210 protein-coding genes, 1 tRNA gene and 3 pseudogenes are annotated in these 222,183 nt (G+C 63.7%); 114 read left to right on the forward strand and 100 right to left on the reverse strand.

Annotation, left to right across the window (positions count from 1 at the left end):
- Positions 1-231, forward strand: a 231-nt coding sequence (locus KM135_RS11115; protein ID WP_221714094.1) for a hypothetical protein, incomplete at its 5' end; no start/stop codon positions are given.
- A gap of 830 nt (positions 232-1,061) precedes the next feature.
- Here the strand turns inward: KM135_RS11115 and KM135_RS11120 are convergent.
- From KM135_RS11120 to KM135_RS11135, 4 genes are read right to left on the reverse strand one after another with little or no spacing between them, the layout of a single operon-like run.
- Complete coding sequence (locus KM135_RS11120; protein ID WP_221714095.1) at positions 1,062-1,385, reverse strand: ArsR/SmtB family transcription factor; 324 nt, start codon at positions 1,383-1,385, stop codon at positions 1,062-1,064.
- Complete coding sequence (locus KM135_RS11125) at positions 1,382-4,585, reverse strand: efflux RND transporter permease subunit (RefSeq protein WP_221714096.1); 3,204 nt, start codon at positions 4,583-4,585, stop codon at positions 1,382-1,384. The genes KM135_RS11120 and KM135_RS11125 overlap by 4 nt, the downstream gene beginning before the upstream one ends.
- Entirely contained in the window at positions 4,582-5,625 is a 1,044-nt protein-coding gene (locus tag KM135_RS11130; protein WP_221714097.1) for an efflux RND transporter periplasmic adaptor subunit, read from the reverse strand. The genes KM135_RS11125 and KM135_RS11130 overlap by 4 nt, the downstream gene beginning before the upstream one ends.
- 24 nt (positions 5,626-5,649) lie before the next feature.
- On the reverse strand, positions 5,650-5,988 hold the full coding sequence (locus KM135_RS11135; protein ID WP_221714098.1) for a rhodanese-like domain-containing protein: 339 nt from the start codon (positions 5,986-5,988) through the stop codon (positions 5,650-5,652).
- A gap of 83 nt (positions 5,989-6,071) precedes the next feature.
- Here KM135_RS11135 and KM135_RS11140 point away from each other — a divergent pair, with 83 nt between their 5' ends.
- The 10 genes from KM135_RS11140 (at position 6,072) to KM135_RS11185 (ending at position 17,218) form a co-directional block, all read left to right on the forward strand.
- A complete protein-coding gene (locus KM135_RS11140) occupies positions 6,072-7,352 on the forward strand; it encodes an NAD(P)/FAD-dependent oxidoreductase (protein ID WP_221714099.1) in 1,281 nt (426 codons plus the stop codon).
- Between the two features lie 24 nt (positions 7,353-7,376).
- Complete coding sequence (locus tag KM135_RS11145) at positions 7,377-7,580, forward strand: YgaP family membrane protein (RefSeq protein WP_221714100.1); 204 nt, start codon at positions 7,377-7,379, stop codon at positions 7,578-7,580.
- Complete coding sequence (locus KM135_RS11150; RefSeq protein WP_221714101.1) at positions 7,577-8,827, forward strand: TolC family protein; 1,251 nt, start codon at positions 7,577-7,579, stop codon at positions 8,825-8,827. The genes KM135_RS11145 and KM135_RS11150 overlap by 4 nt, the downstream gene beginning before the upstream one ends.
- A 24-nt stretch (positions 8,828-8,851) precedes the next feature.
- Entirely contained in the window at positions 8,852-8,983 is a 132-nt protein-coding gene (locus KM135_RS20005) for a hypothetical protein (protein ID WP_281422163.1), read from the forward strand.
- A 12-nt stretch (positions 8,984-8,995) separates the two neighbouring features.
- A complete protein-coding gene (locus KM135_RS11160; RefSeq protein WP_221714102.1) occupies positions 8,996-9,415 on the forward strand; it encodes a hypothetical protein in 420 nt (139 codons plus the stop codon).
- 78 nt (positions 9,416-9,493) lie between these two features.
- Positions 9,494-9,847 carry a hypothetical protein gene (locus KM135_RS11165; RefSeq protein WP_221714103.1) on the forward strand — a complete coding sequence of 118 codons (354 nt, stop codon included), beginning with the start codon at positions 9,494-9,496 and terminating at the stop codon, positions 9,845-9,847.
- Positions 9,848-9,978: 131 nt separating this feature from the next.
- A complete protein-coding gene (locus tag KM135_RS11170; protein WP_246605976.1) occupies positions 9,979-11,457 on the forward strand; it encodes an ATP-binding protein in 1,479 nt (492 codons plus the stop codon).
- Complete coding sequence (locus KM135_RS11175; RefSeq protein ID WP_221714105.1) at positions 11,450-14,203, forward strand: Z1 domain-containing protein; 2,754 nt, start codon at positions 11,450-11,452, stop codon at positions 14,201-14,203. Before KM135_RS11170 ends, KM135_RS11175 begins: the two co-directional genes overlap by 8 nt.
- Positions 14,190-15,155, forward strand: coding sequence for a PD-(D/E)XK motif protein (locus KM135_RS11180; protein WP_221714106.1), 966 nt, complete (start codon positions 14,190-14,192; stop codon positions 15,153-15,155). Before KM135_RS11175 ends, KM135_RS11180 begins: the two co-directional genes overlap by 14 nt.
- 5 nt (positions 15,156-15,160) lie before the next feature.
- Positions 15,161-17,218, forward strand: a complete 2,058-nt coding sequence (locus tag KM135_RS11185) for an AIPR family protein (protein ID WP_221714107.1) — start codon at positions 15,161-15,163, stop codon at positions 17,216-17,218.
- 44 nt (positions 17,219-17,262) lie between these two features.
- On the opposite strand, the gene KM135_RS11190 is transcribed toward KM135_RS11185, so the two are convergent.
- A complete protein-coding gene (locus KM135_RS11190) occupies positions 17,263-18,777 on the reverse strand; it encodes a DNA cytosine methyltransferase (protein ID WP_221714108.1) in 1,515 nt (504 codons plus the stop codon).
- A 65-nt stretch (positions 18,778-18,842) separates the two neighbouring features.
- On the opposite strand from KM135_RS11190, the gene KM135_RS11195 reads away from it, so the two are divergent.
- Both KM135_RS11195 and KM135_RS11200 read left to right on the forward strand, forming a co-directional pair.
- On the forward strand, positions 18,843-19,280 hold the full coding sequence (locus KM135_RS11195; RefSeq protein ID WP_221714109.1) for a very short patch repair endonuclease: 438 nt from the start codon (positions 18,843-18,845) through the stop codon (positions 19,278-19,280).
- Between the two features lie 174 nt (positions 19,281-19,454).
- Positions 19,455-20,399 (forward strand): hypothetical protein, encoded by a 945-nt coding sequence (locus KM135_RS11200; RefSeq protein WP_221714110.1) that lies wholly within the window; start codon positions 19,455-19,457, stop codon positions 20,397-20,399.
- Between the two features lie 67 nt (positions 20,400-20,466).
- Here the strand turns inward: KM135_RS11200 and KM135_RS11205 are convergent, their stop codons facing one another.
- Positions 20,467-21,768 (reverse strand): DUF5623 domain-containing protein, encoded by a 1,302-nt coding sequence (locus tag KM135_RS11205; protein ID WP_221714111.1) that lies wholly within the window; start codon positions 21,766-21,768, stop codon positions 20,467-20,469.
- A gap of 377 nt (positions 21,769-22,145) precedes the next feature.
- On the opposite strand from KM135_RS11205, the gene KM135_RS11210 reads away from it, so the two are divergent.
- From KM135_RS11210 to KM135_RS11235, 7 genes are all read left to right on the forward strand, one after another.
- A complete protein-coding gene (locus tag KM135_RS11210; RefSeq protein ID WP_221714112.1) occupies positions 22,146-23,075 on the forward strand; it encodes a nucleotidyltransferase and HEPN domain-containing protein in 930 nt (309 codons plus the stop codon).
- Positions 23,076-23,529: 454 nt separating this feature from the next.
- Positions 23,530-23,796, forward strand: a complete 267-nt coding sequence (locus tag KM135_RS11215) for a hypothetical protein (protein WP_221714113.1) — start codon at positions 23,530-23,532, stop codon at positions 23,794-23,796.
- Positions 23,796-24,086 (forward strand): helix-turn-helix domain-containing protein, encoded by a 291-nt coding sequence (locus KM135_RS11220; RefSeq protein ID WP_343228180.1) that lies wholly within the window; start codon positions 23,796-23,798, stop codon positions 24,084-24,086. Before KM135_RS11215 ends, KM135_RS11220 begins: the two co-directional genes overlap by 1 nt.
- 272 nt (positions 24,087-24,358) lie before the next feature.
- Positions 24,359-24,985: a GntR family transcriptional regulator gene (locus KM135_RS11225; protein ID WP_221714114.1), complete on the forward strand. Its 627-nt coding sequence runs from the start codon at positions 24,359-24,361 to the stop codon at positions 24,983-24,985.
- A 190-nt stretch (positions 24,986-25,175) separates the two neighbouring features.
- Entirely contained in the window at positions 25,176-25,310 is a 135-nt protein-coding gene (locus KM135_RS20010) for a hypothetical protein (RefSeq protein ID WP_281422165.1), read from the forward strand.
- A gap of 57 nt (positions 25,311-25,367) precedes the next feature.
- The gene (locus tag KM135_RS11230; RefSeq protein WP_221714115.1) at positions 25,368-26,027 is read left to right on the forward strand and encodes a lasso peptide biosynthesis B2 protein; all 660 of its coding nucleotides are present in this window, start codon (positions 25,368-25,370) and stop codon (positions 26,025-26,027) included.
- The gene (locus tag KM135_RS11235) at positions 26,027-27,832 is read left to right on the forward strand and encodes an asparagine synthase-related protein (RefSeq protein WP_221714116.1); all 1,806 of its coding nucleotides are present in this window, start codon (positions 26,027-26,029) and stop codon (positions 27,830-27,832) included. Before KM135_RS11230 ends, KM135_RS11235 begins: the two co-directional genes overlap by 1 nt.
- On the opposite strand, the gene KM135_RS11240 is transcribed toward KM135_RS11235, so the two are convergent.
- The 9 genes from KM135_RS11240 to KM135_RS11280 all read right to left on the reverse strand — a co-directional run bounded on the left by KM135_RS11240 (position 27,814) and on the right by KM135_RS11280 (position 49,018).
- Positions 27,814-29,940 (reverse strand): Atxe2 family lasso peptide isopeptidase, encoded by a 2,127-nt coding sequence (locus KM135_RS11240; RefSeq protein WP_221714117.1) that lies wholly within the window; start codon positions 29,938-29,940, stop codon positions 27,814-27,816. The two genes, KM135_RS11235 and KM135_RS11240, sit on opposite strands and share 19 nt — an antisense overlap.
- 53 nt (positions 29,941-29,993) lie before the next feature.
- Positions 29,994-32,588 (reverse strand): TonB-dependent receptor, encoded by a 2,595-nt coding sequence (locus KM135_RS11245; protein ID WP_221714118.1) that lies wholly within the window; start codon positions 32,586-32,588, stop codon positions 29,994-29,996.
- A gap of 111 nt (positions 32,589-32,699) precedes the next feature.
- Positions 32,700-33,704, reverse strand: a complete 1,005-nt coding sequence (locus tag KM135_RS11250; RefSeq protein ID WP_221714119.1) for a FecR family protein — start codon at positions 33,702-33,704, stop codon at positions 32,700-32,702.
- The gene (locus KM135_RS11255) at positions 33,701-34,258 is read right to left on the reverse strand and encodes an RNA polymerase sigma factor (protein WP_221714120.1); all 558 of its coding nucleotides are present in this window, start codon (positions 34,256-34,258) and stop codon (positions 33,701-33,703) included. The genes KM135_RS11250 and KM135_RS11255 overlap by 4 nt, the downstream gene beginning before the upstream one ends.
- Before the next feature lie 497 nt (positions 34,259-34,755).
- Complete coding sequence (locus tag KM135_RS11260) at positions 34,756-35,925, reverse strand: restriction endonuclease (RefSeq protein ID WP_221714121.1); 1,170 nt, start codon at positions 35,923-35,925, stop codon at positions 34,756-34,758.
- A 25-nt stretch (positions 35,926-35,950) separates the two neighbouring features.
- Positions 35,951-42,367, reverse strand: a complete 6,417-nt coding sequence (locus tag KM135_RS11265; RefSeq protein ID WP_221714122.1) for a hypothetical protein — start codon at positions 42,365-42,367, stop codon at positions 35,951-35,953.
- Positions 42,368-42,996: 629 nt separating this feature from the next.
- Positions 42,997-44,586 carry a DUF6119 family protein gene (locus KM135_RS11270; RefSeq protein WP_221714123.1) on the reverse strand — a complete coding sequence of 530 codons (1,590 nt, stop codon included), beginning with the start codon at positions 44,584-44,586 and terminating at the stop codon, positions 42,997-42,999.
- A gap of 411 nt (positions 44,587-44,997) precedes the next feature.
- The gene (locus tag KM135_RS11275; RefSeq protein ID WP_221714124.1) at positions 44,998-48,735 is read right to left on the reverse strand and encodes a hypothetical protein; all 3,738 of its coding nucleotides are present in this window, start codon (positions 48,733-48,735) and stop codon (positions 44,998-45,000) included.
- 94 nt (positions 48,736-48,829) lie between these two features.
- Positions 48,830-49,018, reverse strand: coding sequence for a hypothetical protein (locus KM135_RS11280; RefSeq protein ID WP_221714125.1), 189 nt, complete (start codon positions 49,016-49,018; stop codon positions 48,830-48,832).
- A 120-nt stretch (positions 49,019-49,138) separates the two neighbouring features.
- On the opposite strand from KM135_RS11280, the gene KM135_RS11285 reads away from it, so the two are divergent.
- Both KM135_RS11285 and KM135_RS11290 read left to right on the forward strand, forming a co-directional pair.
- Entirely contained in the window at positions 49,139-50,728 is a 1,590-nt protein-coding gene (locus tag KM135_RS11285) for a DUF2130 domain-containing protein (protein ID WP_221714126.1), read from the forward strand.
- The gene (locus KM135_RS11290) at positions 50,725-51,672 is read left to right on the forward strand and encodes a ParB/RepB/Spo0J family partition protein (protein WP_221714127.1); all 948 of its coding nucleotides are present in this window, start codon (positions 50,725-50,727) and stop codon (positions 51,670-51,672) included. The genes KM135_RS11285 and KM135_RS11290 overlap by 4 nt, the downstream gene beginning before the upstream one ends.
- A 160-nt stretch (positions 51,673-51,832) precedes the next feature.
- Here the strand turns inward: KM135_RS11290 and KM135_RS11295 are convergent, their stop codons facing one another.
- The 11 genes from KM135_RS11295 to KM135_RS11345 all read right to left on the reverse strand — a co-directional run bounded on the left by KM135_RS11295 (position 51,833) and on the right by KM135_RS11345 (position 59,996).
- Entirely contained in the window at positions 51,833-52,486 is a 654-nt protein-coding gene (locus tag KM135_RS11295; RefSeq protein WP_221714128.1) for a hypothetical protein, read from the reverse strand.
- The gene (locus KM135_RS11300; RefSeq protein ID WP_221714129.1) at positions 52,483-52,959 is read right to left on the reverse strand and encodes a RusA family crossover junction endodeoxyribonuclease; all 477 of its coding nucleotides are present in this window, start codon (positions 52,957-52,959) and stop codon (positions 52,483-52,485) included. Before KM135_RS11300 ends, KM135_RS11295 begins: the two co-directional genes overlap by 4 nt.
- Before the next feature lie 479 nt (positions 52,960-53,438).
- Positions 53,439-54,653, reverse strand: a complete 1,215-nt coding sequence (locus KM135_RS11305) for a tyrosine-type recombinase/integrase (RefSeq protein WP_221714130.1) — start codon at positions 54,651-54,653, stop codon at positions 53,439-53,441.
- Positions 54,654-54,796: 143 nt separating this feature from the next.
- Positions 54,797-54,883: transfer RNA gene (locus KM135_RS11310), tRNA-Leu, on the reverse strand.
- An 84-nt stretch (positions 54,884-54,967) separates the two neighbouring features.
- Positions 54,968-56,173: a molybdopterin molybdotransferase MoeA gene (locus KM135_RS11315; protein WP_221714131.1), complete on the reverse strand. Its 1,206-nt coding sequence runs from the start codon at positions 56,171-56,173 to the stop codon at positions 54,968-54,970.
- Entirely contained in the window at positions 56,170-56,634 is a 465-nt protein-coding gene (aac(6'), locus tag KM135_RS11320; protein WP_246605979.1) for an aminoglycoside 6'-N-acetyltransferase, read from the reverse strand. Before aac(6') ends, KM135_RS11315 begins: the two co-directional genes overlap by 4 nt.
- 1 nt (position 56,635) lies before the next feature.
- Positions 56,636-57,103 (reverse strand): cyclic pyranopterin monophosphate synthase MoaC, encoded by a 468-nt coding sequence (gene moaC / locus KM135_RS11325; protein ID WP_221714132.1) that lies wholly within the window; start codon positions 57,101-57,103, stop codon positions 56,636-56,638.
- A complete protein-coding gene (trpC, locus tag KM135_RS11330) occupies positions 57,100-57,888 on the reverse strand; it encodes an indole-3-glycerol phosphate synthase TrpC (RefSeq protein WP_221714133.1) in 789 nt (262 codons plus the stop codon). The genes moaC and trpC overlap by 4 nt, the downstream gene beginning before the upstream one ends.
- Positions 57,885-58,877: an anthranilate phosphoribosyltransferase gene (gene trpD / locus KM135_RS11335; protein WP_221714134.1), complete on the reverse strand. Its 993-nt coding sequence runs from the start codon at positions 58,875-58,877 to the stop codon at positions 57,885-57,887. Before trpD ends, trpC begins: the two co-directional genes overlap by 4 nt.
- 70 nt (positions 58,878-58,947) lie before the next feature.
- Entirely contained in the window at positions 58,948-59,412 is a 465-nt protein-coding gene (locus KM135_RS11340; protein WP_221714135.1) for a DUF5990 family protein, read from the reverse strand.
- Positions 59,412-59,996 carry an anthranilate synthase component II gene (locus KM135_RS11345; protein WP_221714136.1) on the reverse strand — a complete coding sequence of 195 codons (585 nt, stop codon included), beginning with the start codon at positions 59,994-59,996 and terminating at the stop codon, positions 59,412-59,414. Before KM135_RS11345 ends, KM135_RS11340 begins: the two co-directional genes overlap by 1 nt.
- A gap of 57 nt (positions 59,997-60,053) precedes the next feature.
- Here KM135_RS11345 and KM135_RS11350 point away from each other — a divergent pair, with 57 nt between their 5' ends.
- The gene (locus KM135_RS11350) at positions 60,054-60,632 is read left to right on the forward strand and encodes a chloramphenicol phosphotransferase CPT family protein (protein ID WP_221714137.1); all 579 of its coding nucleotides are present in this window, start codon (positions 60,054-60,056) and stop codon (positions 60,630-60,632) included.
- On the forward strand, positions 60,629-61,129 hold the full coding sequence (locus KM135_RS11355) for an asparaginase domain-containing protein (RefSeq protein WP_221714138.1): 501 nt from the start codon (positions 60,629-60,631) through the stop codon (positions 61,127-61,129). Before KM135_RS11350 ends, KM135_RS11355 begins: the two co-directional genes overlap by 4 nt.
- A gap of 115 nt (positions 61,130-61,244) precedes the next feature.
- On the opposite strand, the gene KM135_RS11360 is transcribed toward KM135_RS11355, so the two are convergent.
- From KM135_RS11360 to KM135_RS11380, 5 genes are all read right to left on the reverse strand, one after another.
- Positions 61,245-62,255, reverse strand: a complete 1,011-nt coding sequence (locus KM135_RS11360) for an alpha/beta fold hydrolase (RefSeq protein WP_221714139.1) — start codon at positions 62,253-62,255, stop codon at positions 61,245-61,247.
- 27 nt (positions 62,256-62,282) lie between these two features.
- Entirely contained in the window at positions 62,283-63,266 is a 984-nt protein-coding gene (locus KM135_RS11365; RefSeq protein ID WP_221714140.1) for a cation diffusion facilitator family transporter, read from the reverse strand.
- Positions 63,267-63,340: 74 nt separating this feature from the next.
- Positions 63,341-64,111, reverse strand: coding sequence for a bestrophin-like domain (locus tag KM135_RS11370; RefSeq protein ID WP_221714141.1), 771 nt, complete (start codon positions 64,109-64,111; stop codon positions 63,341-63,343).
- A 410-nt stretch (positions 64,112-64,521) separates the two neighbouring features.
- Complete coding sequence (gene trpE, locus KM135_RS11375) at positions 64,522-66,039, reverse strand: anthranilate synthase component I (protein ID WP_221714142.1); 1,518 nt, start codon at positions 66,037-66,039, stop codon at positions 64,522-64,524.
- Positions 66,040-66,048: 9 nt separating this feature from the next.
- A complete protein-coding gene (locus KM135_RS11380) occupies positions 66,049-68,007 on the reverse strand; it encodes a peptidylprolyl isomerase (RefSeq protein ID WP_221714143.1) in 1,959 nt (652 codons plus the stop codon).
- A 188-nt stretch (positions 68,008-68,195) separates the two neighbouring features.
- Between KM135_RS11380 and tpiA the strand changes: the two genes are divergently transcribed.
- From tpiA to KM135_RS11405, 5 genes are all read left to right on the forward strand, one after another.
- Complete coding sequence (gene tpiA, locus KM135_RS11385) at positions 68,196-68,945, forward strand: triose-phosphate isomerase (RefSeq protein ID WP_221714144.1); 750 nt, start codon at positions 68,196-68,198, stop codon at positions 68,943-68,945.
- 257 nt (positions 68,946-69,202) lie between these two features.
- A complete protein-coding gene (locus KM135_RS11390; RefSeq protein WP_221714145.1) occupies positions 69,203-69,979 on the forward strand; it encodes a DUF8021 domain-containing protein in 777 nt (258 codons plus the stop codon).
- Positions 69,980-70,032: 53 nt separating this feature from the next.
- Positions 70,033-70,767: a DNA repair protein RecO gene (recO, locus tag KM135_RS11395; protein WP_221714146.1), complete on the forward strand. Its 735-nt coding sequence runs from the start codon at positions 70,033-70,035 to the stop codon at positions 70,765-70,767.
- Between the two features lie 55 nt (positions 70,768-70,822).
- The gene (gene leuB, locus KM135_RS11400) at positions 70,823-71,872 is read left to right on the forward strand and encodes a 3-isopropylmalate dehydrogenase (protein ID WP_221714147.1); all 1,050 of its coding nucleotides are present in this window, start codon (positions 70,823-70,825) and stop codon (positions 71,870-71,872) included.
- Positions 71,869-72,846, forward strand: a complete 978-nt coding sequence (locus tag KM135_RS11405; RefSeq protein WP_221714290.1) for a threonine dehydratase — start codon at positions 71,869-71,871, stop codon at positions 72,844-72,846. The genes leuB and KM135_RS11405 overlap by 4 nt, the downstream gene beginning before the upstream one ends.
- Positions 72,847-73,229: 383 nt before the next feature.
- On the opposite strand, the gene KM135_RS11410 is transcribed toward KM135_RS11405, so the two are convergent.
- Positions 73,230-73,706, reverse strand: a complete 477-nt coding sequence (locus KM135_RS11410) for a hypothetical protein (RefSeq protein ID WP_221714148.1) — start codon at positions 73,704-73,706, stop codon at positions 73,230-73,232.
- The gene (locus KM135_RS11415) at positions 73,685-74,983 is read right to left on the reverse strand and encodes a glycosyltransferase family 39 protein (protein WP_221714149.1); all 1,299 of its coding nucleotides are present in this window, start codon (positions 74,981-74,983) and stop codon (positions 73,685-73,687) included. Before KM135_RS11415 ends, KM135_RS11410 begins: the two co-directional genes overlap by 22 nt.
- Before the next feature lie 59 nt (positions 74,984-75,042).
- On the opposite strand from KM135_RS11415, the gene KM135_RS11420 reads away from it, so the two are divergent.
- The 5 genes from KM135_RS11420 to KM135_RS11440 all read left to right on the forward strand — a co-directional run bounded on the left by KM135_RS11420 (position 75,043) and on the right by KM135_RS11440 (position 79,253).
- Entirely contained in the window at positions 75,043-76,248 is a 1,206-nt protein-coding gene (locus tag KM135_RS11420; protein WP_221714150.1) for a trans-sulfuration enzyme family protein, read from the forward strand.
- Between the two features lie 52 nt (positions 76,249-76,300).
- Complete coding sequence (apaG, locus tag KM135_RS11425) at positions 76,301-76,699, forward strand: Co2+/Mg2+ efflux protein ApaG (protein ID WP_221714291.1); 399 nt, start codon at positions 76,301-76,303, stop codon at positions 76,697-76,699.
- Positions 76,696-77,487: a LysR family transcriptional regulator gene (locus KM135_RS11430; RefSeq protein ID WP_221714151.1), complete on the forward strand. Its 792-nt coding sequence runs from the start codon at positions 76,696-76,698 to the stop codon at positions 77,485-77,487. Before apaG ends, KM135_RS11430 begins: the two co-directional genes overlap by 4 nt.
- Positions 77,488-77,649: 162 nt before the next feature.
- The gene (locus KM135_RS11435; protein ID WP_221714152.1) at positions 77,650-78,669 is read left to right on the forward strand and encodes a hypothetical protein; all 1,020 of its coding nucleotides are present in this window, start codon (positions 77,650-77,652) and stop codon (positions 78,667-78,669) included.
- Between the two features lie 29 nt (positions 78,670-78,698).
- A complete protein-coding gene (locus tag KM135_RS11440) occupies positions 78,699-79,253 on the forward strand; it encodes a hypothetical protein (protein WP_221714153.1) in 555 nt (184 codons plus the stop codon).
- 6 nt (positions 79,254-79,259) lie between these two features.
- Here the strand turns inward: KM135_RS11440 and KM135_RS11445 are convergent, their stop codons facing one another.
- The 4 genes from KM135_RS11445 to lepB form a co-directional block, all read right to left on the reverse strand.
- Positions 79,260-80,144, reverse strand: a complete 885-nt coding sequence (locus KM135_RS11445; protein ID WP_221714154.1) for a beta-keto acid cleavage family enzyme — start codon at positions 80,142-80,144, stop codon at positions 79,260-79,262.
- A gap of 148 nt (positions 80,145-80,292) precedes the next feature.
- The gene (era, locus tag KM135_RS11450) at positions 80,293-81,195 is read right to left on the reverse strand and encodes a GTPase Era (RefSeq protein WP_221714155.1); all 903 of its coding nucleotides are present in this window, start codon (positions 81,193-81,195) and stop codon (positions 80,293-80,295) included.
- Between the two features lie 131 nt (positions 81,196-81,326).
- The gene (rnc, locus tag KM135_RS11455) at positions 81,327-81,998 is read right to left on the reverse strand and encodes a ribonuclease III (RefSeq protein ID WP_221714156.1); all 672 of its coding nucleotides are present in this window, start codon (positions 81,996-81,998) and stop codon (positions 81,327-81,329) included.
- A complete protein-coding gene (gene lepB, locus KM135_RS11460; protein ID WP_221714157.1) occupies positions 81,995-82,813 on the reverse strand; it encodes a signal peptidase I in 819 nt (272 codons plus the stop codon). The genes rnc and lepB overlap by 4 nt, the downstream gene beginning before the upstream one ends.
- A gap of 178 nt (positions 82,814-82,991) precedes the next feature.
- Between lepB and pgi the strand changes: the two genes are divergently transcribed.
- On the forward strand, positions 82,992-84,506 hold the full coding sequence (gene pgi, locus KM135_RS11465; protein ID WP_221714158.1) for a glucose-6-phosphate isomerase: 1,515 nt from the start codon (positions 82,992-82,994) through the stop codon (positions 84,504-84,506).
- A gap of 117 nt (positions 84,507-84,623) precedes the next feature.
- Here pgi and KM135_RS11470 read toward each other — a convergent pair whose 3' ends face one another.
- The gene (locus KM135_RS11470) at positions 84,624-85,337 is read right to left on the reverse strand and encodes a hypothetical protein (RefSeq protein ID WP_221714159.1); all 714 of its coding nucleotides are present in this window, start codon (positions 85,335-85,337) and stop codon (positions 84,624-84,626) included.
- Positions 85,338-85,503: 166 nt separating this feature from the next.
- Here KM135_RS11470 and KM135_RS11475 point away from each other — a divergent pair, with 166 nt between their 5' ends.
- The 3 genes from KM135_RS11475 (at position 85,504) to gor (ending at position 87,840) form a co-directional block, all read left to right on the forward strand.
- A complete protein-coding gene (locus KM135_RS11475) occupies positions 85,504-85,749 on the forward strand; it encodes a type II toxin-antitoxin system VapB family antitoxin (protein ID WP_221714160.1) in 246 nt (81 codons plus the stop codon).
- The gene (locus KM135_RS11480) at positions 85,749-86,144 is read left to right on the forward strand and encodes a type II toxin-antitoxin system VapC family toxin (RefSeq protein WP_221714161.1); all 396 of its coding nucleotides are present in this window, start codon (positions 85,749-85,751) and stop codon (positions 86,142-86,144) included. The genes KM135_RS11475 and KM135_RS11480 overlap by 1 nt, the downstream gene beginning before the upstream one ends.
- A gap of 349 nt (positions 86,145-86,493) precedes the next feature.
- Complete coding sequence (gor, locus tag KM135_RS11485; protein WP_221714162.1) at positions 86,494-87,840, forward strand: glutathione-disulfide reductase; 1,347 nt, start codon at positions 86,494-86,496, stop codon at positions 87,838-87,840.
- A 10-nt stretch (positions 87,841-87,850) separates the two neighbouring features.
- Here gor and KM135_RS11490 read toward each other — a convergent pair whose 3' ends face one another.
- Together KM135_RS11490 and KM135_RS11495 are read right to left on the reverse strand one after the other, a co-directional pair.
- Positions 87,851-88,633 carry a response regulator gene (locus tag KM135_RS11490; RefSeq protein ID WP_221714163.1) on the reverse strand — a complete coding sequence of 261 codons (783 nt, stop codon included), beginning with the start codon at positions 88,631-88,633 and terminating at the stop codon, positions 87,851-87,853.
- Between the two features lie 6 nt (positions 88,634-88,639).
- Positions 88,640-90,055: a helix-turn-helix domain-containing protein gene (locus tag KM135_RS11495; protein ID WP_221714164.1), complete on the reverse strand. Its 1,416-nt coding sequence runs from the start codon at positions 90,053-90,055 to the stop codon at positions 88,640-88,642.
- A 160-nt stretch (positions 90,056-90,215) separates the two neighbouring features.
- Here KM135_RS11495 and KM135_RS11500 point away from each other — a divergent pair, with 160 nt between their 5' ends.
- The 13 genes from KM135_RS11500 (at position 90,216) to alr (ending at position 105,210) form a co-directional block, all read left to right on the forward strand.
- The gene (locus KM135_RS11500; RefSeq protein ID WP_221714165.1) at positions 90,216-91,754 is read left to right on the forward strand and encodes an acyl-CoA carboxylase subunit beta; all 1,539 of its coding nucleotides are present in this window, start codon (positions 90,216-90,218) and stop codon (positions 91,752-91,754) included.
- 103 nt (positions 91,755-91,857) lie between these two features.
- Positions 91,858-92,019 carry a hypothetical protein gene (locus KM135_RS11505; protein ID WP_221714166.1) on the forward strand — a complete coding sequence of 54 codons (162 nt, stop codon included), beginning with the start codon at positions 91,858-91,860 and terminating at the stop codon, positions 92,017-92,019.
- 67 nt (positions 92,020-92,086) lie between these two features.
- Positions 92,087-93,259, forward strand: a complete 1,173-nt coding sequence (locus tag KM135_RS11510) for an acetyl-CoA C-acyltransferase (RefSeq protein ID WP_221714167.1) — start codon at positions 92,087-92,089, stop codon at positions 93,257-93,259.
- Positions 93,259-93,699, forward strand: a complete 441-nt coding sequence (mce, locus tag KM135_RS11515) for a methylmalonyl-CoA epimerase (RefSeq protein ID WP_221714168.1) — start codon at positions 93,259-93,261, stop codon at positions 93,697-93,699. The genes KM135_RS11510 and mce overlap by 1 nt, the downstream gene beginning before the upstream one ends.
- Complete coding sequence (locus KM135_RS11520) at positions 93,696-94,469, forward strand: enoyl-CoA hydratase-related protein (RefSeq protein ID WP_246605983.1); 774 nt, start codon at positions 93,696-93,698, stop codon at positions 94,467-94,469. Before mce ends, KM135_RS11520 begins: the two co-directional genes overlap by 4 nt.
- On the forward strand, positions 94,469-96,598 hold the full coding sequence (scpA, locus tag KM135_RS11525) for a methylmalonyl-CoA mutase (protein ID WP_221714169.1): 2,130 nt from the start codon (positions 94,469-94,471) through the stop codon (positions 96,596-96,598). The genes KM135_RS11520 and scpA overlap by 1 nt, the downstream gene beginning before the upstream one ends.
- Before the next feature lie 42 nt (positions 96,599-96,640).
- Positions 96,641-97,924, forward strand: coding sequence for an O-acetylhomoserine aminocarboxypropyltransferase (locus tag KM135_RS11530; protein ID WP_221714170.1), 1,284 nt, complete (start codon positions 96,641-96,643; stop codon positions 97,922-97,924).
- Between the two features lie 120 nt (positions 97,925-98,044).
- Positions 98,045-99,043 (forward strand): biotin synthase BioB, encoded by a 999-nt coding sequence (gene bioB, locus KM135_RS11535; RefSeq protein ID WP_221714171.1) that lies wholly within the window; start codon positions 98,045-98,047, stop codon positions 99,041-99,043.
- A gap of 124 nt (positions 99,044-99,167) precedes the next feature.
- Entirely contained in the window at positions 99,168-99,563 is a 396-nt protein-coding gene (locus KM135_RS11540) for a lysozyme inhibitor LprI family protein (protein WP_221714172.1), read from the forward strand.
- The gene (locus KM135_RS11545) at positions 99,560-100,390 is read left to right on the forward strand and encodes an alpha/beta hydrolase (protein WP_221714173.1); all 831 of its coding nucleotides are present in this window, start codon (positions 99,560-99,562) and stop codon (positions 100,388-100,390) included. Before KM135_RS11540 ends, KM135_RS11545 begins: the two co-directional genes overlap by 4 nt.
- Positions 100,387-102,447: an acetyl-CoA carboxylase biotin carboxylase subunit gene (locus KM135_RS11550; RefSeq protein ID WP_221714174.1), complete on the forward strand. Its 2,061-nt coding sequence runs from the start codon at positions 100,387-100,389 to the stop codon at positions 102,445-102,447. Before KM135_RS11545 ends, KM135_RS11550 begins: the two co-directional genes overlap by 4 nt.
- Positions 102,448-102,540: 93 nt before the next feature.
- On the forward strand, positions 102,541-104,154 hold the full coding sequence (locus KM135_RS11555; RefSeq protein WP_221714175.1) for an MFS transporter: 1,614 nt from the start codon (positions 102,541-102,543) through the stop codon (positions 104,152-104,154).
- Positions 104,155-104,163: 9 nt separating this feature from the next.
- Positions 104,164-105,210, forward strand: a complete 1,047-nt coding sequence (gene alr, locus KM135_RS11560) for an alanine racemase (RefSeq protein ID WP_221714176.1) — start codon at positions 104,164-104,166, stop codon at positions 105,208-105,210.
- On the opposite strand, the gene KM135_RS11565 is transcribed toward alr, so the two are convergent.
- The 3 genes from KM135_RS11565 to KM135_RS11575 all read right to left on the reverse strand — a co-directional run bounded on the left by KM135_RS11565 (position 105,211) and on the right by KM135_RS11575 (position 108,928).
- Positions 105,211-106,668: a PAS domain S-box protein gene (locus tag KM135_RS11565; protein WP_221714177.1), complete on the reverse strand. Its 1,458-nt coding sequence runs from the start codon at positions 106,666-106,668 to the stop codon at positions 105,211-105,213.
- 178 nt (positions 106,669-106,846) lie between these two features.
- Complete coding sequence (locus KM135_RS11570; RefSeq protein ID WP_221714178.1) at positions 106,847-108,019, reverse strand: acetyl-CoA C-acetyltransferase; 1,173 nt, start codon at positions 108,017-108,019, stop codon at positions 106,847-106,849.
- 66 nt (positions 108,020-108,085) lie between these two features.
- Positions 108,086-108,928, reverse strand: a complete 843-nt coding sequence (locus KM135_RS11575; protein WP_343228181.1) for an alpha/beta hydrolase — start codon at positions 108,926-108,928, stop codon at positions 108,086-108,088.
- Positions 108,929-109,211: 283 nt separating this feature from the next.
- On the opposite strand from KM135_RS11575, the gene phaR reads away from it, so the two are divergent.
- Complete coding sequence (phaR, locus tag KM135_RS11580) at positions 109,212-109,766, forward strand: polyhydroxyalkanoate synthesis repressor PhaR (protein ID WP_221714180.1); 555 nt, start codon at positions 109,212-109,214, stop codon at positions 109,764-109,766.
- 82 nt (positions 109,767-109,848) lie between these two features.
- On the opposite strand, the gene KM135_RS11585 is transcribed toward phaR, so the two are convergent.
- Positions 109,849-110,484: a DUF4328 domain-containing protein gene (locus KM135_RS11585; RefSeq protein WP_221714181.1), complete on the reverse strand. Its 636-nt coding sequence runs from the start codon at positions 110,482-110,484 to the stop codon at positions 109,849-109,851.
- Positions 110,484-110,975, reverse strand: coding sequence for a hypothetical protein (locus KM135_RS11590; protein ID WP_221714182.1), 492 nt, complete (start codon positions 110,973-110,975; stop codon positions 110,484-110,486). The genes KM135_RS11585 and KM135_RS11590 overlap by 1 nt, the downstream gene beginning before the upstream one ends.
- A 175-nt stretch (positions 110,976-111,150) precedes the next feature.
- Here KM135_RS11590 and KM135_RS11595 point away from each other — a divergent pair, with 175 nt between their 5' ends.
- The gene (locus KM135_RS11595) at positions 111,151-112,689 is read left to right on the forward strand and encodes an aminoacyl--tRNA ligase-related protein (RefSeq protein WP_221714183.1); all 1,539 of its coding nucleotides are present in this window, start codon (positions 111,151-111,153) and stop codon (positions 112,687-112,689) included.
- A gap of 75 nt (positions 112,690-112,764) precedes the next feature.
- Complete coding sequence (locus tag KM135_RS11600; RefSeq protein ID WP_221714184.1) at positions 112,765-113,313, forward strand: P-loop nucleotide/nucleoside kinase family protein; 549 nt, start codon at positions 112,765-112,767, stop codon at positions 113,311-113,313.
- On the opposite strand, the gene KM135_RS11605 is transcribed toward KM135_RS11600, so the two are convergent.
- The 5 genes from KM135_RS11605 to KM135_RS11625 all read right to left on the reverse strand — a co-directional run bounded on the left by KM135_RS11605 (position 113,303) and on the right by KM135_RS11625 (position 118,185).
- The gene (locus tag KM135_RS11605) at positions 113,303-113,683 is read right to left on the reverse strand and encodes a VOC family protein (protein ID WP_221714185.1); all 381 of its coding nucleotides are present in this window, start codon (positions 113,681-113,683) and stop codon (positions 113,303-113,305) included. The two genes, KM135_RS11600 and KM135_RS11605, sit on opposite strands and share 11 nt — an antisense overlap.
- 20 nt (positions 113,684-113,703) lie before the next feature.
- A complete protein-coding gene (locus tag KM135_RS11610; RefSeq protein WP_221714186.1) occupies positions 113,704-115,038 on the reverse strand; it encodes a DUF418 domain-containing protein in 1,335 nt (444 codons plus the stop codon).
- Between the two features lie 78 nt (positions 115,039-115,116).
- Complete coding sequence (gene moaB / locus KM135_RS11615) at positions 115,117-115,644, reverse strand: molybdenum cofactor biosynthesis protein B (protein ID WP_221714187.1); 528 nt, start codon at positions 115,642-115,644, stop codon at positions 115,117-115,119.
- On the reverse strand, positions 115,634-117,391 hold the full coding sequence (locus tag KM135_RS11620) for a lytic transglycosylase domain-containing protein (RefSeq protein ID WP_221714188.1): 1,758 nt from the start codon (positions 117,389-117,391) through the stop codon (positions 115,634-115,636). Before KM135_RS11620 ends, moaB begins: the two co-directional genes overlap by 11 nt.
- A complete protein-coding gene (locus tag KM135_RS11625; protein WP_221714189.1) occupies positions 117,388-118,185 on the reverse strand; it encodes a hypothetical protein in 798 nt (265 codons plus the stop codon). Before KM135_RS11625 ends, KM135_RS11620 begins: the two co-directional genes overlap by 4 nt.
- Positions 118,186-118,299: 114 nt before the next feature.
- Here KM135_RS11625 and KM135_RS11630 point away from each other — a divergent pair, with 114 nt between their 5' ends.
- Both KM135_RS11630 and KM135_RS11635 read left to right on the forward strand, forming a co-directional pair.
- The gene (locus KM135_RS11630) at positions 118,300-119,952 is read left to right on the forward strand and encodes an electron transfer flavoprotein-ubiquinone oxidoreductase (RefSeq protein WP_221714190.1); all 1,653 of its coding nucleotides are present in this window, start codon (positions 118,300-118,302) and stop codon (positions 119,950-119,952) included.
- Between the two features lie 121 nt (positions 119,953-120,073).
- A complete protein-coding gene (locus KM135_RS11635) occupies positions 120,074-120,697 on the forward strand; it encodes an antibiotic biosynthesis monooxygenase (protein ID WP_221714191.1) in 624 nt (207 codons plus the stop codon).
- A 23-nt stretch (positions 120,698-120,720) separates the two neighbouring features.
- Here the strand turns inward: KM135_RS11635 and KM135_RS11640 are convergent, their stop codons facing one another.
- A complete protein-coding gene (locus KM135_RS11640; RefSeq protein WP_221714192.1) occupies positions 120,721-122,526 on the reverse strand; it encodes a methyl-accepting chemotaxis protein in 1,806 nt (601 codons plus the stop codon).
- Positions 122,527-122,700: 174 nt separating this feature from the next.
- Here KM135_RS11640 and KM135_RS11645 point away from each other — a divergent pair, with 174 nt between their 5' ends.
- From KM135_RS11645 to KM135_RS11675, 7 genes are all read left to right on the forward strand, one after another.
- Positions 122,701-123,525, forward strand: coding sequence for a 4-(cytidine 5'-diphospho)-2-C-methyl-D-erythritol kinase (locus KM135_RS11645; RefSeq protein ID WP_221714193.1), 825 nt, complete (start codon positions 122,701-122,703; stop codon positions 123,523-123,525).
- Between the two features lie 352 nt (positions 123,526-123,877).
- Positions 123,878-124,108 carry a hypothetical protein gene (locus KM135_RS11650; RefSeq protein WP_221714194.1) on the forward strand — a complete coding sequence of 77 codons (231 nt, stop codon included), beginning with the start codon at positions 123,878-123,880 and terminating at the stop codon, positions 124,106-124,108.
- 289 nt (positions 124,109-124,397) lie between these two features.
- Positions 124,398-125,114 (forward strand): N-formylglutamate amidohydrolase, encoded by a 717-nt coding sequence (locus KM135_RS11655; protein ID WP_221714195.1) that lies wholly within the window; start codon positions 124,398-124,400, stop codon positions 125,112-125,114.
- A gap of 71 nt (positions 125,115-125,185) precedes the next feature.
- Positions 125,186-126,910 (forward strand): dihydroxy-acid dehydratase, encoded by a 1,725-nt coding sequence (ilvD, locus tag KM135_RS11660; RefSeq protein WP_221714196.1) that lies wholly within the window; start codon positions 125,186-125,188, stop codon positions 126,908-126,910.
- Positions 126,891-127,325: a hypothetical protein gene (locus KM135_RS11665; RefSeq protein ID WP_221714197.1), complete on the forward strand. Its 435-nt coding sequence runs from the start codon at positions 126,891-126,893 to the stop codon at positions 127,323-127,325. The genes ilvD and KM135_RS11665 overlap by 20 nt, the downstream gene beginning before the upstream one ends.
- On the forward strand, positions 127,322-128,689 hold the full coding sequence (locus tag KM135_RS11670; protein WP_221714198.1) for an NAD(P)H-hydrate dehydratase: 1,368 nt from the start codon (positions 127,322-127,324) through the stop codon (positions 128,687-128,689). Before KM135_RS11665 ends, KM135_RS11670 begins: the two co-directional genes overlap by 4 nt.
- A complete protein-coding gene (locus KM135_RS11675) occupies positions 128,686-129,906 on the forward strand; it encodes a class I SAM-dependent RNA methyltransferase (protein ID WP_221714199.1) in 1,221 nt (406 codons plus the stop codon). Before KM135_RS11670 ends, KM135_RS11675 begins: the two co-directional genes overlap by 4 nt.
- Here KM135_RS11675 and KM135_RS11680 read toward each other — a convergent pair.
- The 3 genes from KM135_RS11680 to KM135_RS11690 all read right to left on the reverse strand — a co-directional run bounded on the left by KM135_RS11680 (position 129,884) and on the right by KM135_RS11690 (position 131,987).
- Entirely contained in the window at positions 129,884-130,315 is a 432-nt protein-coding gene (locus tag KM135_RS11680) for an MAPEG family protein (RefSeq protein ID WP_221714200.1), read from the reverse strand. The genes KM135_RS11675 and KM135_RS11680 overlap by 23 nt on opposite strands.
- An 83-nt stretch (positions 130,316-130,398) precedes the next feature.
- Positions 130,399-131,592, reverse strand: coding sequence for a type III PLP-dependent enzyme (locus KM135_RS11685; protein ID WP_221714201.1), 1,194 nt, complete (start codon positions 131,590-131,592; stop codon positions 130,399-130,401).
- A 218-nt stretch (positions 131,593-131,810) separates the two neighbouring features.
- Positions 131,811-131,987, reverse strand: a complete 177-nt coding sequence (locus tag KM135_RS11690) for a hypothetical protein (protein ID WP_221714202.1) — start codon at positions 131,985-131,987, stop codon at positions 131,811-131,813.
- 22 nt (positions 131,988-132,009) lie between these two features.
- Between KM135_RS11690 and KM135_RS11695 the strand changes: the two genes are divergently transcribed.
- On the forward strand, positions 132,010-132,480 hold the full coding sequence (locus KM135_RS11695) for a hypothetical protein (RefSeq protein WP_221714203.1): 471 nt from the start codon (positions 132,010-132,012) through the stop codon (positions 132,478-132,480).
- Between the two features lie 473 nt (positions 132,481-132,953).
- On the opposite strand, the gene KM135_RS11700 is transcribed toward KM135_RS11695, so the two are convergent.
- From KM135_RS11700 to KM135_RS11710, 3 genes are all read right to left on the reverse strand, one after another.
- Positions 132,954-134,141 carry a carboxynorspermidine decarboxylase gene (locus tag KM135_RS11700; protein ID WP_221714204.1) on the reverse strand — a complete coding sequence of 396 codons (1,188 nt, stop codon included), beginning with the start codon at positions 134,139-134,141 and terminating at the stop codon, positions 132,954-132,956.
- Positions 134,142-134,153: 12 nt separating this feature from the next.
- Positions 134,154-134,519, reverse strand: coding sequence for a hypothetical protein (locus KM135_RS11705; protein WP_221714205.1), 366 nt, complete (start codon positions 134,517-134,519; stop codon positions 134,154-134,156).
- Between the two features lie 163 nt (positions 134,520-134,682).
- Positions 134,683-135,891 carry a saccharopine dehydrogenase family protein gene (locus tag KM135_RS11710; RefSeq protein WP_221714206.1) on the reverse strand — a complete coding sequence of 403 codons (1,209 nt, stop codon included), beginning with the start codon at positions 135,889-135,891 and terminating at the stop codon, positions 134,683-134,685.
- A gap of 106 nt (positions 135,892-135,997) precedes the next feature.
- On the opposite strand from KM135_RS11710, the gene KM135_RS11715 reads away from it, so the two are divergent.
- The 6 genes from KM135_RS11715 (at position 135,998) to KM135_RS11735 (ending at position 139,735) form a co-directional block, all read left to right on the forward strand.
- Positions 135,998-136,930, forward strand: a complete 933-nt coding sequence (locus KM135_RS11715) for a threonine ammonia-lyase (RefSeq protein WP_343228182.1) — start codon at positions 135,998-136,000, stop codon at positions 136,928-136,930.
- Between the two features lie 136 nt (positions 136,931-137,066).
- A complete protein-coding gene (locus tag KM135_RS20015) occupies positions 137,067-137,201 on the forward strand; it encodes a hypothetical protein (RefSeq protein WP_281422166.1) in 135 nt (44 codons plus the stop codon).
- Positions 137,198-137,398, forward strand: a complete 201-nt coding sequence (locus tag KM135_RS11720; RefSeq protein ID WP_221714208.1) for a hypothetical protein — start codon at positions 137,198-137,200, stop codon at positions 137,396-137,398. The genes KM135_RS20015 and KM135_RS11720 overlap by 4 nt, the downstream gene beginning before the upstream one ends.
- Before the next feature lie 145 nt (positions 137,399-137,543).
- Positions 137,544-138,749, forward strand: a complete 1,206-nt coding sequence (locus KM135_RS11725; RefSeq protein WP_221714209.1) for a BtaA family protein — start codon at positions 137,544-137,546, stop codon at positions 138,747-138,749.
- 4 nt (positions 138,750-138,753) lie between these two features.
- Positions 138,754-139,425, forward strand: coding sequence for a class I SAM-dependent methyltransferase (locus tag KM135_RS11730; protein ID WP_246605984.1), 672 nt, complete (start codon positions 138,754-138,756; stop codon positions 139,423-139,425).
- 49 nt (positions 139,426-139,474) lie between these two features.
- Positions 139,475-139,735 carry a hypothetical protein gene (locus KM135_RS11735; protein ID WP_221714210.1) on the forward strand — a complete coding sequence of 87 codons (261 nt, stop codon included), beginning with the start codon at positions 139,475-139,477 and terminating at the stop codon, positions 139,733-139,735.
- 19 nt (positions 139,736-139,754) lie between these two features.
- Here KM135_RS11735 and KM135_RS11740 read toward each other — a convergent pair whose 3' ends face one another.
- The gene (locus tag KM135_RS11740; protein ID WP_246605986.1) at positions 139,755-140,012 is read right to left on the reverse strand and encodes a hypothetical protein; all 258 of its coding nucleotides are present in this window, start codon (positions 140,010-140,012) and stop codon (positions 139,755-139,757) included.
- 34 nt (positions 140,013-140,046) lie between these two features.
- Positions 140,047-141,807 carry a DNA helicase RecQ gene (gene recQ, locus KM135_RS11745; protein ID WP_221714212.1) on the reverse strand — a complete coding sequence of 587 codons (1,761 nt, stop codon included), beginning with the start codon at positions 141,805-141,807 and terminating at the stop codon, positions 140,047-140,049.
- Between the two features lie 186 nt (positions 141,808-141,993).
- On the opposite strand from recQ, the gene KM135_RS11750 reads away from it, so the two are divergent.
- The 3 genes from KM135_RS11750 to KM135_RS11760 are packed head-to-tail and all read left to right on the forward strand — an operon-like array spanning position 141,994 to position 144,208.
- Complete coding sequence (locus KM135_RS11750; RefSeq protein WP_221714213.1) at positions 141,994-142,368, forward strand: DUF6152 family protein; 375 nt, start codon at positions 141,994-141,996, stop codon at positions 142,366-142,368.
- Positions 142,365-143,174, forward strand: coding sequence for a hypothetical protein (locus KM135_RS11755; protein ID WP_221714214.1), 810 nt, complete (start codon positions 142,365-142,367; stop codon positions 143,172-143,174). The genes KM135_RS11750 and KM135_RS11755 overlap by 4 nt, the downstream gene beginning before the upstream one ends.
- A 23-nt stretch (positions 143,175-143,197) precedes the next feature.
- Positions 143,198-144,208, forward strand: coding sequence for an SMP-30/gluconolactonase/LRE family protein (locus KM135_RS11760; protein WP_221714215.1), 1,011 nt, complete (start codon positions 143,198-143,200; stop codon positions 144,206-144,208).
- Here the strand turns inward: KM135_RS11760 and KM135_RS11765 are convergent.
- The gene (locus KM135_RS11765; RefSeq protein WP_246605988.1) at positions 144,201-145,757 is read right to left on the reverse strand and encodes a phospholipase D-like domain-containing protein; all 1,557 of its coding nucleotides are present in this window, start codon (positions 145,755-145,757) and stop codon (positions 144,201-144,203) included. The two genes, KM135_RS11760 and KM135_RS11765, sit on opposite strands and share 8 nt — an antisense overlap.
- Before the next feature lie 143 nt (positions 145,758-145,900).
- On the opposite strand from KM135_RS11765, the gene KM135_RS11770 reads away from it, so the two are divergent.
- Positions 145,901-146,290: a cation:dicarboxylate symporter family transporter gene (locus tag KM135_RS11770; protein ID WP_221714216.1), complete on the forward strand. Its 390-nt coding sequence runs from the start codon at positions 145,901-145,903 to the stop codon at positions 146,288-146,290.
- Here KM135_RS11770 and KM135_RS11775 read toward each other — a convergent pair.
- Positions 146,287-148,092 carry a methyl-accepting chemotaxis protein gene (locus KM135_RS11775; protein WP_221714217.1) on the reverse strand — a complete coding sequence of 602 codons (1,806 nt, stop codon included), beginning with the start codon at positions 148,090-148,092 and terminating at the stop codon, positions 146,287-146,289. The two genes, KM135_RS11770 and KM135_RS11775, sit on opposite strands and share 4 nt — an antisense overlap.
- Before the next feature lie 214 nt (positions 148,093-148,306).
- Positions 148,307-149,776: a helicase HerA domain-containing protein gene (locus KM135_RS11780; protein WP_221714218.1), complete on the reverse strand. Its 1,470-nt coding sequence runs from the start codon at positions 149,774-149,776 to the stop codon at positions 148,307-148,309.
- 116 nt (positions 149,777-149,892) lie between these two features.
- On the opposite strand from KM135_RS11780, the gene KM135_RS11785 reads away from it, so the two are divergent.
- Complete coding sequence (locus KM135_RS11785) at positions 149,893-150,354, forward strand: Rrf2 family transcriptional regulator (RefSeq protein ID WP_221714219.1); 462 nt, start codon at positions 149,893-149,895, stop codon at positions 150,352-150,354.
- Positions 150,344-151,051, forward strand: coding sequence for a class I SAM-dependent methyltransferase (locus KM135_RS11790; protein WP_246605991.1), 708 nt, complete (start codon positions 150,344-150,346; stop codon positions 151,049-151,051). The genes KM135_RS11785 and KM135_RS11790 overlap by 11 nt, the downstream gene beginning before the upstream one ends.
- A gap of 50 nt (positions 151,052-151,101) precedes the next feature.
- Here KM135_RS11790 and KM135_RS20210 read toward each other — a convergent pair.
- From KM135_RS20210 to KM135_RS11805, 4 genes and pseudogenes are all read right to left on the reverse strand, one after another.
- Positions 151,102-151,203, reverse strand: a pseudogene (locus KM135_RS20210) (PEPxxWA-CTERM sorting domain-containing protein); the annotation flags it as partial.
- Between the two features lie 63 nt (positions 151,204-151,266).
- A pseudogene (locus tag KM135_RS19770) lies at positions 151,267-152,106 on the reverse strand (SdiA-regulated domain-containing protein); the annotation flags it as partial.
- Between the two features lie 145 nt (positions 152,107-152,251).
- Positions 152,252-155,716 carry a transcription-repair coupling factor gene (gene mfd / locus KM135_RS11800; RefSeq protein WP_221714220.1) on the reverse strand — a complete coding sequence of 1,155 codons (3,465 nt, stop codon included), beginning with the start codon at positions 155,714-155,716 and terminating at the stop codon, positions 152,252-152,254.
- Between the two features lie 16 nt (positions 155,717-155,732).
- Entirely contained in the window at positions 155,733-155,999 is a 267-nt protein-coding gene (locus tag KM135_RS11805) for an FAD assembly factor SdhE (protein ID WP_221714296.1), read from the reverse strand.
- Between the two features lie 93 nt (positions 156,000-156,092).
- Here KM135_RS11805 and recG point away from each other — a divergent pair, with 93 nt between their 5' ends.
- Complete coding sequence (gene recG, locus KM135_RS11810) at positions 156,093-158,159, forward strand: ATP-dependent DNA helicase RecG (protein ID WP_221714221.1); 2,067 nt, start codon at positions 156,093-156,095, stop codon at positions 158,157-158,159.
- A gap of 10 nt (positions 158,160-158,169) precedes the next feature.
- On the opposite strand, the gene KM135_RS11815 is transcribed toward recG, so the two are convergent.
- The 3 genes from KM135_RS11815 to tyrS all read right to left on the reverse strand — a co-directional run bounded on the left by KM135_RS11815 (position 158,170) and on the right by tyrS (position 160,247).
- On the reverse strand, positions 158,170-158,508 hold the full coding sequence (locus tag KM135_RS11815) for a PilZ domain-containing protein (RefSeq protein ID WP_221714222.1): 339 nt from the start codon (positions 158,506-158,508) through the stop codon (positions 158,170-158,172).
- A gap of 79 nt (positions 158,509-158,587) precedes the next feature.
- Complete coding sequence (locus KM135_RS11820; RefSeq protein WP_221714223.1) at positions 158,588-158,920, reverse strand: PilZ domain-containing protein; 333 nt, start codon at positions 158,918-158,920, stop codon at positions 158,588-158,590.
- A gap of 97 nt (positions 158,921-159,017) precedes the next feature.
- Positions 159,018-160,247 carry a tyrosine--tRNA ligase gene (gene tyrS / locus KM135_RS11825; protein WP_221714224.1) on the reverse strand — a complete coding sequence of 410 codons (1,230 nt, stop codon included), beginning with the start codon at positions 160,245-160,247 and terminating at the stop codon, positions 159,018-159,020.
- A 47-nt stretch (positions 160,248-160,294) separates the two neighbouring features.
- Here tyrS and KM135_RS11830 point away from each other — a divergent pair, with 47 nt between their 5' ends.
- The 4 genes from KM135_RS11830 to KM135_RS19775 all read left to right on the forward strand — a co-directional run bounded on the left by KM135_RS11830 (position 160,295) and on the right by KM135_RS19775 (position 163,736).
- Positions 160,295-160,849: a DOMON-like domain-containing protein gene (locus KM135_RS11830; RefSeq protein WP_221714225.1), complete on the forward strand. Its 555-nt coding sequence runs from the start codon at positions 160,295-160,297 to the stop codon at positions 160,847-160,849.
- Entirely contained in the window at positions 160,846-162,057 is a 1,212-nt protein-coding gene (locus KM135_RS11835) for an exo-beta-N-acetylmuramidase NamZ family protein (RefSeq protein WP_221714226.1), read from the forward strand. Before KM135_RS11830 ends, KM135_RS11835 begins: the two co-directional genes overlap by 4 nt.
- The gene (locus tag KM135_RS11840) at positions 162,054-162,905 is read left to right on the forward strand and encodes an EamA family transporter (protein WP_221714227.1); all 852 of its coding nucleotides are present in this window, start codon (positions 162,054-162,056) and stop codon (positions 162,903-162,905) included. Before KM135_RS11835 ends, KM135_RS11840 begins: the two co-directional genes overlap by 4 nt.
- Before the next feature lie 135 nt (positions 162,906-163,040).
- Entirely contained in the window at positions 163,041-163,736 is a 696-nt protein-coding gene (locus tag KM135_RS19775) for a PEPxxWA-CTERM sorting domain-containing protein (protein ID WP_246605997.1), read from the forward strand.
- Positions 163,737-163,793: 57 nt separating this feature from the next.
- Here the strand turns inward: KM135_RS19775 and KM135_RS11850 are convergent, their stop codons facing one another.
- The gene (locus KM135_RS11850) at positions 163,794-164,672 is read right to left on the reverse strand and encodes a DUF817 domain-containing protein (protein WP_221714228.1); all 879 of its coding nucleotides are present in this window, start codon (positions 164,670-164,672) and stop codon (positions 163,794-163,796) included.
- A gap of 69 nt (positions 164,673-164,741) precedes the next feature.
- Positions 164,742-165,422 (reverse strand): DUF6975 family protein, encoded by a 681-nt coding sequence (locus tag KM135_RS11855; RefSeq protein WP_246605999.1) that lies wholly within the window; start codon positions 165,420-165,422, stop codon positions 164,742-164,744.
- 103 nt (positions 165,423-165,525) lie between these two features.
- Between KM135_RS11855 and KM135_RS11860 the strand changes: the two genes are divergently transcribed.
- Positions 165,526-165,747, forward strand: coding sequence for a hypothetical protein (locus tag KM135_RS11860; protein WP_221714230.1), 222 nt, complete (start codon positions 165,526-165,528; stop codon positions 165,745-165,747).
- Here KM135_RS11860 and KM135_RS11865 read toward each other — a convergent pair.
- The 4 genes from KM135_RS11865 to KM135_RS11880 all read right to left on the reverse strand — a co-directional run bounded on the left by KM135_RS11865 (position 165,734) and on the right by KM135_RS11880 (position 171,041).
- Positions 165,734-166,288: a PEPxxWA-CTERM sorting domain-containing protein gene (locus KM135_RS11865; protein WP_221714231.1), complete on the reverse strand. Its 555-nt coding sequence runs from the start codon at positions 166,286-166,288 to the stop codon at positions 165,734-165,736. The genes KM135_RS11860 and KM135_RS11865 overlap by 14 nt on opposite strands.
- A 279-nt stretch (positions 166,289-166,567) precedes the next feature.
- Complete coding sequence (gene rpoD, locus KM135_RS11870) at positions 166,568-168,604, reverse strand: RNA polymerase sigma factor RpoD (protein ID WP_221714232.1); 2,037 nt, start codon at positions 168,602-168,604, stop codon at positions 166,568-166,570.
- 48 nt (positions 168,605-168,652) lie between these two features.
- Positions 168,653-170,527 carry a DNA primase gene (gene dnaG / locus KM135_RS11875; protein WP_221714233.1) on the reverse strand — a complete coding sequence of 625 codons (1,875 nt, stop codon included), beginning with the start codon at positions 170,525-170,527 and terminating at the stop codon, positions 168,653-168,655.
- Positions 170,528-170,588: 61 nt separating this feature from the next.
- A complete protein-coding gene (locus KM135_RS11880) occupies positions 170,589-171,041 on the reverse strand; it encodes a GatB/YqeY domain-containing protein (RefSeq protein WP_221714298.1) in 453 nt (150 codons plus the stop codon).
- A gap of 159 nt (positions 171,042-171,200) precedes the next feature.
- Between KM135_RS11880 and carA the strand changes: the two genes are divergently transcribed.
- The 7 genes from carA to KM135_RS11915 all read left to right on the forward strand — a co-directional run bounded on the left by carA (position 171,201) and on the right by KM135_RS11915 (position 177,947).
- A complete protein-coding gene (carA, locus tag KM135_RS11885) occupies positions 171,201-172,358 on the forward strand; it encodes a glutamine-hydrolyzing carbamoyl-phosphate synthase small subunit (RefSeq protein WP_221714234.1) in 1,158 nt (385 codons plus the stop codon).
- Positions 172,355-172,606 carry a hypothetical protein gene (locus KM135_RS11890; protein WP_221714235.1) on the forward strand — a complete coding sequence of 84 codons (252 nt, stop codon included), beginning with the start codon at positions 172,355-172,357 and terminating at the stop codon, positions 172,604-172,606. The genes carA and KM135_RS11890 overlap by 4 nt, the downstream gene beginning before the upstream one ends.
- Positions 172,603-172,971 (forward strand): ribonuclease E inhibitor RraB, encoded by a 369-nt coding sequence (locus KM135_RS11895; RefSeq protein WP_221714236.1) that lies wholly within the window; start codon positions 172,603-172,605, stop codon positions 172,969-172,971. Before KM135_RS11890 ends, KM135_RS11895 begins: the two co-directional genes overlap by 4 nt.
- Complete coding sequence (locus tag KM135_RS11900; protein WP_221714237.1) at positions 172,968-173,327, forward strand: ribonuclease E inhibitor RraB; 360 nt, start codon at positions 172,968-172,970, stop codon at positions 173,325-173,327. Before KM135_RS11895 ends, KM135_RS11900 begins: the two co-directional genes overlap by 4 nt.
- Positions 173,327-176,665: a carbamoyl-phosphate synthase large subunit gene (carB, locus tag KM135_RS11905; RefSeq protein WP_221714238.1), complete on the forward strand. Its 3,339-nt coding sequence runs from the start codon at positions 173,327-173,329 to the stop codon at positions 176,663-176,665. Before KM135_RS11900 ends, carB begins: the two co-directional genes overlap by 1 nt.
- A 102-nt stretch (positions 176,666-176,767) precedes the next feature.
- Complete coding sequence (gene greA / locus KM135_RS11910) at positions 176,768-177,244, forward strand: transcription elongation factor GreA (RefSeq protein ID WP_221714239.1); 477 nt, start codon at positions 176,768-176,770, stop codon at positions 177,242-177,244.
- A gap of 28 nt (positions 177,245-177,272) precedes the next feature.
- Positions 177,273-177,947 carry a rhomboid family intramembrane serine protease gene (locus KM135_RS11915; protein ID WP_221714240.1) on the forward strand — a complete coding sequence of 225 codons (675 nt, stop codon included), beginning with the start codon at positions 177,273-177,275 and terminating at the stop codon, positions 177,945-177,947.
- A 4-nt stretch (positions 177,948-177,951) separates the two neighbouring features.
- On the opposite strand, the gene KM135_RS11920 is transcribed toward KM135_RS11915, so the two are convergent.
- From KM135_RS11920 to KM135_RS11940, 5 genes are all read right to left on the reverse strand, one after another.
- Positions 177,952-178,188 (reverse strand): DUF4170 domain-containing protein, encoded by a 237-nt coding sequence (locus tag KM135_RS11920; protein WP_221714241.1) that lies wholly within the window; start codon positions 178,186-178,188, stop codon positions 177,952-177,954.
- 93 nt (positions 178,189-178,281) lie between these two features.
- Positions 178,282-178,752: a hypothetical protein gene (locus tag KM135_RS11925; protein ID WP_221714242.1), complete on the reverse strand. Its 471-nt coding sequence runs from the start codon at positions 178,750-178,752 to the stop codon at positions 178,282-178,284.
- Entirely contained in the window at positions 178,742-179,083 is a 342-nt protein-coding gene (locus KM135_RS11930) for a hypothetical protein (protein ID WP_221714243.1), read from the reverse strand. Before KM135_RS11930 ends, KM135_RS11925 begins: the two co-directional genes overlap by 11 nt.
- Positions 179,080-179,454: a phage holin family protein gene (locus tag KM135_RS11935; protein WP_221714244.1), complete on the reverse strand. Its 375-nt coding sequence runs from the start codon at positions 179,452-179,454 to the stop codon at positions 179,080-179,082. Before KM135_RS11935 ends, KM135_RS11930 begins: the two co-directional genes overlap by 4 nt.
- Before the next feature lie 32 nt (positions 179,455-179,486).
- Positions 179,487-179,996: a hypothetical protein gene (locus KM135_RS11940; protein WP_221714245.1), complete on the reverse strand. Its 510-nt coding sequence runs from the start codon at positions 179,994-179,996 to the stop codon at positions 179,487-179,489.
- Between the two features lie 190 nt (positions 179,997-180,186).
- On the opposite strand from KM135_RS11940, the gene eno reads away from it, so the two are divergent.
- The 4 genes from eno (at position 180,187) to KM135_RS11960 (ending at position 184,475) form a co-directional block, all read left to right on the forward strand.
- Positions 180,187-181,461, forward strand: a complete 1,275-nt coding sequence (gene eno, locus KM135_RS11945) for a phosphopyruvate hydratase (protein WP_221714246.1) — start codon at positions 180,187-180,189, stop codon at positions 181,459-181,461.
- 122 nt (positions 181,462-181,583) lie between these two features.
- On the forward strand, positions 181,584-181,895 hold the full coding sequence (locus KM135_RS11950; protein WP_221714247.1) for an FtsB family cell division protein: 312 nt from the start codon (positions 181,584-181,586) through the stop codon (positions 181,893-181,895).
- Positions 181,896-182,016: 121 nt separating this feature from the next.
- Positions 182,017-183,090: a pyruvate dehydrogenase (acetyl-transferring) E1 component subunit alpha gene (gene pdhA / locus KM135_RS11955; RefSeq protein WP_221714248.1), complete on the forward strand. Its 1,074-nt coding sequence runs from the start codon at positions 182,017-182,019 to the stop codon at positions 183,088-183,090.
- Positions 183,090-184,475 (forward strand): pyruvate dehydrogenase complex E1 component subunit beta, encoded by a 1,386-nt coding sequence (locus KM135_RS11960; protein WP_221714249.1) that lies wholly within the window; start codon positions 183,090-183,092, stop codon positions 184,473-184,475. The genes pdhA and KM135_RS11960 overlap by 1 nt, the downstream gene beginning before the upstream one ends.
- A 21-nt stretch (positions 184,476-184,496) precedes the next feature.
- On the opposite strand, the gene KM135_RS11965 is transcribed toward KM135_RS11960, so the two are convergent.
- Genes KM135_RS11965 through KM135_RS11975 form a run of 3 tightly spaced genes read right to left on the reverse strand, consistent with a single transcriptional unit; the run spans position 184,497 to position 187,924 of the window.
- Positions 184,497-185,153, reverse strand: coding sequence for a TadE/TadG family type IV pilus assembly protein (locus tag KM135_RS11965; protein WP_221714250.1), 657 nt, complete (start codon positions 185,151-185,153; stop codon positions 184,497-184,499).
- Positions 185,150-185,842: a TadE/TadG family type IV pilus assembly protein gene (locus KM135_RS11970; protein WP_221714251.1), complete on the reverse strand. Its 693-nt coding sequence runs from the start codon at positions 185,840-185,842 to the stop codon at positions 185,150-185,152. The genes KM135_RS11965 and KM135_RS11970 overlap by 4 nt, the downstream gene beginning before the upstream one ends.
- 3 nt (positions 185,843-185,845) lie before the next feature.
- Positions 185,846-187,924: a TadE/TadG family type IV pilus assembly protein gene (locus KM135_RS11975; protein ID WP_221714252.1), complete on the reverse strand. Its 2,079-nt coding sequence runs from the start codon at positions 187,922-187,924 to the stop codon at positions 185,846-185,848.
- Between the two features lie 106 nt (positions 187,925-188,030).
- On the opposite strand from KM135_RS11975, the gene KM135_RS11980 reads away from it, so the two are divergent.
- Both KM135_RS11980 and KM135_RS11985 read left to right on the forward strand, forming a co-directional pair.
- Positions 188,031-188,705: a hypothetical protein gene (locus KM135_RS11980; RefSeq protein ID WP_221714253.1), complete on the forward strand. Its 675-nt coding sequence runs from the start codon at positions 188,031-188,033 to the stop codon at positions 188,703-188,705.
- Positions 188,706-188,737: 32 nt separating this feature from the next.
- Positions 188,738-189,214 carry an EF-hand domain-containing protein gene (locus tag KM135_RS11985; protein ID WP_221714254.1) on the forward strand — a complete coding sequence of 159 codons (477 nt, stop codon included), beginning with the start codon at positions 188,738-188,740 and terminating at the stop codon, positions 189,212-189,214.
- A 433-nt stretch (positions 189,215-189,647) separates the two neighbouring features.
- Here KM135_RS11985 and trmFO read toward each other — a convergent pair whose 3' ends face one another.
- Both trmFO and KM135_RS11995 read right to left on the reverse strand, forming a co-directional pair.
- Entirely contained in the window at positions 189,648-190,997 is a 1,350-nt protein-coding gene (trmFO, locus tag KM135_RS11990) for a methylenetetrahydrofolate--tRNA-(uracil(54)-C(5))-methyltransferase (FADH(2)-oxidizing) TrmFO (RefSeq protein WP_221714255.1), read from the reverse strand.
- A 173-nt stretch (positions 190,998-191,170) separates the two neighbouring features.
- Positions 191,171-191,521, reverse strand: coding sequence for a DUF952 domain-containing protein (locus tag KM135_RS11995; RefSeq protein WP_221714256.1), 351 nt, complete (start codon positions 191,519-191,521; stop codon positions 191,171-191,173).
- Between the two features lie 122 nt (positions 191,522-191,643).
- Between KM135_RS11995 and KM135_RS12000 the strand changes: the two genes are divergently transcribed.
- On the forward strand, positions 191,644-192,537 hold the full coding sequence (locus KM135_RS12000) for an acyl-CoA thioesterase (protein ID WP_221714257.1): 894 nt from the start codon (positions 191,644-191,646) through the stop codon (positions 192,535-192,537).
- 38 nt (positions 192,538-192,575) lie between these two features.
- Here KM135_RS12000 and KM135_RS12005 read toward each other — a convergent pair whose 3' ends face one another.
- Positions 192,576-193,862: an MFS transporter gene (locus KM135_RS12005; RefSeq protein ID WP_221714258.1), complete on the reverse strand. Its 1,287-nt coding sequence runs from the start codon at positions 193,860-193,862 to the stop codon at positions 192,576-192,578.
- Positions 193,863-193,990: 128 nt separating this feature from the next.
- Between KM135_RS12005 and KM135_RS12010 the strand changes: the two genes are divergently transcribed.
- Entirely contained in the window at positions 193,991-194,800 is an 810-nt protein-coding gene (locus KM135_RS12010) for a CmcJ/NvfI family oxidoreductase (RefSeq protein ID WP_221714259.1), read from the forward strand.
- Positions 194,801-194,920: 120 nt separating this feature from the next.
- Positions 194,921-195,835 carry an exosortase V gene (gene xrtV / locus KM135_RS12015; RefSeq protein ID WP_221714260.1) on the forward strand — a complete coding sequence of 305 codons (915 nt, stop codon included), beginning with the start codon at positions 194,921-194,923 and terminating at the stop codon, positions 195,833-195,835.
- Positions 195,836-195,896: 61 nt separating this feature from the next.
- Here xrtV and epsI read toward each other — a convergent pair whose 3' ends face one another.
- The 7 genes from epsI to KM135_RS12050 form a co-directional block, all read right to left on the reverse strand.
- On the reverse strand, positions 195,897-196,634 hold the full coding sequence (gene epsI, locus KM135_RS12020) for an exosortase-associated protein EpsI, V-type (protein WP_221714261.1): 738 nt from the start codon (positions 196,632-196,634) through the stop codon (positions 195,897-195,899).
- A gap of 134 nt (positions 196,635-196,768) precedes the next feature.
- On the reverse strand, positions 196,769-198,073 hold the full coding sequence (locus KM135_RS12025; protein ID WP_221714262.1) for a serine hydrolase domain-containing protein: 1,305 nt from the start codon (positions 198,071-198,073) through the stop codon (positions 196,769-196,771).
- Between the two features lie 99 nt (positions 198,074-198,172).
- Positions 198,173-198,760, reverse strand: coding sequence for a hypothetical protein (locus tag KM135_RS12030; RefSeq protein WP_246606000.1), 588 nt, complete (start codon positions 198,758-198,760; stop codon positions 198,173-198,175).
- Between the two features lie 5 nt (positions 198,761-198,765).
- The gene (locus KM135_RS12035) at positions 198,766-199,455 is read right to left on the reverse strand and encodes a HupE/UreJ family protein (protein WP_246606001.1); all 690 of its coding nucleotides are present in this window, start codon (positions 199,453-199,455) and stop codon (positions 198,766-198,768) included.
- Between the two features lie 53 nt (positions 199,456-199,508).
- On the reverse strand, positions 199,509-199,688 hold the full coding sequence (locus tag KM135_RS12040; protein WP_221714265.1) for a hypothetical protein: 180 nt from the start codon (positions 199,686-199,688) through the stop codon (positions 199,509-199,511).
- Between the two features lie 150 nt (positions 199,689-199,838).
- Positions 199,839-200,288 carry a YaiI/YqxD family protein gene (locus KM135_RS12045; RefSeq protein WP_221714299.1) on the reverse strand — a complete coding sequence of 150 codons (450 nt, stop codon included), beginning with the start codon at positions 200,286-200,288 and terminating at the stop codon, positions 199,839-199,841.
- Positions 200,288-202,057 carry a DEAD/DEAH box helicase gene (locus KM135_RS12050; protein WP_221714266.1) on the reverse strand — a complete coding sequence of 590 codons (1,770 nt, stop codon included), beginning with the start codon at positions 202,055-202,057 and terminating at the stop codon, positions 200,288-200,290. The genes KM135_RS12045 and KM135_RS12050 overlap by 1 nt, the downstream gene beginning before the upstream one ends.
- A 542-nt stretch (positions 202,058-202,599) precedes the next feature.
- Here KM135_RS12050 and ffh point away from each other — a divergent pair.
- The 8 genes from ffh to KM135_RS12090 all read left to right on the forward strand — a co-directional run bounded on the left by ffh (position 202,600) and on the right by KM135_RS12090 (position 207,676).
- Positions 202,600-204,081, forward strand: a complete 1,482-nt coding sequence (ffh, locus tag KM135_RS12055) for a signal recognition particle protein (RefSeq protein WP_221714267.1) — start codon at positions 202,600-202,602, stop codon at positions 204,079-204,081.
- 56 nt (positions 204,082-204,137) lie between these two features.
- A complete protein-coding gene (rpsP, locus tag KM135_RS12060) occupies positions 204,138-204,662 on the forward strand; it encodes a 30S ribosomal protein S16 (protein WP_221714268.1) in 525 nt (174 codons plus the stop codon).
- Between the two features lie 2 nt (positions 204,663-204,664).
- Positions 204,665-205,147: a ribosome maturation factor RimM gene (gene rimM / locus KM135_RS12065; RefSeq protein ID WP_221714269.1), complete on the forward strand. Its 483-nt coding sequence runs from the start codon at positions 204,665-204,667 to the stop codon at positions 205,145-205,147.
- A gap of 30 nt (positions 205,148-205,177) precedes the next feature.
- Complete coding sequence (locus KM135_RS12070) at positions 205,178-205,456, forward strand: AbrB/MazE/SpoVT family DNA-binding domain-containing protein (protein WP_221714270.1); 279 nt, start codon at positions 205,178-205,180, stop codon at positions 205,454-205,456.
- Positions 205,453-205,839: a type II toxin-antitoxin system VapC family toxin gene (locus tag KM135_RS12075; RefSeq protein ID WP_221714271.1), complete on the forward strand. Its 387-nt coding sequence runs from the start codon at positions 205,453-205,455 to the stop codon at positions 205,837-205,839. The genes KM135_RS12070 and KM135_RS12075 overlap by 4 nt, the downstream gene beginning before the upstream one ends.
- Positions 205,836-206,537, forward strand: coding sequence for a tRNA (guanosine(37)-N1)-methyltransferase TrmD (gene trmD / locus KM135_RS12080; protein ID WP_221714272.1), 702 nt, complete (start codon positions 205,836-205,838; stop codon positions 206,535-206,537). Before KM135_RS12075 ends, trmD begins: the two co-directional genes overlap by 4 nt.
- 43 nt (positions 206,538-206,580) lie before the next feature.
- Positions 206,581-206,949 carry a 50S ribosomal protein L19 gene (gene rplS / locus KM135_RS12085; protein WP_221714273.1) on the forward strand — a complete coding sequence of 123 codons (369 nt, stop codon included), beginning with the start codon at positions 206,581-206,583 and terminating at the stop codon, positions 206,947-206,949.
- Positions 206,950-207,082: 133 nt separating this feature from the next.
- Positions 207,083-207,676, forward strand: a complete 594-nt coding sequence (locus KM135_RS12090; protein ID WP_221714274.1) for a hypothetical protein — start codon at positions 207,083-207,085, stop codon at positions 207,674-207,676.
- Here KM135_RS12090 and KM135_RS12095 read toward each other — a convergent pair whose 3' ends face one another.
- Positions 207,677-208,996 carry a patatin-like phospholipase family protein gene (locus tag KM135_RS12095; protein WP_221714275.1) on the reverse strand — a complete coding sequence of 440 codons (1,320 nt, stop codon included), beginning with the start codon at positions 208,994-208,996 and terminating at the stop codon, positions 207,677-207,679.
- A 291-nt stretch (positions 208,997-209,287) separates the two neighbouring features.
- On the opposite strand from KM135_RS12095, the gene KM135_RS12100 reads away from it, so the two are divergent.
- Together KM135_RS12100 and KM135_RS12105 are read left to right on the forward strand one after the other, a co-directional pair.
- Positions 209,288-210,313, forward strand: coding sequence for an aspartate-semialdehyde dehydrogenase (locus KM135_RS12100; protein ID WP_221714276.1), 1,026 nt, complete (start codon positions 209,288-209,290; stop codon positions 210,311-210,313).
- 1 nt (position 210,314) lies between these two features.
- Positions 210,315-210,946: pseudogene (locus KM135_RS12105) on the forward strand (DUF2238 domain-containing protein).
- A gap of 9 nt (positions 210,947-210,955) precedes the next feature.
- On the opposite strand, the gene KM135_RS12110 reads toward KM135_RS12105, so the two are convergent.
- From KM135_RS12110 to KM135_RS12120, 3 genes are read right to left on the reverse strand one after another with little or no spacing between them, the layout of a single operon-like run.
- A complete protein-coding gene (locus KM135_RS12110) occupies positions 210,956-212,506 on the reverse strand; it encodes a DHA2 family efflux MFS transporter permease subunit (protein WP_221714277.1) in 1,551 nt (516 codons plus the stop codon).
- Between the two features lie 3 nt (positions 212,507-212,509).
- Positions 212,510-213,598 (reverse strand): HlyD family secretion protein, encoded by a 1,089-nt coding sequence (locus tag KM135_RS12115; RefSeq protein ID WP_221714278.1) that lies wholly within the window; start codon positions 213,596-213,598, stop codon positions 212,510-212,512.
- Positions 213,591-214,052, reverse strand: coding sequence for a MarR family winged helix-turn-helix transcriptional regulator (locus KM135_RS12120; RefSeq protein WP_221714279.1), 462 nt, complete (start codon positions 214,050-214,052; stop codon positions 213,591-213,593). The genes KM135_RS12115 and KM135_RS12120 overlap by 8 nt, the downstream gene beginning before the upstream one ends.
- A 140-nt stretch (positions 214,053-214,192) precedes the next feature.
- Here KM135_RS12120 and KM135_RS12125 point away from each other — a divergent pair, with 140 nt between their 5' ends.
- On the forward strand, positions 214,193-214,951 hold the full coding sequence (locus KM135_RS12125; RefSeq protein WP_221714280.1) for an alpha/beta fold hydrolase: 759 nt from the start codon (positions 214,193-214,195) through the stop codon (positions 214,949-214,951).
- Positions 214,952-215,009: 58 nt separating this feature from the next.
- Positions 215,010-216,875 (forward strand): M2 family metallopeptidase, encoded by a 1,866-nt coding sequence (locus tag KM135_RS12130; protein WP_221714281.1) that lies wholly within the window; start codon positions 215,010-215,012, stop codon positions 216,873-216,875.
- An 85-nt stretch (positions 216,876-216,960) separates the two neighbouring features.
- On the opposite strand, the gene KM135_RS20020 is transcribed toward KM135_RS12130, so the two are convergent.
- Positions 216,961-217,113 (reverse strand): PEPxxWA-CTERM sorting domain-containing protein, encoded by a 153-nt coding sequence (locus tag KM135_RS20020; protein ID WP_221714282.1) that lies wholly within the window; start codon positions 217,111-217,113, stop codon positions 216,961-216,963.
- A 48-nt stretch (positions 217,114-217,161) separates the two neighbouring features.
- Positions 217,162-218,610 (reverse strand): AMP nucleosidase, encoded by a 1,449-nt coding sequence (locus tag KM135_RS12140; protein WP_221714283.1) that lies wholly within the window; start codon positions 218,608-218,610, stop codon positions 217,162-217,164.
- Positions 218,611-218,689: 79 nt separating this feature from the next.
- On the opposite strand from KM135_RS12140, the gene KM135_RS12145 reads away from it, so the two are divergent.
- Positions 218,690-219,796 (forward strand): polysaccharide deacetylase family protein, encoded by a 1,107-nt coding sequence (locus KM135_RS12145; RefSeq protein ID WP_221714284.1) that lies wholly within the window; start codon positions 218,690-218,692, stop codon positions 219,794-219,796.
- Between the two features lie 30 nt (positions 219,797-219,826).
- On the opposite strand, the gene KM135_RS12150 is transcribed toward KM135_RS12145, so the two are convergent.
- On the reverse strand, positions 219,827-220,309 hold the full coding sequence (locus KM135_RS12150; RefSeq protein ID WP_221714285.1) for a peroxiredoxin: 483 nt from the start codon (positions 220,307-220,309) through the stop codon (positions 219,827-219,829).
- Positions 220,310-220,471: 162 nt separating this feature from the next.
- On the opposite strand from KM135_RS12150, the gene KM135_RS12155 reads away from it, so the two are divergent.
- The 3 genes from KM135_RS12155 to KM135_RS12165 form a co-directional block, all read left to right on the forward strand.
- Positions 220,472-221,044, forward strand: coding sequence for a YqgE/AlgH family protein (locus tag KM135_RS12155; protein ID WP_425517034.1), 573 nt, complete (start codon positions 220,472-220,474; stop codon positions 221,042-221,044).
- 105 nt (positions 221,045-221,149) lie between these two features.
- On the forward strand, positions 221,150-221,653 hold the full coding sequence (locus KM135_RS12160) for a hypothetical protein (RefSeq protein WP_221714286.1): 504 nt from the start codon (positions 221,150-221,152) through the stop codon (positions 221,651-221,653).
- Between the two features lie 202 nt (positions 221,654-221,855).
- Positions 221,856-222,183: adenosylhomocysteinase (locus KM135_RS12165; RefSeq protein WP_221714287.1), on the forward strand; the 328-nt coding region annotated here is incomplete at its 3' end.

Below are 222,183 nucleotides of genomic sequence, written 5' to 3' on the forward strand. Positions count from 1 at the left end.
GCACGCCCCTTCGTGCTAGCATCGTCACATGGCATCGTCATAGCATCAGCCGCCCCGGTCCGGATCAGAGGGCGGAAACTCGACGCTGATCAGCGGCCGCGCAAGGTGCCAGCAGGACACCGCTTACATAATCGCCGTGCCATCGCGCGAGCGCTCTGCCAGATTCTGCTGCACGAACGTTCGATCAGCGTCAGCGAGATCGATTTTGCGGACTCCAACATCGCCTGGTGACAAGGCGCCGGACCGCGGCGACGCACCGACTGCATCGTCATCTATGATTGCGTCTATGGGGGACTTCGGCTCACAGAAAGCCTGTTCGCCCAATTCCCCTATTATCTCGAGCGGCTCGCCCGGGCCGGTGCTCTGATCGGCAGCGAGGCCATGTTGTCCGGCGCGATGGTGGATCGTCTCGCAGCCTGGTTCCGCTATCTCTCTCTCTCTCTCTCTCTCTCCGAAGGCCTTCGCCGGTCCATTTGTCGGTGAGCACGTGCTGGTTGAAGCAAGGTTCGAACGGCCGGCACGATTTGAGATTTGTTGGATCTTCCCGATCGTGCAACGGAGCGCCCCGATCGCCCGCAACGCCGCTGGGTCACATTTTCGCGGCGCTCAGCGACGCCGTGAGTGCCTCGAACGCGGCAGGCGTTGGTCCGCGCTCGAACAGGTCTTGGGCCTCACTTCGAGGGCGCGGAAGCGGTTCGCTAGTCGATCTGCCGACCGCGATGGACACGCGAAGCAAATCTTGCGCGAGCCCAGTCGTGCGTTCGGCGACCTTTTGACAGCTTGGGGCAGGCAGGCGCGACCACCCTGATGGCTCCCTGATCAATCTTTTGAAACACTTATATCAAGACTAACCGATGAATTACGCTCATCAGAATTGCACTGCACGTGTGCGACAAGCTTTGCGGGAGGTGATCCGCGCTGTCAGAACGCTCCGACCGCCTGTCGGACGCAGCCTCGCAACCAGATGCGCTGGATCCGCGTCCATCCGTGGATGCCAGAGCAGCATCAGGCCGTGGAGGCCTGCCTCGAGCAATAAGGCCGTTAGCACTTCATAGGCCGGACTAACGTTTCGCTGTCATTTCGTTGAAGCGGTCGCACATGAACTCCATCAGTGCTTCCACATGGGAATTGGTGAGGCGATAAAAAATCGTCTGGGCCTCACGGCGCGTCTGCAAGACGCCGCCTTCACGCATCTTCGCTAGATGTTGGGAAACGCTCGATTGCGACAGTCCGCACAGATCAACGAGTTCCCCGACCGACGCCTCGCCCTCGCGCAGGCGGCAGAGCAGAAGCAGGCGCTGCTCATTGGCGACCAGCTTGAGCAGACCCGCGACTTCAGTCGCGCGCTCGCACAGGAGGCTGAATTTCATGTCCGCCATCTTCATTGTGTCACAGGCCTCCTGTCGTCCTTCAACACGACATAAATTGCCGGAATAACCAGAACGGTCAGCAGCGTCGAGGACGCAAGCCCGAAGAGCAGCGAAATCGCCAGCCCCTGAAAGATCGGATCGGTCAGGATGACGGCCGCGCCGATCATGGCCGCCGCGGCGGTCAGGGCGATCGGCTTGACGCGGATCGTGCCCGCCTCGATCAGCACATCGCGCAGCGGCTTGCCCGGTTCCGCGCTGTGGCGGATGAAATCGACCAGCAGGATCGAGTTGCGCACGATGATCCCGGCCAACGCGATGAAGCCGATCATCGAGGTCGCGGTGAACGGCGCGCGGAACAGCATATGGCCAATGACGATGCCGACCAGCGTGAGCGGCACCGGCGTCAGGATGACCAGCGGAAGCTTGAAGCTGCGGAACTGGGCGACCACCAGAATGTAGATGCCGAGCAGCGCGACCATGAAGGCGCCGCCCATGTCGCGGAATGTCACCCAGGTAATTTCCCATTCGCCGTCCCACAGCATGCTCGGCGTCGCTTCATCTTCCGGCTGGCCGTTGAGGCGGATCTGCGGCTTCACGAGACCTTTGGCGGCCCAGTCATGATCGTCGACCGCCCGGTCGACCGCGAGCATGCCGTAGATCGGCGCCTCATAAGCGCCGGCAAGCTCGGCCGTAACCATGTCGGCAGAACGGCCGTCGCGGCGGAAGATGGCGCGGCTGCCGGCCTCGGTGCGCGCATCGACCACGGTGCCGAGATCGATGAGTTGGCCGGTCGGCGTCTGCGCGACGGGCGTCGCGGAGAGCGCCTGCGTCCAGCTACGATCCTTCTGCGCGAGCGCGACGGTGATCGGCAGGGGCGTGCGCCCGTCGCCGCGCGGCGCATAGCCGACCGTCTGGTTGCCCATCAGCATGCCAATACTGTCCGAAAGCTGGCGCTCGGAAAGGCCGTAATAATCGACGCGGTCACGCAATGGCACGAGGCGCAGGCGAGGGCGCGCCTCGCCGAAGCTGTTGTCTACATCCACGATGAACGGTACCGACCTGAAGATTTTTTCCAGCTCGGCGGCCGTCTTCTGGCGCGTCGCGGCATCGGGGCCATAGACCTCGGCGAGCAAGGTGGCGAGGACGGGCGGGCCGGGCGGCGTCTCGACCACCTTGACCGAGGCGGTCGCGGGGAGCCCGAGCGCCTTGAGGCGCTCGCGCAGATCGAGCGCGATCTGATGGCTGGAGCGGCTGCGCTCGCCCTTGGGCAGCAGCGTCACCATGACGTCGCCCTGCTCGGGTTGCGACCGCAGGAAATAGTGGCGGACAAGACCGTTGAAGTTGAATGGCGCCGAGGTGCCGACATAGACTTCCATGGCGGTCGCCTCGGGCAACTGGCGGGCAATGGCGGCGACGCCTTCCAGCACGCGGCTGGTATTTTCGAGCGAGGTGCCTTCCGGCATGTCGACGACAACCTGCACTTCCGACTTGTTGTCGAAAGGCAGCAGCTTCACCGTCACCGCCTTGAAGTAGAACATCGAGCAGGCGACCAGCGTCGCGATGCCGACGCCGATCAGGAAGCGCCAGGCGGACTTGCGGGTGTCGATCACGCGATGCGCGACCCTGGCATAGAGCCGGCCGAGCTTGCCGCCGCTCTCGTCATGACCATGGCCATGCGGGAGCGTCTGCCGCGCGAAGCGGATCATCAGCCAGGGCGCGAGCACGACGGCGACGAAGAAGGAGAAGATCATTGCCGCCGAGGCGTTGACCGGGATCGGCGCCATATATGGACCCATCAGCCCCGAGACGAACAACATGGGCAGCAGGGCTGCGACCACGGTCAGCGTCGCGACGACCGTGGGGTTGCCGACCTCCGTGACGGCCTCGATCGCGGCCTGCGTCCGCGTCCGCCCGTCGCTCATCGCCCAGTGGCGGGCGATATTCTCGATCATGACGATGGCGTCGTCGACGAGGATGCCGATCGAGAAAATGAGCGCGAACAGGCTGACGCGGTTGATGGTGTAGCCCATCAGGTTCGAGGCGAACATAGTGAGCAGGATTGTCGTCGGGATGACCACGGCGGTCACGCCCGCCTCACGCCAGCCGATGGCGAAGCCGATCAGTACGACGATGGAGACAGTCGCGAGGCCGAGATGGAAGAGCAGCTCATTGGCTTTCTCGTTCGCGGTCTCGCCATAATTGCGGGTGACGGCGACGGTCACGCCGGCCGGGATCAGCTTGCCCTTGAGGCTTTCGACCCGCTCGAGGATCGCGTCCGAGACGACGACGGCATTGGCGCCCGCGCGCTTGGCGATGGCAATGCTGACGGCCGGCGCGCTGCTCCAGCGCTCGCCGGTCTTCGCCCAGCGCCAGGCACGCGCCTGATCCTCGCGCGGTCCCTGCGTGACGGTGGCGACATCGCGGAGATAGACGGGCGCGCCGCTCGCCGAGCGCACCGTCAGCAGGCCCACTTCCTGAGCGGAGGAGAGTGTACGGCCGGCCGTGACGGCGACCGCCTTGCCATCCTTGCGGATATTGCCGAGAGGAAAGCTGCGATTGGCCTGGCTCGCCGCGTCGATCACGCTGCTGAGCGGGACGCCATATTGGCGCAGCTTCGCGGGATCGGGCGCGATGCGGATCTCCTCGGGGCGGCCACCCACGAGGAAGGTCAGGCCGACATTGTCGACCTTAGCGATCTCGGTGCGCAGCCGGGCGGCCAACGCATAGAGGCTGGCATCGTTCCACTGGCCGGCCGAACCCGGCTTCGGCGTCAGCGTCAGGACGACCGCCGGCACGTCGTTGATGCCGCGCACCGTGATCTTAGGGTCGGGAATGCCGACCGGCTTCCTGTCCCAGTTGGCGCGCAGCTTCTCCTCGACCCGGATGGCGGCCTCTTCCGGATTCGATCCGATCAGGAAGCGCGCCGTGACCATCACGCCGTCATCCTGTGCCTGGGTATAGACATGCTCCACGCCGTCGATGCTCTTGACGATCGTCTCGAGCGGGATGCCGACCAGTTCGGTCGCGTCCGCCGCGTTCATCCCCGGCGCCATCACCTGGATGTCGACCATCGGCACGCTGATCTGCGGCTCCTCCTCACGGGGGATGGAGAAGAGAGCCAGTAGACCAACGGCCAACGCCGCCAACAGAAAGAGCGGCGTCAGGGGGGAAGCGATGGTGGCGCGGGTCAGCCGCCCGGAAATGCCGAGATTCATTTCGCGGACGCCCTGGCGACGGCAGACGGGGCGAACAGCGTGTCGCCCGCCGCGACGCCGCTCAATATCTCGACCCTGGCCGGATCATCCGCCGGCGCGATCTGCACCGGCACCGTGCTGAGCGTCTTGTCGTTCCCGACGACCTGCACCTGATCGATACCATAATGCGTCGTGACGAAACGGCGCGGCACCACCAGCGCCTTGCGTGTGCCGACGGAAACCGCAGCGCCGACCCGCCGGCCCACGAAATCGGTGGTGAGGCCCGGAAGCGTGGCGTCGACACGGATCTGTCCGCCGCTGATGTCGGGATAGACCTGCACGACGCTGCCCACACGCGCGCCGGAATAGGCCGCGTCGATCACCAGCACGCGCGAGCCGACATGGACCGCGCCGGCCGCGGATTCAGGCAGCATGAGGCGCAGAACCGGCGGCCCGGCGGTTACAGTCGCGATCGACATGCCGGGCGCCACCACCGAGCCAGACGGAATGTCGGCCCGCAACACCCGGCCGTTTGCCGGGGCCAGCACGGCGCCTTGCCCGGCCACGCTGGCGCTTGCACTCCGCTGGGCCTGGGCAGCGGCGACCTGCGCATTGGCCGCCCTCGTAGCGGCGACCGCCTGATCCAGGCGCGCCCTGGCATAGACGCCATGATTGTAGAGGTCCCGAATGCGGGTGAGATCGCCGTTGGCGCGGGCAGCTTCGGCCTGCGCCGCTGCAACCTGCGAGCCATAGGCATTGATCTCATAGCCGAGCCGCGCATCGACGATCATGCCGATGCGCTGGCCTTTGACAACAATGTCCCCCGCGCGGACGGAGAGGTTAGTGAGCGTACCGGGGATGCGCGCGAGCGCCTCCGCCTGGTCGCGGGTCGCGATCTCGGCGCCTACCGCCTTCATATCGGCAATGTCGCTCTGGGCGAGGCGCAGCGTCTCGCCCGCCGGCAGGCCGGCCACCCGCTGCTCGTGAGCCGGCTCGCTGCTGCATGCCGACAGCGCCAGCAACGCGCCACAAAGCCAGTAAGCTTTCGGTCCCTTCGCCATCACCCGTTCCCCCATTTGGCCGCTTCAGCCAGTCACCACAGGCAGGCCGGCGGCTTTCCACGCCCCGATGCCGCCGGCGAGATGCGTGTCGATGGCCGATTGTGCCTCACCGCATTTCTCGAGCGCGATCCCCGATCGCTTGCCGCCCGCGCATTGCAGCACGACTGTCCGACCCTGTGCATCCGGAACATTACGAGGTGAAAAGCCCGACAGAGGGAGGTTTATAGCCCCGACGATGTGTCCCGCTGCGAACTCTTCGGGTTCGCGCACATCGACGAGGAGCACCGAGCCCTGCTGCAGCATGACGTTGAGTTCCGCCGGGTCGATCTCACGATGGGTTCTGGCTTTTCCGAATCCGAACATGACTGCCTCCTGCAAATTGCAGTTGCATATATCGTTGATCACTTATATTAGTCAATGACGATTAAAGAGATGGAGCTGGGGCGATGGGTAAGCCGAAAATCATAGTTCTGGGCGCGGGGCTGGGCGGAACAATCGCCGCCTACGAAATCAAGGCTGCGGTCAAGGACAAGGCCGAGGTCATGACGGTGTCCGACTCAGAGACGTATAGTTTTGTTCCTTCCAATCCCTGGGTCGCCGTGCGCTGGCGCGAGCCAGAGGCGATCCAGGTCCATCTGCCGCCCGTCTTTGCCAAGAAGAAGATCGGTTTCACCGCTGTCGGCGCCAAGCGCGTCCATCCAGTCGAGAAACGCATCGAACTGAACGATGGCACGTTCATCGATTATGACTATCTGGTGATCGCCACCGGCCCTGATCTCGCTTTCGACGAGATCGACGGCCTCGGCCCCCATGGCGGCCACACTGTTTCCGTCTGCCAGACGGCGCACGCCGTAGCGGCTGCCGACCAGTTCGACGCCTTCTGTGGCAATCCCGGACCCATCGTCGTCGGCGCGGTGCAGGCCGCATCCTGCTTCGGTCCCGCCTATGAGTTCGCGCTGATCCTCGACACCGAACTGCGCAAGCGCAAGATCCGCGACAAGGTGCCGATGACCTTCGTTACCTCCGAGCCCTATATCGGCCATCTCGGCCTCGACGGCGTCGGCGATACTAAAGGTCTGCTCGAGAGCGAGATGCGCAACCGCCACATCAAGTGGATCACCAATGCCAAGGTTGCGAAGGTCGATCCCGGCGTCATGCATGTCGAGGAAGTGGGCGAGGATGGCGCGGTCAAGAGAACGCACGACCTCCCGTTCGGCTTCTCGATGATGCTGCCGGCCTTTCGCGGCGTGCCTGCCGTGCGCGGCATCGAGGGGCTCACCAATCCGCGCGGCTTCATCATCGTCGACAAGCATCAGCGCAATCCCGCTTTCCCGGACATTTTCGCGCTGGGCGTCTGTGTCGCCATCCCGCCGACCGGCCCGACGCCGGTGCCGGTCGGCGTGCCCAAGACCGGCTTCATGATCGAATCCATGGTCACCGCGATCGCCGCCAATCTCGGCGCCATCGTCGAGGGCCGGGACGCGAACGCCGAGGCGACCTGGAACGCGGTCTGCCTCGCCGACTTCGGCGACGGCGGCGTCGCCTTCGTCGCCCAGCCGCAGATTCCGCCGCGCAACGTCAACTGGTCGGCCAGCGGCAAATGGGTCCATCTGGCCAAGATCGGCTTCGAGAAATATTTCCTGCGCAAAGTCCGCAAGGGCGAGAGCGAGCCCTTCTACGAGAAGCTGGCCCTGCATGTGATGGGCATCCGCAAGCTGCGTCTTTGACCGGCAAACCCAGGAGAAACTGCCATGAATATCGATCGTGCCGTCCTCATGTTCGCCGGGTTCGTCGTGCTGCTCGGCATCACGCTGTCGTTCACCGTCCATCCCTGGTGGATCGCGCTGTCGGCCTTTGCCGGGCTCAACATGATCCAGGCAGGCATCACCGGCTTCTGTCCGGCGGCGATGATCTTCAGAGCGCTGGGCGTGCGCCCCGGAAACGCCTTCAAATGACGCCTCGCCGGCTGCTTGCGATTGGTCTGCTCGCCAGCGTCGCCCTGCCCACACAGGCGACGACGCTCGACGAGGCGATTGCCGCGGCGATGACGCATGCGCCCGAGATCGCGGTGGCCCGCGCGGACAGCGACACGGCCGCGGCGCGCGTGCGCGAAGCGAAGGCCGGCGGACTGCCGACCGCTACCCTGACGGGGACGGTCGGCATCGGCCGTCTAGATCCGCAGAATTTCTTCGGCCTCGGCGCGGCCAATGTGACGCCCCGCGCGGCGCAGGTGACGATCGAGCAGCCCCTCTATGCCGGCGGGCGCGTCAGCGCCGGCATCGCTCAAGCGAACGCCGGCAGGGATGCCGCCCGTGCCGGTGAAAGCGCGACGCGAAGCCAGATGGTTGCCACCGTAGCGCAGGCCTTTGGCGATGTGCTGACCAGCCGTCGCCTCGTCGCGCTCGACAAGGAACTGCTCGCCCAGGTGCAGGAGATCGAGCGACAGGCCCGGCTGCGCTACAAGGCCGGCGAGAGTCCCAGCACCGATGTCGCGCAGGCATCCGCACGGCTTGCGGAAGCCGAGGCGAGCCTCGCCCAGGCACAGGGATTTGCGGTCGCGGCCGATGCCCGCTTCTCGAATCTGACCGGCCTTGCGCCGGACGATCTCGAACCGCTCCCCGCCAATCCCGAAGTTCCCGCGACGCTGGACGAGGCAAGGGATGCCGCCCTCCGGCACAATCCCTGGCTGGCGGAAGCGGATGCCGGTCTGCGGGCGGCGCGAGCCGCGGCGCGCGGCGCGCGGGCGGAGCGGTTGCCGACGGTCGGCGCGTTCGCCGAAGGGGCAATGGTCAGGGACCAATTCTTCCCGGACTATCGGGCGGACAGCGCGACTGTCGGCGTCCGCGCGCGCTGGCAACTCTTCAATGCCGGCGCGTCGGCCAGGGTGGCCGGGAGCGACAGCGCCGTCCACGCCGCCGAGGCGCGGTTCGAGGCCATGCGGAGCCAGGTGGAGGAACAGGTCATCGGGGCGTTCCAGGCCGTTCAGACCGCTTTGCTGGTCGAGACGGCATCGATCCGGCAGGCCGAAGCCGCGGGACAGGCGCGGGACAGTGTCGCGCATGAAGTGCGTGTCGGCCTGAAGCCCCAACTCGATCTCCTGAACGCAGAGCGCGAAGCGACCGGCGCCTCCGCCGCGCTCGCCAAGGCCCAGGTCGACAGGATCGTCGCGGCCTACCGGCTGCTGAGCCTCATCGGCCGATAGACAAGCAAGGGAAAGAAGGACGCCATGCACGAGGATTGGCCGGAAATGGCCCGCGAGCTCAGTACTGCGATCACGGAGGTGCGGCTCGGCGCGCCGGAGGCGATGAAATCCTTCGTTCGCGGCGAACATGTCGGGACGCGCCCCGAACCCGGCTAGCGTCACGTTCACATGGTCGGGCGTGCGCCCGAGCATGCCGCAGGAATAGCGGGAAAAGCGGGAAAAGCGCTCGAACCCTTCTGCCGGGCATCGAGGTCTTGGCTGTTTCTGGGCACGATCAACCTGGCGTTCATCGGCTCGCCCGAGACCGGATCGGCGACCAGGCATTCGTCTGGATGTAGGTCAGCATGGTCGTTTTCCCAGCAAGGCCGGGTCGATCCGAGGGCAACAAAAAGGGCAGCATTTGTGGTCGCTGCACATGCCCTTAGCCGGATTTCGCCGGACGGTGTCTGGCGATTATCGGTCGAAAAATACTGTGAAACCAGCCGCTTACTGGACGCTGTTGAACGCATCCAGAGCCAGTATTGGTGCCAGAAGAGGAGGAATATTTATATTTTTATCTATTTGAAATATAAAGATAAAAATCGATAATTCGACTGAAAAGATCCCCCTGGTTCTACCCGCCGATGACTTCAGTTAGTGATTTGAGTCCCAATCCGCAGATTATTGATGATCTTTTTCGATCAAGCAATCTTCTCAACGATCAGGGTGAAATGCACTGCAAGAGGCATTCATGAACGGCATCTTGAGCTTGGCATCCACACGGATGATTCTCCACTCAGATGGTTCGCTTCCGAATGCTGCAGATCCTCCATCGATCATATCGACGCCCTATACGATGTTCTCATCGACACGAAGTGTGAGCACATGCGGCGATCATCGCGTTTGGATCTGGTGAGGGAGACCGGCTGGGCAGTCCTCGTGCTGCTGATATCAAACAATACGTCTTCGCTGGAGGAAATCGCATCCTCGACCGATGACCCGATCGACTTCGTCAACGCACTTTCTGAAGCGCTTGATTGACTTGCATGTCCTCTCGTTGTCACCTGTACGAATTGGCGCAATATTAATCCGCTTCTGTTTTCTTGCGGGCAGCGACACGGGAGGGATCGTTGAATTCGCCGCATGTTTCTGAAGGATCTGGCATGCCTGCCATGAGGAAGGCCGACGCCACCCCCCACGCCGCGGCATTGATCGAGAGCATGCGCGATATCGGCTACTCGCTGGAGACCGCGCTGGCCGACATAATCGACAATTCCATCACGGCCCGCGCGACGCATATCGAAATCCTGTCTGATACCGCGTCGGAGAGCCCGGCGATCGGCATTGTCGACAACGGCTGCGGCATGACGGAAGCGCAACTCGTCGAAGCCATGCGACCGGGCAGCCGGAATCCGCTTGATGACCGTGACGAGCATGATCTCGGGCGTTTCGGATTAGGTCTCAAGAGCGCTAGTTTCTCGCAATGTCGCCGGCTGACCGTCGTTACTCGCCGCCAAGGTCAGACGTCATGTGCGATCTGGGATCTGGATGAGGTTGCTCGGACGAACGAATGGGCAATCAGCCTCCATTCGGATCCAGCGTCCGTACCATGGTCGGATCGGCTTGGCGAAACCGGCACGCTGGTTGTCTGGGAAGAACTCGATCGCCTTTCTAGCGGTATCAAGCATGATCTAGCCCGCGGTGCCGACCACATGAACCGGGCGATCGCGATGGCCGAGCGACATCTCCGCCTGGTCTTCCACCGCTTCATGGAGGATGGGCGGCAAGCTGTCTCGATCTGGCTGAATGGCCGGAAGCTCCAGCCGACTGATCCTTTTGCAAGGCAGCATCCGGGACATCAGGAAGATCCCGAGGACCGGCTGCAGCTCGTTGGCGGTGTCGTCACTTTCCAGTGCTTCACCCTGCCGCATCATAAATCGATGTCGAAGGAGGAGTGGGAAGAGCTTGGCGGCCCGGAAGGCCATCTGCGGTCACAGGGCTTCTATATCTACCGAGGACGCAGGCTGATCATCACCGGGAGTTGGCTCGGGCTTGCGAGGCAGACCGAACTCACGAAGCTCTGCCGGATACGAGTGGATATCCCGAACACGATGGACGCCTCTTGGAAGATCGATGTGAAGAAGGCATCGGCCCAACTTCCGCCAGCCGTTCGTGATCGGATGCGCCACATCGTCGAACGCTTCGCTCAGACATCAAAACGGACCTATCAGCGCAGAGGGCAGCGGCTGGTGGACGAGCATCGCATGCCTGTGTGGCAGCGCGTGCAGAAGGATGGGATCATCATCTATCGACCGGATCCGGAACACCCCGCGCTGGCAAACTTCTCCGAAGCTCTTCCCGCAGAGCTGCGCCAGGCTTTCGCCAGCTGTATTTCATTGATCGGGGGCTCGTTGCCCGTCGACGCACTTCACGCCGACTTTGCCGGAACCGCGGAAGAAATCCGGGCAGACGAGGTGGACGAAGAAACAATCCGTCAGACGCTGGAGGCCATGGTTCCAAGACTGCTGGCCCAAGGCTGCGACGCGGATCAGGTAGCGCTCGTGCTTCGACAACTCGAACCATTCAAGACCGCCTGGGCCGTCACGGAAGCGATGCTCAAGGAATTCACGAAGGACGCCGACGATGAGTGAAAACCTCGCGCTTCTGGACACGATGGTCTCGCAACTGATCGCCAAGCAGAGCCCCCCGACTCCTTCGAGCATTCGTGAAGCTGTTGCGACATTGCGCGTCCTCCCGACCTTCCTCGACGTGTCGGACGACGATGCCGAAATGCTGGCGCGCGAACTCGAGGAGCGCGTGGGGATCAGCATGGGTCTTGGCGCAGTCGTCGAGGATCATGACTTCAAGCCGTGGCTCCGAGATGCGAGGGCGAAGGGCCAGATCGAATCCTACTACTGGAAGCGCTACGAGCAGCTGCTCAGATCCCGACGGCTTCCGAGGGACGTCATCATCGCGATGGACGAGGTGACTGATCGCGTTCTCGATCGGATGGGCAATCCGGGCGACAACAATGCATGGGCCCGGAAAGGCATGGTGGTCGGCCATGTTCAGAGCGGCAAGACTGCCAACTACACCGGCCTGATCGGCAAGGCTGCTGACGCGGGTTACCGACTTATCGTCGTGATCGCCGGGATCCACAACAATCTCCGCAACCAGACACAGGCAAGGATCGACGAGGGCTTTGTAGGCCGGGATACCGGTCGTCTCGAACAGCGCAAGACGAAGGCCAGACCGCGAACGATCGGTGTCGGCAACTTCGACGACCGCAAGGTGCCAGTCAGTCTGACCAACACGATCAAGGATTTCAACAAGGCAACTGCGACGACCAACACCAGCCAGATATCGTCCTATGCCGTCCCTGTGGTGCTCGTGATCAAGAAGAACTCGCGTACGCTCGGAAATCTCGTGGACTGGCTCAAGGAGCACAGCGTCAACCGAGGGTCCACCATGGTCGATCAGCCCATGCTGCTGATCGACGATGAAGCTGACAACGCTTCGATCAACATCAAATATGGCAAGGACGAGGTGTCCAGGATCAATGGGCAGATCCGAGAACTGCTCGGCCTTTTCAATCGCAGCTGCTACGTCGGCTACACCGCTACACCGTTCGCAAATATCTTCATCGACCCGGATTCAGAAAGTGAAGTGGCGAAGCAGGACCTCTTTCCGAGGCACTTCATCATCGGTCTCGACGCGCCAACAAACTATTTTGGCCCGCGGAAGGTCTTTCTCGATGGCGTCCCGGAAGACGGGCAGCCAGATCACCTGCGTTACATCGCCGACAACGAGGATCTGCTGCCGCTCAAGCACAAGATAGACCAGGCGGTCGATGAACTCCCGGACAGCCTTCTTGACGCATTGCGAACCTTCATCGTTGCTCGGACAATCCGGAACCTCCGCGGCCAGTCCACTCAGCACGCCTCAATGCTGGTCAATGCCTCCCGCTTCACCGGTGTGCAGAATCTCCTGCGCAACCGGTTGCACGAAATTGTCGAGCGCATCGAAAATGCTGTCCGCGTAGATGCTGCCAAGGGCGTCGCAGCACTTTCAAATCCGGAGATAGCGGCGCTCAAGGGCTGCTGGCAGGATGAGTATTCGGCGGACTTCCCTGACTGGGACAGCATCCAGGCGAACCTGCTTCCAGTGCTTGCGTCGGCATCGGTCGTCGCGGTCAACAGTGCCTCGCCTGGCAGTCTCGACTATGACAATGCTGGCGAAACCGGCTTGACCGTTATAGCTGTTGGCGGCTTTTCGCTGTCTCGAGGCCTGACCCTCGAGGGACTTACCGTCTCATACTTCCTGCGCAATTCCATGATGTACGATACCCTGATGCAGATGGGTCGATGGTTCGGCTATCGAGCGAACTACGAAGATCTCTGCCGCGTCTGGATGCCTAGGGACGCTGCCGGCTGGTACGCCCATATTGCCGAGGCCACCGAGGAGCTGCAGGCAGAACTCAAGCGTATGGAACAGGCGCGCGCGACGCCGGAGATGTTCGGTCTCGCGGTGCGCAGTCACCCAAGCTCACTCCTTGTGACAGCCCGCAACAAGATGGGGTCGGGCGAGAAGCATGTGATGATCGGTCTGTCGAACAATTTCGTCGAGACGACGAAGCTATCGGCCGACGATGCGTCGATCAGGCGCAACCGGCAGGCCGCCGCCAGATTCATGGAGGCAGTTAAGGTCGAAGGCCATCATCCCGCATCGAAGAAGGTTGTACCGGGAGGGCTTCTGCTCGAAGGGGTGTCTTTTCGCCTTGTCGACGATTTCCTGCGCGAGTTCGACAACTGTCGTGATTCCGTCCTTACCGACACAGGCCCAATCAGGAAGTACATGTCGACCCGCGCCGAGGATGAGCTCGGCGAGTGGGACGTGCTTCTGGCGAGCCGCATCGCGACCGAGACGCGGCCGCCACAGAATGTCGCCGGCTGGGAAATCGTGCCTACCGAACGGTCGATCGGCTTGGATGATCTCAAGCGCGACGTCCTCGCCATCAGCGGCAAGCGTTCGCGTGTGGCCTCACGTGGTGTCGAGAAGATCGGCGTTTCTCCGGAGCTCGCCGAGGAGGCGGAACGTCAGTATCGCGTCGGGGCGAAGGTTTCGGACGGTGCGGATGTGAACTATCCCGACTGGATATATCGGTCGGTTCGCAAGCGGCCCTTGCTGGTCATCTTTCATATCAGCATCAAGCGCGATGACGTCGCACCGGAGGATATCACCTCCTTTCCAGATCAGCTCGTAGTGGCGTGGAGCATCAGTTTTCCAAAGTCAGCTCGCCCGGACGAAAAGGTCGAATACATCCTGAATACCACCAAGATGCGCGAGCTCTTCGGGGAGGATGATAGCGACGAGGATGATCGCGATGACGATCAGTAACAGTCCGTGGGACGATCTTGTGCCCGGCGTTATAGATGCCCGTCGTGTCGATTCTGCTGGGAAGTGGGATTTCTTCTGGTGGATTTCGGACCGGGCGGAACCCGCCCTGATCCTTCGGCTTTCAGCGGGATCGACCGAAATTGCGCCGTTGCCCAAAATGCGGAGCCTCGACATCAGATACCGGGATGTGCCCGGCGGACGCGCGCTGGTTATCCTCCTGCGCGAGCCCGAGCAGCAGGAGCTTTTCGAGACCCTTTGCAAGGATGTCGTGAAGGCCGGCGAAGCGGCCTCGTCGGCTGACGATGCCCATGCCCGCTCGACCCGACGCACGTTGCGCTGGCATCATCTGCTGCGCGGTGGACGGTTCGACCTCCTTTCCATCGAGGAACAGCGAGGCCTTGTTGGCGAGCTCCATTTCCTCTCGCATTTGTGTGACCTCATCGGTCCTCGCGCTGCCATCGAGGCGTGGAAGGGACCCGAGGGCTCCGCGAAGGATTTCGAGATTGATCGTTGCCTCGTGGAGATAAAGGCAAGACGGGGCGCTGCACGTCCTCACGTCCAGATTTCATCGGAGGATCAGCTGGCCGATGTCGTCGGCACCCGCCTGTTCCTCAACGTTTACGACGTCGACGCCGCGATCAAACCCGCCGGGATGACGCTGACCGATCATGTCCGGGCAGCCGAGGCAAGGTTCAGCGATGCGGACATGACCGCGTTTGGCATGTGGGAAGCAGCCATTGAGGCAGCCGGGTTCGATTTCGAGGACGACTATTCCGAACGTCGCTGGACCATTGGCAGGATCCAGCAATTCGAAGTGGTGGATGCGTTCCCGAGGGTCGCTGTGCCGCTGCCGAGTGGTGTAGGATCTGTCCGTTACAGTATCGCGCTCGATGCATGCCAGCCGTTCCGTGTCGAAGCCGCCGTACTGGATACCGTCATTAGGGGAGACTGACGGAAATGGACGAACTCGCAGAATATCATCGCGAACTCATTGCCGATGTTCAGGGTGATGCGGATGTCATGGGCCTCATCACCGCTGAGGCGTTTCTGGAAAAGGTTGGAGAGATTCTCGACGAGGCCGGTGAGATCTCGTCCTTCGATCTTTGCTATTTCGATGGCCGACACGGCGGCAAGCCTCTGCATGTCGATGCCTTCGCCTGGGATCCGGACGACGAGGAAGGAGTGCTCAGTCTTGTCGTCTGCGACTTCGTCATCTCGGAAGAGCCTCAGGCGATCGTCGGCAAGGACATCAGGGACCATCTCACTCGGCTGGTGAATTTCACCGTCGCGGCCAAGATCCGCGATTTCCGCGAAAGTCTCGAGGAAACCAGCAGGGGCTTTGTGCTCGCGGACCTCGTCGCAACGATCTGGAAAAAGATCAGCAAGATCAAGCTGATCCTCGTGACAAACCGGGTCAACAAGGCGAAGACGGACGCTCAGCCCGTGGGTGAGATCGGTGGTATTCCGGTCACGTCCAACGTCTGGGACCTTTCTCGGCTGCATCGGTTCGTCTCGTCCGGCCAGACGCGCGAAGATCTCGTCATCGATTTTGCGGCAGATTATGACGGCGCTGTGCCGGTACTGAAGGCATCCGGTGATGGAGCTCCGTTCGAAAGCTATATCGCTGTCATTCCCGGCATCCAGCTAGCTGCAATATACGACAAGTGGGGCGCACGTTTGCTGGAGGCGAATGTCCGCAGCTTCCTCCAGGCCAGGAACAAGGTGAACCGGGGAATTCGCGATACCATTCGCAATCAGCCGGAAATGTTCTTTTCCTACAACAACGGCCTGACTGCGACCGCCAACAGCGTGGAAATTGCGGAAATGGGGGAAGGCTTCTTCCTTATGTCCGCCGACAACCTGCAGATCGTGAACGGTGGCCAGACGACCGCATCGATCCATGCTGCAAGGAAACTTGCGCCCGAACAGCTTGCGGACGTCTTCGTCCAGATGAAGCTGACTATCGTTCCGTCAGAGCGGACCGACGAGATTGTGCCGCGCATTTCCGAGTTCGCCAACAGTCAGAACAAGGTGAATGCAGCGGACTTCTTCGCCAATCACCCCTTCCACGTTCGCATGGAAGAGTTTTCCCGCCGCATTCTCGCCCCTTCCGGGGATGCGCATTATCTCGAGACGAAGTGGTTCTACGAGCGTGCTCGTGGCCAGTTCGCGGACGAACGCGTTCGTCGCTCGGTTGCCGAGCGAAAGCGATTCGATGTCGAGTTTCCCAAGGCACAGTTCTTCACCAAGACGGACCTTGCCAAGTTCGAGAATTCGTATCGAGGTAAGCCGCACATCGTCAGTTACGGTGCTCAGAAGAATTTCGGAGAACTCGCCAAGACGATTGGCGAGGAGTGGAGCCGAAGCGATACAGGCTTTGACGAGACCTGGTACAAGCGACTTGTCGCGAAGGCGATCATATTCCGCAATATCGAGCGCCTCGTGCAGCATCAGCCTTGGTACTCAGGCGGTTACCGGGCCAACATCGTCACCTATGCCTTTGCTAAGGTCGCGCATGATGCTGATCTGAGAAAGCGGGTCATCGATCTGGATCAGGTGTGGCGATTGCAGCGAGTGCCCGTGGCGCTGGAACGTGCCTGTATGGTCGCCGCCGAAGCCGCAAATGATGTCATCACCAATCCCCCCGCCGGAATTCGTAACATGGGCGAATGGGCAAAGAAGCAGGCGTGCTGGAGTCAGCTCGCTGGGCGTCTCTTGCCATACGAGCGGGAGTTCCACGACAGTCTGGTCGAGATCCAGGAAGCTCAGGCATTCAAGCGGGATGAGCGCCGCGAAAGGGCGGCGAAAAATGGTGTGGATGCTCAACGGGAAGTGGTCATCCAGGGAGGCGAGTATTGGGCCCATGTTCTGGCATTTGGAAAATCGATCGGAAAATTGAACCCGAAGGAACAGGGAATACTGAGCGCCTGCGCCCAGCTTCCGGCCAAGGTTCCCTCGGAGAAGCAATGCCACGCCGCCTTGGAGATCGTGAACCGCCTGGAGGCATTTTACTGAGTAATGCCACACGCAGGCTTCCATCCCGGAGCCATGTCGGGATTTCAGTGCGTCAGGATGTTGGCCAGCACTTCCGCGATTTGACGCGCCAGCAATGGAGGCACGGCGTTGCCCACCTGAACATATTGCTGCGTCCGATTGCCCTCGAAAAAGTAATTGTCGGGAAAAGTCTGAAGCCTTGCGGCTTCACGGACCGTCAGGCTGCGACACTGCAGCGGGTCGGGATGAATAAAATAATGCCCATCCTTCGAAATATGGCTCGTGACCGTGCTTGAAGGCGCATCCCAGTGTTGGACACGGAACCTGTCGGCAAACTTGCCGCTGTCCCAGTTGTGATGTTCAGGTGCCAAGGCCCGTGGAAACTCGGCGGCCTTGGGCGAACGTCCGAATATTTCCGCGAATGTGGTCGCGAACGCATATCGAGCAAGATCGCTCTCCATGTGTCCTCGGCTTTCGTGGTTGGGAAGCATCGTCAGACGCCCATCAGAAAGCCACGCCCCAAGCCGGTTGTCCCTCACTGGCGCCAGCCGTCTGCTCGACCTCGGGGGCAAGTCGTCGCCCAACTCCAACTTGCTTGCATGCTCAAGCAGCGCCTTCGCGACGCCGTTGAGCCAAGTGCCATCGGTGCGGCATGATGAGGCGGCCGTTCGGAAGGCAGAGACAACAGCATTACGCCAATTGTCCGAAGTGTCCTGCATTTTGCTGAGGCCACTGCGCAGGGCCGGCATGCCTTTCAGGACGCTGGCGACCGTAGCTCTGGAAGCAGGTTCGAGCGTCTGCCCAAATACCACGAGCGACTTTTTCGCAAGGAAGTCGCTGCGGATGCCCAGCAGGATCACGCGATGTCTGCATTGGGGAATGCCGAACTCCTCACTGCGGATCACATTTCCTGCGTGTTTTCCGCGAGCGCCAGCAACCAGGGGGAGTAGAGTGTAACTGTCCGGCGATCCGCCGGCCGCCCGCAGATCCTCCAGCACCTGATCGAATATGCTCTCGCCCGCGACCTTCGATGACAGAATGCCCTTCACGTTTTCCATGACGAAGGCAATCGGCTCGAGAAAGCGGAGAATGCGGATATATTCGCGGTAGAGGAAGTGACGATGATCTTCAGCAGCGTTGTAGTCCTTGATCCCGCGGTTGCGCGCTCGGCCCACCAGTGAATAAGCTTGGCAGGGCGGTCCGCCAATGACGATCACTTGGTCGTGCGCACCCTCCTTGATCCGATGAAGGCGAGGATCCAGTTCGGCTCGTGTCAATTCCTGCCCGAGAGTCAGCATCGCAGTCTCTTCGACTGCTACGCGCCATTCCGCTGGATGATTTCGGATCAGCATAGGGAGGTCGATCTCGCCAGCAATGTACTTGTAATAGCATTCCGGAAGTTCGCTGAACTGTCGCGTGAAGGCGCGAAGTCTGAGCGTGGCGAAGGCCGACGGCTCCATCTCCACGGAAAGGGCTACGTCGAACACCCTCGTGCCGTCGGAATTGCGCAATGAAGAAAATCCTTCGGCCAGCCCTCCAGGTCCGGCAAAAAGGTCGACAGTCTTGAAGCCGTGGCCCATCAATCCGAGATTCTCCGTTGCGCGCCCTCTTACCAGGGCGCACCGAACTAGCCAGGAGAAAAGACGTGGTCGATGTCGTCGACGCGGCGACGCGTTCCCGCATGATGTCAGGTATTCGGGGAAAGAACACCAAGCCGGAGATACTCCTCCGCCGAGTGATGCATGCCCGCGGTTTCAGATACCGGCTTCATGACCGCAAGCTGCCCGGGCATCCGGATCTGGTCTTCCCTCGCTATCACGCGGTCGTGTTTGTCCATGGATGTTTCTGGCATCGACATGAAGAATGTCGCTTTGCGACGATCCCCGCGACTAGGCCCGAGTTCTGGACTGAAAAATTTCAAGCGAACGTAGCTCGCGACAGTAAAAATGAGGTGATGTTGAACGAAGCCGGATGGCGGATCGCCGTCGTTTGGGAGTGCTCGCTCAAACGATCTGCCGGGAATGTGGGAGAACAACTGTCAGCTTGGCTGGAAAGTGCCACAGATGACAGGTTGGAGCTCTAGCGATGGGAGGGGCCGCCTTTCGGTCTTATGATCGATGATCTGCATTCCCGATCGACTTCGCCGATCTGGATCATGCGAGCCTGAAGTCCTGCTCACCAAGGCGGCCCTCACGACAGGAACGACTGTGAAGGAGGGTGGACGCCACGCTGTGGTGTTGAAAGGTTAGAAGCATCGATGACTCGTTTGGTTTTTCTCGATCAAAATGCGTGGATCGTGCTCGCGCAGGGCGCATGGGACAAAAGCAGATATCCGCGAGAACATGCTGCGTTGACGATGATCGTTGAGGGCGTGAAGTCGGGCCTTATTACGGTGCCCTTGACGTTCTCCAACATCTACGAGACGTCCAAAATCAATGTTCCGGATCGGCGCGCGAATTTGGCAATGACGCAATCGCTCATCAGCGGTGGGCGGATTTTCCGGAGCCGCCGCGCGATACTTGCGGAGACGCTCTTGGCGTACATTGCGGAAAAGAGCTCGATCGCTCGCGCGCTACCGGAGGAAGGCTGGTTTTTGTCCGACCTCTGGTTTGAGTCTGCGGCGGATTACTCGCCGGACGTTTATAGCGTCGAACTGTCGCCGGCTGTGCTGAATTTCATCCGCAATGATCCCGCGCGCGCGCTCTTTGACTACCTGCTCTTTCCCGACGAATCCGTTCGGGTAGAAGCCGTACGGCGATATAGTGTTGGTTCGGCGGAGCTGATTACACGTCTCGAAAATCGGCGCGCGATTGCGGTCGGCGAGACATTGGCGATGCGGAAACGCATTTACGGTGCGCGCCTGACTCTTGATGAGCTCGACTTCATATTGGCCGCCGGTCGTCGGCTCGGCCTCGATTGGAAAACTGTCAACGATATCGGCTCGTCACTCATGCGCGGTATCGTAGCCGATGTTCCGGTGCTGCATGTTGAGCGGGAGTTGGTCGTCCGGCTCGAAGACCAGTCCCGTGGCATCAGTGAGAATGATTTACGGGATATGCTGTCCTTCACCACGGTATTGCCATTTGCCGATGTAATGGTAGCCGAGAAACAGTTTGTGAATCTCGCACGCCAAGCCCGTTTGGGCGAAACCTTCAAGACCAAGCTGATTACATCGATATTCGAATTCGACCCTTCAGCTTAAATCTCTACGTTACAAGACCACCGCGGAGCCGACGCCGTCGAATGCGCCGGCTCCGCGTGCCGCGTGGCTAGTTTGCCGCCTTTGCCAAGGTTATCTTGGATGCTCGCGTGATGCGGGCAATCTGCCTGCGAAGCGGAGCGCTTTCGGGATAGGCCTTCGCTAGTAGAGTCTTGAGATCCGAGAGAATGTCGACAACACCGACCGCTGAATCAGCCCGTACGATCAGCGCTTCGTCGGGTGCCGCACTGTAATAGATGTCGACTGGATCGTGCAGTCGGTCGAGGACAGAGTGGGGAACATCCGCATAAAGCCAGTCTACGAGGATGCTGCAAAGTTTGTCCATTTGCTCGTTGACCGCCCATGGCTTGTGCCGCGACTGCAGGACTGCCGCGATCATACGGCCAGCCGCTTCATGTCCGGCGAGCGATAACTTTCCGTTCGGTTTGCGCGCGGCGCCGATAAAGGAGCGATGGAAGGGAACGGTCTTGCTCGACGAGCGCGGATTGATCGTGCCCTTAGCCTTCGCGCGCCGCCTGTCTTGGGAAGAGAGCGTCAGAGGCGTACAGAAAAGTCGATGATCGGCGACCGAGACTCCCGACCAGTCAACGGTGGTAACGGGATCGGGAAGTGCATTAATCCGCTGCATGAGGGCTTCGAAATCGAGCCCTCTGGCTGTGTCGACAGCGACGAACAGTGCGCAGCGGTAAGGAAAGTACATACCTGGCCAAACCGCTGCGCGGATTTGCCAGCCGTTGCGCCTAGCCCAATCAGCCCGTTCATCGCTGACCTTTGCGTCGGAATAAGGCTCATCGACCAAGACGAAACTGTCGGTCGCCGGATCTAGCCATCCCGAACCATGATCTTTGCGGGGAAGGTCGGTGTCGAGCCTCGCAGCGCTCTCGCGTTGGCGGCGATCGTCGCAAGGGCGAAGTCCCGTCGCTTCCATGAAGCGGAGCGCCCTTGCTGCTTGGCACAGCTGATCGCGTGCGAAGTCCTGCGACTGGCACATCATGTCCTCGAGCAGATGGTCCGGAGCGGCGAGCCGTAGGCCGGAAAGCCCGCGAACGATCCGCATCTCGCTTTTCGTGCAAAGATCGAGCAGCGGCTTCGAAAGCCAAATCTCCAGAGTTTCGCGGCCGATCGCATAGGTCTCGCGATCGGTCCAATAGGCGGTCAGGAAGAGTTGATGGGCCGGCGGGCGCGAGGCTGCGGCCAGAACTGCTTTTGCATGCTTGAGGTTTTCGAAGGATGCAGCTCGTGCTGCGCGTTCGAGCGCTTCCTTGTGCGGTACGCCCTCAGCCTTGCTGATGCGGCGGGCCAAGCGCTTTATACCGGCAATAGTCGATGGCCGAATGTCTTCAATCAACATGATTGTTCTCCCGGCTTGGTTTGTAGCGTCACCCGTCAACCACTACCCAAGCTCGAACAACATGATGAACGAGATCAGGTCTGAGATGGCAGCGCTGGACGACAGCTTGGGTTAGACGGGTGCCTAGCTCCTGCCGGGAGCATGCATCCGAAATACCGTGGCCGAGATCGGATTGCAAGTCATGGGGTAAACGCCGCGCTGTTCAGCAAACTCAACCATATGGATACGTGAGCGGATAGTCCGCTAGAAGCTAATGTTTCGCGCCAGCCAAGCCCGGTCGACCGATAGGTACTTAATATTGCAACCCGACAATGAGGAGCGTCTTGCCCTCCAAAACGCTAGTGCATCGCGCACATACCCTAGTTAGGATGTTCTTGATGCGTACCGATCTCGACCACCTTCCCTCAGCAAAGCAGCGTGAGCTCGAGCGGGTTCTGCAGATCCTGTTCGAAGAGTTTGACGACGCAACCCGGGCGGTGACAGGAGAGAAGCAGAAGCAGGGGCGGATCCAGAAGGTCATCCTGTACGGAAGCTACGCCCGAGGCGGTTGGGTTGATGAGCCGCACACCGCCAAGGGATATCAGTCAGATTTCGACCTGCTGATCATCGTCAACATGAAGGGACTGACAGATCGCGTGGCCTATTGGGCCAAGGCTGACGAGCGACTTAACCGTGAGCTCGGGATCACCAAGACAATCCGGACGCCGGTCAACTTCATCGTTCACACGCTGCAGGAGGTGAACGACGGCTTAGCCCATGGCCGCTACTTCTTCATGGACATCGCGAAGGACGGTATCGCTCTTTATCAGTCTGATGAAACGCTGCTCCATCAGCCTAAGCCGAAATCGCCGCAACAGGCGCTAACGATGGCGAGGGAATACTTTGACGAGGGTTTTCCGTCTTCAATGCGTCGCTTCAAACTGGCTCAAGACGGCATCAGCCAAGGCTTCCTAAAGGAAGCAGCGTTCGATTTGCATCAAACGACTGAGTTTCTTTATCACTGTGTCCTGCTGGTATGCACCTTCTACACCCCACACGTTCACAATCTCGGCTTTCTGCGCACCCAGGCTGAGCGGATCGATCGTCGCCTCGTTCATGTATGGCCGCGCGAGACGCGCAAGGAGCGCTCGATCTTCGAGAAGCTCAAGGAAGCCTACGTGAAGGCTCGCTATTCGAAGCACTATCGGATCAGCATTGATGAGCTGAACTGGCTTGGCGAGCAGGTCGAGGAGCTCGGCCGTGTGGTTCATGCGGTCTGCTTGGAGAAGCTCGCCGAGCTTGAGCAGGCGGCAAAAGCCGTCAACTGATTCGCCCCCTAAGCAGCGATTTCAATCCTCGAAGGAGAGCCTCCTTTTCAGTTTTGGATCACGCAGCGGGCAAGCGCGCTGCGAAAGAAGTGACGCACGGCCGAGGCCGTTTTGTAATGCACCGTACGCACGGGTGCTGCGATGCCATTTTCGTTAGATTTCTGCGGGTTTCCGGGTGTCACAAACTGTCACCGATTTTGTCACATCTTGTCGGACGTGTCTGCCAAGCGATTCGACAACAGCGGCCAAGTATTTGATTTAGTTTGTCACCTTTTGTCTGCCAGCGGCAGACAAATACAAAATCCTTTGCTTAGCCGGGAGATTTCCAGCTCCGAATACGCCTGTTCTTTCAGAGGAAAATTCGGGGCGCGTTCGTCGATCTACTGGACAGCCAGCGTGGCTTGGATCACATTATCCCTCGATCGGCTTGGCGGGCGATCGCGAGGAACTGCCGATGTCACTTCTGCCCGCCGCGCCAGACAATGGTTTCTACGACCGCCTTCTCGATGACGCTTTCAGCAAGCTGCCCAATTCGGCGGCGCGTCTGAGCGCACTCATAGGGAGCGACACAAACATTTCGCCCGAGGCTCTTCGTCTACAACTTGCCGAGCACTTGACCGCGCAGTTAAAGCTCTACTCCGTCCTGATGGCCTGGCCCCGCAGGAAGACCGTTGGGGATATCGGTGCGCTGCCCGCGTCTCTGTCAGAGGAAGTCTTCTGATGGCGAAGAAAGATCTCTCTGAACCTGTGCCTGTCCGCCGAAAGCGTGGCCGACCAAGGCGTCAGATCATGCTGAACGAGGCGATCCTTCCCAACCCGGCGCCCAGACCTTTTGAGCCTCTCACGGTCAGAATCCCATTGGCGATGCAGTTAACAGGATTGGGTCGATCCAAACTCTACGAACTCATCAAGGCGGGCGAAATCAAAGCGGTAAAGGTGGGCGCATCGACGCTCATCACGCTCGCCAGTCTACGTGAGCTTGTGGAAAGAAGCGGTGTTCAAGGGAAGTAGCGATCCCGCAATTGCCCTAAATCTGAGTGCGAAATCAAGATAAGCCTATGAGATCTCGCCAATTTGGCCAGATATATCATGTTGATCCGGTCTATCATTTGTGATTAGCTTTGACCTTCAGGCGCGCGAAATTTCTCTCGACAGGGATATTCAACGATGTCGCAGTTCCATGCGATCTCGGCGCCCTTCGCTGTTCAGCCGATCCGACCGAACGTCGTCGCAAATGGCAAGCAAGACAGCATCGACGCCGAAGCACCAGCAAAGGCGGGGCTATGCTAGCCGCCGAGCGTATCTACGGGGATCTGAAGAAGGCCATTCTGCGCGGAGAGTTTCTCCATGTGGACTATATCAGCCCGCGGGATCTGAACGAGCGTTTCGGCTGGAGTTTGACGCCATTGCGGGAGGCCACGAGACGCCTCGCGGGAGAAGGATTGCTCTTCATCCGGCCGCGAGAAGGGTACCGCACATTCTCCCAGAACGAATTCGATCTTCATGCGCGATATGCGATGAACCTCGAGGTTCTCAAACTGGCACTGAAGCGGGCACGCAGTCCCACACTGCTGCGCGGCATCAGAGACGCGGCCAATCAAGCTCTCTCGGAAGAGCCTGACGCACTTATCGCCGTCGTCGAACAACTGTTCCTGGCTATCGGTGGAGCGGTCCTCAGCTACGAATATTGGAGCACCATTACCGGACTGAACAACCGGCTCTACACGGCGAGACTCGCCGAGGCATATGTGCGTGAGGATCTCGCCGCTGAGGTCCATGCTCTGCTGGAATCCGCTCAGAGCGGTGTTCATCTGAACCTGAAGAAGAACATAATCGCCTATCATCGATCTCGAATGAAGCAGGTCAGAATCTTGGCGGACACGATCGAGAAATGGGCTCCATTCAAATAGCTCAATGAAAAATAGACGATAATTTTTCTAAGGAAATTTCAAGTCTTGGCTCTCAACATATGAAGATGGCGATAAGCAGAGGTGGAGATTTATAAGTCACGTATATTTTGATTATAAACTTAAGCTCTTTCGAAACGGCACTTAAAATCACTCCTGCCGCGCTGACGCGGCGAAACATGAGGAGTGTGTCATGCAACATTCGATCGAAGATCGCGACGACCAGCTGATCGAGCTGGGCGTCGCCAGTGCCGAGACCAACGGCCCGCCCAATGGTTCGGTCGATGGCGAAGGTGAGCTGATTTCCTTCGGCATCTCGAACGATTGACCTTCTCGCCGGCGTGCGGGCGCCTCGCACGCCGGCTCCAAGCTGGGGCTTCCGATCATGGGCTATGCACTGCGGCCTGGTATTTCCTTCTGTGTTGTTGATGGGCGAACGATCTTCCTCGATCTGAAGGCCGATCGCTATTCCGGCCTTCCGCCGACCATGGAAGAAGCTTTCGCAAAGCTTGTCGGCGGTGAAAGCCTGACCGGCGCAGACCGGAACGCGCTCGATCGGCTAGTGGCCAGCCGACTTTTGTCTGATGGCGACGCTGACCACCGGTTCCAGCTCAGGCTCCCAGGACTGCAGGCCGTCTCGGATATCGAACTCTTGGAGGCGCCGAGCTCCTGTTTTCGACATGTACCAGCCGCTCTCGCTCACCTGATAGCCAGTGCCTTACGCCTGAAAAGAGGTTCGCTGTGGAAGCTCGTTCGACAGCTTGAGCTGCAAAAGGCGAAGGAAGCGACGCGGGCTCGCGGCTCCATTTCTGAGGTCTTGGCCGCCTTTCGCTGGGCCGGATTGATCATGACTTCACATGATCAGTGCCTTCGTCGATCAATCGCGTTGATGCGCCACCTGCTGTGCCTCGGACATCGCCCCGAGATGGTCATCGGAGTGGCCGTCAGGCCCTTCCGCGCTCATTGCTGGGTGCAGCATCAAGGCGCAGTGCTCAACGACCGGCTGGAGAATATTCGGCCATTCACCCCCATTCTGGTGATCTGATGTCGTCCGACTATCTCGCCATCATCGGTTCTGCGAGTCCGGCCATGATGGCACGAGCTCGTGCCGTTGCAGCGCAAGTTTCCAAACAGACCGATCTCTCGATGCTCATCGACGCCGACGGGATGGTAGTCCTCGCGAACCCGGGACTACCAGCGTGCGTGTTGGGAGGCGACAAGGGCGTTGTGCTTGGAACTCTGTTTGCCGGCACAGATGGGGGGAAAAGGCTCGGTTCCTTTGACAGCATATGCGAGCAGGCAATTCTGGCGAGCGACGGCGCCTCTTTGGTCGATGATTTCTGGGGGCGTTATGTCGCGTTTCTGCCCGATGAGCATGGAGATGCCGTACATGTCGCCCGCGATCCGTCAGGCATGCTGCCCTGTTACTATTGCCGCGTTGAAGAGCTGACGCTGGTCACGTCGAACGCGGAACTTCTGGTCGAGACCGGCTTGCTCAAGCCCGTCATCGATTGGGAATATGTCACCCGTCATCTCCTCATCCCGGTGTTGCGGCCAGCGGGAACATGTCTTGCCGGCTTGACCGAGCTGATACGTGGGTTCCGGCTGACCATTGTCGGCCGAAACTGGTCACTGGAACAGCTTTGGTCTCCCTGGAAATTCGCGGATCCCTCGAAGCAGATCGATGATGAAATGGAGGCCATCAACCGGCTTCGCGAGGTGGCGCTCGGCTGCATCGCGAGTTGGGCATCGGGCTACGAGCATGTCCTCCTCGGCCTTTCAGGTGGCCTCGACTCCTCCATCGTTGCCGCCGCACTGGCACAATCAGACGTTCCCTTTTCCTGCCTCACTCTCTTCACAAAACATCCAGCCGGCGACGAACGGGAATTTGCACGTGCGACTGCGCAAGCCGTGGACGCGCCGCTATTCGAAGTGTTCGAGGATCCGGCACAGATCGATGTTGAGAGATGCGATGGGGCTCATCTTCCGCGGCCAATCGCACGATCGTTCGCGCAGTCCGGGGATCGCGAATATCTCCATGTCGCAAAGCAGATTGGTGCGGATGCCTTCTTCGGAGGCGGAGGAGGCGACAATATCTTCTGCTACTCCCATTCGGCTTCCCCCATTGCCGACCGCCTCCTGACAGGGGGCGTTTTGGCGGCCGCCCGGACTGCCAGGGATGTCAGTCTTCTTACCCAGTCGAGCTTCTGGACCGCAGCCCGGATGGGACTGCTACGAGCGTTGTCTCGACAGCGAGGCTATCGCTGGCCGATCAATCAGACGTTTCTGACTCCATTTGAGTTGGATGAACTTCCCGGCCTTGGGGCGCATCCTTGGCTAGATGCGCCGGCGGAAGCTCTGCCTGGCAAGGCACTTCATATTGCCTGGATCCTGGGTTTTCAGAACCATCTCGAAGGCTTCAATCGGGAGCGGATATTGCCGAAATTGTCGCCGCTCATGTCCCAGCCATTGATTGAGCTGTGCTTGCGTATTCCAAGCTGGATGTGGTGTGCGGGCGGCCGCAACAGGGCAATTGCGCGAACGGCTTTTGCACAGGACCTGCCATCCATCATCATCAATCGCCAGTCGAAGGGAACGCCCGATGGTTTCGTGGTCGAGATCATGGATGCGAACCGATCTAAGATCCGCGACATGCTCTGTGGCGGTCTTCTGGCAGAGCAAGGACTGCTCGATACCAAGGCGCTGGAGCAGTCGCTCGCCATGGATCACTGGGCACGCGACATCGCTTCATTCCGTATCATGACGCTTGTCGACGTAGAGGCTTGGGCACGAACTTGGTCCGGTCGCACGATGAAAGCGGAGCGGACCGATCAAGCGCCGGCCCTCTGAGGCTGGCCGTCCACGCGGAGCTGCTGCCAGCGACGATATTGCTCGGCCTTGGCTGGATCTGGATCCTCCCGACCCAGCAGCCAGAAGTCGAACCAGTCGAGATTGCGATCGTAGATCGCCTGCCGATGCGCTGGCTGCCATTTGAGGTGATACTCGTCGGGAAAGACGAACATCTCGACGGGCTTCTTCTCCTCGCGCAGCGCCATGAAGATATCGACGCCCAACAGATAGCCATGATCAGGCAGTTGCATGAGCAGGGGCGCCTTGATGCGCGAAGCATTCAAGGCGACCGACAAGGGCTTCCAATCTTCCAGCCTTGTACCCCTGGCCGGTGGAAAGCTCATGCGCCTTCTATCCTCGGCAAGAGCAATGCCGCCATAGATCATCATCCCCGTCGGCTCCACGCAGCAGGCTGAGACCGACGCGGCGGCAAAGCGGTCCGGCGCATTGATGAGGGCATATTGGACCGTCGTGGACCCATCGCTGAGGCCAGTGATCCCGATCTTCGTCGGATCGACCAGGCCGCGCGCGATCACCAGATCAATGCCCGTCATCAGGGACGAATGAACATTCCGCCGTTCGGCCCAATCCCGACTGTTGAGAGCAGTCGCATCTCGCATGGATTGCAGATTGCTTCCCTGTCCGGTCGTAAAGAAGGGCGGCGGGTTGTTGACGCTCAAAACAGCATAGCCGCGATCCGCAAAAGCGAAGATCGGAACCTCGTCGCCTGTTCCGCCGCGGAGGAAGCCGCGGGTGAGATACTGGACGACGATCAAGGGCAACTTCTGACCCGATTGATAGTCGGGAGGCAGGACCAGATCGCCATAACATTCCAGACCGAGTTCATTGCGCCAATGCAGGCGTTCGATCTTGCCGAGCCCCTTGCTCGCGAATTCCGGGTTCGGATCGAATATCGGTGTTGACCGGCCGGTGCCGGAGTCGATCAGGATGAGCCGGCGTGGCTGGGTTGAACTCTCGCGGGCGCAAACCAATTGGGCGCCGGCCAATTGGCAGCCGATCAGAATATCCGTCGTCGACAGAAGCAGTCTTGGCTTGTGCCCAAGCTTCCATCGATAGAGCGTGGTCTCACTATGACCCCAGCCGCCACGTCGAAGGAACAACAAGTCGTGGCCGTCGGGCATCCACCACATGGCAAGGACGCCGTGATCGATGCCGTTCCCCGTGCATGCCGGGTCTGAGCATCTGAATTCCTTGCCTTCGTCGTTCGTGACCCAGAGATCGACCGGGCTCAGCAGCCGATCGTTTTCTCGCCGTTTCGTCCATGCCTCCTTGCCATTGCCAGTTTGGGCGAGAAGCAGTGCTGCCTGCTTCGAACCCACCGGTTGTCCGGGCGCCAGAAGCCCGCGCTCGGCCGCCGTCGCTTGCCGAAGATCACCGCTTCGAAGATCCACCGCATGATAATCGAAGGGTACGGGCAAGCGTATCTGGGGTCGGCTGCTTGCATAGGGCACGATCCGATCGTCGAAGAGGAAGCCGTTGCGGCCTTCCTGTTCAATCGCGGCCTCTGCCATCCTCAATGCCGTACGCGTGGCAAAGACGATCGTGCTTCCGTCCCGCGACCAAGCAAACACGTCCACATCGAAATCGGAATGCGTCACGGGCCGCGAGGAACGGGCTGCCACGTCGGCACGCCAGACCTGTATTCTCCCATTCTCGCGCTTGAGATAGGCAAGCCATTGACCGTCGGGGGACCACAGCGGTCTGATGGTTGCCGGCAGGCCGTAGTCCGTTCTCAAGCCGCGAAGTGCGATCGGCTCAAGGATCAGATCACCACCGACGTCGAGTATCGTTGGTTTGGCATGAGATCGAACCTCCATGACGACCAGAGCCTGGCAATAGCTGTTGGAACGCGCATCGCCCTGCGTGACGATGAAGGCCAGCTTGCCGCCATCCGGCGAGATTCCCAGTGAACTGTCCTGCGGCTGTTGCTGACTGAACCCGACGTCGCGCAGTTTGACCAAATCGCTGGTCGTCACGTGTCTGGATGTGGTTGCAGGCTCCCGTTCGACGAGAATATCCTGACATGAGGCAGCCGCCCGCACGGGGCTCGGGCAGAGCGACATCACGCCGGCCACGAAGAACGGCATGACAATCCAGGAGTGCAAGTCCGATCGATTTCGGACTGACGGGGTTATTGGGCTCACCATTGTTTGGTGATCCCAAAGCTGACGAAGCGCCCGATGGGGGAATAATTGGTGGAATCGTAGGGTGGGTCGTAAAACTGGGTGACGCGCAGATAGCTTGGCTTGTCGTTGAAGAGATTCTGAGCCGACAGGATGATATCTGTGTTGCGGAATATGGCAGGCCCCTGGCTGATCCTCACACGTGCCGTGAGATCCACCGTTGTCATCGAGCCGAGCTTGATGCCGGATCCGGTCCGCAAATCGCTGACACTGCCGATGTGGTTCACAAACGAGGTGACTGTCAGTCGCTCCTGATCCCAGCTGAGGCCCGCGCGGGCGCGAAACTTGGGCGGATTGAACAATGTGCCTGTTCGTTCGGTGACGGGTTGGAGGTTGCTGAGTTGCTGCGAGCTCTTGAGATAGCTGCCATTCCCCGTAGCAGTGAGCGAGCCATAGCTGCCCAGCGAGTGCTCATATTCGAAGGTAACGTCGACGCCGCTGACTGTCTGGCGCGCCGCGTTGAGATTGATGCGATTGAAGATCGCAACAACGTCTGCAGGATTATAGGCTCTGCTGGTCGCGTTGAAGAAGGTGTCCGCTTCTGCGATCAGGGACGCCTTTTCTGCCTCGCTCGGAGCAAGTTTGACGAGGTCGCGATTGATCGGATCGGAGAGCGCCTGAGCGAGGAAGGTGATCGGCGTGACAACACGATCTCGATACTCGATGTTGAAATAGCTGATCTCCAACCGCGCGTGACCAAGGATTCTGGGACGTACGACGAGCGTTGCCGCCCAGGTTGTTGCCCGCTCCGGCTTCAAAGCCGGATTTCCGCCGAAAAGCCCGAGAGCCGTGGCTGTCGTCGGGTAACCTGTCCCTCCGACGCTGGCCACGGTCTGCAGTTGCGCTGTCTGGACATTGTAGAGCTGGTAGAGCGTAGGCGCCTTGAACGACTTCCCCCATGAGCCCTTCACGTCGACATCCGCAGAGGGCGAATAGATGAGGCCGATTTTCGGCGTCGCTACCCTGTCTATTTGAGCATAATCCTCGTAGCGGAGAGCTGCGCTCAAGCTGAGGCGATGGATCAGCGGCGTCGCCTGACCGGGTGAGACAAATGGCAGGTTCAGTTCGCCATAGGCATAGTAGGTGTCCTGCGACACCTTGATGTTCTGGGCCGATCCGCGCGTTCGATAGCCGTGGAAATCGTTGGACCGGAAGCCGCCGCCGAAGGCTATCTTGGCGTCGCCTCCCGTCAGATGAAATAATGGACCATCGAACCCGAGCTCGACCGATTGGGCCTTGTTGCAGTAGCAGCCCTCAGACGCGATCGTCTCGACGCCGGCCGTCGAGCGATGTGTCGCGTAGTTCGATTTATCCTCGCCATACATGGACGAGAGCTCTGCAGTCCAAGACCCCGGCAAGGTCAAAGTGAGCGATGGCGCGACTGCCAAGGATTCACTGCTGTAACGGGATCCACCGCCGCTTGCCCAATAGTCGCCAGCCGCATTGAGCGCGTAAAAGCGGGAGCTCCATCGCTTGTTGTAGAGTCCGTCGATCGCGAAGGTCAGATTGGTGGTGATCTCCTGATGTCCGCTCAGCAGCACATTGTGGCGCTTGAGCGCGGGAAAAAGAGTCAGCCCACGCGAGACTTCAGCGGCATAGGAACGCTGGCGCGCGAGGATGGGAGTGTCGCGTTCGAAATCATAGGCGAGCAGAAAGCCGCCCTTGGTCCATGTCTTGCCACCCACGACGCTATATTGTTGCTGCTGGTTGCCGCCGTCCGTGGAAGCGCCAAAACGCGCGCCGGTGCTCAAGCCCTCAAAGTCCCGCTTGAGGATGACGTTGGCCACACCGGCAATTGCATCGGACCCGTAAAGAGCCGATGCGCCGTCGGCGACGATCTCGACGCGCTCCACGGCGGACAATGGGACTGCGGATATGTCGATGGCCTGACCGTAGACATTGTAAGGCAGACGATGGCCGTTGAGCAGTGTCAGCGTGGCGTCAGACCCCAGACCGCGAAGGTTCAGGCCGGCACCCGACCCCGTATACACGCCATTGCTTTCGGGCACATTCAGGCCGACCCCCGGGTTCTGTCCGCCGTTGAAGTTCTGCGGGATTGCTCGAATGGCGTCAGCAAGACTGTTCTGGCCGGCGTCGCGCATCTGCTGCTGCGTCTGGACGATCACCGGGGAGGCGACAGGAGCGCCGCGGATGCGCGAACCGGTGATGAGAATTGCATCGGCATCTTCAGGCTGCCCATCTACCGAGGCCGAAGCCGGCGGCCCCGGTTTCGACGATCGCCCCCGGATGATGACTGCATCAGGAGAGAAGGAAGCGGTCAAACCGCTTTCGCCCAGGATCCTTCCGATGGCCTCGTCAGCGGTGTAAATGCCCTTAAGTCGGGGAGCGGTTGCGCCAGTCAATTCATCGGTCTGAAAAATGATCTGGCGCCCGGACACGCGCCCAACGGCTCGCAATGCCGAGCCAAGATCCTGGGCTTCAAGATCGTAGGTCTGTTTTGCGGAGACCTGTGCCGTGCCCGGAGCTGCCGCCATAAATTCGATCGCTGCTACGCCCAGAAGCAGCGCGCCAAAACGTTTGCGGATTGCCATTGTCTCTGTTCCCCCGATCGCGCCGGGAAGAATTTCCGGTCGCGTTCAAGGTGCATCGACAACTGAACAGGTGCCGACCTTAGGGGGCGAGCAGAATTTTTTTGCTTTCTCCTACCGATCCCTCAGGACGATCTCCGATGGGTTGCTGCGATCAACGGTCAGATCGAACGTTGCCCCCAGCCTTTCCGCGAGTTTCTCAGTATTATCGACGCGAAAAATGCCTGATACGCGCAGATCATTGAGACCGGCGTCGCCAAGCCTGATTTGAATTGAAGAGTTGCGGTTCGCGTCAATGATGACCTTCGAGAGGGGCGCTCCGTCATAGTCCATAAGATGATTGGGCCAATTCAGATCATATTCCGGGACGACGGTTGCTGGCGATGTCAGAACGCTGCCCTTGAACGATAGCCCTTGGCCAGGTTCCAACCGTGTCACCCGCATGGCGGCAATCACAGGCCGAGCTTCACCTGCGATCTCGACATCGACAATGCCGTCGATCAATCTGACCTCTACTGCTCGATCGCGCAAAATTCGGACATCAAACAATGTTCCGTGAGCCGTCACTCTCCCATCGCCCGCCGCCACCACGAAGGAACGGGGTTCATGGGCGACATCGAAGCGCGCACGACCACGCAACAGCCTGAGCCTCCGACCTGACGCGTCATAAGCGAGGGTAAGCAGGCTATCGGTGTCCAGGGTGACTGACGAGCCGTCAGGAAGGCGAACTGTCCGGACTTCGCCTCGGCCTGTGACGAACCGGAGTGGGCTCGCAACGTTGTTTTCGGCAAGCTGCTCGCGATGTAGAGCCACGAAAAACGAAGCTCCAATCCCAGTCGCCAGGATGACGGCAACGAAAGCGGTAAAAACAGCAACTCGAGCTCGTGGCTTTCCTTCTGGCAGGAGTTCTTGGCCGCGCAGCGTCTTGCCGGCGCTGAAGATCTCCGCGACGCGATTATAGGCTCTATGATGCCGATTATCGCGTGCGAGCCAAGCTTCGAACTCGGACCTGCATGAATCGGCATCTGGACCACGCATGCGTGAGAACCAGAGGGCGGCTTGTTCGCGCAGCAATTCGTCGGCTGACTCTAGGCCGTGGATTGGCGGGATGTCGGTCATTCGTCGTCCAATGCTCGGCCGATATACACGAGCGCGCGCGCGATGTGATATTCGACCGTGCTGACGCTGATTTCCAAGCGTTCGGAGATTGCCTTATAGCTGAGCTCCTGGACGCGATGCAGTAAGAACACCTCCCGCGTCCTTGGGCTTAAGGCATCGACGGCTTGCCGATATTTCCTGCGTACATCCTCCACTTCAATTTCATAAGATTGATCTGGTGGAACAGAAAGCTCGCCAACAGGCTCCGATGGCAGCTGCGCACCAAAATATTTAGTCTCGGCCTTCTTCGAGCGATTGAAAAGCAGGTTACGGGCAATTCGCTGAAGGTAGCCTCGCGGATTTTTGAGCTGTCCGCATGGGTGGGCGCTCAGCAACCGCGTGAATGTCTCTTGGATGAGATCCAGCACATCCTCCCGGTTGCCGACATGGCGTCGAAAATAATGAGTGAGGCGTCGTGACTCTGTCAGATACAGCTGTTCGACTGTTGGTCCAGATATCGGATTGTCGACTAGCTTAAGTGCATCATCATCGTCGCCTTCCGGCCACCTGCTCATCGAGCAGCGGCGGTCTCGGTCTGCGGATGCCGGTCAATGGGCGAGCCAACTGTTTTGAAAACGAACATGGCGGTGCGGTCCACGCGCACTGGCGACAGCAGCAGTTTCAGTCTTTCCCAACTCTGCTACTTTAGGGATGCCATCGTTCGAGCGTCGCCGATCGGCGACGCTATTTTGATCCGGAATGGCCACCCGGCCGACGGACGGGCGTGCATGATGCCTGGCAGATATTGCTCACAGGCGGTGCCAGTGATCTCCGGCCTGCTCAACATTAATGGCAGTGTCGGCATGAAGATTCAACAGAGTAGATTTTAGCCAGTCGGCTAAACAGGTAGTTAGCTTCGAATCCCCAGAAGTTCTGGGCCATCAGGCTTTACATTCGGCTGCTCGCGGGCTGCGGCATGGCAGAAGAGGTCGGACGATCTAAACGGACAGCCCTTGGCTAGTGGAGCGGTTAAGCGCCGCCCATCAAACCGGAATTCTGTTTATTCGATGTCCTACCGTCCGCGCAGGGCTTTAGGGCGACGTGCCTTTTTACGCAGTGGAGTCACTCGCCGCTTCATCGATGCATGTGGGGAGGCAGCCGATAGCTCACGATAATCCGCGAGGCGTGATCGTAAACGCCCAATGATAGTCCTGTCGCTAACCGGAATGTAGAAAACGCCATACTTTTTTTCTTGAGTGTAAGTGCTGCGGATGAGCTGATTTGATTGGAAACTCTCGATCAAGCTCCACGTCACCAACTTTTCCGCTACAGCATCGCAATGATAAAATCTCACTGGATGCATCTGAAGATAGAAGCCGCCCACTGCCAGGGGCTCGGTGTTCAAGGGCAAATCCCCCCTCGAGTACGTCGTCTCCTCTCCAGTCAGAACATTGCGATACTTTACGGGGCTGGCGAACGTCGAGGGCTCGATCAGAATGTTTCCGGTCAAAGCCCGGCGCTCCTCGGCGAAGAAGGTAAGGTCGACCTTTTCAAGGACGCCTGACGGAAAAAAATACTCGTCTGGCGGGCTGATATTCGATGGCGGGTCTAAGGTGATCGAAGTCTTTCTGCTCATGCCCTCCGCAAGCGGCTCAAACGGAGCGCTCTGGATGAGATCTCCCAAACTTGTTCCATCCTCGAATGTCGACTTCGCGGTGTAGTAGTTCATCTGGGACGCTTCGTCCGGGACATCGAAGGATTGGCCGTCCGAATAGTGAAGGCGTGCGTGTTCCACGACCTGCATCAGCACCGGCTCGCTTAAGGATAGGCGAGGCACGCGGTCGCCAACATAATGGGGATTATGCATCGCAACGAACGACATCGTCGGAGACAGCTCCGCGACCTCTTGATCGAACTCTATTGTGAAGAGGTCCACGCCGTGTTTTTTGGCGACGGTCAGCGCGCCTTCTTGAAATCCAGCAACGGTTACGAAGACCGCCTTGTTCGCTTGCTGATCCCGTGCCTTCGTCACGAATGCTTCCAGATCGGAGGCGCTTGCCCGGCGAGATCGGTTCTTCACCTCGACGACCACGAGGTAAGATAACGTCCCCAGCCGAAAACGGACGACAACGTCGAACTGGCGGCCGTTTATCTTTTCATTCCACCTGACATCCGCGTCATTGCTACTGACCGCATGAATGCCGGCAACGATGCGCTCAAGATACTCGTCGTCACTGATCATCCTACAACCTTAGCGTCCTGCGCAATCACGATAAAATATGGAATTGCCGGCATATGTCTTTGGCACTTGCGAGCCGCGACATCCGGTTCGGCTCGTCTAGGTCATCAGGGCAATTTGCGAGCTCCGCAGCGTGGTGCAAGCGCCATCTCGCAAAGTAATCAACGCTATGGGTGAGGCCAGCTTTCCTCACCAGTACTGGACCGAGACCCCGACGTATTCTCCGGATGCGCCTCAACCCGGTTCCAGCTTCATAGAGCCACAAAGCCCATCGAGTGCCCCGCTCTCCGCGCGAGCCATGATGCTGCCGACGCGCTATTTCGGCGCAGATGAGCAGGGTCATCCCTGTGTTGGCGACCAGGCGATCAAGGAAATCCGTCGTAGCACTTGCTCGCCAACCAACACCATTCCTGGCGCCCTCCGCCCCCCACATGTGGAGGTTAATTGCCGCCACATCGTTTGGGAGGACGAAGGCGGATATGTCATGATCGAACCGAAGGCCCGGTCGACCGCACCTCGCCTCCACGGGTCTTGTGGCGAGATCGGACACATTGCCGCTCGCAAGGTTGCCTCGCTCAGCTTCATTCTCGTCTCGGCCGCGACGGAGCCAGCCAATGAACTGATATCCAGGTTCATCGATCTCCGAATGCTCTCGCACCGCCGGCACAAGAAAGTCCATGCGATTATAAGTTGTCAGGAGGGCCTGTGCCAGGGCTGAGGCCGTAGCCGGGGTGACGAGAGCCGAACTGATATCGACATCTTGAGCACGATCATCCCAGCGCAACGTATAATCACCTGCGATTGGGATTGATGCCGGATTGCTTGAAATCTCTTGTTCAAAGACGGCATAGGACACCGACCGAGGCCAGGGATCGGTACCATCTGTTTCGTCGTGCTCGTCCTCCTCGTCCCGCCCCGCTTCTGCGACGTCGTCCACCGGCGGATAGCCCCAGAAACGTTTCTCCAACGGCGCACTTGTGCGGAAATCATTGAGCCAGAAGGGACTGTGCGACGGTAGGAGCCCGGAAAGCCATTCTTCGAAACTGTTGCCGTAGCGGTCCGGCGCCAGTTCATTCGTTTCGGCCAACTCGCCAACAGCGCACATCATCCCGTGCCACTCGAGATAGCGAGACAGGCGATCAGCGAGGGGACGGGTGCCATGGCGGTGCGAGAAATGCCCGTCTTCAACCATTGCCAACCGGTCAACGCGCGGATCTTGCAACCACCAGGCTGCCTTTTCGCCATAGCCCCAACGACCATGGATCCAACCCTCCACATGATCGAGGAAATCCGGCATCGGCAATCCAAACAAAGCCGCGGGTTTTGCGTACCAGTAGGGTATCGTATCGGTATCGTCGAAGCTGAATTTACGGTCGGTTCGCCGATCGCGCCGATTGTCCAAACCCTCGGGCAGTTCCTTTTGCTTTGCTCCCGAGCCAGGCCGATTTAGTCGTTCGAGCCATTGCCGATCATCGGGAAGTAGGGTGACTGCGCCCCCATCAGCGAGGCGCAGCAGAAGACGACGCCCAACTTCGCGAATGACAAGGTGCGGTGTGGCCCGAATGGACTCCAGGATTTTCGAGGCGTAACGCGCCACTACTAAGGGGACGTCGACACTCGCCCGCCACAAGGCGAGCATAAGCTGCTCCCGTGCGGCAAAAGTGTAAAAGTCAGAGCCAGCGAAAACACCGTCGGGGTCAGCGTCGAGCTGCTCTATAAGCGGTTCTACCGCGGCGTCATCTTGCTTCAGAAGGAAGTAAGCCGCCTGCGTGGCTCGCCAGCGAACGTCCCGCTCCACGTCGCCCATGACGGAAAAAAGAAGTTGCGCGACACAAGTGGCGCTGCTCTCGGGCACCGGGTCATTGGCCACTTCAACCTTTGCGGGGTGCTTCGACCTTTCATTTAGCCTGCCCAGCAGGTGAGATAGCAAGGCGTTGCGAGTAGGCGGTGGCACGCGCGCTGCGATTACCCCGACGAGCGAAAACAAATGATCCGCATGAAGGTGCTCCGCATTCTGCGCGATGGCCTCGAGCAGCAATTCAGCCTGTCCATCCTGGTCGATCCGGCTCGCGACTAACAGCGCCTCGATGGCTTCGATGTCGCGATAATTCCACGCGAAAAGATTGGGGAGAGACCTCGCCAAATAGGCCCCCATTTCCGTGCGAGCCCATTGCTCGACTGGCGGATAGTCAATCCATCTGTCGAGTATCTCCGGAAGGACATATCCCAAACTGCCATCGGACCCCGAGATATCGATCGCTACGTTCAGAAAGGGCACACGCAGCTGTCGTTTCCCGATGCGTTTCGCTATCTCAAGAAGGGCAGGTCCATGCTTTGCTTCGCTTTCCGAAATGGCAAGCTTAATGGCCTCGATATCATTGAGAGGCGGATCAGTGGGGACGATGTCGTCGATAGCGCCGTCAGAGAACCCTGACGAAGAACTCTGCCAGGATAGAAACAGATCCCGAAGCACGCGCGCCTCATCGAGATGTGCGCGGTCGTTTCCGGTAGCCGCCTGAAGATCGTTGAGCGCGTCAACAAACGGAACAATCTCTCCTTCCAGCTTGCGAATGTGCAAGTGATGTTCCGCGACGGCCTTTGGCCATGGTGTGCTTTCCGGAGCCTTAGGAAGGGACTCTTCGCCGACCAAAAGGTGAAGCGCGTAACGCTGTTCAGGAGTTAAGCCCTGTCCAGCGGAGCAATCGAGAAGCGACGGCAGGGACCAGGACAATTGAACGACGCCTCGATCGTTCCATCGAGCGGCGCATGCAAGCCCCGCACCCAGGTCGGCCTGCGTGATAGCTGCGGTTATGTCGGACCAATCGAAATCACCACCCACATCGAGGGTGGCTGACACGGCACCCGCCGTGTCAGCCAAATGCTGAGCGAGGGCGAGCCGCTCCGCGCGAGACCCACCAAGGCCTGCTGCAGATATGAGTCCAGCGGTGTGCAGCTCGGTCAGCGCTCCGACATCGATTTTCTCAGTGCTTCGAAGAGCGTCGTCAAAAAGCTGTTTCGAGAGGGACGCATCGAGAGGCAAAGCGATGCGAGAGCAAGCGATCTGCTGCTTTGCCTTCTCGCTGGCTACACCGGGATCGGCAATTATTCTTGCATTTGTCCAGACCAGCAGATCGAGCGCGGCGTCGTGCCCGGCCGGTATCAGACCCAAGGTGCGCGCAATCTCCAGGAAGTTCTCGGTCGATGCCACCCGCCATCCGCGCAAGAGCCGATCCACAGCGGGCATCCAATCGGGGATGGTGATTTCAGACAGCGATGCATGCGCCAGATGCGCTCTGATCATCCGAAAGGCGGAGTTCCCCTCCCGCCCATCCAACTGCAGCCCGTAACGTCGATCGGCGTCTAGCGCTGCGGCGAATGTCTTCCAGGCCTCGGGACCTTGGGCTCCTCCAATCAGCAGGGCGATCGTCGCTCGCGCAGAGCGCAATGCAAGTTCGAGCAGATCTTTCGTCCGGTCTCTGGTCCGGTTCCAATTCTCTGCTTCTGACTTTCTTCCAGATGTCGAGAGTTCCGATTTTGTTTCCTCACCGCTGAGTTTGCGTGCGGGTGGAAGCCATTGATCGAGTGAGATCGGCATTCCCTTCAGGACCTCTGCCAAAGCCATGCGGCGTCCATGCCATGACGCAGCGGATCCAATGCGGCTGAGTTCGAAACCTTCTTGAGGGTCGGGCTTTGGGAAGGCGTTCTCCATCACCCGTTCAATGAATGGATGCAGGTCTCGAGATGGAAGAGCGCGCTCGCACAGAAACAGCGTGGCTTCATGCCAAGCAAGGATCGATGCCGGCTGTGCGAAATTGTCAATCGTGCGAGGCCACCGTGTCCGCTTGACAGTCGAAAGCCGTATCAGCGCGTGTTTCAAGATCGGTTCGTCATAGGTCACGCCGGCCAAGAGTGCCGCAGCCATGATTGGTGCAAGCATCTCAGGTGGCCACGAACGCTGTTCAATGGCTGAGAGAAGGGATGCTGGCCGGCTTCCCGCATAATCCGAGGTCAGTTTTCTAAAGACGTCCCCGACGAGACGAACTGGCCTCCACGCCAGGAGCCTTTCTCGAGCGACATCCTCTCCATAGGCCTCGGTGGTGAAGCGATACTCGGCCGCGACATCATGTGCGAAAAGTTCGATCTCTTTGGGTTCGACAGACAAGGATGAGAGATACTGGTTCCACCAGTGAAAATGTTTCCTCGCTACGGCGGGCTTTTCGCGAGCCATGAGGGCTGCGGTTTCGATCCGAAGAGCGGCCTGACGCTTTCGAAATCGCTGTCTCGTCAACAGCAGCCGCAGCGCAGTTTCAGGTTCATGCTGAGCGGAGAGGTCGAGATTGTCGCCGATGACATTTTCGAGGCGTGAGCGGCGGGCAATCGCTTCGGCCGAGGCGAGCAAGAGCTTGGTCGCAGCCCCGATGTCATTGCCGGCTCTACATGCTCTCAGCCCGAGTGTGAGCCGCTGAGATTGGATAAACTCCGCCTCAATCTCGGTTAGGCCCGCTGGAAACTGACCTGGGTTTAGAACGAGATCGAACAGGCTTTCGAGATCGTTCGTGCTCACAAGCAGCTCGGCAAGCGCTCTGCAGGCATAAAGATGTGTCGGTGCAAGGTGAGCTAGCAATTGGGCAGCGCCTTGAAGCAGCTGCACGGAACCATCAGCCGTTTTCTGATCAACAAATGCTTCAAAGTCTTCGTCGTGAAAAGCCCAGCCTTCGGGATGACGCGTGAGCCCGCCAACATCGTTCGCGACGTCGACAATCTCGCCTGGCTTGAGCTTCCCCAGCCTTTCAAGAATGTCATCGGGAACAGGACGCGGAAGTCGAGCCAAGGCACTGAGCATCGGCCAAAGCCTTTCTGAGCCTCCAATTCTGACACCCGCTTCCTTAACGCGTGTCTCAAATAGCGGATCAATGCCAATGGCCTGCGGCAACAGACGCTGAACAGTGACTTGCTCATCGCCCGATCCAAGGCCTTCTAACGCATAGGTCAACCGCCGAGGATTGCCGCCTGTCAGATCGTGCAGCGCCTCTTTAGTCTCTAAAGACCACCCATGCGCACGCAGATCGACTAGCGCTTCCGTTTCGCGGCCGGTGAAGGCACTGACTGGGAAGTCGTCGTACAGATGCGGCTCACCGACATGCGTCAGCCGGGAAGTGCGGCAAGTGACGATGATCCGTACATTCTCCGGCCAATTCGATGCGGCGACGATTTGATCTAGGAAACAACGATCCTGCCAATGTTCGGCGCCAGTTCTGGCATTGTCGACCGCATCGAAGGCAAGGACTAGAAGGGCAGAACTGCTACGTTCAGCTAGGACTTTGGCAGCGGCGATGACGCGCCTGTGAAAGGCGCTGAACGCATCGACGCTCTCGTTCCTTCGAATTACGAACGGCGTCCGCAGGCGGCCAGCCATCTCGTTCCCTATTTGCGTGAAGGCGCGGCCCGGGAGATGTCTTTGTTCATTGGTGGTGAGGAACAGACCGCCACCATAGCAGTCGTAGAGAAACAGCTCGGAGCCTTCGGGCAGTTTTCGGTCGAGGGTGGCGACTAGGCTCGTTTTCCCGCATCCGCCTTCAGCGTGCAATCGCAGCGGGCGCTTCATCGGTTCCGCCAGGTATGTTGCGAGGCTCGAAACAATGTCGCGTTCGACAAGTGCATCCGGTACAGCGATACGTGAAGGCGCCGGAAAGAAGATTTCTGTGGCTCCTGCGCCGAGCCAGACAAGGAGAGCTTCACGGGTCAGCTCGGAGGCGCCCGCGCCCTCCGGCAGCATCAGTTGAAAGACGTAACGGTGCAGCCGGGCTGCATCCGATTGCGCGTCAGCGTCCGTCATGTCGGCAAGACGCCTGACAACCTCCATCTCGAGAGATAGTCTTGGTACGGAATTGAAAGCGTCGAGATCCCACAAGGTTAGGAACTGAAGCAGCTCGTTGCCAACCAGACTTAACTTCGTCTGAAGTTCGGCAGCGCGCGCTTCTAGGGGAACCTCTTTGGCCGAAACCTTGTCACGCAATGCCTTCACATCGCGCAGCACCTCCTCGGCAAGAGGCTGATTTGTAATGATGGAGAAGGTGGCGGTGAATGAGCTAGCCTTGATCAATCCGGCAAGCTTTCCCAGCACGCTGGTCTGGTTCTTGCCCTTCACTTTCGGTTGGAGAAGGCGCGCCCAAGTCCAAGAGGTCTTTGGATGGGACGGAGAATATTTCAGTTGGAGATACTGAAAGCGTCGTTGTCCGTCCTCGTCCAGTGTCAGCGCCACATCGACGGCCTGACCATGCTCTCCAAGATCGCCTTGGACTTGGTCGATTGGGAGGCCCTCAACTTTGATCGAAACGACCGAGTTTCCAGGATCAAGCAGACGAAGAATTTCACGCGCCACCCAGCGATAGTGAAAGTCGTCCCCTGCCCCTGAAGCGATCGCACCTAGAAAGCTCGTCGCCACCTTACCCTCGAACTCATATTCTGATTCAGATCGTATCCTTGAAGAACATCTTGGCTAGCCACAAAGCGCCGTCAACGGCCAACTGGTCCAGCTCCCCATTTGAACTGGACAATCGTGAATATGCCAATATGGGCCAAGGCGGCATAGATGAATGAACGTCCGTTTTCGGGCATTGTTTTCCAGCGATCGAATGACCGCGATCAAGGCGGCAGCTGCCGGCCAGCTCACGCCGTTCAGAGGTGGGTACTCACATGTCCGCTGAGGAGAACACCTGTCGTTCGCATGTGCCAGCACGACCGGGCCGCAGCCGCCCTGAACCCGGACATTCGACAGCGAAATTACGCTGCCCGGTAGCTGCCGTTCGTTCAGCTAGCTGCTCGCCTGGCGAGCTGAGACAATTCTGCCCTCCCAAGCTCCATGCCGAACAGCAACTCTCAGCAGGAGCTGATTTCCAGTGTTTGCCCGACCGGCGTCACAGAAGAGAGAAATGGCCCAGTGGCCATGTGTCTTCGTTCAGGCAGTGGTTCTGGAAAGCGGTTAATCGTCCGACGGGTTCTTCGTATCCGCACGAGTGCCGCGCCAAGCTATGCCGGCTGTGGTGGCTAGTTTAGCTAACTCTGTCGGCTACCCTAAGTCTTGGCTATCAAGTGGAGTTCGACTTTAAAGCCCATCATGTCGAGCCGCTCGGCCACCGCTCGCAGCGCGATCTTACTGAAGAACGGAAGACTCAAGGACCCCGTCCGGGCATTGGGATGGCGCATCACGCCATAGACGACGGTGAAATCAGACGGCAGGGGCTTGGTGCGCCCGTCGGGAATCAACGCCAAAAATCCGGACCTTCTGTATTGTTTTTCGCGGACGGTTACGGCTTTGCGAAACGCAGTACGAAAGGCTGAATCGCGGACGAAGCTCTCGGTTGATACAAGACCTTGATTCCACAGATGGCTCAGCGGTGAAGAGCTATGACCGTCCTTCAGGTGGATTAGCTGGCGGCCCGCCGACAGGAAGTCACAAGGTTCGAAATTAGCGCCCGTTGCACCCGCCGGACTAGCCCGTGCCTGATCCAAGCAAAGCAGCTGGGAGTTTGCCAGCAGTTCGGCAATGAATGCGCGCTCATTCTTGGCCGTGGTCGAGGGTGCAAAGGCAGGCGTTACAAGGCCTAGATAAGCCTTCTCCACCTCCGCATAGAATGCGCGGTCAACAAGGTACCATTGCCCATCGAAGAGGACATAGGTCAGTTTCTTGTGCTGCGCTTCGAACACGAAGCACGAATATAGCTTTCGACGATGCTCGCGGTCGGCTTGGCCGTTCTTGATCACACAAACCTGATGCGATGCCCGGAGCTCGGCCATGCTGGCGATGGACGAAAAGTCGCCCTTTTGGAGCTCGGCAACATAATCCTCGATGGCGAGCTCGGTAAAAGCCGACTTTCGACCTGATGACAGCCCCAAGCCAAAATAGCCAATCTCCAAGTCTTCCTCTGGCGCGAGGATATCCGGGATAGCGAGGTGCAGGTCCGATGCCTTGCCGGCGACAAGCGCGGAAAGCTCTGCGAAAGCAAGCGCGTCGAGCGTGTCGCGAAGCTTGCGGTCGCCGACCGGTTGGACATGGTCGACGAACTTGAAGTCCCGCTGATAAGTCTTCTCGTGATATATTTCGAGCGCGCGTTCACAATAAGGAATGATAGCGCGGGGTGCGACAGGCGCGCGAACTGACAAAGCATCCCGCCCTGCCAGCGCCTTAGCGAAGGTGCTGGAAGCTGGGTTGCCCGCAGCCAACCTGATCAAGTCGCGATCAGTGTTGATCTCGAACGCTCCAAGGTCCGCATTGCGGCTCGACTGGGTACGCTTTTGCATCACGGTCGAATCTAGCGTGGCGCTGTCGATCGTGCGAAGCCGGTCACGCGAAACCTGGTTGAGCGTCACCTTAAGCCCAAAGCCCTGCTCAATAGAACTCTCGTCGAGCGCGTGATGGCCTTGACCAAAGCATATCGCAAAGAGCCGCTTCACCGGCGTCGCCGTCTCCACGAACAAGATCGCGGCGCAACTTTGCGTTTGCAGTTCGGTACGGACAGCAGGAGCGAGCTGTCCTAGAAAATCGACCCATCCGGGCGGGTTGGCATCCGATTGGCCGACCCAGAGCTCTCCAACCTCGCTTGCCATCCGGCGGAGTTCGTGATCGGCCTTGAGCGCTTCTGTTACGGTCGCAACCTTCAGCAAGCGTAGCGACAAGGCGACGCTGTTAACTGTCGGTGCCGCGGTTGGATTACTTGCCAATGTTTCCTACCCTCCCGACGAACATATAGCCGCTTCGGGGCAGCTACGGAAAGAACTTGCACCAAATTCATCCGATCCGGAGTGTCTAGTTGCCGATCGTTCCGAATCCGCTGAACAAAAGACGGCTTTCGGGATCGTCTGCCGATCACCTGAAGCACGGAACTCAGGGTGCGTTGCTGCCTGGCAGCTATAAGAGTTGCGAATGGCTAGCTTCGGCGTGAGCGGACATGCCCGCCAACTCATCGGAAAGGTATGTGGTGATCGGCTGCCGCCCTGAAAGCCGTCATTCGCTGCGTCGGAATAGGTCGTCGAAAGCCGCCCTACGTTCGGCCGCTCGCTCGGGTCACCGCAAGCTTACGCTAATCCTACGAGTTGATCTTTGAGCCCATCGAGATCGGAAACCATGTCGAAGTAGGTCGCCGCCTCCCTCTGGAACTGCATTGGCACCAGCGCCGACGTCACCAAGCACGACCGAATCCTGATCGCCCCTTCGGCGATTCCCGTCGCGGTCGCCAGCTGCGGCAAGCGATTGCGCAGGATCGCTACGCGGTCGAGATGCCGCCGCGTCGGCCCGCGCCGGCCGTTTCGTTCAACATGGTTGGGGCCAAACTCGACGAGACGCTCTGCAATCTCACCCACCGTCTTGTCGGCGAGCAGACGCTTGCATTCGATTACGAAGACATCGCCAGTCGCCGGATTCCAGGCGAGGGTGTCGACGTCGCCGTCCGCTGCAGATCCGCCGAGCCTGGTCATCAGAAACTCCGCCTCGGCCTCCAGCCCGAGATCGCGAAGACGCTCGGCAACTGTGTGGTTGAAGCGATGTCCGAGCCGGTCGATCGCACCGCCGATCCACGACCGCATCTCCTCAGATCGGAAGTAGGAGTCTGGCAGACGGGCATTGTAGGCGCGCAAAGCATAGTCGAGACCGTGTTCGGCGATGACGGGCGACACCACACATATAGGGTCGTCCTCGACAGTAAGCTGCACAATCGGCTTGGAAAGGAGGCTGAGTCGGCGGGCGAAGCGCCAAGGATACCAGTCTTTTGCGCTGGCGTTCGCGGGTTTCTTTTCGTCCCATTGGTCGCGCGGCACCAGACACCAGGCGTCCAGAAGAGCGTCCGCCGCATCGGCATCAACATCGTCCATCGCGACAAGATCCGCCTTCAGTTCGGAGCGGCGGATCGTGATCCTGCCGTTGCCGCTGTCCACCGCGCGCTCGCTCAACCGGGAGACAAAGTCGACCATCCGAATCGGCGTTACACCATATTCCGCGACGAAGGCGGCATCGAATTCGGGATTTCGCTGGCGCTCATATTCGGCGTCATCAATCTGCTCGGGGACTTCGTAGAAGGTGTCGTACCCTTCGGCGGCAGCATCGAACTGGTCGCGTGAAAGTGCGACCATGAACGGACCGTGGATCCGATTGGCGAACTCGTCCTCGAAGCGCAGCACTCCGCTTGGCTTGATCTCGACCTTCTCGGCAAACCCGTGATGGATTTCGTCACTGCGGGATGCGATGCCGCACAGCAGAGCCACACGCGCCACGAGAAAATCGAAATCATCGAGTGAGCAAGTTCGTCCACCCGTCTCCGGTGAGGTGCAGACCGCCATCTCGACGACCACTCGGCAACACAGACCGACTTCGGACCGCTCGCTTTCACGCTCGACTGCGGCCCGCATTACATCCTCGCGCGGATGCAGGTGAAGGACTGCCGCTGCGGTATGCCGCCAAGTTCCGCGGTCGCGGTCGACGGCGTTGTGATTGTCGATGCACATCTCGATCACGGAGGTACGGTCGATCAGCTGCAGGCGTTCGCGAATTTCCGCCCAGATGACCTCGACCGCCGTGCTGAGAAGGCTGCTTGCTTCTTTCTTGTTCTCGATCAGCAGAGCCATTCCCGGAGCGATTCCGCTGCGCTGCGCCAGCCCGATGTCGGCCCACGCCCTGACCTCCGCCTGCAGCAGGCGAGGCCGTGGAAGCTCCGCGGTCGCCAGGATATAGTCGGCCGCGGTCTTGGGCGTCAGGACGTGAAGGTGCCTTGAGGCGGTATCGGTAACGATCATAGTAGAGATGCGCTCGGCCAATGTCGCGTCCGCAGAACCTGCCAAGACACGTGCGCCTTCGATGATCGTTTCGACCATCCAGCGGTCGCCGATATTGTCGGCACGGCCGAACGCGCGAAGATAGTCGATGGGACATTCGATGTGGATGACCCCATTCGTCACGCTCAGCACCGGCCGGATCAGCTCAGCTCTTTCGGCGACAGTTTCGGCGCTGAGATCGGCCCCTTCCGGGAATGCTATCTCGATGGCGATGAAATCTGGGAGCGTGGCCACGACAGCAGCGATGCGCGGCGCAATCATCACAGTCCAATTCCTGGCCATGTCCCAGACGCGGTACGGCAGCGAGCCGGACGGCACTGGGTCCTCCTGCTCGATCTCGATCCACCAAGTCCGGCAATCGGCCTCGATCGCAGCCACGGGACGCCCGATCATCGCGTCGGCGATACTCACATAGGATGGCTCCTCGGCTAGATCGGTGAAGTACATCTCGGTCGACGGCCTGCGGACCTCGGCATAACTGCTGCGCGGCACGACCCGCACGCCGTGATGATCGAGCGCGCGCCGTATTCCGGTCCGGATCGACGTCAGATAGTCGGTGCCAAGCTGGACCATTGAGGTACTGCGCGAGACGAAGTCTGGAATCAGTTCGAAGTCGTTGCTCTTGGCGAAGCCGTAGAGATTGAGGAAGCCGTTTGGGTTTACGAGCTGGGTCCGCATGACGAGCAGCTCCCGCTCTTGGTCGAGCAGGCGGTACATTTGCAGCGCGGTGCTGTTCGAATCGTCAGCGTACAACTCGAAATCCTCATTGCCGAGCCCTACGAACCGCCAATGCGGCGGAAGCCGCCCCGGATCAGCCTGAAAGCCGCGCCCCAATCCGCCGAACACGATGATGGTCATGCCGATACGAAAGTCCGGCAGCGCTTCAATGGCGGAGACGCCGGCGGCGGCGAGGCGGCGCACATCCGTCGACACATTTCGGATCGAGCGGAACCCCTCCGTGGCTACCTCGTCGATCCGATCTTGGACGAAAAGAATATGGGCATAAGCGCCGACGTCGAAGCGGCAGATCATTCCGATGAAGCCCGACGCGTCGTCGGCGACGGGTCCAGTCACGCGCTCGAGTCCTAGGCCGAGCCGCGCATTGGTGATGCTGTGGCCGAATTGATGGTCTGTCAGATGGGTTTGGATAAGTTCACCAGCATCGTTGCCAAGCGCCATCTCGATCGCACGCCGGCGGATCGCCGCACCGATCGCGGTGGGCAGCGCGACGACGAAATCCTCCCCGTCCATGACGATCGGCCGGGCTTCAAGAGAGGTCCAGCTGATCGTCTCATGGCGAAGCTTCGGGCTCTGCCGCGGATCGAAGATGAATGGCCGCAGGTCGAACGGATGGATGCCGGCCCGCTCAAGGTCCTCCGGGCTGAAGCGAACGCGTCCAGCGAGCTCCTGAATGCGGGCGGTCGAAAATTGTACCCTGCCCAGTCGGCGACCACCGCCAAGCGCATTTCGGGACAGGCCGCTTCGCTCGGCGATCGCAGTGCTCAGTCGCAGCAGCGCACTCAATTGCCGGAGACAATGGTCCGACCATTCCTGCCCGTGCCTGAGGCACGCCGTAACGGCGTATAGCACCGACTGAACATACCCGGCGTTCGCCTCCCAGATCCCTTCGAACAGCAGCGAATTACCGGCCCCGGATATGACATTGGCGATGAAGACATCCTCAGGCGGGTCTTCCTGGTGGCCGACATGATCCGCGCCGAGGATTTCGTTCAGCCATTCGCGCAGCTGCGCGGCCGTCGGCTTGACCGATCTGTTCGAGCGCAGCGCGACGAGATGGATCAAAACTTCGACCCTGACGGTATTCGCATGAAGTTCGGGGTCGGTGAGAAGCCCACCCAACATCGCGAGTGTCGCCGCCTTGTCGAATTTCTCGAGCCGCGACGCTAGTTTAGCCAGCCGTGCTTCGATGTGCCCTATCGCCATAGCATTGTTCGCCGCCATCATTGCATCGAGCATCATCATCGTCATTACCTGCTGTCCAATCCGCCTCGACCGAGAGTTTCGGTGTCCGTCGCGGCTGTGCTGGATCGAAGGAGGGGTGGCGCGCTTCACCCCTTCCCAATCAGCCGCGGCCGCTGCCGTTCTTCGTCGGATCGGCGAGACGGAACGACTGGCCGGGCCGCTCGGTAGGCGGCAGGGGCTCACCGCGAACCACGGTGCGTTCCCGGCCAGTCCCACCGCCACGCGGTCCAACGATTTCATACTGGCCAGAGCGTGGGGCGGTCTGCCCCGGCTTGTAGGTCTTGCTCATTTCTCAGGTCTCCAAGTCAGCCTGCACCATGCCGTGCTGACGCCCTCATCATATGGGCACTTGACTTTGGGATCAAGTAGGAGAAAATAGGTCCTAGAAATTTTGATCAGGGAGATCATTATGGCCAGTGCCAATCCGTCGCCGATGTCGGGGCAAATGCGCCCGACGATCGTGCCGCATACGCATCCGTTGGATGACGACCTCTGCCCAACTTGCGAGCAGCCCCTGCCGCATGACCGCGCCATCGAAATTCGCGAGCGTCTCGCATCGCGTGAGCGGGAACGAGCGGCCGAAATCTCCGCGAAGCTGGAAGCGCGGTTCAGCGCCGAAAAGGCAGAAGCCCTCCAGCAGGCCGCGCGCGACGCTGAACTAAAAGTTGCATCGGCGCGGGATGAAGCGCGCAGCGCGGCCGAGGCCGCCGCGCGGGAAAAGATCGATGCGGCGGAACGCGCCAAGGCTGACGCGGCGACCGCGCAGGAGAAGGCTCAGACCGAGTTGGCGGACCTCAAAGCCAACGCGGTCGCTAGGGAAGCGGAGATCCGCGCAGAAGCCGAACGCACGGCCAACACTGCGGCCGAGGCCAAGGTGGCGGAAGCCGATGCCAAGCGCGTCGCGTCGGAAACCCAGCTTAAGGGACAGCTGGCACAGGTCGAGGCCGACAAGATCGCGGCGCAGGATGCCCGTACTGCCCTTGAGGCGCAGCATGCCCAGGCGGTCCAGAAGCATGCCGACACGATCGAGCAGATGCAGCAGGATGCCGTGTTCCGGGAGGCTGAAATCCGCCGCGAAACGACCGAAGCCGCCGAAGCAGCAGCGCAGGAAAAGGTGAGCATCGCCGATGCCGCCCGCTCCACAGCGGAAGAAACGGCACGCACCGCCCTCGCCGAGGTCCAGAGCCTAAAGGACAGTCAGGAATCGACCCTGCAAGAACGCTTGTCGGAAATGCGCGAGGCGATGGAATCGGACAAGACCGAAGCGGTCAACGCGGAGAAGGCGGCCGCCTACGAAGCCACTCTAAAGCTCTCCGCGAAGGTCACCGAGCTGCAGCGCGCGCTGGAGAAGAAGACCGCCGACGAGCTCGGTGAAGGCGCCGAGATCATCCTTCACGAGGCGCTGAAAGCCGAGTTCGACGGCGATCGGATCGAACGGGTGAAGCATGGCCTACCGGGCGCCGACATCATCCACACCGTGATCCACAACGGCAAGGAATGCGGCAAGATCATCTACGACTCTAAGAATCACGGCGCCTGGCGCAACGAGTTCGTGTCCAAGCTCAAGGTGGACCAGATGGCGGCCAAGGCTGAGCACGCCATCCTCACGACCAGCAAGTTCCCAGCGGGCGGCCGTCAATTGCAGATAGTGGACGGCGTCATCGTCGCCAATCCGGCGCGCATCGTCGCCATCGTACAGATGGTGCGGCAGCATCTGATCCAGACCCACACGCTGCGTCTCAGTGGCGAGCATCGCACACACAAGACCCAGGAGCTTTACGATTTCATCACGTCGGAGCGCTGCGGCAACCTGCTCGGTCGGTTCGACGCCCATGCCACCTCGCTGCTCGAGCTTCAGGACAGGGAGCGCAGGGCGCACGAGACGCACTGGAAACAGCAGGGGATATTGATCGGTTCTGTGCAGAAGGTAAGCGCCGAACTCATCCGTGAGATCGACGAGATCATCGCGGGCGGCGAGACACCGGAGGCAACGACGTGAACAAGGCAGCGATCGCACGGGGTGGCAACAATGTGGTCAATCTGCAGGAGCGTCGCCTCGATCGCACCGTACTGCGAACCTATCGCACAAGGGCCGACATCGACGAGATTGTGCCGAACGACAAGCAGCCGCGGCGCGGACCGAAGGAAGATGAGGAGCTGCAGCGGCAGATCGAAGCCAATGGCGGACTGTTCGAACCGTTGTTGGTCGAGCCCCATCCTGACCTTCCGGGCAAGTACCGGATCATCGACGGCGACCGCCGCTGGACCAACTCGCGAGTGCTCGTCGAGCAGGGCAAGGAAGACTATCGGGAAGTCCCGATCGAGGTCACCGACCGCACGCTGAGCGAGGAGGACCGGCTCCGGGTGTGGATCTACATCCACCGCCAGCGCAAAGAGTGGGATGCGCGCGAAAAGGAAATGGTCGCCTATCAGCTCGTACAGCTGATGGGACGCACCAGTGCCGCAAACATTCTGGGCATCACCGTCCGCGAACTCGACAAGCTGGTGGAGATCTTCGAGGTGTCGGAGAAGTTCAAGGAGCTGCGCGACCCGAGCGCCGGCATCACCTGGGCGCGGGAACTGATGGGCGTCAGCAAGAAACTGCTGACACCGACCGTCATCGAGGCCGTGGTCAAGAAGGTCAATGACAAGCGGATCACGAACTCGAAGGATCTGCGCAAGCTGCGCTCCATTCTTCCCGATCCGGTCGCCAAGGCGCAATTTCTGAGTGACGCGGGAGATCTCGACACCGCATTGCTCCGCCTAGGTCCGACCGAGAGAAAGTCGAAAGGCGGTTTGGCCGAAGATCTGGAAGCGATGGTCGAGGCCATGAAGAAGGTGCCTTGGACTACGCTTCAGGAGTTGCGCGGTAATAGCGAACTCTTGGGTAGGATCGATGATGCCGAAGCACTGCTTCGGTCGTTGCGCACTGCGCTGTCTTGATCGGCAATATATGGCTGACGGGGAGCGTGGAAATCCGGTGTGGACTTATGCGGGCTCACGTTTGCGCTGGAACGCAAAATTTCGACATAGGAAAGCCCAATGTCAGCCCGCTTAGGTCATCCATTCTTCCTGATCAAATTCGAGAAGGACGAGCTGTTGTTCAATCGTCCGAAAGCGCCTCCTCGATGACGGTCGCAACGAGCGCCACGTCCTCTGCCGTTGGCTCAACCGCCAGATCGCCATGTACAACCGAGTTGCGCAGCAAGATCAGGGGGCGAAGCCGCCTCTCCGTTTCCGGATCGATACGGCCGAGCATCGCCAGTGCCTGGAGGACGCTGCCTGGCGTCCGGGGGCGCGCCTCCTGTTCGGCTTCCGCGTTGAGGAGCGTGGCCTCGAGCAGGGACCACCCGAGTATAAACGCGGCTCTGGAGTACCCCTTTTCGGCCAGGGCGCGGATGTCGTCGAGCTGGCGGCGTATCGCCGGCAATGCCGATGCCTTGATCGTTAGGGTCTTCAGCGGATCCTCGGCGACGTATGCAACGACGAACTTCCAGTTCGGGTGCCCCTCGAACAGCGCCCTGATGCGCCGGAGGGTGTGATCTGATGCTCGGCTCCGGCTCTTCTTGACCTCGATCGCGACATATTCGTCACCTCTACGCGCGACCGCGTCGGGCACGTATGACCCAAGGAAATCCGGCATCTCCTTCGGGTCAGGTGCGATCTCAAGCGAGAAGCCCTTTGCTTCATACTGTCGGCGCAGCGAGGCGAGCAGATCGCGCTCTGCCTGGCTTTCTTCGTATCGAGCCGCGCTCATGGATGAGTCCTCCAGGTCAAATCGTCATCGATCCGGATATACACGACCGGCTGTCGCTCGTCGGCAGCCGTGATGGTGTCTAGTGCCGCCGCCAGCTGATCAGTTGGGGTGGCGAAGGACCAGCCGGTCTCTGGCTCGAACTTCTGCGAGACGACCCTCTCCACCACTTCGTCATCAAGGTAGGCTTGGCCCTCCAGCGCATCGAGGATCGGCTTCACGATGTTGTCGATGTCGCCGGGCATCGGTGCGGTCGGAAAGTAAAAGATGGTGACGGCCATCGGCGTGTCTTCTTCCAGCCAGACGAACTCGGCCGTCTCCTCTGCCCGCTTACGCGCCGCCTCGGCGACGGTGCTTTTCCACCTCTCCTTCGACGACGGCTTCGCCTGAAGCGAGAGCGGGATAGCTGCCAAATGGAACTCCAGAGGGAACAGCGAAGCGTACTTCGTTTCGGCGGTGGGTTCGACCTCGTCCATGACCGAAACTTTGGAGCAGGCGCCTTATACATGCAACGTTGGATAAGCTGCCCTATCCGCAATCGGCCAACTGCGATCGCCCCGTAGCGAAAAGCTGTCGGTCCGCATCTAGGGAGCGAAAATCGGCAGCTGAGTGACCGAGAAGGGTCCGACCAGGAAAACGGCACCGACGCATTCGAATGTCCGCTATCCCGTTTTCGCGGCGGTGAAGCTGCCTGTCAGGAGCGTCCGACCAGCCCGGACCTAGGTAAACGGGCTTAGGCTGATCCACGAATGGCCGCTGTCGGCATAAACGGACGTTTCCAGTCGCGTCGCCGAAGGGCAGGAATGTTCCAGTTCGCGTCACTAAAACGGAGATGAACGAATGGCCGCTTTCGGGGTGCTCATTCGTTGGCCTGAATGTCTGACTTCGGGGCGGAAAGAGCCATTGCGCTGGCGGGCTGGGCGTTCAGCGGGGCTGCACATATATTATCAGCTAGTCAACGGTTGGCGCCGCGCCCACTTCCATTTACTTCATCGCGCAGCTCATCGAGATAGTCCGACCAACACTGCATCATCCGCACCCGTTCATCCCAAAATTCACCGCGCGCATAAGCGCGACGCACGCCGTTCAATTCAATATGAGCGAGTTGACGTTCGATTGCGTCGGGATGCCACTTGCCCATCTCGTTGAGCAGCGTACTGGCCATGGCGCGGAAGCCGTGGCTGGTCATTTGCGCGCCGGAATATCCCAGTTTGCGGAGCGCTAGGTTCAGCGTGTTTTCCGACATCGGCCGCGTACCCAAATGAACGCCCGGGAATACATAGCGCCCGTAGCCCGAGAACTCCCGGGCTTCCTCGAAGAGGGCGAGCGCCTGGCGCGAGAGAGGGACGCGATGCGGACGGCGCATCTTCATCTTGTCCGCCGAGATCGACCATATGGCCCGGTCGAAATCGATCTCTTGCCATTCGGCATGGCGCAGCTCACCCGGCCGCACGAATACATGCGGGGCGATCCGAAGCGCGAGGCGTGTCACCTGATGGCCACTGAAGTCATCAATGGCCTGCAGGAGAGGGCCGACCTCATGCTCGTCGGTGATAGCCGCGCGATGTTTGACCTTCGGCGTCGTCAGCGCATCCTTAAGGCCTTGTGCCGGATCGATCTGCGCCCGCCCCGTCGCCACGGCGTAGCGGAACACCCGTCCGAACACACTGCGCAGGCGACGGGCCGATTCATATCGGCCTCCGGCCTCCACACGGCGCAGTACAAGGAGGAGCTCGGTCGCCTCGATGCTCCCGATCCTCCGTTTACCTAGGGTTGGATAAGCGAAGCTCAGCAGCCACTTGATCTTGTCCAGCGTGACATCGGACAAGCCTTCACGTTCCCGCTTGGCGAGCCACTCCTGAGCCACTGCTTCGAACGTCGACATGTTCCCGAGTTGCGCGCGCAGTTTGTATTTTCGTTCGAAAAGCGGATCGAGCCCGATCGTCAGGGCGCTGCGCGCATCCCTGTGCCGCTCGCGCGCCTCGCTCAAACCCACCTCCGGAAAAACGCCAAGAGCGAGGGTCTTGTGCTTGCCATCGAAACGATAATTGTATCGCCAGTATTTGCCACCATCGGGCGTCACGAGGAGGTACAGGCCATGGCTGTCCGAGAGCTTGTATTGCTTCTCGCGAGGCTTGGCTTTGCTGGCGGCTAGAGCTGAAAGAGCCATGCGGGTATCCCGAGCAGATTTGATACCCGCAACTGTATCAAACCATTTTCGGATTCCAAGATGCGCACCCGGACGGGGGTGGACTAACCCTTGGTTTTACAAGCCCTTTTCCGGACGTCTGCGGACGGCCCCGGGAGAACAAATGGTGCCCAGAAGAGGACTCGAACCTCCACGACCTTGCGATCGCCAGCACCTGAAGCTGGTGCGTCTACCAATTCCGCCATCTGGGCACGGGGTAGGCTGGCGCGGGTAGCTGTCGCGGGGCGGCTTGTCAACGCGCGGTTGGAGAGTTTTTGCGTCGGTCCGGGATCGGCTCAGCCGACAAGGCCGAGGGACGGCCAGTCCAGCACCTGCGTTTCCTCGCCCGCCTGAGCGGCCGGGGCGCCGATCGGGCGGATGATGAGGGCATTGGCCTGCGCGGCGGCGCGCATGGCGGCGCTGTCCTGAAAGCCGATCGGCGTGGCGATGCCGTCCTTGAGCGTGGCCCGGACGAAATCCGTCCGATTGCCGACGGCCGGCATCGCGGCGCCCAGTCGGCCGGTGCGCGGCCGGGGCAGGGGGGCTGCCGCGCCCGCGAAATGACGGATGAGCGGCAGCAGGAACAGCGCGCCGGTGACCAGCGCAGAGACGGGATTGCCGGGCAGACCGAGCACAATGGCCTGATCCAGCCGCCCGACGATGAGCGGCTTGCCCGGCCGCATCGCGATCCGCCAGAAATCGATGGTGCCGCCAGCGCCCTCGAGCGCAGGGCGGATGAGATCGTGATCGCCAACCGATGCGCCGCCCGAGGTGACGATGATGTCCGCCCGCGCCGCTTCGCGCATCGCTGCGGTGACGGCGGGCAGATCGTCAGGGATCAGGCGCTTGTCGATGACCGCGCCGCCCACGCCCTCGATCATCGCGCGGAGCATCGCGCCGTTGGAAGCGGGGAGCTTGCCGGGCGGGCAGGGCGCGCCGGGCGGCACCAGCTCGTCTCCGGTGGAAAGGATCGCGACCCTTGGCCCCGGGCGAACCGGCAGCATCGCGTGGCCCGCGAGCGCGGCCAGCGCGATCTGCGCCGGCCCCAGCCGCATGCCTGCCGAAAGCAGCGTATCGCTTGCGCCAAAGTCGCTGGCGCGCGGGCGGACGTGGCGGCCTGGCGCACCGGGACCCTCGCCGGTCAGCCGGATCGTGGCGCCGTCCGCCGTCACGTCCTCCTGCAGGATGACGGTGTCGGCCCCCACGGGCATGGGCGCGCCGGTGAAGATCCGCATCGCCGTCCCCGCGGCGAGCGCATCGCCGGAGGGCACCGCGCCGGCGGCCATTTCGCCCACCAGCCGCCAGGGGCCGGGCATGTCAGCCCAGCGCACAGCATAGCCGTCCATGGCCGAGAGGTCGGTCCAGGGCTGGTCGCGGCGGGCCGCCAGCGGTGCGGCGAGATAGCCGCCAACAGCTTGCGCGAGGGAGAGGGCCGTGGGGGGCAGGGGTGTCGCCAGCGCCAGCAACCGCGCCTGCGCTTCCTCGACCGGCAGCAGGCTCATGCCGTCGCCTCGTCGGCCATGCGGAAATAGACGACGCGCTCGGTTTCCTCGAAGCCTACCGCCTTGTGGAAGACATGGCCGGGATCATTGTCGAGCAGCGCATCGGAAGCCGATTCGGCGCAGCCTTGCGAGAGGCCCCAGTCGCGCGTCGCGGCGACCAGCGCGCGGGCGACGCCCCGGCGGCGATGGCCGGGTGAGACATAAATGCCTTCGAGGAATGCGACCGGCGAGCCGTCGCAGCCGTTCACATGGTCGGTCCGGCGCGTGGCTTCCGCGAAGGCGATGACGGCCTCCACCGCATCGAGCGCAACGAATAGCGCATAGTCCGCCGTGTCCCGCTCCAACAGTTGGTCGCGCTGCTCGGCCTGATGCTCTGCGAGGCTGCCCTCTTCGGGCCAGAGCGCGTGGCGCAACGCCGCGACCTCCGCGACATGGCGCATCTCGCCGCGCACGATCTGCATCTCAGGCCGTCCAGTCGCCGGACTTGCCGCCGGCCTTGGCGGTGACATGAATATCACGGACCATCATATGCTTGTCGACCGCCTTGAGCATGTCGTACAAGGTCAACAGCGCGATGGAAACGGCGGTCAGCGCCTCCATCTCCACGCCGGTCTTGCCGCTCGTCTTCACCGTTGCGCTCGCCGTCGCGCCGGTCGCATCGAGCGCGAGGTCGAGCGTGATGCCAGTGATCGGCAGCGGGTGGCAGAGCGGAATGAGCTCGCTGGTTTTCTTGGCGGCCATGATCCCGGCAATGCGGGCGGCTGCGAACACGTCGCCCTTGGCGGCACTGCCATCGGCGATCGCGTCCCGCGCCGCCGCGTTCATGTCGATCCGGCCGGTCGCGGTGGCGATGCGGGCCGTGTCCGCCTTCGCCGAGACATCGACCATGCGTGCCGCGCCGGCCTCGTCGGTATGACTGAGCCCGCTCATGCGCCGATCAGCGCCCGCGTCGCCGCCTCGACGTCGGCCTGACGCATCAGCGATTCCCCGACCAGGAAGCAGCGCACGCCATGGTCCGCCATGGCATCGAGATCGGCCTTGGAGCCAAGGCCGCTTTCCGCAACGAAGGTGCAGCCCTCCGGCGCCCGGCCGACCAACTCGTAGGTCCGGGCGAAGTCGACGGTGAAATCCTTGAGATTGCGGTTGTTGACGCCGATCAGGCGGGACTTGAGCATAAGCGCACGCTCCAGCTCTTCCTCATCGTGGACCTCGACCAGCGCATCCATGCCGAGACCGAGCGCGACCTCCTCTATCTCCTGCATCTGCGTGTCGGAGAGGGCCGCCACGATGATGAGGATCGCGTCCGCCCCGATCGCCCGGCTTTCCAGCACCTGCCAGGGGTCGACCATGAAGTCCTTGCGGATGACCGGCAGCGAGACAGCGGCGCGTGCGGCGATCAGATACTCCTCATGCCCCTGAAAATAGGGCGCGTCGGTCAACACCGAGAGACAGGCGGCGCCCCCCGCCTCATAGGCACGGGCATGGGCCGGGGGATCGAAATCGGCCCGAATGAGTCCCTTGGACGGGCTGGCTTTCTTCACTTCGGCGATCAGGCCGTATCCGCCCGCGCTCACCTTGGCATCGAGCGCCCGGCGGAAGCCGCGCGGCGGCGTCTGCGCGGCGGCGCTGGCTTGCAGATCGGCCAGGCTGGTCGCGGCCTTGCGCGCCGCCACTTCCTCGCGCTTGGTGGCGCAGATTTCGTCGAGCTTGTTCATTCGTAAGCGATCCAGCAGTCGAGCAGCGTCTTGGCAAGCCCCTTGTCGATCGCCTCGGCCGCTTCCTCCGCGCCTTCGGCAAGGCTGGAGACTTCCCCGGCGACCATCAGCGCGGCGGCGGCGTTGAGCAGGACGGCGTCGCGATAGGCGCCCGTCTCGCCCATCAACAGCGCGCGCAGGGCGGCGGCATTATGCGCCGGGTCGCCGCCGCGAATGGCGTCGATGGGATGGCTGGGCAGGCCGGCATCCGCCGCGCTCACCCGCCGCATCGCGACGATGCCGTCCGCGCTCACATCGGCCACGTCGTTGCCGCCCGCGAGGCTGAGCTCGTCGAGGCCCTCGTCGCCCGAGACGACCATCGCCCGCTCGATCCCGAGCGAGGCCAGGGCTTCCGCGTAAATCGGCACATAGGCTGGCCGCGCGATGCCGATGAGCTGGCGCCTCACCCCAGCGGGATTGGCGAGCGGCCCCATCAGGTTGAAGATCGTGCGCCGCCCGATCGCCCGGCGAATCGGCCCGAGCCGGCCAAGCGCGGGATGATGCTTCTGCGCGAAGAGGAAGCAGATGCCGATCTCGGCGAGGCTCCGCTCCGCATTCTCGGCCGCGCGATCAAGATCGAGGCCCAGTGCTTCGAGCGTATCGGCCGCGCCAGCCTTGGATGAGGCCGCGCGATTGCCATGCTTGGCGACCGGCACATCGCACGCCGCGACGACGAGGCTGACGGCGGTCGATACATTGAGCGTATGATGCCCGTCGCCGCCCGTGCCGCAAACGTCGATGGCATTGTCCGGCGCCTGCACCGGGATCAGCCGCTGCCGCATCTCGCGGGCGGCCGCCGCGATCTCGATCGCGGTCTCCCCCCGGTCGGAAAGCGCGACAAGGAACGCGGCAATGTCCGCATCGCTCACCGTCCCGTCGAGGATCGCGGCGAACGCTGCGGCCGCCTCGCTTTGCGAGAGCGGCGCGGAAGGATCGGGCAGGACAGTCATGGATTTGCCTTTGCGGCAGGATGCGGCTGCTGTCGAGTGACTCCGCTGATGACGCGCCCTCTACGAACTCTTACTCTTCGGCGTCTTCTTCCGGCTCCGCTATGTCCACCAGCGTCCACACGACCGGGATCTTGCCGCCACCGGCCTTGCGCCCGCTCATGTCCGCCTCGAGCCGCCCGCCGCTCTCCTGCGCCGCATGGACCATATCCCAGTCGATGTCGGCAAGGCGCGCCTTCACGCGATTGACGTAACCGGGCAGCTGCGTGCGCTGCCAGGAGAGATAGACGAAGCGGTCCTGCGGCGTTCCGAAGGCGAACGGCCCGGTGAAGACCGGCGGCTTGGCTTCGTCCACCGCCGGCGCCACGCGCAGATCGAAATCGAACGCGAACGTCCCGTCCTCGCGCTGCACGCCGGGGTGGATCGCTTCCTTGTTGTCCTGCAGGCCGAACATAGTCGGGCTCGGATCGGCGTCCGCGCTTGGCGCGATCGGATCGTCCCGCAGCAGACGCAATCTCAGTATGCCCTTGTCCGCCATCAGACGCGCTCGGCGACCTTCATCCCGGCCGCGCGCATGAAGTTCGCCAGCATGGCATGACCATGCTCGGTCGCGATGCTCTCGGGATGGAACTGGACGCTGTGGATCGGCAGGCTCTCGTGGCGGAAGGCCATGACCGATCCGTCCTCGCTCGTCGCGTTGACGATCAGGCTCGCCGGAATATTCTCGACGATCAGCGAGTGATAGCGCGTCGCCGTGAAGGGCGAGGGCAGGCCCTCGAACAGCCCGGTGCCGTCATGGCTGACCGGCGACGTCTTGCCGTGCATCAGCCCACCGCGCACCACCTTGCCGCCGAAATGCTGGCCGATCGTCTGATGGCCGAGGCACACGCCGAGCAGCGGCTTGCCGGCCTCCGCGCAGGCGGCCACGAGATCGAGGCTGATGCCCGCCTCATTGGGCGTGCAAGGGCCGGGCGAAAGCAGGAACGCCTGCGCGCCGGTCGAGAGCGCCTGTCCCGCCGACATGGCGTCGTTGCGCACGACCTCCACCTGCGCGCCCAGCTCCATCAGATAATGGACCAGGTTCCAGGTGAAGCTGTCATAATTGTCGATGACGAGGATCATGGCGATGATCTAGAGGCGTGCTTCAGGCGGCGCAACGCGAATATGGGGTCGGTGGAGATGACGGCAACCGGCAGGATCATCCTCCTCAACGGCGCATCGAGCAGCGGCAAATCCTCGATCAGCCGGGCGCTGCAAGATCGGCTGGACGCGCCCTTCTGGCATATCTCGATCGATCATCTGCGTGATGCCGGCGTGCTGCCGCTGGCGCGCATCCGCAGCGGTGAGTTCGTCTGGGCAGACATGCGCGAGGCCTTCTTCGACGGCTTCGAACGCTCGCTGCTCGGCTACACGTCGACGGGCAACGACCTGATCGTCGAATATATCGTGGAGACGCGAGCCGGGATGAACCGGCTGGTCGGTCTGATGGCCGGGCAGGATATCTTCTTCGTCGGTGTGCATTGCCCGCTGGACGAGCTGGAGCGGCGCGAGAAGTCGCGCGGCGACCGGCCGATCGGCGATGCGGCGAGGGATTTTCATACGATCCACGTCCATTGCGACTATGATCTGGAGGTCCAGTCGCTGGCGCCGCCCGGGGACAATGCGGACCGGATCATCGCTGCCTGGCGTGCGCGCTCCGAAGACCGCGCCTTCTCGCGGATGGCGAAGACCGGCCAAAGCGCTATAGATAGCGCATGACGACGCCAAACGACCCCATTCTCGTGCTCACCACCGGCGGCACGATCGACAAGCTCTATTTCGATGCGCTCAGCGAATACAAGATCGGCGAATCGATCATCGCGCGCGTTCTGGATACGGCGCGCGTGACGCAGCCGGTCGAGATCGGCGAGGTTCTGCGCAAGGACAGTCTGGAGCTGACCGATGCCGACCGCGCCCTGATCCGCGAGCGCGTCATCGCCGCCGAGGCGCGGCGCATCGTCATCACCCATGGCACGGACACGATGACCGTGACGGCGCAGGCGCTCGGCACGGTGCCCGGCAAGACCATCGTCCTCGTCGGCGCGCTGGCCCCCGCGCGCTTCTCCGAGACGGACGCGACCTTCAATCTCGGCATGGCCTTCGCGACGGCGCAGGTCGCGCCGGGAGGGGTCTACATCACCATGAACGGCACCGTCTTCCGCGCGGACGAGGTGGTGAAGGATCGCGAGCGCGGGGCGTTCGTGGCGAAGACGTAACCGGCAACACCCTATCTATAAGTGCTCCTGCGAAGGCGGGAGCCCAGGGCGGCTGAGAACAGGTCTTTCGGCCGGGCCCTGGGCTCCTGCCTCCGCAGGAGCACAAGCGTAAACTCTACTTACGAAGAAACGCCGCAACCTCGTCACCCCAGAACTCCGGCTGATTGAGCGTCCCATGTCCGCGCGTCTTCTCCGTGCCCGGCACCAGCACGAAGCGCGCGTCCGGCATCCGCGCCACCGCCTTCTCCGCCACGCCGAGCGCGGGCGGATTGAGCAGGTCGTCGGCGAAGTTGATCCAAAGCAGCGGGGCAGTCACGCGGTCCAGCCGGTCCCAGGGATTATAGTTTCGCGAGGCATCGGTCTGGTAGATCGCGTCATTGGCATCTCGACCGCTCGAGAGGCTGAGCGCCATAGCTTCCTCGGCGAATTTATCCGCCGCCTCGCGCGTCGGATAGCTGGTCTGGAGATAGAGCGCGCCCGATGCCATCAGCATCGCGATGCTGGTCGCGCCGCGCATACCGGCCACCGGCTGGCTCGTGTAATTGCCCTCGTTCCAGGCCGGGTCCAGCTTGATCGCGTCGATGATGAGCTTGCGCTGCAACCGGTTCTGCCCGGCAATCTCGATCGGATAGCAGCCCATCGGCAAGAATTTTTGCGCGGATTCGGGATAGGTCGTCGCCCATTGAAACGTGACCATGCCCCCCATGGAAATGCCCATGACGGCCTTGAGCTTGGCGATGCCGAGCGTGTCCCGCACCAGCGTCATTTCCGCCTCGACCATGTCGGCATAGTCATAGGCCGGGAAGGCCATGCGAAGGCCGTCGCTCGGCTTGGACGAGCCGCCATGGCCGATCGCATCGGGCAGGATCACATAATGAATGCTCGCGTCGAGCGGCGCGCCCGGGCCGAAGAAAGCGTCGATCAGCGCCGGCGCGAGGAAATTCCCGCCGCTGCCTCCGGTGCCATGATGCAGCAGGATCGCATTCTCGATCGCGCCCGAACCGTCGCGGCGCGGCGTCCCCAGCGTGCGATAATTGATCCTCAGCTCCGGCAAGCGCGACCCGTCGTGAAAGACGAAATCCCGCAGCGTCACTGCACCGCTTTGCAGATTGAACTCGCGCGTCATGGATACCGTCCTCGCCGGTAGATCAGGTCAACACGTCTGCCCGCAGTCATCCTCCTGGTCCACCTCGATCTGGATGGTGACGTGATCGATGCGGAAGGTTTCTTCCAGGTCCCGCGTCAGCCCCGCGAGGAAGGCATTGCCCGGATGGCCCCCGGGCATGAACAGATGCGCCGTCAGCGCGGTCTCGGTCGTGCTGATCGACCAGATGTGGAGATCATGGACCTCCGCAACGCCGGGCTGGCCGCGCAGATAGACCGCAACCTGGCCATGATCGATATTGGCCGGCACGGCGAGCAGGCTCATCTTCACCGAATCGCGCAACAGCCCCCAGCTGCCGACGCCGATGACGAGGATGATGATGAGGCTGGTCAGCGGATCGATCCATGAAAGCCCGCTCAGCATGATGGCGATACCGGCAACGACCACACCCACCGAGACCAGTGCATCAGCTGCCATGTGCAGATAGGCGCCCCGAATGTTGAGGTCGTCATGGCGCCCGCGCATGAAGAGCAGCGCCGTGCCGGTGTTGATGACGATGCCGATCGCCGCGACGGCGATCATCGTGCCACTGTTGACCGGTTGCGGATCGAGGAACCGCTGCACCGTCTCCAGCGCGATCGCGCCCACCGCGACGAGCAGCAGCGCCGCATTGATCAGCGCAGCGAGGATGGACGAGCTTTTGAGGCCGTAGGTGAAGCGCGTGTTCGGACTGCGCTTGGAGAGGATCGTCGCGCCCCAGGCGATGAGCAGGCCCAGTACGTCCGAGAGATTGTGCCCCGCGTCCGCGACCAGCGCCATCGATCCTGAGATCAGGCCATAAGCCGCCTCGATGACCACGAAGGCGGAGTTGAGCACGATGCCGATCGCAAAGGCGCGGCCGAAATCAGCCGGCGCGTGGACGTGCCCCGCGCCATGATGGTGGCCATGGTCGTGCCCATGCGAGTGGCCGTGCGAATGATCATGCGCATGGCCGTGGCCGTGGTCATGGCCGTGATGCAAGTGTCCATCCATGCGTCGGCGCGAAAATCCCTGCGGTCGATGCTGCCTGCCTATCAGAGCCAATCGCGCGCTCCAAGCCGCCGCGCTCAGTCCATCGCGGCGCGCGCGTCGATCACCGGTTGCGGCGAGAGCGTGATGCCGCCCGACCATGGCCGGTCGAGATCGAGGATCAGTGCCAGCGCCAGCGTCAGCAGCAGGAAGAGGATCGCGGTCATGGCGAGATGGCGCTTGTCCTCCTTGCGACCGAGCACATAGCCGACAATCCCTGCCGAAAGCAGCGCGAACAGACTCACCATGTCGAGCACGCGGGCGGGAATGCGGGATTCCCGCTCGGCCTTGCGGCGCGCGGCGGCATCGAACATCTCGGTCGTCGCCGTGACGAGTGTCGGCGCGAGCGTCGGCGGGGTGGCCGGCAGGGCAGTGCGCAGACGCCGCCACACTTCCGCCTGCGCCTTGCCGGTTTCCGCCTCGATGACATGACGGTCCTTCGCGTCCGGCAGGCGCAGGCGCACATCGGCATAGTGTTTAAGCGAGGTCCGCAGTGCTTCGCCTTCCGCGCCGGGCGCCAGGATCGCGCGCAACCAGGCGGTGCTGATCGCATTGCCTTCTTCGACGATCATCGTGCGCCGACTGTCATAGCGGCTGAGCGCCAGCGAGAAGGTGAAGGCGATCATCAGCCCGAGCAGTGCGAGCGACGCAGCGAGCAGATGCCCGTCTGAATCGGTATCCGTCGCGTTCCTGTCGAAACGCAGCCGTGCCCGGCGTCCAAGCTGCGCGAACAGGAGCAGGGCGAGGAAGAAGGGCAGGGCAATCGCCCAGAGCGGCGCGGACGCCATGGCTTGTTCGAGCGTTGCCAATGTCCGGCCCTCCCACGGATGATCGGCGCAATCTGTCGCATCTCGCCCGGGGAGGGAAGCGCGATGTCTGTCCTACAGCCGCCATTCCATGTCATGACAACTGCACGAGCCGAAAACGGCCTCGTCGCTCTTTGATTTCGTAAATGCACGATAAATCAGTGACTTGCCGTCAGGTCGCGATGCACTGCCGCGTTTCACCATGCGCGATATGAGGGAAGTTAGAGAAAATAGCGCACAAGACCGACAGAAATCCGCCATTTCTTCAATGATCGTCCAGTCAGGAGACGGTAGAATGCGGTGCAGTTTGCCATCCTCGCCGTGACAGCAGCCTCAGACAGTCGGCCTCCCTGTCAGAATGCCGTCGCGCAGGTGCGCTTGCCGAGCTCAAGTGATTCGGGCGAGCGCGCGCTTTACTGCCCGAACCGCCCCTCGCGCGCGACTTTCACCGCTTCGGTCGCCGCGGCAATCAGCGCGCCGGACTTCGCCTCGCACTCGCGCTGCTCATAGGCCGGCTCGCTGTCCGCCACGATGCCGGCACCGGCCTGTACATGCATAAGGCCATCCTTCACCAGCGCGGTGCGGAGCACGATGCAGCTGTCCATGTTGCCGTCGGGCGAGAAATAACCGACGCCGCCCGCATAAGGCCCGCGCGTCTCGGGCTCCAGCTCGGCGATGATCTCGCAGGCGCGGACCTTGGGCGCGCCCGAGACGGTGCCTGCGGGGAAGCCCGCGAACAGCGCGTCCAGCGCATCCTTCTTCGGATCGATCCGGCCGACCACGTTCGAGACGATGTGCATCACATGGCTGTAGAGCTCGACCATGTAGCTGTCCGTCACCTTGACGGTGCCTGCGCTCGCGACCCGGCCGACATCGTTGCGGCCGAGATCGAGCAGCATCAGATGCTCGGCACGCTCCTTGGGGTCGGCGAGCAGGGAGTCGCGGTTCTCCGCATCCTCGATCGCGGTCTTGCCGCGCGGGCGGGTGCCCGCGATCGGGCGGATCGTCACTTCCCCGTCGCGCACGCGCACGAGGATTTCCGGGCTGGAACCGGTGAGCGCAAAGCCGGGCAGATCGAGATGATAGAGGAAAGGCGAGGGATTGATCCGCCGCAGGGCGCGATAGAGATCGATCGGCGGCAAGGTGAAGGGCGTGGTGAAGCGTTGCGCCAGCACGACCTGAAAGATATCGCCCGCGACGATATAATCCTTCGCCTTCAGCACCATCTCGGCATAGCGGCCGGGCGCCAGATTGGGCGTGACGGCGATGTCCGCGGGATCGAAGTCCGGCGCCTTGGAAGGCGGCAGCGGACGCGCGAGCAGGGCGGCCGTGTCTTCGATCCGGTCGGTCGCGGCGGTGAGAGCCTTGTCGATCTCGCCGACATCGTCGGCCCAGACCGGCGCGACGACATAGAGTACGTCGGCCAGCCGATCGAACACCAGCACGACCGTCGGCCTCACGAACAGCATGTCCGGCGTGCCAAGGCCATTGTCGGCCGGGCGCGGCAGCTTCTCGACCAGCCCGATCGTCTCATAGGCGAAATAGCCGACCAGGCAGGCGAGCGCCGGTGGGAGGGCGGGATCGACCTCGGCCCGGCACTCGGCAACGAGCGAGCGCAGGCCGGTCAGCGGATCGGCGGTGAGCGGCTCGAAGGCGTTGCGGTCGGTCCGCCAGTGGCGGTTGATCTCGCAGCTCCGGCCGGTCGCGCGGAACACCAGATCGGGCGCGAGGCCGATCAGGCTGTAGCGGCCGCGCACCGATCCGCCCTCGACGGATTCGAGGATGAAGTCACCCCGCTCGGGCTCGATCAGCTTCATCGCGGCCGAGACCGGTGTCTCGGTGTCAGCGATGAACCGCTGCCAGACGAGCGCCGATCGCCCGGCCGAGAGGGCTGTGCGCGCGGCGGCGATGCTGTCGTTGGCGAGGGTCAAGCGTCCGGCCTATTCCGCGGCGCTGCCATTGGCCTGGCGCAGCGCGGACTCGACCGATGCCATCGCCGCCATGTTGCGCTCGACGCCAAGCTCCTGCTGGATGGCGACGAGGAACTGGCGGCCATATTCGGAGCCCAGAACATTGCTGAGGCCGGCGCGGGTCGAGGCAAGAAGCTCCGGCACCGTGGTCGGGTCCTTGGGTGTGATCTGGCCGAGGCGCACGACCATATAGCCCTGGTCGTTCTCCATCTGGATCAGCTTGGTCGCGCCGACCTTGATCGTGAACAAGGCTTCGAGCGGCGGCGGGATGCGGCCCCCCTGCGCCTGCTGATTGATGTCCGCGCGACGGGCGCTGAGCGGCTGGCGCGGCGCGCTGGGAACGCCGAGCTTGGCCAGCACCGCTGCCGGATCGGCGCCCTTGCCGACTTCGGCCGCGAGTTGCGTCGCGACGCGCTGTGCCTGTCCGGCGCCCTTGGAGAGCGTCCAGGCCGTCAGCACGGCCGGGCGCACTTCGGCGAACGGCGGGGGACCGGCGGGCACCACGTCGCCCACCTGCAGGATCGCAGCCTGCTCGTCGGGCTTGATCGGAACGACCTGCGGATCGTCGTCCTGCGTCATGCCGAAGCCCTGCGTGAGCAGCGCCGTCAGCGCTTCGTCGGCCTTGAAGTTCGGATCCTTGAGCGCCTTGCCGTCCTTCACGATGAACGGCGTCTCGACGATCGTCAGACCATTGGCCTTGGCGACCTCCGCAAAGGTCGCGCCTTCGCCGATCTTGCCGTCGATATTGTTCAGGAACTCGCTGAAGAGCTGCTTTTCCTTGGCGATGCGGATGTCCGGACTGAGTTCGGCGCGGGCCTGCTCCAGCGTCTTGCCGGGGATCTCCCGGATTTCCTCGACCCGCAACACGGCCCAGCCGAGCGGCGCGCGCATCGGGCCGACGACGCCGCCCTTGGCCGTCGCGAAGGCGGCCTTGGCGATGTCGGCATTGGTCTGCGTCGCAAGCTGTGCCTGATCCGCGCCATCGATGCGGGTGGCGGAGAGGCCGAGGCCGGCGGCGATCTGGGTCAGCGTCTGCCCGGCCTTCGCCTTGGCGGCGGCGTCACGCGCGGCGCTTTCGGTGGTGAGGATGAGCTGGCTCATGTCGCGCGACTGGCGCGAGCGATAATTGGCCTCGCGCTTCTTGTACTCGGCAGCGATCTCCGCGTCGGTCGGCGCGGCCTGCGCCTCGAAGCGCGCCATATCGACGAGCGCGTAGCGCAGGCGGCGCTGCTCGGGGACGGTGAACTTGGCCGGGAACTGACGATAATAAGCCTGCAGTTCCGCGTCGGTCGGCGGTGTCTTGGGTGCAAAGGCCGCCGAGGGAATCGCGATCATCTCGCCGCTGCGCTCCTCGATCAGCATGGCGGCATAAGGCGGCACCATGGAGTCGGGCGTGCGCGCGCCGGCGGCGATCGGCGCGATCATCTGCTGCTGCAGGAGCTGCGCGAGGATGTCGTCCCGGAATTCCTTCTCGTTGATCCGGCGCTGCGCGAGAAGCTGGCGATAGACCGTCTCGCTGAAATTGCCGGTCGCATCGACGAAGGCCGGGTTGCTGGCGATCTGCGCATCGACAAGTGCCTTGCTGATCTGCATGCCGTGCTTCTCGCCATAAGCGATGAGCGCCTTGCTCGCGATCAGCTCGTCGGCGACACGGCGCAGGCCGCCCTCGCGCAGGAACTGATCCATGGTCAGTTCGGGCCGCTGCTCGCGCAGCCGCTCGAACACAAGCTGCGTGCGCGACTGGAGTTCGTTGACGGTCACCGTCTGCTTGCCGACACGCGCCACTTCGCCCGTCGAGGGGCCGAGTACGTTGATGCCGCCCGATCCGCTCAGGTCGCCAATGACGAAGGCGAAGGCGATCACGCCCAGAAAGGCAGCGGCAATCCAGCCGCCAAACTTGGATCCGAGAATACGCCGGAAGAAATTCATGTCGTTGCGTCCAGAAACTGTCGGGGCGAGATGCTTGGCGGACGCTTTAGGGCGGGGGAGGGGCGGCATCAAGCAGGCTTTGCGGCGTGCCTGTTTCCCATGGCGCGAAGCACTGGACAAATCCGGCGCGCCCGTTCATCCCGCAGCCTTCATTAGCAGGTATCTGGTGACGAAGGAGATTTGGGGGGATGACCGGTCGGCGCAAGCTCATCGCAGGCAACTGGAAGATGAACGGCCTCAAGGCGCAGCTGGGCGAAGTCTCGGCCATCGCCGCGCTCGCCAGCGAGCGGACGGACATCGATGTCGGCCTGTTTCTCCCGGCCACGCTCATCGCCGCCGCCGCGCCGCTGGCTGGCACGATGCTGATCGGCGGACAGGATTGCCACGCGCAGGACAGCGGCGCCTTCACCGGCAATGTCTCGGCGGCGATGCTGACCGAAGCAGGCGCGGGCGGCACATTGGTCGGCCATAGCGAGCGGCGGCAATATCAGCATGAGAGCAGTGCTGACGTGGCGGCGAAGGCGGCCAAGGCGCATGAGCATGGCCTCTCCGTCGTGCTCTGCATCGGCGAGACGCTGGAGACGCGCGAGCAGGGCGATGACATCGCGCATGGCTTCGTCGCGGATCAGCTGATCGCGTCGCTCCCGGAAGGCGCGGACCCGTCGTGGCTCACAATCGCCTATGAGCCGGTCTGGGCGATCGGCACCGGCAAGGTCGCGACCCCATCGCAGATCGCCGCCATGCACGCCGCGCTGCGCGTCGCCTTGGTCAAGGCGCTTGGCGACGGCCCGGGCAATGCGATGCGCATCCTCTACGGCGGCTCGGTCTCTGGCGACAATGCGGCCGACATCCTGCACACCGACAATGTCGATGGTGCGCTGGTCGGCGGCGCGAGCCTCAGCGCCGCCAAGTTCGGGCCGATCATTGCCGCTGCCTGACGCAGCGAACGATGTGAGTGATGGGCATGCGAAGCCACCGATCAAGCTTCCCTGCCGTCCACATCATTGACGGTACGGCATAGTCTCCATCACAGTCCTACTACGCCGCAGCTAGACGGCGTGTGACAGCGACGGAGGGATATGTGGTTCAGCGGCATCATCGACCGATGGCGAGGATGTTGTCGATCCTCGGCTTGCTCATACTTTCAGCGGCCCCTGCATCCGCGCAAAGTTGCGACCGGACGTGTCTTTCCGGCATGATCACCCAATATGTCGATGCGCTCGTCGCGCGCGATCCCTCGAAGCTGCCGGTCGCGACCAACGTTCGCTACACGCAGGATTCGCAGGATCTGGAGCTCGGCGAGGGCATCTGGAAGTCCGTGACAGCCAAGACCAGCTTTCGTCACGACTATCTCGACACCGCCAAACAGGTCGCGGCGTCGCATCTCCTCCTGATGGAGGGCACGAACCACATCATGTATTCGGTGCTGCTCTATGTGAAGGATCGCAGGATCACCGGCATCGAGACGCTGGTCCAGCGCGTCACGCCGGAAGGGCGCTGGCAGCCGACCGAGCTTGGCGGGCCGATCCGGGGCATGAACGACGCCGTCCCGGCGGGGAAGAAGATGTCTCGCGCGGAGATGATCAAGGTGGCGCTCACCTATCCCGAGGGCCTGCGGATCGGCAGCTTCACGGACGGCAAGACGCCGTTCGCGCCCGGCATCTACCGCGTCGAGAACGGCGTGATCACCGCAGGCCCGGGCTGCGGTCGCGCCGATTGCGACATGTATGCGCAGCGGATCATGCTGCACCCCGGCATCGTCGGCAATGTTGCGGCGGTCGATGAGGACGCCGGCATCGTCCTGCTCTGGATGAACTTCGGCTTCACCGATTCCTATGGGCCGGGCAATGCGCTCGTCACCTTCGAGGCGTTCAAGGTCTGGGGCGGCCAGATCCATTCCGTCCTCGCCTTCTTCCGCACGATGCCGCTCGCGACGCCGCGCTACTGGCCCTCGTCCGATCCGTTGCCGTGAGGCGCTGATCCAAGGGCATCGCCAAGCGCGAGAGGCCGGTCTAAGCCTGCGCCATGACCAGCCTCACCGCCACCGCGATCGTCTGTTCGGTGCGCCCGCATGGCGAGCATGGCGCGATCGTGCGCATGCTCACGGCGGAGGCGGGGCTGCTGCCGGGCTATGTGCAGGGCGGTCGCTCGACCCGCATGCGGCCGGTGCTCATTCCGGGGAACATCGTCCGCGGCGCCTTTCGCGCCCGTACGGCCGATCAGCTAGCCAGCCTCTCGGTCGAGCTGGAGCATAGCCGCGGGCCATTGCTGAGCGAGCCGCTGCCAGCAGCCGCGATCGACTGGACCTGCGCCTTCACCGCGGCGTCCCTGCCGGAAGGGCATCCCTATCCGGCGCTCTACAGCGCGATGTCGGCCGTGCTGGACGCAGTCGAGGCTGCCCCGGCGGCGCGCGGCTGGGCAGTGGCGCTGGTGCGCTACGAGTTGCTGGTGCTGGCGGAACTCGGTTTCGGCCTCGACCTCTCGGAATGCGCGGTCACCGGGGCGCGCGCCGAGCTTGTTTATGTGAGCCCGCGCAGCGGCCGTGCGGTGAGCGAGGCGGGCGCGGGGCTGCACAAGGCCCGGCTGCTCCGCTTGCCGCCTTTCCTGACCGAAGGCGGTGAAGCGGCCTGGGATGACATCCTGCTCGGCTTTGCGCTCACCGGTCACTTCATCGAGCGCGATCTGGTCGATCCGCGTCGCGCCGAGATGCTGGCCGCGCGGGAGCGGCTGATCGAGCGGCTCAAAAGAGCGGTTGCGTGACCGGGGGCCGGGCCATATGCGTCCGCGCCAATCGGAAACAATGATGGATAGAGCGATGCTTGTTGCAGTGCTGCCCGGCGATGGAATTGGCCCCGAAGTGACGGCGCAGGCGCTGCGCGTGCTCGATGCGCTGGCACTTCCGGACCTCACCTTCGAGGAAGGGTTGGTCGGTGGCGCAGCCTATCATGCCAAGGGCCACCCGCTGCCGCCCGAGACGCTGGACCTTGCGCGCCGTGCCGATGCGATCCTGTTCGGCGCGGTGGGCGATCCGACCTGCGACAATCTCGAGCGCGCGCTGCGGCCGGAGCAGGCGATCCTGGGTCTGCGCAAGGAACTGACGCTGTTCTCGAACCTGCGCCCGGCCAAGATGTTCCCCGAGCTGGCCGAGGACTCGACGCTGCGACGCGAGATCGCAGAGCAGATCGACCTGCTCATCGTGCGCGAGCTCAACGGCGACGTCTATTTCGGCGAGAAGGGCATGCGCCAGACCGCCGATGGACTGCGCGAAGGCTATGACATCATGTCCTACAACGAGGCCGAAGTGCGCCGCATCGCGCACAGCGCCTTCAAGGCAGCGCAAGCGCGGCGTGGCCTGCTCTGCTCGGTGGACAAGGCGAACGTCCTGGAGACGAGCCAGCTCTGGCGCGACGTCGTGACCGAAGTCTCGAAGGAGTATCCGGGCATCACGCTCAGCCACATGTATGTCGACAATGCCGCGATGCAGCTGGTGCGCAATCCCGGTCAGTTCGACGTCATCGTGACCGGCAATCTGTTCGGCGACATCCTCTCCGATCAGGCAAGCATGTGCGTCGGGTCGATCGGCATGCTCGCTTCCGCTTCGCTCGATGTGAACGGCAAGGGGCTCTATGAGCCGATCCACGGCAGCGCGCCGGACATTGCCGGGCAGGGCAAGGCAAATCCGCTGGCGACGATCCTCTCGGCGGCGATGATGTTGCGCTTCTCGCTCGGTCAGGCCGAGGCAGCGGACCGGATCGAGGCAGCGGTGGCGAAGGCGCTCGCGGGCGGTGCGCGCACGGCCGATCTTGGCGGCGTGATGAGCACGAGCGCTATGGGCGACGCCGTTCTGGCAGCGCTCGCCGCCTGATGGACGTCTCGCTCGCTTCGCTGAGGGCCGCTGCGGCTTTGGTCTATGAGCAGATGACGCCGACGCCCCAGTTCGCTTGGCCCTTGCTGGCCGAGCGGCTGGGCTGCGACGTCTGGGTGAAGCATGAGAACCACACGCCGACGGGCGCGTTCAAGGCGCGCGGGGCGGTCAGTTTCATCGACTGGCTGCGGCGCACGCAGCCGGACGTCACCGGCATCATCACCGCGACGCGCGGCAATCACGGGCAGGCACAGGTGCGCGCAGCCCGCGCCGCCGGTCTCACCGCGACCATCATCGTCCCGCGCGGCAATGCGCTGGAGAAGAATGCGGCGATGCGCGCCTTCGGGGCCGAGGTCATCGAGCATGACGGCGATTTCGACGGGGCCAAGGCGGAAGCGTCCGCGCGCGCGGCGCAATATGGGCTCTACATGGTCCCGGCCTATCATGAGCAACTCGTGCGCGGCGTCGCGAGCTATGGGCTGGAACTGCTGGAGGCCGTGCCCGACCTCGACACGATCTATGTGCCGGTTGGCTGTGGATCGGGCCTGTGCGGCACGATCGCGGCAAAAGAAGCGCTGGGCCTTTCGACCAACATCGTCGGCGTCGTGTCCTCGGCGGTCGATGGCGCCAAGCAGAGCTTTGAGCAAGGGCGTCTGATCGCCACCGAGACGGCGCACACCTTCGCGGACGGCATCGCCGTCTGCACGCCGGTGCAGTCGGCGCTCGACTATCTGACGCCGCGCGCCGCGCGCTTCGTTGCGGTCGCCGATGACGAGATTGCCGCGGCGATCCGCGCGCTCTGGCAGGATACGCACAACGTCGCCGAGGGTGCCGGCGCCGCCGCGCTCGCCGCGCTGATGCAGGAGCGCGAGGCGATGCGGGGCAAGAAGGTCGCGGTCATCCTCTCGGGCGGCAATCTCGACATGAGCCAGGCCGCGACGGTGTTGGCCGGAGGCACGCCCGCTCCGATGTGAGTTGGCACGTAGAGGGCGCGACTCAGGGGCGATCGACGATCATGTCCCGCGTCCGACGCCTATCTGGCGGTGAGTGCGGCTATCCGATCCGGTTTAAGCCCCGAATTGCACGCTCTTGCGCAAGACCGATAGTGTCACGATCGAAAAAAAAACCACGCATTTCTGCGGGTTTGAGCAGCTAAATTCGCAAATTTCCCTCATATCGCGCATGGTGAGACGCGAGCGTTCTGCTGCGAGATGGCGGCAAGTCTCTGTTTTAGAATGATTTTACGAAGTCAAAGAGCGGCGGCGCCATTTCGGGCCGTGCAGTTGTCTTAGCATTGCCTGTGGTGTGTAGGACATAGGCTGGGCGTCGTGCCGCTCCTGCTCCGTTCGCCCTGAGCTCATCGCAGGGATCGGCGACCCGACGCCAAATCAGCTGGGTTGGCCAAGCTGTTTTCGAGCTCGCCCGGCGTGTATCGATCGATCCCGACCAGCGTCAGTACCTCGTCGACCCAATGTCGTCTGTAAACCCTAGGCATGAACTCGATCGTTTTGTTGCGCCTGCGAAGGAATTGACCAACGGCGTAGGCTGTCTTTTGCCTGGAGCCAAGAACAGTGCAGGATGAATGAGACCACAGGCTCAGGCGAACGACCGTGCCAGCCGCCACTGTCCTTGTCCCGCCGAGGATGCGCACATGTTCCGGTTCGACGAACTGGAGATGCAAAAGCACATGACCCGCCGGCACTTCGCTCGGCTTGCTGTCGAACAGAATTGCTTCCGGCATAAATGTTGCCAGGCACGCTTCAGCGGGGGACGCGGCTAAAAGCAGACAAGTCAAGGCGACCGGAGCGATTTTCACCGCCAGCTGTCCAGCCACATCCAGCGATTGAAATCCTGCGGGTCGCCGAGGGCGGCGGCGGAGATGATCGGGTAGAATTCCAGGAACAGCAGCGCGGTGAAGCCGATGAACAGCGCCGGGATGACGCGGTTGCCGGCGCGCCAGAACCAGCGGTCCAGCACGGCGGCGATCGCGAAGCAGAGCAGCAGCGAGGCCGGGAAATAGTGATAGTAGAACATCACCGGCTTGGGGATGACGATGAAGAAGGCGACCGACGCCGTCCAGAGCAGCACGATCGCCAGCATGGCACGCTGCCCGCGCGAGATGCCCGCATAAAGGCAGAGCGCGAGCGCCAGCAGGCCGCCCCAGCTGATCGCCGGATTGCCGATGAACAGCACGCCGCGCTGGATGCCCTCGACCGGCTCGTAGAAATACCAGATCGGCCGGATGCTCAGCACCCATTGCCACCAGACGCTCTGATAGCTGTGCGAGGCCATGGGCGAGCTTTGCAGGGTCAGCATTTCGAACTGGCGCGGGATGATCTGGCCCAGCGGCACGGCGCCATGTTGCAGGAACATGAGCGGCAAGAAGGTCGCCAGATAGGCCAGCACCGAGCCGAGCGCGAGCCAGCCGAAGCCTTCGAGCAGGGTGATGCCGGGATCGCTGCTGTTCCGGTTCTTCCAGTCGCCCCGGCGCGCGACGAGATAGAAGAGGATCGCCATCGCGATGAGTGGGAAGGCGGTCCATTTGCAGGCCATGGCACAGCCGAGGAAGACGCCGCCGAGCGCGACATGCCTGCGGCTGCGATAGCCGCCCGCGGAGGCCGCCGCGAGCATCCAGAAGGCGAGCATCAGGAAGCTCGCCATGAAGATGTCGAGCATGGCGATGCGCGACTGGACGAACAGCATGGGGCTCAGCAGCAGCAGCGCTCCGGTCATGACGGCGGCCGTGCGCGTCGCGAGCAGCCAGCGCGCCGCCATCACGCCCGCGAAGACCAGAGTGGCGCCGAACAGCGCGCTCATGATCCGCCAGCCGAACGGATTGTCGCCGAACATCGCCATGCCCAGGCCGATCAGCCATTTGGCGAGCGGCGGATGCTCGGCATTGGCCAGGTCGGTGAGCCCCATCAGCAGGCGCGTCGCCGTCACATAATGGGTCTCGTCGAAGTTGAGCTTCGCCGGATCGGTGATGCGGAACAGGAAGAGCGCGAGCGCTGCCAGCGCGAACAGGGCGGCGATACCAAGATCGCGCAGATCGGGCGCGGAGAAGGGCCTGGCGGGCTTTGCTCGGTCGGGCACTTTGTCGGGGCTCGTCATTGCGTCCTGCATGTCCGCCGTGGATTGACCCCGCAAGGGGAGCGGCTAGAAGCGGCCGCATGAAGAAGCATAGTGGACAAGACCGATCCCTCACAAGCCGCTGGCGTCCCGCGACGCAGGCGGTGCGCGGGGGCACGTGGCGCTCCGAGCATGGCGAGACCAGCGAGGCGCTGTATCTGACCTCGGGCTATACCTATGACACGGCCGAGGATGTCGCCGCGCGCTTTGCCGGCGAGCAGGCCGGCATGCAGTATAGCCGCTTCCAGAATCCCACGGTGCAGATGCTCGAGGAGCGCATCGCGCTGATGGAAGGCGCCGAGGCGTGCAAGGCGCAGGCGACCGGCATGGCCGCGATGACCAGCGCGCTGCTCTGCATGCTCAGCAGCGGCGATCATGTCGTCGCCGGCCGCGCGGCCTTCGGCTCGTGCCGCTGGATCCTCGACAATGTGCTCAATCGCTTCGGCATCACGCACAGCATCGTCGATGCGCGCGAGAACGAGCAGTGGAGGGACGCGATCCAGCCGAACACCAAGGTCTTCTTCTTCGAGACGCCGGCCAATCCGACGCTCGACATCGTCGATCTCGAATATGTCTGCGGCCTTGCGCGCGAGAACGGCATCACGACCATCGTCGACAATGCCTTCGCGACGCCGATCCTGCAGCGCCCGCTCGATTTCGGCGCCGATGTCGTCGCCTATAGCGCGACCAAGCTCATGGATGGGCAGGGCCGCGTGCTCGCCGGCGCCGTTTGCGGCACGGACGAGTGGATCAACGGCAAGCTCTCGCCGTTCCAGCGCAACACCGGTCCGATCATCTCGCCGTTCAATGCCTGGGTGGTGCTGAAGGGGCTGGAGACGCTGGAGCTGCGCGCCATGCGCCAGTCCGAGAATGCGCTCAAGGTCGGCAAGTTCATGGCGACGCGGGTGGAGCGCATGCTGCACCCCGGCCTGCCGAGCCATCCGCAGCATAATCTGGTGCGCAAGCAGATGACGGCCGCCGGGCCGATCTTCTCCTTCATCCTGGAGGACCGGGCGCAGGCCATGGCGATGCTCAATGCGATGCAATTGTGCGACATCTCCAACAATATTGGAGACTCGCGCACGTTGCTCTGCCATCCGGCGTCGACCACCCACAATAATATGGGGCCGCAGAAGCGCGCGGAAGCGGGCGTCGAGGAAGGCATGATCCGCATCAATGTGGGACTGGAAGACCCCGACGACATCATCGAGGATCTGGATCAGGCATTGACCGCCGTCGGGCTTTGACTAGGGTCCGGCGGGTCACAGGACGAACCGCATGACGAACACCCATCACCTGATGAGCGCGCTCTTTCCCTATGCCGAGACGACGCAGGACGTCACGGTGCGGGTTGCCGTCACCTTCCGGCCCGAAGAGTCCGATCCCGATCTCGGCAAATGGTTCTGGGTCTACAACATTCGCATCGAGAATGACCGGGACGAGCCGGTGCAATTGCTCATGCGCCGCTGGACCATCGCGGACGGGCGCGGCGCGCTGTTCAAGCGGGAAGGGCGCGGCGTCGTCGGCGAGGAGCCGGTGATCCAGCCCGGCGGCGTCTACGACTATGTCTCGGGCTGCCCGCTCAGCACGCCGACCGGCTGGATGGAAGGCGTCTATTCGATGCTGCAGGCCGGCGGTGACATCTTCGAGGCGCGCATTCCGCGCTTCCCCCTGATCGCGCCGGTGGGGCCGAATTGAAGCGAACACATCTTCCGTTGAACGGCCTGCGCGTTTTCGACGCCGCGGCGCGTCACCTGAGCTTCACGCGTGCGGCCGATGAGCTGGCAGTGACGCCGGCCGCCGTGGGCCAGCAGATCCGCGCGCTGGAGGATATGCTTGGCGTCGTGCTCTTCCGCCGCACCCCGCGCGGGCTGGAACTGACGCCCGAGGCCGAGGCGGGGTTGCCCGCGTTGCGCAGCGCGTTTCTGGAGCTGGAAGAGTCGGTGCGTGCCATGCAGGCCGGGCAGAGCTCGCAGCATCTGACGATTGCCGCGCCGCGCGATCTCACGGCCAAATGGCTGAACGGGCGCCTTGCCGGCTATGCGACGGCCGAGCCCGATCTCCAGTTCCTGCTCGTGGCGGCGGACGAGGCGCTCGATTTCACCGAGGCCAATCTCGATCTCGCCATTCGCCTGGCCGATGGCCCGGGCGAGCATGAAGGCATTGCGCTGGGCGACGCGCGCTTCGTGACCGTCGCCGCTGCGGACGGCAAGGGCATCGATGCGCCGATCGCCTGGCCCGGCTGTCCGGTCGAGGATGGCCGCGCGATCATGCGCGTCGCCGATGCGGGCCTTGCGATCGATGCGGCGGCGAGCGGCTTCGGTCGTGCCTGCGTGCCCGAATTGCTGGCGAGCGCCGATATTGCCTCGGGCCGCGTCTCGCTCGTCGGTGAGCCGCGCGATGGCATGGGCTACTGGCTCATCGCGCCGCTGCCGCAATGGCGGCAGAAAAAGGTCAAGGCGCTGGTTGCGGCGCTGGGCGACTGACGCCGCCAGCACAGGCACTTCCTGAAGGCGAAGCACAACCTCCCGTCGCGTTCGGGCGGGTGCGTGCAATCAACATGGCGCTTTTTCCTTATCAACGAGGCCTTCTGGGACTATTCTGCGAACCACGGGCGCGATCGTGCAACTTTCTGAAGGAAGTCGATCGTGAGTGCAGGTTCCTCATGCTCCATGCTGACGGTCCTATCGCTGGTGCTCGCGCCGATCGGCGCGGCGTTTGCGCAGCCTCAGCCTCAGCCTCCGCCGGTCCGCGATCCGCTGCTGGGCGTTGCCGATGACTATGCCAGGCAGAAGCTGCGGTTCGATCAGACGCGGCTGACCAATATCCGCAGCGGTCTCATCGTGCCGCCCTGCTATTTCCGCTTTCCCGAGCTTGATGCCCAGCTCGCGCTTGGCGCGGGAACGACGATGCCGATCCGCCAGGCCGCCGCCGCCGCGATGGTCCAGCAGAATCTCAAGCGCCTGGGCATCGATGCGGCGCGCGCCATGGCCTGGGGCGACAGCTATTATGCCGATCTGCTGAACCCGCCGCCGGCTCAGCCCCTCGTGACGGTCGCGCCTGTCGGACCGAACCTGGCAGGGCTCGCCGCGCCGGCTGCCGGCCCGCAGTCACCGGGCGCGCACGTGCATGTCCCGCATGGTCAGATGTCCGCGGCGACGCAGGTGTCCGCCGGGTCGGTTATGGCGCCCCCGCCGGCCGCCGTGATCGAGGCGGCCCCGCCGGTCGCGCAGCCGCCGACTCCCGTACCGCCGGGCGCGCCGCGCTCGGCGGAAGACGTCGCCGGCCTGCGCCTCGCCAGCCGGATCAATGCCGCGCCGGACAAGCCGGCCGGTTTCCCGATGATCCGGGAGCGCGGTCAATGCGGCTCCCTGATGATCAGCACGCCGGCGACTCCCTATCGCATCCGGCCCGTGCCGCCTGGGGGACAGATTTCCTACATCCCGCTTTTTCTCTTCAACCTGTGCGTCGCGCAGGGCGTGCAAGACCCCTATGATCGTACCCAGTGCAAGGACTGGAAAACGCCCGATCCCGTCTCCGGCACGCCGTTGATCGGCAGCTACATGCTCGATGGCCGGTGGGGGAATGGCCTCAGCAATCAGATCAGGCGCGACTTCAATTATCAGGGCGACGGGCTGAAGACCGTGACGCTCGGGCCGCGACCATAAGAGGGGAACTGCCAGAAAAGGGGACCGGGGTGGACGACTATTTCAAGGATATCGTCAAGATTCTCGCCTTCGCGGCCGGTATCGCCGCGCTGCCGCTCATGCTGGCCTTCGCCAAGCTGCAGCCCCCCTGGCCACCGGCGATCGAATATGTGAGCGCCGCCTTCATCCTGATGGCCGCCCTCGTCATGTGGGAATGGGGGCGGGGTGCCCGCCGGGTCGTCCGCCGCCGCCTGATGATCGCCGGCCTGCTGCTTACCATCATCGGCGCGGCGGCCTATCTGGCGCTCTATTCGATGTTCGTCGTGCCGATGCCGTCCGGGGATCGCCTCATCAAGGGGCTGGCCTGCACCAGCAATGCGCTGCGCGTCTTTGCGGACAGCTGCCCCTTCCTCACCGCCAACCAGATGGAGACGGCCGAGTTCAATCCCGAGACGCTCTGGACATTGCCGTCTATCCTGCAGGTGCGAATGATGCTGGTCGCGGCATGGCTGTGCTTCACCGCCGGGCTGGTCGCGTTCGTCGGCGCGGTTGTGGCGGGCCGGCCCACGTCGAGGCCGGCCTCGCCGTCGAAGCCCGCCGTCTGAGACGACTCAGAGCTGCTTCAGCCCCAGCAATTCGCGCGATTCCGCGGGGCTCATCGGTTCATAGCCCAGCTCGTTCATGATGCGCACCTGACGCTCGATCAGCATCAGGTTGGTGGCCTTCACGCCGCGCGAATAATAATGATTATCCTCCAGACCGACGCGGACATGGCCGCCCATCAGCAGCGCCTGCGTCGTGGCGGGCAACTGCGCCGGGCCGATGCCGGAGATGCACCAGATCGACTGCGGGGGCAGGCACTTCACCATGAAGTCGAGAATGTCCATGCTGTAGGGCATCGCGCCCTGAAAGCCGTTATGCCCGCCCAGCACGATATTGATGTAGTAAGGCGGCTTGTCATAGCCCTTCTGGATGAGGCGCGTGACGTCCTGCAGGATGTGATCGGGCGAGAAGACTTCCCACTCGGGCTTGATGCCCTTGTCGATCATCGTCTTGACCAGTTCCTCGCAGCGCGTCGGCGGCGTCAGCACCAGCACGTCGTGCCCGGCCATGGTGTCGACCACGGTCACGCCGTCGAAGGTACACATTTCGGCGCCGCCGTCCGTGCCCTTCAGCCGCTCCTCGAAATTATTCTCGAAGCGGCCGTCTGCGCGCGGCTCCAGCATGTCGCCGGTGTTGCCGCCGCCGGTCGAATTGTTGGCGATGATGTCGCAGCCGGCCCGGATGCGCTCGTTGATGTCGCGATAGATGGCGGCGTTGCAGGTCGCCTGATCGTCGGGCCGGCGCGCGTGGATCGCGGCGATGGCGGCGCCTGCCTTGGCGCAGGCGATCACGTCGCGCGCGATCTCGTCCGGCTGGGTGGGGAGGGCGGGATTCGCGCTTTTCATCGAGGTGCCCCCGGTCGGGGCGATGGTGACCATGCGACGATTGCTCATGCGGCTTTCCTCTCCAAAAAGGGCGAACGGGCGCGTGCTGCCCGTTCGGCGCGGCGGGGTCAAGCCACCGGGCGGCACCCATCATTGATTTTGTCAATTTGATGCGAATTGGCGCATAATTGCTGCGCTTTTGTCGTGGCGCTCGGCGCTATTCGACCCAGTCCAGCCCGATATCCCGATAGACTTGCCGGTCTTCGTCCCAGCCTTCCTTCACCTTGACGTGCAGGTAGAGATGCACCTTCACGCCGAGCAGGGCGGCCAGCTCGGCGCGCGCCTTTGAGCCGATTTCCTTCAGCCGCTGGCCGTTCTTGCCCAGGATGATGCCGCGCTGGGTGGGGCGGGCGACGAGGATCTGCTGGTGGATCTCGACCGATCCGTCGTCGCGCTCCTTATATTGCTCGGTCTCGACCGCGCTCTGATAGGGCAGTTCGTCGTGCAGCTGATGATAGAGCTGTTCGCGCGTGATCTCGGCGGCGAGCAGGCGGTCGGTCGCGTCGGAGACCTGATCGGCCGGGAAATGCCACGGACCCTCGGGCATGGCCTTCGCCATCGCCGTCTTGAGCTCCGGCAGGCCGTCGCCCGTCGCCGCGCTCACATAATAGGTCTCGGCGAAATCGACCCGCGCGTGCAGCTTCTCGGTGAGCGTCAGCAGCTTGTCCTTGGCGGCGATGTCCACCTTGTTGAGGATCAGCCACTTGATCTCGCGCCGCTTGGCGAGCCCGTCGAGGATCGGGTCCATCTTGGGGCCGAGGCCGGCGCGGCCGTCGACGATCAGCGCGATGAGATCGGCATCCTGCGCGCCGCCCCAGGCGGACTGCACCATAGCGCGATCGAGCCGCCGCGACGGCGCGAAAATGCCCGGCGTATCGACCAGCACGAGCTGCGCCTCGTCCTCGATGGCGACGCCCATGACGCGCACGCGCGTCGTCTGCGCCTTGGGGCTGGTGATCGCGACCTTCTGGCCGACCAGCGCATTGACGATCGTCGACTTGCCCGCATTGGGGGCGCCGACCACCGCGATGACGCCGCAACGAGTTGAACTAGCTTCCAAAATTACTCCGTTCGTCCTGAGTAGGGGCTGAGCTTGTCGAAGACCCGTATCGAAGGATCAGATCCGCGCGCGGCCCTTCGATATGCCATTTCGACAAGCTCAATGGCTACTCAGGGCGAACGGGGAAAGGACTAATTTTCCAACTTCTCCAGAAAGGCCGCCGCCGCCGCCGTCTCGGCTTCCTGTTTCGAGCTGCCTTCGCCGCGCGCTTCTCCAGCGCCTTTGATCGTGACGCTGACCGTGAAGCGTAGCGCATGCTGCGGACCGGTCCGCTCCACCAGTTCATAGTCGGGCGGGCGCCTGTTGTTGGCGGCCGCCCATTCCTGCAGCTCGGATTTGGGATGCTTGGGCGCGCTCGGCTGGCCCTCGACTTCGCCCGCCCACAAGCGCTGCACGAGGACGCGCGCCGGCTCCATGCCCTTGTCGATGTAGAGCGCGCCGATCAGCGCTTCCATGACGTCGCCCAGCACATTGTCGCTCTCGATCGCGCCGTCGTCGCGCGCCTGCTTGCCGAGGCGCAGATGCGCGCGCACGCCGATCGCACGGGCGACCTGCGCGCAGGTGCCGCCCGCCACGAGCTGGTTGAACCGGCGCGAGAGCTGGCCTTCCTTTTCCTCCGGGAAGCGCCTGAACAGCCAGTCGGCCATGATGATGCCGAGCACGCGGTCGCCGAGGAACTCCAGCCGCTCATAATGCGCGAGGCTGGCGCTGCCGTGCGTCAGCGCCTGCTCGTAGAGCGCCGGATTGCCCGGCGCGCCGCCGATCAGATCGGCGAGCCAGGCATCAAGGCCGGCGGCGCTCAAAAGCCCTCGCCGATGCGCTCGGGCCGGGCGGCGGTGAGCCAGGTCCAGGGGAGGAGCAGGTTCGCCGAGCCATCCGTGGAGAAGAAGCCGACCATCGCGCGGCCGACCAGATTGTCGATCGGCAACGCGCCGACCCCGCCGCCCTCGACGGAAATGCGGCTGTCCAGACTGCGGTCGCGATTGTCACCCATCACGAAGACATGCCCCTTCGGAACGACGAACACGCCGGTATTGTCGGTCGGTCCGTCGATAAGGTCCAGCACTTCGTAGCTTTTTCCATTCGGCATCGTCTCGCGGAAGCGCGGATAGCGGCAATGCTTCTCGCCCTTGGCGTCTTCATACTCGAAATCGGGGCGGTAGCAGGGCGAGATGGCGCGTTCGCGGCGCGAAGCTTCCACCATATTGGGCGTGACCGGGATGACCAGATCGTCGATGCGGCGCTTGGGCACCGGCTGGCCGTTCAGATAGACCGTGCCGGCGCGCACCTGGATATAATCGCCGGGCAGGCCGACCACGCGCTTGATCCAGTCTTCGTCCGTATTGCGGGGCGCGGCAAAGACGACGACGTCACCGCGCTCCGGCGTACCTGCCATGATCCGGCCGTCGAAGAGATTGGGATGAAACGGGAAACTGTAGCGCGAATAGCCATAGGGCCATTTCGAGACGAGCAGATAGTCGCCGATCAGCAGGCGGGGCTGCATCGACTCCGACGGAATGTTGAACGGAGAGATCAGCAGCGAGCGGATCACGAGCACGATCAGCGCCAGCTTCAGCAGAAACGACAGGAGGTCCCGCGTTTCGGACTTTGTGGACATGAAGCTTTGGCTTTCCCTGGTATCTGATCGGCTTTGCGCGCGCTCGTCTTTGGAAGGCGGGCCGCGCCGCGTCAAGCGCTCGCGCCGCGCCTTCGCAGATGCAAAAGGGATTTGGCAAAAGGGAAGCGAAGGCGATAAGGCCACGGGCAGCAGTCCAGCGCCGGGAGACCTTGCCGACATGACCGACCCTGCAAGAATCGCCGACCTCTGGCATGAGATCAAAAGCATCGTCGTGCCGGATCTGCGGGGCCTGTTCGAGGAAGATGCCGATCGCCTGGGCAAGCAGGTGATCGAGGAAAGCGGCCTGCGCTTCGACTTTTCCAAGACGCACCTGACGGACGGCTATCTCGCCGCCTTCGAGGAACTGGCGCAGGCGGTCGATTTCAACGGCAAGCGCGCAGCGATGTTCGCGGGCGAGACGATCAACGTCACGGAAGGCCGCGCCGTCGAGCACACGGCCGAGCGCGGCGAGGGCAGGGCCGAGAGCGTCGCCGCCGCGCACGAGCACAAGCTGCGCATGCGCACGCTCGTCGAAGTGATCGAGGCCGGGGCGCTCGGCGAGATCAAGCATGTCCTCCATGTCGGCATTGGCGGCTCCGCGCTCGGGCCGGATCTGCTGGTCGATGCGCTGGCCCGCGATGCCGGGCGCTATGACGTCGCCATCGTCTCGAATGTCGATGGCGTCGCGCTCGAAGCCGCGATGGCGCGCTTCGATCCGCATGCGACGCTGCTCATCGTCGCCTCCAAGACCTTCACCACCACCGAGACGATGCTCAATGCCGCGAGCGCGATCGAGTGGATGCAGGAAGCCGGAGTCGACGATCCCTATGGCCAGGTGATCGCGCTCACCGCCGCGCCGGACAAGGCGATCGAATGGGGTATCGACGAGACCCGCATCCTCGGCTTCTCGGAGAGCGTTGGCGGGCGATATTCGCTCTGGTCGTCCATCGGGCTCCCTGCAGCGCTCGCGCTCGGCTGGGACGGCTTCGAGGCGCTGCTCGAAGGCGCTGCCGCCATGGACCGCCACTTCCGCAACGCGCCGCTGCGCGAGAATGTGCCGCTGCGCGCCGCCTTCGTCGATCAGCTCTATTCGCGCTGCCTCGCATGCCAGACACGCGCCGTCTTCGCCTATGATGAGCGCCTGCGCCTGCTCCCATCCTATCTCCAGCAGCTCGAAATGGAGAGCAACGGCAAATCCGTGAAGGCGGACGGCACGCCGGTCTATGGCCATACCGCGGCGATCACATGGGGCGGCGTGGGGACGGACGCGCAGCATGCCGTCTTCCAGCTTCTGCATCAGGGCACGCACATCGTGCCGGTCGAGTTCATCGCCGTCACGGAAGCCGGCGATGCGCTCGATCCGGCACATCACCAGACGCTGCTGGTCAATTGCTTCGCGCAGGGCGCGGCGCTCATGCAGGGGCGCGAAAATGCCGCCGATCCGGCGCGCGCCTATCCCGGCAATCGCCCCTCGACCACGATCCTCATCGATGCGCTGACGCCCCATGCGCTGGGCGCACTCATCGCCTTCTACGAGCACCGCACCTTCGCCAACGGCATCCTGCTGCAGATCAACAGCTTCGATCAGTTCGGCGTCGAACTCGGCAAAGAGATTGCCCGGTCGATCGAGCGGGACGGCGCGAACGGCTTCGATCCGAGCACGATGGCGCTGATCGAGCTGGCGCTGGGGTGAACTGATCCACCCAGCATCACACGCTTCGCCTTTGTATTTCGTCCGTTTGTCGCCGAACGGGTGACGGCCGATCGCGTCCGGCGGCCTTGCGACCGGCCGGAGCGGCATCGCAAATTGTCAGGCGGCCATTTCCAGAGATTGTTCAGGCGCGCGGCTCGCGCTCAGGTACAGTTGGCGCAGTTCCGTAGCCTGTCGCCGGAACACGAGTTCGTCTTTGATACGCCGGTCAATTGCTTCGTGCAGGTCGGGATAGATGACCAGTAGGTCGGGCAGGACGGCAAAGAGTTCTGAATGATCGTCGTCGGCCAGAACCTTCACCATCATGCTGTCGATGGTCGCATCCACATTCGCGACGATGCGCGCGCGCAGCGTGAAGGCTGCCTTCCAGAAAGCGAGGTTCGGCCGAACCATTTCGGCTTTTTTCAGAAACGTCGTTGCGGCGTCGGTCACACCTGTCGCCGCGGCCAAGGCCGCGAGCAGAATGACGGTCGCGTCGTCGAGATCGGCAATCTGGCCGGCGCCGTCGGGGAAGTTGGCGAGCTTCAGGATGGTTGCCCCGGCTTCGGCGGTCTCGGCATCGAAGCCGGTCGCGAGTGCGTGGATCCGGAAATCGGAGAGGCTCTCGGAGAGACCTTCGAGCATCTGGAACAGTGCCTCGATCAACACGGGCTGTGCATCGGGGGCGGCGGGACCGCTGCCGGCCGCGCGAAGTATGTCGAAGGCGGGCGCGATGCCGGCGATACCTTCATCGCCGATCAGATTGAGCGCCTCGACAAGGAAGTCGTCAGAGCCGGGCTGCTCGGCGGGAGCGAAGTCGACCGTATTTTGCATGGCAGCGCATCCAATCGTTGCGAGACTGATTGCGGCATCTGTGAAGAACATTGGTTAACAACTGATAACCATGCTTTCAGTCGGCGGCGGCTTGCAATCCGGATCTTATTTCCGCCTTGGCGTTAGGATATCCATCGAGTATATAGGTTATTCAGGAGGATATCCCATGTCGCTTTTTGTGAAGGATATCGAAGTGAACCGGATGGCGGAGCGTCTGGCCATGCTTCAGCGTGTGAGCAAGACGGAGGCCGTGCGCCGCGCGCTGCGTCACGAGCTTGAGCGAGAGGAGGAGGCGCCTTCTCTGGTCGATCGCGGACTGGCGTTTGCGCGTGCGTTGCGCGCCAATGCCGGGCCGGATGGCGGCAAGCCCATCGATAAGGATTTCATTGACGGCCTCTACGGGGAGCCCTGATGTTCGTCGATGCGTCGGCACTCGTCGCGATTCTGGTCGATGAGAATGATGCGCCGCAATTGCTGGCGCGCCTTCAGAAGGCCCGGATCAGGATGACGTCTCCGCTTGCCGTCTGGGAGACGGCTCTGGCTGTCGCGAGAGGCCTGGATTTCGATATTCGTCAGGCACATCAGGCGGTAGAAGAGTTTCTCAGCCTCGCGGACATCCATGTGTCCGCCGTGCCGCCGGAGGTGCGATATCACGCGCTTGATGCTTTTGAGCGGTTCGGCAAGTCTCGGCATCCCGCTTCGCTCAATTTCGGCGATTGTTTTGCTTATGCTTGCGCACGCATTGCCGGGGTCCCGCTCCTTTACAAGGGCGAGGATTTTCCGCAGACCGATATCGAAACCGCCTAGCGCTCGGGCAAAATCGCGGTCGTCCGTACGCCACAATCCAGGCACTTGCCGGACAGTCGTGAAAAATCGGCTGTCCTACAGGCACGACCCGATGGCATCCCGGTTCCATGTCACTTGCGCGCGCCCTGATCGAGGGAATCGATCACCGAACGGAATATAAGGGGCCTGACCCCATAACCTTCATAACCTTCGCAAGAATATTGCGCGGGTTTTCCGATCAGTGGGCGACATTGGCCATGTTCGGCCGCCCATGGCCGGACACTATCAACGTCATAAGCAAAATTGCTTTGCCGCTGCGCGCCCGCGCTCCCATATGCGCCGCACGAAACCCCGGCGGTGAGGAACTTCAATGAGCGACGACTATGATTTCGACCTGTTCGTGATCGGTGCCGGCTCCGGCGGCGTGCGCGCGTCGCGCGTGGCGGCCGGGCATGGCGCCCGCGTGGCCGTCGCCGAAGAGTATAAGGTCGGCGGCACCTGCGTCATTCGCGGCTGCGTGCCCAAGAAGCTGCTGGTTTACGGCGCGCATTTCGCCGAGGATCTGAAGGACGCCCGCCGTTTCGGCTGGGACGTGCCCGACACCAAGTTCGACTGGCCGACCCTGCGCGATAACGTCATCGGCGAAGTGACCCGCCTGGAAGGCCTCTATCAGCAGACGCTCGACAACAACAAGGTCACGACCTTTCATGAGCGCGCCACGATCGAGGGTCCGCATGAAGTGCGCCTCGCCAGCGGCAAGATTGTCACGACGAAGTATATCCTCGTCGCGACCGGTGCCTGGCCGGCCATTCCGGATGCGCCGGGCGCGGAATATGGCATCACCTCGAACGAGGTCTTCCATCTGGAGACGATGCCCAAGCGCGTCGTGATCTTCGGCGGCGGCTATATCGCCAACGAGTTCGCCGGCATCTTCCATGAGTTTGCCTGCGACGTGACTCTTGTCCTGCGCGGCGACCAGATGCTGCGCGGCTATGACGAGCAGATCCGCGACCGGCTGCTCCAGATCAGCCTCGCCAAGGGCATCCAGTTCCGCTTCAATGCGCCGCTGGAGAAGATCGAGAAGCAGGAGGACGGCTCGCTCAAGGTGTTCACCGGCGCCGGCGATCCGATTGAGACCGATCTGGTGCTGTTCGCTACCGGCCGCAATCCGAAGATCGACGGGCTCGGGCTTGAAAAGGCCGGCGTCGAGATCGAGAAGGGGGCGATCAAGGTCGACGAATACAGCCGCACCAATGTCGAGAGCATCTATGCCGTGGGCGACGTGACCGATCGCGTGCAACTGACGCCTGTGGCGATCCGCGAGGGCCATGCCTTCGCCGACACCGTGTTCGGCAACAATCCGCGCACGATCGACTATAGCTGCATCCCGTCGGCGGTCTTCTCCAACCCGCCGATCGGCGCGGTCGGCATGACCGAAGGCGAAGCGCGCAACAAGCTCGGCACGGTGCAGATCTATACCTCGGACTTCCGCCCGATGAAGTTCACGCTGGCGGGCCGCAACGAGCGCAGCCTCTACAAGCTCATCTGCAATGCGGAGACGGGTCAGGTGGTCGGCATCCACATGATCTCGCCGGACGCGCCGGAGATCCTTCAGGCTGCTGCCATCGCCGTGAAGGCCGGCCTCACCAAGGCGGATTTCGACGCAACGGTCGCGCTCCATCCAAGCATGGCCGAGGAGCTTGTGCTGATGCGCTGAGCCTCGCGGCTCAGATGAAGGTCATCGCATCCGGCTTGTCGCTGTCCTCATCGACGATCTCGAATGCGCCTTCGAGCGCGTCGTCGTCGTCTTGGTCGGCATCGTCGTCCGTCGCGAGCCATGAGGGCAGCGTGATGGCTTCGCTGAGGTGATGGGCGCGATAGACGGTCCCCTGGCTGACCTCGCGCAGCAGCGACATGAAATCCTCCGACTGCGCGCAGACGCGGGCCTTGTCGAAGCATGCCGCGGCCCCGCGCTGGAACGCATCGTCGCAGATCGGGGCGTCATGCTTGGCCGAGGAGGACACGACGATCACTTTCATCGCCGCCCAGGGGTCATGGATCAGTTCCTGCACCCGGTCGAGGAATGCCAGGCCATCGACGCTCGGCAAGGCGAGATCGAGGAGGATGATTTCCGGCTGCATGGACGAAATGTCGTCCAGAGCCTGCTCGGCGTCCGCGGCGAGTCCGCAGACCTCGAAGGCGTCGTCCTGTTCGATCAGCGATTGCATCATCGCCCTTATGGTGAGCGAGTCATCGACGATGTAGACATTCGTATGTTTCATGAGGGCGACCCTCTCTCCTTCCGGAGGTAATGACGGCCGTGCAGCGGAAATCTTTATTATTATGTTTTTTGTTCCGAGCTGGCCGTAAACCCCGAAATACTGTGTGAATCTGCCCAATAACTCGACGAGGCAGAATGTTTCTTCAGGAGTTAAGTATCGCCGAACAAGGCCAACGAAGCGCTGACGTGTTTGGTTAACGCGGCGGTAGGGAATGCCGCCGGCGCGCAAGCGCGCCTAGCCGATGCTGTAAGGCACGACGCCGCGATGGCTCCGATCGATCCGGATCGGGCGGTCGAGCGGCGGAAAGGCGCGCTGGTCGCAGCCTTCGCGCGGGCACAGGCGACAGGTCATGCCGATCGGCGTCGCCGCCGCCTCGTCGGTGAGGCGCAGGCCGTCCGCATAGACGAAGTTCGCCGCATGCTCGATCTCGCAGCCGAGCGCGACGGCATAACGGCGCGGCTCGCGCGCATAGCTGCCCGAGGGTTTCACCAGCCCCTTGGCCATCGAGACATAGCGCATCCCGTCCGGCATCTCGGCCAGCTGTACGACGATCCGGTCCGGGATCGCCACCGCCTCATGCACGCCCCAGAGCGGGCAGGCGCCGCCGAAGCGCGCGAACTGCAGCCGCGTGGCGCTGTGGCGCTTGGTGATGTTGCCCGCCATGTCGATGCGGCAGAAGAAGAAGGGGATGCCGCGCTGGCCGGCCCGCTGGAGCGTCGAAAGGCGATGGCAGGCCTGCTCGAAGCTGGCGCCGAACTGACGCGCCAGCGGATCGATGTCGTGGCGCAGGTCCCGCGCCGCCTGCCGGAAGGCGCCATAAGGCATGAGCAACGCCCCGGTCGCGTAATTGGCGAGACCGAGAAAGAGCAGCCGATCGGCGACCGGATCGCCGAGTTGCGCCTCCATCGCGATGCGCTTCATTTCCTCGCCCAGCTCGAACTGCATGAACTGGTTGGCGAGCTGAAAGGCGCGGCTGGGGGCGGGCAGGGCGGCATTGACGGTGAGCTGACGCGCGCTTGCATCATAGGAGCGCATGAGCGTCGGATCGTTCTCGCTGAGCCGACTGCCGCAGCCATGGCGCTCGGCAAGCGCTGAGACCAGGCGCGCGGCATTGTTGGCGCCGCCGAGGCCGAGCGCTCCGTTCAGCTCCTCAGCCGCGACATCGAGCTCGTGAATATAGTTGCCGGCCTCGTGAAACCAGTCGCGCACCATTTCCCAGGGCGCGCGAGCGGCGGGCGCAGCATCGCCGGCAATCGCCTCCTCCATCATGGCAAGGCGCTCCTGCGTCTGGCGCAGCGCATGATGCAGCTCGACATAGCGGGCCGCGAAATCGGGATATTGCAGGTGAAGCCGCTCGGCGCGCTCCGGGTCCGGCGGGGGCGAGCCGAGGCCGGGATTGGCCAGCGCCCAGTTGAACGCGCCGAGCAATTGCTCCTCGGCACGCTCGTCGAACGAGGACCAGTCGAGCGGAAAGGCGCTGGCGAGCGCGGCCTTCACCTTGGCGGTCAGCGGACGATCGTCATTCTCCAGCTGGGAGAGATAGGAGACCGAAATGCCGAGCAACTGGGCCATGGCGGCCTGGTCCATCCGCGCATCGAGCCGGAGCTGGCGGACCTTCTGTCCGACGAAGAGGCGTGTGCCGCGAGCCATGAACCTTGTCTTCCTGCGGTTAGTTCCGAGTCTTTTGCTAATCCGCAGAATGCAATTTTGCAACTCCGCAATTTTGCAAATCCGGTGCGTGACAAAGCCGAAAACGGGGAATATTCAACGCTTCGCAATTTCGCAACGCCTTTGCTGATCGAGAAACGCCTTGTCCGACCTGCCGATCATCGAACAACTCGAAGCGAAACGGGCTGCCGCGCGACTGGGCGGCGGGCAGGCGCGGATCGATGCGCAGCACGCCAAGGGCAAGCTGACCGCGCGCGAGCGGCTGGACGTGCTGCTCGACGAAGACTCGTTCGAAGAGCTCGACATGTATGTCGAGCATAATTGCATCGATTTCGGGATGGACCAGCAGCATGTGCCGGGCGACGGCGTCGTCACCGGCTCGGGCACGATCAATGGCCGGCTGGTGTTCGTCTTCAGCCAGGATTTCACCGTGTTCGGCGGTTCGCTGAGCGAGCGGCACGCACAGAAAATCTGCAAGATCATGGACATGGCGATGAAGGTCGGCGCACCCGTCATCGGCCTCAACGACAGCGGTGGCGCGCGCATCCAGGAAGGCGTGGCCAGCCTCGGCGGCTATGCCGAAGTGTTCCAGCGCAACGTGCTGGCGAGCGGCGTCGTGCCGCAAATTTCTCTGGTCATGGGACCGTGCGCCGGCGGCGCGGTCTATAGCCCGGCCATGACCGACTTCATCTTCATGGTGAAGGATTCGAGCTACATGTTCGTCACCGGCCCCGATGTAGTGAAGACCGTCACGAATGAACTGGTCTCGCAGGAGGAACTCGGGGGCGCTGTGACGCATACCACGAAGTCGGGGGTCGCCGATGTGGCCTTCGACAATGACATCGAGGCGCTGCTCGCGGCCCGCGACTTCGTGGACTTCCTTCCCGCCAGCAACCGCGAGTCGGTGCCCGAGCGGCCGACTGCCGATCCGTTCGATCGCGAGGAGCCGAGCCTCGACACGCTGATCCCGGCGAGCGCCAACCAGCCCTACGACATGCATGAGATTATCCGCAAAACCCTGGACGAAGGCGATTTCTTCGAGGTCCAGCCGGCCCATGCGGGCAATATCCTGTGCGGTTTCGGCCGGATCGAGGGGCGGACGGTCGGCGTGGTCGCGAACCAGCCGACGGTGCTCGCGGGCGTGCTCGACATCAACTCGTCCAAGAAGGCCGCGCGTTTCGTGCGCTTCTGCGATGCCTTCGAGATCCCGATCCTGACTTTCGTCGACGTGCCCGGCTTCCTGCCCGGCGTTGCGCAGGAGCATGCCGGCATCATCAAGCACGGCGCCAAGCTGCTGTTCGCCTATGCCGAGGCGACCGTGCCCAAGATCACGATCATCACCCGCAAGGCCTATGGCGGCGCCTATGACGTGATGGCCTCAAAGCATCTGCGCGGCGACCTCAATTATGCCTGGCCGACCGCGGAAATCGCCGTGATGGGTGCCAAGGGCGCGGTGGAGATCATCTTCCGCTCCGATAATGGCGACGCGGCCAAGGTCGCCGAGCGGATCGCCGAATATGAGGCACGCTTCGCCAATCCGTTCGTGGCGGCGAGCAAAGGCTTCATCGACGAGGTGATCCTGCCGCATGCGACGCGCCGGCGGGTGGCACTGGGGCTGCGGAAGCTGCGGAACAAGCAATTGGAGAACCCGTGGAAGAAGCATGATAATATTCCCCTTTGACGCCTCGGATTTCCTTCCGTTGGCCATTATCGGCTTTGTGTCGGCAGTCGGTTTTTTCTTTCGGCATAGAGAGCTTCGTCGTCTCGCACAGTCAAAGGAGAACATGACCATCGACGGCTGGATACACAGCCACGCGAACGATCGTGCCGACTGGGAGGAAGCTCACGAGAACGCGGCGAAAGCGCTGCGTCGAGAAGCGGGAGGGCTTTTCCTGTTTGTGGCGCTGATGGTCGCCGTGGCGGCCGCGTTCAAATGGCTTTTTTAGCCATTCAGCGCTTCGTTCCCTGATAGAACTAAGCATCTAGAACTTATCCTCGAATAGTGGACTCGTTATGACCCTCATCCTCTCCTATGCCCGCACGCCCATGGGCAGCTTCCAGGGCAGCCTCTCCGGCGCCACGGCCACCGAACTGGGCGCGGCGGCAGTCAAGGCGGCGGTCGAGCGTGCCGGTGTTGATCCGGCGGCGGTCGAGCGCTGCTATATGGGCTGTGTGCTCCCCGCCGGGCTCGGCCAGGCGCCGGCGCGGCAGGCGACGCGGGGGGCGGGGCTTCCCGATCATGTCGAGGCGACGACGGTCAACAAGATGTGCGGCAGCGGCATGAAGGCGGCGATGATGGCAGCCGATGCCATCGCGGCGGGCTCCGCGCAGATCATCGTCGCGGGCGGCATGGAGAGCATGTCCAACGCGCCCTATCTCATGAAGAAGCATCGCGCCGGCGCGCGTATCGGCCATGACACGGTCTATGACCATATGATGCTGGATGGCCTCGAAGATGCCTATGAGCCGGGCAAGGCCATGGGCGTCTTCGCCGAGGCGACGGCGCGGGACTATCAATTCACCCGCGAGGCGCAGGATGCCTATGCGATCGAATCTCTCACGCGCGCTCAAAAAGCACAAACAAGTGGCTGGTTCGAAAAAGAAATAACGTCCGTCGAAATTGCGACGCGCAAGGGCAGAGAGACCGTCGCGCAGGACGAGCAGCCGCTGAAGGGCGACCCGTCCAAGATCCCCGGCCTGCGTCCCGCCTTCCTCAAAGACGGCACGATCACGGCCGCCAATGCCAGCTCCATCTCGGACGGCGCGGCCGCCCTGCTGCTGGCGCCGGCCTCGCTCGCGGAGGCGCAAGGCCTGAACGCGGTGGCGCGCATCGTCGGCCATACAGCGCATGCCCGGCTGCCCGCCCATTTCACCACGGCGCCGGTCGGCGCGATCGAGAAGCTGCTGGCCCGCACCGGCTGGAGCATCGGCGATGTCGACCTGTTCGAGATCAACGAGGCCTTCGCGGTCGTGACCATGGCGGCCATGCACGATCTCGCCATTCCGCACGAGAAGGTGAACATTCATGGCGGCGCGACGGCGATGGGGCATCCCATCGGCGCCTCGGGCGCGCGCATCCTCGCGACCCTGCTGTCCGCCTTGGAGCGCACCGGCGGCAAGCGCGGCATTGCCTCGCTCTGCATCGGCGGCGGTGAGGCGACGGCGATGGCGGTGGAGCTGATCTGATGAAGCTCGGCCGCCTCAACCACATTGGCGTGGCGACGCCCTCCATTGACGCGTCGGTCGCCTTCTGGCGTGACGTCATGGGCGCGACGCGGATCGGCGCGCCGTTCGACATGTCGGCGCAGGGCGTGCGCGTGTGTTTCGTCGAGACGCCGGGCGAGGGTGGCACGGCGGGCACGCAGATCGAGCTGCTGGAGCCGCTGGGCGAGGCCTCGCCGATTACGAGCTTTTTGGAGAAGAACCCGCAGGGCGGGCAGCATCATATGGCGTATGAAGTGCCGGACATCGGCGCCGCGAAGGCCTGGTTCGAGGGGCAGGGCAAGCGCGTGCTGGGTGAGCCGCGTCTCGGCGCACACGGCACGCTCGTTTTCTTCTTACATCCCAAAGATATGAACGGTGTTCTTACCGAGATCATGGAAGAGCCGAAGGGAGCCAGCCATTGACCGATATCCTGCTCTCCATGTTCGAAGACGGCGTGCTGACGCTGATGCTCAATCGCCCGGAGCGGCTGAATGCGCTCTCGACCGAACTGCTGGTCGACCTCACCGAGGCGCTGGAGGACGGCGTGGCGGCAGGCGCGCGGGCCGTGCTCATCACGGCGACCGGGCGGGCCTTCTGCTCGGGCGCGGATTTGGCGGGCGACGGCGGCATCAGTGCCGATCTCGGCGAGACGCTGGAAACCTATTATCATCCGCTGTTCGAGCGACTGGCGAGCCTCGACATTCCCGTGGTGAGCGCGATCAACGGCCCGGCGGTCGGCGCGGGTGCGGCGCTGGCGCTGGCGGCGGACATTGTCGTGATGGCGCGCTCGGCTTACTTCCAGCTCGGCTTCGTCAATATCGGGCTGGTGCCCGACGCCGGCGCGACCTGGCTGATCGCCAAGAGCGCCGGGCGGGCCAAGGCGCTGGAAATGGCGCTGCTCGGCGAGCGGTTGTCGGCAGAGGAAGCGCGGGACGCCGGCCTCGTGGCGCGTGTCGTCGACGATGCGGCGCTGGAAGGCGAGGGGCTGGCGATCGCCCGGCGTCTGGCGGACGGGCCGACGATCTCGGTGGGGCTGATCCGCAAGCAGGTGGCGGCCGCGCTGAATGCGACCCTGGCCGAAACGATGGCGATTGAGGCGAAACATCAGACACTTGCCGGGCGCACGTCCGATTTCCGCGAAGGTGTCATGGCCTTCCTCAACAAGCGCGCGCCGCAGTTCCGGGGCGAATAGTGACCGAGACGCCCGCCCCCGAGGACTGGAAGGCGCTCGCGGCGCGCGAGGTGAAGGGGCGTGATCTGACCTGGCAAACGCCGGAAAGAATCGCGGTCAAACCACTCTATACAAAAGACAATGCTACGGACGCGGGCCTACCGGGCTTCGCGCCGTTTACGCGTGGCGTGCGGGCCTCCATGTATGCCGGGCGGCCCTGGACCATCCGGCAATATGCAGGCTTCTCGACGGCGGAAGAAAGCAACGCCTTCTACAAGCGTAACCTCGCGGCAGGGCAGAAAGGTCTGTCGGTCGCGTTCGACCTGGCCACGCACCGCGGCTATGACAGCGATCATCCGCGCGTTCATGGCGATGTCGGCAAGGCGGGCGTGGCGATCGACACGGTCGAGGACATGAAGATCCTCTTCGACAGCATCCCGCTCGACGAAATGTCGGTCAGCATGACGATGAACGGGGCCGTGATCCCGGTTATGGCCTTCTACATCGTGGCAGCGGAAGAGCAGGGCGTCGCGCAGGCGGCGCTGACCGGGACCATCCAGAACGACATCCTCAAGGAGTTCATGGTTCGGAATACCTATATCTATCCACCCGCGCCGAGTATGCGGATTGTTTCAGACATCTTCGCATATTGTTCGTCCAATATGCCGAAATTCAATAGTATTTCTATTTCCGGCTATCATATGCACGAGGCCGGAGCGACGGCGGTGCAGGAACTGGCCTTCACCATCGCCGACGGTATCGATTATGTGCGCGAGGGCGTGCGCTCGGGCCTCGATATCGATGAGTTTGCCGGGCGGCTGAGCTTCTTCTTCGGCATCGGCATGAACCTGTTCATGGAAGTGGCGAAGCTGCGCGCGGCGCGGCTCCTCTGGCATCGGGCGATGGCGAAGCTGGGCGCGCAGGACGAGCGTTCGAAGATGCTCCGCACCCATTGCCAGACCAGCGGCGTCTCGCTGACCGAGCAGGACCCGTACAACAATGTCGTGCGCACGACGGTCGAGGCGCTGGCGGCGGTGCTGGGCGGCACGCAGTCGCTCCACACCAACAGCTTCGACGAGGCGCTGGCGCTGCCGACGGACTTCTCCGCCCGGATCGCCCGCAATACCCAGATCATCCTCGCCGAGGAGAGCGGCGTTACAAAGGTCGTCGATCCGCTCGGCGGCAGCTATTATGTCGAGGCGCTGACGGCGGAACTGGCCGAGGCGGCGCAGGCGCTGATCGACCGCGCCGAGGCGGAAGGCGGGATGAGCCGGGCGGTGGCGGCGGGCTGGCCCAAGGCGATGATCGAGGAAGCGGCGGCCGCCCGTCAGGCGCGGGTCGATCGGGGCGAGGATGTCATCGTGGGCGTCAACAAATATCGCCTGGCCGACGAGACGCCGATCGCCGTGCTGGAAGTCGACAACGCAGCCGTCCGTGCGGCGCAGATCGCCCGCATCAATCGCGTGAAGGCGGAGCGCGACGAGCTTGCCTGCCGGGCGGCGCTGGTGGCGCTGCGGGATGGCGCGGCGGGGACGGGCAATCTGCTCGCGCTGGCGGTCGATGCGGCCCGCGCCCGCGCGAGCTTGGGCGAGATCAGCGCAGCGATGGAAGAGGCGTTCGGACGTCATGACGCCGTGCCGAGCCCGGTCAGCGGCATCTATGGCGCGCCTTATGCGGGCGACAAGCGCTGGGAAGGCGTGGTCGAGGGGATCGAGGCGGTCGGGCGCCGTCTCGGGCGCAAGCCGCGCATCCTCGTCGCGAAGCTCGGGCAGGACGGGCATGACCGCGGCGCCAATGTCATCGCCTCGGCCTTTGGCGACATGGGTTTCGACGTCGTCAGCGGCCCGCTGTTCCAGACACCGCCCGAAGCCGTCGCCCTCGCGCTCGACAGCGATGTCGACATGATCGGCGTCTCCAGCCTTGCCGGCGGGCACAAGACCCTCATTCCCGAACTGATCGAGCGGCTGCGCGAGGCAGGCCGTGCCGACATCAAGGTGATTGCCGGTGGCGTCATTCCGCCGCAGGACTATGAATCTCTGCGGGAGGCGGGGGTTCAGGGCATTTACGGGCCGGGCACGAATGTCGTCCAGGCCGCCGAGGATTTGCTCCGTCTACTCGGTCACAACCTGCCGGTGCCGGGCGATGCATGATGTCGCCGGGTGCTGGGCCATGAGTGAGAGGAGGATCAGTTCATGACGCAGCAGCTCGACACGCTCACAATTCATGCCGGCACGCAGCCGGACCCGACGACCAACGCCCGCATCACGCCGATCTACCAGACCGCATCCTATGTGTTCGACGATGTCGATCATGCCGCCCGGCTCTTCAATCTCGAAGAATTCGGCAACGTCTATACGCGGCTGATGAACCCCACCAACGACGTGCTCGAAAAGAAGATCGCGGCGCTCGAAGGTGGCGTCGCCGGTCTTGCCGTCGCCTCGGGCCATGCCGCGCAGTTCATCGCCTTCCACACATTGATGGAGCCGGGCTGCCATATCGTCGCCGCCAGGAAGCTCTATGGCGGCTCGCTCAACCAGATCGGCCTCAGCTTCAGGAAATTCGGCTGGGAGGCGAGCTTCGTCGATGCGGACGATCCGGCCAATGTCGCGGCTGCGATCACCGACAAGACCCGCTGCGTCTTCATCGAGAGTCTCGCCAATCCGGGCGGCGTCGTTCAGGACATCGCGGCGATCGCCAAAGTGGCGCATGATGCCGGTGTCCCGCTCATCGTCGACAACACGCTGGCGACGCCGATGCTGTGCCGGCCGATCGAGCATGGCGCCGACATCGTCGTCCATTCGACCACCAAGTTCCTGAACGGCCATGGCAACTCGATCGGCGGCCTGATCGTGGACAGTGGCCGGTTCGACTGGGGGGCTTCGGACAAATATCCCGCGCTGACCAAGCCCAATCCCTCCTATCACGGCATGGTGCTGCACGAGGCGCTGAAGCCCATTGGCCCGATCGCCTTCATCATCGGTTGCCGCGTGCTGGGCCTGCGCGATCTTGGCCCCTGCATGTCGCCGATGAACGCCTTCCTGACATTGACTGGCATGGAGACGCTGGCTCTGCGCATGGACCGGCATTGCAGCAACACGCTGGCGCTGGCGCAATGGCTGCAGAAGCACCCGAAGGTCGACTGGGTGAGCTATGCCGCTCTGCCGGGTGACAAATATCATGATCTCTGCCAGCGCTATCTCGGTGGCCGGGGCGGCGCTGTGTTCACCTTCGGCGTCAAGGGCGGCTATGATGCAGGCGTGAAGCTGGTCTCCTCGGTCAAGCTGTTCAGCCATCTCGCCAATATCGGCGATACGCGCTCGCTCATCATCCATCCCTCATCGACCACGCACCGCCAGCTCGAGGAAGGCGCACAGATCGAGGCCGGGGCAGGGCCGGACGTCGTGCGCGTCTCCGTCGGCATCGAGCATATCGACGACATCATCGCCGATCTGTCCCAGGCGCTGGACCAGATTTGAGGTGGCGGACGGATGAGGTTTCATTGATAGGAATTCCGTTCGTCCTGAGCTTGTCGAAGGACCGTTTTTCTTTTCAGAACAGGACAGGGCTTCGACAAGCCAGCCCGAACGGAGTGTTTTATGAGTAAAGCCCGCACCGACTGGACACGCGAGGAGATCACCGCGCTGTTCGATCTGCCGTTCATGGACCTGCTCCATGAGGCGCAGACGATCCACCGCGCGCATCATCCGCGCAACGAGGTGCAGCTTTCTACGCTCCTGTCGATCAAGACCGGTGGTTGCCCGGAGGATTGCGGCTATTGCAACCAGTCGGTCCATGCCGAAACCGGCCTCAAGGCGACCAAGCTCATGGACGTGCGCGCCGTCATGCAGGCGGCGGCGCAGGCCAAGGATGCGGGCTCCGGCCGTTTCTGCATGGGTGCGGCCTGGCGCAATCCCAAGGACCGCGACATGCCCGCTCTGGTCGAGATGGTGAAGGGCGTCCGTGCCATGGGCATGGAGACCTGCATGACGCTCGGCATGCTGACGCCCAAGCAGGCCGATATGCTCGCGGAGGCGGGCCTCGATTACTACAATCACAATATCGACACTGCGCCCGAGAAATATGCGGAAGTCATCACCACGCGAACCTTCGCGGATCGCATGGACACGCTGGAAGCCGTGCGCTCGGCCGGCATCAACGTGTGCTGCGGCGGCATCGTCGGCATGGGCGAGACCCGCGCGGACCGGATCGGGTTCATCCACGCTCTCTCAACAATGCCGCATCCCGAGAGCGTGCCGATCAACGCGCTGGTGCCGGTCAAGGGCACAGTGCTCGGCGACATGCTGGAAGGAACGCCGCTCGCGAAGATCGACGAGATCGAGTTCGTGCGGACGGTCGCCGTGGCGCGCATCACCATGCCCGCCTCGATGGTCCGCCTCTCGGCCGGCCGCGAAAGCATGAGCGAAGCCTGCCAGGCGCTCTGCTTCATGGCCGGCGCGAACAGCATCTTCACCGGCGACAAGCTGCTCACCACGCCCAATGCCGGCGACGACAAGGATGCGCTGCTGCTCGGCAAGCTCGGCATCACGCCGATGCAGGCCGCGCCGCACGGGCATCTGGAGGAAGCGGCGGAGTGATGTCGCCGCAGTTTCGTCATGCTGAACTTGTTTCAGCATCCATCCTGCGGCCTCAAACGAAGGTATGCGGTGAAGAATGGACCCTGAAACAAGTTCAAGGTGACGAAGGTGAGGGAGCCGCTCGATGATCGGCCTCGCATTGTTCGCTCTTGCCGCAGCCGCCGAGCCCAAGCTCAACTGCGACGATCCGCAGACGCAGATGGAACTCAATTTCTGCGCGGCCGAGAATTACAAGCAGGCCGACGCCGAGCTGAACCGGCAATGGTCAGCGACCGCGGCCCGGATGCGCGAGCAGGACAAGGCAGCCTATGCGCCGAAGGACGGCCGGCCGGGTTACTATGCCGCGCTGCTGGAAGCGCAGCGGGCGTGGATCAGGTTCCGCGATCTCGAATGTCGGGTCGAGGGCTATGCGATGCGCGGCGGCAGCGCCGAGCCGATGATGATCAGCGGCTGTCTCGCCGCCGTCACGAAGGCGCGCACGGCGCAGCTCAAGGAAATCGTCGCGGCATACGAGCCATGATGCGCCTCCGCCTTCTTGCCGGGCTGCTCTGCCTTGGCGCTCTCAACGCGGCTGACTTTGCGCCTGCCGCAGCGCAGGAGACAAAGCCGATTGTCATCGGCCAGTCCTATGAGCTTGCCTCGCCCGTCATGGGCGCGACGCGCCGCATCAACATCTGGCTGCCGCCCGGCTATGAAAAGGGCACGCAGCGCTATCCGGTGCTCTATCTGCTGGACGGCGGCGTGGAGCAGGATTTCCACCATATCAGCGGCATTGCGCAGCTCGGGACGATCGTCGGCACGACGAAGGACATGATCGTCGTCGGCATCGAGACGGTCGACCGGCGCAACGAACTGGCCTTTCCTCCGATAAGTGACGCCAAGCTCAAGGCGGACTATCCGACCGCCGGCCAGTCGGACCGGTTGCGCCGCTTCATCGCGCAAGACGTGAAGCCCTGGGTCGCGCAACGCTTCCGCACCAGCGGGCAGGGAGCGCTGATCGGGGAGTCGCTCGCCGGGCTGTTCGTGGTCGAGACCTTGCTCAAGCAGCCGGCTTTGTTCGACGATTATATCGCGATCAGTCCGAGCCTCTGGTGGGACAATGAGGCGCTGGTGAAAGCGGCGCCGGCGATGCTGCCCGGCACGAGCGGCCATCGTCTCTGGCTCACCGTCGCCAATGAGAAGGGCATGGGCGTCGCGCCGTTTGCGGAACTGCTCAAGGCGCATGCACCGGCCGGTCTCGATTGGACGTATCAGCCGCGCCCGGAGGAAACGCACGCCACCATCTATCATGGCGCCGCGCTTGCGGCGATCCGCGCGCTCTTCGTCGCGCCGGGAGAGGGACATTGACGATCAAGAAGCTGCTCATCGCCAATCGCGGCGAAATTGCCTGCCGGGTCATCCGGACGGCCCGGCGCATGGGCATGCAGACCGTCGCGGTCTATTCCGAGGCGGACGCTCGGGCGCCGCATGTGCTGATGGCGGACGAGGCGGTATTGCTTGGCCCGCCGCCCGCGGCCCAATCCTATCTGCTGGCCGGTGCGATCATCGCAGCCTGCAAGGCAACCGGCGCCGATGCGGTCCATCCGGGCTATGGTTTCCTCTCGGAGCGCGAGAGCTTCGCCCGGGCCTGCGCCGACAATGGGATCATCTTCGTCGGCCCGCCGCCCAAGGCGATCGCCGCGATGGGCGACAAGATCGAATCCAAGAAGCTGGCGCTGGCAGCCGGCGTCAATGTTGTGCCCGGCCATGTCGGCGAGATTGACGATACCGAGCATGCCGTGAGGATCGCCACCGAGATCGGCTATCCGGTGATGATGAAGGCCTCGGCCGGCGGCGGCGGCAAGGGCATGCGGCTCGCCTATAGCGAGGCCGAGGTGCGCGAGGGTTTCCCGGCGGTGAAGCGGGAGGGGTTGGCGAGCTTCGGCGACGACCGTGTCTTCATCGAGAAGTTCATCGAGCAGCCGCGCCATATCGAGATCCAGCTTCTCGGCGACCAGCACGGCACGATCCTCTATCTCGGCGAGCGCGAATGCTCGATCCAGCGGCGGCACCAGAAGGTAGTGGAGGAAGCGCCGTCGCCTTTCGTCTCGCCGGAAATGCGCAAGGCAATGGGCGAGCAGGCGGCCGCTTTGGCGCAGGCCGTGGGCTATTACAGCGCGGGCACGGTGGAGTTCATCGTGGCGGGCAACGATCCGACCGGGCAGGGCTTCTACTTCCTCGAGATGAATACCCGGCTGCAAGTCGAGCATCCGGTGACCGAGATGGTGACGGGACTCGATCTCGTCGAGCAGATGATCCGCGTGGCCAATGGCGAGGCGCTGTCGTTCGATCAGGACGATGTGCATCTGGACGGCTGGTCGGTCGAAACCCGCGTCTATGCCGAGGATCCCTATCGCGGCTTCCTGCCGAGCACCGGCCGGCTGGTGCGCTATACGCCGCCGCAAACCGGCGAATTGGCGACGGACGAGGCCGAGGGCCTTGACGGGACCGACCTGGAAGACCCCGATCATGGCCTGACCGCAGGAACCGTCCGCCTCGACGACGGTGTGACCGAGGGCAGCGAAGTCTCGATGTTCTATGATCCGATGATCGCCAAGCTGGTAACCCATGCGGCGACGCGCGAGGCGGCGATCGACCTCCAGATCGGCGCGCTCGACCGGTTCGAGATCGAGGGGCTGGGCCACAATATCGATTTCCTCTCGGCGCTGATGCAGCATGAGCGCTTCCGCTCGGGCGCGATCACGACCGGCTTCATCGCCGAGGAATATCCCGACGGCTTCACCGGCGCGCCCGCAGCGGACGGGTTGTTGCGGCAACTAGCGGCGATTGCTGCCTTCGCCAGCATGGCGCAGGCGGATCGGGCGCGGCGGATCGAGGGGCAGCTTGGCCGCCGTCTGGCGCCGCCGACCGAATGGCAGGTTCGCATTGGCAGTGCGTCCCGCAGCGTCACGATTTTCGGCGACGATGTGACCGTCGACGGCGTGCCGCTCGATATGGCGCTGGACTACACGCCCGGCGACCGGCTGATCGAGGCGGACTTCAACGAGGGCGAGGCACTTGCCGTCCGCATCGCGCCAGTCCGCTCCGGCTGGCGGCTGACGACGCGCGGCGCATCGCATGAGGTGCGCGTGCTGCCCGCCCATGTCGCGCGCCATGCCGGGCATATGATCGAGCGGCCGGCGCCCGATCTCTCCCGCTTCCTGATGAGCCCCATGCCGGGCAAGCTGGTGACCCTGCATGTCGAGGCGGGCGAAAAGGTCGAGGCGGGACAGCCGCTTGCCGTGGTCGAGGCGATGAAGATGGAGAACATCCTGCGCGCTGGCCGCGCCGGAACGGTTGGCCGCGTCAATGCACAGGCCGGCGCGACGCTGGCGCTCGACGAGGTGATTCTCGAGCTGGAGTGATCGGCACAAAAGCGTGTCGATCATGTCGCGGGCGGTTCACAAGAAGCCCGCACGCCCCTACAGCTTGCGCAAGTTTCAGGTCGAGGGGGATGCATGGCGGACGAGGCACAAGCTGTCGAGAGCGGCGAGGACAAGCAGTCGGTCTCGCTGGTGATCGGCGCCTCGTCGCTGGGCACCATCTTCGAGTGGTACGACTTCTTCATCTACGGCACGCTGGCCGCGAGCGGCATCATCGGCCGCACCTTCTTCCCGGCCGGCAGCGAGACCATGCAGACCCTGCTGGCCTGGGCCGGTTTTGCGGTCGGCTTCGGTTTCCGGCCGCTCGGCGCGATCCTGTTCGGCTATCTCGGCGATCGCCTCGGCCGCAAATATACCTTTCTCGCGACGATCCTGCTGATGGGCGTGGCCACCGCCGGCGTCGGCATGGTGCCCTCGGCCGAGACGATCGGCATTGCGGCGCCGATCCTGATCCTGCTGCTGCGCATCTGCCAGGGGCTGGCGCTGGGCGGTGAATATGGCGGCGCGGCGATCTATGTCGCAGAGCATGCTCCGCAGGGCCGCTCGGGTTTCTATACGAGCTTCATTCAGGCCTCGGTGGCGGGCGGTTTCGTCCTCTCGCTGGCGGTTGTCCTGGGCGTGAAAGGCAGCATGTCGATTGAAGCCTGGGACAGCTGGGGCTGGCGCCTGCCGCTGCTGCTCTCGCTGGTCCTGCTCGCGATCTCGGTCTGGATGCGCGCCAAGCTGAAGGAAAGCCCGGTGTTCGAGGAGATGCGCAAGGAAGGGAAGATGGCGCGCAATCCCTTCGTCGAGAGCTTCACTTATCCCGGCAATGGGCGGCGCCTGTTCGTCGCCCTGTTCGGCGTCGCGGCGGGTCTGACGGTGATCTTCTACACCGCGCTCTTCTCCGTCCTGTCCTTCCTGCAAGGGCCGATGAAGGTCGAGGCGACGACGGCGCAGATCATCGTCGCGGTCGGCGCGCTGGTCGGGTCCGGCTGGTTCGTCCTGTTCGGCCACCTCTCGGACAAATACGGCCGCCGCCGCATCATCGGCATCGGCTATGCGTTGACCCTCGTGCTGCTGATGCCGATCTTCTGGCTGATCGGCAGCCATGCCAATCCAGGCCTCGCCGCGCAGAGCGCGAAGGCGCCGATCGTCGTGACCGGATCGGGCTGCACCTATGATCCCTTCGCCAGCCCGCAGACGACGCCCTGCGGCCGCGTGCTGGAGCAACTCACTGGCAAGGGCGTGGCATACAGGATCGAGCAGGGCGACGGCATGCGCGTCACGATCGGCGGCGCGCAAGTCGCCAATCCGGATGGAGAGGGGTTGACGCAGGCCATCGCTGCGGCGGGCTATGATCTCTCCCCACAAGTGCCGCCGCTGCCTAATCTGATGGTCGTCCTGCTCGGCGTGATCGCGCTCAGCTTCCTCTCGGGCATTACCTATGGCCCGGTCGCGGCGCTGCTGAGCGAGATGTTCCCGCCTGCGGTGCGCTACAGCTCGCTCTCCATCCCCTATCATTTCGGCACCGGCTATTTCGGCGGGTTCCTGCCGCTGATCGCGGGCTATATCGTCGCCAAGACGGGCGATCCCTATGCGGGCCTCTGGTACACGCTGGCCGTCGTCGGGGTGGCGCTGCTGGTGATCCTGTGGGGCGAGGGCAGGAGCTGGTCGAAGGGGGTCGACGCCGCCGGGACGCCGCGCTAACCCGCGCCGATGACCGATAAAGCCTCGGCGCCGCTGGCGCTGCATCTGGACAGTGCTGCGCTCAGGGCCAACTGGCAGTGGCTGGCGAAAGCGAGCGGCAATGCGCGCTGCGCCGCCGCGATCAAGGCCAATGGTTATGGCCTGGGCGCGGTCGAGGTGTTGCATCATCTGAAAGCTGCGGGTTGCCGGGATTTCTTCGTCGCTACCTGGCAGGAAGCCGCCGAAGTACTTCCGAATCTGGGCGAGGCATCGCTGTCCGTGCTGCACGGCGTGCGTGAGGAGGATATGGCCGACGCCCTCGGCTCGAAAGCTCGCCCGGTGCTGAACAGCGCTGCGCAGGTCGCGCGCTGGAAGGCGGTCGGCGGCGGGGCGTGCGACGTCATGATCGACACCGGCATGAACCGTCTCGGCCTCGATCCGCGCGAAGCCTCTGCGGATTTGCTCGACGGCCTGACCATCGAGACTCTGCTCAGCCATCTCGCCTGCGCCGATGAGGATCACCCCCTCAATACCGCGCAACTCGCGGCCTTTCGCGATCTCGCCGCGCGCATCCCGGCCCGCCGCTACAGTATCGCAAACAGCGCCGGCATCCTGCTCGGCGCCGACTATGCCTTCGATCTGACGCGGCCCGGTCTTGCCCTCTATGGCGGCATCGCGCGTCCCGAGGCGGCAGGGCATATCGCGCAGGTCGTGCGCCCGCGCGCCCAGATCCTGCAGCGCCGCCAATTGAGGGCCGGGGAGTCGATCGGCTATGGCGCGACCTTCGTGGCGGACGCGCCGCGCGAGGTAGCGATTCTCAACATTGGCTATGCGGATGGCTATCTGCGCGGCTTCTCGGGGAGGGGCGGCGCCCTGCTCGACGGACGGCGCCTGCCCCTGCTCGGTCGGGTCTCGATGGACCTCGTCGCGATTGATGTCAGCGATGCGCCCGATCTGTCGGACTGCGACTGGCTGGAGATCGAATATGATCTGTCGACCGCGGCCGTGCAGTCCGGCCTCTCGCAATACGAGCTGCTGACGACAATGGGCCGCCGTTATGCGCGAGTCTGGCGCTGATCAGCTCGGCTGTATGCTGAGGCCAGTCTGCGTGTTGCGCACGACATCGCGCAGACCCCGCACGATCTGCAGCACCGTTGCCGGCTTGCGGATCGACCGGCAGCTGGCGAACTCTTGGACATATTCCAGGTCCTCGTAACCGGTGCAGAACAGGAACGGGATGCCGAGCTTGCGCAGCGAGCGCGCAAGCGGAAACACCGGCATACCGGCGAGATCGACATCCAGAATGGCGACGTCCGGCTTCTTGCTCTTGCTGTCGGAGAGCAGGCGATTGGCCTCTTCGATCGATCCAGCGACGCCGAGGATCGACCATCCGAACTCCTCGAGCGACCTGCTCATCTGCATGGCAAGTAACGGCTCGTCCTCGACGATCAGCAATGTTCCGATATCGTCGCTTTCTGCGGCCTGGGACGTCGCCATGCCTTTCCCCTTGATGACCGGCCGCGCGGCGGGCCTCTCTCCACTCACCTGCAAAACGCTCTCGGGAAGGATGAGTTTCAGCTCATAGCCTTCCTTGTGCCAAAGGCTCTCCATCTCGCCGCATAGCTGGTTCTGCGCGATCTGCTGGATGAGACTGGTGCCGAAACCAGGCTGTTGCGGCGGTACCACGTCCGGGCCGCCGCGCTCGCGCCAGATCATTTCGACACTGTCGTTCTCGAGTTTGCGCCAGGAAAAATCGACATGTCCGCCGCGCCGCGAGAGCGCGCCATATTTGACGGCATTGGTCGCGAGCTCATGAATCAGCATGCTGACCGGTTGCACCGCACGGGCTGACAGTTTGAGCTCCGGGCCCTTGCAGGTGAAGCTGGCGGGGTCGGCATAGGTGCTGATCTCGTCCTCTGCTGCCTGCAACAGGGACGCGCCTTGCCAGCGCCCGCGCGCGAGAAGCCCATGCGCGCGCGACATGGCGGCGATCCGCCCGGCGAGCGATTCGGCATAAGCTTCGCGGGTCGGCGCCTGGGTCAGTGAAACCAGCGATGAGACGATGGCGAGGATATTCTTGGCGCGATGATCCACTTCACGCGCCAGCAGTGCTTGCGCTTCTTCGAAGGCGAGGCGCTCGGTGATATCGCGCAGAATGACAGTTGAGATGCGCTCATGGCCGGTCTGCGCCTGCGAAATCGACGCTTCGACGGGGAATTCCTCGCCGTCGGCCCGCACGGCATTGATCGCGCCCAAAGCCCCCATGCGGCGGCCCGTCTCGCCGGTCTCCGAAAACCGTTCGATATGACCTTTGTGCTGCGCATGATAGCGCGCCGGAATGAAGCGCTCGATCGGCGTACCCATCACTTCCTCGGCGGTAATGCCGAACATCTGCTCGGCCGCCGGATTGAAGCAGATGATGCGCTGTGTCTCATCGACGCTGATGATCGCGTCCATCGCCGTCGCGATGATCGCTTCCAGTCGTTGATGAGTTTGGGCGTGTGTCGCCCCCCTGTCGATGAAGCCGGACATCATTGAGGAACGGACTCCCTGCCCGCTGATATTATTCTCAAGTACCCGGCAGGAAGATCATAGCGGAGATATTCTCTATAACCAACCGTAAAATAACGCCAAAACGGGACCATGATTTGCTATCATGATCCCGTTCGCATTCTAAGTGACGCGAAGAATTTCCGCCCCGTAATTGGCGATTTTATCTTTCGATGCACATGGCGATGCCCATGCCGCCACCGATGCAGAGCGTCGCCAGACCCTTGTGCGCGTCACGGCGCATCAATTCGTAGATCAGGGTGGTGAGGATGCGCGCGCCGGATGCGCCGATCGGGTGGCCGATGGCGATCGCGCCGCCGTTCACGTTGACGATGTCGGGGTTCCAGCCCAGCTCCTTGCCGACCGCCAGCGCCTGCGCGGCAAAGGCTTCGTTCGCTTCGATCAGGTCCAGGTCGGCGATCTTCCAGCCGGCCTTGTCGAGCGCGATCCGGCTCGCGGGGGCCGGACCGATGCCCATGACCGAGGGATCGACGCCGCAAGTCGCCCAGCTCGCGATGCGCGCGAGGACGGGGGCGCCGCGCGCCGCTGCCTCGTCGGCCGACATCACGACCAGCGCTGCGGCACCGTCGTTAAGGCCGCTCGCATTGCCGGCCGTCACCGTGCCGTCCTTCTTGAAGGCGGGACGCAGGCTGGCCATGGCCTCGACCGTCGCACCGGCGCGGATATATTCGTCCGCATCGACGATTGTGTCGCCCTTGCGGCCGGGGATCGTCACCGCCGTGATCTCGTCGGCAAACTTGCCTGCCGCGCGCGCCGCCTCGGCCTTGTTCTGGCTGGCGGCGGCGAACTCGTCCTGCGCCTCGCGGCTGATCTGATACTGCTCCGCCAGATTCTCCGCCGTGATGCCCATATGATAATCGTTGAAGGCGTCCCACAGGCCGTCCTTCACCATCGTGTCGATGAGGCTCACATTGCCCATCTTGGTGCCCGCGCGCAGGAACTGCGCATGGGGCGAGAGCGACATGCTCTCCTGGCCGCCGGCGATCATGATCGAGGCGTCGCCGGTCTTGATCGCCTGCGCAGCAAGCGCGACCGAGCGCAGACCCGATCCGCAGACCTGGTTGATCGCGAAGGCCGTGCGGCTCACCGGGATGCCCGCTTTGACGGCAGCCTGGCGCACCGGGTTCTGGCCCTGCGCCGTGGTCAGGACGTGACCGAAGATCACTTCCGAGACGTCGTCAGCTGCAACGCCCGCCTGCTCCAGCGCGGCCTTGATCGCGATGCTGCCGAGGTCATGCGCGGGCGTGTTGGCGAAGCTGCCGAGAAAGCTGCCGACCGGCGTGCGCTTGGCGGCGGTGATGACGATATCGGTCATGTGGCGAATCCCTAGATTGAGGCGCCGCGAGGCGCGTTGGTCAGTCCGTCGCGCGGGCCTGTATCATCAGCCGCCACAGCGCGAAAGCCAGTCGCTCAATCCTCTCCACAGACTTGCTTCCGCCCGGCCGCCGATCATCATGCCGACATGCCCGAGCGTCAGGTCGATCCGCTCCCGCGAGGGAGGGGTGGTCGCGGCCGGGACGATCCTGTCGCTGGTCGAGGCAATGGCGAGCGTCGGGCAATCGAGCTTGCCGGGGTCCACGACCGTGCCCTGGATCGTCCATCGGCCGGTGCCGGTGATATTGGTGCCGTAGCAGCCTTCGGCAAGGTCGCGCCCGGCGGAAAGCGTCAACGGCGCACCTTCATTGGCCCAGTCCTCCAGCGCGATGAAGCCATGATAGGCGGGCGTGCCTTCCTCCACCTCGCCGAAATTCGCATATTTGGCGATGGTACGCTCCGGATCGAGCGCCCAGAAACCGGTCTGAAAGACTTCCATCGGCACGAGGCCGAGGCTCTCGCAGCCCGGCTTTGCCTGCGCCCAGGTCTCGGCAAGCTTCCCGCGGAACGTCTCGTCATACTCGGCGAAGTCCCAGGGCGCGGCAATGGTGGCGACGCCGGCCGCCGGTCTCCCAAGCGCCTGCAGTCGCGCGGCGGCTCCGATGGAGAGCGTGCCGCCGAGGCAATAGCCGACAAGAAGGGGCGGGCGGTCCAGGGTCGCGAGCAGGGGTAGGAGCAACGCCTCGATATGGCCGGCGAGATCGCTTTCACGATCCTTCGCCGCGTCAGGGGCGCCCCAGTCCACCAGATAGGCATCATGCCCTTCGCGCAGCAGAAAGCGCAGCAGCGATCGCTGTTCGGTTAGGTCCAGCACGTTCGGCGGGTTGATAAGCGAGGGGACGAGCACCACCGGCCTCTTGCTGCGTGCATCCTGTGCAGTTTGTGCAGCGCGGTTTCGCGTGAGCAAAGCAGCACGGCCATGCCGCGCAACAATTTCGGGCGGACAAGGCTCGATTCGGCGTTCCGCGGCCTGGAAACGCCGCAAACCGGCGAAGGCGCGGCGTCTTAATTCAGCATCTTGTGCCGTCATGGACCATAAAATGGACAGAAACAGCGGAAGTGGGCGTGGTCCATGTTGCGATGCGGAAAGAATAGATGCTATGCTGCGCGCACCGGAGGGTGGAGCATCCAACATGGCACGATCTAAGTCTGGCGGCGAATCGGGTACCATCGTCATCAAGAAATACGCCAACCGGCGCCTCTATGACACGGAAACGTCGAGCTACATCACGCTCGAGCTGCTTTCGCAGATGACGCGGGAGGGTCGCGATTTCGTTGTCGTCGATGCCAAGTCCGGCGAGGACATCACGCACAATGTGCTGACCCAGATCATCATGGAAGAGGAACAGCGCGGCGAGAACATGCTGCCGGTCAGCTTCCTGCGCCAGCTCATCTCGCTCTATGGCGACTCCATGCAGTCCATGGTGCCGCAATATCTCGAAGCGAGCATGGAAGCCTTCCGCAAGAACCAGCAGCAGTTCCAGGAAGCGATGCAGGGCGCCTTCGCCGGCGGCCCCTTCGCCGAGATCGCCAAGCGCAACATGGAAATGCTGAACGCAGCTGCTGCTGCGTTCAAGCCGGCTGTTCCGCCCAAGACTCCCGCCAAAAGCGAGGGCGGAGACGAGGTCGCCGAACTCAAGGCCCAGCTCGCTGCGCTCAACGCAAAGATCGACAAGCTCGGCGGCTGATCGGCACGGGCGGATTTCTTATCCGTCCGCAAATCCCTGAAGCATAGCAACTGGCACGATCGTCACCACCTGGACGATATAGTCATTCCCCCGGCAGATAAACACTCTGCCGGACGGTGATCCTGCCCACGATCGCAGCCAGCAACAGGCTGGCCGGGACGAAGGTCGCGTCCGAGACGATGGTCAGCGTTTCGACGTAGGACATGACCTCCGTGGACGTCTCTTCAGATTCGAGCCGGAAAGCGACGAGGCCGGTGAGGTTCGAGAAGATCCAGAACGTCCACCACCAGCCCAGCAGCGGCGTTGACTTCACGATTTCCCAGTCGCGCGGCTCGATGCTGGCTTTCCAGATCTCCTTCATCGCCACGAACGGCATGCCGAGGCAGGCGATCGGCACGAAATACCAGCCGACGGCCCAGCCGGGCGAGGGGCCGAGTCCCTGTGCGCCGATGCGATGGACATTGGCGCTCGCGCAATAGGTCCAGCGCAGGAAGACGATCGCCCCGGCGATGAAGATAACGGCTTGGCCCAGGGAAACCAGCGCGTAGGGCATGCTGCCGCTCGCCTCGTCCATGAAGCCCGGTCCGGCCAGGAGCGCGATGGTCACGGCCAGCGCACAGATGGCCGCCTGGGCGCAGAGCAGCCCCTGCGACCAGGCGCCCGTGCCGCGCAGATCGTAGAGGCCAAGTCCGGCTTGGGTGTCGCTACCGGTCGCCATCAGCCCGGCTGGACTGCCGGCTGCTCGATTGCCGCTGTGTAGCCGCCGTCCTCGTCGAACTGGGCCTTCGCCTCGCGCGCGCCCTTGCTCATGAAGATATAGCCGACGACCGCCAGGATGAAGAGCGCGACGCCGAGCATCGGCACGTTCCCGTCGATCATGACGCGGAAGATGACCCAGGCGAGGTTGACCGCGCCGAGCAGGATGAACAGCTTGGTATTGGCACCGCCCGCGAACTTGTAATAGCTCTCTCCCGTGCGCGACCGGAAGCCGTGTATACCTTTGATATCGAAGGTGCTGAACAGGTAGAAGCGGCCGCTCGCGCCCTCGGTCAGCGCATCCGCGAGTTCCTGCGAGACGACCTGCTTGGTGACGGTGCGGCTCGATCCGTCCGCCTGCTTGAAGCGGATGCTCTTGTAGATCGCGATGCCGCCCCGGGCGCGCTTGATGTCGATCTCCTCGATCGTGCCGTCGATGATGGATGTGCTCACAGGCCCCTCCCAATGGTCTGGTTGGTTGGAAAGTCTGTTCTGTTTTTCTGCGAGCCGAACCTGCATTGGATCATGGTGACGGTAGCGAGTCAAGAAAGCGCCGCGAGCGCGCTTTCCCTCCTGCCGAAGCGTCGCTAAGAGCCAGTCCATTCCCGAACCAGCAAAGCCCGGACCTATGAGCATCCCCAACATCAAGCATGCCTTGCCCGTCACGCGCGCGGCGGATTTCGCCGCCTGGTATCAGGCCGTCGTCAACGAGGCCGATCTGGCCGAGGAGAGCGGCGTGCGCGGCTGCATGGTCATCCGGCCATGGGGCTATGGCATCTGGGAGCGGATCCAGAAGCTGATGGACGGGCGCATCAAGGCGGCCGGTGTCGAGAATTGCTATTTCCCGCTGTTCATCCCGCTCAATTTCTTCTCGGAAGAAGCCGACCATGTCGAAGGCTTCGCCAAGGAAATGGCGGTCGTCACGCATCACCGGCTGAAGGCGATCGACGGCAAGCTCCAGCCCGATCCGGACAGCAAGCTTGAAGAGCCATTGATCGTCCGCCCGACCTCCGAGACGGTGATCGGCAAGGCGATGAGTCGCTGGGTGCAGAGCTGGCGCGACCTGCCGTTGCTGGTCAATCAATGGGCGAACGTCGTGCGCTGGGAGATGCGCACGCGCATGTTCCTGCGCACGAGCGAGTTCCTCTGGCAGGAAGGGCACACCGCCCATGCCGACGAGGCGGACGCGCGCCGTGAGACGATGCGCGCGCTCGAAATGTACCGCGACTTCGCCGAGACCGAGCTCGCCATGCCCGTCGTCGCGGGCGAAAAGCCAGAGAATGAGCGCTTCCCCGGCGCCGTCGCGACCTATTCGATCGAGGCGATGATGCAGGACGGCAAGGCGCTCCAGGCCGGTACGTCGCACTATCTCGGCACGGGTTTCGCCGAGGCCGCGGGTATCCGCTACCAGGATGCCGAAGGCACGCAGCAATATGCGCACACGACGAGCTGGGGCACCTCCACCCGCATGATCGGCGGCGTCATCATGGTGCATGGCGACGACGATGGCCTGCGCTGCCCGCCGATGATCGCGCCTCATCAGATCGTCATCGTGCCGATGCTGCGCGACAATGACGAGGATGCCGCCGTGCTCGCTTATTGCGAGGAACTGGCCAAAGCGCTCGGCGAGGTGGATGTCTTTCGCGAACCGGTGCGCGTGCTGCTGGACCGCAAGCCGCTCAAGGCGTCGAACAAGCGCTGGGCCTGGGTCAAGAAGGGCGCACCGATCATCGTCGAGGTCGGTGGGCGCGATGTGGCGGGCGGCAACGTCTCCGTGCTGCGCCGCGACCGGCTCTATACCGAGGCGGGCAAGACCGCGAGCGCGATCATGCCGCGCGCGGACTTCGTTGCGAACGCGGCCGAGATGCTGCGGGACATCCAGACCAGCCTCTACACCGAGGCCAGGGAACGGCTCGACGCCAATATCCGCCGCGACATTACCGACAAGGCCGCGCTCGCCGCCGCCTTCGAGGGCGACAAGCCGGGCTGGGTCGAGGTCGAATGGGCCAAGCCGACCGGTGCCGGACTGGAGGCTGTCGAGGCGTGGCTCAAGGGCGAGAAGCTGACCCTACGCAACACGCCGATCGATGCGGCGCCGGTGAGTGGCACCTGCATCTTCAGTGGCGAAAAGGCGGTCGAGCGCGTGCTGGTCGGGCGGAGTTACTGATTAAGATCGTCACCCCAGCTGAGTCGCAGACGGGCGAATCCCAACCTGGATCTCCTGAATCGGGGAGGGCGGACCATGATCATTGAGATTGTCGGACAAGCAGGCGTCGGCAAGTTGACGATCGGGCGCATGCTCGCCGCGCGGCTTCCGGGCCGGCTGCTCGACAATCACAGCATCTATAATGTCGCCTTCTCGCTGACCGACTATCGGTCCGAGGCCTTTTACCGGACCGTCCGAGCCGTGCGGGACATTGCCTGGGAAACGGCGCTGGAGCTGCCGCCGGAGATGCCCCTCATCCTGACAACCGCGAACGGGATGATCGCCTGGTGGCGGGAGCAATGGCGCGATGCCGTCGTCGATCTGGCCCGGCGACGCGGATCGCGACTGCTTATCGTCCACCTCCTTTGTTCGGACGAGGAGAACCACCTGCGCATCGCGTCGCCGGACAGGCTCGCCAGCCGCAAGCCGGTGGACCCGGCGACGGTCGATCGCAACGGCGAGCGCGTCGCGATGATCCATCATGGCGATGCGCTGCTGGAGCTGGACGTGACGGAATTGCAGGTCGATCAGGCTGTGGAGCGGATCATTGCCTGGCTGCAGGCTGTCGATCAGGTCAGCCCCTGACAGCCACTTTCGCCTCGAGATGATGCCCGTCCGGATCGATCAGGAAGGCGGCATAATAGTCCGGCCCATAACGCGGACGTAGGCCCGGCGCGCCATTGTCGGCGCCGCCCGCAGCCATGCCCGCCGCGTGGAAACGATCGACCGCTGCCTCGTCTGAGGCATCGAAGCAGAGATGGAAGCCGTCGCCCGGCGCCCGTGCCTCGCTCACCGCGCGCAGCAGGAGCTTGTCGTCGCTGCTGCCCGGCATGCCATAACCGACGAACCGATCGTCGGCATAGACGCAGGCATAGCCGAGTGCGCCCATGATCGCGTCGTAGAAGGTTTTGGCCCGCGCGAGGTCGCCGACGCCGAAAGAGACATGACCGAGCATGGGGGGCTTGTCGGCCGCCCTTAGGCCGCCTGCAAGCGGCGGAACGGCTGTTTGCGCAAATAGGTCAGCGATCGCCACAGCCATTCGGCGGGGCCAAAGCGATAGTGCCGCAGCCAGATCGGGCTGATCACGAGCTGCACCGTGCAGATCGCCAGCACGATATAATAGAGCTGATGCCGCGCGAGCTGGCCGTAGAGGCCGAAGCCGGTGAACAGGATCAGGCAAACCAGCGAGTGCGTCAGATAATTGGTCAGCGCCATCTGGCCGACCGCCGCGACCGAGCGCCGCAGCCAGGGCAGCACGCCGCTGCGAAAGAACAGAAGCAAGGTGCCCAGATGTCCGATCATCATCGCCAGCCGGCCGAGATCATAAGTGATCTCGGTCTGCTTGTAGGCGAGCAGGTCGAACTTGTGGCGCATGATCCAGGTCACTTCCCAATAGTTGACCGCGAGGCCGACGGCATATCCGCCGACCACCATCAGCCAGTAGAGCGATGACGGGCGTTTCAGGGTCAGCACGCCGGATTTGAACAGCCCCATGCCGATCAGCATCATGCCGAAAATGTCGCCGAAATAGCGGTAGAAGAACCAGCTCTCCATCCACATGACTTCCGGCGCGATCGCGCCGAGCGTGCCCGCCCAACCGGACCGGTGCGCCGCAATGCCCTGGTCGATCACGTCCTTGGGCGGCCTGTGCTCCTCGAGCTTCTCCTTCCAGCCGTCGATCGCCGCCTGCTGCTCCTCGGTCAGCGTCTTGCCGCTCGCCAGCACCTTCTGCGCGGCCTGCGCTTCCTGATGGGCCGAAAGATCGTCGAAGCCTTCCTTGAGCGACCAGCAGGCGGTCAGGACCAGCGCTGCAGCGCCGATCACCATCAGCCAGCGCGCCGGCAGCTTGCGGAAACCGAACACGATGAGGGCGGTCAGCCCGTAGAAATAGAGGATGTCGCCGGCCCAGAGCAGGATCCAGGCGTTGAACAGCCCGAACGCGATCAGCAGCAGATTGCGCCGCACGAAGATGTCGGCCGCCCCGACAGGGTTGGTTGCTTCCAGTCGCTCGGTCAACAGGATGATCCCGGCGCCGAACAGCACGGAGAAGAGTGCGCGCTGTGTGCCCTCGAAGCCCATCTGGATGATGATCCATGCCCAGAGGTCCGCGCCCGTCGCCCCGCCATTGTTGAGCGGATTGCTATAGGCATGGGACAGGCCGAAACCCGTGATGTTCATGAGCAATATGCCGAACAGTGCGGTGCCGCGGATGAAGTCGAGCACGTCGATACGTTCGGCGGCCGGGTGCGGCGGCGCGACTGGAGCCGCCGTCTGGGCGGATTCATCCGGCAAGCTGATCGATGCAACCATGAAGCCACCCCCGCGACTCATTGCTGACGGGATGGAAGCTGAGCGCTTTGCCCGTGAACGGCAACCGAAATCGCTGCGTTACTTCTCCAGCAGGCGCGGCATCAGCTCGACGAAATTGCAGGGCTGGAACCGGCTGTCGAGTTGGTGGACGAGGATCTGATCCCAGCCGTCCTTCACCGCGCCGGTCGAACCGGGCAGGGCGAAGATGTAGGTGCCGCGCGTCACGCAGGCGCAGGCGCGCGACTGGATGGTCGACGTGCCGATCGACTGGAAACTGAGCCAGCGGAACAGTTCGCCAAAGCCGGGGATCGGTTTGTCCTGGATTTTCGCGAGCGCCTCGGGCGTCACGTCGCGGCCGGTGACACCGGTGCCGCCGGTCGTGATGATGACGTCGATTTCGGGGTCGTCGATCCAGCGGTGCATATGCGCCAGGATCACCTCGACACTGTCCTTGCTGATCTCTCGTGCCTTTACGACATGACCGGCCGAGACGATGCGCTCGGCCAGCGTGTCGCCGGACCGGTCATCAGCCAGCGTGCGCGTGTCGGAGACGGTAAGGACGGCGATATTGACCGGCAGGAACGTCCGGCTCTCGTCAATCGGCACCGAAGCTCACTCCGCTCGGCGCCATCCGCACCGCGACGGTCTTGCCGCCCTCGGGGAAGCGCGTCCACAGGCCCTGCGCCATCGCCGCGAGCGCCTGGGAGGTACCGGTCTCGTCCATCTGGTAGATCCAGTAGTTGCGCAACACCGCGTTCAGATAGGCGCGCGTCTCGTAATAGGGGACGGACTCGATGAACAGCAGCGGGTCGCCTTCGTCGCGCACTTGCACGTTCCATTTCTCGATCGGCAACGGCCCGGCATTATAGGCGGCGATGATCTTGGGCAGCAGCCCGCCGGTCGCGCGCATCTGGCTCAGCTTCTTGAGGTACATCTGGCCGAGCGCGAGATTGGTCGCCGGATCGTAGAGCTGCTCGCCGGTGAAGGCCATGCCGGCCGCGCTGGCCAGCTCGCCGCCCGTCCCGGTGCGCACCTGCATGACGCCGCGTGCGTCGGCCGTGCTGCGCGCCTTGGTCTGGAAGCGGGACTCCTGGAGCGCGTGGGCGAAGACCAGCGCCTTGTCGACTTGCCAGCCGTTGGTCGGTGTCCATTCCGGGCGCGGATAGCGGGCATAGGCTGCGGACTTGCGGCCCGATGGCGAGCGCTGCGCCAGCCAGAGCTGCGTCGTCGGCAGCGAGAGGTCGCTCGCGAGATGGACCAGTGCGGTATAGCGAGCGCCACTGTCCAGCGCGGCTTCATGACGCAGCACTTCATCGGCCTCGGTGGCGCGGCCAAGCGCGTTCAGGATCACGGCATTGCGGACGTTGGCGCGGGTCGCGAGCGCGGCCCAGTCTTGCGTCGAGACAGGCTCGCGCTGGAGCGCCTTGCTGGGGCCGAGGCCGAGCGTCTCGCGGGCGAGCAAGCCGTAGAGCGTCTCTTCGTCGCGCGCGGCGGCGCGGAGCAGGGCGTTCACGCGCTCGGGCCGCTTGTCCGCCATGACGGCACGTGCGGCCCAGAAATAGGCGCTGCTGCGCAGGTCGGCGTCGCCGGCATTGACCGCCGCCTGATAGAAGGCGCTCGCCGCCCCGTTCCAGTCCTTGTCGCGCCAGGCGGCAAGGCCCATCACCCAATGGGCGGGGGCGAGGAAGGCGCCGCTGCCGTCCTGCACGGCAAGCGCCGCGATCCGGCGCGCATTGGCCGTATCGCCGCAGATGAAATAGGACCAGGCGAGGCGCTGGCGCAACTCGGTCCGGCCTTCGATCGTCAGGCTGGGCAATGCCGCTTCGACGAGCGCTTCGCCCTCGGCCGGCTTGTCATCCTTGATCTGCTGCAGCAGGCGCCCGCGCAGGGCGTCGGCCATGCCGTCGCCGGCGACGGCGCGCAGCATTTTCCGCTGCGGCGATGTGCCGGTCCACATCAGCTCGCGCGTGGCGGGCAGGTCTGGCAGCACTTGCGCGCCGCGCTTCTTGGCGAGCGCGCTCAGCCGCTCCGCCTGTGGCAGATAGGGCGCCTTCGCCAGCACATCCATGAGATCGAACAGCTCGACCCTTGGCGATCCCTTCGCGAGATAGAGCTCGGCCAGGAAATGTGCGCGCATGCTGTCCGTCTCGGGCAGGGCGAGGATCGCGGTCCGGGCGTCGGCCCAGTTCTGGTTGCCGATCTGCGTCAGGATCGCGCCATAGAGACTGCGCTCGTCCTGCGTCACCGGGGCGACGGCCGATCCAGTCTTGGCAATAGTGGCGGCCGCCAGCGGTGCAACAGCGCTGGAAAGCGCAAGCGCGGCAAGCAGCAATTTGGTCGTGCGTCCGATCATCTGTTCAGCATTCCTTGGAGCAGGCGCAGCGCCTGCCAGCTTTTCGCCTTGGCCGCCGGCCTGCCCATCAGCAGATCCAGCCCGGGCAGGGAAACGGCCTGTATCCTGCCTTCCTCAGGGTTAATCTTCTGTAGCCCGTCACCTGTCGGTGTCCAGCGTGGCCCGATCAGGGCACGGCTCGTCCGATCGCCGAGGATGATCGCGGCGCCGGGGGCAGTCAGGCCCAGATAATGCGTCATGCGCTGCGCCAGCCGCCCGATCGTCGCTTCGTCGAGCAGGCCGCCGGGTGGGCGCCGCGCGGCGAGCGATACGCAGGGCGCCTCCTCAGGCTTGATACCAAGGCTCGCCAGCATCGCGTCGATGAAGCGCCGTTGCCCCGGCTCGACCAGTGTCGCGCTGTCGCTCGCACTGATTCCGGGCATTTCGATGATGACGAGCAGGCGCGCATGCTCGATCGCGGGTGGCAGGATGAGCGCGCCGTCCCACGCCGCTTCCGGCTGACCGGCATCGCTGCCGAACCAATCGAGAAAGGCCGGGAGCGCATTGGGCATGGCTGTCGGGCGAGGCGCCGGTGCGACAACCTCCGCCACGCGCGGCTGCTGCGGCACGCTGACCGGCGCAGCTTGTTTCGCTTCCCTTACGGCGCCCGCATCGCGCTGCCAGAAGGGTGCTGCGGGTGCCTCGCGCCAGCCATGCGGCGCAGCGTCGATAGCCGTGTGCAGCCCCGCCTCGCGCCACCAGTGCGCGTAGCTTTCGACTGCCTGTTCCAGCGACCCCCGATAACCCTCATGCATGCTGCGCACTTGAGACAGAGGTTGACGAGCCAGTCAACTCGCCGCATCGCAGGGGCCTGCAAGATGGTGCCCAAATGCGGTGACCGGACCCGGGGCCAGAAAGAGAGAGTGCAGATGTCCGAACGCGAGTCCATGCCCTATGACGTCGTGATCGTGGGTGGCGGGCCGGCTGGCCTCAGCGCCGCGATCCGCCTCAAGCAGCGCGCCGCGGAGACCGGCGCCGAGCTCAGCGTCTGCGTGCTGGAGAAGGGTTCCGAGATCGGCGCGCACATATTGTCCGGCGCGGTGATCGATCCGAAGGCGCTCGACGAACTGCTGCCGGAGTGGCGTGAGATGGGCTGTCCGCTGGCCGCCACGCCGGTGACCGAGAACCACCACTGGTTCCTCAGCAAAGGCGACAGGTTCGCGATCCCGCAAATCTTCACGCCTCCCTTCATGCACAACAAGGGCACTTACACCGGCTCGCTCAGCTCGCTCTGCCGCTGGTTGGCGGAGCAGGCGGAAGGACTCGGCGTCGAGATATTCCCCGGCTTCCCCGCCGCCGAAATCCTCTACGAGGCGGACCGATCGGTGAAGGGCGTCGCGACCGGCGACATGGGCGTCGCACGCGACGGCAGCGCGAAGAGCGACTATCAGCCCGGCCTCGAACTGCATGCGCGCTACACGCTCTTTGCCGAGGGGGCGCGCGGCCATCTCACCAAGCAATTGAAGGCGCGCTTCCATCTCGATGCCGAGAGCGACCCGCAGACCTATGGTCTCGGCGTCAAGGAATTGTGGGACATCGATCCCGCGAAGCATGTCCCCGGCCGCGTGATCCACACACAGGGCTGGCCGCTCACGGATGCCTATGGCGGCGGCTTCCTCTATCATCAGGCCGGCGGGCAGGTTGCTCTGGGCTTCGTCGTCGGCCTCGGCTACCGCAACCCGCATCTCAGCCCCTATGAGGAATTCCAGCGCTGGAAGCATCATCCGGCGATCCGCGAGGTGCTGGAGGGCGGCAAGCGCATTTCCTACGGCGCGCGCGTCATCAACGAGGGCGGCTGGCAGTCGGTGCCGAAGCTGGTCATGCCCGGCGCAGCGCTCATCGGCTGCTCGGCCGGCTTCGTGAACGTGCCGCGCATCAAGGGCACGCACACCGCGATGAAGTCGGCGATGCTGGCGGCCGATGTGGCCTTCAATGCCGTCGCTGCCGGTCGCTCCGGAGACACGCTCGATGCCTATCCGGCCGCGCTCGACACCAGCTGGATCGCCGACGAGCTCAAGATCGTCCGCAATGCCGGCCCGGCGCTCGGCAAGTTCGGCAATGTCATTGGCACTTTGGTCGCGGGCATCGACATGTGGATGCGTTACCTCAAGATCGGCCTGCCGTTCACGCTGCGCAACAAGGCCGATCACACCAAGCTCTGGCGCAAGGACCAGTGCGCGAAGATCGACTATCCCAAGCCCGATGGCGTCATCAGTTTCGATCGGCTGAGCTCGGTGTTCCTCTCGGGCACCAATCATGAGGAGGACCAGCCAGTCCATCTCAAGCTCGCCGATCCGGACGTTCCGATCCGCTACAATCTCCCGCTCTATGACGAGCCCGCGCGGCTCTATTGCCCGGCGGGGGTCTATGAAGTGCTGGAGGATGCCGAGGGGCATCCGCGCTTCCAGATCAATGCGCAGAACTGCGTCCACTGCAAGACTTGCGACATCAAGGACCCGACCCAGAACATCAACTGGGTCGCGCCCGAAGGCGGTGGCGGCCCGACTTATCCGAATATGTGAGGGGACTGGACATGCAGGTTAGGCCGTTGTCGGGTGCGGAACGCGATGCTCTCCAGCAAGGTCTGGATCTGGCGGCACGCCTGCTAGATTTGCCACGCCCCTGTCAGCCTCCGACGTTCAGATGCTTTACGATATCATTCGGGACGCTCACCGCGACGCTGATGAAGCAATTATCGCGCTTGGCCTTGCCTTCGGACAGCTGATCGCTGACGCAGCAGACTTCGAATGGCTGCGGGTGCAGGACGAATATGGCGAGGAAACAGCTCTGGCTCGCAGAGGATTTGCTGCCTATTGTCATCCGATTAGCATGATGCAGAAGCGGATCGAGCATGGGCAGCAAGAGGACTTGTCCGAACTGCGCGACACGACGATCCGCATCATACAGGACCGCGTCGAAAATGGTATTTTGGGGCAAGCGTTGAGGATCATTGCGGGGAGTGACACTATGATCGCCGTCATCGGAAGCATGCGGTTTCCGGCCGAGACTATCGCGGATCTTCTGCCGCACGTGCAAGCGCTGGTCCGCGAGACCAATGCGCATGACGGCTGCATCGCTTATGATGTGGGGCGCGACGTGCTCGATCCCGGCCTGCTGCGTTTCTCGGAAGTCTGGCCGGATCAGGCCAGTCTCGATCGTCATATCGCCGCGCCGCACATCGCGCCCTGGCGTCAGGCCTGTCAGGATCATGGCATCCTGGATCGCAATTTCGCGGTTTATGACATTGGCGAGGCGCGCTCGCTCTGAGCGCAAGAGCGGCGGAGCCTTCGTCAGGCGGCGTCGGAGCGATCCAGGCCGCGAAGGAATTGCGCGGCCTCGTCCTCGAGAGTTGCAGCGATTTGTGCGAGCGCCTGTGTCGCTGCGTCAATATCGCGGACATCGCTGAGCGTTGCGCGCACGGTGGAAACGACCGCGTTCGCATCCGCCATGCTGTCCCTGGCGTCGAGCACGGCCTTGGCGGCGAGGCGCGCGATATCGGCACTCGTGGCGCTTTCCTTGACGATCGCGCCGAAGATCCGCTCCGCGACCCCGCGTACCTGGTCATTCGCCGCGAGCACGGCGTGGATGTCGGTGCAGGTGGTGTCGGCAGCAACGCGCATCGCGTTGACGCGCGCGGCGATGTCGCCGGTCGCCGCCATGGTCTGAACTGCCAGGCTCTTCACCTCGCTCGCGACCACGGCGAAACCCCGGCCCGCATCCCCCGCCCGTGCCGCTTCGATCGAGGCATTGAGGGCAAGCAGATTGGTGCGGCTGGCGATCGCCGCGATCATGTCGACGATGTCGTAGATGCCGAGCGCGGCCGTGCCCAGCTCCTCCACACCGGACTGGACGACATTGGCACGCTCCGCCACCACCTTGGCGATGCCGCCCGCGCTGATGATGTCGGTCTTTGCGTCTTCGATCACGGTGGCGATGTGGCGGCTGTTGGAGGCCATCCCTTCGACGGCCTGCTGGATGCGCTCGGCGGCGAGATTGGCGCGGACCGCCGAATCCTCGATGTCGGTCGCGCGCTGACCGAGCGCGCGGGACGCGCCGCTCAGCTGCTCCGCGGATTGGGCGACCTGCGTGACGGCGCTCAGCTGGCTGTGCTCGAACTCCTCGGCGATCCGCTGGCGGGTCAGTCGAATCTCGGCCCTGCGCGCAGCCTCCTCGTCCGCCGCACGGCGCCTTGCGGCAGCCTCGGTGGCGGCGCTGTCGGCCTGAATCCGGGCCTCGTCCTGGGCCTTGCGCAGCGTGTCGCGCTCTCGTCCCAACTCGCGCAGCAGGATTGCGGAGCGAGCGAAGTCGCCGATGCTGTCCTTCCGCTCCGCGCCGCCGATCTCGACCTCGTAATCGCCCTCGGCCAGCCGACGCAGTGCGCCGCTGCACCGCACCAGTGCGTCGGTAACGCTTCGGCTCATGGAGCGGCCGAGCAGGACGGCGATCACGACCGCGATGACGCCGCCGGAAATGCCGATGACGATGCACAATATGTTGACGTTTCGGGCCCGCTCCCGCAGCAGGCCGGCTTCGACGATGGCCTGATTGCGCGCGATCTCGATGGCCCGGTCGAATTTGCGGCCCTCTCCCGCCAGCGCGGCGAGATGAGGCGTGAGCCGCTGCTCGCGTGCCTCGACCAGCGCGACCAGCGCCTCGGCCTTTTGGCGATAGGCGTGCGAGCGCCGGGAAATGTCGGTCATCGTGGAAGACGAATCGATCGGGCGACCGTCGGGATGGATGGAGTGGTGCAGATCGACGATATTGCCCTTGGCAGCGCGCATGAGGGGCGGTGTAGGGAGGTGGGCGACGCGGAACAGATCCCGTTCGAGCGAGGCCAGATCTTTCTCGATCGTCATCATCACAGTGACTCGCGCGTTCAGCTTGTCGGCGGCCCGGACGATGTGAGCGCTATAAAGGAAAGCCAGCAATTCCAGCAGCATGGCGCTGCACATCGCGAAAACCAGCAGGCGGCGCAGAAGGGCGAGCTGGTCTTCGATCGACGTAGCGGGATCTCCGCCAGCTATGCGCCGGACAATGCCCTGGATCATGCCGGCGGCGGGTCGGATCGGAAAGATACCGGACTGATTTGCCGTCATCTGTGCCTCGCCTGACCCTCGCTGCTAACCACGATCGTGAACCCATCGAGCCCAGAGACACAATGCGCATGAGGATTTGGTTAATGTCCGCCATTTTGCGGGCTTTTTTGGCTGTGGGCACGGCGGGGTGACCCGGTGCAGACAGGCTCGCTCATCCCTTCTATAGGTCCACGCATGCTCACCGAAACCGCCTACGCGAAGGTCAATCTCGCCCTCCATGTTCGCGCGCGCCGCGCCGATGGCTATCACGATCTGGAGAGCCTGTTCGCCTTCTGCGCGGACGGCGACGAGCTGAGTGCGGCGCTTCGAGAGGATGGCGCGCTCACTCTCGCGATCGAAGGCGACTTCGCCGAGGACCTGGCGGCCGACGAAAACAATCTCGTCCTGCGCGCTGCCCGCGCCCTTCAGGCCGCTAGCGGCACGACGCTCGGCGCGGACCTGTCGCTCGAGAAGAACCTGCCGATCGCCTCGGGCATCGGCGGCGGTTCGGCCGATGCGGCCGCGGCGCTGCGCCTGCTGGTGCGGCTCTGGGACCTCCGGCCCATGGAGATCGACTTCCCCGCCATCGCCGCCTCGCTCGGCGCAGACGTGCCGGCTTGCCTCGGCTCGCAGACCGTATTCGGCATCGGCGTCGGCGAGCGGCTGGAGACGGTCGATCTCGATCTCGCCGGCACGCCGATCCTGCTGGTCAATCCGCTAGTCCCATGCCCGACCGGCCCGGTGTTCAAGGCGTGGGACGGCGAGGATCGCGGCCCCCTCGATCCGGCCGAGTGGCGACGCGGCCGCAACGATCTCGCCGCGCCCGCCATCGCGCTGGTCCCGGAGATCGACGAAGTCCTCGCCGTCCTGCGCGCCCAGCTCCCCCGCGTCGCTCGTATGTCCGGCTCCGGCGCTACCTGCTTCGCCTTGTTCGCGAGCGAGGCCGAGCGCGATGCCGCCGCCGCACGGATCGAGGCGGATCATCCGGAGTGGTGGGGGATGGCGTCGACGCTTCGTTGAAGGCAGCTGGGTGATTTGTTGCGGCGCAATCGTCGAGTTTCGCTCGAACGGTTAAGAACCTTCGAATATTATGGCTTCATTGAACGCGTCGATGACGTCTTGTTCATATACTCCGATCTGAGAAAGATATTCCATAGTTCCATCGATATTAAATTTGTCGATAATCTGCGACCCAGAGACGAACATAAAAAAATAGATGGCTCTCTTCGGGTAATTGTATCTTGATATTTCGTGTTCGATCTCCAATTTTTTTAGCAAAATTGTCCTCGAATGTTCTCCTTCAGATCCACATGGAGAATTTAAAATCTCGACCTCTAGAGGGGATAACGGTTCAAAATTTTTGAGAAAGTGCATGAGCATCTTTCTTTTTGAAAATGTACGTCCTTTCTTCTCAGCGGCATCGATTATTTCGAAATATTCCGTGAATTTCTTCAACGCCTTCATCCTTCAAGCAAGCAGTATTCTCGGGGAAACAAGAGCGCGTTGGCGACAGGTGACTGCTTCAGCCTCAGCTCGCAACCCATCAGGCACTTTCCGCTTTCCTACAGCCATAGAGCCATGGCAGCCCCATCTGGCTCTTTGACAATCTCATATTTCGACCAATCCCCGCAAATTTCCGGGATTGCCCAAATTTTTAAAATTAGGCCGACCCCCGAACTTTCCGAACTTTCGAAAGAAAATTACGCGGCCGTGATCCTATGTGTTCCGGCCCTTCCGCCTGCCCGTTGCGACAGGCGATTGCCGGCAAAAGCAGTGCTCCTGCGAAAGCAGGAGCCAAGGGCGGCGAAGCTCGTCGGCTGGGCCCTGGACTGCTGCTTTCGCAGGAGCACAAGTTGGTTCCATCCAGCGATGGCCGCCTCTAAGGTCCGCCGATGACCGCGCCTTTCCATATCCTCGGCGATCCGCTCGCGCCGATCCTCATCATCGCCGATCACGCATCCAATCATGTGCCGGAGGGCATCGATCTCGGCCTGCCGCCCGAGGCGCTGACCGAGCATGTCGCGATTGACATCGGCGTCGCGGAGGTGGCGGCGCTGCTGGTCGAGAAAGGCAATGTCTGCGCGATCCTCGGCGGCGTTTCGCGGCTCGTCATCGACTATAATCGCGAACCGGACGCAGCCGGCCTCGTCCCCGTCCACAGCGACGGCCATCATATCGAGGGTAACAGAGTCGCGGATGTCGCCGAACGGCTGTCGCTCTATTATGATCCCTATCATGCCCGCGTCGCGGAGCTGGCCGCGCAGCCGCACCGGCCCTTCATCCTCTCGCTGCACAGCTTCACGCCCAGCCTCAGGAGCCGACCGGAAGAGGCGAGACCCTGGGAGATCGGCATTCTCTACAACGAGGATGATCGCGGCGCGCGCATCGCCATTCCTCTGCTGGAGGCGGCCGGCTTCGTCGTCGGCGATCAGCAGCCCTATTCGGGCAAGCTCCTCAACGCCTCGATGAACCGCCACGCAGAAGCGCATGGCCGACCTTATCTCGGGGTCGAGATGCGGCAGGATTTGGTAAAAGAAACTGCCGGACAGAAACGGTTTACAGAAACTTTGCGTCCCATTTTGATCAAATGTCGGAATAAAATTACGTGACTTTTGGTTCTGCCCCCTTGCTTTGGCGCTTTCTTTCGTGAAAAGGGGCCGCGCAAGAGGAAGGCCAGCCCATGACTGACAGGTTCGACAAATCCAAGCTCCCCAGCCGCTACGTCTCGGTCGGCGTCGAGAGCGCCCCGCATCGCAGCTATTATTATGCGATGGGCTGGAAAGAGGAGGACATTGCCAAGCCGTTCGTGGCGCTCGCTTCCGCCGGAAATGACAGTGCGCCGTGCAACACGACGCTCGACCAGCAGGCCGACTGGGCGCGCGGCGGCGTGATCGAGGCGGGCGGCACGCCGTTCCGGTTCAACACCATCACCGTGACCGACGGCATCGCCATGGGCCATCAGGGCATGAAGAGCTCGCTCGCCAGCCGCGAGGTCATCGCGGACTCGGTCGAGCTGTCGGTGCGCGGCCACAGCTACGACGCGCTCGTCGCCTTCGCCGGCTGCGACAAGTCGCTGCCCGGCATGATGATGGCGATGCTGCGCCTCAATGTGCCGTCGATCTTCGTCTATGGCGGCTCGATCCTGCCCGGCCGCTACAAGGATCGCGAGGACCTGACCGTCATCGACGTGTTCGAGGCAGTCGGCCGTTTCGCTGCCGGCAATTGCCCGCTGTCCGAAGTGACGGCGATCGAGAAGGCAGCTTGCCCCGGCCATGGCGCCTGCGGCGGCCAGTACACCGCCAACACCATGGCTTGCGTCGGCGAGGCGATCGGCCTCTCGCTGCCGAACAGCAACATGGCGCCGGCGCCCTATAAGAGCCGTCAGGAGATCGCGGTCGCGGCCGGCAGGCAGATCATGACGCTGATCGAGCGCAACATCCGCCCGCGCGACATCTGCACGCGCGAGGCGTTCGAGAATGCCGCGCGCATCGTCGCGGCGACCGGCGGTTCGACCAATGGCGCGCTGCACCTGCCCGCCATGGCCAATGAGGTCGGTATCGACTTCGATCTGTTCGACGTGGCGGAGATCTTCAAGAGCACGCCCTATATGGCGGACCTCAAGCCTGGCGGGAAATATGTCGCCAAGGACATGCACGATGCCGGCGGCATCTACATGCTGATGAAGTCGCTCGCGCAGACCGGCCTGCTGCATCTCGATTGCATGACCGTCAGCGGCAAGACGCTCGGAGAGAATATCGATGAGGTCACCTGGAACCCTGATCAGAAAGTGATCTACGACGCGAAGACGCCGATTACCCCGACCGGCGGTGTCGTCGGCCTGCGCGGCTCGCTGGCGCCCGATGGCGCGATCGTGAAGGTCGCCGGCATGAGGCGCCTGCAGTTCACTGGCACCGCCAAGGTGTTTGAGCGTGAGGAAGACGCCTTCGCGGCGGTCGAGCGTCAGGAGATCGTGGACGGCGATGTCGTCGTCATCCGCTACGAGGGGCCGAAGGGCGGCCCCGGCATGCGCGAGATGCTCTCGACCACGGCGGCGCTCTATGGGCAGGGTCTTGGCGAGAAGGTCGCGCTCATCACGGATGGCCGCTTCTCCGGCGGCACGCGCGGCTTCTGCATCGGCCATGTCGGGCCGGAAGCGGCCGAGGGCGGCCCGATCGCGCTGGTCGAAAATGGCGACCAGATCAGCATCGATGCCGAGGTCGGCAGCATCGATCTGCTGGTCGACGAGGCCGTGCTGGCCGAGCGCCGCAAGGCCTGGACACCCCGCATGAACAACTATCAGGCCGGCGCCCTGTGGCGCTACGCGCAGAATGTCGGGCCGGCCGTGAAGGGCGCCGTAACGCATCCCGGCGCCAAGGCGGAGACGCATGTCTTTGCGGACATCTGAAGCCTTCGGCCTGGCGGGCGCGCTTCTGCTGCTCGAGGGCTGCGGTGGCGGGTCGCCGCAGGCCGAAGGCAATTCCGCTGCGCCGTCCAAGTCGCCGATCGAGGCCGTCAAGTCCTGGGTGAGCGGCGTCGCGGACAAGCGGGAGCGTATCTATTGCGCGATCGGCGAGGCGGCGCCCCTTGCGCAGGACTGCCGCATCGAGACGGTCGAGGACATTGAGAGCCGCATCCTCATCCTGTCGCGGCCCGATGGCGGGTTCCGCCGTGTCCGCGTCGGCGAGGGCGGCACGCTCGTCGCGGCGGATGGCGCGGTCGAGGCCCGCACGGCCCGTCATGGCACCGCCATCGCCGTCCTCTTCGGCGAAGAGCGCTACGCCGTGCCCGTGACCGCGCTGGGGGCCGCGCCTACGCCATGAGGTCCGCGCCCATCCTCTCCGTTGCGCAGATGCGCGCCGCGGAGCAGGCGCTGTTCGATGCCGGCGTCGATCCGTATGCGCTCATGCTTCGAGCCGGCGAGGGGGTGGCCGATGTCATCTGGCGTGCCGGGCACAAGCGCGACACGCTTGTCCTGTGCGGGCCCGGCAACAATGGCGGCGACGGCTATGTCATCGCGCGGGCACTGCATGAGCTTGGCGTGCCGGTTCGTGTGGCAGCCCTGGCCGGGAGCCAGACAGAGAGCAGCCGCAAGGCGCGCAATGCCTGGCAAGGGCCGGTCGAGTCCTTCATGGATGCAGTACCTGCCTCCCAGGTGATCGATGCCCTGTTCGGTATCGGCCTGACGCGCGGTCTGGCGCCTGAGATCGCGGCAAAGCTCGGCCAACTGGTCGATGCGGCACCACATAGTTATGCCATCGATGTTCCGAGCGGCGTCGAGAGTGACGCTGCGGTTGCCCTGTCGCCAGTGTCGCCATTCACTCATTGCATCGCGCTCGGCGCCTGGAAACCGGCGCATGTGCTGATGCCCGCGCGCACTTATGCTGCGCAGCATTGGCTGGTCGATCTCGGCATTGGAGCGCCGAACGAGGCTGCGTGGTCGCTGGGGCAGCCGTCGTTCGAGCAGCCCGCAAGCGATGCGCATAAATATCGGCGCGGTCTGGTCGCGGTGGCCGCGGGCGCTATGCCCGGCGCTGCGATCCTCTCGGCGGAAGCCGCCGCGCGTGCCGGTGCGGGCTATGTGCGAATGCTCTCGACACAGGCGGACGTATCGCTCAGTCAGGCCATTGTGCGCGGCAATATGTTCGATCTGGACCGTGCGAAGGTCGTGCTGGTCGGCCCGGGGCTGGGGCGCGATGGCAAGGCACATGACAAGCTCAGGGCGGCGCTATCGTCAGGCATTCCGACCGTGGCCGACGCGGATGCACTATGGTTGCTCGGCGATGAGGGTCTTGGTGACCTGCCGAAGCCTGACATACTCACGCCGCATGAAGGCGAATTCGATCGGCTGTTCGGCGACGATGAAGGCAACAAGATCGATGTCACGCGCGCGGCCGTAGCGCGGGCCGGGTCGGTGATCGTCCACAAAGGCCCGGATACGGTGATCGCCGCGCCTGACGGGCGCTGCGCGGTGGCGCCTCCTGCTTCGCCGTGGCTCTCGACGGCTGGAACGGGCGATATTCTCGCCGGTTTATGCGCAGCCAGATTGGCCGTCACGGGCGACGCATTCCGAGCAGCATGCGAAGCGGTCTGGCTGCACGGCGAAGCGGCACGACGTGCAGGCCCGGCCTTCATCGCAGACGACCTGATCGCGCATGTGCCCGCGGCGCTGGCGAGCGCCTTATGAGCGATCCCGATCTCATCATCCGCATCGCAGCGCGTGGCGATGGCGTGACGGCCGATGGTCGTCATGTGCCGATGAGCGCACCGGGTGATCGGTTGCTGCCGGGCGGCGGCCTCGCCAACGGCCCGCAGCATGCCGAGCCCCCATGCCGGCATTTCCCCGAGTGCGGGGGCTGTCAGCTCCAGCATCTCTCGGACGAAGCCTTTGCGGACTATGTGCGCGACCGGGTGGCCGGTGCGCTGACCGGGCAGGGCATCGCCGCGCCCGAGATTGCGCCGGCGCATGTTTCTCCGTCCCGGACCCGCCGTCGCGCGAGCCTGCGTGCGCTCAAGCTCGGCAAGCGCATCCAGTTCGGTTTCTCGGGGCAGGGCAGCCATCGCATCGTCGATCTGAAGCAGTGCGAGGTGCTGGAGCCGCGCCTGTTCGCGCTGGTGGAGCCGCTGCGTGCCCTGTTCGCGGCGATGTTGCCGGATCGCAAGCCCGGCGAGGCCGATCTGACCCTGGTCGATCAAGGTGTCGATGTCGTGCTCACGGGCCTCTCCGCCGGCTCGCTGGCCGACACCGAACGACTGCTTGCCTTCGCGCAGGACAATGGTCTCGCGCGCCTCATGCTGCGGGACGATGATGCCCCCCTCACGCTCTGGGAGCCCGACCCGGTGACGGTGCGCTTCGGGACGCTGGCGGCGGGCTTTCCGCCGAGGGCGTTCCTTCAGGCGACGCTCGACGGCGAGAAGGCGCTGATCGACGAGGTGCGATATGGTCTGGGCGATGCGAAGATGGTCGCCGATCTGTTCGCGGGCCTCGGCACCTTTGCGCTGTCCGTCGCGGACGACGTGCCGGGCCGCAAGGTCTATGCGGCCGAGGCGGCGCGCGATCTCATTTCATCGTTGCAGGCGACGGGCAACCGGCTCCCCGGCCGCATCTTCCCTGAGCATCGGGACCTCTTCCGCCGCCCGCTCGTGCCCAGGGAGCTGGACCGATTCGATGCCGTCATCCTCGACCCGCCACGCGCCGGCGCGCGTGAGCAGGTGAACGAACTGGCCTCATCGAAAGTGCCGCTGATCGTCTATGTTTCGTGCAATCCCGCCAGCTTCGCGCGGGATGCGGTGACCCTTATCGCGAACAGCTATACCCTCGACCGCGTCAAGCCGGTCGGCCAGTTCCGCTGGTCCACCCATGTCGAGCTGGTGGGGACGTTCAGGCGTTCAGCGCCGCAATGAAGCCATTGGCGGCGAGGACGATCAGCACGCCGGAAAAGAGAAGGAAGAGCGTGGCGCGGACGGGGATCGTATTGATCTTCGCCTGCCAGAAGCTGTGGACGATGCGCAGCCCGACATAGGCCCAGGCCAGCCCGACATTGAGCGGCGTGCCCTGGCCGAGCAGAACGAGCGCGAAGATCGTCGCGTAGAAGATCGTCGGCTGCTCCATCAGATGGATGTAGTTGTGCGCCGGCCAGTTGATCTCCCTGGGCAGGATCCTGTCCAGATCGGAACCGCGGCCACCGCGCGACTGCTCGGAGCTGAGCTTCATCTTCATGAGCACCGGAAACCGCATCGCGATCATCCAGACGAGCATCACGAGAGACCAGAGGACCAGCGCCAGGGCTGGCACGAGCAGATTTGTGGACATGAAACAGCTCCCCGTTTTTTTCTGCGCGGGGAGGCTGTCTCAGCTGCTTTCAGTTATCAGTTTGAAACTGACATTGCCGCCCCTTAGCGGCTGAGCTGTATCACGTTCGACTTGCGCGGGGCAGGGGCCTCGTCGCGATACAGGCTGGCCATGGGCTCGTCGGCGACTTCGCAGATCGCATCGGCACCGAAGCCGTTGAAGTCCGTCCGCATCGCGCTGCCATAGGCGCCGAGCATGCCGATCTCGACATAATCGCCGGCCTTGATGTCACCGGGCAGCATGAACGGACCGGCCATATGGTCCATGTCGTCGCAGGTCGGGCCGTAGAAGCTGAACGCCTGCGCGTCGGCCTCATTGGCTTCCGGACGCAGCAGCTGCACCGGGAAGCGCCAGCCGAGATGCGCCGCATCGAACAGGGCACCATAAGCGCCGTCGTTAATGAAGAGCTCGTTGCCGCGACGCTTCTCGACGCGCACGACCAGCGAGCTGTATTCGGCGCAAAGCGCGCGGCCCGGCTCGCACCAGAGCTCGGCCGAATAGGAAATCGGCAGGCTCTCGAAAGCGCGGTGGATGGCGCGGAAATAATCCTCGAGCGGCGGGGGTTCCATGCCGGGATAGGTGGAGGGGAAACCGCCACCCACATCGACGATATCGACCGTGACCGACGCATCGACGATCGCGGCGCGGACGCGCTCGATCGCCTGCGTATAGGCCTGCGGCGACATGGCCTGGCTGCCGACATGGAAGCAGATGCCGAGGGCATCCGCGGCCTGACGAGCGGCCTGAAGCAGTTCCTTGGCATCGGCAAGATCGCAGCCGAACTTGGAGGCCAGGCTGAGCTTGCTGTGCTCCGAGGAGACGCGCAGGCGCACGCACAGCTCGAGATCGTCGGCGCCCTTGGTGGCGCGCACCACCTTCTGGAGCTCTTCGAGCGAATCCAGCGAGAAGGTCTTCACGCCATGCGTGAAATAGGCCTCGCGAATGGCTTCCTCGGCCTTCACCGGATGCATGAAGCACAGCTTGGCGCGCGGCAGCGTTTTGGCGACGAGACGAACCTCGCCGATCGACGCCACGTCATAATGCGTAATCCCCGCCGACCAGAGCGTCTTCAAGAGCTCGGGGGAGGGATTGGCCTTGACGGCATAGAGCGAGCGCCCCGGGAACTTCTGCGAGAAGAACCGAGCGGCGCGGGCTGCTGCCTGCGGGCGAATAAGCGTTACCGGTGCTGCCGGTTTGAGGGAAAGAGCTACCCCCAGCGCGCTATGATGCTTGTACAACTCAAGGGACCTCCAGGGCTTAACTACCGAAAGAGCTGCCTTGCGGTGGAAGTCCCATGGGGCAGCAGGGGTGCGCATATATGGCGGAGGTCGGGGGGTGTAAAGTCCGGGCCTGAAGATTCCCTGTCACATAAGTGTCATAAAATGTGGATTGTTTCCGAAATGAGCCACTTACGGGCCTGCATTTTTCTGCGCCGCAGGTGGAGCGGAAAAGCCCGTCATGCGTTCTTCGCCTTCGCGACTCGGAAATCATGAGCCGGCAGGCTGATTCGCCAGCGTTTGCCGTTCGTTAACCATGATTGCCTAAGCGTGAAGATACAGGCTTTTCCGCGAGGCTCGCCCATGTCGCTCTGGTCGATTTTGAACACTGATTCGTCCGCTTCGTCGTCTTCCACGACGGCGCAACTCGCGCAGGCAATGCAGGCCGCGAAGCTCTTCGCGAGCGGGAAGACCAGCATCGCGACGCAGGCGACGACGAGCGATCCCGCAGCCTCGTCCGTCCTGATTACGGTCGAGGCGAAGCGCGCGGCGGCGACCAAGGAAGATGCCGCCAAGAGCGTGTCGGCCCTCGCCAGCGAACTTCGCGCCTCGTTCGACAAGCAATATGCCGCAGCCGGCAAGAAGAACTCGGCCGACCTGACCGCGCTCAGCGGACGGGCGCTGGCGACCGTCGCGCTCAACGAGACGAACCAGTTCAGCAAGGCGGAGATTGCCGCCGCGAGGCTCGAACTGCGTGCCCGCGACCGCCAGTCGACCGTCTCGGCACTGGCGTCGTCCGATCTGACCGCCGCGTCGCTCAAGACCTATTCGCGCGATCTGCTGACAGCGCGCTCGCTGATGAGCAACGAGGAGCAGCGCCTGCGGGCGAGCAACCCCGGTTTGCGCTGACCATCCGACTCGCGCCGGTTGGCGCCGGATCGGGCCTGATCGGTGCCCAGGCCGTCGATTGGGCTGTCATCTTCTCTTAATATGCACGGAATGGGCGATTGCCGTCGCTTGGCCGTGATGCAGGAAGCGCGGATTTCTGCGGGTTTCGGAGCCTGTCTTCGCTAAGTTCCCTCATATGAGGCATGGCGAATGCGCGAAACTCCGCTCGCGGCCGAGTGAAGGCTTTGATTTTGTGTGGGTTTTTACGGGATCAAAGAGCAACGGGCTTTGGGCGCCGTAGTAATTTCATGCCATTTGCAGGCCGAGTAGGACAGGGGCGGCGCCCTGTCATCTCGCCACCGCCTCTCCGTCACCCGGCGAAAGCTGGCGTCTTGTCCGGTCGGGCGCACTGCTGCCGCCTGAGACCCCAGCTTTCGCTGGATCACGTGAGGAGTGGAAGACGGGGTGACGAAACTGAAAAGGCAAACGTCCCCTCAGCTCAGCCGCCCCTTGAAATCCGCATAAGTGAAGGTCCGCACTTGGCGCAGTTCGTCAGTCTCGCTGTCCCATAGCCAGATGGCGGGCAGCGGGACGCCGTTGAACGTGTTGGTCTTGACCATCGAGTAATGCGCCTGATCGAGGAAGGCGATGCGCTGGCCGGGCCGTGCGTTGGCCGGGAGGGCATAGTCGCCGATGATGTCGCCCGCGAGGCAGGAGGGGCCGCCGAGGCGCGTCACGGCCTCGCCGAGGCGCTCTCCGAGCATGGCGGGGCGATAGGGCGCCTCGATCACGTCCGGCATGTGGCAAGTCGCGGAAATGTCCGTGATGGCGACGGGCATGCCGTTATCGATGACATCGAGAATTTCGCCGACCAGAATGCCGGCATCGAGCGCGACGGCCTCGCCCGGCTCCAGATAGACCTGAAGGCCGGTTTCGCGCTGCACCTGCTGCAGGAAGGCGATCAGGTCCTCGCGCTGATAGTCGGCGCGGGTGATGTGATGCCCGCCGCCGAAGTTCAGCCATTTGAGCTTGTCGAAATGCTGCTTGAGGCTCGGCTCCACGGCGGCCCAGGTACGGCCGAGCGGCACGAAATCCTGCTCGCACAGGCTATGGAAATGGATGCCGTCGACGCCCTCAAGATGCTCGGGGCGCAGCTGGTTGACCGGGAAGCCGAGGCGGCTGTGCGGTTGGCAGGGGTCATATTTGGCGACCTCGCCCTCCGCATGTAGCGGATTGATGCGCAGGCCGACGTCGAAGGCCCGGCCATTGGCGCGCTCGGCGTCGAGGATATGGCGGAAGCGGACATGCTGGCCGGGCGAGTTGAAGATGATGTGATCGCTCAGCGCGCAGATCTCGGGCAGGTCGGCCGCCTTGTAGCCGGCGCAATAGGTCGCGACTTCACCCTTCTCGTCGAGGCCGGTATATTCCTCGCGGCCGAGACGCGCCTCATAGAGGCCGGACGCGCAGACGCCGTCCAGATAGGACGCGACCGTCGGCCCCAGCGACCACATGGAGAAGGCCTTGAGCGCGGCCAGCAGCTTGATGCCGCTGCGGTCCCGCACGTCCTTCAATATGGCGAGATTGCGCCGCACTGCCGCCGCATCGACCACGAAGGCGGGCGAGGGGACGCGATTGAGGTCGAAGCGCGCAAAGGCGCCGGGATCGCCGGCTCTGGTTTCCATCTTTCTCGTTCCTCAATCCACACAGAGCGACGACTTGACCTTGCCGCCTTCGAGCGTCGCGTAACAGCCGAACAATTTGTCATCCGCCTGACAGCGGCCGGGCGATGCCTCGCCGACCTTGGGCAGGCCGCCATTGGTGGGCGCCGCGAGGCAGCGTCCCTTGCAGTCCTTGTCCGAGGCGCAGGCAGTCCCGGCATCGCTGAAGCGATGCACGCACATGAGATTGCCGCGCCGGCCCCGGGTTTCAAGAGCACCGCCGGAGGATGCGCATTGCTGCGCTTCGCGCGTGGGATAGCCGCCGGTGAGGGGCAAGCTCGCCGGGGCGCAGGCGGCGAGGGTGAGCGTGAGGAGGAGGGCGGTGGTTATCGTGATGCGCAATTCAAGCTCCCTCGCCCCCTTCAGGGGGAGAGGGGTGGGGAGAGGGGGGAGGACCTCTCCGGGCGGGCGCTGCCTCATGCGGCAAGGGCCAGCCCCCTCTCCCTAACCCTCTCCCCCAGGAGGGGGCGGGGGGGCAATGTGGTCGTGCCGGGGCCGTCGTCCGTCAGAAGTCCAGCGGGCCGTCCAGTTCCTTCACTTGCCAGGGCAGGCCATGCTTGTTCAGCATGTCCATGAAGGGATCGGGGTCCATCTGCTCCATGTTGAACACGCCCTTGCCCGTCCACGTATCCGTGACGATCATCGCCGCGCCGATCATGGCCGGGACGCCGGTCGTGTAGCTGACGGCCTGATTACCGGTTTCGGCATAGGCGTCCTCATGATCGCAGATATTGTTGATGTAGAGCGTCTTTTCCCGGCCGTCCTTGCCGAGGCCGGTGGCGATGTCGCCTATGTTGGTCTTGCCCTTGGTCGTGGGGCCGAGCGAGGCCGGCTCGGGCAGCACGGCCTTGAGGAACTGGAGCGGGATGATCTCGACGCCGTTGTAGATCACTGGATCGATGCGGGTCATGCCGACATTCTGCAGCACTTCGAGATGCTTGAGATAGGCGTCGCCGAAGGTCATCCAGAAGCGGATGCGCTTGATCTCGGGCAGGTGCTTGGCGAGGCTTTCCAGCTCCTCATGATACATGAGGTACATGTTCTTGGGGCCGACGCCCTCGAAGTCGAAGCTCTGCTTGGTGGAGAGCGGCGGGGTCGTGACTTCCTTGCCATTCTCATAGTGACGCGCGGGGGCGGTCACTTCGCGGATGTTGATCTCCGGATTGAAGTTGGTGGCGAAATGCTGGCCATGGTCGCCGCCGTTACAGTCCAGAATGTCGAGCGTGTCGATCCGCTCGAACTCGTGCTTCTTGAGCCAGGTGGCGAAGACGGACGTGACGCCCGGATCGAAGCCCGAGCCGAGCAGCGCCATGAGGCCGGCTTCCTGGAAGCGCGCCTGATAGGCCCATTGCCAGGAATATTCAAAATGCGCTTCGTCGCGGGGCTCGTAGTTCGCGGTGTCCATATAATGCACGCCGGCGGCGAGGCAGGCGTCCATGATGGCGAGGTCCTGATAGGGCAGCGCCAGATTGACGACGAGTTTGGGGCCGATCTGCTTGATCAGCGCCGTCGTCGCCTCGACGTCATCCGCGTCCAGCGCATAGGTCGCGATCGTGACGCCGGTGCGCTCCTTCACGGAGGCGGCGATCGCATCGCACTTGGAGACCGTGCGGCTCGCGAGATGGATGTCGCTGAAGATGTCCGGGTTCATCGCCATCTTGTGGACCGCGACCGATCCGACGCCACCCGCGCCGATGACCAGCACCTTGCTCATCTGTATGTCTCCTCAAGAAGGGGCGAATCGAAGCGCCTGCATATAGGGGTGGTCTGTGACAGAACAAGAATTGCTCGATCCGGCCCGGGTTCCGAGCCGGGAAGGCGTGCTTCGTGCCGCTGACAAGGTGGCGGCGCTGCTGCCGAGGACACCGCTGCTGCCGCTGGAGGTGGACGGGCGGACGATCTGGTGCAAGGCGGAGATGCTCCAGCCGATCGGTGCCTTCAAGATCCGTGGCGCGTGGCATCGGCTGAGCGACCTGACCGAGGACCAGCGCGCCAAGGGCGTCGTCGGCGTGTCGAGCGGCAATCACGCGCAGGGCGTCGCCTGGGCGGCGAAGCGGCTGGGCGTGGCGGCAACGATCGTGATGCCGAGCAATGCGCCCAAGGCCAAGCTGGCGGCGACGCGGGCGCTCGGCGCCGATGTGGTGCTCTATGACCGGGCGACGGAGAATCGCGACGAGATCGCGGCGCGGCTGACGGCGCAGAGCGGGGCGACGCTGGTGCATGCCTATGGCGATCCGTGGATCATCGAGGGGCAGGGCACGACGGGCATCGAGGCGGCGGCGCAGCTTCAGGAGCGGATCGGGCGCGGGCCGGACCGGATCGTCGCCTGTTGTGGTGGCGGCGGGCTGACAGCGGGGCTGGCGCTCGCCTGCCCGGATGCGGAGATCTGGATCGCCGAGCCGGAGGGCTGGGACGATCTGCTGAACAGCCTCGCGGCGGGCGAGATCGTGAGCGTCAAGGACATGAGCTATCCGACCGACTGCGATGCGCTCCAGACGCCGCGCACCTTCCCGATCAACTTCGCGGTGCTCAAGGAGCGGGTGAGCGGCGGTACCGCGGTGACGCCCGCCGATGTGAGCGCGGCGATGAAACTCGCCTTCGAGAGACTGCATCTGGTCGTCGAGCCGGGCGGAGCGGCGGCGCTGGCGGCGGTGCTTTCAGGCAAGGTGCGGGCGACCGACGCGACGGTGGTGACGCTCTCGGGCGGCAATGTCGATCGCGAGACCTTCGTGCGGATGATCGGGGCCGCCTGAAGATCCGGCAGGGTCGTGCGCGACCTGCTGCGACGGGCCGAGGGAACGCGACGGCGGGACCGGCGTTGTCGCGTTGGCAGCGTACGGGTTCCTCGATGCCTTGCCGTTGTTCCGGAGCCGTTTGCGGGAGGCCAGCTTGATCGATCAGGATCTCGAGAGTGAAGTTGCGCGCATCCGGCGCGTCAGCGGACTGTTGTCGCCAGAGGATCAGGCGACGCTCGATCGCTATGCGAGCGAGCTTGAGCGCGAATTTGCGAAGCGGGACGCATGAGGTCCGACCCGGCCGACCCTCCGCCCATCGACGCCGAGGAAGTGGACCTGCCGCGCCTTGCCCTTCATGTCGCAGAGCTGTTTCGCCGGGTTGGCTTGGATGCGCGCGCGGAGCGGCTGTTGCGGCGACTCGAGGGCGGCTTCGGGACCACGTTGAAGGCTTTTCTCGCGTCGCGGGAACAGGCGACGCAGGGCTGAGGCAGGGCTTTTGCGCAGGGTTCCCACTCATTCGGCCTGAACGCGCGGCGCGCCGACTGTCACCAATCTGAAATCGCTCCGTCACATCCTCGACACCCGGGCGGACTAGCGCCGGGGGCGAAACCGGACCGCCGGGAGGACCAGCATGGCGCATGTGATCGATACCGCCGTCATCAATCATGAGGGACTGAGCAAGGAAGGTCTGCTCGAACGGGCATTCGCTTTCGCCTTCCGAGGCCTGGTCTATGCACAGATCTGGGAAGACCCGGTCGTCGATATGGAAGCGCTGGCGATCACGTCCGATTGCCATATCGCGACGATCGCGAGCGGCGGCTGCAATGTGCACTCCTATCTCACGGCCGATCCGGCGCGGATCACCGCGGTCGATCTTAATACGGCACATATCGCGCTCAACAAGCTGAAGCAGGTCGCGGTGCGCGAACTGCCCGGCTACGCACATTTCCGCCGCTTCTTCGTCGAGGCGGACAGCACGCAGAACATCAAGGCGTACAAGGCGTTTATCCGCCCACATCTGGACGAGACCTCACGCCGCTACTGGGAAGGGCGCGATCTGGTCGGGCGGCGGCGGATCGGCATGTTCAGGAGCGGCGCTTACAAGCGCGGCCTGCTCGGCGGCTTCATCGGCGCGGCGCATCTCGTGGCCAAGCTCTACCGCATCGATCCGCGCGTGCTGCTCGAGGCGCGCGACATGGACGATCAGCGCCGCCTCTTCGAGGAGCGGCTGGCGCCGATCTTCGATCGCAAGTTCGTGCGCTGGCTGACGGACCAGCCGGCCTCGCTCTTCGGTCTCGGCATTCCGCCGGCGCAATATGACGCGCTGGCCGGCGACGAGAAGATGGCCGGCGTGCTGCGCAAGCGGCTGGAACGGCTCGCCTGCGACTATGATCTGAAGCAGAACTATTTCGCCTGGCAGGCATTCGGACGTGGCTATGGCCGGCACGAGGACGCGCCGTTGCCACCTTATCTCGAAGCTGCGAACTACGAACAGGTGAAGGCGCGGGCCGATCGGGTCGATGTTCGCCATGCCAACATGACCGACTGGCTCGCGAGGCAGGACGCGGCGAGCGTGGATCGCTATATCCTGCTCGATGCGCAGGACTGGATGAGCGACGCGCAGCTGACGGCGCTCTGGCGCGAGATCACGCGCACGGCGAAGTCCCACGCGCGGGTGCTGTTCCGCACGGCGGCCGAGCCGACGCTGCTGCCGGGCCGGCTGCCGGATGTGCTGCTGGATCCCTGGCACTATCACGCGGAAGACTCGCTGCGCTTCACGCGGGAGGACCGCTCATCCATCTACGGCGGGGTGCATCTCTACACGCTGAAGGGCTGAGCCGATGAGCAAGATGGGTCGCATCGAAGTTGGCAGTGCAGGCCACGCCCGGGCCATGGACACGCAATATGCGCTCCAGCGGCACATCTATGATCTGACGCGCAAATATTATCTGCTTGGCCGCGATCGGCTGATCCGTGGATTGGCGGTACCGGTCGGCGGGACCGTTCTGGAAGTGGCGACGGGCACCGGTCGTAATCTGGCCCTGACGGCAAAGCTGTATCCGGACGCGCGCCTTTTCGGCTTCGATATCTCGTCCGAGATGCTGAAGTCGGCCGACATCAACATCGCGCAGGGCGGCGCGCGCAGCCGCACGATGCTGGGACTGGCCGAGGCCACGGCCTTCGATCCGCAGGCATTGTTCGGCGAGCCGGGTTTCGACCGGGTGTTCATCAGCTACTCGCTCTCGATGATCCCGGACTGGGAAGCGGCGCTGGCGCAAGCGCTGAGCGTCGTCGAGCCGGGCGGATCGCTGCATGTCGTCGATTTCGGTCAGCAGGAGGGGCTGCCGGGTTGGTTCCGCAGTGGGCTGCGGGCGTGGCTCGCGAAATTCCATGTGACGCCGCGGCGGGATCTGTTCGAGGCTGTCGAGCGGATCGCGAAGGCGCAGGGGGCGGTTGCGCAGGTGCAGGCGCTGTATCGCGGCTATGCGTGGGAAGCGGTGATCCGCAAATAAACGTCGCGACCGGTTCCACCGGCGGGCGCTCTTGGCGTAAAGCAGCGCCATGGACTTTCAGGATTTGCTGCTGCGCTATTTCGGCAAGACCGAGATCGAGGATGTCGAACCCGGTGCGCTCGGCGCGGGGCTGGAGCATATGCGTGTCGACCTCGGCCTCACGACAGACCCCGGCAACCGTTTCGCGCTCTGGACGCTCATGTACATGTTGGGCGGCGCTCCGGGCCTCGACGTTGCGTTCAAGGACCCGACCGAGCGCGATGCGGCGCGGAATTTCATGGATATGGCGGATCGTCTGAGCGAGGAGTGACGGGCGGAGCGAAACGATCTCACTTCTTCGTGAGTGCGGATCGCAACGCCCTAGCAGCGTAAAAACCACCTAGCGCACCGATACTGGGCCACAACGGGCCAAAGACGAAATCCAGCCCGCTGGTTGATCGCAGAGCTTCCGGGTTGGCGGACTGCCAGCGGCTCACATAAACGATCATCGTTATTGGAATGGCCAGCAGGATGCTGCAGCCAAGTCTTTGACTGCTGAAGAGCCCGCCAACGACAAGGCCCGCCATGGCACCGTAGAGCATCATCATCCCAATCGTCATCGAGATCGAACTCCGTGATTGCTCAGAACTGCCGCAGTACGTTCAGGAATGCTTGCCCGTAAGCTTCCAGCTTGCGTTCGCCGACGCCGCTGACGAGAGCCATGTCGCGCTCGGACTTGGGGCGGATACGGGCCATATCGCGCAGGGTGCTGTCGTGGAAGATGACATAGGGCGGGACGCCGGCTTCCTTCGCCAAGTCGCGACGACATTCGCGCAGCGCGTCGAAGATCGGATCGCCGACCGGATTGGCGGCATTGTCGCGCTTTGAGCGGCGTTGGGGGACGGGCGGCAGGACGAGTTCGATGCGTTCCTCGCCCTTGAGATAAGGGCGGGCCGAGGGACCGAATGTGAGGCCGCCATGCTCATTGGTGGTGAGCGCGTCGTGGACTTGCAAGGCGCGGGCTACCGGCTTCAAGAGTGCTGCTTCCTCACCCTCGACGATGCCGAAGACGGAAAGCCGGTCATGGCCACGCTGGACGATGCGATCGTTGGACTTGCCGGTCAGCACGGCCTCAATATGGCCGAGGCCGAAGCTCTGGCCGGTGCGGTGGACGGCCGAGAGCAGCTTCTGGGCGGTCAACGTTGCGTCGACGCTTTCGGGCGGGGAGAGGCAATTGTCGCAACTGCCGCAGCTCGGCGGCGGCGTTTCGCCGAAATGGCGCAGCAGCACGGCACGGCGGCATCCGGCGGTTTCGACCAAGGCGCCGAGCGCGGCAATGCGCGTGCGCTCGCTGGCCTGGCGATGCGGCTCGACCTCATCGATACGCTGGCGTGCGCGGATGAAGTCCTCCGGTCCCCAGAGCAGGGTCGCGAAAGCCGGATCGCCGTCGCGACCGGCGCGGCCGCTCTCCTGATAATAAGCCTCGATCGACTTCGGCAGGCCGGCATGGACGACGAAGCGCACGTCCGGCTTGTCGATGCCCATGCCGAAAGCGACGGTCGCGACCATCACCATTTCCTCGCTGGCGAGGAAGGCGGCCTGATTGGCGGCGCGCACCTGCGGATCGAGGCCGGCATGATAAGGCAGCACCGGGCGGCCGGTGGCGGAGAGCGTCTCGGCCAGCTGCTCGGTCGCGGCGCGGGTGGTCGCATAGACGATGCCGGGGCCGGGATTGGTGGCGAGAATGTCCGCGATCTGGCGGCGCAGGCCGTCGCGCGGCTGCATGGCATAGCGGATATTCGGCCGGTCGAAGCCCGAGATGACGAGGCCCTCGGCGGGAATGCCGAGCTGGGCAAGGATGTCCTCGCGCGTGTGCCGGTCGGCCGTGGCGGTGAGCGCGAGGCGCGGCACGTCCGGATAGGCATCGAGCAGCGGGCGCAGCAGGCGATAGTCCGGCCGGAAATCATGGCCCCATTCGGAGACACAATGCGCCTCGTCGATCGCGAACAGGCTGATCGATGCGCGGTCGAGCAGCGTACGGAACGCCTCGCCGGTGGCGCGCTCGGGGGCGACGTAGAGCAGGTCGAGATCGCCGGCAATGAGTCGGTCCTGCGTCTCGCGCCAGTCCGCATCGGCCGAGGTCAGGCTGGCGGCGCGAATCCCGAGGGCGCGCGCCGAGCGCAGCTGATCGTGCATGAGCGCGATGAGCGGCGACACGACGACGCAGGTGCCGGGCAGCGCGACGGCCGGCAGTTGGTAACAGAGCGACTTGCCCGCGCCGGTCGGCATGATCGCGAGCGTGTTCTGGCGCGCGAGGATCCGCTCGACGACATGCTCCTGCACGCCCCGGAAGGCCTCGAATCCAAAAACACTTCGAAGCAGGGCAGGGGGATCGGCAAGCATCGCGGGACGTTAGAGGCGCTGATCGCGCGGGGCTAGCCCATGCTTGCGGAATTGATCGTCCGCCCGTCGCAAGCCCGCGCCAACCATCTGGTGAAAGGGGATAATTGGTAAGCTAATCGCTTCGTGACTTTGTCAATTTCGACTGCCACTATGGCCTCAGCCCTTAAAGAGGCAGGAGAGGAACCTATGAGGCATCATCTCGCAGTGGCGGTGGCGCTTGCCCTGTCGCTGTGCGTGCCGAGCGCGCGCGCTCATCACAGCATGGCCATGTTCGACCAGACCAGGAAAGTGACCGTCACGGGCACCGTGCGGCAGTTCGAGTGGACCAATCCGCATTGCTACATCCAGCTCACGGTCAAGGGCGCGAACGGCGCCAATGAGGACTGGAGCATGGAGATGGGCGCGCCGATGTATCTCTATGCCGAGGGATGGCGCCCCTCGACAGTGAAGCCGGGCAGCCAGATCAACGTGACGATCAATCCGTTGCGCAATGGCGGCAAGGGCGGCGTGGTCCTCACCGTGACGACGATGGACGGCAAGCCGCTGGGGAAGAAGGCGTGAAGCGGGGCGCGATCGTCCTCGCGCTCGCGGCACTGGCCAGCATGAGCGGGGCGGTCCTCGCGCAGGATGGCGTCCCCAAGAAGCTGCCGCCCAAGGAGCGGACCAGCGCCTTCGCCAAGCTGCCATATTGGGACGGGCTGTGGCTGAGCGCGCATCTGGAGACGAACATCGGTGGGCTCTCGGTCGAGATGCTGGCGGCGCGGGATCGCGGCGAGCCCTGGAATCGCAGCGTGATGCAACTCACCGGCTTCGGCGCGCCCTGGAACGAGGAAGGCAAGGCGCGGCAGGCCGAGCGGATGAAGACCGGCGGCAACCGCAAGGCCAATGGCTGGGGCTATCCGATGATGATGAACTCCAACGCGCCGATCCAGTTTCTGGTGACGCCCGAGGAAGTGGTCATCATCAATGCCTATCGCGACGTGCGCTACATCTACACGGATGGGCGGCCCCATCCCCCCGAGGAGGATCGCTGGCCGACCGCCTGGGGCGACAGCATCGGCCGATGGGAGGGCGATACGCTCGTGATCGACACGGTCAGCGTCAAGAACCCGAACATCTATTTCCACGGCGGGCCGCCGCTCTCCGAGGACGCGCATTATGTCGAGCGGCTGCGCATGACGGGGCCGGACATGATCGAGGGCGAGATCACTATCACCGATCCCAAGACCTTGACCCAGCCCTGGACGGTGAAGCTCGCCTACACGCGGGCCAAGGGCTTCGATCGCATGATCAGCATCGAATTCGAGAATGACCGCACCGGCTTCGACGGCACGTCGAACACGATCGAGCCGGAGAAGGTGCCGTGAACCGGCGACAGGGGAGGAAGGCCATGAGGAAGAGCATCAGTCTGACCGCGCTGGCCGCGATGGTTGCCATGATGGCGCTGACGGGGCCGGCACGGGCCGACCTGCTGCCGGGCGAGAAGGACGCGGCGATCCAGCCGATCGACGGCGTCGTCGCGGCGGGGTCGGCCTGGGAGCTGGCCTGGGCGGGATTCATGACCGCGGATGGCATGGTCGGCACGGACGATGGCGGGCTGCTCTTCGCGCAGGAGCAGAGCAACAGCATCCGAAAGCTCGGGCCTGACGGGAAGGAATATGTGTATCGCGCCAATGTGGCTGGCGTCGGCGCGGTCTCGATCGATGCCAAGGGGCGGCTGTTCGCGGTCGAGCGGACCTGCACCGATCCCGGCCTGCATAGGCCAAGCTGCAACGAACTGACCCGCGTCGTACAGATCGCGCCGGAGCAGCGACTGATTGCCAACAGCTTCGCGGACGGCAAGGGCCTGGGCCGGCTCAACGACCTGATGGCTGACGGGTTCGGCGGCGCCTATTACACGCAGACGGGCCTCTATCATGCACGCGCCGACGGGTCGGTGAGCGTGATCGCGGACATGGACATCTTCACCAACGGCGTGATCCTCAGCCCGGATGGCAAGACGCTCTATGTCACCAACCGGACGAAGGTCGTCGCTTTCGACGTCGGCAAGGATGGGACGGCGACCAACCGGCGCGATTTTGCCACGCTCTCCAGGGACAGCGGCGGGTTCGGCGGCGATGGGCTGGCGGTCGATAGCGAGGGGCGGCTCTATGTGACCGGCGATGCCGGCGTCTATGTGTTCGACAAGGCCGGCAAGGAGTTGGGCGTCATCCCGGTGCCACGCCGGGCGATCACGATCGCCTTTTCCGGGCCGGGCAAGCAGACGCTTTATGTCGGCGCGATGGGCGCCGTTGGGCCGGACGGCAAAGCCTGGGCGACGCCGGAAGGCGTGCGGAACGTTGCAATGACGATCTACCGCGTGAAGACGGTGGCGACCGGGTTCCAGGGGCGGGCTAAGTAGCTTTCCGCTTCCGACGGCCGAGACGCGTCAGCAGACCGGGGCGCGACTGCGGCTCGAAGCCATTGTCCGCACTTTCCGGATCGAGCAGCTGGCTTTCGGCCAGCTTGCGTTCGGCTTCGGTGAAGTCCGGTATCTCATAGGGCTTGAGCGTGCGGCCGTCGCCGCGCAGACCCTCGATGGTCTCGATCAGCGAGCCGGTGCGGGCGATCCAGGCCTCGACGATGTCCTGATCGACACCGAGATGCTCGGCGAGCAGGTCCGCGCGCAGGCTGGCGATCGTTTCGTTGACGCGCTCGTCATCGCAGCAATCTGCGCAGAGGGCGAGGTCGCACTCGCTGTCCAGGCCCATGGAGCGATTGTTGAGATTGGCCGAGCCGATCCGCAGGATGCGATCATCGACGATCATGATCTTGGCGTGGACATAGATGTCCGTGCCGTGCGCGGCGACCGGGCAGTAGATGCGGAAGCGGCCCGTGGGATCGTGCTTGCCGATATGTTCCACGAGGACGGCACGGGCCGGGCCCATCACCTTCTCTTCCAGCCAGCCGCCGGCTGCCTTCGGGTTGATGACCACGATCTCCGGCGGGTCGGGTTCTTGCAGCCGGTCGGCAAGTGCCTCGGCGACGATGCGCGAAGCGAAATACTGGCTCTCGATGTAGATGTGCCGCTCGGCCGCGCCGATCATGTCCACGAAGAGCTGCTCGATCTCGCGCAGGGGTGATTGCGCATCGGTGGCGCCGCGCGTGCGGGCAATGGCGAACTGCTGGTCGCGGAACATGACCGGCAAAGTCCCGGGCCAATCGAGATCGACGGCCGGCGGCTCGGGGAGGGGCTTGCCGCACGCCGCTTCCCAGCGCGCGCGACCATGCTCGCCGAGCGCTTTTGCCAGCGGTCCCGCGACCGCCATCGTCGCATCGTGCCAGGGGCCATAGTCGCGATGCGTGGTCGGGCGCTGGCGCCGGTCATCCTCATCGCGATGCTCGCGCGTGTCCCAGCGCTCGGCAGTCATGTCGATGCCGCCGCAAAAGGCGAGGCTATCGTCGATCACGAGGATCTTGTGATGATGGCTGGCGCCGGCGGGATGCTCGTGATCGAGCCGGAAATGGATGCGGTCCTGCACGACCCAGTGCGCCAGGCGGAACAGCGTGCTGCCACGGCCGAGCAGCTTGATCGCGCCGAGGTCCCATTTGAGGATGAAGATCTCCAACTCCGGACGGCGCCTGGCGAGCCATGAAAGGAACGGCCCGATATGGCGCGGGCCTTCGTGGCTTTCCGAGTTGGAGTCGAGGACGATGCGCGTGTCGAAATCCCAGCCGATCAGCAGGATCTGGTGGCGGGCCGCCAGCATGGCCTTGCGCGCATGGCGGAAATAATCGTCGGCATCGATGATGACGGAAGCCTGGCTAGCCGTCTCGAGGCGCCAGCAGTTGCGGTCGGGCTGGAACAGAGCATCAGTGTCGGCAACACGCCGGGCGGTGTCGCTCGTCGAGAGGATTTTCGACAATCTTGCGTGCAATTCCGAAGTCATGTCCTCGGGCGCACGCGCCATATGGCGCATTCCCGGCCTCCCATTTCCCTGTGCTCACAACCCGGCAGGAACGATCCGGTTCCATCGGCCCGTCTGTCCCATCGGTCTTGTCGCGGCCTGCCTCCCGACACATAGCTGTGCGCTGTTTGAGGGAGCAGCACCGGATGAACCGGCGATCGATCCCGTTTGACCAGCTCTGGCTCCAGGTGCTGCCGGCGACGTTGGCGGGCATTGCGTCCGCCTTCACTGAGGGTGAGGTGCTACAAGTGCCGTTCGTCTCGTGCCTGTTCGGCATGGCAGTCGCGATGGGGGAAAAGTGGCGGCCGATCACGGACGCGCTGGAGCGGCTCTCGGCGGCCTTCTTCAAGATCATCCATTTCTTGATGTATCTCTCGCCGATCGGAGGGGCTGTGGACGACAAGAAGTTAGCCGCGATCATTGGCATTGCCAGGGCGCGGCGAGCGGTGGGGACGTCCCAAAGTCCCCACGCGCGCTGCGATTGCGGCCGAACAAGCGTCCGGCCGCCAGCTTTGCCGGCCGTGCCTATTGCCTAAGCGGCGAGAGGATCGCTCGTCCGCCATTCCGTGCCGGTGCGCGCATCTTGGACCAGTCGGTCGGTCACGCGCGGATCGGGAATGTCGATGCGGAAATTGGAAACGAGCTTCGCCATCTTCCGGCTTTCGTCGGCCAGCATTCTGGAAGCCGCGCTGCACTCCTCGACCATGGCAGCATTTTGCTGCGTCATCCGCTCCATTTCGGTCATGGTTGAGCTTATGCCTTCAACACGTCCGGTTTCCGCGCTGACGGAATCGGACATTTCGCGAACGAGATGAGAAATGCGCCCAACTTCCTGAATGATCGACTTGAGCCGCTCGCCGGTCGTTCCGACGAGCGCAGCGCCGCGATCGACGTCCTCATTGCTTGCGACGATGAGACCTCGGATCTCCTGAGCGGCCTCGGCGGACCGCTGAGCAAGGGCACGCACTTCGTTAGCCACAACGGCGAACCCGGCACCCGCCGACCCCGCCCGCGCAGCTTCGACGCCAGCGTTCAGAGCGAGGAGGTTTGTTTGAAAAGCGATGCCGTCGATGAGGGTGGTGATTTCGGAAATTCGCGCAGCAGAACGCTGGATCGCTCCCATTGCTTCCACCGCGCCCTCGACGATCTCGCCGCCTTGTTCGGCAGCGTCGCTCGCGCTTTCTACGGCTTCGCGCACCGTCACGGCCCGCGTCGCCGTGCCTTTGAAAGCCAGGTTGATCTGACCGACCGCTTCAGACGTTGCTTGCACCTGCTGTGTCTGAACCTGCGTGCGTTCGGCGAGGTCATTCGAAGCTTGTGCAACCTCGTTGGAACTCAGCTGGATGGTCTCTGCGGATAGGGCGACAACGCGCAGCGCGCTCGCCATGGCCGTCAGCGCAGAATTGAAATCCTGACGCAGAATCTCGTACCGTCCCTCCAGCTGATTATCGATCCGATAGCTGATGTTGCCGGCGGCGAGGTTGCGAAGAGCTTCGCTCAACACGACAATCACGGCTTCCTGCGCTTCGCGATTTTGGCGCTCGGCTGCCTCAAGAACCGTCTTCTCCTGCTCGGCCTCGCGAAAAGTCTGCATCGCTCGCACCATGTCGCCGACCTCATCCGACCGATCTGCGCCGTGAAGCGCAAAGTCGAGATCTCCCCGCGCCATACGCTTCATCAAACCTGCGTTGCGCGCGAGGGGATTTGCGACGCGGCTCAAGATCATCCAGCTGAAACCGATCACAAGCGCCAACGTCCCCGCTCCCAATGCGCCGATGATCCAGAGCGCTCTGTCTAAAGAGGCCTCAGATTCTTTGGAGAGCTGAGCGCGGTACGACTGGGCCGCCGCGACCGTCTTGTCGATCATCGAACGATGCGCGTCATACGCTGAGCTAAGGCGGCGGTAGCTTTCCTCGACTGCGGCAGCATCTCCGCGCGTCGCTGCCGGGACGAGGTAGTCGCCGAGTTCCTTCCAGAATTCGACCGCATGTTTATGCGCCTCGACGATCAGGGGATTTCGGACAGACTCATTCAGCGTCGATTTCATCCAATAGTCGTGTCGGGCATCATATTCCTCTTTCAATTTGCTGAGACGGGACGCGCGCTCGCCGACAGTGGAAGGGCGATTGGCAATCAGCGTCGCTTCTAGATAGGCCTCGATTACATATTCTGGCGGCGGCAGAATATCGGCTACCAGATCTGAAGTTTCCTGATTCATCTGCTGAATCGGTCCACCGAAGCGAATGAGATTGACCTCTTCCGAGGCATACCAACCGCCTATTGAGATCAGCGCCAACAACAAGCATGCGCCGGCACGCACCATGTTTACGATCGTCATTCTGAATATTCCCCCAAATCTCAACGACGGCAGCAGAAACTATCTAGCGATGGTAGGTTTATGAATTCTTATTCGCTATTGTAAAATCGGCGGATTTGCGCCGATTCTTGGGCGATCGTTGAGTTTTTCCAAAGGCTTATGCGTCTTAGCAATAGAACGGTGTTAATCTCTGGAAATGCCTCATCGACCCAGGAAAGGTCGGCCGCAGGGCGGTTCAGAGCGCTGCCGTCGAGAGATTGAGACCGGGAATGCCGACCGAGCGTCGCCCGCCATAATCCGCGCGCAGCACGATGAGGCCGCTCTTTTCCAGATGCTCCAACAGGCGGCGGATACGGCCGGGGCTGCGTGTGCCATAGATGCGCGCAAGGCTGTCGTCGTCGGGGCAGGGCTCACCGTCGATGGCGGCGCGCGCGATCAGCAGGAAAGGCGCGAGAAGATCGTCCGGAACGCCGCGCGCAATGTCGCGCAGCATGTCGTCGGCGTCCGAGGGTTCGCGCTGCGTGTCGAAGCCGGCAAGCGTCATGGCGAAGCGGCGGCGGAACGCGGCGAGATCGAGGATGCTGGGCGGGATGCGCTGCATGCGGCAGCGGACGGTGAAGTCCTGATAAGTGACGGCGGCGGGACGGAACGGGGCTTCCTCGTCCTGCGCCATCTCGTCCAATATTGCGCCGAGTGCTTCGTTGAAATCGGGCGCGGGCGCCGCCGCCGGTGTCGTGAGCAGTGCGCTCTCCTCCGTCTCGGTCAGCGGGGAGGTCGCGATATGCGCGATCAGGCTGTCGATACTCTCGGGCTGCGGCTCCGGCGCTCGCGCCGGTGGCGCGACGTCCTCGGTCAGATCGGCATGGAGGAGGGCGAACATGTCCTGCGCGGGCGCCTCGGGCATCGGCAGCAGGCCGCCGATCGAGGTGCGCGGCGCGGTGCGGGTCGCGCCGATGCTGACCGCGACCGGGCGGCGGCTGACGGCCGGGCCGAGCGCGAGGAAATGGCCGCGCTCCAGATCGCGGATCTGCTCGGCCTGGCGGCGCTCCATGCCAAGCAGATCGGCGGCGCGCTGCATGTCGATGTCGAGAAAGGTGCGGCCCATGAGGAAATTCGAGGCTTCGGCCGCCACGTTCTTGGCCAGCTTGGCGAGCCGCTGGGTGGCGATGACTCCGGCCAGGCCGCGCTTGCGGCCGCGGCACATGAGATTGGTCATCGCGGCGAGCGAGAGGCGGCGCACTTCGTCCGTGACGTCGCCAGCGGCGGCGGGCGCGAACATCTGGGCCTCATCGACCACCACAAGCGCGGGATACCATTGCTCGCGCGGCGCATCGAACAGGGTGGAAAGGAACAAAGCAGCACAGCGCATCTGAGCTTCCAGCTCCAGCCCATCGAGCGCGAGGACGACCGAGGCGCGATGCTGGCGGATACGCGCGGCAAGCTGGGCGATTTCGGCGCTGCCATAGGACGCAGCCTCTATGACGACATGGCCGAACGGCTCGGCCAGGGTAACGAAGTCGCCTTCCGGATCGATGATGACCTGCTGCACGAGCGTGGCGCTTTCCTCGAGAAGACGGCGCAGCAGGTGCGATTTTCCCGAACCGCTATTGCCCTGGACGAGCAGGCGCGTCGCCAGCAGTTCCTCGACGTCGATCCGCACCGGGGCGCCATCGACTCCGTTTCCGATGATGAGGGAGTTGGTCACGAGGATTGCTCTTACCCACGGCGATCCGGCGGGCAAGGGGCACGGTCCGCCTTTGCGTCCGGTCGAGCGAAAGCCTGTGGATTGACTCGCCGCGATCACGCACTATTTGAAGTTACATGAAACGTGACAGCAGATTGTCCGGCGTGCTGCATGTGCTGCTGCATATGGCGGAAGCCGATGGGCCGGTGACGTCCGAGGTGCTGGCGGTCGCGATGCAGACAAATGCCGTGGTGATTCGCCGGATCATGGCCGGGCTGCGCGATGCCGGCTTCGTGCGTTCGGAAAAGGGCCATGGCGGTGGCTGGACGTTCGCCTGCGATCCGGAAGCAGTGACGCTGCGGGACATCTATGATGCGCTGGGCAAGCCGTCACTGCTGGCAATGGGCAACCGGACGGAGGCGCCGGGCTGTCTCGTCGAGCAAGCCGTGAATGCCGCGCTGAGCGATGCCTTCGCGCAGGCCGAGGCTTTGCTGCTCGGCCGGCTCGGCGAGGTGACGCTGGCGATGCTCAGCGCGGATTTTCATGCCCGCATGGCGGCACGCCCGGGCACAACGCAGGATCATGGTCATGAGCATTGAGACGAAAGACGGCGCGCAGCACTTCATGCGGGGCTTCGTCGATCCCGAAACGGTCGCGCGCTACAGCGACGGGCCGCGCCGCTTCGTGCCCGGGCTGGACGCGCTGCATCGCATGACCGGGCTGCTGCTGGCGGAACGGGCGCCGGCCGACGCGCGCGTGCTCGTCCTGGGCGCTGGTGGCGGACAGGAGCTCAAGGCCCTGGCGGATGCTCATCCTGGCTGGACGTTCGTGGGCGTCGATCCTGCGGGGCCGATGCTCGATCTAGCCGCGCATATGCTTGGCGATCAGGCGCATCGCGCCGAGCTAATCGAAGGCTATATCGACGATGCGCCGGAAGGACCCTTCGACGCGGCGACATGCCTGCTCACGCTGCATTTTCTCGATGAGGCCGAACGGCTGCGCACGGTGCAAGAAATCCACCAGCGGCTGAAGCCGGGTGCGCCGTTCGTGGCGGCGCATGGCAGCTTCCCGCAGGCCATGGGAGAGAAGGATCTCTGGCTCTCGCGCTATGCTGCCTTCGCGGTCTCGTCCGGCTTCGATCCGCGACAGGCGGAGGCGGCACGCGCAGCGGTAGCGACCGCAGTCAACATGCTGACGCCCGAGCAGGACGAAGCGATCCTGCGCGAGGGCGGCTTTGCCGATGCGGCGTTGTTCTACGGCGCCTTCACGTGGCGCGGCTGGATCGGCCACGCCTGATGGTATCAAGGTGCGGGTGCCGAACCCGCACCTTGCCGTCTTGTCCAAGATCAGGCGAAGCGAACGCTCGTCTTGCGGTGGCGCATCGCGCTGCCGACGAGGCCGAAACCCGCGATCATCATCGCCCACGTCGCCGGCTCGGGCACGGCACCGGGGCCGGTATAGCTCAGCTTCACGAGATAGGACTGGTTCGGGCCGTCGCCATCGTCGCTGACGAGATAGATATTGCCCAGATGATCGAGCGTCAGGCCCTCGAACTTGCCGCCCTCGTCCGCCGGATCGACCAGCGACCTGAAGGCGGAGAGATCATAGCTGCCGACGACCGCGCCGGCCTGCGTGACTTCCAGGATCTTGAACGAGCGGCCGCTGAGGATCAGCAGATTGTCGCCGAGGGGCGTTGCCGCGAACAGGCCGTTGGAGAGTACCGCGACGTCCGACAGACGGTCCATGCCGGGCAGCGCCTCGGCATTGAACAAGGTGGCCACGGTGGCGGTTTCAGCACCGAAATCGACGTCCGAGACCTTCCAGATCGTCTCGGACTGGCGCTCCTTGACCCCGTAATAGTCGCCGGTGATCTTGTTGTAAGCAATGCCCTCGAGGCCGCTGTTGCCAGCGTCGGGACCGATGCTGATGGTCGGGGCATCCTGATAGGCGGTGTAGAAGCGCGTGCTGCCGCTCGAGCCGGTCTGGCTGAGCAGGGCGATGTCCTGATAGCGCTCCTCGGCCACGACATATTTGCCGCCGCCGACATAAGTGAGGCCCTCGGGATCGCACTGTGCGGCGCCGAGCGAGAGGCAGCCATCGATGATGATAGTGGCGGTTTTGTTGCCCTTGACGTCATACTCGCCAAAGATGCTCGTGCCGTCATCTTCTTCTTCGTCGTTGCTGACCATCAGCGTCTGCGTGTCCCAGTTATAGGCGACGGCGCTCGCTTCGGGCGTGTCGATGGCCTTGGCATAGCTGACGGAATAATAGTCGAGCAGCCCGGCCGCGTTCGCGGCACCGGCGGAAAGGGCGAGCATGGCAATGCCCGCGAGCAGGAATGTCGTCTTCATGGCAATCTCCCACTCAGTCGCAATCGACTGAAATCAGCGTCTTCCCGGTGGAAGGCGCGGCGGGACTATTGTCGGGCAGTGTGACGGGCTGATTACAATGGTTAACAAAGGTTAACGACTGCGAGAAATTCAGGCGGGGCTGGCATTATCCGATCGATTTGGCAAGCCCCTGGCTGAGCTTGAGCGCGCCGTTGAGCCGAGCCTTCGGGTCACCCCAGGCGCGCTGGATGACGAGCTTCGAATCCGGGCGCAGCTTCGCGATGGGGCCGATTTTCTGGACATAACCGAGCAGGCCCGGGAGGTTCGGGCATTGATCGTTGTGGAAGCTTACCAGCGCACCGCGTGGGCCGATGTCGATGCGCGCGATGCCGGCCTTGCGGCAGTTCATCTTCACCTCGATGAGGGTGAGCAGGTTCTGCGTCGCATCGGGCAGCTGGCCGAAGCGGTCGATCATCTCCGCGGCGAAGGCCTCGATGCCCTGCTTCTCGTCCAGCTCGTTGATCCGGCGATAGAGGCCCATGCGCAGGTCGAGATCAGGGACGTACTCGTCCGGAATGAGGATCGGCGCCTCGACATTGATCTGCGGAGACCATTTGTCGCTCACCGGGGCGAGATGGGCACCGCCGGCCTTGGCCTCCATGATCGCCTCTTCCAGCATCGACTGGTAGAGTTCGAAGCCGACTTCCCTGATGTGGCCGCTCTGTTCGTCGCCCACGAGATTGCCGGCGCCGCGAATGTCGAGATCGTGGGATGCGAGCTGGAAACCGGCGCCGAGCGTGTCAAGATCGGAGAGGACCTTCAGGCGCTTCTCGGCCGTCTCGGTGATCACGCGGTCGGCCTGCGTCGTCATGTAGGCGTAGGCGCGCGTCTTGGACCGGCCGACGCGGCCGCGCAGCTGATAAAGCTGGGCGAGGCCGAAGCGATCGGCGCGGTGGATGATGATCGTGTTGGCGCTGGGGATGTCGAGGCCGGACTCGACGATGGTGGTCGAGAGCAGCACGTCATATTTGCGCTCGTAGAAGGCCGACATGCGGTCTTCGACTTCGCTTGGCGACATCTGGCCGTGCGCGGAAATGGCGCGGACTTCCGGCACCTTGTCGCGCAGGAAATCCTCCATGTCCGGCATGTCGGAAATGCGCGGTACGACGAAATAGGTCTGGCCGCCGCGATAATGCTCGCGCAGCAGCGCCTCGCGCAGGACCACATCGTCCCACGGCATGACATAGGTGCGCACGGCGAGGCGATCGACCGGCGGGGTCTGGATGACGCTGAGTTCGCGCAGGCCGGACATCGCCATCTGGAGCGTGCGCGGGATCGGCGTGGCGGTGAGAGTCAGGACGTGGACGTCGGTCTTGAGCTGCTTCAGCCGCTCCTTGTGGACGACGCCGAAGCGCTGTTCTTCATCGACGATGACGAGGCCGAGCCGCTTGAACTCCAGCCCCTTGGTGAGCAGCGCGTGCGTGCCGATGACGATGTCGATCGTGCCGTCGGCAAGACCTTCCTTGGTCGCCTTGGTCTCGTTCGCGCCGACGAGGCGGGAGAGGCGGCCGATCTTGAGCGGAAAGCCGCGGAAGCGCTCCTCGAAATTCAGGTGATGCTGGCGCGCGAGCAGGGTCGTCGGGCAGATCAGCGCGACCTGCGCGCCCGCCATGGCCGCGACGAACGCGGCGCGCAAAGCGACCTCGGTCTTACCGAAGCCGACATCGCCGCAGACGAGCCGGTCCATCGGCTTGCCGGCGGCGAGATCCTCCAGCACGTCGGAGATGGCGCGGTCCTGATCCTCGGTTTCCTCATAAGGGAAACGATCGACGAAGGCCGGATAGCCACTGGTCTCCGGTTCATAAGCCGGCGCGGCCTTGAGCGCGCGCATCGCCGCGGTCGCCAGCAACTCGCCGGCGATCTCGCGGATGCGCTCCTTCATGCGCGCCTTGCGCCGCTGCCAGGCTTCGCCGCCGAGCCGGTCCAGCGCGACCGAGTCCTCGCCCGATCCGTAGCGCGAGAGCACGTCGATATTCTCGACCGGCACGAACAGCTTGTCGCCGCCCGCATAGGTCAAGGCGACGCAGTCGTGCGGCTCCTTGCCGACCGGGATCGACGTCAGGCCCTCGTAGCGGCCGATGCCGTGATCGACGTGGACGACGAGATCGCCGGGCGAGAGTGTCGCCAGCTCGGCAAGGAAGGCGTCGGCGCTCTTGCGCTTCTTCTGGCGGCGGACGAGCCGGTCGCCGAGCATGTCCTGCTCGGTCAGCACTTCCATCTCGGCCGTGGCGAAGCCGTGATCGAGCGGGAGGACGGCGAGCGCGACCGCGCCCTTGGCGGCTTTGCCCTGCGCCTGCTGCCAGCTCTCGACCAGCATCATGCGCTTGACACCATGATCGAGCAGCAGTCCGGAGAGGCGCTCGCGCGCGCCGGCCGAATAGCTGGCGATGATGCGCTTGCGGCCCTTGCGCTGCGCCTGTTCCAGATGCTTCGCCACCGCCTCGTAGACATTGGCGTTCTGCGCGCGCTCGGGCGCGAAATCGCGGGCGCTGTCGACACCGAAGTCGAGCACGGTCGCGCTCCCGGGCTCGTGGAAGGACGAGGTGATGTGGACCGGCAGATCGGCGATCGCCGCGTCCCACTCTTCCGGCATCAGATAGAGCCTGTCGGGCGGGAGCGGGCGATAGGCGCCGGGCGAAGCGGCGGCGGCCTGCACGCGATTGGCATGATAATCACGGATCGCCTCGAACCGCGCCTCGGCTGCGCCGGAAACGCCGCCGTCGCGGACCCAGAGCGTGTCGTCGGGCAGATGTTCGGCGAGCGGTACGAGCCGTTCCTCGAACAGCGGCAGCCAATGCTCCATACCCGCGAGGCGGCGGCCGTCACTGATCGCCTGATAGAGCGGGTCGCCGGTGGCGGTCGCGCCGAACATCTCCCGGTAGCGGCTGCGGAAGCGCTTGATGCTTTCTTCGTCCAGCAGCGCCTCGGACGCGGGGAGCAGCATGAAATGATCGACCGCCCCCGTGGTGCGCTGGTCGGCCGGATCAAAGCGGCGCAAGGTCTCGATCTCGTCGCCGAAGAAATCGAGCCGCAGCGGGCCGGGCTCGCCCGAGGGGAAGAGATCGACGATGCCGCCACGCACGGCATATTCGCCGGCATCGTGGACGGTGTCGGTGCGGACATAGCCGTTCGACTGGAGCAGGGCGACGAGCCGGTCGATGGCGATGCGCTCGCCCGGTGCGAGGCGGGCGACCATCTGGCGGATGCGGAACGGCGTCAGCGTCTTCTGCGTGACCGCGTTGATCGTCGTCAGGACGAGTTGCGTGCCTTTCGGCGTGCCTTGCAGGGCATGGAGGCCGGCAAGCCGCCCAGACGCGGCACGCAGGGACGGGGACGCGCGATCATAGGGCAGGCAATCCCAGGCGGGAATGCGCACCACGTCCAGCTCCGGCGCGAAATAACGGACGGTCTGCTCGATCGCATTGACCATTTGTGCGTCCGGCGCGACGAAGCAGACGCGACCCTTCGCGGCGCGCGCGAGGTCGGCCAGCAGTACCGGCGTGAAACCCTGCGGCATGCCCGAGAGGGTGAGCGGCACCTTGGCCGAGAGGATGCGGGGGAGGTTGGTCATATGAAGTTGACGGGGATCACTTCGCGATCGGGATGTAGTCGAGCTGGCGCATGGCCTGCATCATCTCGCCTTCGAACTGCGCAGGGACAGGCGCGGTTCCGATGGCCCAGGCCATGATGTCCACGTCCTGCTCTTCCATCAGCGTCTCGAACCAATCGGCCTGTTCGCTGGTCCAGCCACGGCCATAGGTATCGAAAAAGCCCCCGACGAGCAGATCGGCTTCCTTCGTGCCGCGATGCCAGGCGCGGAAATGCATGCGGCGCAGGCGGCTTTCCTCGATCATTCCGGTCCTTTCCGCCATGCACGCACAATGACAATTGGCCGGCGGGCGCATTTGAAGCTCCCGTCGGCTTGGGCTAGAGCCGATCACATAGTCATGCGCCCCGATATTCTCAATCCGCTGTTCACCGAAAGCTCCGCGCTGAAAGGCGTGGGGGCCGCCGTCGTCAAGCCACTGGAGCGGCTGGGGCTGACGCGGGCGGTCGATCTCGCTTTCCATCTGCCGGTCAGCTGGATCGAGCGGCAACGGGTGCGGCGTCTGGTCGAGGCGGAGACGGGGCGGATGGTGGGTCTCGTGCTGACCGCGCATGATTATCGCTCGTCCGGCTCCGCGCGCGCGCCGTTCCGCGTGCGGGCAGTGGATGAAGCGGGCGATCCCGTCAGTATCGTCTATTTCGGCAAGAACAGCGGGTGGCCGCGCAAGCTCTTCCCGATCGGCGAACCGCGCTTCGTCTCCGGGCGACTGGACCAGTTCGGCGACGATTTGCAGATCGTTCATCCGGATCATGTCGTCGAGCTGGGCGAGGCTGGGGCGATTCCGGATCGCGAGCCGGTCTATGGCCTCTCGGAAGGGATCACCAACGGGCGGATGCGCGAACTCGTCGCGCAGGGCGTGGCGCGGGCGCCGGAGCTTCCGGAATGGATCGAGCCTGGCCTCAAGCAGCGCAAGAGCTGGCCCGACTGGCGTCCGGCGTTGGCTGCGGCGCACGAGGATCCTGGCGCAAAGTCGGCGCGCGAGCGGCTGGCGTTCGACGAGATCTTCGCGAGCCAGCTCGCGCTCATGCTGCTGCGCGCCTCGACCCGGCGCCGGCGCGGCAATCCGATCGCGGGCGACGGGCATTTGCGCGATCAGCTCAAGCTGCCCTTCGCGCCGACCGGCGCCCAGCGCCGGGCCTTCGCCGAGATCGAGGGTGACATGGCGCAGAGCATACCGATGCTGCGTCTGCTGCAGGGCGATGTCGGATCGGGCAAGACCCTGGTGGCGCTGATGGCGCTGCTCAATGCCGTCGAGGCGGGCGGGCAGGGCGCTTTTCTGGCGCCGACGGAAATCCTCGCGCGCCAGCATTTTGCGAGCCTCCGGGAGATGCTCGCCGGTCTGCCGGTCAACATCGCGCTGCTCACCGGGCGCGACAAGGGCAAGGCGCGCGAATCGACACTGATGGGACTGGCAGACGGGAGCATCCACATCCTCGTCGGCACGCATGCGATCTTTCAGGATGCGGTTGCCTATCGCAATCTGGCGTTGGCGATCATCGACGAGCAGCATCGTTTCGGCGTCTCGCAGCGGCTGATGTTGACCGCCAAGGCGGAGCGGACGCCGCATCTGCTGGTGATGACCGCGACGCCGATCCCCCGCACGCTGACGCTGACCCAATATGGCGACATGGACGTCTCGCGGCTCGACGAGATGCCGCCGGGGCGCCAGCCGGTTGACACGCGCGTCATTTCCGATGCGCGCCTGGAAGAGGTGATCGAAGGTCTCGGACGCCATATCGGCGGCGGGCGGCAGGCTTATTGGGTCTGCCCGCTCGTCGAGCAGGGCGAAGCCGAGGACGAGGCCGCTGCCGAGGCGCGCGCGGCGATCCTGCGCAACCGTTTCGGGGCGGAGATGGTCGGCGTCGTTCATGGTCGCATGCCCGGACCGGAGAAGGATGCGGTGATGGAAGCGTTCGCCAGCGGGCGGCTCAAGCTGCTGGTCGCGACGACCGTGATCGAGGTGGGCGTGAACGTGCCCAATGCGACGCTGATGGTGGTGGAAGCGGCCGAGCGCTTTGGCCTCGCCCAGCTTCACCAGCTTCGCGGCCGGGTCGGGCGCGGCGATCAGCGCTCATTCTGCATGCTGCTTCACGGGCAGAATCTCAGCGAGACGGCGCGCTCGCGGCTCGCGCTGATGCGCGAGACCAATGACGGCTTTCGAATCGCGGAGGAGGATCTGCGGCTGCGCGGCGCGGGCGAAATTCTGGGCACGCGCCAATCGGGGGAACAGCGTTTCCGCATTGCGACACCGGAGCAGATACAGGACCTGCTCGGCGCGGCACATGATGATGCGCGCCTGCTGATGGATCGCGACGGCGGGCTGGATTCGGAGCGGGGGCAGGCGGCACGGACCTGCCTCTACCTATTCGAGCGCGACGCGGCGATCGCGTTGCTCGCGAGCGGCTAGACGCTTGCGCTCAGTCGCGCGTCGATCCCTCGCGCAGCCGGGCGAGGCAATCGAGATAGGCGCGCGCATCGATTGGCAGCAGGAACTGGCCGCCGAAGCAACCCTTCAGGCTCCACATGACGCGGGCCTTCACGATGCCAACCAGTGGCAGCAGGATGCTGACGGCTTCGCCGCGCTCGAAGCCATCCGTGCCGCAACGGGCGTGGAAGCCCATGGGCGAAATGTCGACGAGCTGGACATCCCGGCGCAGGTTGCCGGGGCGTAGGAGGGCAGTCTTGTAATCGACCAGATCGCGCTGTGTCTGACGACGCTGAACAAATTCCGGTTCGACCTTACGTGCTGCTTCCATATTGTTGACCCGCCTTAAAGTTCTGAACTGTCGAAGAATTTACAAGTGCTTGATTACCAAAAGATTGTCAGGCCGCCGCTCAGGCAAAACTCTGCGCATCGAATGATCCCTTGAGCAGCGAAAGCATGGCGACATAGGGTTCCAGTTCAATGGCGTTCTCGAACTCGATGCCGAACCGTGCGCCGAGCGACCAGATCACCGGTCCATGCAACGCCCCGATGCTCGGCACGTCGACCCCGATGCGCTCCCCGATCCGCACCGATCTGTCGCTCCGGATCATGCAGCCATGCGGCGAGACATTGACGATCAGCGCCGGAGAAGGCGGCAGCGCCGCGCTCCAGATGCGCGATGGGCAATCGATCGCCTCGCGCGGTGCGCGGCGCGATTCCGGCGAAGAAGCAGCTTGCGGCATGACCTGAGACCCCCCGATCCAATGGGAGTGAGTGTCACCCGATTCGATGAACCAGCCATCAACCCGGACGGTTAATGGCGAGCGAAGGCTGTTGCGTTCAGCGCGTCAGCAGCGCGTGCCGCTTCTTGCCGAGGCTGAGCTTGACCGGCGTATCACCCACCGTCACTTCATGCTTTTCGTCGCGGACCGGCTCGTCGTTGATGCGCACGGCACCCTCGGCGATCTTGCGGCGCGCTTCGCCGTTCGACGGAGCAAGGCCGGCCTGGGTCAGCGCCGCGACGATGCCGATGCTCCCGCCAGAGACGGCCACGGTCGGCAAATCGGCCGAGGCGGCTGCGCCTTCCTCGAATGTCTTGCGCGCGGTCTCGGCAGCGGCATCGGCAGCGGCGCGCCCACGGCAGAGCGCGGTCGCCTCATTGGCGAGGACCTTCTTGGCCTCGTTGATCTCGGCGCCTTGCAGCGCTTCGAGCCGGGCGATCTCGTCGAGCGGCAGATCGGTGAACAGGCGCATGAAGCGGCCGACATCGCGGTCGTCCGTATTCCGCCAGAACTGCCAGTAGTCGAAGTGCGAGAGCTGTGCCTCGTTCAGCCAGACCGCGCCGGACATGGTCTTGCCCATCTTGCCGCCGTCGGCCGTGGTGATGAGCGGCGTGGTGACGCCGAACACCTCGGTCCCGTCCACCCGGCGCGAGAGCTCGATGCCATTGACGATATTGCCCCACTGATCCGATCCGCCCATTTGCAGACGGCAGCCCTCGCGGCGCGACAGCTCCAGAAAGTCATAAGCCTGGAGGATCATGTAATTGAACTCGAGGAACGAGAGCGACTGCTCGCGCTCCAGCCGCAGCTTGACCGAGTCGAAGCTCAGCATCCGGTTGACCGAGAAATGCTGGCCATAATCGCGCAAGAACGGGAGATATTCGAGCGCGTCCAGCCACTCGGCATTGTCGAGCATGACAGCGTCGCTCGGTCCGTCGCCGAAGGTCAGGAAATTCTCGAACACGCGCTTGATCGAGGCGATGTTGCCGTTGATCGTCTCGACGGTCATCAGCTTGCGGGCTTCGTCCTTGAAGCTCGGGTCGCCGACCTTGCCGGTGCCGCCGCCCATCAGCACGATCGGCTTGTGGCCGGTCTGCTGGAGCCGGCGCAGCAGCATGATCTGCACCATCGAGCCGACATGCAACGAGGGCGCCGTCGGATCGAAGCCGATATAGCCAGGCACGATCTGCTTCGACGCGAGCGCATCGAGCGCGCTTGCGTCGGTAATCTGGTGTATATAGCCCCGCTCATCGAGCAGGTTCAGCAGGTCGGACTTGTAGTTGGCCATGATCGTCTCTTCGAAAAGCGGAGGGCGCTTAGCATGGGAAACAGACCATGAGTAGAGTTTTGGCCACCTGCGTGCTGCAGAGCCATCCAACGACCCCGTGCCCCGCCATCGCCGCGCTCGGCGCGCAGATCTCGCAAGCGGACGATATGAGCTGGGAGGTGCAGTTCGCGCTGATGGGAAAACCCGGCGATCTGGTCGTTCCCGTGCAGGCGCCGCGCGTCCATACCGACGAGCTTTGGCGCACGACCTGCTTCGAACTGTTCATCGGCCGGGCAGGGGACAGCTATGCCGAACTCAACCTGTCACCATCCGGTGCCTTTGCGGCCTATCATTTCGATCATTATCGCACCGGCATGACGCCGATCCCGCTGCCTGCGCCCGAAATCGACCTCGTGGGAGGCCGCGAGCGCATGACGCTGACGGCCCGTTTCCCCGAGGACAGCCTGCCGTGGGACTATAGCGGCCATCTCGGTCTCTCCGCGGTGATCGAGGAGAAGTCGGGTGCGAAAAGCTATTGGGCGCTGGCGCATCCGCCGGGCAAGCCGGACTTTCATCATCGCGATTGCTTCGCGCTGTCGCTTCCGCCACTGAACGGGGCATGACCTTCAAGACCGGCCTCGACCGCCTCGTCACCGATCCCGACCTGCGCAAGGCCCTCGAGGGGCGTCGCGTCGGCTATCTGGCGCATCCTGCGTCGGTCACGGAGACGTTGGTGCATGGGCTCGACGCTCTGGTCGCGAGCGGGATCAATGTCTCGGCCGTCTATGGCCCGCAGCATGGCGTGCGCGGCGATCTGCAGGACAATATGATGGAGTCGCCGGACTTCATCGACCCGACCTACGGCGTGCCGGTGTTCAGCCTCTATGGCGAAGTGCGCCGCCCGACCGGGCAGATGATGACGGCAGCGGACGTCTTCCTTGTCGATCTTCAGGATCTCGGTTGCCGCATCTACACCTTCGTGACGACGTTGCTCTACATGCTGGAAGCCGCGGCGACGCATGGCAAGACCGTCTGGGTGCTGGACCGGCCCAATCCAGCCGGTCGGCCGATCGAGGGGCTGACCTTGCGCGAAGGCTGGGAGAGCTTCGTGGGCGCCGGGCCGATACCGATGCGGCACGGGCTGACGATGGGCGAGCTGGGGCACTGGTTCATCGATCACTTCCAGCTCGACGTCGATTATCGCGTTATCACCATGGAAGGCTATGAGCCTGCAGCCGGGCCGGGCTTCGGCTGGCCGGCCGAGCGCATCTGGGTCAATCCGAGTCCGAATGCCGCCAATCTCAATATGGCGCGCTGCTATGCCGGCACGGTGATGGTCGAGGGGGCGACCTTGTCCGAGGGTCGGGGGACGACGCGGCCGCTAGAACTGTTCGGCGCGCCCGATATCGATGCACGCGCCGTGATCGCCGAGATGCGCCAACTCGCGCCGCACTGGCTGCAGGGTTGCGTGCTGCGCGACTGCTGGTTCGAGCCGACATTCCACAAGCATGTGAAAACGCTCTGCTCCGGCATTCACATCCATGCCGAGGGTGCGGCCTATGATCATGAGGCGTTCAAGCCATGGCGGCTCCAGTCGCTCGCCTTCAAGGCGATCCGCGCGCTCTATCCGGACTATCCGATCTGGCGCGGCAAGGACTTCAAGTACGAATATACCGATGATGTGCTTGCCATCGACGTGATCAACGGCTCGTCCCTGCTGCGCTTATGGGTCGACGATCCGGGCGCCACGCCGCATGATCTCGACGTCATCACGATGCCCGACGAAGCGGCCTGGGCGGATGAGCGCAGGGCACATCTCATTTACGGATGACGCGCCGCTCCGTATTGATCCCGCTGCTTGCGATCATGGCCGCGATGGCCTGCTTTCAGGTCGGCGCGGCAGCCGCGAAGCAGCTCTACCCGGCGATCGGCGCGATCGGCGCGGCGACCGTGCGCCTGCTGCTGGGCGCGGCGATCCTGCTCGTCATCGTGCGGCCGTGGCGAAGCTGGCCTGCCAATCCGCCACTGCTTGCCTTGCTTGGTCTCGGTGCCTCGATGGCGGCGACCTTGCTGTTCTTCTACCTCGCGATCGATCATCTGCCGCTCGGCGTCGCGCTCTCGATCCAGATCATGGGGCCGTTGCTGGTGGCGGTCTTTTCGTCCAGCCGGCGCAGCGATTATCTGTGGGTGGCGCTGGCGGCCATCGGCATCTGGTGCCTCGTCGACATGGGCGAGGGCGACAAGCCGATTTCGCTGCTCGGGCTGCTCTATGCCGTGATCGCGGCGGCGGGCTGGGCCGGCTACATCCTGTGCGGCCGCGCGGCGGGTACGGCTTTCGGCCACGGCACAGCCGCCGTCTCGGTGACGGTTGCCGCGCTGCTGGTCTTTCCGATCGGCCTCGCCACCACGGGAACAGCCATGTTCGCGCCCGCCTTGCTGCCCTGGGCGCTGGTGGTTGCCTTGCTCTCGGCGGCAATCCCGTTTTCGCTCGAGCTCTATGCGATGCCCAAGGTGCCGGCGCGCACCTTCGCCGTGCTGATGAGCCTCGAACCGGCCTTTGCGATGCTGTCCGGTTTCGCCTTTCTCGGCGAGCGGCTCAGCCCGCTCCAGATTGCGGGCGTGCTGCTCGTGATGGGGGGCAGCGCCGGCACGGTCTGGTCCAGCCGCGAGAGCGCATAGTCCCGGCTACCTTTGCGCCCGAAAACATGGCAAAAGTCCACGCATAGACGGGACTCCGGCGCCAATGGGACGGCGTGGAACAGCTCGCGGGTCGCGACACATGTTGCGGAGACGCTCGAGTGGGAGGATGTCGTCATGACCAGCTACGGAAAACCTCTGTTGATTGGCGCTGCGTGCGCCGCCATCTGCTCCGCCCCGTCGCAGGCGGTGACGCTGCTTGTTTCCAGTTATGACATGCCGAATGGCGATGGCCAGGCGCACAGCGGCAGCTTCAACTATTGGGACCTGAACTACAGTGGCGCGGGCACGACCAATGTGGACGGTGCGTCTCTCAGCGGCGGCACGGGCGACCTGACCGACGGGGTTGTCGCGGGCGATTTCTGGTTCAATCTCGAGAACGTTGCAGGCACCGGCCCCTATGTCGGCTGGCGCGGCGATGTCGGCGTTTCGAACCCGCTGATCACGTTCAATTTCGGCACTGTCGTGGCCGTCAGCAGTATCAGCATCCACATGGACAATTCGCACGCCGGCGGCGTCGGTGCGCCCTCGTCGATCCTGATCGATGGCGTCGTGCAAGCGTTCACGGCGCCTGCCGTCGGCACGATCGGCACCGTGACCATCGGTGGCCTGAACCTGCTCGGGAGTTCGCACACGATCCAGTTCTTTCAGGACAGCAGCTTCGTATGGACCTTCGTGAGCGAAGTGACGTTCGATGGCCGCGTGGTCGGTGGCGCAGTGCCGGAGCCGGCGAGCTGGGCGATGATGATCGCGGGGCTGGGGGTTGTCGGCATTGCGATGCGGCGGCGCAAGATGGCGATCCGTTTCGCCTGACGAGGTTCCTGCCGGGTAGGAACGGGAAGGGCGGTCGTTTCGGCCGCTCTTCCCACTTCAGGCCTTTTCCTCCGGCTTGTGCAGCAGCGAGACCAGCACGAAGCTGATGATCATCAGCAGATACCAGGAGCCGAGCTTGGCGATGGAGACCATTTCCCAGCCGTCCTTCTGGTTGGGATAGGTCCAGGCGCGTGCGAACGTGCCGATATTTTCCGCGAACCAGATGAACAGCGCCACGAGCAGCCAGCCGACGAGCAGCGGCATCGGCCGATGCGCGCGAAACGGACGGAACCAGACGAAGGTGCGCCAGAAGAGCGCGATGGTTACGGCGAACAGGGCGATCCGGATATCGGGCAGCCAGTGATGCGCGAAGAAATTCACGTAGATGGCGATAGCGAGCAGGACGGTCGCCCAGCGCGGCGGATAATATGTGTAACGAAAATCGAAGATGCGCCAGACACGGGCGATGTAACTGCCGACGGCGGCGTACATGAAGCCGGAGAAGAGCGGCACGGCGCCGATGTGAAGCACGCCAGCCTCGGGATATTGCCAGGACCCGACATTGGTCTTGAACAGCTCCATGACGGTGCCGACGACATGGAAGATCGCGATCACTTTCGCCTCGCGCCAGCTCTCCAGCCGGAACAGCAGCATGCCGCCTTGAATGGCGAGCGCGCCGAGCGTCAGAAAGTCATAGCGGGCAAGCAGGGCATCCTTGGGGTAGAAGAAATGCGTGCCGAGCAGCAGGGCAAGCATGAGCGCTCCGAAAAGGCAGGCCCAGCCCTGTTTAAAGCCGAACAGCAGGAATTCGTAGAGCCAGGCGGCGGGACCACGCGTCGGCTGGGCCGCTTCGAGACGGGCGCGGATTCGAGCGAAGCGAGTCGCGCCGTTTATGGCCTTCAGCTCTGGCGCGGCGCGCTCTTCGATCTCCGACATGCCGAGGCACAGCTATCGGCTCGAGCGGAGCGGGACAAGGGCAGCGCACAGCGCTGCCCGGCAGTCTTCTCAATGTTGCGTCTGGCGGACGGCGGCGCGAGCCTTCAGCAGGTCCCACATGCCGCGATGCTGGCCCAGAAGCTGCGTCGCACCGAACTGGATCGCGCGCGAGAGGCGTTCCGGCTCAGGGAGGTCGGCGAGGAGGGCAAGCGTTTCCGCGCGGGTGGGCACGGTGCAGGCCGGCGGCTCGATGCCTAGGCGGATCGCCCCGGCATCCAGGATCGCGCGAATGGCATGCCATTCCAGCACGAGCGTGACGGCTGTGCCGAGAGCGGTGCCGCGCCGGTCGGACTGGGCCAGCATCTCGATCGCATGGCGTTGCTGGGCGATTACCGTGGTGGTCTCGTTGTGGCCGATCGTGCTCGGCAGCGGGCCGACCGCGACGCTCAGCTTGTTGAGATATTGCCGCTCGGCGCCGAACGCCTCGATGGCCTTGAGCAGCCAGCCGCGCGCCGCGACCTCGACGGTGCGGGCGGCGGCATGATCGACGAGTCCTGGCACCTGGCCATGAAGCAGAGTCACGAGGTGGACGAAATCGGCGAAATCGACGAGGTCGCGCACGAACGCCTGGCGATCGCCGCTGATTGCCGGCCGGCAATAGCTATGAGACGCAGACCCGTCCTGATCGACAATGGCCGCGATAAGCGCAGCAAGACTGGGATTGATTGACGACCGGGGGAGCTTGTCCATTGCAAACCTCATCGCGCCATCCGTTACCGGATTAGCGTCGTCCCCGCACCGAAATTAGAGCGCAGGGAGTTAAGAAGCTCTTGACATTGAGCCCCATGCCCCGGTGATTTTCTATCACGATTTGATCGAATTTGGCACAGATTTCGGTGATTTACGCGCTTTTGCGCGGCGGTCGCGGCCCATCGGCAAATCGGCACGGCTCGCCGTGCGGTTCTGCAGGGCTGGCGATGCCGAGAAGGGAGCGAAAGCCCGTTGCCTCGCCGAGGCAACGGACGATCAAGAGGAAGGCGCAGGTCGCTTCCTTGTTTTGCTTATGCGTAAGTAACGCGCGTGCTGCGCTTGGCCGAGCGGAGCGCGCCGCCCAGCAGGCCGAAGCCGCCGACCATGAGCGCCCAGCTCGCAGGTTCCGGTACGCCCGGCGAGGAGACAAACGACAGGGCCAGGCCGCCGACGCCGACCGGCGCCGCGCCGTCGATCGCCGCTTCGAGCGTGTAGAAGCCGGGAGACGGGAAGCCGCCCGTCAGGAAGTCGGCGCCGTAAAGCGATACGGCGAAATCCGGGAAGACGATGTCGAACAGGCCGGCATTGATCGCCGGATAGAACACGATCGCGACCGGCGGCGTCAGCACGGGCGAGCCCGCCAGCGAATAGCTGAAGCTGAAGATGCTCGTCGTCGGGTTGGCGTCGAGCGGATTGGGCACCTCGAACGAGAATTGCGACTGGCTTCCCGCCAGGCTGTAGGGCGTCGTGGGGGTCAGGGCGCCCCAGAAAATCGTTCCCTGAATCAGGGCAGTGGCTTGTGCCTGCGACGCTGCAACGAGACTGATCGCAGTTGCACAAAGCAGCGGAATTTTACGCATGAACATATCGATACTCCCACTTCATCCATCCACAGGAAGGAATATCCTCTCATTATATTTCTGCAGTGCAGCGTAACTCAGGCGTTAACCATAGTCGAATGCAAGGTTTGATGAGGGGGAGGGCGATTGCGTTCCACGAAATCGTAGCGTCAACGGCAGTGTTCTTCCACTTCCGGGGCCGGAGAAGGTCGAAGCAGCTGCATTGCGCACATGCGAAGAGGCCGGGCGTTTCCGCCCGGCCTCTTCATGCAGGTCGATGACAGGCCCCCGACGGGGCCGTGCCATTCACTGGTCGAGGAAGGAACGCATCTTGCGCGAGCGGCTCGGATGCTTGAGCTTGCGCAGCGCCTTCGCCTCGATCTGGCGAATGCGCTCGCGGGTCACGCTGAACTGCTGACCGACTTCTTCGAGTGTATGATCGGTGTTCATGCCGATGCCGAAGCGCATGCGCAGCACGCGCTCCTCGCGCGGGGTGAGCGACGCCAGAACGCGCGTGACCGTCTCCTTGAGATTGGCCTGGATGGCCGCATCCACCGGGATGATCGCGTTCTTGTCCTCGATGAAATCACCAAGGTGGCTGTCTTCCTCGTCGCCGATCGGCGTTTCGAGGGAGATCGGCTCCTTGGCGATCTTCATCACCTTGCGCACCTTCTCCAGCGGCATCGAGAGCCGCTCGGCCATTTCCTCGGGCGTGGGCTCGCGGCCCTGCTCGTGGAGGAACTGGCGACTGGTGCGCACCAGCTTGTTGATCGTCTCGATCATGTGGACCGGGATGCGGATCGTGCGGGCCTGATCCGCGATCGAGCGCGTGATCGCCTGACGAATCCACCAGGTCGCGTAGGTCGAGAACTTGTAGCCGCGGCGATACTCGAACTTGTCGACCGCCTTCATGAGGCCGATATTGCCTTCCTGGATGAGGTCCAGGAACTGCAGGCCGCGGTTCGTGTACTTCTTGGCGATCGAGATCACGAGGCGGAGATTGGCTTCCACCATCTCCTTCTTCGCGATGCGCGCCTCGCGCTCGCCCTTCTGCACCATGTTCACGATGCGGCGGAACTCGGGCAGCGACGTACCCGTCGCCTGAGCGATCTCGGCGACTTCCGAACGGATGCGCTCGACGGCATCGCCCTCGTTATCAGCGAAGGCCGCCCATTTCTTGTCGAGCTTCGCGACCTTCTCCATCCAGCCGTCGTCCAGCTCGCTGCCGACATAATGATCGAGAAAGTCCTTGCGCGGCACCTTGTGGCGCTCGGCCAAGCGCAGCATTTGGCCACCCAGCGTCGTCAAACGACGGTTGAACGCATAGAGCTGATCGACGAGATATTCGATCTTCTGCTGGTGGAACTGGACGCTTTCCACTTCCGCCGTCAGGTCTTCGCGCAGCTTCTGATAGCTGATCTCGTCCTTGGCGGGAAACTCCACGCCATTGCCGAGCGCGACCAGACGGGCCTGCTGGATCTTGCCGAACGCGCTGTAAAGCTGCGTGATATTGGCGAACTTCTCCAGCGCTGCGGGCTTGAGCAGTTCTTCCATCGCGGCGAGCGAAAGCGTGTTGTCTTCCTCGTCTTCCTCTTCCTGGCGCGGCGTGCGACGCTCGACCATCGAGTCCTCATCGTCCTCGTCGGCCTCGGGTTCATCCTTCACCTCGTCCTCGTCCTTGAACGAAGGGCCGGCGGTCTTCTCGCTGATCTCGCCGTCGTCCTCGCCTTCGCCATCTTCCGACAGCGATTCCGGCGCGGGATCCTTTGAGAGCATGGCATCGAGATCGAGAATCTCGCGCAGTTGCATCTCGCCATTGTTGAGCGCGTTCGACCATTCGATGATGGCGTTGAAGGTGGTCGGGCTTTCGCACAGACCCAGGATCATCGTGTCGCGGCCGGCCTCGATGCGCTTGGCGATGGCGATCTCGCCCTCGCGGCTGAGCAGCTCGACGGCGCCCATCTCGCGCAGATACATGCGGACCGGGTCGTCCGTGCGGTCGACCGTTTCCTTCTTCTTCTCGCCGACATTGCCGTCGTCGCCTTCGTCGTTGCTATCGACGGAATCGACCTCGGCTTCCTGTTCGGCTTCACCTTCTTCGCCCTGCTCGTCATTCTCGACGATGTTGACGCCCATCTCGTTGAGCGCCGCCATGACGTCCTCGATCTGGTCGGTGGACATCTGGTCTTCGGGGAGAGCGCTGTTCAGCTCATCGACCGTGATATAGCCGCGCTTCTTCGCGCGGGCGATAAGCTTCTTGATCGAGGCTTCGTTGAGGTCGAGCAGGGGCGCATCGCCGCCTTCGTCCGTCCCGGTCTCGGTTTGATTGATCTTGCTCGCCATGCGTCGCCTTACTCCGGGCCAATGCGTCCCACACGCAAGGCCGATTGTTCATTCATCCAGGGGTTGGGCCAGTTCCGCGACGCGAGCCGCCAGATCCGCCTTGAGCTGGCGCAGGGACTGCTGCCGGGCAAAACCGGCTTCGTCCAGATTCTCCGCCATCGCCCTCGTGACTGCCGCCAGCTCCGAATCGATCCGCGGTATCGCCACGATCACCGCAATTGCCTCGGCCAAGTCGCGCTGTGCGCGGCGCTTGTCGGCCTCGTCCCGGGTGAAAGTGAAATGCAGCGCATCGGCTCGGAGCAACCCCTTCGCCATATTATACAAGTCACGCTCGCCCAATATGGTAAGGAGGCGCTCTGTTTCAACCGTTTCTTCGTGGTCGCTCGCTTCAAGCAGCGCGTCCAGGAAATCGGCGAGTCGGTCGTCGCCCGGCATGAGGCTGGCGAGCGCCTCGCGATGGACCATGATCTCGGTCGGAAAGCGCAGGAGGCCGGCGAGTACGGCCCGCAGCAGCAGCAGGTCACCACCGGTCTCGCGGATGGCTTGGGCGTCCGCCGTCGGCGGTGGAGGAGGCGGCATCCAGCGGCCATTCTTGACCGATCCGCCGGACCGTCGCTGGGCGGGGGCAAAGCCGCTCGGCCGGGCTGGCCTTGCAAAGCGTGCGCTGAACAGTTCCCGCAGATGCTGGCTGTAGTGATAGCGGATTTCGCCATCCGCGATGGTCTTGCACAAATCGTCGAGCCGTTGCCTTAGGCCGGCGCGCTGTTCGGGCGTATCGAGCGGCAGGGCAGCTTCCTCGCTGCGCCAGATGAGCTCGACCAGCGGAATGGCGCCTTCCAGCACCGCCTCGAATGCCCTGACGCCCGAGGCGCGGATGAGATCGTCTGGGTCCTGCCCGGTGGGAAGCGTCGCGAAGGCGAGGCTGTGGCCGGGCTTCAAGAGGGGGAGGGCGCGATGCGCGGCACGCAGGGCGGCGCGCTGACCGGCACTGTCGCCATCGAAGCAGAGCACCGGCGTCTCGACCATCGACCAGAGCCGCTCGATCTGCGCTTCAGTGAGCGCCGTGCCGAGTGGCGCGACCGCTTCCGCAATCCCGGCCTGGGCGATCGCGATGACGTCCATATAGCCCTCGACGACGACGATGCGGCCGGACTTGCGCGCGGCCGGGGCCGCCTTGTCGAGATTGTAGAGCGTGCGCCCCTTGTCGAAGAGCGGGGTCTCCGGCGAGTTCAGATATTTGGGCTCGCCCTGGCCGAGAATGCGTCCGCCGAAAGCGATGACCCGCCCGCGCTGGTCTCTGATCGGGATCATCAGGCGCCCACGGAAGCGATCGTAGCTCTCTCGCGCCGGCTTGCCGGCCTCTTCCTCCGGCTTGATGAGCATGCCGGTCTCCACCAGCATCTCTTCCGGGAAGCTCTTCAGCGCGTCCTTGAGCTTACTGCGGCTGTCCGGCGCGAAGCCGAGGCCGAAGGCGCGGCGCGTCTGGTCGGTAAGCCCGCGCTTTGAGAGATAAGCGCGAGCCTCCCTGCCCTCGATCCCGTCCAACTGCGCCACGAACCAGTCCTGCGACGCGTTTGTCACGTCGTGCAGGGATTGCGCCTTCTCGGCCCGCTTGGCCGCGCGCGGATCGGGCGCGGGCACGTCCATACCCGCCGCTGCCGCCAGCTCCTTGATCGCATCCATGAACGGCAGGCCGCGCTGGTCGGTCATCCAGCGGATCGCATCGCCATGCGCGCCGCAACCGAAGCAGTGATAGAAGCCCTTCTCGTCGTTGATCGTGAAGCTCGGCGTCTTCTCGTTGTGGAAGGGGCAGCAGGCCTTGTACTCGCGCCCGGCCTTCTGGATGCGCGTCGTGTTGCCGATCAGGGCGGAAAGCACCGTCCGGGCGCGCAGCTCATCGAGCCATTGGGGGGTGAGTGTCACTCGAAAACACTCCGGCTGACGGCGGAGGAGAAGGAAAGTTCCCTGAGGAGGGAACGGCGATTCACCCCAAAGCCGCCTTCACCAGCCCGCTCGCCTTGCTCATGTCGAGCACGGTGCCGTGCCGCTCCTTGAGCGTCGCCATCACGCGGCCCATGTCCTTGACCGAGCCGGCGCCAAGCTCCGCCTTGATTGCCTCGATCGCCGCGCGCGTCTCGTCCTCGCTCAACTGCTTCGGCAGGAAGCTCTCGATCACGTCGACCTCGGCCTGCTCCTGCGCGGCCAGTTCGGCGCGGCCGCCGGCCTCGTACATCGAGATCGACTCGCGGCGCTGCTTCACCATCTTCTGCAGCACCTCGACGACGAGCGCGTCGTCCTCCGGAATCTGGCTCGCCGTGCGCAGCTCTATATCGCGGTCCTTGATCTTCGCGAGGATCAGGCGAACGGCCGCAAGCCGGCCTTTATCGCCGCTTTTCATCGCCTCTATCTGGGCAGCCTTTATGCCATCGCGAATCATCACGCCGTCTCCGAGTCACCATGCGGGAAAGGAACGGATATAGGGCCTATTCGGAAATTTTAATAGATTGACCGTGCTGGTTCGAAATCCTAGTGACCCGGCCGTTTAGCCTGCGCGGCGGCGCCGGCCAAAAAGCGAAAAAGAAGGATCGTATCTGCCATGGCGAACGCCAAATACCCGACCGTGCCCAATGGAGCGACGGGGGTATTGGTATTGGCCGACGGTACCGTCATCTTCGGCCGCGGCTTCGGCGCGATCGGTGCGGAAGTGGGCGAGCTCTGCTTCCACACCGCGATGACCGGCTATCAGGAAATCATGACCGACCCGAGCTTTGCGGGCCAGATCATCACGTTCACTTTTCCCCATATCGGCAATGTCGGCACCAATCCGGACGATCTGGAGGCGGACACTCCCTGGGCGCTCGGCTGCATCGTGCGCGAGGACGTCACCGCGCCCTCCAACTTCCGCAATGTCCAGCCATTCGACCAGTGGCTGAAGGCGCGCGGCCGCATCGGCCTGTCCGGCGTCGACACGCGCGCGCTCACGCGCCGCATCCGCATGGCCGGCGCGCCCAATGCGGTGATCGCGCATGATCCCAATGGCGCGTTCGACCTGAAAGCTTTGCACGAGAAGGCGAAGGCCTGGCCGGGCCTCGAAGGCATGGACCTCGCCATCGAAGTGACCGGTGAGCAGCGCGACTGGTCCGGCGGCCCCTGGAAGCTCGGCTTCGGTTATGAAGCAGACGGGGAGGGGGACAGGCCTCATGTCGTGGCGATCGACTATGGCGCCAAGCACAACATTTTCCGCAATCTCGTGAAGGCCGGCGCCAAGGTGACGGTGCTGCCCGCGACGGCGACCTTCGATCAAATCATGTCGTTCAAGCCGGCGGGCGTGTTCCTGTCGAACGGCCCTGGCGATCCGGCCGCGACCGCCGACTATGCCGTGCCGGTGATCCGCAAGCTGATAGACACCAACATGCCGATCTTCGGCATCTGCCTTGGCCATCAGCTCCTCGGCCTCGCCGCGGGCGGCAAGACGCGCAAGATGTATCAGGGTCATCGTGGCGCCAATCACCCGGTCAAGCGGCTGGAGGACGGGGTCGTCGAGATCACGAGCATGAACCATGGCTTCGCGCTCGACGCGACGAGCTTGCCGGCCAATGTCGTCGAGACGCATGTCAGCCTGTTCGACGGCTCGAACTGCGGCATCGCCTTCACCGACAAGCCGGTCTTCGCCGTGCAATATCACCCCGAGGCCTCGCCGGGCCCGCAGGACAGCTTCTATCTGTTCAAGCGGTTCGTGGAGGGGCTCAAGTGATCCTGCTGCCGATACTGGCAGCCGGTGCCGTCATCGATACGCCGAAGCTCCAGCGGCAGCTCGATTTCATGGTCGGCCTGTGCCGCGCGAATGAGGTCGTCCGCTTCGTCGCGCATGAGGGCAATGTCGTGACGATGGAGATGCGCAAGCCGGGCCTGCCCAGCGTCAGCGAGAACAAGGCGTTTCAGTGCGCGCTGGCCAAGGTGAAGGACCGCGCCGACCTGCGGCTGGAGGCGCCTGCGCAATGAGCCTCAAGCTGCCCGAGGTCGATCCCGCCCGGCTGGAAGCGGAATGGGAAGCGGACAAGGATATCCTCGTCCAGCTCGCCGCCAATGGCGACAAGGCCCATCTGCCGCGGCCGGTAGACGTGAGCTTCCGTGGGACGGAAGAGGATTTCGAGCGCGTCCTGAACGTCGCCAGCCAGTTCGGCTTCGTCGAGCTGGACCGCGAAGTGGGCGAGGATGGCGAACTCTACCTGTTCCTCGAATGCGAGAGCGCGGTCGATGAGCAGTCGATCCGCGCGCTCACCCGCAAATGTGTCCAGATCGAGCTGCTGTTCGGCGTCGAATATGACGGCTGGGGCTGCGAAGCGCAGGCGGGAGCGGTGCATTGATTCCGGCAATTGATCCCGATCGCTGGGAAGAAGTTTGGGCTGCGGATTTGGATGTGTTGAGAAGCCTTGCCGAGCAAGGCGATCGGTCTGAAGTTCCTCGTCTGGTAGACGTTAGCTTTCGTGGTTCGGCCGATGCTCTTGATCGTCTCCAGGCTTCCGCAGCCAATTTCGGATTCGTGATACAGTCGCGAGATCCGAACGGCCCTCAAGAGCCTTGGCTATTTCTGGAGCGTATTCAACCCATTGATTTGGAAACGATGCGCGAATTCACCATGACCTACCTTCAGATAGAAGACTCCTTTGGCGTCGAATGTGATGGGTGGGGTTGCGTAGCGCAGAACGGAATCGGCCAATAATGCCCAAAAGAACTGACATCTCCTCCATCCTCATCGTCGGCGCGGGGCCGATCATCATCGGTCAGGCGTGCGAGTTCGATTATTCGGGCACGCAGGCCTGCAAGGCACTGAAGGAGGAGGGGTACCGGATCATTCTGGTGAACTCCAATCCGGCCACGATCATGACTGACCCGGAGATGGCCGACGCGACCTATGTCGAGCCGGTGACGCCGGAGATCGTCGCCAAGATCATCGAGAAAGAGCGCCCCGACGCGATCCTGCCGACCATGGGCGGCCAGACCGCGTTGAACACCGCGCTCGCGCTGTTCAACGACGGCACGCTGGCGAAATATGGCGTGCAGATGATCGGCGCCGATGCCGAGGCGATCGACAAGGCTGAGGACCGGATCAAGTTCCGCAACGCCATGGACAAGATCGGCCTGGAATCGGCCCGCTCGCGCATTGCCCACACGATGGAAGAGGCGATGGAAGCGCTGGAATTTACCGGCCTGCCGTCGATCATCCGGCCCAGCTTCACCATGGGCGGCACCGGTGGCGGCATCGCCTATAACCGCGACGAGTTCATGAACATCGTGCGCGGCGGCCTCGATGCCTCGCCGACCACCGAGGTGCTGATCGAGGAGTCGCTGCTCGGCTGGAAGGAATATGAGATGGAAGTCGTCCGCGACCGCGCGGACAACGCCATCATCATCTGCTCCATCGAGAATGTGGACCCGATGGGTGTGCACACGGGCGATTCGATCACGGTCGCGCCGGCGCTGACGCTGACCGACAAGGAATATCAGATCATGCGCAACGCCAGCATCGCGGTGCTGCGCGAGATCGGCGTCGAGACCGGCGGCTCCAACGTCCAGTTCGCGGTCAATCCCAAGGATGGCCGCCTGATCGTCATCGAGATGAACCCGCGCGTGTCGCGCAGCTCGGCGCTCGCCTCCAAGGCGACCGGCTTCCCGATCGCCAAGGTCGCGGCCAAGCTGGCCGTCGGTTACACGCTCGACGAGATCCAGAACGACATAACCGGCGTCACACCCGCGAGCTTCGAACCGACCATCGATTATGTCGTGACCAAGATCCCGCGCTTCGCCTTCGAGAAGTTCAAGGGCGCCGAGCCGCTGCTCGGCACGGCCATGAAGTCGGTCGGCGAAGTCATGGCGATCGGCCGCAACATCTACGAATCCATGCAGAAGGCGCTGCGCGGCCTCGAAACCGGCCTGTCCGGCTTCAATCAGGTCGATCATCTGGTCGGCGCCAGCCGGGACGAGATCATCGCCGCGCTCGGCCAGCCGACGCCGGACCGACTGCTGATCGCCGCGCAGGCGCTGCGCGAGGGCCTCAGCGTCGCTGACATTCACGCCGTCTCGAAGTTCGACCCCTGGTTCCTGGAGCGACTTGCGGAGATCGTCGCGGCCGAGAACGAGGTGCTCGACAATGGCCTCCCGCGCGATGCCGAGGGCATGCGCCGCCTGAAGGCCATGGGCTTCTCGGACAAGCGCCTGGCCTGGCTGGCGTTGCAGTCCGCCAATCTGCGCCCCGGCATGGACAGCGCGATCCGTCGCGGTTCCGGCCTCGTTCGCGATGCTGTCGTCGCCATGACCGGCGGCGTGACCGAGGAAGAGGTGCGCGCGCTGCGCCACAAGCTCGGCGTGCGGCCCGTGTTCAAGCGGATCGACACCTGCGCGGCCGAGTTCGAGGCCAGGACGCCCTATATGTACTCGACCTATGAGGCGCCGACCTTTGGCGAGCCGGAGAACGAGGCGTTCCCGTCCGATCGCAGGAAGGTCGTCATCCTCGGCGGCGGGCCGAACCGCATCGGCCAGGGCATCGAGTTCGACTATTGCTGTTGCCACGCCTGTTTCGCGCTGGAAGATGCCGGCTACGAGACGATCATGATCAACTGCAATCCGGAAACGGTCAGCACCGATTATGACACGTCGGACCGGCTCTATTTCGAACCGCTGACGGCCGAGGACGTGCTGGAAATCCTGCATGTCGAGCAGTCGGCCGGCGAGCTTGCGGGCGTCATCGTCCAGTTCGGTGGCCAAACGCCGCTGAAGCTCGCGCAGGCGCTTGAGACGGCCGGCATCCCGATCCTCGGCACCTCGCCGGATGCGATCGACCTTGCCGAAGACCGCGAGCGGTTCGCGGCACTGATCACCAAGCTCGACCTTCTCCAGCCCGCCAACGGCATCGCGCGCTCGCGCGACGAGGCAATCGCGGTCGCCAATCGCATCGGTTATCCGGTGCTGATGCGGCCGAGCTACGTGCTTGGCGGCCGCGCCATGGAGATCGTCGACGGTCAGGCGCAGCTCGAGGAATATATCGCCACCGCCGTGCAGGTCTCCGGCGACTCGCCGGTGCTGATCGATCAGTATCTGCGCGATGCCGTCGAGGTGGACGTGGATGCCTTGTGTGACGGCACGGACGTCGTCGTTGCAGGCGTGCTCCAGCATATCGAGGAAGCCGGCGTCCATTCGGGCGACAGCGCCTGCTCTTTGCCGCCCTACAGCCTGCCTGCGGACATCATCGCCGAGATCGAGCGGCAGACCGAAGTGCTCGCCCGCGCGCTCAGCGTGCGCGGCCTCATGAACATCCAGTTCGCGGTGAAGGACGGCAAGGTCTACCTCATCGAGGTGAACCCGCGCGCCTCGCGCACCGTCCCCTTCGTGGCCAAGGCCATCGGCACGCCGATCGCCAAGATTGCCTCGCGCGTCATGGCGGGGGAGAAGTTGGCCGATCTGCCGAAGATCGACCGCAATGCGATCTCGCACATCGCGGTCAAGGAAGCCGTCTTCCCGTTCAACCGCTTCCCGGGTGTCGATCCCGTCCTCTCACCCGAAATGAAGTCCACCGGTGAAGTCATGGGAATTGATAGCGATTTCGCGACAGCGTTTGCCAAGGCACAGATCGGTGCGGGAACGATCCTGCCGAAGGACGGCACCGTGTTCATTTCGGTGAAGGACAGCGACAAGGGCGTGATCCTGCCTGCCGCCCGCAAGATCAGCGAGCTGGGTTTCACGATCATCGCGACCGGCGGCACGGCGCGCTACCTGCAGGATCAGGGCATCGCCGTCGAGGAAGTGAAGAAGGTCGCCGAAGGGCGGCCGCACATCGTCGACCGGATCACCGATGGCGGGGTCGATCTCATCTTCAATACGACGGAAGGCTGGCAGTCGCTCAAGGACAGCCAGGCGATCCGCACGAGCGCCCTGCGCCTCAAGGTTCCGAGTTTCACCACGGCGGCCGCGAGCCTCGCCGCGGTGGACGCGATCGAGGCCTTGCGCGCACGTCCCCTTGAAGTGAAGCCTCTCCAATCCTATTATCAGGCGTCGCACGACTGATATCCGACACATAGAAATCAGCTGCGCGCTGGCCGGAACCGCCGGTCGGCAAGGGAGTTCGCGCTTCGGGACAGGCCCGGACGGATGGAATTGGGGAGTTATATGGCGACCGTTGAGAAGATGCCGATGCTGCAGGTTGGCTATGACAAGCTGACGGAGCAGGTGCGTGCCCTCAAAGCGGAGCGTCCCTTGATCGTGGAAGCGATCGAGGAAGCGCGTGCGCACGGTGACCTTTCGGAAAACGCCGAATATCATGCCGCCAAGGAGCGCCAGGGTCAGGTCGAGGCGTCGATCGCCGACATCGAGGACAAGCTCTCGCGCGCTCAGGTCATCGATCCCAAGAGCCTCTCGGGCGACAAGATCATCTTCGGCGCGACGGTGACGTTGCAGGACGAGGACGATCAGCCGGTGCGCTATCAGATCGTCGGCCAGGCGGAGGCGGACGCCAAGCTCGGTATGATCAGCTATAATTCGCCGCTGGGCCGTGCGCTCATTGGCCGCCAGGTCGGCGAGGAAGTCGAAGTCACGGTTCCGTCCGGCGACAAGTTCTACCTGGTCGATAAGATTGAGTTCATCTGAGAATCGCGCGCCGCGTGAGGCTAGCATCATGGCGGTGACGCTTCCCCGTGGGCCGGCTACGAACATCCTGGCCGGCCTCACTTTTCTAGCTTTCCTGCCAGTCTATCTGACCGGCCAGACGGATCGCGCCGCGATTCTGGCTGGCTTCATCCCGGAGCGCGTCAATGCGCTCGCCGCCCAAGGCATCTCGATCGACATACCGTGGCTCCCGCTCTGGCTGACGCCGCTCAGCGCGACCTTGATCCATTCGGACTGGCTGCATCTCGCTTTCAATCTGATGATGCTGATATTTTGCGGCCGCTATGTCGAACAGTTGCTGGGGCAGGGGCGGCTGATCCTCATTTACGTCGTCGGTGCCTATGCCGCCGCGATCGGGCAATGGGCAATTGCGACACTGACCTCCGCCAATGGCGAGACAGTCATCCCGATGATCGGCGCAAGCGGCGCCATTTCAGCGCTGCTCGGCACCTATGCGATGATTTACAGCCAGCGCGGCGTGCGCGCGCTGGGGCCGGTGCCGGCCTATGTCGTGCGCATGCTCTGGCTCGCTGCCGCCTGGACGATCCTGCAATTGCTGATCGCGCTGGCCGGCGGGTTCGATGCGCTGTTCGGCAGCGTGGCCATCGGCGCGCATATCGGCGGGTTCATTGCGGGGCTGTTGCTGGCCCGCCCGCTGTTGTCCTGGCGCTTCCGGCCGCTCTGACCGGTCAATCGACCTGCGGGTCTTGGGCTTCCCCCGCCGGATCAAGCAGACGGTGCAGATGCACGATGACATAGCGCATCTCGGCGTCATCGACCGTGCGCTGGGCCGCGCCGCGCCAGGCCTTTTCGGCGCTGGCATAGTCCGGATAGACGCCGACCAGCTCGATCGAGCTCAGATCCTGAAATTCGAGTGTCTGCGGGTTCGTGACGCGCCCGCCCATGACGAGATGCAAAAGGCTCAATGGAAGCTCCCAGAGTGAACGGCATTCGGCGGTAGCCGTGTTTCGGCCTGCGCTAGCAGCGTCCCTGCGCCATGCCAAGCCGATGCGCGTCGCTCAGCCTTCCTCGGCGTCCGTCTTGCCCGGTGCCAGCTTCCTGCTCTGCGTGCGAATGCGCTCGCCGACCGCGCTCGCGGCCTTGCCGGCGGCGCTGCGCATTGCGGCCTTCCGCTGGTCGTTGAGACCGGCGACGACGATCTTTGCGGTTTCGCTGGTCGCAGCGGCCCTGATGGCCCGGCCGGCGATCTTTCCGGCCTTTCCGGCAATGGCGACACGCGGCATGAAGATACCGATGATGGCACCGGCTGCGGCGGCGGCCGCCACGGCGGCAATCGGATGCTCCTGAAACAGCCGGTTGGTCTCTGCCGCCGCACGATAGGTCTTCTCGCGAGTATCCTCGATCACCGCTTCACTGGTCTCGCGGGTCACGGCAATCACGTCGGTTGCTGTTTTGCGCACGCGGGCGACACTTTCGCGGGCCTTGGCCCGAACCGCTTCGACGGGTGTCGCGCCTTCGTCAGTCGTCATCGATCTGCCTCCACAGGCGCCGGTTCAGCCAGACCAGCTGTGCGCCTCTCATCCCATATAGAGCAGCGAGCCGCGCCGGCCGCCAGAAGATCACGGCAATGAGGCCCAGCACCCCGGAGGCTGCCATCAGGGGGTGGCGGCGCAACGCCTGACGCATGTCGCTGCGGACCTCGTCCGCCTTGTCGCTTGCCGCGACGAGCGCGTCGCCCTTGAGGCGGTCGAACGAGAGCCGCCGCTGCGTACTCTGGAGCGAGCTGATAAAGCGCAGGCGAGCGACCGTGGCTCGCTCACGCGCGCGGATCAGCCGTTCTTCAGGATCGACCTTGCTCACGGGCCTTTCCCTTCAAGCAAACGAATGAAGGTCCGCCGTGCCGCCAGCGCGAAGCCGACGGCAGCGAGGATCGAGACGCCGGCGATGATGAGGCTCGCCCAGAGCCAGCCGACATAGGGCGCCAGCGCGATGATAGTCGAGCCGATCAGGATCACGACACCCATGACGAGGAAGATGAGCGCCAGCGTCGCCAGCGCTAGCCATTTGCGCAGCCCGTCGGCAATGAGCGCCGCCTTGAGCTTCGCCCAGTGCAGTTCAGCTTCGGCCAGTTCCCGGCCCGAGGCGATGAGCCGCTCGACGCTGGCTTTGATGGAGCCGTCGTCGGGCGGCGGCGCCACCGTCTCTTTGAGGTCCGCGTCGCTCTCGCTCATCGTTCAGGATCTGGCCGATCGTCCTCGCTGTCTCAGGCGTCGTTCGAGTTGCCGCGCATCATCCGCATGAGCACGAAGCCCACGACGGCAGCCGCGCCGATCGCGACCGCCGGGCTTTTGCGCACGAAGTTGCGCGCTTCTTCCGCGAGCTGATCGACATCCTTGTCGTCCAGCGATTTGGCTGCACCGGCAACGGTTTCCGCCGCCTTGCGGGCATAGTCGCCATATTGCGGGCCGAGCTTGGAATCGACCGTCTCGGCCGTGTCGGAGATCAGTTTGGAAAGGCCGGCAAGGGCTTCGCCGGTCGTGTTTTTGGCGCTGGTCGCAGCGTCGCGCGCGGTAGCCTTGGCCTGCTCGGCGAAGTCGCCGGCCTGCTCGCGCCAGTTGGCGCCGGCGCTGCTCTCCGTGCCGTTGCTGTGCGCGGCTTTGGCTTCCTTCAGCGCTGCGGCCTTGGTTGCGGAGGGCTTCCTGGCGGCGGGTTTCTTCGTTGCCGCGGATGTTGCGGGTTTGCGCTTGGGCGATGTGCTGCTCGTCTCGGCCATGATGGTTCCTTTCTGGCAAAACGTTGCCCCTCGCTTTTCGATATAGCAAGGGTTTGTCCCATTAACAGACCCTCTCGGCCTTCGTTCCCGAGACTGTGTCGCGCTTGCCGCACCGGCCGGCATTGCCATAGCCCGGAGCGCTCGCTAAGCGGCGGCGCAAGTCCGTGCAGCCGTGAGGGGTAACACCGCCATGACCGAAATTCTCGACATCCATGCTCGCCAGATTCTCGACAGCCGCGGTAATCCGACCGTCGAAGTCGATGTTCTGCTGGAAGACGGCAGCTTCGGCCGTGCCGCCGTGCCCTCGGGGGCCTCGACCGGTGCCTACGAAGCGGTGGAAAAGCGCGACGGGGACAAGAGCGTCTATTTGGGCAAGGGCGTGCTCCAGGCCGTCGCCGCCGTGAACGGCGAGATCAGCGACGCGATCATCGGCATGGACGCCGAAGACCAGGGCGATGTCGATGCGGCGATGATCGCCCTCGACGGAACCGACAACAAGGCGCGTCTCGGCGCGAATGCCATTCTCGGCGTAAGCCTCGCGGTTGCCAAGGCGGCGGCGGATGCGCGCGGCCTGCCGCTCTATCGGTATGTCGGCGGCGTTTCGGCGCATGTCCTGCCCGTGCCGATGATGAACATCATCAATGGCGGCGAGCATGCCGACAATCCGATCGACTTCCAGGAATTCATGATCATGCCGGTCGGCGCCGAGAGCATCGCCCACGCCGTGCAGATCGGTTCGGAAATTTTCCATACGCTGAAGAAGGGCCTGCACGACAAGGGCCTTGCGACCGGCGTCGGTGACGAAGGTGGCTTCGCGCCGAACATCGCGTCCACGGTCGAAGCGCTCGACTTCATCATGCAGAGCATCGAGAAGGCCGGCTACAAGCCGGGCGAGAATGTCATGCTTGCGCTCGATTGCGCCGCGACTGAATTTTTCAAGGACGGCAAATATGTCATTTCGGGCGAGGGTCTGTCGCTCTCGCCGGGCGAGATGGCTGACTATCTCGCCGATCTCGTGGCGCGCTACCCGATCAAGTCGATCGAGGACGGCATGAGCGAGGACGATTTCGAAGGCTGGAAGGCGCTGACCGACAAGATTGGCCACAAGTGCCAGCTGGTCGGCGACGACCTGTTCGTCACCAATCCCAAGCGCCTTGCCATAGGCATCGAGAAGGGCCTCGCCAATTCGATGCTGGTGAAGGTCAACCAGATCGGCTCGCTCACAGAGACGCTGGCGGCCGTCGATATGGCGCATCGCGCGCGCTACACCAACGTGATGTCGCACCGCTCTGGCGAGACCGAGGACGCGACCATTGCTGATCTCGCCGTCGCCACCAACTGCGGCCAGATCAAGACGGGTTCACTGGCGCGCTCGGACCGGCTCGCCAAATATAACCAGCTCATCCGCATCGAGGAGGAGCTGGGTGATCGTGCCGTCTATGCCGGAGCCGGTATTTTTCGCTGACACTGTCGGTTAGCCGGCGTGAGAGCGTTGCAGGTATGAGATTCTTCCTGCCTGCGACTCGTTTCGTCGCGTTGCGCCATTTTACACTTGCAATGACCGGGGCGGCGTGATTCCAAGGAGGAATGGCGCAACTGGCGAAATTGAGGCTGTTATTCGGGTCGGCGATGATGCCGGCGATCGCGATTGTCCTTCTGCTCATCTTCATCGCTTATGCCATCGTCGGCCCCAACGGCATTCTCGCCTGGGGAGACTATAGCCGTCAGCTCCGGCAGCGGCAGGCCGAACTCAAGATGCTGCAGGCCCAGAAGGCGGCGATCGACAACCGGGTGAAGCTGCTCGATCCGCGAAAGGTCGATCCCGACATGGCTGACGAGCTGGTTCGCCGCCAGCTTGGCGTCACGCATCCGGATGAAGTCGTCGTCCCGATGAAGTGAGCGGCATTTCGCCTTTCTCGTCTCCTAAATCACGGGTCGTTTAACCTATCTGGACATTGCGCTTGTGCGCATGCCGCGCCTATAGCTGCACAAAATTACCACGCGAGAAGGACCTGAAACATTGGCGAAGCCAGCTTCCAGCCGCTCGAGAAAGCCAGCTGCGGGCACAGCCGCGCCGGCCCCGGCCGATCATAATCGCGAGCGTCCGGCCGATCCCAAGCCGTACCAGGCCAGCAAGGAAGAACTGCTCGAATTCTACAAGCAGATGCTGCTCATTCGCCGCTTCGAGGAGCGCGCGGGCCAGCTTTACGGTCTCGGCCTGATCGGCGGTTTCTGCCATCTCTATATCGGTCAGGAAGCCGTCGCGGTCGGCATCCAGTCGGCGCTCACGCCCGGCAAGGACAGCGTGATCACCGGCTATCGCGATCATGGCCACATGCTTGCTTACGGCATCGATCCCAAGGTCATCATGGCCGAGCTGACCGGCCGCGAGGCCGGCATCTCGCGCGGCAAAGGCGGCTCGATGCACATGTTCAGTGTCGAGCATAAATTCTACGGCGGCCACGGCATCGTCGGCGCGCAGGTTTCGCTCGGCACCGGCCTCGCCTTCGGTCACAAATATAGCGAGGACGGCGGCGTCTGCGTGGCCTATTTCGGCGACGGCGCGGCCAATCAGGGTCAGGTCTACGAGAGCTTCAACATGGCCGCGCTCTGGGGCCTGCCGATCATCTACGTGATCGAGAACAACCAATATGCGATGGGCACGTCGGTTCATCGCTCCTCGTCCGAGGATCGTTTCTATCTGCGCGGCGAGAGCTTCCGTATTCCCGGCATCCAGGTAGACGGCATGGACGTGCTTGCCTGCCGTGGCGCGACCGAAGAGGCACTTGCCTGGATTCACGCGGGCAAGGGGCCGATCATCCTGGAGATGAAGACCTATCGCTATCGCGGCCACTCCATGTCCGATCCGGCGAAGTATCGCTCTCGCGACGAAGTGCAGACCATGCGCGAGACCTCCGATCCGATCGAAGGTATCAAGAAGGCGCTGGCCGATGCTGGCATCAAGGAAGACGAGCTGAAGAGCATCGACGCCGAGATCCGCAAGGTCGTGAGCGAGGCTGCGGACTTTGCGGAGACCTCGCCCGAGCCTGTAGCCGGCGAACTCTATACCGACGTTCTGGTGGAGCAGTACTAATGGGTCTCGAGATCAAGATGCCGGCCCTCTCGCCGACGATGGAAGAGGGTACGCTGGCCAAATGGCTGGTGAAGGAAGGCGACGAGGTCAAGGCCGGCGACATCATGGCCGAGATCGAGACCGACAAGGCGACGATGGAGTTCGAGGCGGTCGACGAAGGTACGATCGAGAAGATCCTGATCGCCGAGGGCACCGACAATGTGAAGGTCGGCACCGTGATCGCGCTGTTGACCGGCGAAGGCGAAGCGGCGGCTGCGCCGGCGCCCGCGGCCGTGGAAGCGCCCAAGGCCGAGGCCGCCGCGGAAGAGCCCGCGCCGAAGAAGGCCGAGAGCGGCACCAGCAATCTGGGTGGCGGCAAGGCCGTCGCCGTGACCGATCCGGCGATCCCGGAAGGCACGCAGATGGTCAAGACGACCGTCCGCGAGGCCCTGCGCGACGCCATGGCCGAGGAAATGCGCAAGGATCCGCGCGTGTTCTTGATGGGCGAGGAAGTCGCCGAGTATCAGGGCGCCTACAAGGTGACGCAGGGCCTGCTCGACGAGTTCGGTCCCAAGCGCGTCATCGACACGCCGATCACCGAGCATGGCTTTGCCGGCATCGGCGCGGGCGCGGCGATGGGTGGCCTGCGTCCGGTCGTCGAGTTCATGACATTCAACTTCGCCATGCAGGCGATCGACCACATCATCAACTCTGCTGCCAAGACCAATTACATGTCCGGCGGCCAGATGCGCTGCCCGATCGTGTTCCGCGGTCCCAATGGCGCCGCCTCGCGCGTCGCCGCGCAGCATAGCCAGAATTATGGCCCGTGGTACGCTGCGGTGCCGGGTCTGGTCGTCATCGCGCCCTATGACAGCTCGGACGCCAAGGGCCTGCTCAAGGCCGCGATCCGCAGCGAGGATCCGGTGGTCTTCCTCGAGAACGAACTCGTCTACGGACGCAGCTTCGACGTGCCGCAGGTCGAGGATCATGTCCTGCCGATCGGCAAGGCGCGCATCGTCCGTCCCGGCAAGGACGTGACAATCGTCAGCTACTCGATCGGCGTCGGCGTTGCGCTGGACGCGGCCGAGCAGCTCTCCGGCGAAGGCATCGATGCCGAAGTGATCGACCTGCGCACCCTGCGCCCGCTCGACACAGCGACCGTGCTGCAGAGCCTCGCCAAAACCAACCGTGTCGTCGTGGTCGAGGAAGGCTGGCCGGTCTGCTCGATTTCCTCGGAGATCATGGCAGTCTGCATGGAGCAGGGCTTCGACGATCTCGATGCGCCGGTGCTGCGCGTCACCAACGAGGATGTGCCGCTGCCTTATGCGGCCAATCTCGAAAAGGCGGCGATCATCGATTCCGCGCGCGTCGTCGCGGCCGCCAGGAAGGTCTGCTACAAGAGCTGAGGCGTTGATCCCCGCGCGGGATCAGCAGGTCGAAGGCGTCGCGCCTTCGTTGTTGTAGATGCCCGTGCCGCCATTGCCGGCATAGTCGCGATTGTCGCGCACTGTCATGGCTGCAATGTCCTTGATCACCGTCGTCGGGACCAGTCGTGACGAGATAAGCGGCTGGTAGTCATAGGCGACCTCGACGAACATCACGGCGGTGTCGTCCGGCGTGGTGACGGTCTGTCCGGCCGGACCCATGTTGTTCTTGTTGGTGTCTCCCTGCACGCCGTAGCTTGAGCTGTAGGTCTTGCCGCCATAGCAGCGCTGCCAGCGGATCTTGAACTTGCTCGTCGTATTCGGGTTGGCCACAGGCTCGAGGCTGGAGACGATGACACGGCCGCGCGTTGAGAGGTCGAGCGCGCCGGCTTGCAGGTTTGCGCCGATGAGGAGATCGTTGATCTGCGTCTCGCTGATTTGCGGCGCGGTGAGCAGGCTGTTCGTGCCGATGCGGGAGGCATTGTCGGCGACGTGGAGCGCGATCTGGCTGATCCGCAGCTTGGTGATCGCATAGTTGGTGAGTTCCGCGCCTGACAGGAACATCGCGAGGATGATCGGCGAGGTGAGCGCGAACTCGACGGCCGCGAGGCCGCTCGTGTCGCCCCGCAATCGATGAAGGGATGCAGCGAGCGGTCTCATGACGGCGCATCCACATCGGGCGTGCCCATGCCGCAATTATCGACCGTTGGGGTCGCATATTGCTCCTGGTCGCCAAAGGGCTGGTTGGCAAGCACGGTAGAGGCAGTCAGCGTCGTCGTGCCGCGACCGCCGATCAGCTTGTCGAGCGGGAACATGCGCGGATAGCTGATCGTCACGGTGTAGACCATATTGTCGCGCGCGCCGGCGCGATCCGCAGAGTCGCCTCCGTCGCGATCGAACAGTCCGTTGTTGTTCGCATCGACATAGGCTTCGCCATTGTTGCACTTGCCGTCGCGATAGGGGCTGCCGGCGGCGGAGTCCGTGAAGGCTTCGGCTTGCGCCGCCGCAGCCTTGGAGAAAGTCTTGTAGAAGCGGCGGGCGACTGTGACCGTGGCGGTATTGTGCAGAGTGCCGAGCTGCGCCTTGACCCGGTCGTCGATCGTGTCGCGCGTCGTTGTCGATGTGCCGGCGGCGGTCTCCAGCGTACCGTCACGCGCGGCCTTCTGCAGGGCGCCCTGCAAGACGCCCTGCATGTAGAGGGTGTGGCCGATGTCGAGTGAGCCGAGCAGCAGCACGATCAGTGCGGGCGAGATGAGTCCGAACTCGAGGATGGTCGTGCCCTGCTGCGCGGTGCGGAGGCGCCGCAGCCGCTCGGCAAGGGGGCGGGCAATCGTGTGAACCGTCGCCATGGCTCAGCTCGTCAGCCTGAGTTCGGCGATTTCGGAAGCGATCTGCTTGAAGTTCGAGATCAACGTGGCCGTATCTGCGGCCGAGAAATATTTGCCGCTCGTGGCGCACGCCTGAAGGCGCGCTTCGGTCGTCGCATTGATACCGCCGCCATAGGAAATGACCCACAACGTGATGTTCTTGTTCTTGATGGCGGTGCAGAGCGCCGTGAGGTGCGCGTTGATCATCCGCGCCGTGGAACTGTCGGTGCCCGAGCCGCCGCCTTCGTTGTTGACCGGCGCGTAGGTCGTCTGGCGACGATCCCACCAGCTGATGCCGTAGGCCATATAGTCGTCGTTATACGACATGGTGTCGCCGTCGGTCATGAAGATGATGTGGCGCTGGATAGCGCCGCCGCCGGACGTCTGGGCATTCTCGCTGGCGAAGATGCCGGTGGGCGAGATGAAGCGCGCGCCCCAGATCATGCCGATGTCGTGATATGTGTTGCCGATGGCGGTGAGCGAGTCGACATAAGTGACGAAGCTGTCGGACGTGTACCAGGTCTGCAGCTTCTTCGCCTCGGTCGTGCAGTAATGGGTGGGCTGGTCGAAGTTGCTCGACGACGTCACATTGGAGGTGGTGTCACTGCCGCCCGAGTAGCGGAAATAGACGGCGCCACCGAGCTGCGGCCCCCATTGGGTGCCGGCGACATTGGGATCGGGCAGCAGATCGATGTTCATGTCGTTGGCGTCCGACGGGATCGTGCCCCATTCGTCGCTCGGATCATGATCGGAATTCTTCGTGGCCGATGCCTGGCGTTCCTCGACGCAGCCGGTCCAGGAGACATTGGTATTGGTGCCGCTGCTGCCGATGGGAAGCGCGACACTGCTGTTCCAGCTGCTGCCGCCGGCCTTGAGGCCACTCACATCGAACGTGACCTGCTTGTAGGTCCAGTTGCTGAAGACCTGCGTGGTGCCGGTCTGTGCATACGTGGTGGTCGTGTCCGTGCGCAGCCGGCGGCAGCTGCGAGTGTCGCCGCTCGTGTCGGACGCGCCGCTCCATCCCCACTCGCCTGTGCTGCCGCCCGAGGTAGCGGCGCCGTCATGCGGGAAGGTCGTAGCGACTGTCGCTGTGGGCACCGGGCCGCCGGACGAGGTCGCCGTCGGGCTGAAGCCGCCCCAACCATCGAAATTTTCGTTTTTCATATAGCCCAGGCACTGTGTCTGACTGATGCTGATCTGGCTGCCCCAGCCATTGGTATAGACCTCCCAATAGGGGCCGTTCACTGTCGGGCTATTGGCGGAATAGATCGGTTGGTCAGTGAAGTTCGCTTGGCGCGACTGGTAGGCCCAGCTGTTGGCGAGCGCGTCGTTGGGCAGGAGCTTGCCGACGTTCACATTGACGGAATAGGGCATGAAGCCGAGCCGGATCTGCGCGGTGCCGCTGTAGGTCGTCGCCGAGGGATCGTTGCCGCAGACCTCGGCCGTGTTCACCTTGAGGAGTGCTTCATAGAAGCATTTGACCGCGCTCTTGAGGCCCGTGATTTTCGCGCCGACAGCCGGCACGTTGCCGTTGTTCGAGCACCACGCATCGCCGGCCGCACAATTCATGGAACCGGTGACGTCGAGCACGAACATGACGTCCGTGTTCGGAATTTCCATCTTGGCGGTGCAAGTGACCGCGAGGTTGCGCGAGCTCATGCCGAAGACGCGCATGATGGTCATCGGCACGGCGACGCTGACGTTGCCGGTCACGGTGCCGTTGCTCTCCGTGTAGTTTCGGGTCAGCGTGCCGGTGCCATAGGCATTGGTCTTGAAGTTGGTCGCGAAGAGTTCGTTGGCGCGCGCCTGCGCGCTGGTCGTGCCGCCCGTTGTCCAGGCACCGGCACCCATGACCTTGCGGCCGGCGAGCGCGCCGGCGTCACAAGCATGTTGCAGGCGCGTCTTCGTCAGGTAGAGACGACTCATGTCGACCCCGCCGCCGATCAGGCCTGCCAACGGAATCATGGCAGCCGCCGCAAGCGCGATGGTGTTGCCCGCGGCATCGCGGCCCAATCGCGTCAGAAAGGATGCACCCGTGCGCTCGCGCGTCATGTCTGCCTTCATTGCATCGACTTTCCCGGTCCGGCGGATCGATCGCTCCGCCACGAAGCCACATCGGCCAATAGCGCCGGGTGGTGGACGGAAGCCTAAGCGGGATGGTTGACGGGCCGTGAACGCTACGGAAAACAAAGATGTTTCGCTGGCGCCGCTATCACCGTTGCCACGCCTGCTGCTGGCCTATGCGCCGCCGGACCTGCGCGCCTGGCATCAGCTGTGCTGGTTGCTGGACCAGCGCCTTGCGGCAGTGGTGAAAAGGGGGGGCGATCCGACGATCGCGGCGATCCGGCTTGCCTGGTGGGATGCCGTGCTGGTCGAGCAGGATGCCGGGAAAGGCGGCGGCGAGCCTCTCGTCGAGCAATGGCGGGCGATCGCGCCGGAAGGTTCCGGGGCGCGGGCCGAGCGACTGATCGACGGATGGCGCATGCTTGCCTCGCCCGATCCGATGGGGGCCGATGAACTCGCTGCCTATGCGGCGGCGCGCGGCGGCGGCCTGTTCTCGCTGATAGCGGCGGGATCGGAGCAGGACGAGGCCGTCGAGCGAGCCGGTCGGCAATGGGCGCTCTGGGACCTTGCCGGCCATGTCCGTGACAGGGCGCTCGCGGGCCTTGCGCTGGAGGTTGCGCGCGCGCAAGGACCGGGCGCCGCGCCGTCCGACGCCGCGCTGAAACCGCTCCGCCTCGCACAGGCCGTCGCGAGACCGGACATCGTGGCAGGCAACGTGCCAGTGGGCGGCTTCTCGCTGCGTCATTATGGGCGCTTGCTGCTGGCCTCGATCCGCGGCTAGTCTCGCCGCGTCGCAGGATGGGCGGGGGAGCCATGGGACGCTTTCTGGCAGGATCGATCGCCGCATTGCTGCTCGTCGCGGCAGGGCTGTTCTGGTGGCAGGGCGAGGCCGACCGGCAAACGCGGCCGCTGGTCGCGCAGGGCGGCGCCAAGGCGCAGCCGCCGACCCTGCCGGGCGAGGGCGATCCCGATGCACGCGGCGCACCGCCCCCGGGGCCGCCCGCTGCCGCCCAGCGCACGCGCGAACAACGGCGCTTCGACCGCTATGACCGCAATCGGGACAGCGCGATTACCCGCGTCGAGATGCTCTCGACCCGTTCCGCCGCGTTCCGCAAGCTCGACAAGGACGGGAACAACCTTCTCTCGTTCGAGGAATGGGCCGTGCGGACATCCGACCGGTTTGCCGGGGCGGATGCCAACAAGGACGGCAAGCTGAACGCGGCCGAGTTTGCGACGACGGCGCCCAAGCCTGCCGCGCCCCGGCAGGAGTGCGTCTGCGACGGGGACTGAGTCGCGGCGGGTTTGCGACGTGGTTTTGGGTTTGGGAGGTCGGTTCGGGCGTGTGAGGGTAGCCAAAGTGCATGGCCGCTGCACATAGCCGCTCGTCCGTGCGTTCGGTAAGTTACGGATTTCCGGGCTTTTTCGGGGATAACTTCTCTAACGTCCCTCATGTCACGCATGGTGAGCGCGCAAAAGTCCGGCTCAGGGTGAGCGGAGTGTTTGAATTTGCTGGATTTTTTGACGGTGTCAAAGAACGAAAGAAACGGGGCCTTCGTTAGCTTATTGCATGTTTGGTAGGTTGTAGGACAGCCTAAGCCCTCCCGCTTGCGAGAGAGGGTTGGGTGAGGGTCTTCTTTTTCTTCGAGCTCGGAAAAGAAGAAGACCCTCACCCTCCCACCGCTACGCGGCGGGGCCCTCCCTCTCCCGCAGGCGGGAGAGGGTGTTACGCGGGTACTGCCCCCAGCGCGTCCTGCTTCCATGTCGCCAGCGCTGTGCGGGCACGGTCTGTATAGCCCTGCTTGCGATCCTTCTTGCGCACGCTCTCGTCGAGCGGCGGGAAGAGGCCGAAATTGACGTTCATCGGCTGATAGCTCTCGGCGTCCGCGCCGCCGGTGATGTGGCCGAGGAGGGCGCCGAGCGCGGTCTCGGGCGGCGGGGTGGGCAGGCTCCGGCCGGCGAGCTCCGCGGCGGTCATCAGGCCGGCGAGCAGACCGACGGCGGCGCTTTCGACATAGCCTTCGCAGCCGGTGATCTGCCCGGCGAAGCGGATATGCGGGGCGCCGCGCAGGCGCAGGGCGCCGTCGAGCAATTCCGGGCTCTTGATAAAGGTGTTGCGATGCAGCCCGCCGAGCCGCGCGAACTGGGCGTTTTCCAGTGCCGGGATCGTGCGGAACAGGGCGACCTGCGCCTCATATTTGAGCTTGGTCTGGAAGCCGACCATGTTCCAGAGCGTGCCGAGCGCATTGTCCTGCCGCAGCTGGACGACGGCATGCGGCCAGCGGCCGGTGCGCGGATTGTCGAGGCCGACCGGCTTCATCGGGCCGTGGCGCAGCGTATCGACGCCGCGATCGGCCATCACCTCGATCGGCATGCAGCCCTCGAAATAGGGCGTGTCCTTTTCCCATTGCTTGAACTCGGTCTTGGGCCCGTCGCGCAGGCCCTGCACGAACGCCTCATATTGCTCCCGGTTCATCGGGCAGTTGATGTAGTCCTTGCCGTCGCCATCGGGCGATCCCTTGTCCCAGCGGCTGGCTTTCCAGGCGATGTCCATGTCGATCGTGTCGCCATGGACGATCGGCGCGATGGCATCGAAGAAGGCGAGCTGGTCGCGGCCGGTGGCGCGGGCGATCGCCTCGGCGAGCGGAACGGCAGTGAGCGGGCCGGTGGCGATGATGGTCGGGCCTTCGCTCGGCAGCGCATCGATGCGCTCGCGCACGACCTCGATCAGGGGGTGACTGGCGACGGCCTGTGTGACGCCGCCCGCGAAAATGTCGCGATCGACGGCGAGGGCGGACCCGGCGGGGACCTTGGACTTGTCCGCCTGCGCCATGATGATCGATCCGAGCGCGCGCATCTCCTGATGGAGCAGGCCGACGGCGTTGCTGTTGGCATCGTCCGAGCGGAAGCTGTTCGAGCAGACCATCTCGGCAAGCGCGTCGGTCTGGTGAGCGGGCGTCATCTCGCCGCTGCCGCGCATTTCGGAGAGGCGCACGCGGATGCCGGCCTGGGCAAGCTGCCACGCGGCTTCACTGCCGGCGAGGCCGCCACCGATGATATGGACTTGGTGGGTCATGGGGGTCTCTTTGGACCCAGTTGGGGGTGAGGGGAAGGGTTTAACATTAGCCCCTCCCCTTCAGGGGAGGGGTCGGGGGTGGGGCTCGACGGTGCGGCCATCCGCTATGTCAGCGATGCTGGCGCATCGCCCCCACCCCAACCCCTCCCCTGAAGGGGAGGGGCTATTGTTTGTTAGTCAAACCCCGCCGGGAAGACGTGCAGCCCGTCCGGGCCCAGCCGCAGCTTGCTATGGCCGGCGACGGCATCGGACGGGATCGCGCCATAGACATGCGGGAACAGCGCGCCGCCGCGCGAGGGCTCCCATTTGACCGTGTCGCCAAGAGGAGGGAGGTCGACCATCACGAGGATCGCCGGATCGACGTCCGCGAACCATTTGGCGGCCGTTTCGCGCACCTGTTCGCGCGCCGAGAGATGGATATAGCCATCGGCGAGGTCCACGGGCGAGCCGGTGAACGTCCCCGATTCGCGCCACGTGGTCCATTCCTCGGGGCGCAGCAGCTTGAAAGCAAACAGATCGGTCATTTGCTGACGCTACGGCAGCGAACGAGGTGCGTCCAGCACTTGCTTTACTAACGGAATTCAGCGCATTTTCCGGCCGCTCGCAGCCGGGGAGCGGTGCGAATGCGAGCGGATGAGGAAACGAGATGACCGATGCAATGCCGGATATGGACTGGCTCACGCGGGCGCTGGTCCATCTGCTGGACGTCGGGCCGGGGCATGCCGAAGGGCATTTCGTCGGCGTCCGCAAGCCGGGTGGTGCGGGGCGGGTGTTCGGCGGGCAGGTGGTCGGGCAGGCGCTGATGGCGGCGGTGAAGACGGTCGCGGAGGACCGGCTGGTCCACTCGCTGCATTGCTATTTCATGCGGCCGGCCAGCGAGGATTTCGAGATCGACTATCAGGTCGATGCCGACATGGAAGGCCGCGCCTTCTCCAACCGGCGCATCGTCGCACGGCAGCAGGGCAAGCCGATCTTCAACATGGTCGCCTCCTTCCAGCGCGCGGAGGAGGGGCCGGCACATCAATTTCCCATGCCGGAGGTGCCGGAGCCGGAGAGCCTGCTCGGCATGCGCGATCTGCTCAAGACGTTCGACAATCTGCCCGCCGGACCGGCCTTGCGGCGCATCGCAACCCAGCCGAGCCCGCTGGAGTTCCGGCCGATCGGCCCGATCCAGAGCGGGCTGGTCGATGAACTGCGCGATCCGTATGCGCTCTGCTGGGTGCGGATCGGGCGCGGTCCGATCGAGGCCGGGCAGGCGATGCAGCGCGCGATGCTGGCCTATGCGAGCGACATGCTGCTGCTCGCGACCGCCTATCGGCCGCATGGCCTGCAGATCGGCGGGCCGGAGGTGATCAGCGCCAGCATCGATCATAGCGTATGGTTCCACGGTGATGTCGAGGGCGGCGAATGGCTGCTCTATGCGATGGACAGTCCGTTCTCGGGATTGGGGCGCGGTTTCTCGCGGGGGCATTTCTTCGCGCAGGACGGGCGGTTGATTGCGAGTGTGGCGCAGGAAGGGCTGATGCGGCTGCGGGAGTAGCGTGTCTCCTCTCCCCGTCCGGGGCGAGGAGTTTTGGGTCACCCCATCGCCCCATGCTTCGATGTCTCGCGCATGCGCCAATAGGCGATGAGCGAGAGGGCGCACATGCCGCTCACATAATAGAAGAACAGTTCCTCGTGGCCGACCTTGACGAGCCAGAGTGCGACATACTCCGCGGTGCCGCCGAACAGGGCGTTGGCGATGGCATAAGGCAAGGCGACGCCGAGCGCGCGGATATGCGGCGGGAACAGTTCGGCCTTCACGATCGCGTTGATCGAGGTGTAGCCCGAGACGATGACGAGGCCGCCGAGGACGAGGGCGAAAGCGGTGACCGGATCGCGCGTGCCGCCGATGGCGGTGAACAGCGGCACGGTGAGCAAGGTGCCGAATATGCCGAAGCCAATCAGCAGGGGGCGACGGCCGATCCTGTCCGACAGTGCGCCGAAGACCGGCTGGAGACACATGAACAGGGTCAGCGCGGCGGTCATGATCAGGGTCGCCTGTGGCCGCGAGAAGTCGGCCGAGTTGACCAGATATTTCTGCATATAGGTCGTGTAGGCATAGAAGGAGAGCGTGCCGCCGGCGGTGAGCGCGATGACCAGCAGCGCTTCGCCCGGATGCTCGCGGAACAGCGCGAAGGTGCCGGATTTCTTGCCGCTTGCCTTGGCGGTCGCGAAATCGGCGGTCTCCTCGATCTTGCGGCGCAGGATGAAGACGCCGAGCGCCAGCACCGCGCCGACGAGGAAGGGGATGCGCCAGCCCCATTGCTCCATGGCCGTCTCGCTCAGCATCGCCTGCAGCGTGAGCTGGACGCCGAGTGCGGCGAGCTGGCCGCCGATCAGCGTCACATATTGCCAGCTGGAGACGATGCCGCGCCGGTTCTTGCCGGCCATTTCCGAGAGATAGGTGGCGCTGGCGCCATATTCGCCGCCGACGCTGAGCCCTTGGAGCAGACGCGCGACGAGCAGGAGCAAGGGCGCGGCAAGGCCGATCGTCTCGGCGGTGGGCATGAGGCCGATGAGCAGCGAGCCGCCGCCCATGAGGCTGACCGAGAGCGCGAGGCCCGCCTTGCGCCCGTGATGATCGGCATAAGTGCCCATGAGCCAGGCGCCGATCGGCCGGACGAGGAAGCCGACAGCGAAGATGGCGGCCGTGCTCAGCAGCTGCGCGGTCTGGTCCCCGGCGGGGAAGAAGCGGCTCGCGAAATAAACCGAGAAGGCGGAATAGACGTACCAGTCATACCATTCGACGAAATTCCCGAGTGAGCCGCCGACGATGGAGCGCAGCGCCTTGCGCCGCTGAGCTTGCTGCTGGGTATCGTGCAATGGCTGGTTCCGCCTGTGAGAGCCGCGTGTCCGGCCATAGTGGCGAGTGAAATCGCCGCTTGTCGAGTCGCAAAAGCCTTTCGTTGAAGAGCTTGCTGGATTAGCATTGACCGAGGGAGAGGGAGAAGATGATGAGCCGTTCGGGCGAACGTGACGCGGTAACGATCAACTATGTGGCCGATACGCCGGAGCGGCCGCGTTATTATGCCAACGACCACAGCAAGGACACGGTGGTCATCGAGCCGCATCCGATGCCGGCGATCGACGGGCGCGCGGAAAATCTTGAGCTCGATGGCGCGGGCTTCATGCTGGTGCGGCACGAGACCGCGCAAGACCTGACCGACAAGGCATCTGCCCCCGGCTATGCGGCCGAGATCGAGGCGCTGATCCAGAAGCTGACCGGTGCCGATGCCGTGGTCGTGACGGGCGCGCCGATCCTGCGTTTCTCCGAGAAGTCCGGCAAGGCCGGCAGCAGCGATAACAGCCATCCCGCGCGCTTCGCCCATGTCGATCTCAGCAACGCGACCGGCCACGCCTTTTCGAAGCGCTCCCAACCTGAAGGGAAAACCGTCGCTCGTGCGGCGCATTATAATGTGTGGCGGGTGCTCTCTTCCTCGCCGCAGGACGTGCCGCTCGCCATATGCGACGCGCGCAGCCTGCGAGGCGAGGAACTGATCCTTGCCGATGCGATCTTCGACCGGCCGGACGGCAACGACTGGAGCTTCGAGGGCTATGTGGTCGCGCACGATCCCGCGCATCGCTGGCACTGGTTTCCGGACATGGCGGCGGACGAGGCGATCGTCTTCAAGACGCATGACAGTCGTCCGGACGTCGCCCAATGTGTGCCGCATGTCGCATTCGACGACCCGGAGTGTCCCGAGGATGCACAGCCGCGCGTCAGCGTGGAAATTCGGGCTATCGCATATTGGTGGCAATAGACTTATCTAGTGTTCGCTTCTTGTGCATGGAGGCATCAAATAATATGGCTCGACGGCGGCACGATCATCTGGTCTTAACCTCGGCGAGTTACGCGAAAAGCTCAGCATTGAAGAGTTGATATGGCGACCAACGCATCTGTCCTTAACCAGCAATCTCTGGTGTCATCCATATTGAATTGGCTGAAGGCCAATCCCGTCCTGGTTGCCGGCGTACTGGCGGTCATGGTGCCGACGATGCTGCTGGTCGCCAATGAGAGCTGGTCTACGGAGCAGGGCGCGCATGGCCCGATCGTGCTGGCGACGGGTCTGTGGCTGTTGCTGCGCGAATGGAGCAAGGCACGGCCGTTGTTCGAGGCGCCGCCGGCCTGGCAGGTCGCTGCCTTCTTCGTGCCGTTGCTTCTGCTCTATTTCATCTCGCGTGTCAGCCATATCGTCGAGACCGAGGGCTTCCTCATGTATGGGCTGGTCGTCGCGACGATGTTCAGCTTCATCGGCGGCCGGGCGATCACCGCCATGTGGTTTCCGCTCATCTATCTGCTGTTCGTGCTGCCGCCGCCCGAGTCTCTCGTGGCCATGGTCACCAATCCGCTGAAGATCGCGCTCTCCGAGAGCGCGGTGAAGCTGCTTTATTATCTCGGCTATCCGATCGCATCGGCGGGTGTGACCATCCAGGTCGGCCAGTATCAGTTGCTCGTGGCAGAGGCGTGTGCTGGCCTCAATTCGCTGATCTCGCTCTCGGCGATCGCCTTGTTCTATGTCTATCTGCGGCACCACGCGAATGCGCGCTATGCGCTGCTGATGTTCCTCGCGATCCTGCCGGTGGCGATCTTCGCCAATTTCGTGCGCATCCTGCTGCTGGTGCTGCTCACCTATCATTCCGGCGAGGCAGCGGCGCAGGGCTTCCTGCATGACTTTGCCGGCATGACGATGTTCATGACTGCGCTGATCACGATCTTCGCGATCGATCATGTGGTCGGGCTGATCTGGCCGGGGCTGAAGAGCAAGAAGGCACAGCCGCCAGCAGCGGCGGCCTGAGCCTTCGCTTCTGTTCTGCGTTTGAGGTGAAGAGGGAAATCGTCTGACGCGCCGTGCGTCGTCAGACGATGTTTCCGACGATGACTTGCCGGCTCTGCTTCCCGGTGTGCGCGATCATATCCCGGATGAAGCCGCTCATCTGCGTGAGTGCCTTGTCGCGATCGGGGTTGATGACCGAGAGGCGCAGGAGCAGGCCATCGGCCAGATAGCCTTCCAGATTGGCCTTGGTCATCGCGATGCGCTGGGCCGCCCAACTCTGCGGGAAACTGTCGCCGATGCGCGTCCAGTACAGGATGTTCTCGATGCGCGATCCCATGGTCGCCGTGACCGAGCGGGCCGGAATATAATCGTCGCCCTGTAGCGGAATGTCATAGGGACTGCTGGCGTCGATGGAGAAGCCGGACGCATAATAGCAGACTTCCGGCCGGTGCAGCTGCACATTGTTGAGCTGTTCGCTGTTATAGGCCGCGAGGAACATGATGCCGACGCCCTGCGGATTGACATAGGTGCGCGTCAGAATGTGTTGATAGAGCTTGTTTGCCTGTTCGCTTTCGGGCGGCAGGACGAGCTCGCTGACCGGCAGCGTGCGCCAGTTGCCGAAAGAGGAGGGGAACAGCCCCTCATAGAATTTCTCGGACAGATCGGGATAGCGCCGCTTGGGCGTGCGCGCGAGCGCCAGGCCACTCACCGCGAGCAGGGAAGCGCCCATGATGATATGGCGCCGCGAAAGGCCGCCCAAACCGCTCGCCTCGGGGGATGTCTGGCCACCGCCCGGGGTAATCTTGCCTTCAACTGACACAGCAGCCTCTCTGTCTGACGTAAGCATGACTTAACAGCAAATCGTCGCTTACAAAACTGCCAATCTCCCTAGAATCAAATCCCTGCCAAGCCATTATCGTCCAGCAACGGAACATGGGCGATGCGGCAACGCTTTCAAGGCTCGACCAGCGCCTGATAGACGAGTGCGCGAGCCGGCCCCATGCCCGAGCCGTCATAGCCGCGTGGCCCCGCCGTCTCGAAATTCTGGACCATGCCGACGAACAGCAGATGATTGGCCGGATCGGCCCAAAACCAGGTGCCGGCCGCGCCTTCCCAGCTGATCGTGCCCTTGCCTTCCAGACGACCGGCGAGGCGCGGATCGTTCACCGTCATGACGCCCATGCCCCAGCCGACGCCCTTGCTGAACCGCGGATAGGGATTGCCGGCCGCGATCACCTCGTCCGGCACGACATTGGCCTGCATGACCTCGATCGTCGCGGGCGCGAGCAGTCGCACCTTGCCGAGCGCACCCCTGTTGGTCAGCATCTCGGCGAAGCGGGCATAATCGTCGATCGTCGAGACCAGGCCGCCGCCGCCGGACTCGATCCTGGGCGGCGTGCGATAGTCCGGGAGGGGAAGACCCCGGAACGTGCCGCCGGGCACCAGCTTGCCGCTCGGATCGTGCGAATAGAGCGAGGCGAAGCGGCCATATTTCTCGGGCGGCACGTAGAAGGCCGTATCGACCATGCCGAGCGGATCGAAGATGCGGCTGCGCAGATAGTCGCCGAACTTCATCCCCGAGAGCCGCTCGACGATCAGGCCCTGGACATCGACGGCGATGCTGTATTCCCAATCCGTACCGGGCTGAAACAGCAGGGGCACATCGGCGAGCCGCTCGACCATCTCCTGCAGATTGGCAGCGCCCATCGGATCCTGTTTGCGGAAGATGTCCGCGACCGGCCCGCTACTGAATCCACCGGAAAAGCCGACCATATGGCTCATCAGATCGCGCATCGTCGGCGGGCGCTTCATCGGCTCGAGGATCGGCTTGCCGTCCTTGTCGACACCGGCCGCCACCTTGAGTTTTGTGAGCTCGGGGACGAACTTCGTCACCGGATCGTCCAGCGTCCACTTGCCCTCCTCGTAGAGCATCATCATCGCGACGGCGGTAACGACCTTGGTCATCGAGTAGATGCGAAAGATGGTGTCGCGCGTCATGGGGCGTCCGGGCGCGGCATCGCCATAGGCCTTGAACGAGACGACCTTGCCATCGCGCGCGAGCAGCGTGACCATGCCGCCGACCTGCTGCGCGGCGACGGCTTTTGCCATCGTCTCGTCGAGCTTCTTCAGGCGCGCCGTATCGAAGCCCTGCGCTTCCGGCGTGGTGTTGGGGAGAGGAACGGCCCTTTGCGCCGCTGACGATGTTGCCGACAGGGCGAGTGCGCCCAGAAAGACTAGCTTTGGCCAGCGTGTCTTCATTTCCCTCTCCTCGTGCGGGCCGTTCTGGCCGCTCGTCACACTGGATGAGGAAAGGTGGACTTTGTCAAGTTGACTGCGCGATCCGGCGGCCGCCGGCGACTAGTCCAGCGGTGCGAAACGTTCGAACTCGCCTTTCGCCGTTGCCGTGATTACGACGGGCTTGTTGCCGTTGTTCTTCCAGTACCAGCCATGCCGACCCGTGAAGGCGGCTCGGAAGGTTCCGCTGGCACCGGCGGACTCGCCCTTGTCGTAGCTGGTATAGTCGTCCTCGCTCGCGGCGTTTTCGGGGTCGCCGTGCTGCTCATATTCGACCTTGGCGCCGTCGGTCGACCAGCGCCAGGTATAGGATTGACCTGCCTTCATCGTCGCCTTGGCCTCGCGCCCTTGATAGGGGAGCAGGACGATCCGGAGCTGCGTCGATCCATCGGGGAGAGTGGTGCTTTCGGGCTGGCTCGCGGCGGGAGCCACCGTTTCCGGGGCTTTGGCCACTGATGTGGCCCGTTTGGTGAGGCCCATGGCGGTCAGGCCGAGGGCGCCGCCGATGCCGGTCGGGTCCAAGCCATATTCCGCCGGAAGGACTGTGGTGGCGAGGATGAGGGCGGCCGCGCCCGCTGCGAGCAATGTCGCGCGATTGAGCTGGCGCGTCGTCAGGAGATGTTCGGGCGAAGGTGCGCCTTCATGGGGCATGCGGGTCATCCTTCCACGACATAGCCGGTCATCTGCAGACCGAAGAGAATGAAGCCAGCCGTCATCAAGAGGACATTGGCGGCGAAGGCATGGCGCGCGAAACTCGCTGTGCGGCGCCAATAGCCCATGGCGATGAGAATGAAGGTGAGCGCCAGCAGTTGGCCGATCTCGACGCCGACATTGAAGGCCACGAGATTGGCGATGAGCCCATCAGGCGAAAGAGCGAAATCCTGAAGCTTGGTCGCGAGGCCGAAGCCATGGACGAAGCCGAACAGTAGCACGGCGATCTTCGTGTTCGGCTGCATGCCCAGCCAGCGTTGCCAGGCGCCTAGATTGTCGAGCGCCTTGTAGACGATGGACAGCCCGATCAGCGCGTCCACGAGATAGGCGCTGACATGCGTGCCGAGCAGGACGCCCGCGATGAGGGTCGTGCTGTGGCCGAGGGCGAAGAGCGTCACATAGGTGGCGATCTGCCGCAGCCGATAGAGGAAGAAGATGACGCCGAAGAGGAAGAGCAGATGGTCGTAGCCCGTGACCATGTGCTTGGCGCCGAGATAAAGGAACGGGCCGATTTGCGGGCCGGAGACCTGCTCGATGAAGCCTTTGTCGCCCTCCGCGACGCCATGCGCCAGTGCCGCACTGCCGAGCGTGACTGACAACGCCAGGGCGCATGCCGTCAGCGCGGCGCGTCTCATTCCCCCTCTCATGCGATGCTTGTGCGTTGCCGGAGCACCGGCCGCAAGAGCGTTCAGCGCAGTTTCGCGATGCTCAGCCCGTCGGCCTTGGCGCGGTCCTTCACGGATTCCTCGCTGCGGGTGAGCGCCTTGGCGATCGCCTTGAGCGCCATGCCTTTCTTCGCGAGCGTGTGCAGCTTCTGGATTTCGGCGGCCGTCCAGGGCTGGCGGTGCCGTTCGAACTTTTCGGCCATGGTTGCTCTCTCTTTTCTCTAGCCCCTCCTCTTCAGAGGAGGGGTTGGGATGGTGCTGCAACGTCGCAGATCGCTTCGCGACACCCACCCTTGAACAGAGGCACGTGACTCTGTTCAACCCTCCCTTGAAAGGGAGGGGCTTAGCGTAGTCTAACGCCGCCTTTTCAAGCGCACGAGTGTTTCATCGAGCGCGGAGAGGAAACGGGAGCGGTCGGTCTTGCTGAACGGGGCCGGGCCGCCGATGACGTCGCCGCCCGCGCGCAGATCCGCCATGATCGCGCGCGTTGCGATGGCGCCGCCGATGGAGGCCATCGTGAACGGCTTGCCGGTCGGCGCGATGACCGTGGCGCCGGCTTTCAGGCACCGATCGGCCAGCAGGATGTCGGCGGTGATGCAGATCCTGTCCGCGTCGGCCCGCTCGGCGATCCAGTCGTCGGCCGCGTCGAACCCGTCCGAGACGACGACGCGATCGATCAGCGGATGCGGCGGGATGCGGATCGGGCTGTTGCTGACGATCGTCACCGGCACCTCCTGGCGGAAGGCGACCTTGTAGATCTCCTCCTTCACCGGGCAGGCATCGGCATCGACCAGGATGCGGATCATTTAGGCCCTTTGCCCGGCTTCTTGTGCCAATTGCCCTTCTTGCCGCCGGCCGGCTTGCCGGGGCCCTTGGGAGCGCTCGGCTTGCCATGATCGGGGCGACCGGTATGGGCGCGATAGGGCTTGGGCGCGTGGACGGGCCGGGCATTGTCGCGGCGATGGCGGCGGGCCTCGTCGCGCGGCTTGCCGTCGACCGGCTGGATCTCGACCTCGTCCTCCTCATTCGCCGTGCGGCGGACCGCGTCGAGGAAACGGGCCGCCAACGGACCGGGCACTTCGAACAATGTCTCGTGCGCCGCGATGCGGATGGCGCCGATCTCGCTGCGGCTCACATGGCCGCGCCGGCAGATCAGAGGCAGGATCCAGCGCGGATCGGCATTCTGGTTGCGGCCGACATTGATGCGGAACCAGGCGCTGCCCTCGAAGCCGGGTCGGGGGCCGCGCGGCTCCTGCGGTGCGTCGCTGGCGAGCAGGTCCTCCGGCTCGGGCAGGCGGGCGCGATGGGCGTGGACGAGGGCGGCGGCGATCTCCTGCGGGCTGCGCTCGGCGAGCAGGCGCTCGGCCAGGGCCTGGTCATGCTCGTCATACTCGACGGGCGCGAGAAGCGCGGCCAGCATGCGCTCGCTGTCCGCCTTGCGGATATCGGCGGCGGACGGCGCCGGGACCCACTCGGCCGGAATGCGCGCGCCGCGCAGCATGCCCTCGACCCGGCGGCGGCGCGGATAGGGCACGATCAGCACGGCCGTGCCCTTCTTGCCGGCGCGACCGGTGCGGCCGGAGCGGTGCTGCAAGGTCTCGGCATCGCGCGGGATCTCGACATGGACGACAAGGCTGAGGCTCGGCAGATCGATGCCGCGCGCCGCCACGTCGGTCGCGACGCAGACGCGCGCGCGCTTGTCGCGCAGGGCCTGCAGCGCGGAGTTGCGCTCGTTCTGGCTATGCTCGCCTGAGAGCGCCACGGCCGCGAAGCCGCGCTCGATCAGGCTGGCATGGAGATGGCGGACATTGTCGCGCGTCGCGCAGAACAGCATCGCCGTCTCGGCCTCGTGGAAGCGCAGCAGATTGACGACAGCATTCTCGATATCGGCAGGCGCGACGGCCATTGCCTGATAGCTGATGTCGCCATGGCCGCGATCCTCGCTGACGGTCGAGATGCGCAGCGCGTCGCGCTGGTAGCGGCGGGCCAGCGACACGATCGGCGCGGGCATAGTGGCGGAGAAGAGCAAGGTGCGGCGCTCGGCGGGGGTCGCGTCGAGGATTTCCTCGAGATCCTCGCGGAAGCCCATGTCGAGCATCTCGTCGGCCTCGTCGAGTACCACGGCCCGGAGCGCCGAGAGGTCGAGCGCGCCACGCTCGAGATGATCGCGCAGGCGGCCGGGCGTGCCGACCACGATTTGCGCGCCATAGCCGAGCGCGCGGCGCTCCTTGCCGGCATCCATGCCGCCCACGCAGGTCGCGATGCGCGCGCCGGCCTTGCCATAGAGCCAGATGAGTTCGCGGCTCACCTGCAACGCGAGCTCGCGGGTCGGCGCGATGACGAGGGCGAGGGGCGCTGCGGCCGGGGGCAGACGACCATCGTCGCTGAGCAGATCGCTGGCCATGGCGAGGCCGAAGGCGACGGTCTTGCCCGAGCCGGTCTGGGCGGAGACGATCAGGTCTCGGCCATAGGCATCGGCTTCCAGCACGGCGGCCTGAACCGGCGTGGGGGCGGCATAGCCGCGTTCGGACAGGGCAGTGCCGAGAATCGGCGGAAGATCGGAAAAGGGCATGAATCTCGCAATTGGTTCTTGGCCGCTGGTGGCGGCGAGTCAGGATATCGAAGCGTGAGTGCAGTCGGATATCAGAATCGGCTTGCCGCACTCGACAATGCCCGAACCGGGCTGTCACGGCGACACACCGCGCGCCCATACATGGCTTTGCGGCATTTGGCATGCGCTGTTTTTGTGCGGATGCAAAATGATGGGGGTCGGGCACATCATTCGTCCTCTCCCGTTCCCCGGCGAAGGCCGGGGTCCAGCCCTCTATGGAAAACTTGCGCGGCAGCGCGATGCGCCGAGTCTGGACCCCGGCCTTCGCCGGGGAACAGTAAGGCGGCAGTGAGCGAAACCGCTTCACCTTGCCTTTTCCGGCCTCCTTCGCTAAGGCGCGCCCGTTCGAAGGCGGTGTTCCGCTCATTCGGGCGCCCTGACATCCTGGATCGAGCTGTCCAAGGATAGACGCTGGTCGGCGAGGTTTCGCCCACCGGCGCGATTGTCGTTGTGGGGCTTTTGGCTCAGGTTTTCCGCGGTTTCGGCCGCATCGAGGTGTGTGAATGTTCGACAGTCTGAGCGATCGGCTTGGCGGCGTCTTCGACAAGCTCCGGGGGCGCGGCGCGCTTACCGAGGCGGACGTGCGCGCGGCGATGCGCGAGGTGCGAATCGCACTGCTCGAGGCCGACGTTGCGCTGCCGGTTGTCCGGGACTTCGTCGACAAGGCGACCGAGAAGGCCGTCGGCAGCGACGTGCTGCGCTCGATCACGCCCGGCCAGATGGTCGTCAAGATCGTCTCGGACACGCTGACCGAGACGCTGGGCGCCGATGCCTCCGAGCTGCTGATCGAAGTGACGCCGCCCGCGGTCGTCATGATGGTCGGCCTTCAGGGCTCCGGCAAGACCACCACCACAGCCAAGATCGCCAAGCGGCTCAAGGAGAAAGAGCGCAAGAAGGTGCTGATGGCGTCGCTCGACGTCAATCGCCCGGCCGCGCAGGAACAGCTTGCCGTGCTCGGCACGCAGACCGACGTGGCGACGCTGCCGATCGTCGCTGGCCAGCAGCCGGTCGACATCGCCCGGCGCGCGCTCCAGGCGGCGAAGCTCCAAGGCTATGACGTGCTGATGCTCGACACGGCCGGTCGTCTGCATGTCGATCAGGCACTGATGGACGAGATGAAGGCGGTTGCCGAGGTCGCCAATCCCGCCGAAATCCTTCTCGTCGTCGATAGCCTGACCGGTCAGGACGCGGTCAACGTCGCGAGCAGCTTCACGAGCCAAGTGCCGCTGACCGGCGTCGTTCTGACCCGCATGGACGGCGATGCGCGGGGCGGCGCGGCGCTCTCGATGCGCGCCGTCACCGGCCAGCCGATCAAGTTCGCGGGCACGGGCGAGAAGCTCGACGCGATCGAGCCGTTCCACCCCGCGCGCGTCGCGCAGCGCATCCTCGGCATGGGCGACGTCGTCAGCCTCGTCGAGCGCGCGGCCGAGACGATCCAGGCGGAAGAGGCGGACAAGCTCGCCAAGCGCATGGCGGCCGGCAAGTTCGATCTCAACGATTTGCGCGCGCAGCTGGCCCAGATGCAGCGCATGGGCGGCCTCGGCATGCTCGCCGGCATGATCCCCGGCCTCAAGAAGGCGCAGAGCCAGATGGCCGCGGCCGGCGTCAACGACAAGACGCTCATCCATCTCGATGCGCTGATCGGCTCGATGACGCTCAAGGAGCGCGAGAAGCCCGAAATCCTCAACGCCAAGCGCAAGATCCGCGTCGCCAAGGGTGCCGGCCTGCAGGTGCAGGACGTCAACCGTCTCCTGAAGATGCACATGGAGATGTCGACGGCGATGAAGAAGCTCAAGAAAATGGGCGGCCTCAAGGGCCTCGCCAAGATGTTCACCGGTGGTGGTGGCATGGGCGGGCTCGGTGGCCTCGGTGGTGCAGGTGGTGCCGGCGGCACGCAGGGCGACCTGAGCGGTCTCAAGGGCCTGCCCGGTCTGCCGGACATGCCGAAGCGGCCGCCCGGCTTCCAGAATTTTCTCAAGAAATAATCACAACTATCTCGCATAATATTTTGAATAAGTTCAGAAAGGTAAGGTAAGACGTAATGGCAACCAGCATTCGCCTGTCGCGCGGTGGCTCCAAGAAGCGCCCCTATTACAAGATCGTCGTGACCGACAGCCGCGCGCCCCGCGATGGCCGTTTCATCGAGCGCATCGGCAGCTACAACCCGCTGCTCGCCAAGACGGACGAGAAGCGCGTCGTGCTCGACGCCGAGCGCGCCAAGCACTGGATCAGCGTCGGCGCCCAGCCGACCGACCGCGTGGCCCGCTTCCTCGATGCCGCCGGCGTCAAGGAGCGCGCAGCACGCAGCAATCCGAACAAGGCGGAGCCGGGTCAGAAGGCCAAGGACCGCGCCGAGGACAAGGCCGCCAAGATCGCTGAGGCCGCCGAGGCTGAAGCCGCAGCGAAGGCTGCCGCTGAGGAAGCCGCCAAGGCTCCGGCCGTGGAAGAGGCTCCCGCCGAGGAAGCTGCTGCCGAAGCGCCCGCCGAAGAGGCTGCTGCCGAGGAGGCCCCGGCCGCTGAGGAAGCTCCTGCTGAGGAAGCCGGCGAAGAGAAGGCCGAGGGCTGATCTTGCAGGCTGATCGCCCCGTCACGCTCGCCGCCATCATCGGCGCGCATGGCGTGACGGGCGAGCTGCGCCTGAAGCTGTTCGGCGAAGGGCCGGACAGCCTCAAGCGTTACAAGAGCTTCGACGCGGGCGGGCGCACGCTCACGTTGAAGACGGTCCGCGATGGCCCGAATGGCGCCGTCGCGCGCTTCGCGGAAGTGACCGACCGCAATGTCGCCGAGGCTCTGCGCGGGACGGAATTGACTGTTCCGCGCTCCGCTCTCCCGCCGCTGGAGGAGGGCGAATATTATCATGTCGATCTGATCGGCCTGCCCTGCGTCACGGATGCGGGCGAGGCGATCGGCACGGTCGTCACGGTCGAGAATTTCGGCGCAGGCGACATCCTCGAAATCGAGAAGCCCGACGGCAAGCGCTTCATGGTGCCGATCCACGCTACGCAGGTCGAGGCCGAGCGGGCGGTGATTGACGCGGCGTTTATCGAATAGTATATACGTAATGTATATACGGAGGCGGCGATGAGCGATGAAGCCGAATATGTCGGCAAGACATTCAAATCGGGTAATTCGGTGGCGCTGCGACTTCCGAAGGGCCTTGGCCTGCCCGAAGGGACAGAGGTGCGGATATTGCGGGAGGGGCGCATGACGTTTCGTGTCGAACCGGTCGAGGCGCCGAGGAGGACGATCGATATCAGCGGCTTCGCCGGAAAGTTGCCTGGCTTCAAACCGGCGCCGCGCGAGGATTTCGAGGAACGTCCTAGCGCTGTCGCCCGCCGCAAGGCGCTGTCCGGCGAGTGACGCGCTATCTCATAGACTCTGATCTCGCCATCTACTCGATGGGCGGGGAGCCGGACTCTGTTCTCAACAGGCGTCTGGCTTCCTGCTATCCGGGTGATGTCGCGATTTCGGCGGTCAGCTTTGCCGAAGTCGCGCTGGGCACCTGGAATGGAAAGCCGCCACGTCAGGAGATTCTGGACGCCTTCATCCGCGTCGTTCCGATTGTCGATTTTGATGAAGCGGCCGCACGAGCTTACGCGTCTCTGCCGTTCAAGCGCGCGCGTTTCGATCGTTTGCTGGCGGCGCACGCCCTCAGCATCGGTGCGATAATCATTACCAACAACGAAGCCGATTTTGCAGATGTGCCGGGCTTGGTGATCGAGAACTGGACACTGCCGCTTTGACGTTCGCTGCCCAGATCCTCACGCTCTACCCCGAGATGTTTCCCGGCCCGCTGGGAATCAGCCTTGCCGGGCGCGCACTAGGGGATGGCATATGGACTTGCGAACCCACGCAAATCCGCGACTTCGCGACCGACAAGCACAAGAGCGTCGATGACACGCCGGCAGGCGGTGGAGCGGGAATGGTGCTGCGGGCGGACGTGCTGGCGCGAGCGGTCGATCATGCGCTGGAGGTGCATCCGGCCCTCCCGGTGCTGGCCATGACGCCGCGCGGCAAGCCGATCACGCAGGCGCGCGTGCGGGCGCTCGCGGACGGGCCGGGCGTGACCATCCTGTGCGGCCGGTTCGAGGGTTTCGACGAGCGGCTGTTCGAGGCGCGCCCGATCGAGCAGGTCAGCATGGGCGACATCGTCCTCTCGGGCGGAGAAATCGGCGCTTTCATGCTGCTTGACGCTTGCATTCGGCTGCTTCCTGGCGTAATGGGCGCGGCTTCAAGCGGGGTAGAGGAGTCGTTCGAAAACGATCTCCTCGAATATCCGCAATTTACCCGACCTGCTATATGGGAAGGGCGCACGATCCCCGAAGTGTTGCGATCGGGGGATCATGCGAAGATCGCGGCATGGCGGAAACGCCAGGCGGAAGACGATACACGGCTACGCAGGCCAGACCTCTGGGAGCGCTACAGGAGCGCTCGGGACTGACCTGCCTCTGGTGCGCGACGACAGACGAAGGAAGACAGGACAAATGAACCTGCTGCAGACCATCGAGGCGGAAAACATTGCCGCTATCTCCAAGGATATTCCGGACTTCCGTCCGGGCGACACGCTGCGCATTGGCGTGAAGGTCGTCGAAGGCGACCGCACCCGCGTCCAGAATTTCGAGGGCGTGTGCATCGCGCGTTCGAACAAGGGCATGGGCTCGAACTTCACCGTGCGCAAGATCAGCTTCGGCGAAGGTGTGGAGCGCGTGTTCCCGCTCTACTCGCCGAACGTCGAGAGCATCACGGTCGTCCGCAAGGGCGTCGTGCGTCGCGCCAAGCTCTATTATCTGCGTGGCCGCACCGGCAAGCGTGCGCGCATCGCCGAGCGTCGCGACACCCGCGAAGAGGCCTGATCGGCCGTTACAGTATCGTTATCGAACGGTAACAAAGGGGCGTCGCAAGCATTTGCGGCGCCCCTTTCTGCTTGCGCACCCAACTCGCTCTCCGGCAAGAACGCCGCACATCACCACGTGGAGAGGGTGCGCCATGCGGCACAAGAGTTTGATTGCGGCAGCGACGTTGTTGCTTGTTGCAGCCTGTAATGGCCAGAATGACGGCACGATCGGCGGCGCCGATTACGCCACCGAGGAAAGCAACCTCACCTTCATGGAGGATGTGCCGGCCGACCAGTTGCCGCCGGACACGCTGAACCTCAATCTCAAGGAAGTGATGGCTCACGTCTTCCAGTTCTCTGGCGAGAATATCTGGAAGTGGCAGGGCTATATCACCGACGAGAAGGGCGAGCGCTCGCTGTTCCCCAAGACCGACGAGGAATGGGAACAGGCGGAAAGCGCGGGCCTCACATTGGCGGAGCTGACCAACATCCTGCTGCTGCCTGGGCGCCGGGTCGATGATCCGCGCTGGGCCAAGGCCGTGGCGGATGTGCGCGCCATTGCGTTGCGTGCAGCCAAGGCAGCCGAAAACAAGAATGAAGAAGCCTTCTTCGCGGCCGGTGGAGATCTGGATGGCGCCTGCGAAAGCTGCCATCTCGCCTTCGCGCCCTGGAGCGCCAAGCCGCATACCTTGCAGGCTGCGGGGAAGACCGCGCCGCCACCGCCACCCGCCAATCAGTCGGAGTGATCAGGGTTCGACAGGCTGGCCATTGGTCGCCCCGTCGATCTCGATCAGGGGCAGCCAGATGCGCTGCTCGCGCGCGCGCCGGTCGCCATAGGCCATCAGGCAGCGCATGAACTCCGGCGCGAACTGCGCATTTTTTTGCGCGGTCTTGAGCGTCAGGCAAGTCGGGCTGGCCGGATCGCCCGGGTCGAGGCGCTGCGCGCGCCAGCCATCCGCGCTGGCGAAACCGATATGGCCGGTCGGCACCTGGAGGCGCAGCGAGGCGACCGAACTGACCTCTACCTGATTGACCAGGATCGCTTCGGCTCGCAGCGCGGCATCGACCGCGTTGAGCTTGCGATTGGCCTTTTCGTCCGCATCCATGTCGGTCGGCCCGTTGCGCAGGACCAGCAGAGGCAGGCCGCCGTTGGTCTGGTCCATCTGGTTTTCGATCTCGCGCTGCACGAAGGTCGCGAATACCGACTGACGCACGCCGCCGTCGAAATAGGTCTTGCCGGCCACTTTTACCTGCTGGAAGAAAACCGGCATCGCGACGGATGCTAGCGCGGCGCCAGCAATGCACTGGCGCTTCGCGCGCGCATCGAGGTCGGGCGCGGCGGCGATTCCGTTGATGTCCGCGAACTGGAAGCGTCCGCTCTCCGCCTCGACAAAGCCTGCAAGCATGATGACATTGCTCTGCGCAAGGCGCTCCAGCATCGGGCAGGGGGCGCCGCTGGCCAGCGCGGCATCCGGGCACAATGCGCTCTCGATGCGGTTCCGCAGCGGCTTGAGGCCGGACATGGAGCCGGTCATCACCGCCATCATCTTGCCGCCGCGGTTGACGATCTCGCTTTCCCTGAGCGGCGAATAGGCGGTGCGCAGCGCGGCGCGGACATCGGCATCTTCCAGCCCGGCCCCGATAAACAGCATCTGGAGGGCACCGGTGCTGACGCCAGTGATGGCCACCGGATTGGGCCATTCTGCGGCATCATAGGAGGCGAGGCTGGTGAGCAGGCCCGCGCCGAATGCACCCCACTGACCACCACCCGAAAGCAGCAGGACGGATGGCTTGTCTGGCGCGGTGAGCGTCATCGGCCCGGCATTGCGGGTCGGGCGCCGATATTGCTCGACCTCTGCGTAGATGAGCGCCGCATCGACCTTCGCCTTGTCTTGCAGAGGGGATTGCCGGGCCTGATCGGCCTCGAGCGGAGAAGGCCGTGGCGGCTCGGCCGCGATGCCCGGCGCAGCTGCGCCCAGCGTTGCCGGTGGGGCGGCGGCCAGGGCAGCATGCGGCCAATTCTCCCGGATTTGCGCCTCGAGCGGCGAGTAAGGCAAATCGGACACGAACCTTGGAAACTGCTCGCAATCGACAAGGAGGGGGCCGCGTGTCGCGCAAGCACCGAGCGTGGATGAAAGGCAGGCAAGCGCCAGCAGGCGCGTGAACGATCGCATCAAATCCCCCAAATAAGTTGTACCGACGCGACCCGTTATCGGGCGTGCCTATCATCGCGGCGGCGCCCTGCCAATCCGGGGGCGAGTTGCTGCGATCAGGCGACCGACGCAGCCTTTGCCTCGCGCCGCGAATTGGTTTATCCGCCCGCGCTCGGAACCCCCTTATCTGCTCGGAGACTCCCCGTGGGCTATCGTGTCGTCGTCGTTGGCGCCACCGGCAATGTCGGTCGCGAAATGCTGAACATTCTTGCCGAACGGGAATTCCCGATCGACGAGCTGGCGGTCGTTGCCTCTTCGCGCTCGACCGGAGACGAGATCGAGTTCGGCGAGACCGGCAAGATGCTCAAGATCAAGAATCTGGAGCATTTCGATCCTGCCGGCTGGGACATGGCCTTGTTCGCCATCGGGTCGGACGCGACCAAGATCTATGCACCCAAATTCGCGGCGGCCGGCTGCACCGTGATCGACAACAGCTCGCTCTACCGCATGGATCCGGACGTTCCGCTGATCGTGCCCGAGGTGAATCCGGACGCGATCGACGGCTACAAGAAGAAGGGCATCATCGCGAACCCGAACTGCTCGACCGCGCAGATGGTCGTGGCATTGAAGCCCCTGCATGACGCAGCGAAGATCAAGCGCGTGGTCGTGGCGACCTATCAGTCGGTTTCCGGCGCCGGCAAGGCCGGCATGGACGAGCTGTTCGAGCAGAGCCGCAACATCTTTGTCGGCGATCCGGCCGAGCCAAAGAAGTTCACCAAGCAGATCGCCTTCAACGTCATCCCGCATATCGACGTCTTCCTGGACGACGGCTCGACCAAGGAAGAGTGGAAGATGGTCGTCGAGACCAAGAAGATCCTCGATCCCAAGATCAAGGTGACGGCGACCTGCGTGCGCGTCCCCGTGTTCGTCGGCCATAGCGAGGCGATCAACATCGAGTTCGAGGATGAGATCAGCGCGAAGAAGGCGCAGTCGATCCTTCGCGAGGCGCCGGGCATCATGCTCGTCGACAAGCGCGAGGACGGCGGATACGTCACGCCGATCGAGTGCGTCGGCGAATATGCGACCTATGTGAGCCGCGTCCGCGAGGATTCGACGGTCGAGAACGGCCTGTCGCTCTGGTGCGTGTCGGACAATCTGCGCAAGGGCGCGGCGCTGAACGCCGTGCAGATCGCCGAGCTGCTCGGTCGGCGGCATCTCAAGAAGGGTTGAGATGGGGCAGGGGGACTCGCTCCCACGAGCGCAATGGCTGCTGATCGGCAGCCTGCTTCTCGTTGTTGCCCTCGCCAACATCGCCCAGCCTTATCCCGCGCTGGCGCCGCTCCAGCACGCGCCGACGGTCCTGCTCTGTCTCGCCGCGCCCTCGCTGCTGCGGCGCTGGCCGCTCACGACCGGCGCGGTAGGGCTGATCTGGCTGTTCCTGCTGCTTCACACATTGGGCGGGCGCTACATCTACTCCTATGTGCCCTATCAGGGTTGGCTCGCGGCGGTGGGCGGCGAGGCGTTTGGCGGGATGCTCGGCAGCGCCCGCAACGGCTATGATCGCCTCATCCATTTCCTGTTCGGCCTGCTATTGACGCCCGTCCTCGCGCAGGTGGCGCAGCAGCATGGCGGAACTGGCCGCGCGCGGCGTGGCTGCTCGGCTTCGCTCTGGTGGGCCTCGCCAGCGCGCTCTACGAAGTGTTCGAATGGCTGCTGACCGTCGTCGCAGCGGGCGAGACGGCTGACTATTATAACGGCCAGCAGGGCGACGTCTGGGATCCGCAGAAGGACATGGAACTGGCGCAGCTTGGCAGTCTTCTGGCGTGGATTGCCGGACGGTGGCGCCGCCGACCCGCGTCGTGACGCTATTCCTTACTCAGCCATCACCGGCGCCGGTTCGCTCGGCCCACCGGCAGGGCGCGGCTTGGGCTTCTTGAGCAAGAAGGCGGCCGGAATGGCCAGCACGCAGGCCCAGGTCATGATGTAGAAATCGTCCAGATAAGCGATCATCGCCGCCTGCCGGTTGACCAGTCCGTCCGTCATCTGGAGGATCGCGCTGCCATAGTCGCCGAAGCGCGAGAGTTCGGCAGGATCGACGGGCAGATTATTGGGGCTGACATGCTGGGCGAGATCGGCATGCGAGATCTGGCTGTTGCGGGCCATCAGCGCGACGACGATGGCAATGCCGATCGAGGAGCCGATGTTGCGCGTGAGGTTGAGCACGGCCGCGCCCTCGGTGCGTGAGGCCGGCGGTAGGGTCCCGAAGGCCAACATCTGCAGGGGCACGAAGACGAGGCCGATGCCCAGCCCCTGGATCAGGCCGGTGATGACGAAGGGCGCGAACCCCTGTTCCAGCGACCAGCCGGTCATCATCCAGAGCGATAGCGCGGAAAGCGAGAAGCCGCCCGCGACCATGAAGCGCGGATCGACCTTACTGACGATCTTGCCGGAGATGGCCATGGTGAGGAGTACGCCCACGCCGCGCGACGCCAGAATCTCGCCGGTATCGACCACCGAATAGCCGAACAGCCCTTCGAGCAGCGAGGGCAGCAGGGCCATCGCGGCAAACATCACCATGCCGATGATGAACATGAAGACCGAGGCGCTGAGGAAATTGCGGTCTGCGAACAGGTCCGGCGCGAACAGCGGCTTCTTCGCGGTCGCGGTGTGGACCATGAAGACCCAGAGACCGCAGATCGCGACGGCCCCCTCGAGCCAGATCTCGGTCGACGAGAACCAGTCGGCATGCTGGCCGCGATCGAGCATCAGCTGCAAGCCGCACAGACCAAGGGCGAGCATCGAAAAGCCGAACAGGTCGAAGTCGCGGCGCTTCAGCTCCTTCTCGGGCAGCAGGGCGATGAGCCCGGCGAGGCAGAGAATGCCGACCGGCACGTTCACGAAGAAGCACCAGCGCCAGTCGATCCACTCCGTCAGATAGCCGCCGACGATCGGCCCCATGATCGGCCCGATCATGACGCCCATGCCATAGACCGACATCGCCTTTGCCTGCTCGGAGCGCTTGTTGATGTCGAGCATCAGCGTCTGCGCAAGCGGACCGAGAAATGCGCCGCCTATCCCTTGCAAGGTGCGGAACAGCACCATTTCCGTGATGTTCTGCGCGATCCCGCAGAGGATCGAGGCGATGGTGAAGGTGGCGACCGAGATGACGAACAGCTTCTTGGCGCCGATCCGGTCCGCCAGCCACCCCGTGATGGGAATAGCGACGGCGGACGCGAGGATGTAGCTCGTCAGCACCCAACTGATCGTCTCGGGGGAAGCGCTGAGCGACGCCGACATATGGGGCAGAGCGACGTTGACGATCGTGGTGTCGAGCACCTGCATGACCATCGCGGCCATGATCGCGACAGTCGTCAGCCCCTTGTAGCGGACGGGCAGATGCGCCTGGTCTTCGGCGAGCGCCATGGCTCAGCGCGCTGCCTGAGCGCGGTCCCTGATGTCGACGGTCACCTTGGCGCTGAGCCCGGCGATCATCGGCCGGTCGGTCTTGCCGTCGATGGCGATGCGCACGGGCACGCGCTGCGTCACCTTCACCCAGTTGCCATTGGCATTCTGGGCGGGGAGCACGGAGAACTCCGAACCGGTGCCGGCGCCGATGCTATCGACATGGCCCTGGATCGCCTTGCCCGAATAAGCGTCGAGCTTGATGGTGGCGGGCTGGCCGGTGCGCATATGATCGAGGTCGGTTTCCTTGAAATTGGCTGTGATCCAGGCGCGGTCGCTGGCGACGATGCTGACCAGCGGCAGGCCCTGAATGGCCATCTGGCCGATCTGCAGCCGGTCCGCCTGGCTGATCCGTCCCGCGACCGGGGCCCGAACGACGGTGCGGTCGAGATTGAGCGATGCCTGGTCGCGCTGGGCGCGGGCCGCGGCGATCTCGGGGTTCAGGCCGGGAACCTGCGCGCCCGTCGCGGCGGCGGCGCGCGCCTTGGCGGCGTCGGCCTCCGCGGTGCGCAGCTGCGTGCGGGCATTGTCGAGCGCCTGCTGGCTCTGCTGGAGCCGCGCGCGCGTCGTGAAACCGTCGTTCATCAGCGCCTGCTGGCGCTTCAGATCTTCCTCGGCATAGAAGACATTCTCGCGCGCGCCGGTGATATCGACACTGCTGGCCGCGACATCCGTGCGCAGCTTGCCGACCTCGACCTGCGCATTGGCGATCTGGGCATTGGCCTGCTCCAGCGCCACGCGATAAGGTGCCTGATCGACCACGAAGAGGACGTCACCGGCCTTGATGATCTGGTTCTCGCGCACCTTCACCTCGACGATGCGCCCGCCGACATCGCTGCTCACGGAAACGATGTCCTGCTTCACATAGGCATTGTCGGTCGAGACGAAGCGGCCGCTGGTCATCCAGAAATAGGCGCCGATCGCCGCGATCAGCAGCGGCACGGAAAGCATCAGCAAGATGCGCTTGAGCTTGCCCGGCTGCTTGTCCGTCGAGGCGGGGCCTACGGTCGCGGAGAGAGTCTGCTTTTTCATCGCGGGGTCCGCCTCAGCCATTGCTTACGGCTCCTTTGGTGTCGCCGTCCGGCGAAACGCTGGTGAGGTTGTCACGGATCCGTGCCAGCATCGCCAGGGCGGCATCCCGTGCGGCGGGGTCGATGCCTTGCAACGAATCGTTGAGAACGGTCTGACCGATGGCCTGCAATTGCTCGGCGATCGGCTCGGCGGATTCGGTCAGGAAGAGCTGCCAGGCCCGGCGGTCCTGCGGATCGCGGCGGCGCTCGACGAGGTTCGCCTGCTCCAGCCGATCGACCATGCGGCAGGTCGTGATCGGTTCCACATCCAGCCGGTCGGCCAGCGCGCCTTGATTGATGCCGGGAAAGCGCATGATCGCGACCAGCGCCCGCATTTGCGGGCCGGTGATCCCGAAGCTGCGCGTCCGCTCGTCGAACCGACGGCGATAGAGGCGAGCGACGTCGCTGATGACGAAGGCGATGTGATTGTTGTCCATGGCGGCGACATAATAAGCATGCTTATTAAACGCAAGGTTAAAGTAACCACGGCTATTTGATAGACATTGTCAACTTGATGCTATGGCCTTCCTTCGCCGGATCGCTTGCCAACCTTGGCCAAAATGCTCACACGCAGAGCATGACCAACGAGGCGACACTCCACCATTTTCCCGGCCATGACGGCGCGCGGATCGCCGTGCATCGGCTGGGGGCGGGGCGGCCCGTCCTGTTCATTCACGGTCTTGCGTCGAACGTGCGGACCAACTGGCTGCGCTATGGCACTGCCCGGCGCGTCGTGGACGCGGGGTTCGAAGCGATCATGGTCGATCTGCGCGTACACGGGCAGAGCGACGCGCCGCATGACCCCGCAGCCTATCCGCCGGACGTTGCGGTGCTGGATCTCGAGGCGGTGATCGGCGCGCTCGACCTCTCGGCATTCGATCTGGTCGGCTATTCGCTCGGCTCTCGCTTGTCCGCGATGCTGGTGGCACGGGGCCATCGGCCGAGGCGGCTGGTGCTGGGCGGCATGGGCCTGCGCGGTTTCGTCGATTGGCGGCCGCGCCGGCAATTCTACCTCGATGCTATCGAGCGCTTCGACATCTCCAGGCCGGGCGAGCCGGATTTCCTGGCGATCCAGTTCATGAAGACGACGAAGATCGATCCCATCGCGCTCAAATATCTGCTGCTCTCGCTGGATGACATTCCCCGGGAGGATCTCGATGCGCTCACCATGGAGACGCTTGTCCTCTATGGAGAGAAGGACGACGATCCGGGCTCGGCGGACGCTCTTGCCGCTGCCTTGCCGCGCGCGACGCGCATTACCGTCCCCGGCACTCATATGAGCTGCATCACCTTGCCCGAGTTCGGCGCGGCCATCGCGGATTATCTCGCGGCTTGACGCGGCCTGCCTTGCCGGGGCAGCCTGTGCCATTCGCAAAGTTCAGGGACCACTCATCATGCATCATCCTGTTTCGCGTCTCGCCCTCGCGGCGGCGCTGACATTTGCCATTCCCGCGGCCGCACTGGCGCAGGACGGCGCCCCGACGGTCGCGCAGGCCGACGCTTTCGTTGCGGCAGCGGAGAAGGAAGGCTTCGACTTCGTCGTGGATGCCGGCCGCGTCGCCTGGGTCAACTCGACCCACATCACCGAGGATACCGACGCGCTGAACGCCGAATATGGCGCGAAGGGCACGGAGATGGCGGTCCGCTTCGCGCTGGAAGCGGCGAAGTACGAGAAGCTGCCGGGCCTGTCGTTCGACACCAAGCGCAAGATCGATTTCCTGCGCTCCGGCATCGTGCTGCCGGCGCCGACCACGGCGGGCGCGGCCACCGAGCTCAACGAGATCGCGACGCGCCTCCAGTCCAGCTACGGCAAGGGCCGGGGCACGCTGGATGGCAAGCCGATCAACGGCAGCGACATCGAGGCCGAGATGGGCGAACTGACCCATACGCCCGCCCAATATGCCGAGATGTGGACGAGCTGGCACGATCAGGTCGGCAAGCCCATGAAGGCGGACTATGCCCGTCTGGTCGAGATCGCCAATGCCGGCGCCAGAGAACTGGGCTTCGCGGACACCGGCGCCATGTGGCGCTCGGGCTATGACATGACGCCCGAGCAGTTCGCCGCGCTGACGGAGAAGCTCTGGCAGGAAGTGAAGCCGCTCTACGACTCGCTCCACTGCTACACGCGCACCAAGCTGAACGAGAAATATGGCGACGCCGTCCAGGCCAGGACCGGCCCGATCCGCGCCGACCTGCTGGGCAATATGTGGGCGCAGGAATGGGGTAATATCTACCCCCTCGTCGCGCCGCAGGGCGCCGGCGACCTCGGCTATGACATTGGCGATCTGCTCAAGGCGAAGGGCTTCATCCAGACCACGGATGCGACGCCCGATGCCGATCGCGGCAAGTGGGAAAAGGAGATGTTCAAGATCGGCGAGGGCTTCTTCTCCTCGCTCGGTTTCGCGCCGCTGCCCGAGACCTTCTGGACGCGCACCCAGTTCATCAAGCCGCGCGACCGCGAAGTCGTCTGCCATGCGTCGGCCTGGGACATCGACAATGTCGATGATCTGCGCATCAAGATGTGTACGAAGGTCAACAGCGACGACTTCACTACGATCCATCACGAGCTGGGCCACAATTATTATCAGCGCGCCTACAACAAGCAGTCGCCGCTCTATCTGAACGGCGCCAATGACGGCTTCCATGAAGCCATCGGCGATGCCGTCGCGCTGTCGATCACCCCGCAATATCTGGTCGACATCAAGCTGCTTGATCCCGCCAAGGTGCCGAGCGCGGACAAGGACATCGGCCTGCTGCTGCGTCAGGCGATGGACAAGGTCGCGTTCCTGCCCTTCGGCCTGCTGATCGACCGCTGGCGCTGGGGCGTGTTCGACGGCTCGATCAAGCCCGCCGACTACAACAAGGCGTGGACCGACATGCGCCTCAAATATCAGGGCATCACGCCCCCGGGCGAGCGCGCCGCGGACGGCTTCGATCCGGGCGCAAAGTTCCACATTCCCGGCAACACACCCTACACGCGCTACTTCCTCGCGCGCCTGCTGCAATTCCAGTTCTACGAGGCGGCCTGCAAGATCTCGGGTTGGAAGGGGCCGCTGCACCGCTGCTCCTTTTATGGCAACAAGCAGGTCGGCGAGAAGCTGAACGCGATGCTCGCCATGGGCGCGTCCAAGCCCTGGCCGGATGCGCTACAAGCCTTCACCGGCAGCCGCGAGATGAGCGGCAAGGCGATGGCGATCTATTTCGCGCCGCTCAAGAAGTGGCTCGATCAGCAGAACAAGGGCAAGACCTGCGGCTGGTAGGCTGCGGAACTCGTCTTGATCTCACAAAAGAAAACGCGCCGCCGGGCCATAAGCTCGGCGGCGTGTCTTTTGAGTTCAACTCAGATCAGGCGAAGCGGACCTCCGTCGCGCGGCGGCGCATCGCACCGCCCACGAACGCGAGCCCGGCGATCATCATGGCCCATGTGGTCGGCTCGGGCACGCCCGCAATCTGCTCGGCCTGGTAACCGGGCAGATCGGCGTCGGTGAAGCCGAACACATGGAAGTGGTTCGGGCCGGACGCGCCGGCTCCAGAACGGCTGGCAGGTCAGCGGAACGGCGGCTCGTTGAAGGCGCGCAGCTTCCGGCTGTGCAGCCGATCGCCCTGCTCGCGCAGAAGCTCGCAGGTCTTGAGGCCGATGGCGAGGTGCCCGGCGATCGCTTCCTCATAGAAGCGATTGGCCTGTCCGGGCAGCTTGAGCTCGCCGTGAATCGGCTTGTCTGAGACGCACAGCAACGTGCCGTAAGGCACGCGGAAGCGATAGCCCTGCGCCGCGATCGTCGCGCTCTCCATGTCCACGCCGACCGCGCGGGAAAGCGAGAAGCGCAGCGCAGAGTGCGAATAGCGCAGCTCCCAGTTGCGGTCGTCGGTGGTGACGATCGTGCCCGTGCGCAGCCGCCGTTTCATGTCGCCGCTGGCGCCGAGGATATGCTCGCAAGCCTCGGCCATGGCGACCTGCACCTCGGCAATGGCCGGCACGGGGATTTCCGGCGGCAGCATCTCGTCGAGCACATGGTCGTCGCGCAGATAGGCATGGGCGAGCACATAGTCGCCGATCCTCTGGCTCGGGCGCAGGCCGCCGCAATGGCCGATCATCAGCCATGCCTCGGGCCGCACGACGGCGAGATGGTCGCAGATCGTCTTGGCATTGGACGGGCCGACGCCGATGTTCACGAGCGTGATGCCGGTGCGGTCGGGCGCGATCATATGATAGGCCGGCATCTGGTGGCGGCGCCATGCGCTGTCGGCGATCGCGCGCTGCGGATCGGCCGTGTCCGCCGTAATCTCGACCCCGCCGGCGCCCGAGAGCGCCGTGAAGCGCGTGCCCGGGCGCGTCAGTTCCTCGCAGCCCCAGCGGACGAACTCATCGACATAGCGATGGTAGTTGGTGAACAGGATGTAGCGCTGCACGTCCTCCGCGGGCGTCCCGGTATAGTGCCGCAGGCGTGCGAGCGAGAAATCCGTCCGCAGCGCATCGAAAAGTGCCAGCGGACGCTCACCGGTCAGGTCGGGGAGGAACAGGCCATCGGCAATCTCGTCGCCGATTTCGGCGAGTTCCGTCGCGGGGAAGTGCCGAGCCAGCTCGCTTGGCGGCACCGTTGCCAGCGTGCCCGGCGGCAATTGCTCCAGCACATAAGGGAAGGGGATCGCCTGATCGCTGCGGCCGACCGTGACCTCGACATCATAGTCGGTCATCAGCAGGTCGAGCTGTTCGGTCAGATATTGGGCGAACATGGTGGGCCGGGTGATCGTGGTCTGATAGCGGCCGGGGCGCGAGAGGCGCGCGAAGGAGCGGCGGCTTGGCGGATCATCGACGGCGTGTCGATAGTCGAGGGTGAGCGATGGATAGCAGAAGGCGCGGTCGGCAACGGTCTCGGCCGGTGGGATTGTGCCATTTTGGGAGTAGGCGAGCAGGGCGTCGCGCAGATTTGCGGTAGCCTGCTCATATTCTGCTATCAGTTGGTTTACGATGGTGGCGCTATGTGTTTGTGTCATGGCCTTTCATAACCACCCGCCGTTACGTAAGAAAGAGCGCTTCGTTGGGAGTCCGTGGGGAGTTTTGTCGGCACTCGTGATGGACAGGAATGCGATCACCGACGTCTATCTGACGGTCGATACAGAGTTGTCGTCCATGCATTTTCGCCGTTTTGGCGTCGCGGGGCTGGACGATAATTTCGCGACGTCCATTCTCGGCCGCACGGCAGCAGGCGATTTCGGCATTGGCTATCAGATGGAGCGGCTCGACGCCTTCGGTTTGAAAGGCGTCTTCTTCGTCGATCCCCTGGTCGCGCTGGTGGCCGGGCAGGACATGGTCGATCGGATCGTTCATCCGATCCTGGACGCCGGCCATGACGTCCAGCTTCATGCCCATAGCGAATGGATCGAGCTTGCGCAGACGGGCCTGACGGACGGGCGCATCGGCCGCAACATGGGCGATTTCAACCTTGAGGATCAGGTCCGCATTCTCGAATACGGCATCGAGCGTCTCATGGCAGCGGGCGCGCCGCGGCCAGTCGCTTTCCGCGCAGGCAATTATGGTGCGAATGACGATACGTTGCGTGCGCTCGCGCGCCTGGGCGTCCGTTACGACACCAGCTACTCGCCGGACTATGAGGATAGTGTCTGCGGCATTTCCATGCCGTCGGGCAGCGCGCTCCCCGTGTGGCGCGAAGACGTGATCGAGGTTCCGGTCTCGGCGATCAGCAGCCCCAGCGGCGGGTCGCGCCACGCGCAGATCACGGCGCTCTCGGCACAGGAAATGATCGCGGCGCTCGCTTATGCGGCGCTCAACCGGCATCCGAGCTTCACGATCGTGTCGCACAGCTTCGAGTTGCTGAGCCGCCAGCGCGACAAGCCGAACAAGATCGTCGTGCGCCGCTTTGATCAGCTGTGCGAGGTCATCGCCGCGTCCCCGCGCTTGCGTGCTGCGACCTATGCCGCGAACCCGCCCGAGCCGGTGGCGGGCGATCTCGTCTTCGAGCGGTTGCCGCATTCGCTGGCGCGCACCTTGCTGCGCAATGGCGAGCAGGCCGTCTCGAACGGCCTCTATGGTGAGCAACTCGGCAAGCTTCCGGTCGGCGCTGCGGCACCTGCCATCAAGATGCGGGATCGCCTGGTGGCCCCGCTGCACAATCTGGGGCCGCTCCAGCAGATCGCGCTCGACATATTGATGGCGGTCTGAGCGCAGCTCATCCCGCCATCAATCCTGGATTCAGAGCTGTTCGATCATGTAGTCGGCCGCGGAAACCCGGAATTCGCCCGGTCCCTCGACATTGAGCTGCTCCACCACACCGTCGTTCACGACCATCGAGAAGCGCTGGCCGCGCGTGCCGAGTCCGAATTTGCTGCCGTCCATGGTGAGCCCGATCGCCTCCGCGAAGGTGCCGTTGCCGTCAGCCAGCATCGTCACCTTGCCGTCCGCGCCGCCGGCCTTGCCCCAGGCGCCCATGACGAAGGCGTCGTTGACCGCGGTGCAGGCGATCTCGTCGATGCCCTTGGCCTTCAGATCGGCTTCCTTCTCGACATAGCCCGGCAGATGCTTGGCCGAGCAGGTCGGCGTGAAGGCACCGGGAACGGAGAAGAGCGCGACCTTCTTGCCCGCGAAATAATCCTTGCTCTGGACCTGCTCGGGGCCGTTCTCGGTCATCGTGACGAACGTGGTCTCGGGCAGCTTGTCGCCGACGCTGATAGTCATGGCAGTCTCCTGGTCAGGTTGATCCCGGCTGGTGCTCCAGCTTCGCGGGGGAAGTCGGCGCTGGACGGCTGTCTGTCAAGTGCCGCGCATGCTTTCGGGCATGCGTATTGGCGCTGGACGGGCGGTCGTCGGGAGCGCATCTTCGTCCGACTCGTTGACGCCATGATGACGCAGCTCTCCTCTCCCATTTCGCTCGCCGGGCAGATGCTCCTCGCGATGCCCGACATGCCCGATCCGCGCTTCGCCAGGTCGGTGATCCTGATGTGCGTGCATGACGAAGGCGGTGCGCTCGGCATCGCGCTGGACGAGCCGATGTCCGGCATCCGGCTGCACACGCTCCTGTCCTCCTTCGACATCGTAGCGCGCGAGGTGGCTGACAGTATCGTACTCGCCGGCGGGCCGGTCGAGCCGCGACGCGGTTTCGTTCTCCACAGCCGCGACTGGGAAGCCAGGGACAGCCATATCGTGGCGGATGACATTGCGCTCACCGGTTCGCTCGAAGTGTTGGACGCGATCGCGATCGGACAGGGGCCGCGAGATTATCTGGTCGCGCTCGGCTATGCCGGCTGGGGTTCGGGGCAGCTTGAGCGAGAGCTCGCGGCGCCGGGCTGGTATATCAGCGCGGCCGATCCCCGGAAGCTGTTCGCTATGGCGCCGGAACATCGCTGGGCCGGCGCCTTCGCGCTGGAGGGGATTGATCCGGCCATGCTCGCGAGCAGCAGCGGACACGCCTGACGCTGCGACAAGCCTGCCGATACGTTTCTCTTAACCATCCTTCGAAAGAAGTTCGCAAACGCTCCGCGACACACTCGGCCCCGGGTGTAACGAGGAGAAGACCACATGACATTAAGGAGCTCGGTGACGGTTACGGCCGTCGCGTTGTCGCTCGCGTGCGGATCGACGCAGGCCGTGGCGGCAACCTGCTGGTCGCAAGCTGCGGTCGAGGCGGCGCAGGTGCGGGATTTCGAGACGGGACTGATGGTGGCGACGCTCCGCTGCCAGATCAAGGGAACCGATCTGAGCGGCGACTATAACAGCTTCATCCGGCACAAGCGGACGGTACTGACCGGCATCAACGATGAACTGCGCGCGAAGTTCACCGCACAGGGCCTGCGCGGCAAGGCGGCGCTGGATGCCTATGACCGGTTCGTGACGTCGCTGGCCAATGGCTATGGGGCGGGAACGAATGCGCCGAGCTGCGCCGACTACAAGGCGATCATGACGACCGCGGTCTCGGCCCCGGCGAGCCGAGCGGCGTTGCTCGATCTCGCGCGTCAATCAGGCTCGAACCCGGTGCGCCATACCGATCGATGCGCGCCGACGACCATCGCCCTGGCGAAATAAGGTCCGGATAGCGCCGGCCGGTCCCACACGGCCGGACGCATCCCCAAAGACGGTCCGCGAATTTTCGCGGGCCGTTTTTGCGTATGGATCGCATTCCACATAAAGAATGCTTTATATTTGCCGACTATTGCGCGCCTTGGTAAGGCGCTCGGGATTTCGGTCCTGCCTGCGCGGTGCCGGCTCATTGACGAGGAGATTTCAGGTGGCAACTAAGGCCCAGGATTACATTGTAGCGGACCTCAGCCTCTCGGCCTTTGGCCGGAAGGAGATTGAGATTGCGGAGACGGAGATGCCTGGTCTGATGGCGCTTCGTGCGGAATTTGGTGCGTCGAAGCCGTTGAAGGGTGCGCGGATCACGGGCGCGCTGCACATGACCATTCAGACGGCTGTGCTGATCGAGACCCTGGCGGTGCTGGGCGCAGAGATCCGCTGGGCCTCGTGCAACATCTTCTCCACGCAGGACCATGCGGCAGCGGCGATCGCGGCGGCGGGCATTCCGGTATTCGCGGTCAAGGGCGAGACGCTCGAGG

Source organism: Sphingobium xanthum (genome assembly GCF_019737615.1).
GTDB lineage: Bacteria > Pseudomonadota > Alphaproteobacteria > Sphingomonadales > Sphingomonadaceae > Sphingobium > Sphingobium xanthum.

Coding starts and splice junctions, on each gene's coding strand:
- KM135_RS11170 (WP_246605976.1), top strand. CDS start 9,979: ATGAGGAAGGCCGACGCCACCCCCCACGCCGCGGCATTGATCGAGAGC.
- ilvD (WP_221714196.1), top strand. CDS start 125,186: ATGACTGACAGGTTCGACAAATCCAAGCTCCCCAGCCGCTACGTCTCG.
- alr (WP_221714176.1), top strand. CDS start 104,164: ATGACCGATAAAGCCTCGGCGCCGCTGGCGCTGCATCTGGACAGTGCT.
- KM135_RS12140 (WP_221714283.1), bottom strand. CDS start 218,610: ATGACACAAACACATAGCGCCACCATCGTAAACCAACTGATAGCAGAA.
- trpD (WP_221714134.1), bottom strand. CDS start 58,877: ATGACTGTCCTGCCCGATCCTTCCGCGCCGCTCTCGCAAAGCGAGGCG.
- tpiA (WP_221714144.1), top strand. CDS start 68,196: ATGACCGGTCGGCGCAAGCTCATCGCAGGCAACTGGAAGATGAACGGC.
- KM135_RS20005 (WP_281422163.1), top strand. CDS start 8,852: ATGCACGAGGATTGGCCGGAAATGGCCCGCGAGCTCAGTACTGCGATC.
- KM135_RS11700 (WP_221714204.1), bottom strand. CDS start 134,141: ATGGAAACCAGAGCCGGCGATCCCGGCGCCTTTGCGCGCTTCGACCTC.
- KM135_RS11750 (WP_221714213.1), top strand. CDS start 141,994: ATGAGGCATCATCTCGCAGTGGCGGTGGCGCTTGCCCTGTCGCTGTGC.
- KM135_RS11130 (WP_221714097.1), bottom strand. CDS start 5,625: ATGGCGAAGGGACCGAAAGCTTACTGGCTTTGTGGCGCGTTGCTGGCG.
- KM135_RS11280 (WP_221714125.1), bottom strand. CDS start 49,018: ATGAGCAAGACCTACAAGCCGGGGCAGACCGCCCCACGCTCTGGCCAG.
- KM135_RS12035 (WP_246606001.1), bottom strand. CDS start 199,455: ATGAGACGCGCCGCGCTGACGGCATGCGCCCTGGCGTTGTCAGTCACG.
- KM135_RS11585 (WP_221714181.1), bottom strand. CDS start 110,484: ATGGCGACCGGTAGCGACACCCAAGCCGGACTTGGCCTCTACGATCTG.
- KM135_RS11540 (WP_221714172.1), top strand. CDS start 99,168: ATGATCGGCCTCGCATTGTTCGCTCTTGCCGCAGCCGCCGAGCCCAAG.
- KM135_RS11140 (WP_221714099.1), top strand. CDS start 6,072: ATGGGTAAGCCGAAAATCATAGTTCTGGGCGCGGGGCTGGGCGGAACA.
- KM135_RS11495 (WP_221714164.1), bottom strand. CDS start 90,055: ATGGCTCGCGGCACACGCCTCTTCGTCGGACAGAAGGTCCGCCAGCTC.
- KM135_RS11255 (WP_221714120.1), bottom strand. CDS start 34,258: ATGAGCAGGTGGCCGGAAGGCGACGATGATGATGCACTTAAGCTAGTC.
- carA (WP_221714234.1), top strand. CDS start 171,201: ATGGCGAACGCCAAATACCCGACCGTGCCCAATGGAGCGACGGGGGTA.
- KM135_RS11655 (WP_221714195.1), top strand. CDS start 124,398: ATGACCGCGCCTTTCCATATCCTCGGCGATCCGCTCGCGCCGATCCTC.
- KM135_RS11975 (WP_221714252.1), bottom strand. CDS start 187,924: ATGAAGGCAGACATGACGCGCGAGCGCACGGGTGCATCCTTTCTGACG.
- KM135_RS11635 (WP_221714191.1), top strand. CDS start 120,074: ATGCTTTACGATATCATTCGGGACGCTCACCGCGACGCTGATGAAGCA.
- KM135_RS11305 (WP_221714130.1), bottom strand. CDS start 54,653: ATGGCTCTTTCAGCTCTAGCCGCCAGCAAAGCCAAGCCTCGCGAGAAG.
- KM135_RS11805 (WP_221714296.1), bottom strand. CDS start 155,999: ATGATCGAGGAAAGCCGCCTGCGCCGCATGCATTTCCGCGCCTGGCAT.
- KM135_RS11190 (WP_221714108.1), bottom strand. CDS start 18,777: ATGGGCCACGGCTTCAAGACTGTCGACCTTTTTGCCGGACCTGGAGGG.
- KM135_RS11995 (WP_221714256.1), bottom strand. CDS start 191,521: ATGACCGATCTGTTTGCTTTCAAGCTGCTGCGCCCCGAGGAATGGACC.
- KM135_RS11760 (WP_221714215.1), top strand. CDS start 143,198: ATGAGGAAGAGCATCAGTCTGACCGCGCTGGCCGCGATGGTTGCCATG.
- KM135_RS11830 (WP_221714225.1), top strand. CDS start 160,295: ATGAGTAGAGTTTTGGCCACCTGCGTGCTGCAGAGCCATCCAACGACC.
- KM135_RS11165 (WP_221714103.1), top strand. CDS start 9,494: ATGATCTTTTTCGATCAAGCAATCTTCTCAACGATCAGGGTGAAATGC.
- KM135_RS11530 (WP_221714170.1), top strand. CDS start 96,641: ATGACGCAGCAGCTCGACACGCTCACAATTCATGCCGGCACGCAGCCG.
- KM135_RS11790 (WP_246605991.1), top strand. CDS start 150,344: ATGAGCATTGAGACGAAAGACGGCGCGCAGCACTTCATGCGGGGCTTC.
- KM135_RS12040 (WP_221714265.1), bottom strand. CDS start 199,688: ATGGCCGAAAAGTTCGAACGGCACCGCCAGCCCTGGACGGCCGCCGAA.
- KM135_RS11600 (WP_221714184.1), top strand. CDS start 112,765: ATGATCATTGAGATTGTCGGACAAGCAGGCGTCGGCAAGTTGACGATC.
- pgi (WP_221714158.1), top strand. CDS start 82,992: ATGACCGACCCTGCAAGAATCGCCGACCTCTGGCATGAGATCAAAAGC.
- KM135_RS11215 (WP_221714113.1), top strand. CDS start 23,530: ATGTCACTTCTGCCCGCCGCGCCAGACAATGGTTTCTACGACCGCCTT.
- KM135_RS11475 (WP_221714160.1), top strand. CDS start 85,504: ATGTCGCTTTTTGTGAAGGATATCGAAGTGAACCGGATGGCGGAGCGT.
- KM135_RS11965 (WP_221714250.1), bottom strand. CDS start 185,153: ATGAGACCGCTCGCTGCATCCCTTCATCGATTGCGGGGCGACACGAGC.
- KM135_RS11360 (WP_221714139.1), bottom strand. CDS start 62,255: ATGACGCGCGAGTTCAATCTGCAAAGCGGTGCAGTGACGCTGCGGGAT.
- KM135_RS11935 (WP_221714244.1), bottom strand. CDS start 179,454: ATGAGCGAGAGCGACGCGGACCTCAAAGAGACGGTGGCGCCGCCGCCC.
- KM135_RS11235 (WP_221714116.1), top strand. CDS start 26,027: ATGTCGTCCGACTATCTCGCCATCATCGGTTCTGCGAGTCCGGCCATG.
- KM135_RS12130 (WP_221714281.1), top strand. CDS start 215,010: ATGCATCATCCTGTTTCGCGTCTCGCCCTCGCGGCGGCGCTGACATTT.
- KM135_RS11220 (WP_343228180.1), top strand. CDS start 23,796: ATGGCGAAGAAAGATCTCTCTGAACCTGTGCCTGTCCGCCGAAAGCGT.
- KM135_RS11670 (WP_221714198.1), top strand. CDS start 127,322: ATGAGGTCCGCGCCCATCCTCTCCGTTGCGCAGATGCGCGCCGCGGAG.
- KM135_RS11680 (WP_221714200.1), bottom strand. CDS start 130,315: ATGTCCACAAATCTGCTCGTGCCAGCCCTGGCGCTGGTCCTCTGGTCT.
- KM135_RS11180 (WP_221714106.1), top strand. CDS start 14,190: ATGACGATCAGTAACAGTCCGTGGGACGATCTTGTGCCCGGCGTTATA.
- KM135_RS12110 (WP_221714277.1), bottom strand. CDS start 212,506: ATGGCGCTCGCCGAAGACCAGGCGCATCTGCCCGTCCGCTACAAGGGG.
- KM135_RS11740 (WP_246605986.1), bottom strand. CDS start 140,012: ATGATGATGCTCTACGGTGCCATGGCGGGCCTTGTCGTTGGCGGGCTC.
- KM135_RS11365 (WP_221714140.1), bottom strand. CDS start 63,266: ATGGATGGACACTTGCATCACGGCCATGACCACGGCCACGGCCATGCG.
- KM135_RS11695 (WP_221714203.1), top strand. CDS start 132,010: ATGCAGGCCGCGAAGCTCTTCGCGAGCGGGAAGACCAGCATCGCGACG.
- KM135_RS11275 (WP_221714124.1), bottom strand. CDS start 48,735: ATGACGATGATGATGCTCGATGCAATGATGGCGGCGAACAATGCTATG.
- KM135_RS11720 (WP_221714208.1), top strand. CDS start 137,198: ATGAGGTCCGACCCGGCCGACCCTCCGCCCATCGACGCCGAGGAAGTG.
- KM135_RS11445 (WP_221714154.1), bottom strand. CDS start 80,144: ATGAGCAATCGTCGCATGGTCACCATCGCCCCGACCGGGGGCACCTCG.
- KM135_RS11630 (WP_221714190.1), top strand. CDS start 118,300: ATGTCCGAACGCGAGTCCATGCCCTATGACGTCGTGATCGTGGGTGGC.
- KM135_RS11250 (WP_221714119.1), bottom strand. CDS start 33,704: ATGACCGACATCCCGCCAATCCACGGCCTAGAGTCAGCCGACGAATTG.
- apaG (WP_221714291.1), top strand. CDS start 76,301: ATGAGCGCGCTCTTTCCCTATGCCGAGACGACGCAGGACGTCACGGTG.
- lepB (WP_221714157.1), bottom strand. CDS start 82,813: ATGTCCACAAAGTCCGAAACGCGGGACCTCCTGTCGTTTCTGCTGAAG.
- KM135_RS11185 (WP_221714107.1), top strand. CDS start 15,161: ATGGACGAACTCGCAGAATATCATCGCGAACTCATTGCCGATGTTCAG.
- KM135_RS11345 (WP_221714136.1), bottom strand. CDS start 59,996: ATGATCCTCGTCATCGACAATTATGACAGCTTCACCTGGAACCTGGTC.
- KM135_RS12150 (WP_221714285.1), bottom strand. CDS start 220,309: ATGACTATCAGCGTCGGCGACAAGCTGCCCGAGACCACGTTCGTCACG.
- KM135_RS11390 (WP_221714145.1), top strand. CDS start 69,203: ATGATCACCCAATATGTCGATGCGCTCGTCGCGCGCGATCCCTCGAAG.
- xrtV (WP_221714260.1), top strand. CDS start 194,921: ATGGCGACCAACGCATCTGTCCTTAACCAGCAATCTCTGGTGTCATCC.
- KM135_RS20010 (WP_281422165.1), top strand. CDS start 25,176: ATGCAACATTCGATCGAAGATCGCGACGACCAGCTGATCGAGCTGGGC.
- KM135_RS11570 (WP_221714178.1), bottom strand. CDS start 108,019: ATGACCGATATCGTCATCACCGCCGCCAAGCGCACGCCGGTCGGCAGC.
- KM135_RS11245 (WP_221714118.1), bottom strand. CDS start 32,588: ATGGCAATCCGCAAACGTTTTGGCGCGCTGCTTCTGGGCGTAGCAGCG.
- KM135_RS11970 (WP_221714251.1), bottom strand. CDS start 185,842: ATGGCGACGGTTCACACGATTGCCCGCCCCCTTGCCGAGCGGCTGCGG.
- KM135_RS11300 (WP_221714129.1), bottom strand. CDS start 52,959: ATGGACGAGGTCGAACCCACCGCCGAAACGAAGTACGCTTCGCTGTTC.
- KM135_RS11225 (WP_221714114.1), top strand. CDS start 24,359: ATGCTAGCCGCCGAGCGTATCTACGGGGATCTGAAGAAGGCCATTCTG.
- KM135_RS11960 (WP_221714249.1), top strand. CDS start 183,090: ATGGGTCTCGAGATCAAGATGCCGGCCCTCTCGCCGACGATGGAAGAG.
- KM135_RS11350 (WP_221714137.1), top strand. CDS start 60,054: ATGACGGCAACCGGCAGGATCATCCTCCTCAACGGCGCATCGAGCAGC.
- KM135_RS11240 (WP_221714117.1), bottom strand. CDS start 29,940: ATGCCGTTCTTCGTGGCCGGCGTGATGTCGCTCTGCCCGAGCCCCGTG.
- KM135_RS11665 (WP_221714197.1), top strand. CDS start 126,891: ATGTCTTTGCGGACATCTGAAGCCTTCGGCCTGGCGGGCGCGCTTCTG.
- bioB (WP_221714171.1), top strand. CDS start 98,045: ATGAGTAAAGCCCGCACCGACTGGACACGCGAGGAGATCACCGCGCTG.
- KM135_RS11915 (WP_221714240.1), top strand. CDS start 177,273: ATGGCGGTGACGCTTCCCCGTGGGCCGGCTACGAACATCCTGGCCGGC.
- rplS (WP_221714273.1), top strand. CDS start 206,581: ATGAACCTGCTGCAGACCATCGAGGCGGAAAACATTGCCGCTATCTCC.
- KM135_RS12125 (WP_221714280.1), top strand. CDS start 214,193: ATGACCAACGAGGCGACACTCCACCATTTTCCCGGCCATGACGGCGCG.
- phaR (WP_221714180.1), top strand. CDS start 109,212: ATGGCACGATCTAAGTCTGGCGGCGAATCGGGTACCATCGTCATCAAG.
- greA (WP_221714239.1), top strand. CDS start 176,768: ATGGCGACCGTTGAGAAGATGCCGATGCTGCAGGTTGGCTATGACAAG.
- KM135_RS11120 (WP_221714095.1), bottom strand. CDS start 1,385: ATGAAGATGGCGGACATGAAATTCAGCCTCCTGTGCGAGCGCGCGACT.
- KM135_RS11855 (WP_246605999.1), bottom strand. CDS start 165,422: ATGGACAAGCTCCCCCGGTCGTCAATCAATCCCAGTCTTGCTGCGCTT.
- KM135_RS12070 (WP_221714270.1), top strand. CDS start 205,178: ATGAGCGATGAAGCCGAATATGTCGGCAAGACATTCAAATCGGGTAAT.
- KM135_RS12050 (WP_221714266.1), bottom strand. CDS start 202,057: ATGCCCTTTTCCGATCTTCCGCCGATTCTCGGCACTGCCCTGTCCGAA.
- KM135_RS11985 (WP_221714254.1), top strand. CDS start 188,738: ATGGGACGCTTTCTGGCAGGATCGATCGCCGCATTGCTGCTCGTCGCG.
- KM135_RS11135 (WP_221714098.1), bottom strand. CDS start 5,988: ATGTTCGGATTCGGAAAAGCCAGAACCCATCGTGAGATCGACCCGGCG.
- trpC (WP_221714133.1), bottom strand. CDS start 57,888: ATGAACAAGCTCGACGAAATCTGCGCCACCAAGCGCGAGGAAGTGGCG.
- KM135_RS12120 (WP_221714279.1), bottom strand. CDS start 214,052: ATGGACAACAATCACATCGCCTTCGTCATCAGCGACGTCGCTCGCCTC.
- KM135_RS12030 (WP_246606000.1), bottom strand. CDS start 198,760: ATGCCCCATGAAGGCGCACCTTCGCCCGAACATCTCCTGACGACGCGC.
- KM135_RS11160 (WP_221714102.1), top strand. CDS start 8,996: ATGGTCGGGCGTGCGCCCGAGCATGCCGCAGGAATAGCGGGAAAAGCG.
- ffh (WP_221714267.1), top strand. CDS start 202,600: ATGTTCGACAGTCTGAGCGATCGGCTTGGCGGCGTCTTCGACAAGCTC.
- mfd (WP_221714220.1), bottom strand. CDS start 155,716: ATGACCAACCTCCCCCGCATCCTCTCGGCCAAGGTGCCGCTCACCCTC.
- KM135_RS11840 (WP_221714227.1), top strand. CDS start 162,054: ATGACGCGCCGCTCCGTATTGATCCCGCTGCTTGCGATCATGGCCGCG.
- KM135_RS11645 (WP_221714193.1), top strand. CDS start 122,701: ATGCTCACCGAAACCGCCTACGCGAAGGTCAATCTCGCCCTCCATGTT.
- KM135_RS11355 (WP_221714138.1), top strand. CDS start 60,629: ATGACGACGCCAAACGACCCCATTCTCGTGCTCACCACCGGCGGCACG.
- KM135_RS11420 (WP_221714150.1), top strand. CDS start 75,043: ATGAAGAAGCATAGTGGACAAGACCGATCCCTCACAAGCCGCTGGCGT.
- KM135_RS11880 (WP_221714298.1), bottom strand. CDS start 171,041: ATGATTCGCGATGGCATAAAGGCTGCCCAGATAGAGGCGATGAAAAGC.
- KM135_RS11675 (WP_221714199.1), top strand. CDS start 128,686: ATGAGCGATCCCGATCTCATCATCCGCATCGCAGCGCGTGGCGATGGC.
- KM135_RS11820 (WP_221714223.1), bottom strand. CDS start 158,920: ATGCCGCAAGCTGCTTCTTCGCCGGAATCGCGCCGCGCACCGCGCGAG.
- leuB (WP_221714147.1), top strand. CDS start 70,823: ATGCTTGTTGCAGTGCTGCCCGGCGATGGAATTGGCCCCGAAGTGACG.
- KM135_RS11620 (WP_221714188.1), bottom strand. CDS start 117,391: ATGATCGGACGCACGACCAAATTGCTGCTTGCCGCGCTTGCGCTTTCC.
- KM135_RS11610 (WP_221714186.1), bottom strand. CDS start 115,038: ATGGTTGCATCGATCAGCTTGCCGGATGAATCCGCCCAGACGGCGGCT.
- KM135_RS11815 (WP_221714222.1), bottom strand. CDS start 158,508: ATGGAAGCAGCACGTAAGGTCGAACCGGAATTTGTTCAGCGTCGTCAG.
- eno (WP_221714246.1), top strand. CDS start 180,187: ATGACCGAAATTCTCGACATCCATGCTCGCCAGATTCTCGACAGCCGC.
- KM135_RS11730 (WP_246605984.1), top strand. CDS start 138,754: ATGAGCAAGATGGGTCGCATCGAAGTTGGCAGTGCAGGCCACGCCCGG.
- KM135_RS11415 (WP_221714149.1), bottom strand. CDS start 74,983: ATGACGAGCCCCGACAAAGTGCCCGACCGAGCAAAGCCCGCCAGGCCC.
- tyrS (WP_221714224.1), bottom strand. CDS start 160,247: ATGGCCAACTACAAGTCCGACCTGCTGAACCTGCTCGATGAGCGGGGC.
- KM135_RS11950 (WP_221714247.1), top strand. CDS start 181,584: ATGGCGCAACTGGCGAAATTGAGGCTGTTATTCGGGTCGGCGATGATG.
- KM135_RS11835 (WP_221714226.1), top strand. CDS start 160,846: ATGACCTTCAAGACCGGCCTCGACCGCCTCGTCACCGATCCCGACCTG.
- rpsP (WP_221714268.1), top strand. CDS start 204,138: ATGGCAACCAGCATTCGCCTGTCGCGCGGTGGCTCCAAGAAGCGCCCC.
- trmFO (WP_221714255.1), bottom strand. CDS start 190,997: ATGACCCACCAAGTCCATATCATCGGTGGCGGCCTCGCCGGCAGTGAA.
- KM135_RS12155 (WP_425517034.1), top strand. CDS start 220,472: ATGATGACGCAGCTCTCCTCTCCCATTTCGCTCGCCGGGCAGATGCTC.
- KM135_RS11710 (WP_221714206.1), bottom strand. CDS start 135,891: ATGAGCAAGGTGCTGGTCATCGGCGCGGGTGGCGTCGGATCGGTCGCG.
- KM135_RS11480 (WP_221714161.1), top strand. CDS start 85,749: ATGTTCGTCGATGCGTCGGCACTCGTCGCGATTCTGGTCGATGAGAAT.
- KM135_RS11865 (WP_221714231.1), bottom strand. CDS start 166,288: ATGTTCATGCGTAAAATTCCGCTGCTTTGTGCAACTGCGATCAGTCTC.
- KM135_RS12010 (WP_221714259.1), top strand. CDS start 193,991: ATGATGAGCCGTTCGGGCGAACGTGACGCGGTAACGATCAACTATGTG.
- carB (WP_221714238.1), top strand. CDS start 173,327: ATGCCCAAAAGAACTGACATCTCCTCCATCCTCATCGTCGGCGCGGGG.
- rpoD (WP_221714232.1), bottom strand. CDS start 168,604: ATGGCGAGCAAGATCAATCAAACCGAGACCGGGACGGACGAAGGCGGC.
- KM135_RS11380 (WP_221714143.1), bottom strand. CDS start 68,007: ATGAATTTCTTCCGGCGTATTCTCGGATCCAAGTTTGGCGGCTGGATT.
- KM135_RS11625 (WP_221714189.1), bottom strand. CDS start 118,185: ATGCATGAGGGTTATCGGGGGTCGCTGGAACAGGCAGTCGAAAGCTAC.
- KM135_RS12000 (WP_221714257.1), top strand. CDS start 191,644: ATGACCGATGCAATGCCGGATATGGACTGGCTCACGCGGGCGCTGGTC.
- KM135_RS11285 (WP_221714126.1), top strand. CDS start 49,139: ATGGCCAGTGCCAATCCGTCGCCGATGTCGGGGCAAATGCGCCCGACG.
- gor (WP_221714162.1), top strand. CDS start 86,494: ATGAGCGACGACTATGATTTCGACCTGTTCGTGATCGGTGCCGGCTCC.
- recG (WP_221714221.1), top strand. CDS start 156,093: ATGCGCCCCGATATTCTCAATCCGCTGTTCACCGAAAGCTCCGCGCTG.
- KM135_RS11925 (WP_221714242.1), bottom strand. CDS start 178,752: ATGACGACTGACGAAGGCGCGACACCCGTCGAAGCGGTTCGGGCCAAG.
- KM135_RS19775 (WP_246605997.1), top strand. CDS start 163,041: ATGACCAGCTACGGAAAACCTCTGTTGATTGGCGCTGCGTGCGCCGCC.
- KM135_RS11605 (WP_221714185.1), bottom strand. CDS start 113,683: ATGCTCGGTCATGTCTCTTTCGGCGTCGGCGACCTCGCGCGGGCCAAA.
- recO (WP_221714146.1), top strand. CDS start 70,033: ATGACCAGCCTCACCGCCACCGCGATCGTCTGTTCGGTGCGCCCGCAT.
- KM135_RS12160 (WP_221714286.1), top strand. CDS start 221,150: ATGACATTAAGGAGCTCGGTGACGGTTACGGCCGTCGCGTTGTCGCTC.
- KM135_RS11150 (WP_221714101.1), top strand. CDS start 7,577: ATGACGCCTCGCCGGCTGCTTGCGATTGGTCTGCTCGCCAGCGTCGCC.
- KM135_RS11205 (WP_221714111.1), bottom strand. CDS start 21,768: ATGTTGATTGAAGACATTCGGCCATCGACTATTGCCGGTATAAAGCGC.
- KM135_RS11850 (WP_221714228.1), bottom strand. CDS start 164,672: ATGTCGGAGATCGAAGAGCGCGCCGCGCCAGAGCTGAAGGCCATAAAC.
- recQ (WP_221714212.1), bottom strand. CDS start 141,807: ATGCTTGCCGATCCCCCTGCCCTGCTTCGAAGTGTTTTTGGATTCGAG.
- KM135_RS11315 (WP_221714131.1), bottom strand. CDS start 56,173: ATGAGCCTGCTGCCGGTCGAGGAAGCGCAGGCGCGGTTGCTGGCGCTG.
- KM135_RS11545 (WP_221714173.1), top strand. CDS start 99,560: ATGATGCGCCTCCGCCTTCTTGCCGGGCTGCTCTGCCTTGGCGCTCTC.
- KM135_RS12025 (WP_221714262.1), bottom strand. CDS start 198,073: ATGAAGACACGCTGGCCAAAGCTAGTCTTTCTGGGCGCACTCGCCCTG.
- KM135_RS11895 (WP_221714236.1), top strand. CDS start 172,603: ATGAGCCTCAAGCTGCCCGAGGTCGATCCCGCCCGGCTGGAAGCGGAA.
- KM135_RS11230 (WP_221714115.1), top strand. CDS start 25,368: ATGGGCTATGCACTGCGGCCTGGTATTTCCTTCTGTGTTGTTGATGGG.
- KM135_RS11555 (WP_221714175.1), top strand. CDS start 102,541: ATGGCGGACGAGGCACAAGCTGTCGAGAGCGGCGAGGACAAGCAGTCG.
- KM135_RS11505 (WP_221714166.1), top strand. CDS start 91,858: ATGACCATCGACGGCTGGATACACAGCCACGCGAACGATCGTGCCGAC.
- KM135_RS11145 (WP_221714100.1), top strand. CDS start 7,377: ATGAATATCGATCGTGCCGTCCTCATGTTCGCCGGGTTCGTCGTGCTG.
- KM135_RS11175 (WP_221714105.1), top strand. CDS start 11,450: ATGAGTGAAAACCTCGCGCTTCTGGACACGATGGTCTCGCAACTGATC.
- mce (WP_221714168.1), top strand. CDS start 93,259: ATGAAGCTCGGCCGCCTCAACCACATTGGCGTGGCGACGCCCTCCATT.
- KM135_RS11785 (WP_221714219.1), top strand. CDS start 149,893: ATGAAACGTGACAGCAGATTGTCCGGCGTGCTGCATGTGCTGCTGCAT.
- KM135_RS11735 (WP_221714210.1), top strand. CDS start 139,475: ATGGACTTTCAGGATTTGCTGCTGCGCTATTTCGGCAAGACCGAGATC.
- KM135_RS11210 (WP_221714112.1), top strand. CDS start 22,146: ATGCGTACCGATCTCGACCACCTTCCCTCAGCAAAGCAGCGTGAGCTC.
- KM135_RS11725 (WP_221714209.1), top strand. CDS start 137,544: ATGGCGCATGTGATCGATACCGCCGTCATCAATCATGAGGGACTGAGC.
- KM135_RS11510 (WP_221714167.1), top strand. CDS start 92,087: ATGACCCTCATCCTCTCCTATGCCCGCACGCCCATGGGCAGCTTCCAG.
- KM135_RS11595 (WP_221714183.1), top strand. CDS start 111,151: ATGAGCATCCCCAACATCAAGCATGCCTTGCCCGTCACGCGCGCGGCG.
- KM135_RS11775 (WP_221714217.1), bottom strand. CDS start 148,092: ATGACGATCGTAAACATGGTGCGTGCCGGCGCATGCTTGTTGTTGGCG.
- KM135_RS12090 (WP_221714274.1), top strand. CDS start 207,083: ATGCGGCACAAGAGTTTGATTGCGGCAGCGACGTTGTTGCTTGTTGCA.
- moaC (WP_221714132.1), bottom strand. CDS start 57,103: ATGAGCGGGCTCAGTCATACCGACGAGGCCGGCGCGGCACGCATGGTC.
- KM135_RS11340 (WP_221714135.1), bottom strand. CDS start 59,412: ATGGCGGACAAGGGCATACTGAGATTGCGTCTGCTGCGGGACGATCCG.
- KM135_RS11125 (WP_221714096.1), bottom strand. CDS start 4,585: ATGAATCTCGGCATTTCCGGGCGGCTGACCCGCGCCACCATCGCTTCC.
- KM135_RS12115 (WP_221714278.1), bottom strand. CDS start 213,598: ATGGCTGAGGCGGACCCCGCGATGAAAAAGCAGACTCTCTCCGCGACC.
- KM135_RS11765 (WP_246605988.1), bottom strand. CDS start 145,757: ATGGCGCGTGCGCCCGAGGACATGACTTCGGAATTGCACGCAAGATTG.
- KM135_RS11295 (WP_221714128.1), bottom strand. CDS start 52,486: ATGAGCGCGGCTCGATACGAAGAAAGCCAGGCAGAGCGCGATCTGCTC.
- KM135_RS11940 (WP_221714245.1), bottom strand. CDS start 179,996: ATGGCCGAGACGAGCAGCACATCGCCCAAGCGCAAACCCGCAACATCC.
- KM135_RS11470 (WP_221714159.1), bottom strand. CDS start 85,337: ATGCAAAATACGGTCGACTTCGCTCCCGCCGAGCAGCCCGGCTCTGAC.
- KM135_RS12145 (WP_221714284.1), top strand. CDS start 218,690: ATGGACAGGAATGCGATCACCGACGTCTATCTGACGGTCGATACAGAG.
- KM135_RS11640 (WP_221714192.1), bottom strand. CDS start 122,526: ATGACGGCAAATCAGTCCGGTATCTTTCCGATCCGACCCGCCGCCGGC.
- KM135_RS11200 (WP_221714110.1), top strand. CDS start 19,455: ATGACTCGTTTGGTTTTTCTCGATCAAAATGCGTGGATCGTGCTCGCG.
- KM135_RS11260 (WP_221714121.1), bottom strand. CDS start 35,925: ATGATCAGTGACGACGAGTATCTTGAGCGCATCGTTGCCGGCATTCAT.
- KM135_RS11650 (WP_221714194.1), top strand. CDS start 123,878: ATGAGCATCTTTCTTTTTGAAAATGTACGTCCTTTCTTCTCAGCGGCA.
- KM135_RS11565 (WP_221714177.1), bottom strand. CDS start 106,668: ATGATGTCCGGCTTCATCGACAGGGGGGCGACACACGCCCAAACTCAT.
- KM135_RS11770 (WP_221714216.1), top strand. CDS start 145,901: ATGAACCGGCGATCGATCCCGTTTGACCAGCTCTGGCTCCAGGTGCTG.